Origin of the sequence: Marinomonas sp. PE14-40 (assembly GCF_051623805.1) — a bacterium.
In the GTDB taxonomy this organism is placed as follows: Bacteria; Pseudomonadota; Gammaproteobacteria; order Pseudomonadales; family Marinomonadaceae; genus Marinomonas.
Genome location: NZ_CP130700.1, coordinates 922,744 through 1,153,429, shown reverse-complemented (window position 1 = coordinate 1,153,429; position 230,686 = coordinate 922,744). Strand labels below are relative to the sequence as shown.

199 protein-coding genes, 1 other RNA gene and 1 riboswitch (1 of these 201 cut by a window edge) are annotated in these 230,686 nt (G+C 39.0%); of the genes, 125 read left to right on the top strand and 75 right to left on the bottom strand.

The window, feature by feature from the left end:
- Window positions 1-186 precede the first annotated feature (186 nt).
- The gene (locus tag Q0A08_RS05240; protein ID WP_438465418.1) at window positions 187-1,446 is read left to right on the top strand and encodes an HD-GYP domain-containing protein; all 1,260 of its coding nucleotides are present in this window, start codon (window positions 187-189) and stop codon (window positions 1,444-1,446) included.
- A 55-nt stretch (window positions 1,447-1,501) separates the two neighbouring features.
- Here the strand turns inward: Q0A08_RS05240 and Q0A08_RS05235 are convergent, their stop codons facing one another.
- Complete coding sequence (locus Q0A08_RS05235) at window positions 1,502-2,740, bottom strand: iron-containing alcohol dehydrogenase (protein WP_438465417.1); 1,239 nt, start codon at window positions 2,738-2,740, stop codon at window positions 1,502-1,504.
- A 332-nt stretch (window positions 2,741-3,072) separates the two neighbouring features.
- Here Q0A08_RS05235 and Q0A08_RS05230 point away from each other — a divergent pair, with 332 nt between their 5' ends.
- From Q0A08_RS05230 to prpF, 5 genes are all read left to right on the top strand, one after another.
- Window positions 3,073-3,768, top strand: a complete 696-nt coding sequence (locus tag Q0A08_RS05230; protein ID WP_438465415.1) for a GntR family transcriptional regulator — start codon at window positions 3,073-3,075, stop codon at window positions 3,766-3,768.
- 23 nt (window positions 3,769-3,791) lie between these two features.
- Complete coding sequence (gene prpB, locus Q0A08_RS05225) at window positions 3,792-4,697, top strand: methylisocitrate lyase (RefSeq protein ID WP_438465414.1); 906 nt, start codon at window positions 3,792-3,794, stop codon at window positions 4,695-4,697.
- A 134-nt stretch (window positions 4,698-4,831) separates the two neighbouring features.
- Window positions 4,832-5,956 carry a bifunctional 2-methylcitrate synthase/citrate synthase gene (gene prpC, locus Q0A08_RS05220; protein ID WP_438465413.1) on the top strand — a complete coding sequence of 375 codons (1,125 nt, stop codon included), beginning with the start codon at window positions 4,832-4,834 and terminating at the stop codon, window positions 5,954-5,956.
- Window positions 5,957-6,153: 197 nt separating this feature from the next.
- The gene (gene acnD, locus Q0A08_RS05215; protein ID WP_438465411.1) at window positions 6,154-8,757 is read left to right on the top strand and encodes a Fe/S-dependent 2-methylisocitrate dehydratase AcnD; all 2,604 of its coding nucleotides are present in this window, start codon (window positions 6,154-6,156) and stop codon (window positions 8,755-8,757) included.
- Window positions 8,758-8,874: 117 nt separating this feature from the next.
- Entirely contained in the window at window positions 8,875-10,053 is a 1,179-nt protein-coding gene (gene prpF / locus Q0A08_RS05210) for a 2-methylaconitate cis-trans isomerase PrpF (protein WP_438465410.1), read from the top strand.
- A 66-nt stretch (window positions 10,054-10,119) separates the two neighbouring features.
- On the opposite strand, the gene Q0A08_RS05205 is transcribed toward prpF, so the two are convergent.
- Both Q0A08_RS05205 and Q0A08_RS05200 read right to left on the bottom strand, forming a co-directional pair.
- Window positions 10,120-12,399 carry a bifunctional diguanylate cyclase/phosphodiesterase gene (locus tag Q0A08_RS05205; RefSeq protein ID WP_438465408.1) on the bottom strand — a complete coding sequence of 760 codons (2,280 nt, stop codon included), beginning with the start codon at window positions 12,397-12,399 and terminating at the stop codon, window positions 10,120-10,122.
- 139 nt (window positions 12,400-12,538) lie between these two features.
- The gene (locus tag Q0A08_RS05200; protein ID WP_438465406.1) at window positions 12,539-13,741 is read right to left on the bottom strand and encodes a BCCT family transporter; all 1,203 of its coding nucleotides are present in this window, start codon (window positions 13,739-13,741) and stop codon (window positions 12,539-12,541) included.
- 596 nt (window positions 13,742-14,337) lie between these two features.
- On the opposite strand from Q0A08_RS05200, the gene Q0A08_RS05195 reads away from it, so the two are divergent.
- Window positions 14,338-14,589 carry a hypothetical protein gene (locus tag Q0A08_RS05195; protein WP_438465405.1) on the top strand — a complete coding sequence of 84 codons (252 nt, stop codon included), beginning with the start codon at window positions 14,338-14,340 and terminating at the stop codon, window positions 14,587-14,589.
- A gap of 103 nt (window positions 14,590-14,692) precedes the next feature.
- Here Q0A08_RS05195 and Q0A08_RS05190 read toward each other — a convergent pair whose 3' ends face one another.
- Both Q0A08_RS05190 and Q0A08_RS05185 read right to left on the bottom strand, forming a co-directional pair.
- A complete protein-coding gene (locus tag Q0A08_RS05190; protein WP_438465403.1) occupies window positions 14,693-14,944 on the bottom strand; it encodes a hypothetical protein in 252 nt (83 codons plus the stop codon).
- A 310-nt stretch (window positions 14,945-15,254) separates the two neighbouring features.
- Window positions 15,255-16,130 carry a class I SAM-dependent methyltransferase gene (locus Q0A08_RS05185; RefSeq protein WP_438465401.1) on the bottom strand — a complete coding sequence of 292 codons (876 nt, stop codon included), beginning with the start codon at window positions 16,128-16,130 and terminating at the stop codon, window positions 15,255-15,257.
- A 254-nt stretch (window positions 16,131-16,384) separates the two neighbouring features.
- Here Q0A08_RS05185 and Q0A08_RS05180 point away from each other — a divergent pair, with 254 nt between their 5' ends.
- Window positions 16,385-17,161: a c-type cytochrome gene (locus Q0A08_RS05180; protein WP_438465400.1), complete on the top strand. Its 777-nt coding sequence runs from the start codon at window positions 16,385-16,387 to the stop codon at window positions 17,159-17,161.
- Window positions 17,162-17,235: 74 nt separating this feature from the next.
- Here Q0A08_RS05180 and htpX read toward each other — a convergent pair whose 3' ends face one another.
- Both htpX and Q0A08_RS05170 read right to left on the bottom strand, forming a co-directional pair.
- Window positions 17,236-18,117, bottom strand: coding sequence for a protease HtpX (htpX, locus tag Q0A08_RS05175; protein WP_438465399.1), 882 nt, complete (start codon window positions 18,115-18,117; stop codon window positions 17,236-17,238).
- 216 nt (window positions 18,118-18,333) lie between these two features.
- Complete coding sequence (locus Q0A08_RS05170; RefSeq protein WP_438465397.1) at window positions 18,334-18,954, bottom strand: cytochrome b; 621 nt, start codon at window positions 18,952-18,954, stop codon at window positions 18,334-18,336.
- Window positions 18,955-19,039: 85 nt separating this feature from the next.
- On the opposite strand from Q0A08_RS05170, the gene Q0A08_RS05165 reads away from it, so the two are divergent.
- The 7 genes from Q0A08_RS05165 to ribH all read left to right on the top strand — a co-directional run bounded on the left by Q0A08_RS05165 (window position 19,040) and on the right by ribH (window position 24,614).
- A complete protein-coding gene (locus Q0A08_RS05165; RefSeq protein ID WP_438465396.1) occupies window positions 19,040-19,939 on the top strand; it encodes a LysR family transcriptional regulator in 900 nt (299 codons plus the stop codon).
- Window positions 19,940-19,958: 19 nt separating this feature from the next.
- Window positions 19,959-20,360, top strand: a complete 402-nt coding sequence (locus Q0A08_RS05160; protein ID WP_438465395.1) for a GFA family protein — start codon at window positions 19,959-19,961, stop codon at window positions 20,358-20,360.
- Between the two features lie 156 nt (window positions 20,361-20,516).
- Complete coding sequence (locus tag Q0A08_RS05155) at window positions 20,517-21,485, top strand: hypothetical protein (RefSeq protein ID WP_438465394.1); 969 nt, start codon at window positions 20,517-20,519, stop codon at window positions 21,483-21,485.
- A gap of 119 nt (window positions 21,486-21,604) precedes the next feature.
- Window positions 21,605-22,228: a LysE family translocator gene (locus tag Q0A08_RS05150; RefSeq protein WP_438465393.1), complete on the top strand. Its 624-nt coding sequence runs from the start codon at window positions 21,605-21,607 to the stop codon at window positions 22,226-22,228.
- A gap of 103 nt (window positions 22,229-22,331) precedes the next feature.
- Window positions 22,332-22,529, top strand: coding sequence for a hypothetical protein (locus Q0A08_RS05145; RefSeq protein ID WP_438465391.1), 198 nt, complete (start codon window positions 22,332-22,334; stop codon window positions 22,527-22,529).
- Between the two features lie 436 nt (window positions 22,530-22,965).
- Window positions 22,966-24,081 carry a bifunctional 3,4-dihydroxy-2-butanone-4-phosphate synthase/GTP cyclohydrolase II gene (ribBA, locus tag Q0A08_RS05140; protein ID WP_438465390.1) on the top strand — a complete coding sequence of 372 codons (1,116 nt, stop codon included), beginning with the start codon at window positions 22,966-22,968 and terminating at the stop codon, window positions 24,079-24,081.
- A gap of 71 nt (window positions 24,082-24,152) precedes the next feature.
- Entirely contained in the window at window positions 24,153-24,614 is a 462-nt protein-coding gene (ribH, locus tag Q0A08_RS05135) for a 6,7-dimethyl-8-ribityllumazine synthase (RefSeq protein ID WP_438465388.1), read from the top strand.
- A 137-nt stretch (window positions 24,615-24,751) separates the two neighbouring features.
- Here ribH and Q0A08_RS05130 read toward each other — a convergent pair whose 3' ends face one another.
- Complete coding sequence (locus tag Q0A08_RS05130; RefSeq protein WP_438465386.1) at window positions 24,752-25,684, bottom strand: AraC family transcriptional regulator; 933 nt, start codon at window positions 25,682-25,684, stop codon at window positions 24,752-24,754.
- 154 nt (window positions 25,685-25,838) lie between these two features.
- On the opposite strand from Q0A08_RS05130, the gene Q0A08_RS05125 reads away from it, so the two are divergent.
- From Q0A08_RS05125 to nrtS, 3 genes are read left to right on the top strand one after another with little or no spacing between them, the layout of a single operon-like run.
- Complete coding sequence (locus Q0A08_RS05125) at window positions 25,839-26,126, top strand: glutaredoxin family protein (RefSeq protein WP_438465384.1); 288 nt, start codon at window positions 25,839-25,841, stop codon at window positions 26,124-26,126.
- A gap of 10 nt (window positions 26,127-26,136) precedes the next feature.
- Window positions 26,137-27,534 (top strand): dihydrolipoyl dehydrogenase, encoded by a 1,398-nt coding sequence (locus Q0A08_RS05120; RefSeq protein ID WP_438465382.1) that lies wholly within the window; start codon window positions 26,137-26,139, stop codon window positions 27,532-27,534.
- Window positions 27,535-27,573: 39 nt separating this feature from the next.
- A complete protein-coding gene (nrtS, locus tag Q0A08_RS05115) occupies window positions 27,574-27,765 on the top strand; it encodes a nitrate/nitrite transporter NrtS (protein ID WP_046017153.1) in 192 nt (63 codons plus the stop codon).
- 149 nt (window positions 27,766-27,914) lie between these two features.
- Here the strand turns inward: nrtS and Q0A08_RS05110 are convergent, their stop codons facing one another.
- Window positions 27,915-28,805, bottom strand: a complete 891-nt coding sequence (locus tag Q0A08_RS05110; protein ID WP_438465380.1) for a LysR substrate-binding domain-containing protein — start codon at window positions 28,803-28,805, stop codon at window positions 27,915-27,917.
- A 218-nt stretch (window positions 28,806-29,023) separates the two neighbouring features.
- On the opposite strand from Q0A08_RS05110, the gene Q0A08_RS05105 reads away from it, so the two are divergent.
- From Q0A08_RS05105 to Q0A08_RS05090, 4 genes are all read left to right on the top strand, one after another.
- Complete coding sequence (locus Q0A08_RS05105; RefSeq protein WP_438465379.1) at window positions 29,024-29,791, top strand: SDR family NAD(P)-dependent oxidoreductase; 768 nt, start codon at window positions 29,024-29,026, stop codon at window positions 29,789-29,791.
- Window positions 29,788-30,552, top strand: coding sequence for a hypothetical protein (locus tag Q0A08_RS05100; protein ID WP_438465377.1), 765 nt, complete (start codon window positions 29,788-29,790; stop codon window positions 30,550-30,552). The genes Q0A08_RS05105 and Q0A08_RS05100 overlap by 4 nt, the downstream gene beginning before the upstream one ends.
- Window positions 30,553-30,641: 89 nt before the next feature.
- The gene (locus tag Q0A08_RS05095) at window positions 30,642-31,628 is read left to right on the top strand and encodes an NADPH:quinone reductase (protein WP_438465376.1); all 987 of its coding nucleotides are present in this window, start codon (window positions 30,642-30,644) and stop codon (window positions 31,626-31,628) included.
- A 134-nt stretch (window positions 31,629-31,762) separates the two neighbouring features.
- On the top strand, window positions 31,763-33,361 hold the full coding sequence (locus Q0A08_RS05090) for a BCCT family transporter (RefSeq protein WP_438465374.1): 1,599 nt from the start codon (window positions 31,763-31,765) through the stop codon (window positions 33,359-33,361).
- A gap of 105 nt (window positions 33,362-33,466) precedes the next feature.
- Here the strand turns inward: Q0A08_RS05090 and Q0A08_RS05085 are convergent, their stop codons facing one another.
- Together Q0A08_RS05085 and Q0A08_RS05080 are read right to left on the bottom strand one after the other, a co-directional pair.
- Entirely contained in the window at window positions 33,467-34,588 is a 1,122-nt protein-coding gene (locus tag Q0A08_RS05085) for a mannose-1-phosphate guanylyltransferase/mannose-6-phosphate isomerase (RefSeq protein ID WP_438465372.1), read from the bottom strand.
- 119 nt (window positions 34,589-34,707) lie between these two features.
- A complete protein-coding gene (locus tag Q0A08_RS05080; protein ID WP_438465371.1) occupies window positions 34,708-35,742 on the bottom strand; it encodes a histone deacetylase family protein in 1,035 nt (344 codons plus the stop codon).
- Between the two features lie 173 nt (window positions 35,743-35,915).
- On the opposite strand from Q0A08_RS05080, the gene Q0A08_RS05075 reads away from it, so the two are divergent.
- Window positions 35,916-36,344 carry an Lrp/AsnC family transcriptional regulator gene (locus tag Q0A08_RS05075; RefSeq protein ID WP_438465370.1) on the top strand — a complete coding sequence of 143 codons (429 nt, stop codon included), beginning with the start codon at window positions 35,916-35,918 and terminating at the stop codon, window positions 36,342-36,344.
- Between the two features lie 55 nt (window positions 36,345-36,399).
- Here the strand turns inward: Q0A08_RS05075 and Q0A08_RS05070 are convergent, their stop codons facing one another.
- Window positions 36,400-37,287 (bottom strand): AraC family ligand binding domain-containing protein, encoded by an 888-nt coding sequence (locus Q0A08_RS05070; RefSeq protein WP_438465369.1) that lies wholly within the window; start codon window positions 37,285-37,287, stop codon window positions 36,400-36,402.
- A 240-nt stretch (window positions 37,288-37,527) separates the two neighbouring features.
- On the opposite strand from Q0A08_RS05070, the gene Q0A08_RS05065 reads away from it, so the two are divergent.
- The 8 genes from Q0A08_RS05065 to Q0A08_RS05030 all read left to right on the top strand — a co-directional run bounded on the left by Q0A08_RS05065 (window position 37,528) and on the right by Q0A08_RS05030 (window position 46,011).
- Window positions 37,528-39,021 carry a CoA-acylating methylmalonate-semialdehyde dehydrogenase gene (locus tag Q0A08_RS05065; RefSeq protein WP_438465368.1) on the top strand — a complete coding sequence of 498 codons (1,494 nt, stop codon included), beginning with the start codon at window positions 37,528-37,530 and terminating at the stop codon, window positions 39,019-39,021.
- Window positions 39,022-39,130: 109 nt separating this feature from the next.
- On the top strand, window positions 39,131-40,285 hold the full coding sequence (locus Q0A08_RS05060; protein ID WP_438465366.1) for an acyl-CoA dehydrogenase family protein: 1,155 nt from the start codon (window positions 39,131-39,133) through the stop codon (window positions 40,283-40,285).
- 75 nt (window positions 40,286-40,360) lie between these two features.
- On the top strand, window positions 40,361-41,149 hold the full coding sequence (locus Q0A08_RS05055) for an enoyl-CoA hydratase (RefSeq protein WP_438465364.1): 789 nt from the start codon (window positions 40,361-40,363) through the stop codon (window positions 41,147-41,149).
- 17 nt (window positions 41,150-41,166) lie between these two features.
- Window positions 41,167-42,273 carry an enoyl-CoA hydratase/isomerase family protein gene (locus Q0A08_RS05050; RefSeq protein WP_438465363.1) on the top strand — a complete coding sequence of 369 codons (1,107 nt, stop codon included), beginning with the start codon at window positions 41,167-41,169 and terminating at the stop codon, window positions 42,271-42,273.
- A gap of 112 nt (window positions 42,274-42,385) precedes the next feature.
- Window positions 42,386-43,276, top strand: coding sequence for a 3-hydroxyisobutyrate dehydrogenase (gene mmsB, locus Q0A08_RS05045; RefSeq protein ID WP_438465361.1), 891 nt, complete (start codon window positions 42,386-42,388; stop codon window positions 43,274-43,276).
- Window positions 43,277-43,376: 100 nt separating this feature from the next.
- On the top strand, window positions 43,377-44,156 hold the full coding sequence (locus Q0A08_RS05040) for an SDR family oxidoreductase (protein ID WP_438465359.1): 780 nt from the start codon (window positions 43,377-43,379) through the stop codon (window positions 44,154-44,156).
- A gap of 149 nt (window positions 44,157-44,305) precedes the next feature.
- Window positions 44,306-45,058, top strand: coding sequence for an electron transfer flavoprotein subunit beta/FixA family protein (locus Q0A08_RS05035; RefSeq protein WP_438465357.1), 753 nt, complete (start codon window positions 44,306-44,308; stop codon window positions 45,056-45,058).
- Window positions 45,055-46,011, top strand: coding sequence for an electron transfer flavoprotein subunit alpha/FixB family protein (locus Q0A08_RS05030; RefSeq protein WP_438465356.1), 957 nt, complete (start codon window positions 45,055-45,057; stop codon window positions 46,009-46,011). Before Q0A08_RS05035 ends, Q0A08_RS05030 begins: the two co-directional genes overlap by 4 nt.
- Before the next feature lie 80 nt (window positions 46,012-46,091).
- Here Q0A08_RS05030 and Q0A08_RS05025 read toward each other — a convergent pair whose 3' ends face one another.
- Window positions 46,092-46,670 (bottom strand): hypothetical protein, encoded by a 579-nt coding sequence (locus Q0A08_RS05025; RefSeq protein WP_438465354.1) that lies wholly within the window; start codon window positions 46,668-46,670, stop codon window positions 46,092-46,094.
- Window positions 46,671-47,025: 355 nt separating this feature from the next.
- Here Q0A08_RS05025 and Q0A08_RS05020 point away from each other — a divergent pair, with 355 nt between their 5' ends.
- The gene (locus Q0A08_RS05020; protein ID WP_438465353.1) at window positions 47,026-48,000 is read left to right on the top strand and encodes a lipin/Ned1/Smp2 family protein; all 975 of its coding nucleotides are present in this window, start codon (window positions 47,026-47,028) and stop codon (window positions 47,998-48,000) included.
- A gap of 80 nt (window positions 48,001-48,080) precedes the next feature.
- Here the strand turns inward: Q0A08_RS05020 and megL are convergent, their stop codons facing one another.
- Window positions 48,081-49,310: a methionine gamma-lyase gene (gene megL / locus Q0A08_RS05015; protein ID WP_438465351.1), complete on the bottom strand. Its 1,230-nt coding sequence runs from the start codon at window positions 49,308-49,310 to the stop codon at window positions 48,081-48,083.
- Window positions 49,311-49,665: 355 nt separating this feature from the next.
- Here megL and Q0A08_RS05010 point away from each other — a divergent pair, with 355 nt between their 5' ends.
- Entirely contained in the window at window positions 49,666-51,255 is a 1,590-nt protein-coding gene (locus Q0A08_RS05010) for a sigma 54-interacting transcriptional regulator (RefSeq protein ID WP_438465349.1), read from the top strand.
- A 50-nt stretch (window positions 51,256-51,305) separates the two neighbouring features.
- Here Q0A08_RS05010 and Q0A08_RS05005 read toward each other — a convergent pair whose 3' ends face one another.
- Both Q0A08_RS05005 and Q0A08_RS05000 read right to left on the bottom strand, forming a co-directional pair.
- Window positions 51,306-52,307: a DUF2804 domain-containing protein gene (locus Q0A08_RS05005; protein ID WP_438465348.1), complete on the bottom strand. Its 1,002-nt coding sequence runs from the start codon at window positions 52,305-52,307 to the stop codon at window positions 51,306-51,308.
- Between the two features lie 230 nt (window positions 52,308-52,537).
- Window positions 52,538-53,575: a hypothetical protein gene (locus tag Q0A08_RS05000; protein WP_438465346.1), complete on the bottom strand. Its 1,038-nt coding sequence runs from the start codon at window positions 53,573-53,575 to the stop codon at window positions 52,538-52,540.
- A 205-nt stretch (window positions 53,576-53,780) separates the two neighbouring features.
- Between Q0A08_RS05000 and Q0A08_RS04995 the strand changes: the two genes are divergently transcribed.
- Complete coding sequence (locus Q0A08_RS04995; RefSeq protein WP_438465344.1) at window positions 53,781-54,023, top strand: cysteine-rich CWC family protein; 243 nt, start codon at window positions 53,781-53,783, stop codon at window positions 54,021-54,023.
- 8 nt (window positions 54,024-54,031) lie between these two features.
- Here Q0A08_RS04995 and Q0A08_RS04990 read toward each other — a convergent pair whose 3' ends face one another.
- On the bottom strand, window positions 54,032-56,359 hold the full coding sequence (locus Q0A08_RS04990; protein ID WP_438465342.1) for an EAL domain-containing protein: 2,328 nt from the start codon (window positions 56,357-56,359) through the stop codon (window positions 54,032-54,034).
- Window positions 56,360-56,926: 567 nt separating this feature from the next.
- Here Q0A08_RS04990 and Q0A08_RS04985 point away from each other — a divergent pair.
- The 4 genes from Q0A08_RS04985 (at window position 56,927) to hisD (ending at window position 62,971) form a co-directional block, all read left to right on the top strand.
- Window positions 56,927-57,871, top strand: a complete 945-nt coding sequence (locus tag Q0A08_RS04985) for a LysR family transcriptional regulator (protein ID WP_438465340.1) — start codon at window positions 56,927-56,929, stop codon at window positions 57,869-57,871.
- Between the two features lie 158 nt (window positions 57,872-58,029).
- Window positions 58,030-59,868: an aspartate ammonia-lyase gene (gene aspA, locus Q0A08_RS04980; RefSeq protein WP_438465339.1), complete on the top strand. Its 1,839-nt coding sequence runs from the start codon at window positions 58,030-58,032 to the stop codon at window positions 59,866-59,868.
- A gap of 70 nt (window positions 59,869-59,938) precedes the next feature.
- Window positions 59,939-61,417 carry an aldehyde dehydrogenase gene (locus Q0A08_RS04975; protein WP_438465337.1) on the top strand — a complete coding sequence of 493 codons (1,479 nt, stop codon included), beginning with the start codon at window positions 59,939-59,941 and terminating at the stop codon, window positions 61,415-61,417.
- 234 nt (window positions 61,418-61,651) lie between these two features.
- On the top strand, window positions 61,652-62,971 hold the full coding sequence (gene hisD, locus Q0A08_RS04970; RefSeq protein WP_438465336.1) for a histidinol dehydrogenase: 1,320 nt from the start codon (window positions 61,652-61,654) through the stop codon (window positions 62,969-62,971).
- A 202-nt stretch (window positions 62,972-63,173) separates the two neighbouring features.
- Here the strand turns inward: hisD and Q0A08_RS04965 are convergent, their stop codons facing one another.
- The 9 genes from Q0A08_RS04965 to Q0A08_RS04925 all read right to left on the bottom strand — a co-directional run bounded on the left by Q0A08_RS04965 (window position 63,174) and on the right by Q0A08_RS04925 (window position 73,398).
- Window positions 63,174-64,568, bottom strand: a complete 1,395-nt coding sequence (locus Q0A08_RS04965) for an aminotransferase (RefSeq protein ID WP_438465334.1) — start codon at window positions 64,566-64,568, stop codon at window positions 63,174-63,176.
- A gap of 321 nt (window positions 64,569-64,889) precedes the next feature.
- Entirely contained in the window at window positions 64,890-66,317 is a 1,428-nt protein-coding gene (locus tag Q0A08_RS04960) for an APC family permease (protein ID WP_438465332.1), read from the bottom strand.
- A 380-nt stretch (window positions 66,318-66,697) separates the two neighbouring features.
- On the bottom strand, window positions 66,698-67,723 hold the full coding sequence (locus Q0A08_RS04955) for an extracellular solute-binding protein (protein WP_438465331.1): 1,026 nt from the start codon (window positions 67,721-67,723) through the stop codon (window positions 66,698-66,700).
- 30 nt (window positions 67,724-67,753) lie between these two features.
- Window positions 67,754-68,587, bottom strand: a complete 834-nt coding sequence (locus Q0A08_RS04950) for an ABC transporter permease (RefSeq protein ID WP_438465329.1) — start codon at window positions 68,585-68,587, stop codon at window positions 67,754-67,756.
- The gene (locus Q0A08_RS04945; protein ID WP_438465328.1) at window positions 68,584-69,528 is read right to left on the bottom strand and encodes an ABC transporter permease; all 945 of its coding nucleotides are present in this window, start codon (window positions 69,526-69,528) and stop codon (window positions 68,584-68,586) included. Before Q0A08_RS04945 ends, Q0A08_RS04950 begins: the two co-directional genes overlap by 4 nt.
- A complete protein-coding gene (locus Q0A08_RS04940) occupies window positions 69,525-70,622 on the bottom strand; it encodes an ABC transporter ATP-binding protein (protein WP_438465326.1) in 1,098 nt (365 codons plus the stop codon). Before Q0A08_RS04940 ends, Q0A08_RS04945 begins: the two co-directional genes overlap by 4 nt.
- Before the next feature lie 115 nt (window positions 70,623-70,737).
- Entirely contained in the window at window positions 70,738-71,901 is a 1,164-nt protein-coding gene (gene argE, locus Q0A08_RS04935) for an acetylornithine deacetylase (protein ID WP_438465325.1), read from the bottom strand.
- Between the two features lie 364 nt (window positions 71,902-72,265).
- Window positions 72,266-72,943 carry a DUF1028 domain-containing protein gene (locus tag Q0A08_RS04930; RefSeq protein WP_438465324.1) on the bottom strand — a complete coding sequence of 226 codons (678 nt, stop codon included), beginning with the start codon at window positions 72,941-72,943 and terminating at the stop codon, window positions 72,266-72,268.
- A complete protein-coding gene (locus tag Q0A08_RS04925) occupies window positions 72,943-73,398 on the bottom strand; it encodes a RidA family protein (RefSeq protein ID WP_438465323.1) in 456 nt (151 codons plus the stop codon). The genes Q0A08_RS04930 and Q0A08_RS04925 overlap by 1 nt, the downstream gene beginning before the upstream one ends.
- A gap of 259 nt (window positions 73,399-73,657) precedes the next feature.
- Here Q0A08_RS04925 and Q0A08_RS04920 point away from each other — a divergent pair, with 259 nt between their 5' ends.
- Together Q0A08_RS04920 and Q0A08_RS04915 are read left to right on the top strand one after the other, a co-directional pair.
- Window positions 73,658-74,260 carry a methyltransferase domain-containing protein gene (locus tag Q0A08_RS04920; protein ID WP_438465322.1) on the top strand — a complete coding sequence of 201 codons (603 nt, stop codon included), beginning with the start codon at window positions 73,658-73,660 and terminating at the stop codon, window positions 74,258-74,260.
- Window positions 74,261-74,573: 313 nt separating this feature from the next.
- Entirely contained in the window at window positions 74,574-76,460 is a 1,887-nt protein-coding gene (locus Q0A08_RS04915; RefSeq protein ID WP_438465321.1) for a methyl-accepting chemotaxis protein, read from the top strand.
- 13 nt (window positions 76,461-76,473) lie between these two features.
- Here the strand turns inward: Q0A08_RS04915 and Q0A08_RS04910 are convergent, their stop codons facing one another.
- Both Q0A08_RS04910 and Q0A08_RS04905 read right to left on the bottom strand, forming a co-directional pair.
- A complete protein-coding gene (locus tag Q0A08_RS04910) occupies window positions 76,474-77,004 on the bottom strand; it encodes an NUDIX hydrolase (RefSeq protein ID WP_438465320.1) in 531 nt (176 codons plus the stop codon).
- Between the two features lie 119 nt (window positions 77,005-77,123).
- Window positions 77,124-77,459, bottom strand: coding sequence for an ArsR/SmtB family transcription factor (locus tag Q0A08_RS04905; RefSeq protein WP_438465318.1), 336 nt, complete (start codon window positions 77,457-77,459; stop codon window positions 77,124-77,126).
- Window positions 77,460-77,586: 127 nt separating this feature from the next.
- On the opposite strand from Q0A08_RS04905, the gene Q0A08_RS04900 reads away from it, so the two are divergent.
- The 3 genes from Q0A08_RS04900 (at window position 77,587) to Q0A08_RS04890 (ending at window position 80,937) form a co-directional block, all read left to right on the top strand.
- Complete coding sequence (locus Q0A08_RS04900; protein ID WP_438465316.1) at window positions 77,587-78,504, top strand: permease; 918 nt, start codon at window positions 77,587-77,589, stop codon at window positions 78,502-78,504.
- Between the two features lie 208 nt (window positions 78,505-78,712).
- Window positions 78,713-79,759, top strand: coding sequence for an NAD(P)H-dependent flavin oxidoreductase (locus Q0A08_RS04895; RefSeq protein ID WP_438465314.1), 1,047 nt, complete (start codon window positions 78,713-78,715; stop codon window positions 79,757-79,759).
- A 188-nt stretch (window positions 79,760-79,947) separates the two neighbouring features.
- Window positions 79,948-80,937, top strand: coding sequence for a DUF3179 domain-containing protein (locus Q0A08_RS04890; protein WP_438465312.1), 990 nt, complete (start codon window positions 79,948-79,950; stop codon window positions 80,935-80,937).
- 55 nt (window positions 80,938-80,992) lie between these two features.
- Here Q0A08_RS04890 and Q0A08_RS04885 read toward each other — a convergent pair whose 3' ends face one another.
- On the bottom strand, window positions 80,993-81,712 hold the full coding sequence (locus Q0A08_RS04885) for an NAD(P)-dependent oxidoreductase (protein ID WP_438465310.1): 720 nt from the start codon (window positions 81,710-81,712) through the stop codon (window positions 80,993-80,995).
- A 167-nt stretch (window positions 81,713-81,879) separates the two neighbouring features.
- On the opposite strand from Q0A08_RS04885, the gene Q0A08_RS04880 reads away from it, so the two are divergent.
- From Q0A08_RS04880 to Q0A08_RS04815, 14 genes are all read left to right on the top strand, one after another.
- Window positions 81,880-82,773, top strand: a complete 894-nt coding sequence (locus Q0A08_RS04880; protein ID WP_438465308.1) for a LysR family transcriptional regulator — start codon at window positions 81,880-81,882, stop codon at window positions 82,771-82,773.
- Window positions 82,774-82,826: 53 nt separating this feature from the next.
- On the top strand, window positions 82,827-83,417 hold the full coding sequence (locus Q0A08_RS04875; protein ID WP_438465306.1) for a uracil-DNA glycosylase family protein: 591 nt from the start codon (window positions 82,827-82,829) through the stop codon (window positions 83,415-83,417).
- 226 nt (window positions 83,418-83,643) lie between these two features.
- Complete coding sequence (locus tag Q0A08_RS04870) at window positions 83,644-84,666, top strand: amino acid ABC transporter substrate-binding protein (protein ID WP_438465304.1); 1,023 nt, start codon at window positions 83,644-83,646, stop codon at window positions 84,664-84,666.
- 403 nt (window positions 84,667-85,069) lie between these two features.
- Entirely contained in the window at window positions 85,070-87,031 is a 1,962-nt protein-coding gene (locus Q0A08_RS04865) for a hypothetical protein (RefSeq protein ID WP_438465302.1), read from the top strand.
- Window positions 87,032-87,046: 15 nt separating this feature from the next.
- Window positions 87,047-88,618: a hypothetical protein gene (locus Q0A08_RS04860; RefSeq protein WP_438465301.1), complete on the top strand. Its 1,572-nt coding sequence runs from the start codon at window positions 87,047-87,049 to the stop codon at window positions 88,616-88,618.
- 7 nt (window positions 88,619-88,625) lie between these two features.
- The gene (locus tag Q0A08_RS04855; RefSeq protein WP_438465299.1) at window positions 88,626-89,342 is read left to right on the top strand and encodes an ABC transporter ATP-binding protein; all 717 of its coding nucleotides are present in this window, start codon (window positions 88,626-88,628) and stop codon (window positions 89,340-89,342) included.
- Window positions 89,343-89,450: 108 nt separating this feature from the next.
- Window positions 89,451-90,551, top strand: a complete 1,101-nt coding sequence (locus Q0A08_RS04850; RefSeq protein ID WP_438465297.1) for a hypothetical protein — start codon at window positions 89,451-89,453, stop codon at window positions 90,549-90,551.
- Window positions 90,551-93,589: a hypothetical protein gene (locus Q0A08_RS04845; RefSeq protein WP_438465296.1), complete on the top strand. Its 3,039-nt coding sequence runs from the start codon at window positions 90,551-90,553 to the stop codon at window positions 93,587-93,589. Before Q0A08_RS04850 ends, Q0A08_RS04845 begins: the two co-directional genes overlap by 1 nt.
- On the top strand, window positions 93,576-95,009 hold the full coding sequence (locus Q0A08_RS04840; RefSeq protein ID WP_438465295.1) for a hypothetical protein: 1,434 nt from the start codon (window positions 93,576-93,578) through the stop codon (window positions 95,007-95,009). Before Q0A08_RS04845 ends, Q0A08_RS04840 begins: the two co-directional genes overlap by 14 nt.
- Before the next feature lie 22 nt (window positions 95,010-95,031).
- Window positions 95,032-95,751 carry a formylglycine-generating enzyme family protein gene (locus Q0A08_RS04835; RefSeq protein WP_438465294.1) on the top strand — a complete coding sequence of 240 codons (720 nt, stop codon included), beginning with the start codon at window positions 95,032-95,034 and terminating at the stop codon, window positions 95,749-95,751.
- A gap of 41 nt (window positions 95,752-95,792) precedes the next feature.
- Window positions 95,793-97,355, top strand: coding sequence for a hypothetical protein (locus Q0A08_RS04830; protein ID WP_438465292.1), 1,563 nt, complete (start codon window positions 95,793-95,795; stop codon window positions 97,353-97,355).
- On the top strand, window positions 97,352-98,437 hold the full coding sequence (locus Q0A08_RS04825) for a hypothetical protein (protein ID WP_438465291.1): 1,086 nt from the start codon (window positions 97,352-97,354) through the stop codon (window positions 98,435-98,437). Before Q0A08_RS04830 ends, Q0A08_RS04825 begins: the two co-directional genes overlap by 4 nt.
- Before the next feature lie 62 nt (window positions 98,438-98,499).
- Entirely contained in the window at window positions 98,500-99,453 is a 954-nt protein-coding gene (locus Q0A08_RS04820; protein WP_438465290.1) for a hypothetical protein, read from the top strand.
- Between the two features lie 18 nt (window positions 99,454-99,471).
- Complete coding sequence (locus Q0A08_RS04815) at window positions 99,472-100,575, top strand: hypothetical protein (protein WP_438465288.1); 1,104 nt, start codon at window positions 99,472-99,474, stop codon at window positions 100,573-100,575.
- A gap of 6 nt (window positions 100,576-100,581) precedes the next feature.
- Here Q0A08_RS04815 and Q0A08_RS04810 read toward each other — a convergent pair whose 3' ends face one another.
- The 7 genes from Q0A08_RS04810 to Q0A08_RS04780 all read right to left on the bottom strand — a co-directional run bounded on the left by Q0A08_RS04810 (window position 100,582) and on the right by Q0A08_RS04780 (window position 108,267).
- Complete coding sequence (locus Q0A08_RS04810) at window positions 100,582-102,417, bottom strand: protein kinase domain-containing protein (protein ID WP_438465287.1); 1,836 nt, start codon at window positions 102,415-102,417, stop codon at window positions 100,582-100,584.
- A gap of 25 nt (window positions 102,418-102,442) precedes the next feature.
- Window positions 102,443-103,702 carry a 2-oxo acid dehydrogenase subunit E2 gene (locus Q0A08_RS04805; RefSeq protein ID WP_438465285.1) on the bottom strand — a complete coding sequence of 420 codons (1,260 nt, stop codon included), beginning with the start codon at window positions 103,700-103,702 and terminating at the stop codon, window positions 102,443-102,445.
- Window positions 103,703-103,723: 21 nt separating this feature from the next.
- Window positions 103,724-104,701, bottom strand: coding sequence for an alpha-ketoacid dehydrogenase subunit beta (locus Q0A08_RS04800; RefSeq protein ID WP_438465284.1), 978 nt, complete (start codon window positions 104,699-104,701; stop codon window positions 103,724-103,726).
- The gene (locus Q0A08_RS04795; protein ID WP_438465283.1) at window positions 104,694-105,884 is read right to left on the bottom strand and encodes a thiamine pyrophosphate-dependent dehydrogenase E1 component subunit alpha; all 1,191 of its coding nucleotides are present in this window, start codon (window positions 105,882-105,884) and stop codon (window positions 104,694-104,696) included. Before Q0A08_RS04795 ends, Q0A08_RS04800 begins: the two co-directional genes overlap by 8 nt.
- A 372-nt stretch (window positions 105,885-106,256) precedes the next feature.
- The gene (locus Q0A08_RS04790) at window positions 106,257-106,655 is read right to left on the bottom strand and encodes an acyl-CoA thioesterase (protein WP_438465282.1); all 399 of its coding nucleotides are present in this window, start codon (window positions 106,653-106,655) and stop codon (window positions 106,257-106,259) included.
- A gap of 50 nt (window positions 106,656-106,705) precedes the next feature.
- Window positions 106,706-107,713 (bottom strand): diguanylate cyclase domain-containing protein, encoded by a 1,008-nt coding sequence (locus Q0A08_RS04785; protein WP_438465280.1) that lies wholly within the window; start codon window positions 107,711-107,713, stop codon window positions 106,706-106,708.
- Window positions 107,714-107,919: 206 nt separating this feature from the next.
- Window positions 107,920-108,267, bottom strand: a complete 348-nt coding sequence (locus tag Q0A08_RS04780) for a translation initiation factor (RefSeq protein ID WP_438465279.1) — start codon at window positions 108,265-108,267, stop codon at window positions 107,920-107,922.
- 214 nt (window positions 108,268-108,481) lie between these two features.
- Here Q0A08_RS04780 and Q0A08_RS04775 point away from each other — a divergent pair, with 214 nt between their 5' ends.
- A complete protein-coding gene (locus Q0A08_RS04775; protein ID WP_438465278.1) occupies window positions 108,482-108,985 on the top strand; it encodes a GNAT family N-acetyltransferase in 504 nt (167 codons plus the stop codon).
- 22 nt (window positions 108,986-109,007) lie between these two features.
- Here Q0A08_RS04775 and Q0A08_RS04770 read toward each other — a convergent pair whose 3' ends face one another.
- From Q0A08_RS04770 to Q0A08_RS04760, 3 genes are all read right to left on the bottom strand, one after another.
- The gene (locus Q0A08_RS04770; RefSeq protein ID WP_438467606.1) at window positions 109,008-109,733 is read right to left on the bottom strand and encodes a pseudouridine synthase; all 726 of its coding nucleotides are present in this window, start codon (window positions 109,731-109,733) and stop codon (window positions 109,008-109,010) included.
- Between the two features lie 122 nt (window positions 109,734-109,855).
- The gene (locus tag Q0A08_RS04765) at window positions 109,856-110,785 is read right to left on the bottom strand and encodes a D-2-hydroxyacid dehydrogenase (protein WP_438465277.1); all 930 of its coding nucleotides are present in this window, start codon (window positions 110,783-110,785) and stop codon (window positions 109,856-109,858) included.
- 9 nt (window positions 110,786-110,794) lie between these two features.
- Window positions 110,795-111,409 (bottom strand): arylesterase, encoded by a 615-nt coding sequence (locus tag Q0A08_RS04760; RefSeq protein WP_438465275.1) that lies wholly within the window; start codon window positions 111,407-111,409, stop codon window positions 110,795-110,797.
- Between the two features lie 35 nt (window positions 111,410-111,444).
- On the opposite strand from Q0A08_RS04760, the gene Q0A08_RS04755 reads away from it, so the two are divergent.
- The 6 genes from Q0A08_RS04755 to Q0A08_RS04730 all read left to right on the top strand — a co-directional run bounded on the left by Q0A08_RS04755 (window position 111,445) and on the right by Q0A08_RS04730 (window position 120,585).
- On the top strand, window positions 111,445-112,131 hold the full coding sequence (locus Q0A08_RS04755; RefSeq protein WP_438465274.1) for an ABC transporter ATP-binding protein: 687 nt from the start codon (window positions 111,445-111,447) through the stop codon (window positions 112,129-112,131).
- Entirely contained in the window at window positions 112,128-114,593 is a 2,466-nt protein-coding gene (locus Q0A08_RS04750) for an ABC transporter permease (RefSeq protein WP_438465272.1), read from the top strand. Before Q0A08_RS04755 ends, Q0A08_RS04750 begins: the two co-directional genes overlap by 4 nt.
- A 3-nt stretch (window positions 114,594-114,596) precedes the next feature.
- Window positions 114,597-116,924 carry a DNA polymerase II gene (locus tag Q0A08_RS04745; protein WP_438465270.1) on the top strand — a complete coding sequence of 776 codons (2,328 nt, stop codon included), beginning with the start codon at window positions 114,597-114,599 and terminating at the stop codon, window positions 116,922-116,924.
- Between the two features lie 137 nt (window positions 116,925-117,061).
- Window positions 117,062-119,680 carry an EAL domain-containing protein gene (locus Q0A08_RS04740; RefSeq protein ID WP_438465269.1) on the top strand — a complete coding sequence of 873 codons (2,619 nt, stop codon included), beginning with the start codon at window positions 117,062-117,064 and terminating at the stop codon, window positions 119,678-119,680.
- Entirely contained in the window at window positions 119,658-120,323 is a 666-nt protein-coding gene (locus Q0A08_RS04735; RefSeq protein WP_063337042.1) for a TetR/AcrR family transcriptional regulator, read from the top strand. The genes Q0A08_RS04740 and Q0A08_RS04735 overlap by 23 nt, the downstream gene beginning before the upstream one ends.
- Complete coding sequence (locus Q0A08_RS04730) at window positions 120,316-120,585, top strand: glutaredoxin family protein (RefSeq protein ID WP_438465267.1); 270 nt, start codon at window positions 120,316-120,318, stop codon at window positions 120,583-120,585. Before Q0A08_RS04735 ends, Q0A08_RS04730 begins: the two co-directional genes overlap by 8 nt.
- Before the next feature lie 5 nt (window positions 120,586-120,590).
- Here Q0A08_RS04730 and Q0A08_RS04725 read toward each other — a convergent pair whose 3' ends face one another.
- Entirely contained in the window at window positions 120,591-121,367 is a 777-nt protein-coding gene (locus Q0A08_RS04725; RefSeq protein WP_438465266.1) for a TatD family hydrolase, read from the bottom strand.
- Window positions 121,367-122,557 (bottom strand): EAL and HDOD domain-containing protein, encoded by a 1,191-nt coding sequence (locus Q0A08_RS04720; RefSeq protein ID WP_438465264.1) that lies wholly within the window; start codon window positions 122,555-122,557, stop codon window positions 121,367-121,369. Before Q0A08_RS04720 ends, Q0A08_RS04725 begins: the two co-directional genes overlap by 1 nt.
- 115 nt (window positions 122,558-122,672) lie before the next feature.
- Here Q0A08_RS04720 and Q0A08_RS04715 point away from each other — a divergent pair, with 115 nt between their 5' ends.
- The 13 genes from Q0A08_RS04715 to Q0A08_RS04655 all read left to right on the top strand — a co-directional run bounded on the left by Q0A08_RS04715 (window position 122,673) and on the right by Q0A08_RS04655 (window position 135,059).
- Window positions 122,673-123,608, top strand: coding sequence for a chemotaxis protein CheV (locus Q0A08_RS04715; protein ID WP_438465262.1), 936 nt, complete (start codon window positions 122,673-122,675; stop codon window positions 123,606-123,608).
- Window positions 123,609-123,672: 64 nt separating this feature from the next.
- Window positions 123,673-124,473 (top strand): hypothetical protein, encoded by an 801-nt coding sequence (locus tag Q0A08_RS04710; RefSeq protein WP_438465260.1) that lies wholly within the window; start codon window positions 123,673-123,675, stop codon window positions 124,471-124,473.
- 129 nt (window positions 124,474-124,602) lie between these two features.
- Window positions 124,603-125,604 (top strand): ferrochelatase, encoded by a 1,002-nt coding sequence (hemH, locus tag Q0A08_RS04705; RefSeq protein ID WP_438465258.1) that lies wholly within the window; start codon window positions 124,603-124,605, stop codon window positions 125,602-125,604.
- Window positions 125,601-126,323, top strand: a complete 723-nt coding sequence (locus Q0A08_RS04700; protein WP_438465256.1) for an HAD family hydrolase — start codon at window positions 125,601-125,603, stop codon at window positions 126,321-126,323. The genes hemH and Q0A08_RS04700 overlap by 4 nt, the downstream gene beginning before the upstream one ends.
- A gap of 26 nt (window positions 126,324-126,349) precedes the next feature.
- Window positions 126,350-126,733 carry a hypothetical protein gene (locus Q0A08_RS04695; RefSeq protein ID WP_438465255.1) on the top strand — a complete coding sequence of 128 codons (384 nt, stop codon included), beginning with the start codon at window positions 126,350-126,352 and terminating at the stop codon, window positions 126,731-126,733.
- Window positions 126,734-126,744: 11 nt separating this feature from the next.
- A complete protein-coding gene (locus Q0A08_RS04690) occupies window positions 126,745-127,230 on the top strand; it encodes a topoisomerase DNA-binding C4 zinc finger domain-containing protein (RefSeq protein ID WP_438465253.1) in 486 nt (161 codons plus the stop codon).
- A gap of 131 nt (window positions 127,231-127,361) precedes the next feature.
- A complete protein-coding gene (locus Q0A08_RS04685) occupies window positions 127,362-127,739 on the top strand; it encodes a sirohydrochlorin chelatase (RefSeq protein WP_438465251.1) in 378 nt (125 codons plus the stop codon).
- Window positions 127,740-127,793: 54 nt separating this feature from the next.
- Complete coding sequence (locus Q0A08_RS04680; RefSeq protein ID WP_438465249.1) at window positions 127,794-129,179, top strand: Wadjet anti-phage system protein JetA family protein; 1,386 nt, start codon at window positions 127,794-127,796, stop codon at window positions 129,177-129,179.
- A gap of 2 nt (window positions 129,180-129,181) precedes the next feature.
- Window positions 129,182-129,820: a DUF4194 domain-containing protein gene (locus Q0A08_RS04675; RefSeq protein WP_438465247.1), complete on the top strand. Its 639-nt coding sequence runs from the start codon at window positions 129,182-129,184 to the stop codon at window positions 129,818-129,820.
- Window positions 129,821-129,828: 8 nt separating this feature from the next.
- Window positions 129,829-133,242 (top strand): SbcC/MukB-like Walker B domain-containing protein, encoded by a 3,414-nt coding sequence (locus tag Q0A08_RS04670; RefSeq protein WP_438465245.1) that lies wholly within the window; start codon window positions 129,829-129,831, stop codon window positions 133,240-133,242.
- Between the two features lie 27 nt (window positions 133,243-133,269).
- On the top strand, window positions 133,270-133,575 hold the full coding sequence (locus Q0A08_RS04665; protein WP_438465243.1) for a BolA/IbaG family iron-sulfur metabolism protein: 306 nt from the start codon (window positions 133,270-133,272) through the stop codon (window positions 133,573-133,575).
- Between the two features lie 24 nt (window positions 133,576-133,599).
- Complete coding sequence (locus Q0A08_RS04660) at window positions 133,600-133,902, top strand: STAS domain-containing protein (protein WP_046017235.1); 303 nt, start codon at window positions 133,600-133,602, stop codon at window positions 133,900-133,902.
- A gap of 14 nt (window positions 133,903-133,916) precedes the next feature.
- Window positions 133,917-135,059: a SpoIIE family protein phosphatase gene (locus tag Q0A08_RS04655; RefSeq protein WP_438465241.1), complete on the top strand. Its 1,143-nt coding sequence runs from the start codon at window positions 133,917-133,919 to the stop codon at window positions 135,057-135,059.
- Window positions 135,060-135,100: 41 nt separating this feature from the next.
- Here the strand turns inward: Q0A08_RS04655 and Q0A08_RS04650 are convergent, their stop codons facing one another.
- A complete protein-coding gene (locus Q0A08_RS04650; protein WP_438465239.1) occupies window positions 135,101-135,754 on the bottom strand; it encodes a YecA family protein in 654 nt (217 codons plus the stop codon).
- A gap of 95 nt (window positions 135,755-135,849) precedes the next feature.
- Here Q0A08_RS04650 and Q0A08_RS04645 point away from each other — a divergent pair, with 95 nt between their 5' ends.
- The 5 genes from Q0A08_RS04645 to Q0A08_RS04625 all read left to right on the top strand — a co-directional run bounded on the left by Q0A08_RS04645 (window position 135,850) and on the right by Q0A08_RS04625 (window position 139,871).
- Window positions 135,850-137,586, top strand: a complete 1,737-nt coding sequence (locus tag Q0A08_RS04645; RefSeq protein WP_438465237.1) for a RecQ family ATP-dependent DNA helicase — start codon at window positions 135,850-135,852, stop codon at window positions 137,584-137,586.
- Window positions 137,586-138,068 (top strand): SprT family zinc-dependent metalloprotease, encoded by a 483-nt coding sequence (locus Q0A08_RS04640; RefSeq protein ID WP_438465235.1) that lies wholly within the window; start codon window positions 137,586-137,588, stop codon window positions 138,066-138,068. The genes Q0A08_RS04645 and Q0A08_RS04640 overlap by 1 nt, the downstream gene beginning before the upstream one ends.
- Window positions 138,069-138,163: 95 nt before the next feature.
- The gene (locus tag Q0A08_RS04635) at window positions 138,164-138,316 is read left to right on the top strand and encodes a hypothetical protein (RefSeq protein ID WP_157196935.1); all 153 of its coding nucleotides are present in this window, start codon (window positions 138,164-138,166) and stop codon (window positions 138,314-138,316) included.
- A 157-nt stretch (window positions 138,317-138,473) separates the two neighbouring features.
- A complete protein-coding gene (gene ttcA, locus Q0A08_RS04630) occupies window positions 138,474-139,310 on the top strand; it encodes a tRNA 2-thiocytidine(32) synthetase TtcA (RefSeq protein ID WP_438465233.1) in 837 nt (278 codons plus the stop codon).
- 9 nt (window positions 139,311-139,319) lie between these two features.
- Complete coding sequence (locus Q0A08_RS04625) at window positions 139,320-139,871, top strand: YfaZ family outer membrane protein (protein WP_438465232.1); 552 nt, start codon at window positions 139,320-139,322, stop codon at window positions 139,869-139,871.
- Between the two features lie 51 nt (window positions 139,872-139,922).
- Here the strand turns inward: Q0A08_RS04625 and Q0A08_RS04620 are convergent, their stop codons facing one another.
- From Q0A08_RS04620 to ccoN, 12 genes are all read right to left on the bottom strand, one after another.
- Window positions 139,923-140,465: an adenine phosphoribosyltransferase gene (locus Q0A08_RS04620; RefSeq protein ID WP_438465230.1), complete on the bottom strand. Its 543-nt coding sequence runs from the start codon at window positions 140,463-140,465 to the stop codon at window positions 139,923-139,925.
- A 21-nt stretch (window positions 140,466-140,486) separates the two neighbouring features.
- Entirely contained in the window at window positions 140,487-141,248 is a 762-nt protein-coding gene (fnr, locus tag Q0A08_RS04615; protein WP_438465228.1) for a fumarate/nitrate reduction transcriptional regulator Fnr, read from the bottom strand.
- Window positions 141,249-141,277: 29 nt separating this feature from the next.
- Window positions 141,278-142,645 (bottom strand): oxygen-independent coproporphyrinogen III oxidase, encoded by a 1,368-nt coding sequence (gene hemN, locus Q0A08_RS04610; RefSeq protein WP_438465227.1) that lies wholly within the window; start codon window positions 142,643-142,645, stop codon window positions 141,278-141,280.
- A gap of 102 nt (window positions 142,646-142,747) precedes the next feature.
- Window positions 142,748-143,431 (bottom strand): sulfite exporter TauE/SafE family protein, encoded by a 684-nt coding sequence (locus Q0A08_RS04605; RefSeq protein WP_438465225.1) that lies wholly within the window; start codon window positions 143,429-143,431, stop codon window positions 142,748-142,750.
- Window positions 143,428-143,586 (bottom strand): cbb3-type cytochrome oxidase assembly protein CcoS, encoded by a 159-nt coding sequence (gene ccoS, locus Q0A08_RS04600; protein WP_438465223.1) that lies wholly within the window; start codon window positions 143,584-143,586, stop codon window positions 143,428-143,430. The genes Q0A08_RS04605 and ccoS overlap by 4 nt, the downstream gene beginning before the upstream one ends.
- Window positions 143,587-143,601: 15 nt before the next feature.
- Window positions 143,602-145,980 (bottom strand): heavy metal translocating P-type ATPase, encoded by a 2,379-nt coding sequence (locus Q0A08_RS04595; protein WP_438465222.1) that lies wholly within the window; start codon window positions 145,978-145,980, stop codon window positions 143,602-143,604.
- Entirely contained in the window at window positions 145,977-146,453 is a 477-nt protein-coding gene (locus tag Q0A08_RS04590) for a FixH family protein (protein WP_438465221.1), read from the bottom strand. Before Q0A08_RS04590 ends, Q0A08_RS04595 begins: the two co-directional genes overlap by 4 nt.
- 53 nt (window positions 146,454-146,506) lie before the next feature.
- Complete coding sequence (gene ccoG / locus Q0A08_RS04585) at window positions 146,507-147,919, bottom strand: cytochrome c oxidase accessory protein CcoG (protein ID WP_438465219.1); 1,413 nt, start codon at window positions 147,917-147,919, stop codon at window positions 146,507-146,509.
- 96 nt (window positions 147,920-148,015) lie between these two features.
- Complete coding sequence (gene ccoP / locus Q0A08_RS04580) at window positions 148,016-148,915, bottom strand: cytochrome-c oxidase, cbb3-type subunit III (RefSeq protein WP_438465217.1); 900 nt, start codon at window positions 148,913-148,915, stop codon at window positions 148,016-148,018.
- Window positions 148,912-149,091, bottom strand: coding sequence for a cbb3-type cytochrome oxidase subunit 3 (locus tag Q0A08_RS04575; protein ID WP_438465215.1), 180 nt, complete (start codon window positions 149,089-149,091; stop codon window positions 148,912-148,914). The genes ccoP and Q0A08_RS04575 overlap by 4 nt, the downstream gene beginning before the upstream one ends.
- A gap of 9 nt (window positions 149,092-149,100) precedes the next feature.
- On the bottom strand, window positions 149,101-149,703 hold the full coding sequence (gene ccoO / locus Q0A08_RS04570; protein ID WP_438465213.1) for a cytochrome-c oxidase, cbb3-type subunit II: 603 nt from the start codon (window positions 149,701-149,703) through the stop codon (window positions 149,101-149,103).
- A gap of 11 nt (window positions 149,704-149,714) precedes the next feature.
- Window positions 149,715-151,157 (bottom strand): cytochrome-c oxidase, cbb3-type subunit I, encoded by a 1,443-nt coding sequence (gene ccoN, locus Q0A08_RS04565; protein WP_438465211.1) that lies wholly within the window; start codon window positions 151,155-151,157, stop codon window positions 149,715-149,717.
- A gap of 232 nt (window positions 151,158-151,389) precedes the next feature.
- Here ccoN and Q0A08_RS04560 point away from each other — a divergent pair, with 232 nt between their 5' ends.
- The 15 genes from Q0A08_RS04560 (at window position 151,390) to Q0A08_RS04490 (ending at window position 165,567) form a co-directional block, all read left to right on the top strand.
- The gene (locus Q0A08_RS04560; RefSeq protein WP_438465210.1) at window positions 151,390-151,995 is read left to right on the top strand and encodes an alpha/beta family hydrolase; all 606 of its coding nucleotides are present in this window, start codon (window positions 151,390-151,392) and stop codon (window positions 151,993-151,995) included.
- Between the two features lie 27 nt (window positions 151,996-152,022).
- Window positions 152,023-152,265, top strand: a complete 243-nt coding sequence (gene tusA / locus Q0A08_RS04555) for a sulfurtransferase TusA (protein WP_438465208.1) — start codon at window positions 152,023-152,025, stop codon at window positions 152,263-152,265.
- A 194-nt stretch (window positions 152,266-152,459) separates the two neighbouring features.
- Window positions 152,460-153,404, top strand: coding sequence for a lipase family alpha/beta hydrolase (locus Q0A08_RS04550; protein ID WP_438465207.1), 945 nt, complete (start codon window positions 152,460-152,462; stop codon window positions 153,402-153,404).
- 13 nt (window positions 153,405-153,417) lie between these two features.
- A complete protein-coding gene (locus tag Q0A08_RS04545) occupies window positions 153,418-154,455 on the top strand; it encodes a lipase secretion chaperone (protein ID WP_438465206.1) in 1,038 nt (345 codons plus the stop codon).
- 163 nt (window positions 154,456-154,618) lie between these two features.
- Window positions 154,619-154,723, top strand: a riboswitch (TPP riboswitch).
- Window positions 154,724-154,784: 61 nt separating this feature from the next.
- Window positions 154,785-155,627 carry a bifunctional hydroxymethylpyrimidine kinase/phosphomethylpyrimidine kinase gene (thiD, locus tag Q0A08_RS04540; protein WP_438465204.1) on the top strand — a complete coding sequence of 281 codons (843 nt, stop codon included), beginning with the start codon at window positions 154,785-154,787 and terminating at the stop codon, window positions 155,625-155,627.
- Window positions 155,620-156,492 (top strand): ABC transporter ATP-binding protein, encoded by an 873-nt coding sequence (locus Q0A08_RS04535; protein WP_438465202.1) that lies wholly within the window; start codon window positions 155,620-155,622, stop codon window positions 156,490-156,492. Before thiD ends, Q0A08_RS04535 begins: the two co-directional genes overlap by 8 nt.
- A complete protein-coding gene (locus Q0A08_RS04530; protein WP_438465200.1) occupies window positions 156,489-157,250 on the top strand; it encodes an ABC transporter permease in 762 nt (253 codons plus the stop codon). Before Q0A08_RS04535 ends, Q0A08_RS04530 begins: the two co-directional genes overlap by 4 nt.
- Window positions 157,251-157,287: 37 nt before the next feature.
- The gene (locus Q0A08_RS04525) at window positions 157,288-158,223 is read left to right on the top strand and encodes an ABC transporter substrate-binding protein (RefSeq protein WP_438465198.1); all 936 of its coding nucleotides are present in this window, start codon (window positions 157,288-157,290) and stop codon (window positions 158,221-158,223) included.
- A 73-nt stretch (window positions 158,224-158,296) separates the two neighbouring features.
- Entirely contained in the window at window positions 158,297-159,019 is a 723-nt protein-coding gene (locus Q0A08_RS04520) for a TenA family protein (protein ID WP_438465196.1), read from the top strand.
- Window positions 159,009-160,025, top strand: coding sequence for a glycine oxidase ThiO (gene thiO / locus Q0A08_RS04515; RefSeq protein ID WP_438465194.1), 1,017 nt, complete (start codon window positions 159,009-159,011; stop codon window positions 160,023-160,025). Before Q0A08_RS04520 ends, thiO begins: the two co-directional genes overlap by 11 nt.
- Complete coding sequence (gene thiS / locus Q0A08_RS04510) at window positions 160,022-160,219, top strand: sulfur carrier protein ThiS (RefSeq protein WP_438465192.1); 198 nt, start codon at window positions 160,022-160,024, stop codon at window positions 160,217-160,219. The genes thiO and thiS overlap by 4 nt, the downstream gene beginning before the upstream one ends.
- A 1-nt stretch (window position 160,220) precedes the next feature.
- Window positions 160,221-160,994: a thiazole synthase gene (locus tag Q0A08_RS04505; protein WP_438465191.1), complete on the top strand. Its 774-nt coding sequence runs from the start codon at window positions 160,221-160,223 to the stop codon at window positions 160,992-160,994.
- 56 nt (window positions 160,995-161,050) lie between these two features.
- Window positions 161,051-161,671, top strand: coding sequence for a thiamine phosphate synthase (locus Q0A08_RS04500; RefSeq protein ID WP_438465189.1), 621 nt, complete (start codon window positions 161,051-161,053; stop codon window positions 161,669-161,671).
- A 302-nt stretch (window positions 161,672-161,973) separates the two neighbouring features.
- Entirely contained in the window at window positions 161,974-163,230 is a 1,257-nt protein-coding gene (locus Q0A08_RS04495) for an endonuclease (protein ID WP_438465188.1), read from the top strand.
- Between the two features lie 312 nt (window positions 163,231-163,542).
- Window positions 163,543-165,567, top strand: a complete 2,025-nt coding sequence (locus tag Q0A08_RS04490) for a hypothetical protein (protein WP_438465186.1) — start codon at window positions 163,543-163,545, stop codon at window positions 165,565-165,567.
- 76 nt (window positions 165,568-165,643) lie between these two features.
- Here Q0A08_RS04490 and Q0A08_RS04485 read toward each other — a convergent pair whose 3' ends face one another.
- From Q0A08_RS04485 to Q0A08_RS04470, 4 genes are all read right to left on the bottom strand, one after another.
- Window positions 165,644-166,411 (bottom strand): class II glutamine amidotransferase, encoded by a 768-nt coding sequence (locus tag Q0A08_RS04485; protein ID WP_438465184.1) that lies wholly within the window; start codon window positions 166,409-166,411, stop codon window positions 165,644-165,646.
- 80 nt (window positions 166,412-166,491) lie between these two features.
- Window positions 166,492-168,168, bottom strand: coding sequence for a methyl-accepting chemotaxis protein (locus Q0A08_RS04480; protein WP_438465183.1), 1,677 nt, complete (start codon window positions 168,166-168,168; stop codon window positions 166,492-166,494).
- Window positions 168,169-168,621: 453 nt separating this feature from the next.
- A complete protein-coding gene (hisI, locus tag Q0A08_RS04475) occupies window positions 168,622-169,029 on the bottom strand; it encodes a phosphoribosyl-AMP cyclohydrolase (protein ID WP_438465181.1) in 408 nt (135 codons plus the stop codon).
- On the bottom strand, window positions 169,026-169,889 hold the full coding sequence (locus Q0A08_RS04470) for a 6-carboxytetrahydropterin synthase (RefSeq protein WP_438465179.1): 864 nt from the start codon (window positions 169,887-169,889) through the stop codon (window positions 169,026-169,028). The genes hisI and Q0A08_RS04470 overlap by 4 nt, the downstream gene beginning before the upstream one ends.
- Before the next feature lie 346 nt (window positions 169,890-170,235).
- Between Q0A08_RS04470 and ffs the strand changes: the two genes are divergently transcribed.
- From ffs to Q0A08_RS04450, 4 genes are all read left to right on the top strand, one after another.
- Window positions 170,236-170,332, top strand: an RNA gene (ffs, locus tag Q0A08_RS04465) — signal recognition particle sRNA small type.
- Between the two features lie 234 nt (window positions 170,333-170,566).
- Window positions 170,567-170,902, top strand: coding sequence for a DUF6172 family protein (locus Q0A08_RS04460; protein WP_438465178.1), 336 nt, complete (start codon window positions 170,567-170,569; stop codon window positions 170,900-170,902).
- A 277-nt stretch (window positions 170,903-171,179) separates the two neighbouring features.
- A complete protein-coding gene (locus Q0A08_RS04455; protein WP_438465176.1) occupies window positions 171,180-171,959 on the top strand; it encodes a substrate-binding periplasmic protein in 780 nt (259 codons plus the stop codon).
- 201 nt (window positions 171,960-172,160) lie between these two features.
- Window positions 172,161-172,769 (top strand): glutathione S-transferase family protein, encoded by a 609-nt coding sequence (locus Q0A08_RS04450; protein WP_438465174.1) that lies wholly within the window; start codon window positions 172,161-172,163, stop codon window positions 172,767-172,769.
- 80 nt (window positions 172,770-172,849) lie between these two features.
- Here Q0A08_RS04450 and Q0A08_RS04445 read toward each other — a convergent pair whose 3' ends face one another.
- The 6 genes from Q0A08_RS04445 to Q0A08_RS04420 all read right to left on the bottom strand — a co-directional run bounded on the left by Q0A08_RS04445 (window position 172,850) and on the right by Q0A08_RS04420 (window position 182,077).
- Window positions 172,850-173,983, bottom strand: a complete 1,134-nt coding sequence (locus Q0A08_RS04445) for an SIP domain-containing protein (RefSeq protein WP_438465172.1) — start codon at window positions 173,981-173,983, stop codon at window positions 172,850-172,852.
- A gap of 75 nt (window positions 173,984-174,058) precedes the next feature.
- Entirely contained in the window at window positions 174,059-175,228 is a 1,170-nt protein-coding gene (locus tag Q0A08_RS04440) for a type III PLP-dependent enzyme (protein ID WP_438465171.1), read from the bottom strand.
- Between the two features lie 16 nt (window positions 175,229-175,244).
- Complete coding sequence (locus Q0A08_RS04435) at window positions 175,245-175,838, bottom strand: GNAT family N-acetyltransferase (protein ID WP_438465169.1); 594 nt, start codon at window positions 175,836-175,838, stop codon at window positions 175,245-175,247.
- A gap of 205 nt (window positions 175,839-176,043) precedes the next feature.
- Window positions 176,044-177,321 (bottom strand): lysine N(6)-hydroxylase/L-ornithine N(5)-oxygenase family protein, encoded by a 1,278-nt coding sequence (locus tag Q0A08_RS04430; protein ID WP_438465168.1) that lies wholly within the window; start codon window positions 177,319-177,321, stop codon window positions 176,044-176,046.
- A 6-nt stretch (window positions 177,322-177,327) separates the two neighbouring features.
- The gene (locus Q0A08_RS04425; RefSeq protein ID WP_438465166.1) at window positions 177,328-178,962 is read right to left on the bottom strand and encodes a (2,3-dihydroxybenzoyl)adenylate synthase; all 1,635 of its coding nucleotides are present in this window, start codon (window positions 178,960-178,962) and stop codon (window positions 177,328-177,330) included.
- 34 nt (window positions 178,963-178,996) lie between these two features.
- On the bottom strand, window positions 178,997-182,077 hold the full coding sequence (locus Q0A08_RS04420) for a condensation domain-containing protein (RefSeq protein WP_438465164.1): 3,081 nt from the start codon (window positions 182,075-182,077) through the stop codon (window positions 178,997-178,999).
- 448 nt (window positions 182,078-182,525) lie between these two features.
- On the opposite strand from Q0A08_RS04420, the gene Q0A08_RS04415 reads away from it, so the two are divergent.
- Window positions 182,526-183,881 (top strand): MATE family efflux transporter, encoded by a 1,356-nt coding sequence (locus Q0A08_RS04415; RefSeq protein WP_438465162.1) that lies wholly within the window; start codon window positions 182,526-182,528, stop codon window positions 183,879-183,881.
- A 428-nt stretch (window positions 183,882-184,309) separates the two neighbouring features.
- On the opposite strand, the gene Q0A08_RS04410 is transcribed toward Q0A08_RS04415, so the two are convergent.
- The 3 genes from Q0A08_RS04410 to Q0A08_RS04400 form a co-directional block, all read right to left on the bottom strand.
- Complete coding sequence (locus tag Q0A08_RS04410; protein ID WP_438465160.1) at window positions 184,310-186,385, bottom strand: TonB-dependent receptor; 2,076 nt, start codon at window positions 186,383-186,385, stop codon at window positions 184,310-184,312.
- Window positions 186,386-186,748: 363 nt separating this feature from the next.
- Window positions 186,749-187,486 carry a thioesterase II family protein gene (locus Q0A08_RS04405; protein WP_438465159.1) on the bottom strand — a complete coding sequence of 246 codons (738 nt, stop codon included), beginning with the start codon at window positions 187,484-187,486 and terminating at the stop codon, window positions 186,749-186,751.
- 52 nt (window positions 187,487-187,538) lie between these two features.
- A complete protein-coding gene (locus Q0A08_RS04400) occupies window positions 187,539-188,783 on the bottom strand; it encodes an MFS transporter (RefSeq protein WP_438465157.1) in 1,245 nt (414 codons plus the stop codon).
- A 540-nt stretch (window positions 188,784-189,323) separates the two neighbouring features.
- Here Q0A08_RS04400 and Q0A08_RS04395 point away from each other — a divergent pair.
- On the top strand, window positions 189,324-192,797 hold the full coding sequence (locus Q0A08_RS04395; protein WP_438465155.1) for a condensation domain-containing protein: 3,474 nt from the start codon (window positions 189,324-189,326) through the stop codon (window positions 192,795-192,797).
- On the top strand, window positions 192,794-195,928 hold the full coding sequence (locus Q0A08_RS04390) for an AMP-binding protein (protein WP_438465153.1): 3,135 nt from the start codon (window positions 192,794-192,796) through the stop codon (window positions 195,926-195,928). The genes Q0A08_RS04395 and Q0A08_RS04390 overlap by 4 nt, the downstream gene beginning before the upstream one ends.
- 202 nt (window positions 195,929-196,130) lie before the next feature.
- Here Q0A08_RS04390 and Q0A08_RS04385 read toward each other — a convergent pair whose 3' ends face one another.
- Window positions 196,131-197,345 carry a phosphoribosyltransferase family protein gene (locus Q0A08_RS04385; protein WP_438465151.1) on the bottom strand — a complete coding sequence of 405 codons (1,215 nt, stop codon included), beginning with the start codon at window positions 197,343-197,345 and terminating at the stop codon, window positions 196,131-196,133.
- A gap of 569 nt (window positions 197,346-197,914) precedes the next feature.
- On the opposite strand from Q0A08_RS04385, the gene Q0A08_RS04380 reads away from it, so the two are divergent.
- Complete coding sequence (locus Q0A08_RS04380; protein WP_438465150.1) at window positions 197,915-198,913, top strand: Ldh family oxidoreductase; 999 nt, start codon at window positions 197,915-197,917, stop codon at window positions 198,911-198,913.
- 130 nt (window positions 198,914-199,043) lie between these two features.
- On the opposite strand, the gene Q0A08_RS04375 is transcribed toward Q0A08_RS04380, so the two are convergent.
- Window positions 199,044-199,799 (bottom strand): IclR family transcriptional regulator, encoded by a 756-nt coding sequence (locus Q0A08_RS04375; protein ID WP_438465148.1) that lies wholly within the window; start codon window positions 199,797-199,799, stop codon window positions 199,044-199,046.
- A gap of 136 nt (window positions 199,800-199,935) precedes the next feature.
- Here Q0A08_RS04375 and purU point away from each other — a divergent pair, with 136 nt between their 5' ends.
- Genes purU through Q0A08_RS04345 form a run of 6 tightly spaced genes read left to right on the top strand, consistent with a single transcriptional unit; the run spans window position 199,936 to window position 206,845 of the window.
- Window positions 199,936-200,841, top strand: a complete 906-nt coding sequence (gene purU / locus Q0A08_RS04370) for a formyltetrahydrofolate deformylase (protein WP_438467604.1) — start codon at window positions 199,936-199,938, stop codon at window positions 200,839-200,841.
- An 18-nt stretch (window positions 200,842-200,859) separates the two neighbouring features.
- Complete coding sequence (gene folD, locus Q0A08_RS04365) at window positions 200,860-201,723, top strand: bifunctional methylenetetrahydrofolate dehydrogenase/methenyltetrahydrofolate cyclohydrolase FolD (protein WP_438465147.1); 864 nt, start codon at window positions 200,860-200,862, stop codon at window positions 201,721-201,723.
- 45 nt (window positions 201,724-201,768) lie between these two features.
- The gene (locus Q0A08_RS04360) at window positions 201,769-203,016 is read left to right on the top strand and encodes an FAD-dependent oxidoreductase (RefSeq protein ID WP_438465146.1); all 1,248 of its coding nucleotides are present in this window, start codon (window positions 201,769-201,771) and stop codon (window positions 203,014-203,016) included.
- A 9-nt stretch (window positions 203,017-203,025) separates the two neighbouring features.
- The gene (locus tag Q0A08_RS04355) at window positions 203,026-203,337 is read left to right on the top strand and encodes a sarcosine oxidase subunit delta (protein ID WP_438465145.1); all 312 of its coding nucleotides are present in this window, start codon (window positions 203,026-203,028) and stop codon (window positions 203,335-203,337) included.
- The gene (locus tag Q0A08_RS04350) at window positions 203,334-206,255 is read left to right on the top strand and encodes a 2Fe-2S iron-sulfur cluster-binding protein (RefSeq protein ID WP_438465143.1); all 2,922 of its coding nucleotides are present in this window, start codon (window positions 203,334-203,336) and stop codon (window positions 206,253-206,255) included. The genes Q0A08_RS04355 and Q0A08_RS04350 overlap by 4 nt, the downstream gene beginning before the upstream one ends.
- Entirely contained in the window at window positions 206,255-206,845 is a 591-nt protein-coding gene (locus Q0A08_RS04345; RefSeq protein ID WP_438465142.1) for a sarcosine oxidase subunit gamma, read from the top strand. The genes Q0A08_RS04350 and Q0A08_RS04345 overlap by 1 nt, the downstream gene beginning before the upstream one ends.
- A gap of 181 nt (window positions 206,846-207,026) precedes the next feature.
- On the opposite strand, the gene Q0A08_RS04340 is transcribed toward Q0A08_RS04345, so the two are convergent.
- Window positions 207,027-207,398 carry a hypothetical protein gene (locus tag Q0A08_RS04340; RefSeq protein WP_438465140.1) on the bottom strand — a complete coding sequence of 124 codons (372 nt, stop codon included), beginning with the start codon at window positions 207,396-207,398 and terminating at the stop codon, window positions 207,027-207,029.
- A 520-nt stretch (window positions 207,399-207,918) separates the two neighbouring features.
- Here Q0A08_RS04340 and Q0A08_RS04335 point away from each other — a divergent pair.
- The 7 genes from Q0A08_RS04335 to Q0A08_RS04305 all read left to right on the top strand — a co-directional run bounded on the left by Q0A08_RS04335 (window position 207,919) and on the right by Q0A08_RS04305 (window position 219,084).
- The gene (locus tag Q0A08_RS04335; RefSeq protein ID WP_438465138.1) at window positions 207,919-208,233 is read left to right on the top strand and encodes a hypothetical protein; all 315 of its coding nucleotides are present in this window, start codon (window positions 207,919-207,921) and stop codon (window positions 208,231-208,233) included.
- A 673-nt stretch (window positions 208,234-208,906) separates the two neighbouring features.
- Window positions 208,907-209,593 carry a PAS domain-containing protein gene (locus tag Q0A08_RS04330; protein ID WP_438465137.1) on the top strand — a complete coding sequence of 229 codons (687 nt, stop codon included), beginning with the start codon at window positions 208,907-208,909 and terminating at the stop codon, window positions 209,591-209,593.
- 549 nt (window positions 209,594-210,142) lie between these two features.
- Window positions 210,143-214,060 carry a TOMM system kinase/cyclase fusion protein gene (locus tag Q0A08_RS04325; RefSeq protein ID WP_438465135.1) on the top strand — a complete coding sequence of 1,306 codons (3,918 nt, stop codon included), beginning with the start codon at window positions 210,143-210,145 and terminating at the stop codon, window positions 214,058-214,060.
- Window positions 214,061-214,071: 11 nt separating this feature from the next.
- A complete protein-coding gene (locus tag Q0A08_RS04320) occupies window positions 214,072-214,605 on the top strand; it encodes a hypothetical protein (RefSeq protein ID WP_438465134.1) in 534 nt (177 codons plus the stop codon).
- A 20-nt stretch (window positions 214,606-214,625) separates the two neighbouring features.
- Window positions 214,626-215,828: an amidohydrolase family protein gene (locus Q0A08_RS04315; RefSeq protein ID WP_438465132.1), complete on the top strand. Its 1,203-nt coding sequence runs from the start codon at window positions 214,626-214,628 to the stop codon at window positions 215,826-215,828.
- Between the two features lie 4 nt (window positions 215,829-215,832).
- Window positions 215,833-218,013, top strand: a complete 2,181-nt coding sequence (locus Q0A08_RS04310) for a YcaO-like family protein (protein WP_438465130.1) — start codon at window positions 215,833-215,835, stop codon at window positions 218,011-218,013.
- Between the two features lie 99 nt (window positions 218,014-218,112).
- Window positions 218,113-219,084 carry an FHA domain-containing protein gene (locus Q0A08_RS04305; protein ID WP_438465128.1) on the top strand — a complete coding sequence of 324 codons (972 nt, stop codon included), beginning with the start codon at window positions 218,113-218,115 and terminating at the stop codon, window positions 219,082-219,084.
- A gap of 57 nt (window positions 219,085-219,141) precedes the next feature.
- Here Q0A08_RS04305 and Q0A08_RS04300 read toward each other — a convergent pair whose 3' ends face one another.
- The 5 genes from Q0A08_RS04300 to bhcA all read right to left on the bottom strand — a co-directional run bounded on the left by Q0A08_RS04300 (window position 219,142) and on the right by bhcA (window position 224,740).
- Window positions 219,142-220,008, bottom strand: coding sequence for an isocitrate lyase/PEP mutase family protein (locus Q0A08_RS04300; protein WP_438465127.1), 867 nt, complete (start codon window positions 220,006-220,008; stop codon window positions 219,142-219,144).
- Between the two features lie 240 nt (window positions 220,009-220,248).
- Window positions 220,249-221,235, bottom strand: a complete 987-nt coding sequence (gene bhcD, locus Q0A08_RS04295) for an iminosuccinate reductase BhcD (protein ID WP_438465126.1) — start codon at window positions 221,233-221,235, stop codon at window positions 220,249-220,251.
- Window positions 221,236-221,302: 67 nt separating this feature from the next.
- On the bottom strand, window positions 221,303-222,451 hold the full coding sequence (bhcC, locus tag Q0A08_RS04290) for a 3-hydroxy-D-aspartate aldolase BhcC (RefSeq protein WP_438465124.1): 1,149 nt from the start codon (window positions 222,449-222,451) through the stop codon (window positions 221,303-221,305).
- Between the two features lie 96 nt (window positions 222,452-222,547).
- Window positions 222,548-223,519 (bottom strand): beta-hydroxyaspartate dehydratase BhcB, encoded by a 972-nt coding sequence (gene bhcB / locus Q0A08_RS04285; protein WP_438465122.1) that lies wholly within the window; start codon window positions 223,517-223,519, stop codon window positions 222,548-222,550.
- A 39-nt stretch (window positions 223,520-223,558) separates the two neighbouring features.
- Window positions 223,559-224,740: an L-aspartate--glyoxylate aminotransferase BhcA gene (gene bhcA, locus Q0A08_RS04280; protein WP_009834866.1), complete on the bottom strand. Its 1,182-nt coding sequence runs from the start codon at window positions 224,738-224,740 to the stop codon at window positions 223,559-223,561.
- A 313-nt stretch (window positions 224,741-225,053) separates the two neighbouring features.
- Between bhcA and Q0A08_RS04275 the strand changes: the two genes are divergently transcribed.
- The 7 genes from Q0A08_RS04275 to Q0A08_RS04245 form a co-directional block, all read left to right on the top strand.
- Window positions 225,054-225,818: an IclR family transcriptional regulator gene (locus Q0A08_RS04275; RefSeq protein ID WP_438465119.1), complete on the top strand. Its 765-nt coding sequence runs from the start codon at window positions 225,054-225,056 to the stop codon at window positions 225,816-225,818.
- 145 nt (window positions 225,819-225,963) lie between these two features.
- Window positions 225,964-226,395: a GlcG/HbpS family heme-binding protein gene (locus tag Q0A08_RS04270; RefSeq protein WP_438465117.1), complete on the top strand. Its 432-nt coding sequence runs from the start codon at window positions 225,964-225,966 to the stop codon at window positions 226,393-226,395.
- 259 nt (window positions 226,396-226,654) lie between these two features.
- Window positions 226,655-227,719: a linear amide C-N hydrolase gene (locus Q0A08_RS04265; protein WP_438465116.1), complete on the top strand. Its 1,065-nt coding sequence runs from the start codon at window positions 226,655-226,657 to the stop codon at window positions 227,717-227,719.
- A gap of 226 nt (window positions 227,720-227,945) precedes the next feature.
- A complete protein-coding gene (locus tag Q0A08_RS04260) occupies window positions 227,946-228,908 on the top strand; it encodes a pentapeptide repeat-containing protein (RefSeq protein ID WP_438465114.1) in 963 nt (320 codons plus the stop codon).
- A 582-nt stretch (window positions 228,909-229,490) separates the two neighbouring features.
- Entirely contained in the window at window positions 229,491-229,781 is a 291-nt protein-coding gene (locus tag Q0A08_RS04255) for a DUF3144 domain-containing protein (RefSeq protein ID WP_438467602.1), read from the top strand.
- Window positions 229,782-229,886: 105 nt separating this feature from the next.
- Entirely contained in the window at window positions 229,887-230,366 is a 480-nt protein-coding gene (locus tag Q0A08_RS04250; RefSeq protein WP_438465113.1) for an ankyrin repeat domain-containing protein, read from the top strand.
- Between the two features lie 62 nt (window positions 230,367-230,428).
- Window positions 230,429-230,686 carry the 5' portion of a hypothetical protein gene (locus Q0A08_RS04245; RefSeq protein WP_438465112.1) on the top strand. The gene runs 24 nt beyond the window's last position, so 258 of the gene's 282 nt are visible here — the first part of the coding sequence; it begins with the start codon at window positions 230,429-230,431; its stop codon lies beyond the right edge, outside the window.

Here is a 230,686-nt window from a genome sequence, read left to right as displayed (position 1 = left end):
CTAGGTAGGTTTAGTTTCAGTAAAAGCGGTGTGGTTTTATCATTAGACAATGTTAAACTTATGCTATAAAACTGAATTCTATTATAAAAACACAAACCGATGTTTGATGTATTCTTGTCTTGGTATCAGCTGTTTTCCATATAATAAGTTAACCAGTGTAAATTTTTTAAGGTGTAATGATATTTTATGAAGGGCGTAAAGGTAGCGGTTGAGCAGTTACAACCAGGTATATATGTGCAACTACCTTTGAAGTGGTTCCAGCACCCATTTGTTTTAAATCATTTTAAGATTAAAACAGTTGATCAAATTAAAATTATTAAGAGTTTAGGGGTAAGCCATGTCATGGCTGTACCTAGTAAAAGTGATGCCAAGCCTATTCCTATGTCAGATTTGGTGGAAGATACCCAAGATGAAACTGAGGTCGAAGAGCTAAAAGACGAGCTAACTCTGATTAAAGAAGAGCGCATGCAGAAGCTTAAATCATTTAAATCTGATTTAGGCCGTACTGAAAAGTGTTTTCAGAATTCTATGAACCATGTACGTAATATCATGCGTGATATGCGTAATAAGCCAGCTCAATCAGTGGATCAAGCAACAAAGTTAATTGATGACATTACTGATCACCTACTCAATAAGGGTGATGCTGTTTTGCATTTAATGAATGAAAGTAAGGAAGACGAGGGGCTTTACTATCATGCGTTAAATGTTTCTGTTCTTGCTATGTTGTTAGGTAAAAAGAAAGGGTTAGGTAAAGCAGATTTAACCTTGTTAGGGCTTGCCGGGTTATTTCATGATGTTGGTAAACTCAAGATACCCGCTCAAATATTGCGCAAAACAGATCCTTTAAATGCTGCTGAAAGTAATTTTCTAAAATTACATCCTAAATACAGTATTGAACTCTTGGTTACTTCATCAAATTTTGAAGATAGAGCGCTTAAATTGATAGAGCAGCATCATGAATATTATGATGGGAGTGGCCACCCGTTAGGGCTCGAAGGCAAGGAGTTGGATCCTCTTTCTCACATTCTATCAGTGGTCAACAATTATGATAGTTTGTGTCATCCGATTAATATCAAGAATGCCAAAACACCTTTTGCTGCTTTAGCGCACCAATTTAAAGTGGATAAAGCAAAGTATGAAGAAGACTCGCTGAGTCTTTTGGTGAAACTATTGGGTATCTACCCACCAGGTACTGTCGTTGAGCTAGATAGTGGCCAGTGTGCTTTGGTGATTTCAGTTAACTTAAATAAACTCTTAGCACCTAACGTGCTAATTTATGATCCGCTAGTACCAAAAGATGAAGCAGTGATTATTGATTTGGATGAAAACCAAGATCTTAAGATTGTTAAAGCAATACATCCTAGTCAACTTTCTGAAGAAGTCTTCTCTTATTTAAATCCGCGTATGCGGGTTAACTACTATTTTGATCACACAGATAAAGCCTGATTGATTCTTGATTAGGTCTCCCTCAAGTGACCTAACCCTTTCTAGTCTGCAACGCTTAAATACAGGCAGTAATAAGTGCCTTTATTTCTGCTTTGCTTAAAACTGCTGGGTTATTTCGATTGCTTGATGATCTTACTAGGTCATCAAGCGCATCTGTTCTTAAACCATACTGATAGAACTTAGGGATATTAAGCTCTTTTTGCCAAGCAAAGAGGGTGTCGACTAATATCTGGCAATAATCCATATCTGATAATTTGTTGGCTGGTAATGAACTGTCTTCTAGTGATGTGTTTTGAGTACACATACGACCAATCTTTGCCATCTTATGAATAGCGTGTGTCGCATCTTGTGAAGAATCATCGTTTTTGATTAAAGCATCAAGCGTCGTTTGATTTGCTTCAGCAATAAGCCCAGCACAAGCAACTCCATGGGGAATCTCATATAAACCACCCATCGGACCAGCAATACCATGCACGATACCAAGACCGGCATTAGCTAAGCAGCTACCGGATAACATGGCTGCAATGGCCAGTTCACCTCTAACATCTGGATCATCAGCCTTATTCGTACAGGCAGGTATGAGGTTTCTAATGATAAGCTCAAGGCCTTTCTCTGCTAGGGTGTCTGTAATTAGGCTGCTCTTAGTGGAAAGGTAAGACTCAAGTAACTGAGTAAAGGCATCTAACCCACAACATGCCGTTTGAAGAGGAGGGCAAGACATAGTTAAACGAGCATCTAACCAAATCTCGGTTGGAATCAATTTGTCATGACGAATCGACTTCTTAAACCCCTTATTGCCCACTTGGCTAAACACTGCATTTGATGTCATTTCACTGCCCGTGCCAGATGTTGTAGGGATAGCAATGAAAGGTAGTATGTGATCTGGCAGTGGGAGCCCTTTACCTACACCTTCTAAATAATCTAATAAACTGTGTTCTGTCATGAGCATGGCAGCTAATGCTTTACCGGCATCAAGTACCGAGCCACCACCTATAGCAATGACCTTGGTTATTTTAGTTTGGTGGTTCTCATTTTGGAATTTACGAGAAATCTCATCGATATCAGAAGGGCTAGGTTCAGCGCCAATTTGAACAATGTTATCTGAGGGTATTTGTATATCGGTTAGTTCAAGGAATCGTTTGAAATAAGCAGAGTATGTCCCTTTTTTACCGCCAGTTACCCATAAAACAGTTTCTAGATCGTCTAGTCGCGTTTTTAAATTTTGAGTAACTCCCGAACCATAGTGGATTTTTGGCCATTGAGTAAATTCAAAATTGTCTAAAATAGCCGTCATATCACACCTTTTTTTCGTTTGTTTTTGTTTTTCTTTCGATTTACAACATTTGTATGGATTCTATCTGAATTTCACTGTTTAAACCAACTTACTCCTAGATCCCTATAACTTGTTTAGTAGGGAGCTAAATATCTAATACGAATGTCTATGAAATTGATTGGATTTGGCAAAACGCTGCTAAAAGTGTCTGACAATTAGTTATTTAAAAAGGTTTTTTATCTCTCATAAACAAATATTGAACTATAATTGTCGACAATTGTACTTTGGTAGGATTGACTTATTCTCAATATTCTTTAGTATGCTCATAAATCAAACAAATTGTAGACAATATTATGCCTCTTGATAATCCAACAAAAACCTTAGCAGTGACAACTGCCGATAAAGTCTTTGAACAGATTCAGCATGCTATTGTTGAAGGTGACATTTTAGCTGGCAGTAAAATCAGCGAACCTGAACTGGCTAAACAATATCAAGTAAGCCGTTCTACCCTACGTGAAGCCTTGAATCGTCTAGAAAAGTGTCATCTTATTGAACGCAAACCTAATGTAGGTTCTCGCGTAGTTGAATGCAGTATTAAAGGTTTGTTAGAGCTTTATATTACGCGTGAAGCATTGGAAGGTATGGCATGTCGTCAAGCTGCTGAAAATATGACTGATGAAGAGATTGTCGACATGAGGGCTATGTTGTCACAGCATTCAACGGCTCAAGACTTACAAGATGGGGTTGCCTATTATCAAGAGAAAGGTGATCTCGATTTTCACTATAAGGTGATTTTAGGTAGCCACAACGCGCAATTGATTAACTTAATTTGTGGACAATTATATCACCTAGTCCGTATGTACCGCTGCCAGTTTGGTATGAACAGCCCAAGGGCGAGTCGTGCTTTCTCTGAACACTCCAGAATTATTGAAGCGATTAGTGATAGAGACGGTGAACTTGCTGAGTTATTAATGCGTCGTCACATTGCTGCTTCTCGAAAAAATATCGAAAACAAAATTGCTGAGCAAAATCAGCTCAATCAACAATAAAATCCAGTAAGGGGACAAATATCATGTCACAAGATTCGTCACAAACAAGGTTATCACCTGGTGCTAAGTTTCGATTAGCCCTTAAAAACAATGCGCCATTACAGATTGTCGGCACTATCAATGCGTATTGCGCCATGATGGCTGAGCAATTAGGTCATCAGGCAATTTATTTGTCGGGCGGTGGCGTGGCAAATGCTTCTTATGGTTTGCCTGATTTAGGCATGACATCACTAAATGATGTCATTGTTGATGTGCAACGTATTACGTCTGCTTCTAGCTTACCGCTATTGGTTGATATTGATACAGGTTGGGGTGGAGCATTTAACATTGCTAAAACCATTCGTGATATGGAGAAAGCAGGCGCTGCCGCTGTTCATATCGAAGATCAAGTGGCGCAAAAACGCTGTGGTCACAGACCGAATAAAGAAATTGTCTCGGTTGAAGAGATGACAGACCGAATTAAAGCGGCTGTTGACGCACGTATTGACCCTGACTTCTTCATCATGGCACGTACTGACTCTTTCGCCCAAGAAGGATTGGACGCTGCGATTGCTAGAGCAAAAGCTTATGTCGCAGCAGGGGCCGATGGCATTTTCGCTGAAGCAGTTAAAACAGAAGAGCATTACCGAGCATTCTCTGAAGCCTTAGATGTGCCGATTTTGGCTAACATTACTGAGTTTGGCCAAACCGAACTATGGAATAAGAAACAGCTAGGCGAGTGGGGGGCTGCTATGGTGCTGTATCCTCTTTCAGCTTTTAGAGCGATGAATAAAGCGGCTGAAAACGTTTATCAGACCTTATTAACTGACGGTGATCAAAAAGCCGCCATTGATAATATGCAAACCCGTATGGAATTGTACGATTATCTTGGTTACCACGATTATGAGCAAAAGCTGGATCAGCTATTTTCTCAAGGTAAGAACAAATAACTTGATGTGCTAAGAATAAAAAAGACTTAAATCAAATTATCTGCAAAGCCTTTGGGTAAGTCTATCTAATGAATTTAGATTGGCTTATGAAAGGAATATAACTAAAGGGCTTTGCAACAGGAAAAGGTGTAATTATGACAGCTAAAAAATTAACAGGTGCAGGACTTCGTGGACAAAGTGCAGGTGAAACAGCGCTTTGTACCGTCGGTAAATCGGGTAGTGGTTTAACCTATTGCGGTTATGACGTATCGGACCTTGCTGATAATGCCAGCTTTGAAGAAGTAGCTTATCTGTTGTTTAACGGTGAACTACCAAACCTAGCTGAGCTTGATGCTTATAAAACACAACTGGCGGGTATGCGTGACTTACCGCAAGCATTAAAAGAAGTGCTGCAACGTATTCCTGCTGATGCGCACCCTATGGATGTGATGCGTACCGGTGCTTCTTTCTTGGGTAATCTTGAACCTGAAGTCAATTTTAATGACCAAAACAAAGCGGCAAACCGCCTGCTGGGTGCCTTTCCTGCCATCATGTGTTACTGGTATCGTTTCTCTCATGATGGGGTAGAAATTGACTGTAAGACAGATGAAGACTCTATCGGCGGTCATCTACTTAAATTGATGAGTGGTAAAACACCATCAGATCAACATCGTCGTGTGATGGATGTGTCTTTGATTTTGTATGCTGAGCATGAATTTAACGCTTCAACATTCACCGCACGTGTGTGTGCCTCTACCTTGTCTGATATGCATTCTTGTGTCACAGGTGCGATTGGTTCTTTACGAGGCCCTCTTCACGGTGGTGCGAATGAAGCAGCAATGGACATGATAGAGAAGTTCTCTTCGCCAGAAGATGCCAAAGTGCAAATGGCAGGTATGCTAGAGCGTAAAGAAAAAATCATGGGCTTTGGTCATGCTATCTATAGCACTTCAGATCCACGTAATGTCATCATCAAAAAATGGTCTGAAAAATTGGCTCATGAAAATGGTGATACCTCTTTGTACGATATTTCTGTGGCTTGTGAAGAGTTCATGTGGGATACCAAGAAACTGTTTTGTAATGCTGACTTCTTCCATGCATCTGCTTATCATTTTATGGGCATTCCGACAAAACTATTCACGCCTATCTTTGTTTGCTCTCGCCTAACCGGTTGGGCTGCACATGTTATGGAGCAAAGAGAGAACAACCGTATTATTCGTCCAAGTGCGGATTACACCGGATCTGAACCTCGCACTGTTAAGCCTATTAGCGAACGCTAATCGATTTGGTGAGGTTGAGTATTAAAACTCAGCCTCACCTGATTTATCAATTCAATTAATGCGCTGTAAAACATGTCTAAAAAGCGCTTAGAAAAGTTTTTTTTAGAGTGTTTTGTTGCCTGAAATATCGCTTAAACCTTTATTCAGACAGGCTTGTTTATTAACTGTTTGTCTCTTGATACTGCTGGATAGCTATTATGAATACTTTATATCGCAAACCTTTGGCGAGCATTGGCCTAGATTTTTACGACACTCGCGAAGCGGTGGAAGCCATTAAACCAGGGTCATATGCCACCTTACCTTATACCTCAAGAGTATTAGCGGAAAACTTGGTTCGCCGTTGTGCACCAGAAGAGCTAACAGCAGCTTTGACGCAAATTATTGAACGTAAGCGGGACTTAGATTTTCCTTGGTTCCCTGCGCGTGTTGTGTGTCACGATATTCTTGGACAAACCGCTTTGGTTGATTTGGCTGGCCTTCGTGATGCCATTGCTGATCAAGGTGGAGACCCTGCGAAAGTCAATCCAGTGGTGCCTACCCAGTTAATTGTGGATCACTCTTTAGCTGTAGAAGCGCCGGGTTTTGATAAGGATGCGTTTGAGAAAAACAGAGCGATTGAAGACAGACGTAATGAAGACAGATTCCATTTTATAGAATGGACAAAAACAGCCTTTGAAAATGTCGATGTGATTCCTGCGGGCAATGGCATCATGCACCAGATTAACTTAGAAAAAATGTCGCCCGTGATTCAAGCACGAGAAGGCGTTGCATTCCCAGATACCTGTGTGGGAACAGACAGTCATACCCCTCATGTTGATGCATTGGGAGTGATCGCCATTGGTGTGGGTGGGTTAGAGGCTGAAACCGTTATGTTGGGTCGTCCTTCTATGATGCGATTACCGAATATCATAGGGGTTAAGCTAACGGGTAAGCGCCAGCCAGGTATTACCGCGACAGATATTGTTTTAGCGATTACTGAGTTTTTGAGAAACCAAAAAGTGGTGTCTTCTTACCTAGAGTTCTTTGGTGAAGGTGCTAGCAAGCTGACCATAGGTGACCGTGCCACTATTTCTAATATGACACCTGAATTTGGTGCGTCTGCGGGCATGTTTTATATCGATGAACAAACCATTGATTACCTTAAACTAACGGGCCGTGAACCAGAACAAGTTGCCTTAGTTGAAGCTTATGCGAAAGAAACAGGCTTATGGGCAGATGACCTAGTTGAAGCCCAGTATGAGCGAGTGCTTGAATTTGATCTATCTAGTGTGTGCCGTAATATGGCCGGCCCTTCAAACCCTCATCGACGTTTACCGACGACAGAATTAGAGTCACGCGGTATTGCAGTAGGACTTGATGCAGCTAAAGCACAAGAAGCTGATGGTCAGATGCCTGATGGGGCTGTGATTATCGCTGCTATTACTTCTTGTACAAATACGTCAAACCCTAGAAACGTCGTAGCTGCGGCTCTTGTGGCCAAAAAAGCGAATGAATTGGGTTTAGTTCGTAAACCTTGGGTGAAAACCTCTTTTGCTCCGGGTTCTAAAGTTGCAAAACTTTATCTAGAAGAAGCTGGTTTGTTGCCTGAGCTGGAAAAATTAGGATTTGGTATTGTGGCTTACGCCTGTACAACGTGTAATGGCATGAGTGGCGCCCTTGATCCTAAAATACAGAAAGAAGTGATCGACAGAGATTTATACGCGACGGCTGTATTATCAGGTAATCGTAACTTTGATGGTCGTATCCACCCTTATGCTAAGCAGGCTTTCCTTGCTTCTCCGCCATTGGTTGTTGCTTATGCCATTGCGGGGACTATGCGTTTTGACATAGAAAAAGACATTTTAGGGCAAGACCAATCTGGTAATGACATTAGTCTGAAAGATATTTGGCCAAGTGACGAAGAGATTGATGAAATCGTTGCTACAGCGGTGAAACCAGAGCAATTCAAACAAATTTATATTCCTATGTTTGATCTGGGTACCATTGAAAAAGCGCCAAGCCCTCTTTATGACTGGCGAGCACAAAGCACCTATATTCGCAGACCACCTTATTGGGAAGGGGCTCTTGCTGGTGAGCGTACAATGAAAGGTATGCGTCCGTTGGCGGTATTGGGCGATAACATTACCACTGACCATTTATCTCCTTCTAACGCCATCATGCTTAACAGTGCTGCGGGTGCATATTTAGACAAAATGGGTTTACCAGAAGAAGATTTTAACTCTTATGCGACACACCGTGGAGATCACTTAACTGCGCAAAGAGCAACTTTTGCTAACCCGAAACTGTTAAATGAGATGTGCCGTGATGAGAAGGGTGACATCAAACAAGGATCACTGGCGCGTATTGAACCAGAAGGCCAAGAAAGCCGTATGTGGGAAGCAATCGAAACCTATATGGATCGCAAACAGCCTTTGATCATTGTTGCTGGTGCGGATTATGGACAAGGATCATCTCGAGATTGGGCTGCTAAAGGTGTCCGTCTAGCAGGTGTTGAAGTGATTGTAGCTGAAGGTTTTGAACGTATTCACAGAACAAACTTGGTTGGCATGGGCGTTTTGCCGCTTGAATTTAAAGCGGGAGAGAATCGTCATACTTATCAAATTGATGGGACAGAAACCTACGACGTGATTGGAGAAAGAACACCTGGCGCGACTTTAACTTTGATTATTGAGCGCAACAATGGTGAGCGTATTGAAGTGGCTGTGACTTGTCGACTGGATACCGCAGAAGAAGTTTCTGTTTATGAGGCTGGTGGTGTATTGCAGCGCTTTGCTCAAGACTTTTTAGCGAATAATGCTTAACCGCATCTTTGTTTAAGTTTATGAGTGGGGCTCGCAGCTTTTCTGCCTATTTTCTTGCGGGTCCCGCTCGCCCTTTTATTGCCTTGATAATGGCATAATTTTTAGAGGTTTCATGGTATGGCGTATTTACCGCAAGTTAAAATTCCAGCGACTTACATGCGTGGCGGCACCAGCAAAGGTGTGTTTTTTAGTCTACAAGATTTACCTGAAGCAGCGCGAGTCCATGGAAAGGTGAGAGATGACTTATTGCTTCGTGTTATAGGCAGTCCTGACCCTTATGGTAAGCAAACCGATGGCATGGGTGGTGCAACCTCAAGTACCAGCAAAACAGTCATCATTTCTAAATCTGACAAGGCAGATCATGACGTGAACTACTTATTTGGTCAGGTAGCAATAGATAAAGCCTTTGTCGATTGGAGTGGGAATTGCGGCAACTTAACCGCGGCGGTAGGTGCGTTTGCAATTTCAAATGGTTTGGTGGATGCGGATAAACTGCCTGAGAATGGTTTAGCGACCATTAAAATCTGGCAAGCGAATATCGAAAAAACCATTATTGCACATGTGCCTATGACTAATGGCGAAGTGCAAGAAACAGGTGATTTTGAGCTTGATGGTGTGACTTTTCCCGCAGCGGAAGTTGAAGTGGAGTTTGTCGATCCAGCTGATGGTGCAGGCGCTATGTTTCCAACAGGCAATTTGGTAGACCAGCTTGAAGTCGCTGAATACGGATCATTTAAAGCAACATTAATTAATGCCGGCATTCCAACTATTTTCTTGAATGCAGAGGAACTAGGTTATAGCGGTACTGAATTGCAAGAAGTGGTTAATAGTGATGCTAAGGCGCTCGCTAAGTTTGAATCTATTCGTGCTCATGGGGCGTTGAAAATGGGATTGATTCAATCTCTTGAGGAAGCAGAGCAGCGCCAACATACGCCAAAAGTAGCCTTTGTTGCTGCTGCTAAAGATTACCAAGCCTCAAGTGGTGCAAACGTTAGCGCGAATGATATTGATGTGTGTGTGAGGGCCTTATCTATGGGGAAATTACATCATGCCATGATGGGGACAGCAGCTGTTGCAATAGGGACTGCGGCAGCGATTCCGGGTACCTTGGTTAATCTGGCCTCAGGTGGTGGCGAAAGAAACTCGGTGACTTTCGGTCACCCTTCAGGAACCTTGCGAGTCGGCGCTAAAGCCAGTGAAGTTGACGGTCAGTGGTCTGTAGACCGTGCGATAATGAGCCGTAGTGCCAGAGTTTTAATGGAAGGCTGGGTTCGCGTACCTCAAGATGCTTTTTAAATATTAGTATCCAGTATAAAGCCTGCTTAGCTAGCAGGCTTTATACAAAATTATATTAATCACCACTTAAGACTCAGTTAACTTGGGTAAGAGTGGCATGATGTCGTTTGCAGACGCAGGCTTACTGAATATATAACCTTGAATGGTATCGCAGCCTAATCTTTTTAAAAGCGCGTATTGGGCTTCACTTTCCACCCCTTCAGCAATAATTTCATAGCCTAGCTTTTGTCCCATGTTAATCATGGATGAAAATAAATGCTTGGATTTGGTGTCCGTTAGAATATCATCAACAAAATACTTATCTATTTTCAGCACATCAACATGCAAATGTTTAAGGGAGGCAAAGGATGAATAGCCTGTTCCAAAGTCATCTATTGCAATCAGAATACCAAGTTCTTTTAAACGTTTGAAAACAGTTAAATTGGACTGGTTGGTTTGTACTGCTCCTTCAGTCACTTCGAGTTTTAACTGACACGCTTCTATCCCTGTAGTTTGGATAATGTTATCTAACATGGTCACAAAGTCAGCTTCTAAGAAGTGACTAGGTGAAATATTTACCGCCATACGTAAGACCTTTATTCCAGATAGGCGCCATGTAATTGCTTGCTGACAAGCGGTATTTAATACCCAGTTAGTTAACGGCTTGATCATACCGATACGTTCAGCAATAGGGATGAAGTCACTTGGAGGAATATTGCCTAGAATAGGGTGGTACCATCTCGCTAATGCTTCTACTCCTACTACCTTGCCTGTTTTTATATCGACCTGTGTCTGATAAACAAGACTAAGCTGTTCTTTCTCTATAGCCTCTCTTAAATAATGTTCTACTTTAAATCGGTACTCAGCTTGCTGAGTTAACTCTATTTGATAAAAAGCATAGCCATTTTTACCTTGATCTTTAGCTGAATATAGAGCGGTATCCGCTGCTTTTAAAAGGCTTGTCAGATCCTTTCCATCAATTGGGTAACGTGCGATGCCAAGACTACAGGTTGGAATAAAGCGACGTCCAAATAGAAAAACTGGTTCTGAAATGATTTTTAAGCATTGTTTGGCCATATCAATCACATCTTCTTTACTGTTTTCATCATTTTTCATGATGATGCAAAACTCATCCCCACCAATGCGTGCAACAAGCTCATATTGCTTGGCAAAATTTGCAAGGCGCATGGCAACCTCTTGTAGAAGGTTATCTCCAGCATCATGGCCTAAGCTGTCATTAATATGCTTAAAATTATCTAGGTCTAAATAAATTAAGTTAAAAAGTTGTGATTGTTGTTGAGAAGAGCGTATGAGGTTTTCTAAGCTGATATAGAGTTGAGCGCGGCTTGAAAGCTTAGTAAGTTCATCTGTATAGGCAAGCTCTTTAATGCGTTTAAGGTTGTTATCTCTGTCCATAATGATACTGATTAAACGCACCGCTGACTTTAGATCATCTAATTCTTCTGCATCAGGTAAGCCTGGTTGCTGATAATACATGCCGAATGCCCCAAGTACTTTTCCTGAAGGGCTGATAACAGGTTCAGACCAGCAAGATCTCAAGCCATGGGGTAAGGCTAAATGTTTAATTTTTTCCCATTTTGGGTCAACTTTAATATCTTCTACTAATACTTGTTTACCCGTAAATGTGGCTGTACCGCATGAACCAATATTAGGTCCGATTTCTATGCCATTAATGGCTTCACAATACTCTTTTGGTAAGCTCGGAGCACCACCGTGAATGAGCTTGCTTCCCTCTAGAATTAACATGGAGCAAAACATGCCAGAATGTCTTTCTTCATACATTAAAGCGATTTCGTCATAGATTAATTTAGCAGCAAAACCTTTAGCGATCATTTCTAGAATTTTCGTGTTGCGTGCGGCAAACAGCTCAGCCTTTTTACGCTTGGTAATATCTACATGAGTGCCAATAAGACGTATGGTGGTATTGTTTTCTTGTGTTACTTTGAAAGCACGGGAGCGAATATATAAATAGCTGCCATTTTTATGGCGCATGCGCATTTCAACTTCGAAGGAGTCTGCTTTGTTGGTTAGATAGTCTTGAACGCAAGCGAGTACAAATGCTTTATCATCCGCATGGACCATTGACTCCCAAGTATATAGGGAACTATTGAGTTCATGTTCTTCATACCCCAACATGCTTTTCCAGCGCGGGGAGTAATAAACATTGTCAGTTTTGAGATCCCAGTCCCATAGACCATCACTTGCTCCACGCATGGCAAGTGTAAAGCGTTCCTCGCTTTTGAGTAGTTCTGCTGACTGTTCTTCCTTGGTCAGTTTGAGGTGGGAAAGTTCATTACTGAGTTGGGCAATTTCTTCAAGTAACTGAGACTTAGTTTGATCACTCATAAATTTCATACCTAGGTTACATACTGAGCCTAACAGTAGAAGCGGATCTGATCAATATTTGAACTAAGAAGAGAGGGTTATATAAGTAAAACGCTGTGACCAAAGGTCACAGCGTGATTAATTACAAAATTGCTATGGCTTAAAGCGTTTTAGAAGTATTGAAGTTTAAATCTCTTTCCTCAGGTGAGGATCTAATTGCGAGTACTTCTTTGCGTTTCTTTAATAGGATATAAAGGAAACAGCTGAAGTATAAAACGATGACAAGTGCGCCAACCCATTGAATTTCTAAGAAGTTCAACTTAAACAGCATAGTAAGGGCACATAAAGCGACTAAATTACCTAGAATGTATTTCATTCTACCGACACGTTTCACAGTCAGGTTCATATTGTCACTGTACAAGCGGATCAAAGAATCCAGTGAGTTAATGACAAACGTGATACCAACCACAACCATTGAAATACCTACGAAACCACCACTGTCTAATCCATTTTCATGGTAGAAGAAAAGTACGCTGAACCAGATTCCTAATGGAATAGATGGGAAAATCAGCAATGCAGCTAATACTTGCCAAGTACGTAGACCGCCCACAAAACGTGATGTGAATTGGCCAATCATGATGCTCCACGCAAACCACCAGAAAAGATAAAACTCATGGTAATCGTTAAGTGGTAAAACGAACTGGTGGATATTAATAAAGTAATTGCCGATGAGATTAGCCGCATCAAGCATTTCATTCGGGCCCATTGCAGCAAGAAACCACATGACTGCAATCAATGCTAAGAATAACCAAGTTGAAGCTAAGCTAAGTATGCGAACATATTTGATGTCTGTGCTTGAAAAGACAGCGGCGATGATTACGGCAAATACAATGACGTAAAATGTTGTCACTATGCTGCCTTCTTCGCTCAACTCGGGTAGATACCAAGGCAAGTTACTTAACAATAAATAAGCGGTAAAGGCACAAGTGCCAATAATAACGACATTGTTAATCCACTTTATCAATGGAATCTCAAAAAACTTAACTCTCGGTTCAATGACGCAAAAATAGAAACTGGTTAAGAAGTAAAATCCCCAAATCAGGAAACCCCAATAAGCAAACTCAATTGCTAAAGGGTTACTAAAAGCGTACTCAGGGCTGGCGGTATGATCTGCATAGCCTGCGAATTCAGTAAGGGGGAACATGATAAGTCCAACATCTAGACCCGATGTGAACAAGATAGCAATGAAGGTGAAGGTTTTGACTGGGGTAACCCCAACACATTTTAAATTGCCCCAGCGATAGAGGCAAAAGACGATTGCGAGCAGGGTAAATATAATGCCTGCACTCAATAAGGTGTTCATAAACACTCCTAGCAGTTAAGAAACTTGGTTACTCAGCACTTACATTAATCAAAATAGAAATGATTTTTCTCTAAGCAACTGATTGAATTTTAGTTATTTTTTTATTGAACGTCTGTTTAATTAAATGATCATTTAATATAAAAATCGCATTGAGCTAATTTAATGTCAATAAAGAGACGTGTGATATGGCTCATACGTCGTTTTCAGTAAGTGTGAAGGGGGGATTCGGTATGGTTTCCCTAAAAGGTCGTAATGATATAGCAAGAAACTTTATTAGCAAGTGACGAAGTGAACGGGATTATAGTTTGATTAGCTCAAGGAAATTTTTTGTTTCCTATCTTATATTAGCAATAGTGTATTTAATTTTTTTCTCCTATCATCTTGCTTTAGGAACCTGCGATTAAGTCCTACCGCCTCCCAGTGTTATCCTTTTTCTTAAGGTACCTAGGTTACGTCAAAGTGACGCCTTGTTTGACGATTTTCTGAAAAGACTGGGAAGAGGTGGATTAATCGCGAATTCCTAAACAGCGAGATGCTGTTTTATAAGGCTATTTGGTTTGTATTTTTATGGGTACTCTGAACTTTAGGTTGAAATTATGATGCGTTCTTTTGTTGTTTTTATTGCTTTGGTGTTTTGTGTGAGTTCGGCGGTTGCTTTTGATCTAAAATCAGCAAAAAAGGGTCTTGATAAAGTAAAGGAAATAGACCTTGATGGAGACAATCAAATCAATCTTCATGAGTTTAAAAAAGCGGGCGGTAAAGATAAGTACTTCAAAAAAGCAGATTCTGATAAAGATGGTTTTATTAGCATTAAAGATGCGAAAAAGCAATTAAAACGCTTTTACTAACGTTTTAGTTAAGAAGGTAAAAATCTTTTAAATCAGTTTTTTACCTTCTTAACTATATATTAAATGCTTACTTAAAAAAGGCTGTTCAGTATGAAACTGACCGTCATCTGAGGCCCATTAAATTGGCCATAACGATGTCTTCTTGGTGCCTTATATCGTGAGCTATTTTATGGGCAATATCTTGATCTGATTGACAGCATGCTTGTCTTATATCATCACATTCTGTTTTTGTCATATTGACCACCTCAACCAGTAACTCTTCTATATGCTTCGTGAGCTCTGCTTGATTCATGTCCTTTTCAAACTCTGCCATTAGATTGGTTGCAGTCTTTTGTGCAAGTAATTTAATTGACATTTCATCCTCCTTAAAATTTTTAAAAAATGATAATTTGGGTATAGACCTCTTCTCATTATAGTCAAAGATTTTCATCTTATTAAAAGTGACATTCAAATAAGTATTAATTATTGGCCGTTAAACTTATAGAAATTGGTTTGACTAAACGAGTTGTTGTGTTTGTTTTAGTGCTAAGTTGAGCGCCAATGAGTCCAAAGAAGTGACTATCGACTTGGTTTTAGCCTTTATTTAGAAAGAGTCTTTGTTTGATTTAGCGAGAAATAATAGCATTCTAGCTACCCATAAAGGGGAAATGAGTAGCTAGGCACTTTTAAACTTTTGCACGAACAATATCTAAAAAGCCGTAAGGCTTCGTCGACTGCCCATTTGATCCCGTTAGGTAGTTTTGCTCCAAATCATCAGGGTGAAATAGATCGAGCATTTTTAGGTTAAAGCTTCTTAAGTAAGTGCTAATCTCATTTTCTTTAATGCCGTTGACGACCGGTTCTCCCATACCTTCTAGGGAAGCTTTAAATTCCTCGCTACCACGATAAGTCTTATTTTCTAAAATCTCATGATAGGCATAATCAAAGATTAATTCAGAGCCCTCTTTAAATTGAGTGATGACCTCAACCACATTATCAAACGCCTCAGGAGAGATGAAGTAAGAGACTCCATCAATAATAAATAAGGTTTTTACATCTAGTTTAATACCTTGCTCTTGCAACCAGTGGGTTGTGAACTCGTCTTTCCCTTCAAAGTCTGCAGCACAATAAATAAGGTTATCTAGGTTTAACTGACGTTTATCGATAAGGGACTTTTTCCTTTCTAATATCTCTGGGTGATCAATCTCGAAAATGCGTGTGCGGGTTAGTTGCTCTTTGTAGCGATATGCTCGTGTATCATAGCCTGCACCTAAAAAGACTAATTGTTGAATGCTACCCTCCGATAAAGCTTCTTCTAATAGGTCATCAATCGCACGTGATTTAGCCACTATATAGGGAAAACCGCCTGGTATTTTTTTTGCGTAAATTGATTTTAATGTATTTCTAACCGCAGATAAGTTTAAGGCGAATCTAAAAGGTCGAGGTAAAAACAGTTCGGCTAAATAATCGCCAGCCTGTAGTTTCTTATCTGTTTCTTTATTGCCAATCGTTCTAACTAGAGCCATCACTTCTGCCGATGACATTTTTGAAAATTTAGACATGTCTGATTTCCTCTGTTGTTAATCAATATCGCTAGTCTAAGCTCTGAGTCTTAAGTGAATATTAAATTTGGATAAGACAAGAGTTACCATTCAATTAGTTGACCTACGTTTGCATACCGATACCTCAAAGGATTAAAACTTTGAATAAGTTTTAATCCTTGTATAGGTTTATTGATGACATCTTCCGCCGCACTTCTTTATGTGAATAAAGTTAAAAAATGTATGTTGGCAATAAGACAAATAGGTGAGCTTCAATGAAGAAACTTTTTAATAGCAAGAGACATATAGGGGTGAGGGGGCTTTCTCTTTGTTATTTAGTCGCCCTTTCCTCTGGTGTGGCTGCAGAACAAAGCTTTGAGTTAGGGCAAGATGCAGCAAATCAACCGCACAATGCAGCACTATCATTGATTAAAAGACAAACGATTAATGGGATTAGTTGTGTTCAGTGTCATGGTTTAACAGGTAAGCCTGAAGTTTCTGATACAAGCCGTAAACAAGTTCCAAATTTAGCGGGTCAGGATATGAGTTACCTTTATGATCAGCTGATTAATTTTAAGCAGGGTTATCGAGTCACTAGTGAAATGAAAGGGTTATTAACTCAGTACTCAGATAGCGAACTACAATTAATTGCTCACTATTATGCTAGCCAAAATAATAGTTTAGATAGAGAGGTTGATATTCGTTTAGATCCTTTAAAGCATAGCAAAGAAGAAGATGATAATTGGGCAAAATTAGGCGCTAGTTTGTATTTGAAAGGGGATGAGACTAGAGGTATTCAAGCATGTCAAAATTGCCATGGCATTTATGGACAAGGACGTATTATCGGTTTAGATAAAGCACCGAAGTTAACGGGGCAACATGCTAGATATGTCCGTATGACATTAGAAAATTATGGCAAAGGTAGCCGTACTACAGATACGTTATTTGATAATCCTATGCAAATGATTAGTCGCAAGCTAAATGAGAACGATAGGCGGCATTTAGGGGCTTATATCCAGAAATTAAAACCACCTAAAACGGATGCCTATTAATATTTAGCATTATGTTTGTGATACAAAAACGCCCATTAAAAAATGGGCGTATTTATTTAGATTGATAGAGGTGTTTAGCTATTGGCTAAGGCTTTGATTCTATCGTCTAATGGTGGGTGACTAGCAAGTAGCTCACCTAGAGTAGGGCGTTTACCAGCATTAATACCAAATGCCATCATGGTTTCCGGCATATGAGATACTTCGCTCTCTTTTTTGATACGAATTAGGGCCTGCATCATGTCAGACTTGCTGACTAATTGCGCACCAGCGATGTCTGCCTTGTATTCTCTATAACGTGAGAACCACATCACTATCATAGAAGCCAAAATGCCGAATAAGATTTCAAAAATAATAGTGGCAATGTAATAACCCCAGCCTACACCACCTTCACCTTCATCGTCTTTACGTAAGAATTGATCAACCGCATAACCTGCAATTCGAGCAAAGAACATGACAAATGTATTTACCACACCTTGCAATAGCGTCAGGGTCACCATGTCACCGTTTGCAACATGGCCAATCTCATGACCTAGAACCGCCTCAATCTCATTGGGTGGGAATCTGTCCATCATGCCTTGAGAGACAGCAACGAGTGCGTCGTTCTTATTCCAACCTGTTGCGAAAGCATTTGCGTCATGACTTGGGAATATTGCCACTTCTGGTGTTTTAATACCTGCTTTATGGGCTAGTTGAGCAACTGTATCTAATAACCACTTTTCTTTATGATTAGCAGGAGAGTCTATCACCTGTGCTCTGGCACTCATTTTTGCCATTTTCTTAGAAAGCAGAAGGGAAATAATACTGCCGGTAAAACCAAATACAGCACAAAATGCGAGAAGAGAACCAAGGTTAAGGCCATCACTGGAAATGTATCTATCTACACCTAAAACACTCAATACTATGCTAGCGACTATCATCACGGCGATGTTAGTGGCTAAGAATAATAAAATACGCATTACTATTTTCTCCAAAATTAATCATGGCGATCTCGCCTGTTGAGCTAATCATATGGTCTTAAAGTGTTTTTTCAAGTTTTAAAGTGCTGATTTGAATGAGATTCATATTGTTGGCATTAAGCTGACACCCGTAACATGGTTACATGCAACGGGTTCTTGGTTCTTTTTAGAAGGAGTTGAAGCCATTTTTTAGCTTATTAAGGAAGGTATTTATGTTTACTCTACCTTCTTAATTTTTTTGCTCGGTGTCATGGTAGCCATGACGTCATCCTTTTTAATAAATTTGTGATACAGGGCACCTCCTATATGCACAAACAATAAGATAATCAGTAGGTTAATCATGTTCTCATGAATACTACGCATTAACAAAAAGTCTGCTTCAACATAACCTGAGCTTGATACTCGACTTAAGTTAATCAAAGTAAAAGGCATTACTGGAAGCTGATGAAAACTAGCACTTAAATAACCTGTTAATGGGATCATTATGAGGCAGAAGTAGAGAGCAAGGTGCACTATGCCAGAAAGACGCTTTTGCCAGTTTGGAATGGTTTGAATGGGTCTTTCACTTTTAATTACAAAGCGCTTCACCACTCTTATAATGATTAATAGTGCTAATACTGACCCAATACTTGAATGGCCAATTAACATGTTTAATTTATCCTCGGTTGTGATGGCGTTAGCAAAGCCTATCTTGGCAATTAGCATGAGCAAAATAAGACTTCCAACAAGCCAGTGCAACACTTTATAAAGACTGTCATAACGGGTTGTTTTAACGCTTGTATTGGTGGTTAGCGCAGGCTGATTCTGGCTGGTATTCGGCAAAGAATGAGTTGACATAATAATGCTCCAATCAAATAGTTGATTTATTATGACTGTTATCTGTATATTGATAATCGGTCAAATAATGAAAAGATTGTTTTATATGTCGAACAACGATCTCAACCAAATACGCATCTTTGTGAAGGTTGCTCAGTTATCCAGCTTTACTAAAGCCGCTGACGCTTTGGGAATAGAAAAGTCCACAGTCAGTGCAAAAGTAAGCCAATTAGAGCAGGGGGCAGGTATTCGTCTGTTAGAGCGTACTACTAGGTCGGTAAGACTGACAGAAGCAGGTAGTGATTATCTTGAATACTGTGAGCAGGCGCTTAACACCTTGCAACAAGGGCATGATTATATCAGCTCGCTCAGTGGAGAACCTACAGGCACAATACGATTTTGTGCGCCTAATAATTTAATCGACACTATCTTGTTGAGTGTTATTGAACCTTTTCTTAAGCGCTATCCAAAGGTGAGTTTAGAAATTATTCCAACTCAAGATGATGCAAACTTATTTTCAGGTGATTACGATTTAGCAATTCGAAATCATAGGGGGGAATTAAAAGATAGTAGCCTAGTATGTCGATCATTATTTGAAACACAATGGATCTTTGCTGCAAGCCCTAATTATTTAGCTGAGCACGGTTACCCTAAATCACCAGAGGGTTTAATGGAGCAGCCTAGTATCGGCTTGAAAAATACCAGTTTAAATCAAACTTATGATCCAAATTTAGTCTGGCAGGGTAAAAAACTCACCTTTAAACATCGCTTAGCGGTGAATAACATGCGCACTATTATCGCGGCGGTTAAGTCTCACCTTGGTTTGGCTGTGATGCCTAAAAATATGATTAAAATGGAGTTAGAGAAGGGTGAATTGATAGAAATTCTTGAGGATATTAAGGTGTCCTCTACCTCCTTGTACCTTATTTACCCTTCTCGGGTAGGGCAACCGGCAAAACTCACTAAGTTTATTGAAGTGCTTATGGCATGGGCCAATCAGGATTAATTAAACTAGAGAATAAAATATGCAAAAGGGAAGCTGCCAATGTGGCAAGGTTGTTTTTGGTTTTGAGGCTGAATTATTGCCCGTGTATTACTGTTATTGTCGTACCTGTCGAAAATTAAGTGGTAGCGCTTTTTCGTTGGTTTCTCGGGTTAATAAAGCGGCCTTTAAAATCATCAAAGGTGAAAATCATCTACAAAGCTATCAATCTTCTTTAGGTAAATATCGGTATAACTGTCGAACTTGTTGTTCACCAATTTATGTCGATACTGATTTACAGCCTGAGTTTGTTAGGTTGCGTTTAGGGTTACTGGATGAGGAGCCGAATGTGGTATTTAAAGGACATATTTGGCTTTCACACAAACCTGCATACATCAAAATAAGGGATGTCCTTCCTCAATATGAGCAATGGCCTGATGGCTAATAATACATTTAAAAATCTATGCTTTCTAAACTAGTTCTAAACCAGCGGGTTTAAAAATTGGGCTATTCTACGGGTTATACCAGTGGGCTGTTTGATCATCGGATTAACCGCTCTGCTTAATCACCTTGTATTAACCATGAAATAGGGAACATCTAGATGAAAATAATTGCCTTTAGTTTAACCATGCTGTCTTTAGTAGGTTGCTCCCAAGCAAGCTTACCGGTTAGCTCAACTAACTTGTCTGATTACAAAGGCAGTGGTGCAATTAGCCAAGGGCCAGCTACCACGATAACGAATAGCTTGTATCAATGTGAGAGGGGCAGAGCGCGTGTCGCTGGCGTGGGTGAAGTAACGGATATTGATGGGAAAAGCTGGGTCGTACCTGGTGTTAATCATTTTACCAGCGCTCCGGTTAGCACAGATTTACATAATGAATGTACAGGCTACAGACCAAACAGTTTGGCCCAAGTGGATTTAAACAAGATACCTGTGGTTGAAATTGATCCAGAGGGTGAGGTGATTACTGGCTATATCTTTGCTGATAATTATTTTGAGCTATACATCAATGGTGTCATGGTAGGCATTGATTCAGTGCCTTTTACTCAGTTCAATTCCAGTGTGGTGAAATTCAAGGTGAAAAAGCCTTATGACATTGCGGTTAAAGTCATCGATTGGGAAGAGAACTTAGGCCTAGGGACCGAAAGTAATAGAGGTAGCCGTTATCACGCAGGCGATGGGGGCTTCATCGCAAGCTTTAGTGATGGCACTATCACTAATGCCGAATGGCAGGCTCAAACCTATTACATTGCACCTATTTATGATTTAACGTGTTTAGTTGAGTCTAAAAGTTTTCGCTATTCAAAAACTTGTTCAACAAAAGGTGTTAGTGATGGATCTAAAGCTTATGCAATTCACTGGCAGACACCAACCAACTGGCAATCTGAACCCTTTAATTCACTAAATTGGCCTGCTGCCACTACCTACACAGAATCTGTTATCGGAGTAGATAATAAAAAGGCTTATATGAATTTCAGAGAAAAATTTGCAGGTAGCGGTGCTAAATTTATTTGGTCAACCAATGTGGTATTAGATAATGAAGTCTTATTAAGGTATCGGGTTGAATAATATGAGGCTATTTATGTCTATCTTGATTAAGCAAACACTGAGCAATTTTGTTCAATAATAATGAGATGAAGTTTGCTAATTTGGGTTAAAACACATAGCAATGATTAAAGGAGATTACATTGGATATTACTCAAGTACTGGCGTATATGGTTGCACTAGCAATCGCTGCAGCTATTCCCGGGCCAGGAATTACGGCTCTTGTTGCAAGAAGTGTTAATAGCGGAGCTAGTACAGGTTTTGTTATGTTATTTGGTTTAATTCTAGGTGATTTAACTTACTTATCTTTTGCTGTATTTGGCTTGGCTTTACTGGCTAGTAGCTTTAGCTTGCTATTTGTTTTAGTTAAATGGGGGGCGCTTTGCTATTTGTGCTATCTAGCATATTGTTTTTGGACAGCAGAGCATCAAAGCCTAGATAGCCAAGCTGAACCTAAGAAAAAAGATTATATGAGTGCTGCTGTCTCTGGTTATACCATTACCTTAGGTAACCCTAAAACGATAGCTTTTTATATGGCACTACTGCCGGTTGTGATTGATTTAGAGTTGGTGAATATCACGACTTGGGCTTTTGTGTTGGTGCCTAGCACTATGCTTGTTTTACTCCTAGTTGGCGCTGTTTTCATTCTTGCTGCTATGGCAGTTAGGCAGGCGTTGTCGAGTAAGAAGGCACAAACCTTGTTACACCGTGGTGCAGCTACGACTATGTTAGGCGCTGCTGCTAGTATGATAAGTCGTGAAGTATAGAACGGAGAGGTCTTTAAATGACTTCATTAGGTCTTTTTTTGACTTTATCTAAAATGCCTAACTTTTAAACTTATTCTAAATAATTTAGAAGGTGGTGTTTATTATGAAAAAAAACGAATCAATTAATAGTCAATGCCCAAGATCAGGTAAAGAGGTTGCTTCAAACTCTTGTACTCTTTATCGAGGGTATACTGTTGGTTTTTGTAATCCGGGCTGTCGTGATGACTTTCGAGAAAATCTTGCTGAAAGACCTAAAGATAGGGCTTATTTTGATAAGTTAATTGATAACTTAACGCAATAAAATGAGATATCTAGATCGTTTTTTCATATAAGAGATAATTTCTTTATATTCATTATATTTTGTCATATCAAGCGTCTTAATGGCGCTTTTTCAAATCTTTCTCTCTTCGTTCCTTTCTTTGATAAGTCTTAGCCACGCTTTAGTTGCGCGCTAGGTAAGTCATAATTAGTCTAAAATGATATTAGTCAAATTGTGCTTAGGTTCATTATGGCAAGATAGGCGCCAGATCTATAAGTGATATTTATTGAAATATATAGTTTCGTCCCCATTTTAATTATGGCTACAAGATATAACGTAACTTTTGATATGAGCTGACACAAACGGCTGTATTTTATTTTCATGAAATCAACCATGTTTTTGATGGTGTTTAGATATCTGGTCAAACACTTTGGCAGGAATCCCCATTAAGCGTTACAGAATAAATAGAGAGAATCTAATGGCACTTAATAGCATTGAAGAAATAATTTCTGATATTAGAGCAGGTAAAATGGTCATCCTAATGGATGATGAAGATAGGGAAAATGAAGGCGATATAATTGTTGCCGCAGAAAAAGTTACCCCAGAAATCATTAACTTTATGGCAAGTAAGGCCAGAGGATTAATCTGTTTAACATTAACGCCCGAGCGCTGTGATTATCTTGGGTTGCCATCAATGGTGGCTGGCAATGGGTCTAAATTTAGCACGCCTTTTACGGTATCCATTGAAGCTGCTGAAGGGGTAACAACGGGTATCAGTGCGGCCGATAGAGCTAAAACTGTATTGGCTGCTGTTAATCCTATGGGTAAGCCAGATGATATTGTTCAGCCAGGACATATCTTTCCATTAAGAGCGCAAGCCGCGGGTGTGTTATTACGTGCAGGGCATACAGAAGCAGGCTGTGATCTTGCTGCGCTTGCTGGCCTTCAGCCTTCAAGTTGTATTGTTGAGATTATGAATGAAGATGGGACCATGGCAAGGCGCCCAGAGTTAGAAGTGTTTGCTAAAGAACATGATTTAAAAATAGGCACGATTGCTGACTTGATCAAATACCGTATGGCGAACGAGCATACAATTGAAAAACTGAGTCAGGATGCTTTTAGTACCGCTTATGGTGAATTCGACCTCCACCTTTATAAAGATACGATTAATAATGACACTCATATGGCTCTCACTAAAGGCGATTTAGCTGCCAGTGAAGCCCCATTAGTAAGAGTGCAATCACAAGAAACCCTGAGAGATTTGTTAGGGGTAAATAATCCGGAATCGAATAGCTGGCCTATGTCAGAAGCTTTGAAGACTATTGCCGATTCAAATGCGGGTGCGTTAGTGCTGCTGAATGTTGGTGAAAAAGAAGATGTAGTCGATTCGGTCGAGACTTTCTTGGGGCGTCAAAAGCCTCAGCCAAATTCAAACCTTGATAGTTCGGGTTCATATGTGACTATTGGTACTGGCTCTCAAATTTTAAGAGATCTCGGTGTTAGCAAAATGAAACTGCTAAGTAACCCCATGAAATTTACAGGTATTTCCGGCTTTGAATTAGAGGTCGTGGACTATCTAACCTACCAAAATTAATCCATTAAACTGGATTAGAAGATAAAAGCTTAACTGACAAAATTAGTTAATCGGATAATTAAGGGAAAACAATGAAAAAAATTGAAGGTAACTTTAAACCACTTGACGCTAAGTTTGTCATTGTAAATACAACTTGGAATGAGTTTGTTGTAGATAAACTAGTAGATGGTGCTGTACGTGGTCTAACAAGACACGGTATCAATGAAGATGACATTACCTTGGTAAGCTGTCCCGGTGCTTTTGAAGTGCCTCTTGTTGTTAAAAAATTAGCAGAAAGCGGTAAGTACGATGCCGTTATTGCATTAGGCGCTGTTATTCGTGGTTCTACGCCTCATTTTGATTATGTTGCGGGTGAAGCGGTAAGCGGTCTTGGGAAGATCTCTTTAGACACTAATGTGCCAATTTCTTTTGGTATTCTAACAGTAGATACTATAGAGCAAGCGATTGAGCGCGCTGGCACAAAAGCAGGTAATAAAGGCGAAGAGTCCGCATTATGTGCTTATGAAATGGTAAGCCTGCTTAAACAAATCTAATGATTTGTTTATTATATTACTTTTAGAGCCAGATCTTTAAGGACCGCTCTATAGAGTCAGTGCTATAAAAGAGAAAAGCCTTGATCAGAGTGAATCTGATCAAGGCTTTTTTATGGTCAGTGTGACCTTGATTGAACTTAGTACTTGCTTGCTCGTCTTACAAAGCCAGGTGTTTCAGTAAAAAAAGTTTTAAACGCTTTGCTGAAGGCCGCTTCAGATGAATAGCCGGCATCTTCTGCTATCTGATACATGGAATCATCTGTACTTTCTAAACGTGTTTTAGCTTTTTGCATACGCCAGTTGAGTAAGTAAGTCTTCGGTGCTTGTCCAACAAGTTTAGAGAACTTATCAGTAAAAGCGCTACGAGACATAGCGACTTCTTCTCCCAATTTTTTGATGGTCCAATGGGCTGATGTTTCTGCGTGTATTAGATTGAGTGTTGTGCCTATCTGCTGATCATTTAGAGCGGCGAGATAGTTATGTTTGTTGGGTTGTGACGCTAAAAAATGGCGAATGATTTGGATAAATAAAACTTCGGTTAATCTATCAAGCACCAGGCTAGAGCCAGGGGAAGGAGATCTAGATTCTCTTGAAAGTGTTGCAACGAGTTCATTCATCCATTTTTGTTCGTTATTTTGTTCTGCTTTAATGTGAATGAAGCAGGGCAAGTCTCTAATGAAGGGGTGCTTCATTTTGGTGTCATAACTGAATGAGCCACACATGAGAGTGTTCTTGGGTGCTTTATTTAAAGGTTCGGCTTTCTCTTTAAAAGGGCTTTCACCTGAGAGTATTTTATTTAGTACAAAACTACTTGGTACCTTGGGGCTGTCTTCATGATCACTAATCCAATGGGCTCCACCACTTGGAAAAGCAACGATATCTCCTTTCTTAAGAGGGATCGTACTTTGACTATGTTTAATGTTTAAAAAACAGCTGCCTTCAACCACTACATGAAACATGCCTTCGCTGGACTCATCCATCACAATCCCCCATGGCGAATGAAAGTCACTGCAAAAATAAGTTTGTGTATTTAGGCGAAGGGTTTTTAGTACATCGGTTAATGCATCCAAAATGGGCTTCCAAAATAAGTTAAATAGGTGATTCTAGTTAATCCAAGCAAGTCTGGACAAAATGACAATTTATTTGGCTATTTCATCATATTTTGAGGCAATTATATAAGGATAATGGCATGTATTGAAAATATGAATATTTTGGAGATTAGCTATGAGTACATCAAATACAGTCCCAGGACTCGCTTTATATCACTATCATGCTTGCCCATTTTGCGCTTATACACGCCAAGCTCTTGATAAATTAAAATTGAATGTAGAACGTAGGGATATTCAAAAAAGTGCCCAACACAGAGGCGATTTAATTGCCGGTGGCGGTAGCAGGCAAGTACCTTGTTTAAGGATTGAGCGTGAAGATGGCCAAGTAAAGTGGCTGTATGAATCTCAAGATATCGTGAAGTTTCTTGTGCATTACTCACAGCAAACAGACTTAATTGCGTAAGGGTACACAAATGAATTTTAAAGAAGTTGATGTTGCCATTATAGGTACCGGAACAGCGGGAATGTCTGCTTATCGAGCCGCTAAAGAATTTACTGATAGCATTGCCCTCATCGAAGCGGGTGATTATGGCACTACTTGTGCGCGTGTTGGCTGTATGCCAAGTAAGCTCCTTATCGCAGCGGCAGAAGCTGCACACCACGCTCATCAAGCAGATATATTTGGTGTGAATGTAAGTGGTATTAAGGTTGATGGCGCAAAAGTGCTCGAAAGAGTGAGAAGCGAACGTGACCGATTTGTTGGTTTTGTAATTGAGGCTGTTGAAGGTTTTGATGCAAAGCATAAGGTGAAGGGTTACGCTAGATTCGTTGATGATCATACTCTTTTAATCGATGATCATACACAGATTAAAGCTAAGCGTATTGTGATAGCGACGGGCTCTAGGCCACATTTCGCTGACCTTTTTTATGAGGCAGGAGAAAAGCTGCTTATTAATGATGATGTGTTCGAGCTAGAAGACTTGCCGAAGTCTCTTGCTGTATTCGGACCAGGCGTAATTGGATTGGAACTTGGTCAAGCTCTTAGCCGATTAGGTGTTGAAGTGAAGGTTTTTGGTCGCAGTGGTTCGTTAGCCGGTATCCAAGACCCAACGATTAAAGATTATGCTCAAGCGACATTTAACAAAGAGTTTGTATTGGACTTGGACACAGATCTCAAGCGTATTAGTAAGTTTGATGATGGTGTTGAAGTTGAATATATCAATGAAAAAGGCCTAAGTGTTACAGAGCGCTTCGAATACATTTTGGCGGCGACAGGACGTAAAGCAAACCTTGATAATTTGAACTTATCACTCACAAGTTTGGAATTAGATGGTCGTGGTACACCCGTTTTTGATGATAAAACGATGCAAACCTCATGCAATCATATTTTTATCGCAGGGGATTCAAATGCATTTTTACCACTCTTGCATGAAGCTGCTGATGAAGGAAAAACAGCGGGAGCAAATGCTGGACGATACCCTGATGTGCAAGCGGGTTTAAGAAGGGCGGGGATTGCTGTTGCTTTTACGGACCCTCAAATTGCCAGTATGGGTTTGAGCCTTGTGCAAATTGAGCAAGCTTATGGTGTTAATTTCGCTGTGGGTGAGGTGAGTTTTGAAGGGCAGGGTAGAAGCCGTGTTATGGCTAAAAACCAAGGTATACTTAAGGTTTATGCTGATAAGCATTCTGGAGAGTTTTTAGGCGCTGAGATGTTTGGCCCTGCAGCTGAGCACATAGCTCATTTGTTATCTTGGGCAATACAGCAAAGGCTGACCGTTGCTGAAATTTTAGATATGCCTTTTTACCATCCTGTTATTGAAGAAGGGGTGAGAACGGCATTCAGAGATTTGGCTTCGAACCTTAATATTTAAGTTTATATCGCATTATTAAATTTGCCCTTAGGATAAAAAATGACAAAGAAGTTAACAAAGAATCTTGTTTTTAAAGCGATGAAAGTGGCGAGTGTTGTCGGTACGGTATTGCTGATAATTAACCAATATGATGCTTTATTTGGCGATGCGGAACTCAGACTTGCCTCAGCGTTACTGACGTATTGTGTTCCTTTTGTCGTATTTCTCTCTGGTAAACTCTCTAAAGATTAGAGTTAGGTGTAAAGCCTAACTTTCTCATTCAGTTTGTAGTTACTATAAAATGATGATGTTAAACAATGATTAAGCAGTTGAGTGGTGCATAGTTAACAGTTAACAAAAAATAGCCGAGTATTAGAGTTCAATACTCGGATATTTTTGTTTTAATTTGAGATGAAGTTTTCGCCCGTATTTGGATTATTTTGGATAGCATCCGAAATGTATTTAATTAAGGGGTCGATAGCAAATTGACTATCATTATGACGGCTGAATACTCCTAGCATCATGGTGGGTAAAGGCGGAAATCCATGTTCTTCAGTTAATACCTTCATGGAAGGTAATAAGGACGATTCACTTAATACGCCGATACCAAGTCCTGCCTGTATCACCTTTTGAACACCCGAAAGGTTCATGGTAGTCACAGCACAGTGCCACGCTCGGCCTTGTGAGTCTAATGATTGAGTTGCTGCTTGGCGATAAAAGCAAGGTGCGGGAAGTACCGCCAAAGGAACCGGTTGTGAACTATCCGGCACACCTAAGGGGCCTGTTGCCCAACAAAGTTTATCTTTAATTAATACTTGGCCTTGTTCTTCTTTTTTATTGCAGGCTGCAATAATAACGTCAAGCTTTCCTGTCTCTAGTTCTGCGTGGAGTTTACTGCTCAAATCGATGCGCAAACGAAGGTCCAGTTTAGGGTAAGCCCGTTGTAGCTTAGACATAATAATGGGTAATCGATGGGGGGCGAGGTATTCCACAATGCCCAGACGTAAAGTGCCTTCCATTTCAGTATGGGTTAAACGAGAAACGGTCTCATCGTTTAGTTTTAACATACGATGGGCGTAACCTAACAAAATCTCCCCATGCTCAGTGAGGACAGGACAGCGTTTATTGCGCTCGAAAAGTGTATGTCCGATGGTTTCCTCAAGGCGTTTAATTTGCACACTAACAGCCGATTGAGTGCGTAAAAGGCTTTTCGCTGCGGCGGTGAAACCTCCTGCTTCTACTACCGTTGTAAAACATCTTAATAGATCGATATCTAGATTTACCCGTCGCATAAACAACACCTGCCCTTAATCCTACCTTGTATGCTAGTTAGACTAACATCATTCTGATTCATCATGGAAGTCATGATAATTATTCGTTTTTTTTATGGTATGTGTGGGTGTATGGTTTCATGAGTGACGTTCATTTACACCCGCTGAGATGAGCAATAGGCACATATGACTCAATTTAGAGGCTAATACTCCATAACAATAAATAGAGGAGAGGTAAGGTGATTTCAGCTGATTTAAAAGGAAAACGTGCATTGGTAACAGGGGGAGCATCCGGTATTGGTTTAGCCACGGTGGAAATGCTGTTAAACGCAGGTGCTAGGGTTGCAATCAATGATCTTAAAACGAGCGAGAATCTCAATAAACAAGTGGCTCGTTTGACGCAGCTAGGTTGTGAGGTATATGCCGCCCCGGGTGATGTAAGTAATAGTGATGATGTGAATGAGATGGTTCGTATCGCGGCTGAGGCGATGGGGGGGATTGATTATTTGGTCAATAATGCGGCAACCCCAGGTACCAAGGATATGATCCCTGCAAGTGACCTTGATAGCCAAGATGATGCATTTTGGGAGAAATTAGTCTCTGTCAATCTTGTTGGACCATTTCGTTGTATCCGTGCTGCATTACCTTATTTAAAAGAGTCAAAGGGGGCCATTGTGAATGTTGCTTCTGTGGCAGCAATGGGAGGAGGCTGTAGCAGTACGACTTATGCCACCACGAAAGCAGGCCTAGTCAGTATGACGCGAGAATTGGCTAAGGGCCTAGCTCCCCAAATTAGAGTGAATGCCGTAGCACCTGGCTGGGTTAAAAGTTCAGGTTGGGATTGCAGTTGGAATGATCAAGAGGCGGAGGCAGCAGCACAAGAACTGATTCCATTACAGCGCATTGGTGAGCCAAAAGATTATGCTGAACCGATTTTCTATCTTTGTGCTGGTGGCCATTATATAACCGGTCAAACCTTGATTGTGGATGGAGGATTAATGGCATGAATACTAAAACCGTAGCGCAAAAACTTGGTCTGATCGCCGCGCCAGGCTGGTTTGATCCCACGTTAGCCGAATTTGATGCCATTACAGAAGGCGATATTGTTAGTACGCAAACAATCTTAGCCCCTAAAGATTTTGATTACAGTTTTGACGCCATGTCCCAGTTGGAGCCCCACTTTAATGAGGCGGCGAGATTATTGGTTCAAGCGGGCAGTGAGGTGATTGCTCAGGTAGGACCTGTGTTTTCATTCTTCTCAGGTCGTACCCCAGAAGGAGCAAGAGAGTTACAGCGCCGTATTGCAAGTGCCTGTGGTGTCCCTGTGATCTTGCATGGGGTGGCCATTTTAGATGCATTAGCACAATTTAATAGCCAAAAAATCGCCTTGGCATGTCCTTATTATGATGAGGAGTGGAAAGACAAATTTTTGACTTTTATTGCGCCATTGAACTTATCGATTGAGGCGTGCCAGAGTTTTGTCGATCAAGGGATCTTCAAGGATCAACATGCTGTTTATGATCGCCACTATCAATTTAGCGATGATGAAATAAAGCAAAGTATTCGCTTAACGCGACAAGCCGCCCCCAATGCTGAGCTCGTTTTTGTAGCCGGTGCGGGTGTTCGATTTTTAAACATTATTCAAGATTTAGAGGATGAGTTGGGGATCCCCATTTTATCCGCTGATGTTGCATTGCATTGGGCCATGGCCAAGGCCCTAAATGTGACAATAGAAAATAAAGCACTAGGCAAATTATTAGCGACCTAGGTGCTTAAACACTTAACCCATCCACAACGATAACGCAAAAAGGAGCACTTTTTGCTGGGATTCGTTCGCCAAAAATAAAGGAAAACACAATGAAAGCAGCTTGGTTTAGCCAGTTCGGACAAGCAGAAGAGGTCTTGCAAGTCGGTGATTTTGAACAACCAATAGCCGCACCAGGGCAAGTTTTAGTGCGTATGAAAACCTCGGGTATTAACCCTTCAGATACGAAAAAAAGAGAAGGTGCCTTCCCTAATCTGTTGGACCAAGGACCTGTTATTCCCAATAGTGATGGTGCAGGCGTGATTGAAGCCGTTGGTTTGGGTGTGCCTCATTCTCGCATTGGTGAAAGAGTGTGGATATACCAGGCTCAGTTTGCCCGTTTACACGGTAGCGCAGCACAATACGTGGCGATTGAAAGTGAGCGCGCTGTGACGCTACCACAAAACACCTCGTTTGCTGTTGGTGCTTGCTTAGGTATTCCGGCAATGACCGCCCATCGCTGTGTGTTTGCAGACGGCCCAGTTAATGGTCAAGTAATACTCGTAACCGGTGGTGCTGGCCGAGTCGGTCATTATGCGATTCAGTGGGCCAAACTGGCTGGCGCAACCGTGATCACCACAGCAAGTAGTGATATGGCTAAGCAAGATTGTATCGCTGCAGGGGCTGACTTTATTGTGGATCACAATGACAGTGAAATGACAGGGAGAATTTTAGATTACACCCAAGGTAAAAAAGTAGACCGCATTGTTGAGGTTGAATTTGGCGGTAACCTTGATAAGTCGCTTGAATTATTAAAAGTGGGTGGCGTGATCGCAAGTTATTCATCAGTCCAAGTGGCACAACCAAGTTTACCTTTCAAGCAGATGATGTTTATGGATTTAACGCTGCGAATGGTGATTGTTTATGCCATGCCGGAGGCGGCAAAACGCGATGCCATCGCGGCGATAACCCATGCCTTAGAAAATAATCAATTACAGCATCGTATTCATGCCCAAGTTGGGCTAGATAATATTGCAAAAGCCAGTATGGAAATTGAAAACGGTGGGTTTTATGGTTGCGTGGTATTAGATATTGATTAACGGTTTTTGCTCTTGATCAGATAAAGGTATCGCTCGCGTAAAGGGAGCAATAAATGATTCAACATTTATTGTTCAATTTAAAACAGTGCAAGTGGTGTGAATCATTTGCACTGATAAAAAATTTAGGAATTGGTATGAAAATAAAAATAGAAAAGCCAGTTAATGAAGACGTCGCTGAATTAGATAGGCAAATATTTATCCCTAGTGTTTTGGTTATCTTAAGTTTAGTTGTATTTATGATCATCTTTGAAGCGGAATCTAAAGCCGTTATTAGTAGTGTCTTTAGTTTTGTCACTGACCAGCTTGGTTCCTTGTATATTTGGGCCGGCGTTTTGGGTTTAGGTGCTGTGGCTTGGATAGGACTAGGCCCATATAGTAAGGTGAAATTTGGGGGAGAAAATGCGCAACCTGAATTTACGCGATTGAGTTGGGTTGCCATGTTCTTCTGTTCTGGTATTGGTACCGCTTTGATTTACTGGTCCAGTATTGAATGGAGCTACTATTACACCGCACCGCCTTTTGGTATTGAAGCAAAAAGCCAAGCTGCTGCGGAATATGCCGCTATGTATGGCATTTTTCACTGGGGACCGATTGCTTGGGCATTTTACGTATTAACCGCCTTTCCGATTGGTTATGCCTATTATAATCGCAACAAAGCCGCGTTACGTTTAAGTACCGCGTGTTCAGGTGTGATCGGGGAAAAGAACGCCAATGGCGGTCTCGGCAAAGCCATAGATATACTCATGATTTTTGGCCTAGTAGGAGGAACAGGAACCTCTCTTGCTTCAGGTACTCCAATGTTGGCAGAAGCAATTAGTCAGCTGCTCTCGATTGAACATACCTCTTCTGTTGAAATGAGTGTAGTCGCCATCTGGACCGCTATCTTTGTAACGTCAGTGGCGCTTGGATTAAAGAAAGGCATTAAAGTACTCAGTGATATTAACGTTTTAGCTTTAATTATCCTGTGTTCAATTGTCTTTATCGGTGGACCGACCTATTTCTTATTAAACACCTTCACTGATAGCATTGGTTTATTGGTAAAAGACTTTAGCCGTATGGCGTTTTATACCGATCCGGTGGGTCGTAGCATGTTTCCGCAATGGTGGACTATTTTCTACTGGGCTTGGTGGGTTGCTTATGGACCTTATATGGGCATATTTATTGCTCGTATCTCAAAGGGGCGCAGCTTTAGAGATGTTGCCTTGTCTGTTACTTTGGCAGGCAGTGCAGGTTGCGCTATTTTCTTTATGATCTTTGGTAATTTGTCTTTATACAGTGAACTTAATGGTCTGTTTCCTGTGCTTGAAACCATGAAAAATGAAAGTGCATCTGCAGCCATCCTTGGCGTGTTGATGAACTTACCTCTGGCCGAGATTATCTTGCCCTTGTTCATTCTTGTTGGTTTTATTTACTCTGGTACCACGGTGGATTCATCGGCCTATGTTTTGGCGTCGGTAACCTCTAAAGATATGAATTCGAATAAAGAACCTTCTTTGTTTAACCGTATGTTTTGGGCGGTTGTATTAGGGGGCACAGCATTAGTCTTAATGAATTTAGGGGGATTGGCCCCTCTTAAAACGGCCAGTCTAGTGGTTGGCTTACCACTTGTCTTTTTAATGGGAATCGCTTTCTTTTCATTGTTAAAATGGCTAAAAGAAGATTATCCACAGGATATTGCAAAGGTGATAGCAACTAAAAACAATGGGGCAGATTCACTCGAAACAATGACTTAACGGATAGGAAATACTTAGCCTTTAAACTGTGCTTTAAAATAAATGCCCTATTAGAATTCACTAATGGGGCATTTTGTTGTTTGGAAAGGGGTTATCAAAGATGAATTAATCCATCTCATTCTTGTCTTTATTATCAGGGGCAAGGTTGATCTGATGATTTAAATACTCACTTCTTCCTGTTTCTTTTAAATGGGAGATTAATTCACCCATAGCATGGCTTTTATCTTTATTCATTACTAATACCGCATCTGGGGTTTCAATAATGACAAGATTTTCAACACCTAAGGTGGTAACCAGGCGAGATTCTGAACGAATTAAACAACCTTGTGTCTCCTGACTAATGATATCACCGCTTAAATGGTTTAAAGCCTCATCTTTAGGGGCCTGATCATAAAGCGCACCCCAATTACCCACATCTTGCCATTCACAATAAAAAGGGACTACTTTGGCCTTTTCTGTTTTCTCCATCACCGCATAATCAATCGAGTCAGCAGGGCAGGATTCAAATGTAGCGGCATGGATTCGCGTAAAATCACTGTCTTGGCAACGCGCTTTAAAGGCCTTTTGACAGGCATCAAATATTGCTGGTTGATATTTCATTAACTCAGACAAATAGGATTTAGCGCTAAACATAAACATGCCTGAGTTCCATAGATAGTCCCCATGGGCGAGGTAGGCTTGTGCTGTTTCTTTGTTCGGTTTTTCGATAAACGCCATAACATCACAATTTTGACCTGTTTGAATATAACCAAAGCCTGTTTCTGCTCGTGTGGGTTGAATGCCAAAGGTCACTAGATGGTTTGCTTGGGCTAATTTAAATGCTTGCGGCATACTTTGATCGAAGCGTTCATCTTTTTGAATGACATGATCTGCGGGCAAGACTAATAAGGTGGTATCAGAGGCTAAAGTCAGGGACTCTAATGCCGCTAAAGCGATGGCTGGTGCTGTATTACGAGCACTGGGCTCTAATAAAATGCGTGCATGTGTTAGATAAGGGTAATCTTGTTTAAGGCTTTCAATCTGTTCAGCGATTACGAATCTATGGCGTTGATTGCAGACGATGATAGGCGCATTGACCCTAAGATGGGCAATTCGTATCAGGGTTTGTTGCAGCAGACTTGGTTCATTATCATTGAGTGTTAAGCAAGGTTTAGGGAAGGCTAAACGGGATGCTGGCCAAAGACGGCTGCCAAAGCCGCCACACAAGATAACGGGCGTTAATTTCATAATGGGTGACTCTAAAGGCTTAAACTTAACTAAGGCGCGCATACTAGCGAAAAATGACTGTTTTTACTAATGCTTATGGTGATAATAAAACGATAGAAGCACCATAAGCGATTGCATCATTATGAAATAGAGTTAAAGCCCGCTAAAACGTTAACGGTATTAATGCCAATTTGCTCAACCGCATAGCCCCCTTCCATAACGAATAATGTAGGTAGACCTAGGGTTGCTATGCGTTTGCCATAATCAAAAAAATCGTCAGACCTAAGTTTGAAGGCACTAATTGGATCGTCTTCAAAAGTGTCCACACCAAGAGAAATAACTAAAACTTCTGCGTTAAAAGCCTTAATTTGGGTGAAGCTCTGTTCAAGGGCTAAAGACCAAGTCTGGTAGTCGCTACCCGCGGGTAATGGGTAATTAAAGCAATGGCCTACGCCGGCGTCGTCACCGGTTTCATTGGCATGGCCTAAAAAGTAAGGGAAAGCGAAATCAGGGTCACCATGAATGGACAGTGTTTGAACGTCATTTCTGCGATAGAAAATTTGCTGAGTACCATTACCATGGTGATAATCCACATCTAGAATGCTGACTTTACTATATCCATTATCACGAAGGTGTTGGGCAGCAATTGCGGCATTATTTAAGAAACAGTAACCTCCAAATTGATCGTGGGCGGCATGATGTCCAGGCGGTCGGCATAAGGCAAAGGCACTTTTTTCTCCTTGGATGATATGTTCGGCTGCTGTGAGAGCAACATCTTTGGCGGCATTAACCGCTTGCCATGTACCTGAAGAAATTGCGGTTTCTGCTGCTAAAGCATAATAGCCAATCTGTGCTTCTATATTACTCGGAATGATTTTAGATGGCATGGAGCGGGAAGGCCAAATGTTCGGGATCGCATCACAAGTATGGCCAGCGTTGAGCCACTTTTGCCAGACGTTTTGTAAAAAGTTGACGTAATCTTTGCTGTGTACCTTATGAACGGTATCAAGGTTAAAGGCTTGCTCGGAAATGGGCTTATCAAACCCTCTTTTATTAAGCTCTTTTAATATGTAATCGATCCGCTCTTTACGCTCAAATGGTGGGACTAATTCCCCATTATGAATTTCGGCTTTAACTTGTCTTAATGTGTGTTTATCAGAATAAATGGTTTTCATAGATAGCCTTGAGTTTCTTGTTTTTAGTTATTTCTGAATTGAGATAATAAGTTTAAAGCTAAAAAGTGTTAGATATTAGATGTATAATTTAACAAATCTTATAGCTGATTTAGCATGTTGATTAATAAAGGTGTGCATTTTGCTAAGTATTGGGGTTATTTAAGGATTAAAGAGTGGATGAATTAAACCGTAAGATGTTGGCCTTGTTGCAGTTGGATGGACGTATGTCGATTGCAGATCTTGCTAATGCTTTAAAGGTGTCTAGGGCAACAGTAAAAACAAGGCTGGACCGTCTAGTAGCAGAAGGTGAGATTACAGGTTTTAGTGTGCAACTAAAATCGGCATTAAGCCCTCATGCGGTTCGGGCTGTGATGATGCTTGAAATTGAGGGTAAACCTTCAAATAGTCTTATTGTTAGGTTAAGAGCGATGCCTGAAGTGCTAGCCGTACATTCAACTAATGGGCGTTGGGACTTTATTGTAGAAATAGGGACAGAGAGTCTTGAAAGTTTTGATCAGACGATAAAAGCCATTAGACTGTTAGATAGTGTCTCTTTAAGTGAAACCAGTATTAAGTTAACAACCCATAAGTCACATGATTAAATAGCATGTTATAAATAGCTTTGCTTTAACGACTGCTAACCTTAACTTTTGGTCGCTAAGTATGGCCTAATCTAAGTGTTCGGTATTGGCTAGGGGAAATGCCCATTACCTTGTTAAATACTCGTGAGAAATAATAGGCATCTTCATAGCCTAGTTCCCAGCCTACCTCTGCAACTCCCTTGTCACTTACATCTAATAAGTGACAGGCTCTTTCAATCTTCATCTGAATAAAGTCATTGATAGGTGTTCGACCTGTTAGTGTTTTATAGCGCTTGATAAAGTGAAATTTTGATAAATTTGCTGCGTTAGCTAGTGTTTCTACATCAAGTTGTTGATGTATGTGAGTCAGCATTAGGCTTCTTATTAATTCTAAATCTAAGCTTTTATCAAATTGAGATTGCACCTGTTTATTGAGTAGGGCGATATGAGTGATTATTTGACTTAATAAGCTACAACTATGGAGGAAGCTTTCAAAAAGTGAGCTATTGAGTCTTGTATCTAAAAGTGCCTCGAAATCAGTAATTAATCGCGAATGTAGACCTATGGATAATATGTTGCTCTGGGATTGAGTGATAATCTCATCAAGATAGTCTTTAGCGAGTATGCCATCACAATGAACCCAGTAGATGCTCCAAGGTGACTTTTTCTTAGCGGTATACTCATGAGAAAGTGTTTTTGGCAGTATTAAAAAGTCCCCCGCACTGACTTTTATACTTTTCTTATTAAGCTTTAATAAACCTTCGCCCGCAACGCAATATATTAATAAATAATCATCGTGATCTAGTCTGGACATAGTGTGCCCTTGTGCTTTTTTGTAAAACCCCATCGCAACTGGGTGGAGAGATTTTCCAATTGGGTTTTCTTTAAGGCTATTAATTACGGGTCTTGGTAATAAAAAACGAACACTATCATTGGGGATTGGCCAGTTTGACGTGTTGCTCATGTGTGTGCTCTCTAAAAAATAATGTATAAAGTTAACCTGTAGGTAAACTTGCGGTGTTTATCGCAATATAGTCCATTAATAAAGCAACTTTATCAATCCTGAAACAGGAGTTTGCATGGTAAAACATATTTCTGTTGAAAAATAATAAATATGAGATTAACGTTAACGTAAAGGTAATGATTTTGCTTACAAAGCAAACCCTCTGATTAACGCAATCTCTAAACTCAAGGAGAAATGGTTATGACACATAAAGTTCCTATGCTAATTAATGGTGAAATGGTGCAAAGCACCTCTCAAAACTGGATTGATGTAACGGATCCCGCTACTCAGGATGTCATTGCCAGTGTTCCTTGTGCGACTGAACACGAAGTTGAGCAGGCAGTTGCTAGTGCGCAATTAGCATTTGAAACATGGAAAGAAGTGCCTGTGTCGGATCGCGCGCGCCTTATGCTGCGCTACCAAGCTTTGCTAAAAGATCATCACGATGAACTTGCTACCATATTAAGTAAAGAAACAGGTAAAACCTTTGAAGATGCGAAAGGTGATGTCTGGCGTGGTATTGAGGTTGTAGAGCAAGCTTGTAATATTGCTGCCTTAAGTATGGGTGAAACAGTTGAAAATGTTGCCCGTAAAATTGACTGCTACAGCTACACTCAGCCGCTAGGTGTTTGTTTAGGTATTACCCCGTTTAACTTCCCTGCCATGATTCCACTTTGGATGTTTCCTATGGCCATCGCTTGCGGTAATGCTTTTGTATTAAAACCTTCCGAGCAAGATCCATTAACGCCTATGCGATTGGCTGAGCTATTTGTTGAAGCTGGCGCACCTGAAGGCTTATTGCAAATCGTACACGGTACTAAAGATGTGGTGAATCAGTTGTTAGTTCACCCTGAAGTGCATGCCATTTCGTTTGTTGGTTCTGTTCCTGTTGCTGAGCATATCTACAAAACAGGTACCGATCATATGAAGCGAGTACAGGCTTTTGCTGGTGCTAAAAACCACATGGTGATCATGCCAGATGCACAAAAACAGCAAGTTATTAATAACTTATTAGGTGCATCGGTGGGTGCAGGTGGTCAACGTTGTATGGCTATTTCTGTTGCTGTCTTTGTTGGTGAGTCTCGCCAGTGGGTACCTGAGTTAAAAGAAGCTTTATCTAAAGTTAGACCGGGTGCTTGGGATGATGAAGGTGCAGGATATGGCCCTTTGATCAATCCAGCTGCGAAAGAACGTGTGTGTCGCCTTATCAGTGAAGGAATAGAGGCAGGTGCTGAATGTCTATTGGATGGGCGTGACTATAAAGTCCCCGGATTTCCAAATGGTAACTGGGTAGGACCGACACTTTTCACCAATGTTAGCCGTGATATGTCGATTTATCAGGAAGAAATTTTTGGCCCTGTGTTGTTAGTTATTGAGGCGGATACCTTAGAAGAGGCGATCCAAATTATTAATGAAAACCCATATGGTAATGGTACCTCTATTTTTACTGCATCAGGCGCGGCTGCACGTAAATTCCAACATGAGATTAAAGTGGGTCAAGTAGGCGTAAATGTGCCTGTACCTGTGCCACTGCCTTTCTTCTCATTCACTGGCTGGCGTAAGTCGTTTTACGGTGATCAGCATGCATATGGTAAACAAGCTGTACGTTTTTATACGGAAACTAAAACAATTACAGCACGCTGGTTTGAAGATGATATTGCACATGGCCCAAACATGACGATTCAACTTAAATAATAACAATCTGAGGTGACTATCTAGCCAGCGATTAGATCACCTCATTAACAACCTAATAGATTTAAAGGCTTAGTTTGATGATATGGCTAAGCCTATTTTGGAGGCTTTAATGGATTTTGAATTAAACGAAGATCAGGTAGCGTTTTCGGATATGGCAACCGCGTTTGCTCGCAGTGAGCTTGAGCCGAATGCAGCAAAGTGGGATGAAGAATCTTTCTTTCCAGTGGATGTTATTCGCAAAGCAGGTGAGATGGGTTTTGCATCACTTTATACTCCAGAGTCTGCGGGTGGCCTAGGTTTAAGTCGTCTTGATTCAAGCATTATTTTTGAACACCTTTCTATGGGTTGTACCTCCACGACCGCATATTTGACCATCCATAATATGGTGACTTGGATGGTAACCAGTTTTGCTAAGCCTAGTGTGCTTGAAAAATATGCAGAGTCTTTGATTAGTGCACAGTCGCTGGGTTCTTATTGTTTGACAGAGCCAAATGCGGGATCAGATGCGGCTTCTTTAAAAACTACCGCTAAGAAAGAGGGCGATCACTACATCTTAAATGGCAGTAAGGTATTTATTTCAGGTGCCGGTAGTACCGATGTGTTGGTTGTAATGGCTCGAACGGGCGGTTCTGGTGCGCGTGGTGTTTCAGCTATTGTGGTTGATGCTCACAGTGAAGGGATTAGTTATGGCCGAAAAGAAGACAAGATGGGATGGAATAGTCAGCCAACTCGCATGATTAGCTTTGATAATGTCAAAGTACCAGCGGAAAACTTGTTAAGCGAAGAGGGTGAGGGGTTTGTACTTGCCATGAAAGGGCTTGATGGGGGGCGTATTAATATTGCTTCATGTTCTTTAGGAACGGCTCAACAAGCATTAAATCAAGCGCGTGATTATATGCAAGAAAGGAAGCAATTTGGCAAACAAATTGGTGATTTCCAGGGATTGCAGTTCCGTTTAGCTGATATGGCGACTGAGCTTTTAGCCGCTAGGCAGTTAGTGCGCTTAGCTGCAAGTAAGCTGGACCTTGGCCATAAAGACGCGACCACTTATTGTGCTATGGCAAAACGTTTTGCTACCGATGTGGGCTTTAAGGTATGTGATGAAGCGCTACAGATTTTTGGTGGTTATGGCTATATCAAAGAATACCCTATGGAGCGCTATGTACGTGATACAAGAGTGCACAGAATACTTGAGGGCACTAACGAGATTATGCGTGTCATTATTGGTCGTCGTTTATTGGCAGATACGGATTCTGAATTTTAACCTCATTATTAATGAAACATTCTTGTGCTCTGCTGACAGGGCGACAGATTAAGCAATAAGACAAGGGAGTTAAGCATGACACAGGTAAACACAGATTTAGTTTTAGTAGAGAAAAAGGGCCATGTAGCCATCCTCACTATGAATAACTTACCCGCAAATACCTGGACAGCAGAAAGCCTAAAGGCGCTTAAGTTAATCGTTGAAGAATTGAATCAAGATAAATCAATTTGGAGTTTGGTGCTGACGGGTGCTGGCGATAAGTTTTTTTCAGCTGGAGCGGACTTAAAGCTCTTTGCTGATGGAAATAAAGAAGTGGCTCGTGAAATGGCGCGCTTATTTGGTTTGGCTTTTGAAACCTTAGGTCAATTTAGAGGTGTCTCTATCGCTGCTATTAATGGCTATAGCATGGGGGGCGGATTGGAAGTTGCTTTAGCTTGTGATTTACGTATTGCAGAAGAACAAGCTGTATTGGCTCTGCCAGAAGCAAAAGTTGGTTTGTTGCCTTGCGCTGGTGGTACTCAAAATCTGACTTGGCTGGTCGGTGAGGGTTGGGCAAAACGAATGATCTTATGTGGTGAACAGATAAAAGCGGATAAAGCACTAGAAATAGGGTTGGTCGAAGAAATTGTTGAAAGAGGCGGTGCTTTAGAAAAAGCGACTGCTTTAGCTGAGCAAGTCGGTCAGCAGAGCCCATCTTCTGTTGCTGCTTGTAAATCTCTTATTCAAAACGCACGAACAGCACCGCTACAACAAGGGTTAATTCTTGAAAGAGAGCTATTTGTTGACCTTTTTGATACGGAAGATCAGGCGGAAGGGGTGAATGCCTTTTTGGAAAAGCGAGCAGCTAACTGGAAAAACAAATAAAAGCTAAGGAAATATTTATGGTAAGTGTAATCTTTCATGAACATATTACTGCTACAGGTGAAGTTGTTGGCGAAATTAGGTTAAACGCGGAAAAGAAACTTAATGCGTTAACGTTAAAAATGATCGATCTTATTTCGGCGAAATTAGATGCTTGGCAGTCTAAAAAAAGTGTTGTTGCTATTATATTGGATAGTGAAGGGGAGAAGGCTTTTTGTGCTGGCGGCGATATTATCAAACTGCACGAAGCTATGATGCGAGATGAAATTAGCGCCTTTCCAACCGACTTCTTTACTCGTGAGTATCAGTTAGATTACCAAATACATACTTATCCTAAGCCAATTATTTGCTGGGGCAGTGGCTTTGTCATGGGCGGCGGCATGGGGTTGTTTGCCGGTGCTAGCCATAGAGTTGTCACTCAAACAACTCACCTTGCTATGCCTGAAGTGAGTATTGGTCTTTATCCTGATGTTGGAGCAAGTTACTTCCTGAATAAATTGCCTGGCAATATTGGTTTGTTTTTAGGGTTAACGGCGGCAGGAATTAACGCAAAAGATGCGATGGCATTGGGAATGGCGAATTATGCTCTAGATGTCGGTCAAAGGTCTCAGCTTTTGGAGCAGCTTCTTGTTGCTGATTGGCAGGCTAACCCCCATGAGGTGGTTAATAAGCTTTTATCTGGCTTGAGTGTTGAATCACAAAGTGTATTTGAAGTGTTATCTAATCCAATAATATCTCATCAAGGTTTGATTGAGGATTTGTTGTCTAATGATTCATTAGATGAAGTATTAACAGATCTTGCTGGCATTGAAACCGAAGAGAAGTGGTTAATTAAGGCGCAAAAAACGGTTGCTAGCGGTAGCCCTGTGTCACTTGTTCTTATTAAAGCTCAATTGGAGCGAAGTGTGGGCTTGTCTCTGAAAGAGGTGTTTCAGCAAGAGCTTGAAGTGTCTGTTCAATGCACAAGGCATGAGGAGCTTGCTGAAGGCGTACGGGCATTATTAATCGATAAGGATAAGGCGCCAAAGTGGCGTTATGACTCTGTGACAACGGTAGAAGATACTTATATTGCTGGCTTATTGAGCTCTCCCTGGGATAAAACAGATCATCCACTTAGGTATCTCTAAATTAGCGAAACTTATTGAGCAAGTTGGTTGACTTGTTAGGTTGAGTATTAATCAACAGAAAATGGCAGATCAAATTACTAAAACAAGAATAATGATTTAAAGGATAAACGTCATGGCAAATATCGGATTTATAGGGCTTGGTAACATGGGTGGGCCAATGGCTGCCAACTTAGCTAAAGCTGGGCACAAGGTAAAAGCGTTCGACTTATCAACAGAAGCATTGGATAAAGCTGTGCAAGCTGGTTGTATGAAAGTAAATACTGCACTAGAAGCAATTCAAGAGGCTGAGTTTATTATTAGCATGTTACCTGCGGGTAAACATGTTCATGGTTTGTATGTCTCCTCAGAGGCTCCTTTGTTTGATCATATCTCTTCCGGAACCCTGGTGATTGATAGTTCTACCATAGAGGCTGATGTTGCTAGGTCAGTTGCACATATTGCAAAAGAGAAGGGTATTGAATTTATTGATGCACCTGTTTCTGGTGGTGTAGGTGGTGCGCAAGCTGGAACATTAGCCTTTATGGTTGGCGGTGAACCAGCTCAGTTTGATAAGGCTTTACCTGTATTAGAGTGTATGGGAAAGAATATTTTTCATGCAGGGGAACATGGTGCAGGGCAAATTGCAAAAGCTTGTAATAACATGATGTTAGCAATTCTTATGGCGGGTACCTGTGAAGCATTAAATATGGGAATGAAGAATGGATTAGATCCTAAAGTCTTGTCTGACATTATGAAGCAGAGCTCCGGTAACAACTGGGCATTGCAAGTATACAATCCAGTGCCTGGTGTGATGGAGAATGTGCCATCTTCAAATCAATATCAGGGAGGTTTTATGGTGGACCTAATGTTTAAAGATCTAGGTCTCGCCATGAATCTAAGTCAGTTAAGTTCTTCACCAACCCCCATGGGAAGTGCTGCAAGAGGCTTATTTAACTTGCATAAAGAGCAAGGAAACGGCGGTTTAGATTTCTCTAGTTTGATTAAGCTTTATCAAGAAAAGTGAATCTCATAATTTAAAGATAATCATGATTTAAGTTTGAGCCTGTGTATAACTTAATTTTTATAAGTTATTTCAATCTTAAGCTTTATATGAAGGAGAATGTATGAAACTTGATCAAAAAGTATTTGTGGTTACTGGTGGTGCAAGAGGTTTAGGTGCTGGTATGGCGTCTCATCTAGTGGAGTTAGGTGCTCATGTCGCCATTATTGATCTTGATAGGGCTGCAGTAGAGGTGATGGCGAAGACTTTATTGGAGCAAGCGCATCAAGCTGATAAGAACCTAACTGTGAAAGGGTATGTTTGTGATATTTCAAGTGAAGATGAAGTAGAAGATACCTTTGCCCAAATAAAACAAGACTTCGGCCAGTTAAACGGTTTGATCAATAATGCTGGATTAATGCGTGATGGCATGTTGATTAAGGTGAAAGATGGAAAGCTCACAGACAAAATGTCACTTAAGCAATGGCAGTCTGTTGTTGATGTAAATTTAACCGGGTCTTTTTTATGTGGTAGAGAGGCGGCAGGTATTATGGCTGAGCAGGCAGATGCTGGCGTTATCATTAATATCTCATCGGTATCTCGTGCAGGTAATGCTGGGCAGACTAACTATAGTGCGACTAAGTCGGGTGTTGCTACCATGGTGGTAAGTTGGGCGAAAGAGTTGGCTAGATATAATATTCGAGTAGCGGGTATTGCTCCTGGCATGATTGCTACAGATATGACGGCGCAAATGAAGCCAGAAGCGATTGAACGTATGCTCAAAGCTGTTCCGCTTAGACGTATGGGTGAGGTTGATGAAATTGCTCATACAATGCAATACATATTAGAAAATGATTATTTTACGGGTCGTATCATTGAAATGGATGGCGGACTTCGCGTATAACTTAGGGTAATGACCCTTATTTATCAGGCAAAACAAATAGTTAAAGAAGTATATACCTCTGAAGCTATAGATTGCAGTTAGGGCCATAAGCCTTGGCTGATTATAAAAAGGCCAAAAGCCATAAATTAGACAGAGATGGGAATTTGCCAATGAAAATTTTGGTAGCAGTAAAACGTGTTATTGATTACAACGTGAAAGTGCGAGTCAAAGCGGATCAATCAAATGTTGATCTTAATAATGTCAAAATGGCGTTAAATCCTTTTTGTGAAATCGCCGTAGAAGAAGCTGTTCGATTAAAAGAGCAGGGTGTAGCTACAGAAGTTGTTGTGGTTTCAGTTGGGTCTAAATCCTGCCAAGAGCAGCTAAGAAATGCGTTGGCATTAGGTTGTGATAGAGCTATTCAAATTGAAGCCGAAGATGGACCAGATTCATTATCGGTTGCTCGCCTCCTTACAAAAGTGGCGGAATCGGAAGCGCCTGGCTTGATACTGTTAGGTAAGCAGGCAATTGATTCGGATAACAATCAAACAGGTCAAATGTTGGCTGCTTTGCTAGATAGACCTCAAGCCACTTTTGCATCTGAAATTAAAGTAGAAGAAGGCAAGGCTTCAGTTACTCGTGAAATTGATGGCGGCTTACAAACGCTAAAGCTTACCTTACCTGCTGTTTTAACGACTGACCTTAGATTGAATGAGCCTAGGTTTGCATCTCTGCCAAATATTATGAAAGCTAAGCGCAAGCCTCTTGAGGTTAAAACTGCTGATGAGCTTGGTGTTAATGTGTCTTCAAATATTGCATTAGTTAGTGTTGAAGAGCCTGCACAAAGACAAGCAGGTATAAAAGTCTCTTCAGTTGATGAGTTAGTTGAAAAGTTACGTAATGAAGCAAAGGTGATTGCATGAGTACATTAGTATTAATTGAACATGATAATAAAGCGCTTTCACCTGTAAGCTTGAATGTGCTAACTGCGGCTAAACAAATTGGTAAACCTATTACAGCTCTTGTTGCTGGTGTAGGTTGTGCTGGTGTGGCAGAACAGGTCGCCAAGATTGCTGATGTTGGTTTGGTTTTGTTAGCTGACAATGCTGCATATGAGCATCAACTTGCTGAAAATGTCAGTAAGCTTCTCTTAGAGCAAGTTGACCCTGATAATAAAGATGCAGGCGATGCAAGGTTCAGTTATGTACTTGCTGCCTCTACAACAACAGGAAAAAATGTTCTGCCAAGAGTTGCTGCGTTATTGGGCGTTAATCAACTATCTGATGTTATGTCTATTGAATCTGAAAGTCGCTTTAAGCGTGCTATTTATGCAGGTAATGCCATAGCGACAGTTGAATCAAGTGATGCCGTTAAGGTTATGACGGTCCGTGGAACAGCGTTCGATGCTATCTTTGCTGAAGGTGGATCTGCACAAATAGAGAAAGTATCAAGTGCTTATTCATCAGCAGATGTTGAGTTTGTTCAAGAGTCATTAGCTGTATCTGAAAGACCTGAATTAACCGCTGCAACGACTGTTGTTTCTGGTGGGCGTGGTCTTGCTAATGGTGAAAACTTTAGCATGTTGTACAGCTTAGCAGATAAGCTAGGCGCTGCTGTCGGTGCCTCTCGTGCTGCGGTGGATGCTGGCTTTGTCCCTAATGATATGCAAGTTGGACAAACGGGTAAAATGGTAGCACCAGAGCTTTATATTGCGGTTGGTATTTCAGGGGCAATCCAACACCTTGCGGGCATGAAAGATTCTAAAGTGATTGTTGCAATAAACAAAGACGAAGAAGCACCGATTTTTCAAGTGGCTGACTATGGGCTAGTTGGTGATTTGTTTGACGTTGTTCCTGAACTGGAAAGGCAAGTTTAGGATAAAGGCATAATTTATAACATTTTTATAATCAAAATTAAGGCGCTCTAATTAAAGCGTCTTAATTTTTTTGTTAGTTCTTAAAGCTCGTTCTTAGCTTTAAATGCTTCAATCAAGGCTTCAGGTTTTACTTTTTTGTTTTGGCTGTTAAGCGCGTAGACAACTGTTTCACCTTTAGGGCCTGTACCGATTTGGGTAAAGCGTAATGGAACTTCACCTACTACGCGGGCAGTTGTCATTTCTTCTAAAGATGAGAATACATAGATTCTTCCTTCTTCGGTGCGGGTTTCGCCGTAGAATCCTGTTGACCCTTCAAGTTTGCCATCGTACATGTCAACAGAAGCGATACCTTGAGATTTCTTTTTGTCTTCGTTGGTTAGGCCAAATACGATAGTTTCACCTCTAGGGCCTTCACCAATGCGTACTTTCCTATAAGCTGTTTCACCAACTTCTAAGAAGGTTTGGTAAGTAGCAAAATCATCAAAGAAGTAGATGCGACCTTCGTGATCAACTTGGTATAAATCTTCGTTATTTTGAGAAAAAACTGCTTCATTTTGAGTGTTTGTAGCGAGTGTATTATCGACAGAGCTTGTGCCACAAGCAGTTAAAATTAAGCTAGTACCAAGTACACATGAAAGGTTAATAAGAGCTCGTTTCATTTTTGTCTTCCTAGTTAAATAATGACAAAGATATTACGAACTTCTTATTAAGCTTTTGTGTCAAAGAGGTGACACTTTTATGGCATTAACTTTTCATTCGAGCCAGGGCGCGCCAGTCTTGTATGTTTAGCGGTTCTTTATTTGAAATCACTTCCTGAATTCAAGTTCGATACTTTTATTTAAATTGACAGAATAAATTTACAAGATTTTTAGCGTTTCTTTCTAAGAGAATTGTGGCCTAGTTTTGATTTTCAGGCTCATCAAATGATCTTTTCGAAATATCTTCATCAATGTGTGGCTGATGCTTGAGGTTTTAGATTAGGGTTTCCTTTCAAAACGTGAAGGAGAATTACTAATGCTCAAATTAAAACATGGACTGTTAACCTTAGTGTTAGTCGGTTCACATCTTGTTAATGCGGAAACCTGTCCAGATTATGCAGTGTTGGATGCGCTTCCCAACTTTACTTACCCTGCCGAGCGTTCTTTTGAACACACTGCGAGCACTTTTTTATCAAGTTTCTATAGTCCTTATCATATTATTCATGATCAAGTAAGCAAGGCAGATGAGTCAGTAACAATAGTGGGTAAATTTGACTATAGCCGCGTTTTTCACAAAGACCTAGAGGATGAAAAGGTTCATGCTTATATCTATGGTAGTGGCATGAGTCAGTGGCAGTATCTAGGTGTTTACACGACAGACACTGATGGTAAGGTTTTTGTCCCAATACAAAAGTCAGAGGGTGAATACCAAGTACGTATGGTAGTGGAAGGAGATCTATCGAGTGTCGATGGTTACCTATCGGTTGTGAGTGATAAGCGTAAAGCGGTCTTATTTGATATCGATGGTACTTTGACACTGAATGATTTTGAATCTGTAGGGGATTATCTAGGTGTTGATAAAGCCGATCCTCATTACTATGCAAAAGAAACGGTCTTAGCTTACAAAGATAAGGGATATCAGATTATTTATTTAACAGGCAGACCATATTGGGTTGGTAAAGATAGTCGCGAATGGTTTGATTATATGGCAATGCCTCAAGGTCAATTACATACTAACCCTTATGGCGATGGGCCAATACCTGGCAATACTCAAGCCTATAAAACTGAATACCTAAATAAGATAATCAATGATTCATCTATTGAGATTGTCAGAGCTTACGGTAATGCTACTACCGATATAGCTGCTTATGCTGATGCTGGCATATCAGTTGATGAAACCTATATTATTGGCGAAAACGCAGGCATGGATGGAACTCAAGCTGTATATGGCGATTACGCTTATCATTATGCTGACAAAGTTAGTGAATTTGCCGCACTAAATTGTGACTAATTACTAAGGCAAATAAAGAGCTTAAATTTATCCCCTTATAGCTTCAAAGTTATAAGGGGATAGATCTAATCTAATTTTGATTAGGCAACGTTTTGCTGATGATTGTTACCCACTAAGTTTAAACGAGTATCAATTAAATCGAGTGCTTGCTTAAGGTCTGCTATTAAGTCATCCTCATGCTCAAGTCCAACTGATATACGAATTAAGCCATCACTGATGCCAGCATCTAAGCGTTCTTCTTGAGTATAAGGGGAGTGAGTCATAGAGGCGGGGTGTTGGATTAAAGACTCAGCATCACCCAAGCTTACCGCAATAGAAAAGAGCTTCATGCTATTAATGAATTCAGCACCACCTGCTAAGTCTGTATCCAGTTCAAAGGCAATGACACCGCCAGCCGCTTTCATTTGTTTGCCTATATATACATTACCTGAATGACTCTCAAGGCCTGGATAATGTACTTTCGTAACGTGTTTATTTTCTTCTAAAAACTCAGCAACACTTTGTGCATTGCGACAATGACGCTCCATACGAATGGGTAGGGTTTTAATCCCTCTCAATATTAACCATGCATCATGAGGGCTCATGGTTGCACCGATATCTTTAAGTACTGTCATTTTGATGTGTTTAATCATCTCACTAGTGCCACAAATAACACCGGCAACCACATCCCCATGGCCATTTAAGTACTTGGTAGCACTATGGACAACGATATCAATCCCAAACTCTCCTGGCTGTTGTAAAACGGGTGTGAGGAAAGTGTTATCAACGACTGAGATGAGTTCGTGTTGTTTAGCAATGTTGGAGATGGCTTCTAAATCCAGTACGACCATATTTGGGTTTACTGGGGTTTCTAAAAAGACAAGTTTAGTATTCTCTTTGATCGCCTGGCGAAACGCATCCATATTAGTCATATCGACGAAGGTTACTTCAATGCCAAAACGAGTCAACATATGGCTGATTAGCGCATAAGAGCAACCATAAATCGCTTTAGAGGCAATCAAGTGGTCGCCAGCTTGAAGGTAGCTTAATAAGGCACCAGAAACAGCACCCATGCCTGTTGCTGTGGCAGCAGCATCTTCCATGCCTTCCATTGCTGCTACACGCATTTCTAGTTGGCGTGTAGTTGGATTACCTAGACGGCTATAGATAAAACCTTCCTCTTCACCTGCAAAGCGATCAGCACCTTGCTGTGCATTATCAAAAATGAAGGTGGATGTCTGATATAAAGGCGTGGCTAATGAACCAAACTGCTCATCATTTATGCGTCCTGCATGAATTGCTTTGGTTTCTATATTGTTACTCTTCGCCATGATAATAGTCCTTAAGGTTGTTTTTTAACCTGTTATCTCTGATGATTTTTGTTTTATTTATATCTCCTTATTAGTTAGCAACTCTCTTGCCAATATAAAAATAGTCTTTTTAATCAATGTCTTATGCTTATTTTTTAGTTTGGAGTTAATTCTTATTGTCATAAAAAAATTACACCTTAAAGTTTAGGCTGTTTAGAATCCTGTTTTTTAATCGTAAGAGTTTATTTTATATAGAATTTATGCGAAAAAGTGAGAAAACAGAGAGAATTGAACGGGTTAAAGTGCTTTTTGATTGTAATATTTATATTACGCTGTCATATTTAAATGACGATTGGTGTTAGGGGGGGTGAGTTTTATGCGTTTAGAAATTAGGTCGAATGATAGAATAGGCATTAGCCAAGAAATATTGCATATTTTCTCTAAGTACGCATGGGATATTAGAGCCATAGAGGTAACCGCTGGTTTTACCTATGTCCATGTTAATGAAAGCTACCAAGATTCATCTCTTATCATCAAACAGGTGTATTTAATTGATGGCGTCACTTCATGTGACGAAATAGAGTTTATGCCGCAGGAGAGACGTGAAAACCATTTAAGGACCTTACTCAATCGTATCCCCAACCCAATATTTGACCTAGATGAAGCTGGCAAAATTTTAGCCTTGAATCAAGCTGCGACCCATTTAATAAACCTGCCCAAAACCAAACTTGAAGGGCTCTCTATTAGTGAGTTTATCGATCAAGATATTAATAGCCTGATGCAGGGAAAGGGAAGAGATCAAAGTATTCTCTTTAATCAGCATGCCCATATTGCTGAAGTAAGCCCGGTTCTAGTGGAAGGGCAAGTGCGTGGCGCACTTTTAATGTTAAGAGATATGAATAGTCTTGGGCGGCAAATGTCTCTCATGCAGGCTCAAAAGGAGCATGGGTTAGAACAAATAATAGGTCAATCTGAAACGATTAAACTTTTGAAGCAACAAACTAGACGCTTTGCACAGCTTCATTTGCCCGTTTTAATTCAAGGCGAAACAGGGACAGGTAAAGAGTTAATCGCTAGAGGGTTACATCAAGAAAGTGATCAGAGAGATGCTGCATTTCTTGCTTTAAACTGCGCGGCTTTACCTGAGCATTTATTGGAAAGTGAATTATTTGGTTATGCATCAGGCGCTTTTACGGGTGCGCAAAAAGGTGGTAAACCAGGTTTATTAGAACTTGCGGATGGTGGAACCCTATTTTTAGATGAAATTGCAGAAATGTCGGTTTACTTACAGGCTAAATTATTACGGTTTTTGCAAGACTATCGCTTTAGAAGGGTGGGCGGGAACCGTGAAATTAAAGTGAATGTGAGAATTATCAGTGCGACACATCAAAACCTCCCTCAACAAATTGAGCAAGGGCGCTTTCGTGCTGACCTATACTATCGATTAAATGTGTTAAACCTTGTGTTGCCTGCACTTAGACACAGAGAGAATGATATAGCCTTATTAACCAAGCACTTTATTCAAAGCGCAGCGCTTCAGGTCAATATGCCAGCCCCTTTGATTGATGAAGCTTCAATTGCTCAGCTACGAGCTTACACATGGCCTGGTAATATTAGGCAACTACAAAATATATTGTTCCGCTTAGTTGCACTCAATAAAGGAGAGTACCTTTCTCTAAATGATATTAAGCAAAGTCTCGCTCAAGCGGCGGGTGAAATGGAAAGTGTTAAACCTTCCCACTTCAATGCTGAGCTAAATAGACAAGCCATTCAGCCTAATGAGTCGCAAGTAAATAGTGTAATTTCGTTGGGGGAGGTAACTTGGGCAAATGCTCAAGCTGAATTTGAAGCCAATTTGCTATCTCGTTTATATCCTCTTTATCCAAGCACGCGCAAATTGGCAAAGCGTCTTGGTGTGTCTCACAATAAAATTGCTATGAAACTCAAAGAGCACGGCTTTACTTGAGATCGTTTAGTTTTGTGATGGCTTATGGAGTTTGCTATTAACTACTTTTATCACCATTTGGCATAATGGTCTTCAACTAGTCCCCAGGCATTGTTAATTTCAATCGATTCATTATTCAGTTTGATTGTGCCATTAAAGTGACCAAAAAATTGACGAAAGTTTGAGGCAATCAAAATCAGATTCATTTTTTGTGCTCGCTTACCTTGTCGATCAAAGGTGAGTTTAAGCTTTGTATCATTTGAAATGAGGTACCATGTTTGAGATTCTTGGTAGCGATCGAACTTAAAATCAACCATGTCAATTTTGTAGTATTCGTCATCTATCCAGATGGCATTTTCGCTAAAGCCTGTTTCGTTGACACCAGAAGCAAGATTGAATCCTAATCGACGTCCATCACTTAAGCAGGTTGAAAGGCTAGCCCAGTGCCAACTTGTTTCTCGGCGCATAAAACCAGCACTCCAATCAATGCTGGCAAGCGCCTTTCTCGCTTCAAGTGGGTAGGTATTTGACTGCCAGTTTAATTGGCCATGCACAGGTCGAGCAGCTAGCTTTTGAGTGTAAACCCAGCCGTTATAGCCTGCTTTAGAGCAAAGGCTAAGCGCTCTGTCAGAGTTAGATTCGTCAATGATTGCTTCTAAACTTAAGCCGTTATCTAGCCTTAATGTTATGTTTCTTGTTTGATTAAGGGCTTCAATTTGCAATAGGTTATTACCTTTAGCGAAGCTTGAAACACCTTTATTGGGGTGGGGGGACATGTGGGTTTTTATGCCAAACGCTTGAATAAAATCAAACTCTTCAAATGTTTGGCTTTTTATGTGGTAAAGGTATATGAAACAATTACTGGCATATTTTAAATCAACAACCGCCATACCCATTATAAAATCTTCGCAGTTGATAGAAATAAACTGAAATTGATTAAACTTTAGCTTTTTACGCCAGTTTGATAAAGGCTTATCCATGGCATTTCTTAGGTCATAATCTAGATGGTTGATCTTCTTGGCTGAGGTGTAACCAAATTCAATTTGACCTTTCTCATTCACTAAATATGACATTAAAACATCCCTGAATAATTATTATTAATTGTTATAGTGGCTTTTACTAATATAAAAATCAATTATTCTATTTCAGATTAACTCAATGTTGTAAAACTGGTATTAGGATGAGCTAAGGATAAAAAGTATCTAAGGTGTGTTGGCTTTGTACTGGGTAACTTTATATCCACTTTATTGAGAAAATTAGCACTGTACCTGGATTTTATCTAGCTAATTAGGTTCTAACATATCTAATAAGCAAGATTGATAGGCAATATTCCTTCTAGGCCTTTGAACTCATCAAGTCGTTCTTTGAGACGTATACCAAAATCACTGTTGTTTACTTGTGGGGCACGGGTTTTATCCGTTTCATAGTTGTTTTGTCTAACTTCATCCGCAAGACTAGGGTGCTTTAGGCTCACTTGCTTATCTCTTGCTTGAATTGACAACTGACCGATTAAATCAACATTATGCAACCAGCTAAAACGATTCACGCCATGAAAGAGGAAGTTTTCATCTAAATACCTGTCACTAAGCTGAATCAAATACTGCATTAAATGATGATGTAACAAATGAATGTTTGGTTCACTTAATATTAGAGTAAATGGTGTTGGGCACAGCTCAGGCAGCTTACTTTTAGCATTTTTGAGGAAGCAAAGATCGATAAGATATTGAAAATGTGCTGCTTCATTATGTGTTATTTCATGATGAGGTAACTTTCTTAATTCAAAGTTGAGTAGTGTAAAGTGACCGTGGTCATACTGAATTCGATCTAGCAGACTTTGTATCGCTAATGGATTTAGCTCATCAAGGCACTCATCTGTTTTGTTAAGCAAGGTATGGCTTAGCAGAGGTAAGTCGTGATGATTATTAAATGGAGTGCTGGTTTTATCTGAATGAGATAATCGGAATAACTCTCTAATTTCGTGTTCTCGTGCTTTTTTGAGCCCTAAGAAGGCCGTTTGAATAACTTCGGAACTAGGTAACTGTGGTTCAATACGCCATTTACGACCATAGACTATTTTGTAATGTGCTTGGTCTTCATAGCTGAGATAATTGTCGTAGCCTATAACGCCAACTTGTAAATAAAGGCCAGTTTTATCCTCACAAACAAAAATAGGGTACTCAGCATCAAATTGAATATCTTGAATGAGCTTCTCAATCGAAGCCAGTGTGTGCTGATACCGTAAGTAGTGTTGTGGAATGCATTGAGTATTATTATCTAAACAAATAAAAGGAGCGTGCTTAATAGCAGACTCACCTAGGTGTAATGGAATCGCTTTGCTCATCATAAACTCTTCAAAGGCTCTTATAAGACAAAGAAATGGAGTTTAATCAAGTATACTAATGGGCGGAAGTTGCAAAATATGCACACACTCCTACTAAAAATGCACCAGCTGTTTACCTGTAAATATGCTCAAATATAGTGTATTGCTAGAGAATAACTTCTTATTAATTTAAATATAAACCTAGATAGGGATGAGGCTTCAATACTTGTCATTAAATCAATTAGCATGCCCTTTGTGTCATCAAAATAATGGCTGTGGTCTCAATAAAATAAACAACAAGGTTTGCTGGTGTGAATCGATAACCTTAGTTGAGAAAACGCCAGATATGATCGATGAATTAGGCGTGATTAAAGGTACTAAGGTCAATCTGGCCGAGTTAGAAAAGACTCAATCTTGTTTATGCCAAAAATGTCTAAACATGTTTAATAGTCTGATTAAAGAGCTTTAAAGTCTGATTTACTCATTCATATCATACTTTTTGCTTAGCGTTATCACATCGTTAATCGGCATGGGTTTGTAGAAGTAAAAACCTTGAATAAGCTCTACTTTTAGGCGTTTTAAATAATTCAATTGTTCTTCTTGCTCTACACCTTCAGCGACAATTGACAAGCCTAATCTATGGGCCAGTAAAATAATGTGCTCAACAACATAGCCTGAACGTATGTCATGAGGTATTTTTTTCACAAAGGTGTAATCAAGCTTGACCACATTAACCGGTAAGTTCTGTAAGTAAGCTAAAGAGGAATATCCAGTTCCAAAATCATCAAGGGCGACATGAAATCCCGCAGCTTGTAACTGATTACTTATGATAATGGCGCAGTCCAAATCTTCTAGCATGCTACTTTCAGTTAGTTCAAATTCGATATACTTAGTATTCACATGATGCTTTTGGCAAATCCCCAAAAGTTCTTTCACAAGAAAGTCACGATTAAACTGGTAGGAAGACAGGTTAATCGAAATACGAAACCCAGGGCACTGGTTAAAATGATCAATTAACAATGACGCTTCGCTAATAATTTTACTAAAGAGATAGTTTTCAAGCTGGAGCATTAACTCTTTTGAGGTTTCAACAATGGGTAGAAAGTCTCCTGGTCTTAATACGCCTCTTTGAGGGTGCTGCCAGCGAATAAGGGCTTCAACCCCTTTAATTTCACCTGTCTGGCTACAGAGTTTTGGTTGATAATATGCGATGAACTCATTGTTCTTGATGCCTGCTGCCACCATATTTAAAAGGTTTTCTCTGGCCTCAATTGCTTCAACTATGGTGTTGGAGAAAAAAACTAACTTATCACTTTTTAGCCCTTTAGAGTGCTGCAATGCTTGTTCAAATCGAGTCGCAATTGCCGAATTATCAAGGATGAAATCAAGTTTAATACCACCTGAATGAAGCTTGATATTTTTATTTGAAATACTGATTTGCTTCATCAAATTATCAATATTTTGCTTAAATTCATCCTGACTATGGGCTGACGTTATGAAGGCAAACTTGCCACCATAGAGGCTATAACATTGGCTTTGTTTGTCTGAGTAATTGCTAATAATATTAGCAACACTTTTAATTAAATTATCTGCAATTTTAAACCCTTGGCTCTTATTAATTTTCTGTAGTTTTGCAATATCAATAATGGCAAGGTAGTGATTAGTGCGGTTTCGATTACGACAATCTTCAAAAAACAGCATCATGGCTGAGCGATTCTTCATGCCGGTTAAGGTATCTTCAAAGGCTTCTTTCTCAAGCTTTTGCATTGCAAAATCGAGCTTGCTTTTTAGCGTACGGTTCCAAACATAAAGCAGAATTATCATTAGTAAAGCCAGTATGGCGCCAATAATGCTATTTCTAATCCAAGATTTATCTTGATAAAACTCGTCATAAATTGCCTTACGTGTGAAAACCGCTTGGCCATTTGTGACTTCATTAAAAGTGTCAAACATGACAGCCCACCTATCAGGGCTGGTATAGCCTAGCGGGATTTTTTTTGCGTCTATTAGCTCAATTGTTTTATTCGCTTCAAACTGCTGATGTAAAAAGTTAAAAGGCTTAGGGTTGAGGGTATCCAAAGATAATATATGTTCAATAATTTCATCAGGGTATTTAATTGCATAATTCCAGCCTCGAATCACAGCACGACGGATGGAGGCGACGCGATCCGGGTGATTGTTAAGCTCAGATTGCGTTGTTGCTAAACTATCGCCATAAAAATCAATACCATAATCAAGAGGTGATAAGATATTAACTTGTTGGCCAAGTGCTTCTAACTGATAGGGTTCATTAGAAATATAGCCATAAATGGCGAAAACAGTGCCATCAATGAGTTTGTTTACATCACCATCATAAGGGTGTTTTGTGTAGCTGTTTGAAGGTACTCCATTTTTATTGAGCATGGCATCAATTTGGCCTGCCAGAGCCGCATCTGCCAGCATGAGCCTTTTGCCTTTTAATTCTTGTATATCTTGAACGTTATCTTCAATACGTGTCATTAAAATTTCAGGGGCGTGCTGAAAGATAGAGGTTACAATAATAACGGGTGAACCAAGAGCAAGTGAGTTTATTGATTCACTGCCAAGCACGGCATATTGGCTAGAGTTATTGATGAGTTGATGTAAATGGTTTTTATGAGGTCCGCCTTCTATGAGTCTGACATCAAGGCCTTCTTCTTCAAAATAGCCTTGCTCTAAAGCTGCATAGTAGCCAGCAAATTGAAATTTGTGATACCACTTAAGGTGAATGCTAATGGTCTCGGCCAAAGAATGTGTCGAATATAAAACGAGGACGAGTAACGCCATCAGGTTTCTGAATGACATTAGCATTGTGTGAGCATCTCTGGTTTAAACTGATAAATAAAAAGTGCGTTACCATCAATCAACATATTTAACGAATCCGTTAGCTATAATATTAAGATAAAAATGATTACTTCCATTCCTCTAAGTATAACCTTTTTTCCCTAATAAGATTTATATTAACTAGGTCAATTGTAGTTTTTTGTGATTTGTCTGGCGAAACTTTATCAAAATTTTTCATAGATGAAAAATAAGTTTTTATGCTAGAGAAGTGAAAAGAGTATTTTTATAAGTGATTGATAAAAATGAATAAAAACTAAATTAGTCTTATTTAATGTAAATGGGCAAACCATTAGAGAAAATGTCTAAAAATTTTTATTGTGTACTTAAATAGTTAAAACTAACTTTTTTGATAGGTGAAATTAAACGTCTCTTCAATAAAGTAAATTTAGCTATCTGGAGTAGAAAGTTGTTATCTGACTAGTGTATTTGAAAAATTTTTCTTGAAAGTGTATTGGATTATATTATCTTATTTAAAGAGATCTAATTTATTCAATACAGGACATGATGCTAATGAACTTTACTTTGAAGCAGCTTCGCTATTTTGTAAAAGCGGGTGAATTTAACAGTGTCACTAGAGCAGCAGAAACTCTGTTTGTCTCCCAGCCTTCCATTTCTTCCGCTATTTTACATTTAGAAGATGTTACAGGTTTACAGCTTTTTGTGAGACACCATGCACAAGGGCTTTCTTTGACGCCCGCTGGTAGGCAATTTATTTTAAAAGCAAAGCAACTACTCGCGGATGCTGAAGGGCTTGGGCATTACGCCAATACATTGGGTGAAGATGTCGCGGGTACTTTGAGGATTGTAGGTTTTCCCACTTTTACTCCCATACTTCTACCTTCTTTGATGAAAAAGTTTGTCGAGACTTACCCTGACGCAAGTGTTCAATGCGATGAAAGTCACCATAAAGATATTATCGAAGACTTGATTGATGGTCGCTACGAGCTTGCATTAACCTATGATATGCAAATTCCTGCAGAGATTGAGTTTGAACCCATTGTTGAATTTCCTCCCTATGCCATCTTGTCTCAAGATCATCCTTTATCGCAAAGAGACACTCTGAGTTTAAAGGAGCTAGTTGAATATCCAATGGTACTTTTGGATTGGCCTATGAGTCGAGATTACTTCTATTCACTGTTTTTAAGTCAGGATCTAGAACCTAATTTTGCTTACCGAGCTCAATCCTTAGGCATGGTTCGAGGATTAGTTGGTAATGGTTTTGGTTATTCACTGTTTAATACACCCCTTGCAACAAACTTAGCCTTAGATGGCTCGCAATTAATTGCCATTCCTTTAACCGATAATTTAAGACCGCTGAGGCTTGGTGTTGCCAAAGTTGCTCAATTTAGACTGACACCTGTTGCGGATGCTTTTATTGAAATGCTGAAAGAAAGGGCGAGTGAGCTTACCGACTCTGTCTTTACGGATAAGCGTCTCTATAAAAACTTAAAATAATCGCTGGTTAATTTGTTTGCATAGAAAATATTTATGCAAACAAATAAAATTAAATATTTTACATATGCACTAGGGCTTCTTAATCTGTTGCTATAGATACGCTTACTTTACCTTCTACTGGTTGGTGAGCTTAACCCTCTATATCAGTGGATTAAAAAATGACTGTCCTAAAAAAAACAATTAAATCGGTTTTACCTTGTGATGATTTAAGCAAAGCTGAGTTTGATGAATTAACGCAACTCTTTCAGCAGCAAAAATTAAAGCAAGGAGAAGTATTCCAAAACGACTTGCTGAATTCTGATGTCATTTTGCTTGTGTCTGGACAATGCCAAGTGATCTATAAGGGCATTCAGAAACACTTTAATGCCCCATCTTTGTGTAATCCTTTCTTAGTAAAAATTAACGCTTCTAGCTTAGGTGATATTTGTGTTGTAACCGAATCTGCCCTGTTCTTAAGTATTAATAGAAAAGCTTTATCAGCTTGGTTAGATACCAATCAAAATACAGCGCTATTGAGTCATGCCTTTCTTAAATTAGAAAACAATCGTCTTAATGCGCAAGCATTAAACGTACAAAAATTCCGCACTGAGAAGGACTTACTTGGGGTCCGTGAAGTTGAACAAGCGGCGCTGTATGGTATTCAAACCCTGCGCGCTCAAGAGAATTTTGCTATTACTGACATCAAAGTTCTGCATTTCCCTCAGCTTGTTAGTGCACTTGCAATGGTCAAGAAGGCGGCAGCTAATGCGAACTATAAATTGGGTTTGTTATCACAAGAACATAAAGATGCTATTTGTTTAGCCTGTGATGAAATTATTGCAGGAGAATGGCACGAGCACTTTGTGGTTGATGTCATTCAAGGGGGAGCGGGTACGTCTACCAACATGAATGCTAACGAAGTAATTGCTAATAGAGCGTTAGAAATTATGGGGCATAAAAGAGGTGAATATCAATATTTACACCCGAATAACCACGTAAACCTATCCCAATCCACGAATGATGCCTATCCCACTGCGATACGTTTAGCTATTTTGTTGAGTCATCAGGAATATGTGGATGCCTTATCGGATCTTTGCTATCAGCTCAAGCAAAAAGCGGTGGAATTCTCAGATGTCATCAAAATGGGACGTACTCAATTACAAGATGCTGTGCCGATTACTTTAGGGCAAGAATTTGATGCTTGGTACTTCACCATGAAAGAAGATATCTCAGAAGTGAAGGATGTCATTGAATATTTCAGAGAAATTAATCTTGGAGCGACAGCTATTGGAACTGGAATTAATACAGACCCTGAGTATTCAAGTTTGGCCATCGAAGAGCTGTGTCGTATCTCAGGTAAAGAACTGGTTAGAGCAAGAAACCTCATTGAAGCAACGTCTGATATGGGAGCCTTTGTTACCTTTTCCAGTGTGCTGAAACGTAATGCCGTTAAGCTATCTAAAATTTGTAATGACCTTAGGCTTATGTCGAGTGGACCCAGGGCTGGGCTGCAAGAAATTAACTTACCGGCTATGCAGCCAGGTAGTTCAATTATGCCGGGTAAGGTCAATCCAGTCATCCCAGAAATGGTTAATCAGGTAGCGTTTCAAATTATTGGAAATGACATCACGATCACTATGGCAAGTGAAGCAGGGCAGTTGCAGTTGAATGTGATGGAACCAGTGATTGTATTTAATGTTTTACAGTCCCTACGTCTACAAATTCGTGCTGTGTCTACTTTGTCGCAAAAATGCATAAAGGGTATTACTGCCAATGTTGAGCATTGTCTTGATACCGTAAATAACAGTATCGGAATTATTACTGCCCTTAATCCTTTTATTGGCTATGAAAATGCCACCCGAATTGCGAAACAAGCCTTAGAAGAGAGAGCCAGTGTAAGAGACCTTATTTTGGCTGAAGGCCTGTTATCTGAACAAGCTTTGGATGATGTGTTGAGTGTAGAAAACATGACAGCACCGCGAAAAATGCGTGTTAAAGAGCCAATGCAGTTAGTTTGAAATTAAAAATTAGACTAGAACTATTTAAATAGAACAGATGTTGGGCAAGTTGTCCCGATTGGAGAATAGAATGAAAAACAAACAAGACTGGTTAGATCTACAGCAAAAGATTGAGCTTAAACATCAGGCTTTTATTAACGGAAAATTTGTGGATGCCAGTGATCATGGGGTATACGACACTATAAACCCTGCTAATGGTGAGCGACTAAATCAAACGGCTGCTTGTTCAGAGCAAGATGTTAATGCCGCCGTTAAAGCTGCTAGAGAATCATTTGAAACAGGTGTTTGGGCAGACAAAGCGCCAGCAGAAAGAAAAGCGGTATTAAAGAAACTTGCTGCCCTGATTATGGAAAACCACGAAGAATTGGCATTACTTGAAAGTTTAAATGTGGGCAAGCCAGTACAAGACGCAATGAATGTTGATATACCTGGCTCTGCTGCATGTTTTGAGTGGTATGCCGAGGCGATTGATAAGCTCTATGGTGAAGTAGCGCCAACAGATAAAAACAATATCGCCACGATTACCCGTGAACCAGTAGGTGTCGTTGCAGCAGTCGTACCTTGGAACTTTCCGTTAGATATTGCTGCATGGAAACTTGCGCCTGCATTGATTAGCGGTAACTCGGTTGTGTTAAAGCCCGCTGAGCAATCGCCGCTGACTGCATTAAAATTAGCTGAGCTTGCTCAACAGGCTGGTCTACCAGATGGGGTTTTGAACGTGGTAACAGGCCATGGTCATATAGTAGGTAAGGCACTAGGTTTACACGAAGAAGTAGATTGCCTTGCTTTCACCGGCTCAACCCAAGTCGGCAAATTATTCATGGGCTATTCTGCTGCTTCAAATTTAAAACAAATTTGGCCAGAGACAGGCGGAAAAAGTCCAAATCTGATTTTTGCTGACTGTGATTTAGATGCTGCAGTAGAGCATGCTGCCTTTGGTATTTTCTTCAATCAGGGGGAAGTTTGTTCTGCAAACTCTCGTATTCTAGTGGAATCCAGTATTAAACAAGCTTTTTTAGATAAGTTTGTGGCGAAAGCGAAATCGATGAAAGTCGGTGATCCCCTTGATGCAGATACTCAAGTGGGTGCTTTAATTGATCAACAGCATGCCAGCAATGTTAGAGCTTGTATCAGTCAAGCGTTAGAGCAAGGTGCAAGCTTGGTAACAGGTGGTTTAGGTGATGAAAGTACAGCCGTAGTCGCACCAACAATTTTTGATAATGTTAACCCTGAAATGGCGATAGCCAAAGATGAAGTCTTCGGTCCTGTGGCTGCCATTATTGCGTTTGATTCTGAGGAAGAGGCAATCAAGATAGCGAATGACTCCATATACGGATTGGCTGCTTCTGTTTGGACTCAAGACTTAAATCGAGCACACAAGGTCTCTGCGAAATTAAAAGCGGGAACCGTTTCTGTGAATACTATGGATGCTTTAGATTTCTCGACACCATTCGGAGGTTACAAACAATCTGGATTTGGCCGTGATTTATCGTTGCATGCACTTGAAAAATTCACTCAATTAAAAACGACTTGGATCAAGCTTGCTTAAGCTGTCTTCGTAAAAAAGAAGCACAGAGTTTGATTGGCTCTGTGCTTTTTTTATTTAGAACCTATGAGTGATTTTTATCAAGGCTAATAAAGGTTTAGCTTTACCATCTAATATAGTTGAGCTTTACCACCTGATATAGCTGAGCGTTCTTTTCTAAATTTATCCCCCAACTTTTAGTCGTTTTACCTAAGCGGTAAAGCGTATTTTGAGATTCATTTAATTCGGAGTTATTACATGCAAGATATTAATTTATGGCCGCTTGAGGGGCTTGACCCACTCAAGAGACAATCTCTTTTAACGCGAACAGAAGCTGACCTAAGCCTTTACCTAGATCAAGTTAAGCCAATTATAGAAAAAGTTAAAAAAGAGGGTGATCAAGCATTGCTTGAATTTACTCAAAAGTTTGATGGTGCCAGTTTAAATTTAGATACCATTCAAGTAACAGAGCAGGAGTTTCTAGATGCCGAGACTGAAGTTAATGACGAAACATTAGACGCTATCAAGTACGCCTCTCAAAATATCCGCCAATATCATGAGGCGCAAAAGCCACAAGAAATGGTAATGCAAGAAGTAAGAAGCGGGAGTTATGTTGGTGAAAAATACTTAGCAATTCCTTCTGTCGCTTGTTATGTGCCAAGAGGAAAGGGCTCCTTTCCCTCTGTGCTTATGATGAATGCTATTCCTGCTGTTGTTGCGGGAGTTGAACAAGTGGTAATCCTAACGCCACCTGGACCTGATGGTCGTGTTGACGCTGCAACCCTCGTTGCAGCAAAAGAAAATGGCATCAATCAAGTATATAAATGTGGCGGAGCACAGGCCGTTGCAGCTGTGGCATACGGTACAAATACACTACCCAAATGCAGTAAGATAGTCGGTCCAGGAAGTCCATGGATGATAGCAGCAAAACAACACCTGGCTCATTTGATTGATCCAGGGATTCCAGCGGGTCCATCAGAGTCTATAGTGTTTGCTGATGACACTGTTGATGGTGCCTTGGCTGCTATGGATTTATTAATTGAAGCAGAGCATGGACCTGATTCATCAGCCTATTTAGTGACGACTTCGTCTAGGGTTGCTCAAGAAGCAATCTCAGCCATTCCACAGCACTGGTTATCTATGAGTGAACTGAGAGTTGAATATTCAAAAACTGTTCTTACAGGACCAATGGGCGGTATTGTATTAGCGGATAATATTGAGCAAGCCTTTGAGTTTATTAATGACTATGCGCCAGAACATTTACAAATTCTAAGTCAGGATGCGTGGAAGTATTTGGGTAAAATTCGTAATGCAGGTGAGGTTTTATTAGGTCAGCACTCCCCAAGTACCTTGGGTAACTTTGTTCTAGGCTGTAATGCAGTTTTACCCACCTCAGGGGCTGCTGCAACGGTATCACCTTTATCCGTGATGGATTTCATGAAGTTTATGTCTGTGGCGTATGTCACTCAATGTGGATACCCAGAAATGGCCAAACATGCGAAAGTTCTTGCGACTTATGAAGGGTTTGATGCCCATGCGAATGCGGTATCTGATAAACGAAAAAGCCTAATTAAATAAACCGTTAAGGTTCATTTAAAGCGGTGCTAGTCACCGCTTTTTAGTGCGTATTTAACGTGACGTTAGGCTATTAGAATTTAAATGGTGTCAGTGAAGGTCATGTTTTGCAGGCACAAAAAAGGGTAGATGGGAGAACATCTACCCAAAATGAGCAACTTGGGAAGTTGCTCATAAGGCTGGTGGGTGTTTTCAGCCTATAAACTTATAAAAAACCGTCACGTTTCAAATCTTGTGTGGTGGCTTCAATACTTTCTCTTAAAGTGCTCACTAAGAAATCAACATTCTCTTTTGTGAGGGTGAGTGGTGGCGATAAAACATTCATGTGTGCCAAAGGACGAACAATCAAACCGCGAGCCTGACAATGATCTGCAATACGATTACCGACTGCAGCATCAGGGTTGATTAACTCTTTAGTTTCTTTATTGGCAACATTCTCAATACACATCATAAATTTACGACCACGTACATCACCAACAATAGGCAAATCACCCAGTGATTTAACTTGCTCTTCGAAATATGCCCCCATATCCATAACGTGTTCACAAAGTTGTTCACGTTCCATGATTTCGATATTTTTAATGGCTGCAGCACAGCTAACCGGGTGCCCAGAGTAGGTATAACCGTGGGTAAATAAAGCACCGTCTTCCTGTGGTACGCTGATAACATCGTAAATATCATCAGACATTATAGTTGCACCTAAAGGCAGGTAGCCTGATGTTAGGCCTTTTGCACAAGTAATCATGTCAGGCACTATGTCAAACTCATCATCAGATGCAAACATATGTCCTAAACGACCAAAGGCAGTCACCACTTCATCGGAGACATAAAGTACGCCATATTTGCGACAAACGTCTAAAGAGCGTCTGTGGTAACCCTTAGGAGGGACAATAACACCACCCGCACCCATGATTGGTTCAGCAAAAAATGCAGCAACATTGTCAGGGCCTAGTTCAAGAATTTTATCTTCTAACTCTTGGATTTTCTCATCGCAGAAAGCTTCAATGCTTTGATCATTGGGTCGACGATATGGATTAGGGCAAGAAATGTGGTGCACTAGCTCTTCTTCGATATCAAAGCCAATGTGGTCAAATTTCACACCTGTAATCGACATGGCCATATAAGTACTGCCATGGTAACCATCGATTCGAGAGATGATTTTCTTTTTCGATCTTTTACCTAACTGATTAAAGTAGAAGTGAATAATACGGACAGCGGTATCGTTGGCAACTGAGCCACCACAACCATAAAATACATGGTTTAAATTACCTGGAGCGAGTTCTGCAAGCTTGGCAGAAAGTTGGGCCGCTGGCACGGTTGTATGGTGACCAAATGAAGAATAGTAAGGAATGTTCATGATTTGATCGGCAATGGCTTGTGCCATTTCTTCACGGGCATAACCAATGTTAACGCACCAAAGGCCGCCAATGCCGTCAAGGTAGCGCTTACCTTCACCATCAACCACATGCACATTGTCACTGTCAGCGAGGATCATAGAACCTTGCTCTTTGAAGGTTGAAAAGTCAGTCCAAGGGTGAACGTAGTGATCTTTATCTTGTTGCCACACTTGCTTCATATTGATGTTTTTTGTATTGGACATTTTCGAGATTACTCCTCAATGAAAATTATTATTCTTTTATCTGATCACTCTAAGGTAGGCATTTGTTAGGTATAAATAAAATATTAAAAATTTTACTTAAATATTAAAAAAACCTATGCAGAAGTGGGTAAAGATAAAATACGTCAAAACACCTCACCTGAAGAGTTAAGTATAGGAGATCTGATAATGAGGAAAATGCTTATAAAAAGGAGGCTTAAAGCTGTTAGAGGAAGTCGAGGTAAGTTTTAAAAAACAACAAAACCCGTAAACATGAAGTTTACGGGTTTTATCTCAGATCAGAGTATTAGCTTAAGGGAGCTACTACTTTTGTTTGAGAATTTCATCAATGTCTGTGGCTTTAAACAGAGGTTTACCCATGACAAGTTTTACCCAAAGAACACCAATGACAGTTACTAAGCCTAATACAACACCTGCAGCACCAAATATCTGAGCACTTAACTCTGGTGCTGGTGAAGCGTAATAAATCGCATAGAGCATACCCATGATACCAACGATCTGAGGGATAGGATAAAAAGGTGTCTTATAAGGTCTGGCAATACTTGGATAACGTTTACGTAAAACAAGTACGTTTATATGTGTGATGATATAAGCCAGTAACCAAGCAATAGCTGCTGAGATAAGTAATAAGCCGATTGAATCAGGCTGATCTCTTAAAAGCAGCATAGGAATCCCCGTGATAAAGGCCACAAACACAATGGCGACCCAAGGGGTTTTCTTTTCTTTAGTCAGTGTTTTGAACTGAGGGAAAGCTTGACCATTTTTAGCCATACCATAAAGCATTCTTGGAATGGCAGCTAACGAAGTGTTAACCGTACTACAGGTTGCGGTAATGGCTGCAATAGCTAAAAACATGAGACCTATATCACCAAAGACCGCTTTAGCAAAGTCATAATGGGGAAGACTAGAATTCGCTAGATCGTCTGCAGGAATATAAAGCAGGGCGCCTAAGCAATAGAGAGTGATAGTGATGAAAATAATGGTTACACCAATCATCATAGAGCGCGGTATATTCCGGTTCGCATCTTTTGACTCTTCCACTAAAGGGCAGACAAATTCAGCGCCAACAAACCCCCAAACAGCTAATGCCGCTAAGGTGAGAACTTCGGCGCCTAATGGATTCCAGTTAGTTACCAAATCAATAGTTTGATTATGAGGTGCTGAAATCTCAGTGACAGCAGATAGGCCAAGTACTAGCAATACAACAACCATTATAAAAGCTAATGTGGTTTGCAGTTTGGCAAAAACATCTAACCCCATTAAGTTTAAAAAAGTAAAAATGGCGAGTAAGCCAAAGCCAACAGTATATTGAGGGAATATACCTGGGTAAATTTTCTCAATAATAAAGTCTACTAGAAGCAGCTCAGCTGACAATGCGAACATAGCAACGACCACATAGCCAGAGAAAACCGCCAAAATGGCAGGGAAGTGACCAATGGCGGCTTCAGTATAAGTACTCAAGCTACCCGCTCTTGGTATCATTAATGAAAGTTCTGAAAAAGACATGACGTAGGTGATTGCAAGCAAGTAGGCAATGGCTAAAGGTATTATAAAACCTAAACCCGCAATGCCTGCGCCTTGTAGCATGAGTACCATCACGCCTTGTGAAACAACTAAACCAATAGCGACCGCTAAAAGCGAACCTAAACCTAATATTTTATTAAAGCCTGTTGATTTTGATGTATCTGTTTTAGCCTGATCGGCATTACCATAGGTGGTGGGGTTTGACATCTTTCGCTCCAAAGAGAGTATTTATTGTTATTTGACTCGGCTATTAAAATTTAAAACCTGTTGTTCACTTACCTGTTAACGAATTAGGCTCTTAGTACAATTTCTTGAATCCTTTTCAAAGATGACATGTCATTGTTTAATCTTAGTGGATTAGCGCTAAAGAGTGCTCTGTATCAGTTTTTGCTGATAAATTAAGAGTACGTAGTCTTGCTTTATTATTAAAATATTAAAAATCACTTTGCTGCATAAATATTTTTTATCCAGATGTTATTGTTATGTTTTTACCTAAAACATGAATAAAAGTGAGAAAAACACCTGTTTTAGGCTTAAAAAAAGCCAATAGAAGGATATCTATTGGCTTCTTGTTGTCACAAAAGCGTTTATAGAAGCAGTTGTGTCCAGACTTTATCAACCAGTTTTTGAGCAACAGGAGAACAAGCTTGGGTAAACTTCACTCTCACTTCAGGGAAGATTTCAGGTGAGTTATTCGGTTTGTGCTTAGCATTTTTCGCATTAATGATGAAACCGGATGAGTGACCATAATAATTGTATTGGGTTGTCGCATTTGCTTCTTGGCTGATCCAGTTAATAAAGGTCTTGGCATTCTCAGTATTACGAGACCCTTTTGGTACCACTAATGCATCTAACCAGCCTATTAACCCTTCAAGAGGCTGGGCATAAATAACCGGGGCGTTATTCTCCTTTCTGGCGCGCATTGTGTCTCCATCCCACCAAGAGTGCATGGCAACCTCGCCTCCAGCAAGGCGTGAGCTGATATTGTCTGAACTATACACAGCGACATAAGGCTTTTGCTTTTTAAGTAGCTGATAAACGCGCTTCATTTCATTACTATCTTCGCTACAAAAATCGATTCCTAGATAAGCTTGTGCAGCAGGGATGATTTCATCTGGTGTACTAAAGGCGGCAATTTTACCCTTCATGTCTTCATCTGGTTCAAAAAACTCTTTCCAAGAGTTCCCTGGACCTGAGTATATCTCTGTATTAAAAGCAAAACTGGCTGTGCCATAGGCAAAAGCAATGGAGTAATCATTATTTGGGTCCCACCATTGTCCTTTCCATCTTGGATCAAGGTTTTTAAATGCCGGCAAAGATTTAGCGTTAATATTTTTAAGTAGGTCTTCCTGAATCATAATTTTAACAAAATGCTGGCTTGGCATAACCAAATCATAATCACTTGAACCTGACTTTAGTTTTGCTAATAAGTCTTCATTAGAGGTGTAGCCGTCTAAGGTGACTTGTATGCCGGTTTCTTGCTCGAACTTCTCTATTAAGCTTGGATCAATGGATTCAGACCAAGTATAGATATTGAGCTTTTCAGCGGCGTTAACCGAAAGAGAAAGGCCAAGGGCGGTAAGTCCTGCTAGGGTAGATTTTGCAAATTTCATAGTGCTTATCCTTTGTTATTTTTATCGAGGTTACTTATTACGTTTAGAAATCATCCAAGCTGGGGTGACCAGTAATAGGGAGACCAGCATGATGAGGGTTGAAATAGCATTTAACTCAGGTGAAACCCCTTGTTTGACCAGTGAGAAAATATATACAGGTAAGGTGGTTGCTCCGCCGCCTGACACTATGCTGCTGGTAATAAAGTCATCCATTGAAATTACAAAACTGAGCATAGCGCCGGCAAAAATGCCGGGTAAAATTAAGGGTAAAGTAATGCGCTTAAAGGTAATCCAAGGGTTGGCATATAAATCTTGCGCTGCTTGTTCTAAGTTATTCGTCATACCTTGAAGGCGAGCACGTATTGGCAAAAAGGCAAAAGGGATACAAAAACAAGCATGGGCCAGAATTAATTTGGTTAACCCATCTTGTAAACCGAGTTGTGAGAATAGAATCAATACAGCGACCGCAAAGACGATTTCTGGCAACATAAGGGGTAAATTAATGACTGTCTCAGATAGCTTTACATGCTTAACTTCTTTTCCTCGTGATAACACAAGGGCCGCTGCAGTGGCGATGCTGGTGGCAATAATAGTGGCGACGGTGGCGACGGTTAGTGAAACCTGTAAGGCATTCATTAAACCTTCATTTTGTAAGGCACTGAGGTACCATTTGAATGAAAAACCTTGCCAAACAGAGACAATCTTATTGCTGTTAAATGAGTATGCGATCACGACTAAAATTGGTAGATAAAGAAATAAAAAGAAAGCGATACTTATTAGGCCAAAGCCTGGATAGTGTTTCACATCTTTATTTTTTCCCGTGAAAAAACGCATGATGGCATTTTGTTTATTTGAATAATTCATACGGCACTCCCTTCAACAATAGGGCGAGAACTCTTTCGGGCATTCCACATAAGAAAGAGCATAACGATGATGAGTAACACCACGGCAAGGCTGGCACCAAACGACCAATTTCTAGCAATGCTAAATTGGTTTTGAATCAAGTTCCCCATCATCATTGTTTTGCCGCCACCTAGTAGCATAGGTTCGAGTACCGTGCCTAAACATGGAACAAAGACGAGAATAAAGCCTGCCACTATGCCAGGTTTACATAAGGGTAGAATGATTTTTGTTAAGGTATTTAATCGGGTTGAATAGAGATCGCTTGCTGCTTCTGTAAGGCGAGCATCAAGTTTTTCAATACTGGCGTAAATAGGTAAAATCATAAGCGGGATATAGCTATAAACCATACCGACTAACATGGCGTTATTGTTATATAGAAGGCTATCCATACCTGAAGTGAGACCTAAGAACGTCAGGCTAGACTCTAAAACACCATCATTACTTAAAATCAAAACCCAGGCATAAACACGAATCACCATGCTGACCCAAAACGGTAAGGTAATAAGATAAAGTAGTAGGGCTTTGGTGCTCGTTGATTGTCTTGATATGTAATAAGCGACAGGAAAGCTGATTATTAAACAAATGATGGCAGTAGCGGATGCTAATAATAGCGTACGAGCTATGATAAGAAGATATTGAAAGTTTAGATTTAAATTATCGTCCCAGTCATAGGTAAAGAGTATTTGCTGGTAGGATTCTAAAGAGAAAACCGCTTCGTATCCTCCATAGGGGTCAGATGTCATCATGGAGACATAAAAAATGATGCCAAGTGGAATAATCATTAAGAAAAACATTACTAAATAGGCCGGCATAAGGCCTATTAAATTCCAAGATAACCTTGCTTTAAAAGGCATGCTAATTGACGAACTGTGTTTTTGAGTCCTGTTTATAATCTGGTTCATTGTGTTAATACCCTTACTGAAGATTGTAAGAAACCAATGTTGACCATTTCATTGATGCCATAGCTTGTGTTGTTACTAATATGGTTACGCTTAGACACCTTTAAGCTCTGTCCCTGGGTGGTACGAACCGTATAATGGGTGTAACCGCCCATATATGTACGCTGGGTAATCGTGCCTTCTAGGTTGATATCCAAACCTGAACTGTTTATTGAAATTTTTTCAGGCCGTAATGAAAGGGTGGCATGACATGATTGATTTTCGATTAAACCGTTGAAGCCAACTTGTGCACTGGGATCTAGTTCAAGATCAATACCTAGAGGGGTTTTGACACTGAGATTTTGGTCCTTTCCTTTATTAATCACATCCACATTTAAGAAATTGGTTTCACCGATAAAATCTGCAACAAACTTATTTGCGGGGTTTTCATAAATTTCTGCTGGCGTACTTAATTGCTGAATATCACCGTTTGCTAAAATGCAAATTCGGTCTGACATCGCCAGAGCCTCTTCTTGGTCATGGGTGACGAAGATAAAAGTGATACCCGTATTTCGCTGTAGTTGTTGTAATTCATCTCGCATAGCTTGTCGAAGCTTGAGATCTAGTGCTGATAAGGGCTCGTCTAGTAATAAGACTTTGGGTTCTGGAGCTAAGGCGCGAGCTAAGGCGATACGCTGTTGTTGACCGCCGGACAGTGCTGAGGGCATGCGTTTAGCAAACTGTTTCATATGAACAAGATTTAACATCTCGTCCACACGGGCCTCAATTCGTTCTTTTCCCCAACCAATCATCTCCAGACCAAATGCAATGTTTTGCTCAAGACTCATGTGGGGGAAGAGGGCGTAGTTTTGAAACACGGTATTTACTCGACGTTTATGGGCTGCTAAGGACTGAATGTCATCCCCGTGTAGCTGAATCACGCCTGCATTAGGTGTCTCAAACCCAGCAATCATTCTAAGAAGGGTTGTTTTACCACACCCACTTGGACCTAAAAGGGTAAAAAACTCATTGTCTTTTATCTCTAAGGAGATGTTGTTGAGGGCCTGATAAGAACCATACGACTTTGAGATATTATTTATTTTTATTGCAATGCTCATTGTGCGTCTCTTCTTTTAAATGAATATGTGACTTGCCTTTGGGCTAATATTCGATAACTGTCTCTTTAATGTATGGGTTGATATATGTGATTTTGGATCGTGTGTTCAACTGGCATTAACTTGCTTGCTTTAAACTTTGTATTAACTTTTGCAAAAAAAGGTCACACTGGGCTAGTTGGTCTGCTTCAATAAACTCATCGGGTTTGTGCCCCTGAGCCATGCTTCCTGGGCCACACACAACCGTTGGAATATTCAGTTCTTGGCTAAATAAGCCGCCTTCAGTACCAAAATTAATATTGGCTTTCTCATGAGATTGAGCGAGGTTTCTAACATAGCTAACGACCTCTTCTGTTTCTGAGGTGCTTAAGCCTGGATATTGTGTAATTAATTCTATTTGGATATCACATTGCTCACTGATCTCTTTCATCTCTTTGATGAGTTCATTGGCAAATGCTTTAAAGTCAGTAAGTAGTTGGAAAGGATCTTCTTTTGCGATATTACGCATTTCAAAGGTGAACTCACAAAAATTCGGAACGATATTGAGTGCTTGTCCACCATTAACAATGCCTGTATGTACCGTGCTATAAGGGATGTCGTAGTTAGCGTCAAAAGGGCCAGATAACTTTCTTTGAATTGCGGCTTGTTCTAGCCAGTGTATTAGTCTGGCAGCATAGTTAATGGCATTGATACCCATAGGTGCCATGCCTGAGTGGCACTCTTTACCTATGACTTTGACATGCGCAGCGATCTTGCCTTTATGACTGGTCACTACCTGCATAGAGGTAGGCTCACCAATGATGCAAATCGCAGGCTTTATTGTTTGCTCCTTTAGGTTTTCAATTAGCTTTCTTACACCAACGCAGCCAATTTCTTCATCGTAAGAAAAAGCCAAGTGAATGGGAGTGTTAAGTGTATGGGCTTGCATGTCTGGCACACTGGCTAATACGGCAGCCACGAAACCTTTCATATCACTGGTTCCACGGCCATAGTAACGATTATCTAATTTCGTTAATTGATAGGGGGCTTGTGTCCAGTTTTGACCTGTAACAGGTACCGTATCTGTGTGACCTGACAACATGACCCCAGGTTTATCTTGTGGGCCTATAGTTGCATATAAATTGGCTTTGCTTTTTTCTTGGTTATAAACCAAGCGACTGTCCACATTGTGCTCGGCAAGAAAGGATTGTACAAACTGCATTAAGGCAAGGTTAGACTCACTGCTGGTGGTATCAAAAGCGATTAAGTTGCTTAAAATGTCTGTGGTTAAAGTATCTTTCATTATCTTGCCTTTAAATCGAGTTACGTTTTTTGAATCAAATGCTCGTTTTTGTTTTCTTGCTAAAAACTGATTGAGATCATTCTCTGATTGATAACTTGAGGATAAGTCGGAATTTAAAGGCAATAAAATATTATAAAGTTGTTAATTGCATTAAAAATAATAATGCAATATTGATATTGATTCTGTTTTTTTAAATGCTGTGTTTTTTATATTTTCAACGTAGCTATCTCTATGAAAAATAAGATTTATTTAGGGATGTGTTTAGTTTTTTGAATCAAAAGAAGAGGGGGTGATAGGCTAAAAACTATCCGTAAATTAACTAAATCAGAGGTACTCACTGACTTAGTTAATTTGAACGAACTCTTTATTCGTCTCCAGGGACGCCATAGGATTCAGAGTTGGCGGGATCTGTAGCGCGAGTGATATAGGCTTGCATTTGTGGCTCGTATGCTTGCCATAAAGACTCTAATTCGGTGAGTGGGTCATCATGCCAGTCAACCCTCAAATCTATGATAGGCCATTCAGGGTCTGAACAGACTTTTAAACCAATAGATTGAATTGGACCCATTTCACCTCCCGCTTCAAGTCCTGCTTTTAGTGCGAGCAAGAGACGGTCGGCAAGCTTTCCTTTACTTGACTCAAATGCTGCTACCATCGCTTGGGGAACTTGATCGTTCGCTAATAAGTTGCCCATAGCAATCACATTTTTACCTTTAGCAAGGTTGTGAATGCCTAATGATTGTTTACCGCTAAAGGTCGCACTATCGCCATTCGCCGCAAGTACACCTAATTGACGCCATTCAATATGAGGTTCTTCTAACTTAAGCTGTTCCATGACAGATTGAGTGTCTGAATAAGCTTTGTCTTGTAATAGCGCTAGTGCGCGAGGCCCTAAATCTGGATTAGTGATATTCTGGGTAAGGGCAATGCCAACTTTGGATTTTACAAAATGGCAGCGGCTAGCAACACAAATGCTAGATGAGGTAATGATGCTGCCAAGCATACCTGTATCTGGGCAAACGCCAGCAACAGAAAAAGTCATTATGACTCTCCTTGTGTGCTTGTGGATTGCCAATCATCGGGAATGACTGCGATAACATCTATCTCCATTAACCATTGGGCTTGTGCTAATGCTTGTACAACTAAACCTGTTGAAATAGGGTAAACGCCTTTAAACCACTTTCCTGTTTCTTGATAAACTGCTTCACGAAATCTAGGGTCAGTAATATAAGTTGTTGTTTTTACCACATGACTAATGTGAGAGCCTGACTCTTCTAGTAATTGATTAACATTTTTCATGGCTTGTTTTGCTTGAGCACCAGGGTCACCCAAACCAACTAGATTACCTTCAAAGTCAGTACCTACTTGTCCACGTACATATACGGTATTGCCGGCACGAACGGCTTGGCAAAGATCATTGTCTAAACTTTGGTTGGGGTAGGTTTCTTTAGTATTGAACATACGAATTCGAGTATGTGTTGGTGTACTGCTAGACATGAAAAGCTCCTTACGCTATGTCGCATTCTTAAAACCATACGATGGGTTAAAGCCGCCGCTGATGAGTTTTAATGCAGCATAAGAAAGCCTATTAGATAAATAAAATACTATTAACTTTCTAGTTGCATTAGAAATAATAATGCAATGGTTTTGAACGTCATAAAATACGATTTCGACCGTTTATTTGCGGAAAAACACACATTGCTTTTAAAAATTATGTGCCATACTTAGCTCACTTTTTATTCAATTAGGATGACTGATGGAAAGTTTCCCTGATAAAACTTGGCATGATTACCTTGCAAAAATCAAAACAAAACCTCATCGAGAAATTCTAGAGAAAGTTATCGCTTTACTACCCGATGATATTCTGTGCGCTGTAGATTGTGGCTGTGGGGTTGGAAATAATAGTCAGTTTTTAATTGATAATGGGATTAATGTTCATGCTTTTGATAAAGACCCCAATGCGGTAAATTTATGTCGTATGCGCTTTTTAGATGACGTTAATTTTGCAATTTGTCTCAGTGATTTAAGTTCCTATATATATCCTGCAAACAGTTTGGTACTTGCTTCTTCTAGTTTCTTCTTATGTGATCCTAAACACTTTGAAATCTGTTGGTATAATTTATCTCGTTCAATCCAAGTTGACGGTTTATTTTGTGGTGACTTTTTAGGAATAAACGACTCTTATGTAAAGCAAGATCCGGATAATATCTTAGCCTTGAGTGAAGCTGATATTAGGCGTCACTTTTCGTCATTTGAGATTATTGATTGGCATGAAACTAATCGTATGGGAATCAGCTCATCAGGCGAAGATGTTAATCGTCACAGCCATACTTTGTTAGCTCGTAAATCTCAGCAATAAAAATCACGTCATAAAATTCATTTTATGCATTAGCCCAACTAATAAATAAAATTAACTTTTCTAGGTTTAATCCTCTGTCTGAAAAAATAGTTTAACTAATGCCACAACTTAGCTTGGTAAACTCAATTAATATTTTCAAATAAACCGTAAAACCCCCTAGATCATCTTAACCTAATGTTACTTAAGTTGTAGTATTGTAACTAAATGACCAATATTTTTACCTAAACGTAATGGAGTGTAATATCTTTTTAGATATTACTTTTACAATTTAAAAAATTGGATGGATTAAATTTTCTAATAAGGTAAGTGTATTATGTTTGTAAATCTTAGCTTTAAAGCAAAACTAAGTATTCTTCTCATCAGTGCTATCAGTGGATTTATTATCGTCACCTTAGTGGCGTTAAATGGATTAAATACTCAAACAGAATCTTCCAACCGTCTGCAAACTTTATCTGGAATTGAAAGTAATCTAGATGCCCTTGAAATCGCCATGATGAAAGAATATGAAGCGATGTTTGAGGTGAATGATGATAACTTTCAAGCTTATGTTGATCAGATCAATATGGATAAAATAGAACTGCTATTAGGCCTTGAAGAAGATGTTCTTATGATTGACTCAGCTGAAGGTCAGACTCATCTAGAAGCCACTATGGTGAGTTTAACGAATTTTTCTGATGCACTGGGTTATGTTGTTTTACAAAGACAACGCTTGGGGTTTAGTGGGCAATCTGGCCTTAAAGGAGAAATCGCAGGTTTGGGCGATAAGGTATTAGCCGATGTGGGCAAGTTAAGTCTAGTGAAACGCTCATTTTTACCTGTGCGTGAAGCTGAAAAAAACTATGTCTTTGAGACCACACAAAATAACCTTGATACCTTTATGGCAAAATTCAATGAGTTCCATAAAAGAGTGCAAAACTTTGGTTTAGAAGATAGGTTTGGTGAGAGCATAAACGCTTATCTTGTTGCTGTTGAAAAACTGACGAAAGAAACGCTTAAAACCAGTGCCGCCGAAAATGACTTCAAACTCCAACGTGCAGAGTTTGATGTTAAGCGTGATAATGCCTCAGATTATTTGGCTAGTATGACGAATAACGCCACAGAGTTTGCGAAGAAAAGCTCTCAGCAAGCCAGTTTTACACTGATTGCAGTAAGTGTCATTGTTGCTCTTTTTGCTGGTATTCTTATGGCATTTATTGGAAAAAGCGTGAATCGTTCACTCAATCAAATTATTCGGGACTTAATTAAGGTTCAAGAAGGCGATTTGAGTGCGAGACTAGCAATCAACGCAAAACGTAATGATGAGTTTGATGCCCTTTGTAATTCGGTAAATGCGATGACAAATGGTCTAGGCTCTGTTATTGGTGATGTTGTACAAACCACTGAAGAAGTAAATGGTATGGTGAGTGAACTTAACCTTGCTGTTACTGATATTGCAGACAGTAATAAATCGGTTAATACACAAACAAATTCATTGGCGGCTGCAACAGATCAAATTTCTGCAACCATTTCAAATATCGCTAATACAACTAGCACATTAAGCTCTCAATCAAAGGATACTTTTGAGTCAGCAAAAAACGGTGCTGAAACCATTAAAGATGCGCTTGATAATTTGTCTATGACAGTTGGGTTTGTTAATAAAACCAGTGATCAACTTAATGATCTTGGTAAATTGTCGAAAGACATTGATGGCGTCATCTCAATGATTAATGATCTTGCTAATCAAACCAATTTACTTGCTTTGAATGCCGCAATTGAAGCCGCAAGAGCAGGGGAGGCCGGTAGAGGTTTTTCTGTCGTCGCTGATGAAGTCCGCTCGTTAGCTGAAAAAACAGTTGAGGCGACATCGAGTATTACAGCGATAGTGAGTACCATTCAAACGTCGACCAATAATGCTATTACTACCATGAAAGATGGGCAAGAGAACTTAAAAGCCATTGAAACATCGGGAGAAAAAGCCGCTCAAGCAATGCGAGAAATTGAAGTCAACGCACAAACAGGAGCTGACTCTGCTCATAATATGGCGATATCTATTCAAGAAGTGTCTAAAACCTCATTACATATGAGTGAAGAAATGGATGCTATTGCCCAGCAACTGCAAAAAGATACGGACTCCATTTCAACCATTGCGGATAGTACGAATCAGATTAATTCGCTTGTAGATCACCTGGATACAAAAACACGTGTTTTCACCACGGTTTAACCTAATCAGAATGTTAAAACAGTTCCTCTAGAATACGTTTTAATAGAAAGGTCTCTCTTTCAATGGAGAGGCCTTTTTTTGGGCTTGAGGTCATGGTTTCTTCATTATGTGCAATGGCATCGTGAATGTTAATCCAAACAGGATGCATGCCATTTTGAATCTCATGATGCTCGAGGGCAGGCGCATCAAGTTCTTGATCAATTTCGCAGACATAACAGAAGGATTGCATCTGCATGATGTCGATATCTTCTTTGTACCAAGGCCTATATTCTTCATAACAGCCAAACTCTTGAATATTACGAACATTTTTAGCCCCTGTTTCTTCCCTTAGTTCACGAATTAAGCCCTGAATATTATCCTCACCTTCATCAATGCCGCCACCAGGTAAACTATAGTCGTGATAACGTTTGGTATAGAGCATGAGTATTTTGTCATTGCGTATGATGATGCCTCTTGTCGCACGTCGTAAGACGCGCTTGCTTGATGTGTCTTGCAGTTTAGCGGGGGTGATATCTGGATGAAGGGTGGAAGCTAATAAACGCATGATAAAACTCAAATAACAAAGGATAAAAAAGATGGAGCGAGATTATAAGTGCCATTTAGCGCTATGGACACACATTTATCATGCTCTTTAATCTCAAAAAGAAACGCTTTAAGCCCTCTTTACTGGTTAGCCTGAAAGTCAGCTAACGTCATGTTTTGTGTATTTGAAGTATCATCAGCACAGCATTCATCTTGTAAGAAACCAATGACATTTTGCAATTGTTGATATTGAGCAACGCAATATAGCACTCTCCCTTCACGTCTCTGATTAATCAAACCAGCCGATGCCAAACTAGAAATATGGTGGGATAAGGTTGACCCCGGAATCCCTAAAGACTCTTGCAGACTACCAACAGCAACACCTTGTATTCCCGCTCTTACAACGGTTTTAAATACAGTGAGTCTAGTGGGATGGCCTAATTCTTTTAAGGCTTTTGCGATAATTTCAATGTCCATGATGGCATCCTTGTTAAAAGTTATTTCGATAATAATCGAAATAACTTGTTTTATCTAATTTATTTCTATATATTTCGACAAATCCGGAAATATAGAAATTAATAGATAAATTTACAGAGAGTCAATTATGTTAAATCTAGATATGAATATGGTGAAAGAAACCCTGAATATGTTTGTATTTTTAGCGGTGGAATTAACTTTGTTGTTCCTGCTGATTAGTTACTTTGTGGGGGTGTTACAGCATTATATTCCTCCAGCTAAAATTCAAAGTATTTTAAGTACTAAAAAGGGTAAAGGTTATTTTGTGGCTGGTTTTTTAGGGGCAATTACACCGTTTTGCTCTTGCTCTACCATCCCTTTTTTAAAAGGTTTGTTACGCGCTAAAGCGGGCTTTGGCACTATGATGGTCTTCTTGTTTGCTAGTCCCTTGTTAAATCCAATTATCATAGGTTTATTTGCTGTAACTTTTGGTATCAAGGTGACCTTGTTTTACTTCGCGATTGCTTTAGGTGTGTCAATTTTGGCGGGGATACTGCTTGAAGCTCTAGGGTTTGAAAAATACGTAAAACAAGAAGCGTACGCTGAACCCGTTAGTAAAGGTTGCTCTGGTGGTTCAAATACTCAAGTTAAACAAGGTACTCCTTGGTTAGCAATTTGGCATTCAAGCTGGAAAGACTTTAAAAAAGTACTGCCTTATTTAATTGGTGGTATTGCCTTGGGCTCAATGATTTACGGTTTTATGCCGACGGATCTCGTTGCTCGTTTCGCTAATGACAATAACCCTTTTGCTATTCCTGTGGCTGCGATAATTGGTATTCCGCTATATATTCGTGCTGAAGCAGTGATTCCTTTAAGTGCTGCGTTAGCGGCTAAAGGTATGGGGTTAGGTGCTGTAATGGCATTGATTATAGGTAGTGCGGGGGCTAGCTTAACCGAAGTGATCCTGCTTAAATCAATCTTCAAGAATAAGATGATTTATGCATTTCTTGCCGTAATTTTGAGCATGGCAATGGGCGCTGGTTTTTTATATAGCATCTTTTTCTAGTGAGTTATTATTGAGTGTCGCTCTCATGTGATCAGCCTTAGGCTTAGTAATAGCTAAGGCTGATCTTAACAATAGATTGGATCTCTCGAGTGAAATAGCTTTGCTAAATTCTCAATATTTTTATAATTTTTATTGGTTCGATTGATTTTATGGTTTGATCATTTATAAATGATCAAACGTATTTAAACGATGCCAGAAGGATTTATTAATGTTGAAAGGAAAAATCAAAGACCTATTAGGGACCGAACTTCCTATTATTCAAGCGCCAATGGCGGGAGTACAAAACAGTACTTTGGCGATCGCTGTGTCAGAGGCGGGCGGGCTAGGTTCTTTGCCTTGTGGCATGCTGAGTATTGATGCTCTGATTGCAGAGATTAAATTGATTAAAGCGGCAACAAGTAAACCCTATAATTTAAATTTCTTTTGTCATCACATGCCCGATTATGAACAAGAAAAGCATGATGTTTGGCAAAACACTTTAGCTAAGTATTTTAGTGAGTTAGGCATAGAGTGTAAAAACAGTCCAAACAGCGCCACCAGAATGCCTTTTAATCATGATATTGCCGATGCGATTGAAGCGTTTAATCCTGAATTCATCAGTTTCCATTTTGGGCTGCCTGACGATGAGTTACTAGCAAGAATTAAAGGGTGGGGGACGCGTATTGTCTCAAGTGCAACAACTGTAAAAGAGGCATTGTGGTTAGAAGCAAAAGGCGTTGATGGTATTATTGCTCAAGGCGTTGAAGCTGGTGGTCATAGAGGAATGTTTCTAACGCAGGATATTAGCACTCAGATGGGGACATTTGCCTTACTACCGCAAATAGTTGATCAAGTAAGTGTTCCTGTTATTGCTGCTGGTGGCATTGTTGATGCCGAAAGTGTTAAAGCATCATTCTTATTAGGTGCTGGCGCTGCTCAAATAGGGACTGCATATTTATTATCTGATGAAGCAACAACTTCAGACCTCCATCGTCAAGCGCTTCAAAGCGATGCCGCAATGCATACCGCATTAACGAATGTATTTTCAGGAAGACCTGCTCGTGGCATTGTTAATAGAGTGATGGCCGACCTTTCGAATATGAGTGATAAGGCACCGGACTTTCCCCATGCCGCAATTGAAATTACTCAATTAAGAAGTCAAGCGGAAAGCCAAGGTGACGCTGGTTTTTCCCCCTTATGGTGTGGACAAAATACCTCAGGCTGTTTATCCGCTTCAGCAAAAACGATCACTCAAGAGCTGGCAGGCAAGGTGTAAAAGCCATTTTACTTACTGCCTTTTACTTTAGTTAGCGCAGGCAGTGATTACTAATGTGTTTTAGATTGTGTGTTTAAGACAGGTTAGCTTAATCGCACTATCTCTAAACCTCGTTGTCTATACTTATACCTAGTAATTTAAATTCCTTAATATTATTAGGAATAGGTATTAGATATAGGTAGGTTTTTATGACAACTCTGATTAATAAATGGCTGTTATTCTCTATTTTATCTATGGGTATGTTGCTAAGCATAACCTCAGCACATGCCAACTTCTTCCAGCAATGGTCCAAAACAGACTTCACAAAAAGCAGTGTTAATCTAGAAGAGGTGATGTTTGGCGGGCCTGGAAAAGATGGCATCCCTTCAATTGACTCACCTAAATTTGTGCCGGTAAGTGAGGTTTCCAATCTCACTAATACCGACCCTATTATTGGTGTAATGATAGAAGGAGAAGCAAAAGCTTACCCATTAAGAGTGCTTATTTGGCATGAAATAGTAAATGATGTCATCGCAGGTGTACCTGTTGCTGTGACTTACTGTCCCCTTTGTAATACGTCAATTGTGTTTGATCGTAGAGTTGATAAAAAGGTATTAGATTTTGGTACGACGGGTAACTTAAGGCATTCAGATCTGATTATGTATGACAGGCAAACGCAAAGTTGGTGGCAACAGTATGAAGGCAACGCCATTGTTGGTGACCTTGTTGGTACAAAACTTAAAGTATTAGCCTCTCGGCTTGAATCTTTTTCGGACTTTAAGAACAGGGCGCCCAACGGACAAGTCTTGGTACCCAATGATCCAGAGTTCAGAGACTATAGTCGTAACCCTTATGTTGGTTATGATAGCTCTGCCTTACCATTTTTATTCAAAGGCAAACTTCCCAAAAAACTAACGCCTATGATGCGAGTCATTGCCGTTGAAGGCTCCGCTGTGAGCTTGCCTTTGTTATCTGAGCAGCAAAGAATAACAAAAGGTGATTTGGTATTTACTTGGCATGAAGGCCAAAATTCAGTATTGGATACTTCAAATATCGGACAAGGCCGTGATGTGGGCAATGTTGTGGTTAGTCGTAATGGTGAAGATGTTCCTTATGTCGTGACATTTGCCTTCGCCTTTTTTGCGTTTAATCCAAATGGAAAGCTTTTTACAAAGCAAGGTGAAATGGCTGTTTATTAGCTTAAAAAGCTTATTGGTTCAATGACTAAGGCTGAAGATTAGTTTCTCCAGCAACCTATTCTTCGCCGTTGTAAATAACAGGCATCTTGCCTTGCCAGTAATCAAACAGATAATCTTCTCTGGTTAATCGAGCCATAAAATTAGCAACGTTAACTCGGCTCGTTTTCCCAGGATCAAAAATGGCGCTCCTGATAGGAGAAGCATACAAACGATAGATTGAGATCTCTCTTTCTGTTGTTAGCGTGTCTGGTCGAATAATTACCCACTTTATTTTGTTATCATTTTTAATCTCACACCTTAGATAGTTTGCAGCTCTTTCATTATCTAGGTGAGGCGGGACAAGTGACCTTATTAAAGCTAATACTATTTTTTGAGAGCTAGATATCGGTTCATCTAAATCCAAGTTTCGGCTTCCAGAGCTACTCATCAAGATGATTCTAAGTGGCGTTATTCGTACTTGTGATTTCCTTAATAGGCGCTCTAACTGGCATAGTTGTTTTAAACTATCTCTTACCAGCATTCTTGGTGCACCATATATGCCTTTAAACGTTAAGTTATGACCTAAGCAAGACACGACACTTTCAGACTTAACTAAAATTTTAATTAATGACGCTTCATCAAGCGTTAACACGCTACCCTGGATTTGTTCTAAGTAAGGGTGGCAAGGTAAGTTTGATTTTCTCACCAAGGCAATCACCTTTTGACCGCTCGCCAATAAGTCTTTAACGACAAGTTGCCCCGTTGCTCCAGTTGCACCTAATACAAGAACCGCCATATTTTTACATCCATTTGAAATCCGAAATAAGATTATAGGTATTCAATATGGGCTAGAAAATATAATAAATTCCATGGCATCCATTCATAAATGCATGCTAATAGCATTTATACTGCTAAAATAATGTTTTAATAACGAAATTACTTGTGTAGACAAGGAGGCTTTGAATGAAGTGGCAACAAAACCAGTTTGATTGGAACCATGCTAGAGCCTTTATGATAGTTGCAGATGAAGGTTCGTTATCTGCAGCAGGACGGGCCATGGGGGTAAGCCAGCCAACATTAGGACGTCAAATTTCCTTGTTCGAATCTAAACTTAACCTTGTTCTGTTTGAGCGTATTGGTCGAGGCTTAGAATTAACCCAAGCAGGTTTAAGGCTATACGAACATGTTAAACAGATGTCTGATGCAGCAGACCAGTTTTCCTTAGTGGCTCTGGGTCAATGTAATGATTTACAGGGTACGGTAGGTGTCTCTTTATCTCAACTTGATGCTTTTTTTAAATTCCCTCAACTCTGGCCGAAATTTCAAGAAATAGCCCCAAAAATTCGCCTAGATCTTGATGTGAATAATCAAATGAGTGATCTAAAGAGACGCCAATCGGATATCGCGATACGCTATAAAAGACCAGAAGAACCAGACCTTATTATTAAGAAGCTCGGTGAAGAAAGGGTCTTTCTTTATGGTCATAAAGATTATGTCGCAAGTTTTGAAGGTAAAGAGCCTCAGCAAATTTCAAACTTACGTATTTTAGGTTTTGATCAAACTGATCAGTTAAAAAACTATTTTGCTAGTTTTGGAATGCAAATAAAAGACGAGCAAATTGTCTTTTTGACACACAGTCAGTTAGTGCAGTGGCAACTGTTAAAGCAAGGTGATGCTTTAGCGCTATTACCTGATCATATCGCTGCAAAAGATCCCAATTTAGTCCCTGCCTTTTTACCCTTTTTTAAACCAATGAGTTTTGATGTCTGGTTGGTTTGTCACGGTGAGTTGCATACAAACCCAAGGGTTAGACTAGTGTTTGACTTCTTTGCTGATCATTTTATGAGGCCTGAATAGTGCATCTTAAATATGATGTAGTTGCCGCAGAGTAAATGACAGAGGAAAGGTGGATGTCTGAATTAATACCCTTGATTGAGCAGGTACACGCTTGCACCTTATGTGCAGAGCATTTAGAGCATGGTGTGAGGCCTGTTGTTCAGTTACATGAAAGCGCTAAAATTTTAATTGCTGGGCAGGCGCCGGGACGCAAGGTGCATGAGTCCGGTGTGCCATTTGATGATGCCAGTGGCGATAGATTAAGAGATTGGATGGGGATTGATAAAACAACTTTTTATGATGAGACTCAAATAGCTATCCTCCCTATGGGGTTTTGTTACCCTGGTTCACACAAAGGTAAGGGTAAATCGGGAGACCTTGCTCCAAGGGCTGAATGTGCTTTAACTTGGCGTGAGGCGATATTATCCAAGCTTGATCATATCGAGCTAACATTAGTCATTGGACAATATGCGCAAGCTTATCATCTAGGAAAGCGTTTAAATGTGACAGAGTCTGTGAGAGCTTGGCAAGACTATTGGCCAGAGCAAGTTCCTTTGCCGCACCCCAGTCCTAGGAATAATATTTGGATGGCCAAAAACCCTTGGTTTTCACAAACTTTACTACCAGAGCTGAAATCAGAAGTCGCCCGTATTTTAGGCTTTTAAAGCTCGCTACCATCTTTTCATAATTAACGCTAATCGCTCTCTTAGCTGTTCCATTATTGAACCATAAATTCATACTAGAACAATTAGTTACTATGAAGGCTTGAACTGAACATGGTTCAGTGATTAATTGTCTTTGAGGTTAATTATCAACCTCAAAAAAAATATTGGATTGTTCACTTTAAACAGTGAGAAAAATAAAAATGGATTGCCTAGGAGGCTACAACGAATGAGATCTAATCTAACCAAATTAATGTCAATTTCTCTTGCTGCTGTTGCAGTAAGCTCAACGGTAAATGCCGGTACATTGGAAGATGTGAAAGCTAAAGGTTTTATTCAATGTGGTGTCAGCCAAGGGGTGCCTGGTTTTTCAAATGCAGATGATGCTGGTAATTGGACAGGTATTGATGTTGATGGTTGTCGTGCAACTGCAGCTGCTGTTTTTGGCGATGCACAGAAAGTGAAGTTTACACCTTTATCCTCAAAGGAACGTTTCGCAGCACTTAGCTCTGGTGAGATTGATATGCTTTCGCGAAATACCACTTGGACTTTTTCTCGTGATGCATCTTTAGGTTTAGATTTCACCGCGGTAAATTTTTATGATGGCCAGGGCTTTATGGCTCGTAAAGATCTAGGTGTTGAGTCTGCACTGGATCTAGATGGTGCCACTGTTTGTACGCAACAAGGGACAACAACAGAATTAAATATGGCGGATTTCTTCCGTAAAAATGAGTTGGACTATGTGCCAGTTGTGGTTCAAAAAATTGATGAGGCTGTCGGTGCCTATGTGTCAGGTCGTTGCGATGTCTTTACGACTGATAAATCAGGCTTAGCATCACAGCGTAGTAAATTGGCTAATCCTGATGAACACATGATTTTACCTGAAACCATTTCTAAAGAACCTTTGGGCCCTGTGGTTAGGCATGGTGATAATCAATGGAAAGATGTGGTGACTTGGGCAATTTATGCTCAAATTAATGCTGAAGAAATGGGGATTAGTTCAACGAATGTTGCAAAAATCAAATCTGAGAGTAAAGACCCTTCCATTCTACGTTTGTTAGGCGCAGAAGGTAATATGGGGGCAAGTTTAGGCTTGTCTGCTGACTGGGCATATGATGTTATCGCTCAAGTAGGTAATTATGAAGAAGTGTTCGAGCGTAATATCGGGCCTAAAACACCTGTTGGTTTACCTCGTGGTGTGAATAAGCTTTGGACTGATGGTGGTGTAATGTACGCGCCACCAATTCGCTAAATATTGAAAAAGCCCAGACAATTGTCTGGGCTTTTTTTTTGCTTTAAAATAATTTTTAGAATATTGAATAACCCTATAAAAGTAGATTGTTATCTTATTCTGTTAGTTTTTTACCCTTGGTATGTATCGATAACATAATGATGATTTAGCGTAAATTGTAATAAAGATAAGTCGGTTCATATTTCAATTAAAACGCTAAAATCATTGTCAGATTAATAAGTTGTTTGTAAATTTTTCGTATTTTTTGCTAAGCTTGCCATAATTGCTTGCATCTTTCTTGAACATTTCACTGTTTGGCGTTAAGTAAACTTTATTTATTAATATGTTTGTTTAAGTGAGTATGCAGCACTACTTTTAAATAGGTCCGGATAAAATCCTAATGCAATAATATCGGGAAGTAATTATGCAAAAGCCCTATCAAATAACCTTTACCATAATGCTCGCTTTAGCTCTTACTGGTTGTGCAACCATAATGGGCTTTATATTCGAAGATAAAAAAGTAGAAATGTTTGCTGCAGAAACAGACCCCATTAAAATTCAAGAATACCTTGAATGGTCTGTTAATCGTCTTAATGAAGAAGATGAAGATAGCCCCGACTTACTCGCCCGATTAATGCCAATTGCCGTTACTCAAGCCAATAATATTGACCTATTTGATGTTGAACCTAGTTTATATAGTGCGTTAACAGACAGTCTTGTCAATATTGCTAAAGAGGGTGTGCAAACGACTGATCAGGAAGAATGGGTAGAAGATGGTTTTCCTTATGATGTCACGATTGATTATTTAAGAGCCTCTGCAGCCTATAACTTAGGTAAGCTTGATGGCGATACGATTGCATCACAACTCTTAGTTATCTTGCGTAAGGTTGATTCACCAGGTGTGCAAACTGTGGTGATTAAATCCATGCTGGATAGAGTAGAAAGTTACCGAATAAGCCCAGAAATTCAAGCCCAGGCGGTGACTGCTTTATCGAGTGTCGATGTTGCAAATCTCGCTGAAGATACACCACTGAGCCAGCTTGTATATTTGCTGGAAAATGAGCTGGTAACATTAGCCATTATTAATCGAGTTCTAGCTAAAAAAGACATTTACCAATTATCAATCCGCAATCTGAATTACATTTTGGATGTGAATGAAGGCCTTTTTATTCACCACCTAGATAATCCTGGCAGTATAAATAAATCTGAATTAATTAAAAATTCTCGCTTACTTAGCTCGTTGGTTTTACCAAGGCAGGCTCAATACGATGGTGTTTTGCCTAAGTTTACGAGTATTCAATTAAGGGCACAAAGACTGCTTTTACAATATGTACCAGGACTTTACTACTACAGCATGTTTGAAAATGCACCTATTAGTGATTATAGCCTTGGCCAATTGATGGCGAGTTTAGAATTTCTTAATAGACATGATGATTATGCAACTAAGGCAAAAGGGAAACTGGTCGCGAAAGGTGATGGAGAGCATCTATTTTTTAATCATCATCAGGTTATGAATGAAAAGATTTATGCTACGACGAAATTGAGAGCCAAAGAATTGGTCTTTAACAGCTTACAAAAGCGTGTAGAAACACGCCCTTATGCGTACATAGATTTTATCTATTCATTTTTATACTTAAATTATCCTGATGAGTTTGCTGCATACCTGATAAAAGCGGTTGATGTGAAGTATAAAAAAGCGAGCCTTGATCAATTGCAGCACTATTATGGCTTGCGTTTATCAACAGATAATGAAGTTGCAGCTAATCACAAGGCGCAAATTGTAGACAAGATATCATCCAAACCGCTGTTAAGGAGCCTAGCTTATAGTGATAGCGAGTTTAAGCGTTATAGCGATAAAGTCATGCCAGTATTTGTTGCTAATCAACCATTAGCTTTAATCAAAGGTCTCACCAAGCGTAATCAAAATGTGAAAAAACAAGCCGGTATTTCACACCTTGTTAATTATTATATCTCTGCGCTTGAGACGCAGCCTTTAGATAAGCGAAAAAGCTATTTGGCCCCAGCAGGACAAATCATAGCGTTAAGAAAAGAATCAGACAGTAAGAAGATATTTGGTAGTTTAATGGCGTTGCCTATCACTGATACCAGTAACATGTTTGAGCAATATGCTTTTTCTAATTCACGTACGACGATATCAAGCGATTATCTGTTCTTAGGCAATTATCTGACTAGACATAAAACGTCTTTAACGGCGAATTACGCGAGTCGTTATGCCAGATTATTTAGCTCAGGCGTTAGCCAGGCTAAGAACGAAGATGCTTCTCTATATGCTGGACAACAGGGTATTGCTAACTTGGATGCAGAAGCAGATCTACAACAAATTAAAGCGGCTTTAACTCGTCGATTTAAGAAAATCAGTTTTTAGGTGGGGAGAATTGTTATGAAGATGAATACAATTTATGCCAGTTTAACCTTGCTTTTCACATACGGACAAACCGTAGCAGCTGATGATGTTGAAGGGTATGACTTTTCATATAAATCAGATTACACAGTGACGAGTTACGAAACAGATTTACTATTGTTGCCTCAGTTTGATGTCACCGCTGATAGTAAGGAAGTTTTATTTGACCGTCGTGATGGTTTAGCTGCAAAAGTTAGTGTTAACCAGAGTATTGAATCAATTAAACAAACCGCAATCGCTTACTCGGCAAGTAAGACAATGACGTGGCAAGCTCAACATATACCACAACCTAATACCAGCAAACTAAATAAGCTTTATACTTTTGCTGTAAAAAATGAGCGTGTACCTGTGTACTATGAGGGACAAAAACATGTTCTCAATCGGGTGGTATTACAAGATACGAGTGGGCAGGTTTACTTCACGGCTAAGTATGGGACGACAGCAAATGCAAATCTCCATTTCCCTGCGAGTAAACTGCAATATAAATTGACGACACTCAATGGCAGCATGCAATCAAATGGCAGTTTGAACTATAAAAAAAGCAATCCTTTCACTGCGGCCAAAACCGGCTATAAAGTCAGGGTATCTCTTAATAATAAGGTAAATGAAACTTTTGTCATTGCGCCCTCATTAAGGCTGAATGGTTCACATTCTGCCAATTTATCTACTTCCAATGCGAAAAATGGTAGTCATGGTAGTGATGGCCGCGGTGGTTCAAGCTACTCAAGCAGCGCTTTATCCAGTGTGGCAGGTGCTTTTGCAGGCGGTAGTGGTCGAGATGGCAGCAATGGTGGAGATGGGCGTCGTGGCGGTGATGGTGGCGACGGATACGATGCCAAAGATGTTGGTAGTATAAAGGTTACTATCAAACCTTTGGTTTCACCTTTTTATCAACAGCCTTTAAAAGATTACACCTATCAATCTAGACAGGGTTCAGGCCATTTACTATTTGAACAAACTCAAAAGCTATACATAGCAGCAATTGGTGGTCGAGGCGGCAAAGGCGGTAACGGTGGCGATGGCGGTAATGGTGGTAATGGTGAAGCGGGATCTGCTGGCACCAAGGGTAATAATGCAAGTGAATACAGTAGTGCCGGAAGTGGTGGTACAGGCGGTGATGGTGGTGACGGCGGTGATGGTGCCCGCGGAGGCAGTGCTGGCGATGGTGGTAATGGTGGTGATGGTGGCAGAGTCCAAGTGACACTATTTGGACCAACCAGCTTTCAAGCCAATGCCCGCAATTATTTTAGTGCTAAGGTAAGTGGCGGCTCTGGTGGTAGTGCAGGGCAAGCAGGTTCAGGTGGTTCAGGTGGTAGTCGAGGTGGTGCAGGACCAGGCGGACCAGGTGGTAACTCTTATTACAACCCAAATTGTACAATCGATTATTCAACCGGTTATTCAAGCTGTAATCCAATCAGTAAATCTGGTGGTTATCAAGGTAGTGCAGGCTCATACGGTCGTTCTGGTTCATCAGGTTCGTCTGGCTCATCAGGTTCATCTGGTTCATATGGATCTGGCGGCAATATTAGCTTCTATGCCTCTGGGAATTAATTTCGATATGTTCAAGGATGCAGAAAACACCGCGATAAAAATAACTAATCTAGATAGGTACTATCGTATTGATGGAAAGCCTGCTGCCATATACAAAGACCTTGCTTTGGAGGCAAAGGCTGGAGAGGTTACCCTGATTATGGGGGCCTCAGGTAGCGGGAAATCATCCTTACTTCGACAGATTGCCCTATTAGACACTATTCCTAAAGGTAATATTTTTTATTCAGGTCAGTCTGTCGCTGATCTAAGTAATGCAAAAAAAGCAAAAATCAGGGCAGAAAAATTAGGGTTTATTTTTCAATCTTTTGCTCTAATTCCTGAGTTTAGTGTGCTTGAAAACTGCGCTTTACCGCTCTTAATGAATGGCTATGGTCGTACATCTGCAGAAGATAAAGCGAAGGATTTTATTAAACGTTTTATGAATGATATTGACCCTGATAAAAAGCCGAATGAGCTATCAGGTGGAGAGCAACAAAGAGTCGCGATCATTCGGGCCTTGATACATGAGCCCAATGTGGTTATTGCAGATGAACCAACGGGAAATTTAGATGAAGATAATGCAGAGTTTATTAAATCTGAATTAAAACGCATTGCTAAAAGGTTGGGCAGTGCTGTGATTATTGTGAGCCATGATAAAAGCTTTATTGAAACAGCAGATGTTTATTATCAGTTAGATGCTTGCCCTGATGGTTCAAGCAAATCTTTATTAATAAGGTATAAATGAGTGCGTTTGGGTATAAAGTTGCTTCTTGCTTGGCGTTTTTTTAAGGGGCCTTTATTAAGCTTTTTTGTTCTTTTTGCATTTGTTTCTTGTTGTATTTTTAGTTTTTTTTTGGTCATAAGTAGTTACGAAAAACAAGTCGAACAACGTTTTGCAAGTAAACAGCCTCATTTTACTTTGCGCTTAGAGGGTGGTGTTACAAGTTGGTCTGATTTCAGCGCATCAGGACAATTACAAGGCTTAAAACAAAAATTGTCATCTCATACCAATATTTTAAGTGTTAGCGAGTTTATAAAAGTAACAAAATGGATGAGATTGAAAGCCGCGGCGACTCAGTTAAGTGGTTTTGAAGAAGCGCAAGAGTACGACAAGTTTAGCTCAGGCAAGCTAACTTTAATTGGTTTAGAAAGATCACTGCCAAGCGTGATTCCTCTAAGTCAGCTTAATTACTACGATGCTGGAGCCTATAAATTTAAGATTACTAATCTTGAGTATGCTGCTGATTGGTTAATGAATCCGTCCTTAGTTTTACCTAATGCGGTATTGGATGCGAGTTTCTTTGCTCCCATAAGTCAAGAAGTCAGTGTTAAATCTGTAGGTCATACATACTCAGCTAAAATCAAAGCCTTTATTAATGATTATAACGATGAATCTATCTTGTATATGGGAATAAAGCAGCTACCAGCTTGGCTTGATAAGACGGATTTGAAAGAAGAAGGACTTTACCTTCGTATCAAGGAAAATCATGACCTTGAACAAAGTAAAAAACTGATCACAGATATATTAATGAAAACAGGTGTTAACTGGACTGTTACAACTTGGCTAGATGAGAAAAGTAAGCAAAAAAGTATTTTATTAATGACAAAGTTGTTGGGCTACAGTTTGATAAGCGTCATGGTGTTTACCTTGATACTTATACTGGGTCTTAATCAAGCAAATGTATTTATTAAGAAAACCAAGTCGTTGAATATACTTTATATGACAGGATATTTACTGACTTTTCCTTTAGTTGTGACAAGTTTTTTTGTTGGTTTGTCGGGGCTTTTGCTAGCGTATCTGGTTACTTATATTTGGCTAAAACCCATGATTTTACAGGTGTTTTCTATCACATCGACCATACATGAAGGCCTGTCTTGGACTGTGTGTATTACCGTACTTGTGATGATTAACTTACTCAATTTAGTTGGTATGAAAAATAGGCTAGGGTATTAATGTTTAATCTCAATTTTAAACTTGTAAGCAGCATTTTTTTGGCCATAAGTTTGGTTGGCTGTAACACAGTGGAAGAAAAACCATCTGAGCCTGCGAATATTTTTGATGAGCTTGAGCTCAAAGTATCGGTAGCGAAAGCCGCTAAGTCTAATAGCTCGAGTTGGTCTGACCCTGATGTTAAAGGAATAAAACTAGTTGGGCCTATTTATCAAACGGGGTTTGAAAAAAGGTCGTCTGCAACGAAAGCACTTGCCAAAGTCTTGCAATATATTGAAAGCAATCCAAATAAATTACCGCAATTAACTGAACGTTCGCTGAGTGAACAGTTCACAAATTTTAGTGTGAGTGATTTTGTATTAGGAGATAACGAGTTTAGTTATATACCTGCTGTTTTTAATGTTGGTTATGGTGATGAAGCGGCTCTAAATGCGGTCTTAAATATCGTGTTAGAGGCGAATGGACCTGCTGAAATAGGTTTTTACATTGATGCGCAAGCTTGGCAAAAAGACATTATCAGCTTACAAGGATATAAATCGATCAAGGCCAATGGCAAAGAGAGGAATTCAACCTGGTATCACTATCGGTTAAATCTAGAAGGACAAGATAGTAAAGCGAAAGTTGATGCCCTGTTACGTATGAGTTTATATGCCATAGGGTCTGATATCCGTGAATTTGCCAGTATTGACCGCGATGCTGTGATGAAATTTAACGATAAAGATTATGTGGTGGAAAGAGCAAACGGCGATACCTTTGCATTTGTTTATCAAGATAGAATTAAACTGATTGAAAAAGAAATAGAAAGAAAAATTGATAGTCTTGATAAGGAAAGATTGCTTAATAACACGGCCAATGCGAGAAGCCTTTTTATTGATGCAAATGAAAGTTATGCAACAGTAAATACTTTGACAGATTATGTCAGCCGCGTTTCTTTATTATCGCTAAAAAATGCGAATCAAGTCCGACCTCTATGGGAGAGTAAGCAATGGGATGAATATGCCAAACACGCTTATTTTCTTCCTAAGCAAAACTTGTCAATTATTCTTACGGATAAAAATTTAATCATTAAGCAAGAGGATATGATTAAGCTAAAACAAGATGCGACTAATCTAACCTCCTTAAATGTGCTGGAAAACCGAAATAAAATATTTTACGTAAACAAAGGGACAGCCTATGTGCTGGACTTAACCAGTTATGATGAAAAAGCGATAAAAACACTTGGTGTGGTGAATCAATTAGCGGTAAGTCAAGATGCTAAAAGCCTTTATAGTTTATCAAAAGATAACACCTTATCTTATTTTGATGCTAAAAATCAGCGTTTGACTCAGCTTAAAAAATCGCTTGAATTAACGAGTATGCAAGTCTGTGCTAGTGGTAAGAAACTTTTATATTGGCATAAAAATAAGGCGTATTTATACGATAACCAAACGCAATCTCACCATTCAATTCAATTTTCTACTGAGCTTAATGAAGATTTAATCGCTGCGAAATGTGCTGTAGCAGAGAATAAGCTTCTACTAATGACTGAATCAGGAGGCATAAGGCAGATTGACACAGATACTTACCAGCAAATTACCCAGTTTTCTGGGAGTTATGATGCTTATGATAAGTTAAATTCTGGCTATGTTGTGCATTATTTATCCGAAAATGAATTTGTATATGGGGGTAAAAATGACCTTAGAATTAGACCTACTACCACTGAAACTGAAATTCGTAGGGTCTATCAAAAACGTTTAGAGCGAATTGAAAGTGCACGCTCGTGGCTAGATAAATCATCTATTAAGCAACTTGTTTTCGCCGAAGCAATTCCGTCTAGCGATTTAGCGCTTTATGAAAGTTTGTTTGATGAGCAAGTTATCACACAGGCACAAAAAAATGCTTATCTTAGCTTTATCAATGAAGAGCAAGCAGACCCTTTACTGGTAGCGAATAAGCCAAGCTTATTTAACGCTTTAAGTGGTGGGATTGACGTTGTTGAAGATGGCAATATTATGCTGGTTAAACAAAACGAAGTTGATGCATCCCGCTTTTTTACAACGTCTCAGCCGAATTGGGATCATCTAGGTTTTCAAGTCGACACTCTTTATTTAGGAACTGAAGGTTTCGAGTCTAAAATTTATCGTCAGTTAGATAATTCCCAGTTGACGGCTGATATTGTGAATATGGACTTGGGGGATGATGATTGGTTGGTTACAAGCCTTACTAATGGCGAAATTTCATTAGAATCTTTGTCTTCTGAGGTTGAATTTAATGAGACATTTGATGCCCATGACGGTGCTGTGACAGCAACAGCTATGACAGGAGATAGAAAGCGACTTGCTACTGCTGGGCGTGATGGACTGATTAAAGTTTGGCATCTAAACATACCTCCAGGAGAAGATGAATCTTGGGTAAGCTTAGAAAAAGAGTTAAAAGGCTATGCTGGTCACGTATTAGATCTTGAGTTTGTAAATGACTCTCTCTTGCTATCAACAGGAACTGATCAAACGATTAAGTTATGGGAGCTGAGCCTTGAAGGCACAGTGAAAAACGAAATGTTAGGCCATACTGATAGTGTTAGGTTTGCTAAGTATGATGCTTCAATACATAAAGTGGTTTCTGCAAGTAATGATGCCAGTGTTAGGGTTTGGGATATAGATAAAGCTGAGCAGGTTAAATCATTTAAAGGCAGTAAAGGTGGCCTTGTGCGTTACGATGTGAGTTCCAATCGTTTAGCTTACGTTAAAGGGAATCATGTCATTATTAAAAACATTGTTAGTGGTGATACGCTAGGAAGTATTGCAATTGAACAAAATCCAGTTGGGTTAGAGCTCGGCTTTAACGGCGTTGTCAGTTACCTGATTTATGAAGATAGAGTTGCTGTATATAAGGTGGCAACGGGTGAGCTGATTAATACTATTTCACTTGTTGATGTTAAAAATATTAGACAAGTTTTTACCAGTCCTAATGACCATGATTTATTTATAGTGACAGATCAGGAAGCTTATATGCTGAATATGGGCCGATATGCTTTATATGGAATCGAAGATGTTAATGAGTAAAAAAGCTGTTTTAGTATCTTTAGCAGCCTTAGGCTGTTTATTAAATAGTGCCACTTCATTACAGGCAGATGAGTCTTCTCCTGAAAAACCTGATTGGGCGAAAAGTAATTACAGAGCTGATTCCGGGTTGGACTTTATAGGGTTATCACAACTTTGGGTTTCAGGACTTGCCCAAGCCGAAGCAAAGTCTATCACCGAAGCCTGCACAAATGGCTTAGGTAAAGTATCTGAGTATTTTAGTGTTGAAATCGCTTCAAAAAGTACTTCTTCTCAAGTTGTGGTCGATGATGAGTTTCAAGGTCAGTTTAGTGTTAAAACAGATAAATTGAGTCGAATTAATCTAACAGGCATCAGTGTTACTGCTTCTTATTCAGAACGAGTTCAAGATGCAAGTTATATACAATCTTATTGCCTTTACCGGTTATCTCGCTCTCAGGTGAATGAAATTAAAAATGACTTAGCTAAAGAGGCGGCTGAAATTCAAACGCTGATCACTAAGTTCGGAGCGGATTTAAACTCAGGTAACATTGCTCAAGCAAAAATAAAGTTGGCTCTATTGAAGGGGAAAAAAAATATTTCCCCAGTACTTATTGCTGAATTGGATGCTTTATTAACTGAGTTTGTAAAAAACAATATCGCAATAGATTTAGTGTTTGCACAGCATTCATTTAGCGCTAACGATATTGTCTCTGTGCAGATGAAATCGAATCAAAATGTGTTTGTATATTTGTTTGTCGATGATGGCCGTTACACAAATATGATTTTACCAACGCCAGCTTATGGCTTTAACTTGATTAAGCAAGATGAAGCTATGACAGTACCCACATCAGAGCAGAAGAAGAAAGGTAATATTTATAAACTTGCTACACCTAATCAAGCTCAGAAAAGCCCCCAAGTATTTTTGGTTGCTTCAAAGCAAAGATTGCAAACAGGTTTTGCGAAACCTGCTTTTAATCGATTTTTAGTGAATGATGCACTCAAGTTCAATGACTTTTTAGCAAGCTGTAGGTTAATGCAGGATTGTATTGTTAATCAATATCCATTGATGCTGGAGCAAAGCACGACAAATTTTAGCGTTCAGTCTTATGCATTATTTGTTAATAGACAGCCTTATGACGACCACAACCAAAATTTAAAAGCCAACCTTGTTGAGCAAGGCTTTAAATTTGATAAGAAGGGACTTAATCTAAAGTTCTTCATTAATCATAAAAAGGTTTTTTCGAACAAATTAGAAGCGGATATGTTTGTCGCAGAATTAAGGTTGGTTTCAACTCTAAACTCGCAAAATCAAACTTTATTAAAGATGCGATTTAATACTTTATATGATGTAGGTCGTACTGATTTTTACATAGAGAGCATGCTTAAAAAGGCTACTAAGAAGCTGATGAATAAGGTTGAGAGTGGTGAAATATCCTATTAATTCACTATTAATAGGACTGTTTTTGAGTTGTTCAAGCATTGCTATTGCTAATACTAAGCAGAATCTAGATAGCAGCTTACAGACAGAGGAAAGCAGCCATACGATTGAGTGGGTGGATATTGTTAAAGGCAGTGTTTGGCCAAAGGTAATCGAGCCAACACTGACTCTTGGTAAGGACTTTGTGTTTGATCCAAGCTTATATGCTTTACCAAATAGCTTTTCTATGATGAAAAGCGAGGTAAGTTGCTCCCAAATACTAAAAGCTGGTGCTTTGTCTAAAGTTAGGGAAATGGATCTCAGCGATTTATGTGAATATGGTATGGATGAGCCTGTTACTGGGGTTTCATTCAATGAAGCAAGTCAGTTTTGCGAGACCTTAGACGCAGTGTTACCGACTGAGAGTCAATGGGTATATGCTGCAAGCCAAGTCTCAAATGCTTGGTTGTCTCAATATGGTGTGATTCATAAGCAAGACAAAGGCGGATTGATCCGAGATTTCGTTGCTTATAAAGAAGACACGGAAGAAACAATTGGAGGCCCATTGGGTTTACTTGGCTTGTATGCAAGTGTTTGGGAGATCACGCAAAGTGCTTGGGATAAGGATAATCAAGTTTATGTAATTAAAGGAGGCGCTTTTGATTTAGCCAACAAGCCTTGGTTGATGCACCCTTACTTACGGGCTGCTTATAATAAAGATGATGTGGTTAATCAAAATGTTGGTTTTCGTTGTATTAAACACTGACATAGGTTTTGACTATATAGATGACTTTAAAGGAGAGCATAATGCTTAGCTTTAACTATCGATTAAAAGGTCGCTGTCTTAGCGTAATTTTAACGACGCTTGTCGCGAGTTTTGGTATTACGGCTAAAGCTACAAGTTTAGCTAGCCAAGGGCTCAGTGAGAGCATAAGTGACTATTCAAGTATTAACTATCAGACAAACAATGGGTCTCAGAGACAGTTAACTTATAGTAAGCCTGACACTCAGAGTGAAATACTTACATTACTAGAATCTAATAATGGTTTACAGTTTAAAAAAGGGGTTAAAGCACTGCAGCCCTTATTTGCATCTGTCCAGCAAAAGTCGAGTTATAAAAGCTTAAAACAAGCCTTTATTGATCAAGATGGCGTTGAGAAACAGGCTGATCTAACTAATGAGCTGAGTGAGATAGAACAAGAGGCTAAGGATCTGTCTGCTCAGGTTAGCAATGAGCAAGATGTAAATAAAAAAGCGAAATTAAAAAGTGAGCTTGGTAAGTTAGAGCAAGAACAAAGAAACTTAAGAAAAGCGATAAAAGGCATTAAGCGTAAGCAAACGGGCCTAACATCTTTGCCTGTTTACGACCTTTCTCAAGTGTTTGCACACGCCTATAAAAAAGCATTTTTTCTAATTGACAGTGAGTCACTTTATTTGGTGAATGTGAAATCAACTCGAGGACGCTATCAAGATGGACTCAGTGGAAAGAGCTTATCAGTAAATGAGTTAGATTATCGAATTGAAAGCCAGATTGCACTTGCCGCCCCAAATAATTTTTCCCGACAAAATCGCTCTGTGTTGAAGTTAACTTATCACCAGAATACCTTGATACGCTTTAGTTATAGACAACAAAATGGTGTATTAAGTCATTTAAAGGATGATGCCTTAACCCAGTTTGCTCAATTACTTAAGAAAACACCATTAGAGCCTAAGGACTTATCCTTTAAAGGTGAAACCTTAACAAACCTGTATTTATGGTCAAATGCAGATCAAGAGAGAACTTTGGAAGTTAGTTATAAAGAAACAGGTAAGCGCAAGAATTTGATTCAGGTAAAAGTTAGCGCTCAAACGAATGTATTTGATCCAAAACAAGCGTCTACTGCCATTGAAAAACACATTGGTGTGCTTGCAGTAGCTAAAGGTCAACGCCTAGTGGAGCTAAAAAAAATACAAACAATCAATGGTAAAAAGGACATAGGCTGGGATCAGGATATCCGCAATGGCCTTATAAAACTTGGGCCAGAAACGATTTTTGTGAATAAAGAAGATTATTATGGTTATGAAGGTTTGTGGTACCTAGCCAGTTGGATGAGTCGTAATAATATTAAGTTAAAACGTATCTTCTTAATTAATGGTACAGAGCCCATTTCATTAACTGCCAAGCTAACAAAAGCAGGTGAAGTAGAGATATCAAAAGCGGGTAACGCCTTATATCAATTTAGCCTTGATTCAAATGGCTTTGTTACAAACCTATTTTTTACACCATCTAAACAAATGCTAACGCTTATCAGTAAAGAAACAAAAACAACTAAGGCTAATAAAGCCAAAATCAAACAATACATGCAGAACAATAAGATAATTTTATTATGAATAAATTGATCTATTTAAGCCTTATTTCAAGTCTACTTCTGGGCTGTGCAGGCCAAGATACCGAAGAAACGCCTAATGAAACAAGTTTAGAACAGAGTTTCGAGCAGGATTTATATTTGGACTTATTTGATGAGGAAGAAGAGGAGCTAGATTACGAGGCTTATTTCTTTGATTCAAAAGGTCAGCGTTTTTTAGAAAAAAATAGTTCGTTTAGTAAGTTAGATACCTTAATCGAAAGGTTGATCGAACAAGCGTTTGCTCAAGCAAGTAGTCGCATGAGTAATGCTTATGGAGAGTTAGATGTTGCTTTAGAGGTAAGTGGAGGAGGCAGTTATCGTAATGATGTCATTACCGCGTCAGAGCAATATATCGTCTCAAATCCATTATTAAGTCTAAGAGCACAAGAGGAAGAGGTTGATCAGGTCTTAGGAAAAATTCTAAAGCAAGAATTAGATCCATTCTTTGCGACATCAGACAGTGACTTTGGCGAGACGGCTGAGGTCTCTGACCTTGTGTTATATATTTTGGCAGAAGAGAAAGAAGACACATTAAATCTTAAAGTCAGCGCGTTAAGTAAATCAGGCCAAGTACTAGGTGTTGCAAAATCAGACTTACCTTTAAGAGGGCAAGTTACTCAAGCAAATCGTTACTCTTTTGTTGAAGTGCCTTTTAGTGAAAGTAGTGGCGGACGTGAATTTCAGATCATGCGCTATCCAGTCAGTGTTAATGAAATGTTTGGGGCAGGGTCTACCTCTATCGCCGTGACTGATGTGAGCCTAGAACAGGCAAGCAACTATTGTTATGAAAATGACTTACGCTTGTCCTCTCCTTATGTGTTTGAATTTGCCCGACGTGATTTACAAATCAATCGACCAGCAGGGAATGCCTATGAAGAGATTATTGCTGCCGTTGATTACGAAGATATCGATGAACCTTTTTATCGAGAAGAAGATAGGTTAGAGCTAGAGGATGATGATATGGCCAATACCTTTCTTGCTTTTAACTGGAACACGGAGCGCTACACGATAGTATCAAATAGTTATAGTTCGAGAAATATGACGTTTCGCTGCTTTAAACAGTAAAGGTGAAATTAAAGGTACGTCTGTTGTCATGATATTAAAACAGTATATTAGGAGCCTTGTGAATGCGTAAATATCTAATAAGCATGAGCCTTTGCTTTGTCATTTCATTTACTCAATCAGCTAATGCTGCGAACAATATAGCCATTGCTGAGTTTGTGAATAATATTCGAGGGTCATTTAATATGTTGGTCGCTAAAGAGTTTGTTCCTGGCTCTAAGCGACTTAAAAAGACACGTAAAATGATCAAAAAAGGGTATAACAATGAAATCCGTAATATGCAGATTTTGTTATCTGGTCTTGATTTAGTTGCAAATATTCGTACTGCTAGCCCGAAACAGTTGCCTCAATTTGCGCTACAAGAGAAAGAAGTGGGCAAAACTTTAGATAACGTAGTTGTCTCTTTAACTAGCATTATAAAAACGCGAATCGATGCGAGTAATCAACTTGCTTTGACTCAGGCAGATAGTTCTGGGGCTGATGTTGAACTTATTGATGAAGAGTTTGATGAGGATGATATTGGATCAGATATTGATCTTGATGATAATCTAATTGAAATCTCTGATGAGTCAATTGAGATAGACAATGAAAGGTTAAATTTAGATGATGTGGCAAAGCAAGCGTATATTGATATCGCTATTCAATATGTACCTCAATTTGCAGGTAAAGAAGTAACTTGGTACGCCGGCGATAAATCTGAAAAGATCCAATTGGGTAAAGGCATGTCTCTTAAACATGCTTTTGTCCCTTATTCTAGACAAGGATTGATCAAGCCTTATCCACTCCATTCTATTTTTGCGACGTCTTTCTTACCTGACCGTAAAGGTGTACTTCATGTGATGCGCATGTATATCATCTTAATGGTGAATGAAGCTGAACATGGCACTGTGCGAGTTGCCACTCGTGAAATACCTACCTTTAGATGGGATCGAAACCCTTATTTTATTGCCGCTGCGACTGGAACGGTATTAAAGAAAATATTTACCAGTACCTTAGGTCAAAAAGTAGATAGTTTTTAGACTTAAGGAAAAAGTAAGGTGATAGAACATTCAATACAATTACTTAAAGTACTGAGCAGAGGACAATCTAGGTTTATTCGCGTGGCTCTAGTTACTTTGCCTTTAGTACTAACCTTTGTATTTTATAGCTTTTTTATTACTCAGAACTTGGTCGATGCTTTTGAAAAGCACATGCATAAAAGTTACTTTGGTGTATTTGGTGATTTACAGTTGCTATCTAGCCCTGCCTTGTTAAACGCTGTTTATAATGCGCCAGAGCTTGCTAGTTTAAATCGATCTTATCGGGTTTCAACTCAGTCTGTCTTGTTGTTTGAGTCTCAAACGAAGGACGTGCTAAAAGGTGTTAACATACTTGCTTATGAAACAAATTATCTGATTAATAAGTTTAATTCTGAAAATGTGGTTGAGAGCTATCAAGCAGGTAAAATTATTTTAAGCACTGTTGTGTTTAATCAGCTTAATGCAGGGGAGCATATGGTTAAGGCTATTTTTAATCCTTTAACCAAACAGACTGCTCGTTTTAATCAACAGATGAGATTAGATTTTGGCTTTTTAGGTAGCCAGCCAATTATCGTGATGAGCTTGGCTGATTTGCAAAAACTTTATACTAAAAAATCCCCAACGTTATTATCTGGTCACTTAAATCGTAGTTCAGACACGATCACATCAAAAAAAAGCATTGATAAAAATACTACCCAGGCGCTTAGCTATAACCAAATTGAGTTTAATGGGTTGAGTGCTACAGACATTGATGTAGTAAAGCGGGTTGCAAATCGAATATTAAAACTGGGTGTAGCTACTGATTATCAATTAATTAATCAAAAAACACTCACTCAAGAATCGCGCCGTGTTTTCTCTAGAGTTAATGCCTTTAAATCGGCTTTTTTCTTTGTCCTTATTTCAATTAGCTTCGCTATCTATTTTCTTGCGCTTAGGGTCTTGTTGAATACCAAAAAAGAGGCATTAAATATTTTACAATGCTTGGGTGTCTCAAATCACAGTATTGTAATGACTCTTATTTTTGTGATCGCTGTCGTAACTTTTGTATGCTTACTTTTAGCTCAGCAATTAGCCTTACTATCAACTGCTTTTTTTATCCAATTTATAGGTATTAATCTTTAAAATTCCCTAGCTATGAATCAGGGCTTGTTTGGGGTTTCTAGGGTAGAATTTTTCTTCAGCACATTCATTTAGAGTAAATTCGCGGGTATTTTTATAAGGTATTTTCATAAAACCAGAAACACCTAAGCCTTTAATTTGTGGTATGGCTTCGACGATACGAGATAGAGCTTGTGCAAACGCTTGTTCGTGCTCAGGCTCTAATAAGACGTAATAACTATGAACTTTAAGGTGGGTTGGTAACGCTTCAAAAATAATAAGACCTGTGTGTCTTATTGTATTTAAGAAAGCAATTTCTCGCATAATAGACTCTGGCAAGTTAAGCAGTTCATCTGGGTCTTGGCCATCTTCAAAATAAGAGTGGTTTCGACTTTGATCTTCACTAAAGGGGGTGTGAGTCACATCAAATGGAATTTGCATTTTGTTATCAGGAACAAATGCTGCATCTTCATTAACTCGGTTAATGTGCTGCGTATTTTTGGCGTTAAACATGCAACACTTGAATACGCCATCACGATGGATTGTACGAGCAAGAGCGACAATGTTATTAACCGCGGTGACAAAAGGGAGTCTTAAGGCGTTATCCTTTAAGTGTAAGCTAGAATCGATGTAAAGGTGCTCTTCATCCCACCTAAGAGCTAAGCCGCCAACAACAGGGTATTTACCTAGGCGACTAATGGCGCCTAAAAAAGCACGCTCAGTATGTCCCATGCCATGCATGAAATTCTTGTAGTATTTTTCAAGCTCAACATCATCGACTTCAGCTAGCAGGTAGTGATCGATATTACCTTCTTTTAAAAAACTTTTACGAGAGCTATAAACAACGGTTTCCATATCCGTTGCTTCATTGAAACTCCAAATTGGAATGAGTGGCTTTTCATCCTCTTGTGGCAATTCCGGCATGACTAATCGCTTCATGTTATCGATTTGTCGGAATAAATAATTTCCAGCTGTTTGCCTTTGTTTACTATCACCGGCTAATAACGTCTGTAAACATACCGCGAACTCTTTAGGTAAACCAAGTGATGTGACCGGGATGGCATCATAACCGTAACGACAACTCTGACCAGACGCTAGCGCATACAAAGTGCCTGCAGCACCTTGCTCATCAAACCTTGGAGAGCTTAGTCCACCGTTTAATTGCTCTTCACCAATAAAATACACATCACCTAATTTTGCATTAGTTTGCTGTAAGTCTTCACTTAAAAAGCTGAATTGCTGGTGGCCAATAGCTTGGCCCGTAGCATCAGTTTGGGCAAATACACTTGACCCCCAATCAATGAGTTTTATTGTCTCACTGGTTTCGTCAAATACTATATTGGACGGTTTGATATCGCCATGGACTATGGGAGTGTCCATATCATCTTGAGTAGCAAGGCGGAGTTTTTTGAGGATATCAATTAATTGTGCTGCAATTTTGACGATCAACCTTGGAGATAAGCGTCCATGTAAGACGGAATAAGCTTCAAGGTCCATACCTGGCGCTCTTTCCATCATAAGTACAGATTGTCTTGATATTTTAGTGTATTCGCTCACAGCGGGTATAAGAGGGTGCATGACTTGAGATTGCATCCATGCTTCATCTTCTAATCTGTCTTGAATGTGCTGTGGTAGGTTTATTCTCGAAAACTTGAATACATAGTTGGAACCGTCAGTAGCTTGTCCCCCAAAAACAAAACCGTACGCCCCTTTTCCAATAAATTCTATACCCGTAAAACCAAGCAATTTTAACTGATCAATACATAATTGGACCCAGTCTTTTATTTTTTGAGCATCTTCATGACTCATCAAATAAATTGATTGTTCTTCGTTAATATAAAACTGTTGTAACAAGGGGCGTGTCATTGGGTAATGCTTGTCCTAAGTTTGCTTAGCGTAAGTGAGAAAGCATGGTTACTGGGTTTTCAAGATAGGCTTTCCAATGGTTGCAGAAGCGAGCCATGGTTGCGCCGTCAATTACTCTGTGATCTCCAGACCAACTGATTTGCATTATCTTACGAGCTTCAACTTCGCCTTTATCATTAAACCTTGGTAGCGTTTGAATCTTACCTAAGGCAACAATTGCAACTTCTGGCTTACTGATAATGGGGGTCGCAACTGTGCCGCCAATAACGCCGATGTTTGAAATGGTAATTGTGCCACCTTTCATTTCATTGTTTTTAAGCTTACCTTGGCGAGCCATATCGGCAAGTCGATTCACTTCTTGGCAAACTTCAAAGAGTGAATGTGATTGAACATTTTTCACATTGGGTACTAATAGGCCTAATGGTGTATCAGCAGCCATACCTATGTTCACTTCGTTTAAGTAAGTGATTTCTGTGCAAGATTCATTAACACGACTATTAAGCTCTGGGAAATGAGGTAAGCTAAGAGCTAACGCCTTCATTAAAAATGGCATCATGCTAAGTTTGGCGCCTTGTTCAGCAAAGCTTGCTTTAAGCTCCTGTCGAAGTGCATCAAGCTTAGTGACATCGATTTCTTCAGCATAAGTAAAATGTGGAATCGTACTTACAGATTCCATCATTTGCTTAGCCATAACTGCTTTAACGCCTTTAATCGCTTCGGTTCTATTTGCTTTATTGTCAGGGACTAAAGATAAGGTTTGTTGGCTATCTAATTGTGCGCTTTGTGGTGAGCCGTTAAATAGGTCTTGCTTCATAACTCGGCCATTTTTACCAGAGCCAATCACTTGGCTTAATTCAATATTATTTTCTCGTGCTAAACGTCTCACTGCTGGGCTTGCAATCGCTTTACCTGTGTTAGCAAGCGCATTAGTCTGAGACTCTGACTGTGTGATTGCTTGAGGCTCTGAAATATTGATATCTGAGTTGGCGACCATAGCAGGGCTTTCAATCGCTTCTTCACTGCTTGGTGTTGATGCTGACTCGTCATCGGCAACCTCTATTTCAAACAAAGGTTGGTGTACTTTCGCTATCTCACCTTTGGCATAATAAAGTTTGCTAATGGTACCTGTGTACATAGACGTAATTTCAACTAACGCTTTATCTGTCATCACATCTGCAACAGACTGATCTTCTTTTACAGCCATACCTTCACTGATGTGCCAGTCTACAAGCTCACACTCAACAATACCTTCACCGATATCCGGTAGAATAAAATCAATTTTCATTATGGGTCTCCTGATAACGGGTTAGTAGGTTAGACTGGCTTTAATAGCTTCATAGGTCTTAAGGTGATCCGGCATATATTCTTTTTCTAATGCCAATGGGAATGGTGTATCAAGACCTGCCACTCTCACTATTGGGCTTTCTAAATATAAAAAGCATTCTTCTTGAATTGCTGCGGCAATCTCAGCCCCAAAACCACTTGTTTTTGGCGCTTCATGATTGATGATTAATCGACCTGTTTTTTTGACGGATGCAGCGACTAAATCGCGATCCCAAGGAAGAAGGGTTCGTAAGTCGATAATTTCGCAAGAAATGCCATCTTTTTCAGCCATTTCAGCGGCTTTTTCGATAGCTTCCATTTGCGCTCCCCAAGCAAGAAGAGTGATATCTGTACCTTCTTTTACTATTTCACCTTTACCAAGTGGAATTTCATAATCATGATCAGGCACTTCACCCGTTGAGGCGCGGTAGAGCTTTTTAGGTTCAAAAAATATAACGGGATTGTCATCACGAATTGAGGCTAGCAATAAGCCTTTCGCTTGCTCAGGGTTACGAGGAACAACAACCTTCAAGCCTGGCGTATGAGTAAAGTAGGCTTCAGGTGATTGTGAGTGATAAAGTCCGCCATTTATACCGCCACCGTATGGGGTGCGAATAGTAAGACTACCGACATTAAATTCATTACCGGAGCGGTATCTAAATTTGGCTGCTTCATTCACAATTTGATCAAATGCAGGGAATATATAATCAGCAAATTGTATTTCGGCAATCGCTGTCATACCTTGTGAAGCAACGCCGTTGGCAAAACCTATGATACCTTGCTCTGTTAAAGGAGTATTAAAGCAGCGGTGTTTACCATGCTTCTCTTGTAACTGGCTGGTCGCTCTAAATACGCCTCCAAAATGGCCGACATCTTCACCAAAGCAAAGTGTTTTTTCATTGCTTGTCATCGCAATGTCTAAAGCGTTATTAATTGCCTGCAATAAATTCATTTTACTCATCGTCGAATCTCCAAGATGTGGTTTTATATGCATCCGGGTACTTTCGGATATGTTGCTCTAGAGCCTTGTGCTGTTCTTCTAAGTGCCAAGGTAAGCTGTCATATACATCTGTGAATAATTCTTTTAACGCAGGGGCAGGTACTTTTTCCCCTTTTTTCATTGCTTGTACAACGCTGGTTCTATGGACTTCTTTACGGGCTGTCTCTTGCTCTTCATCCCACCAGCCTTGAAGTATTAACCAATGCTTGAATCGTGAAACAGGGCACTTAGAGCGCCATGTGTCTTCTTCGGATTTGTTACGATACCCGCTTGGATCGTCAGAACTTGAGTGAGCACCTAAGCGGTAGGTCATAGCTTCAATCAAAACCGGTTGATGTTGCTCAACAGCGAGTTTACGTGCTTCTTGAGTGGCTTTTAAAACTGCTAGCACGTCGTTGCCGTCTACTCGGATAGTTTTAAGACCAAGAGCCACACCTCTTGGGGCAATGCCATCACCAGCGAACTGTTCATGAGCAGGTGTTGAGATAGCATAGCCATTGTTACGACAGAAAAAGATTGACGGCGTTTTCAATACTCCAGCCATATTTAATGCGGCATGAAAATCACCTTCAGATGCTGCGCCATCACCAAAATAACAAATGACACAATTTGCTTTATCTTGGGCTTTAAGGGCGTAAGCATAACCAGTAGCTTGAGGTAACTGAGTCGCGAGAGGAGACGAGACTGTCATGTAATGAAGTTTGTTAGAACCGTAATGAATAGGCATTTGGCGTCCTTTGCCATAATCCTTTTCATTAGAGAAGATTTGGTTCATGAATTCGTCTGGCTCAAAACCACGAAAAGCGAGAGCGCCTTGCTCACGATACTGGGCCATGATCATGTCATCATCTTTAAGCGCTGCAGCACTACCTATGTCGGCTGCTTCTTCGCCTGTTTCTGTCATATAAAAGCTAATACGACCCTGGCGCTGAGAGGCTAACATGCGTTCATCTAAAGCACGTATAAAAAGAAAGGTATCGTAAATTTTAAGTGCTAATGTCTGGTCAATTTCAGGCATAGCAGCATCAGGATAGAGGGTTCCATCATCTTGAAGTATACGTAAGGTGGGTATATTCAAGGATGAGTTTTCTGAAAATTCAGGGCAATGCACGATCTGCGCATCTGTCTTGCGTTTATCACTCATAGTTGACCTTCTTGTTTTTATTGTATGACTAACGATTGTGTCGGTAGCATGGGTAAAACTTTTGGGATCACCAAAAACTTACCCCGTGACTTTAATACCGAAACACTAGCCGTGTAAAGATCATACTGAAGAAGATTATGTAAAAGAGTGTTGCAGTATTATCAGTTTTAAATATAGACCCTTAAGGCGCAACTGATTAAGCTTTCTAAACTTTTTTCATAGAAATTTCGTTTTACTATCTGAAAATAGGGCGTTTCTGTGAAAAAGAAGTAATTTAAAGGAAGGTAATTATATAATTACGACTGAGTATGTTTTTTTTAATCAGTCTATTTATGATGATAAATAAACGTAATTCAGTCGTGATTATTAAACTTATTCTGCAAGTGCGTGATCAAGGCCTGTAAAAATGACAGGTTTTCCTTTGTCGGTGATTGAAGCTGCAATGACTTTTGCCTTTAGCATAACCCTTTTGTCACTGACTCTGATGATTTCTTGATGGAACTCGAACTTGAATTTTGATTGGCGTTTGGCGTGAGTGGTAACGATAAACTCATCGCTACTGATAAGCGGCTTTTTAAAATCAAGCTCAGCTCTCATGACGACTAAGTGAATGCCGTTTTTAGTGATTTCAGCGAAATCGACATTATGGGCAAGTAAAAACTTATGTCGAGCATGTTCAATATAATTTTGATATACCGAGTTGTTTACTATGCCTTGCATGTCACATTCATAATCTCTCACTTCAAAATTGATTGAGTGTAGTTCAGGCATAAAACATCCTTGGTTTAAATCGTATTTTTACAATATAGGTTGGGGGAGGGTTAGTGAGAGACAGTGCTGTTCCTGCCCATTTTTTTCGCTTCAAGTAGATACTTTTTCGCTCTTTCCATTAATTGGTCTGAGTTTTCTTCGCCAATTGTGGTTGCAACACCAATGGAAACTGTGAAGCGACACAGTACTTTTTTAGTTTCTTTATGTCTTAGTATTTGGCCTTCAATGTTGTTTCTGAGCGTTTCAGCGTATTGGCTACTAAAGCCCATACTGGCTTCGTTCATCAAAATCGCAAAGGTGCCGCCATAGAGTCTTGCAATTAGAGCGTTATCCAGTTTTTTACTTTTAAGATAATTTGCCAAGAAACGAATGAGTTGATTCCCGACTTGTTTTCCATGATCTTTATTAATTTTATCTAAATGATCAATATCTAAAATAAAGAGGGATAGGTCATCTTCCGCCGCTGGTAACCAAGAAAAGAGGTGCCTTTCTAATCCTTTCTGGTTTGAAAGTTTGGTTATTGGATCAAGTTCTACTTCACTCTTGGCTTCTGCTAGTGCTTGTTTGAGCTCTGCCATTTCATTTTGCGCTTCTTCGAGCTTAGCTAAGAACTTTTCTGACTCCAATGAGGCTTTTTCAGTCCCTTTTTCAAGGTAGGAAACTACCTTTTCAAGTTGTTTATTACCTGAGCTAGATTTCAGAACTTTTTTACTATTGCTTAACACCAAGTTTAGGTCCTTGATGCTATTTTCCATTTGTTTTGAACTGGAGCCAACCGTATTAATGATTTTTTCAATTTGATTTTTTTTATCGTCATCAAACTTTTTATCATCGTCAGCAACGAATTCGTGGAAAAATTCCTTTGCTAAGAAGTGAGGAATATTGCCCAGCTTACGAATGGTCTGATCAACAATGGTATTTAATTGAGAATCGCGGTTAGAAACATAGTGATACCAGACACCATAATTATAAGGTGTAGGAGGAATGTTTAGTTTCACCATCAAGGGTACAGCTTTCCGCAGCAAACGTGACGCTTGTATTGGATTGTCTTGATGCATTTAAGCGTTTCCTCTTAGGTATACATTGTCGAATTTCCGTCCTGATGAAATCGAAAAATTAAAACGGTTATAGTGTAGTGCTATTCATAAATAGCTGATGTCGCGTTTTTTGAATCTGATCTGAAATAAATCACGACTAGTTTATCGACTAAAGCTGTCAAAGCTTTAGTAGTTTTAAGTAAAATTAGAGTATGGTTTAGTAAAACTTATCCACCAGACTTTTTGGCCTGTATGTTCTTCTTTTCTAAGGCTAAAATTAGTTTATCTCTATGATCACCTTGAATTTCAATCTGGTTATTTTTAACCGAACCACCTGTTCTACATAGGTTTTTAAGCTCTTTTGCGAGGTTTTTAAGGTCTTTTTCGGTTAAAGCTAAGCCTGTTATGACTGAAACGCCTTTCCCTTTTCTTCCTTTTGTATCAAGTGTAATTCTAACTTTACCATCACCTAGCAAAGCATTTTCATCTTTACAATTACACACATTTTGATGTTGGTTACATTCAGGACACATTTGAGATTGATCTGTGGAGTATACGAGGTTGCGCTTTTTCATCTTTTTCTTAATCTAATAATCGTGCTTAGCATTATAACATCCTCGTTCGATGAGTCATGAAAGATTAAATTTATTTTGGGATTAATTCGAAAACTTGACTTAGTCTGCCTAAACTGAAAATGACAGGAGTCAAAGTATGGGCGATGAGCACAATCTGCTATCTTGTGCTTTAAGTACTGAGTGAAGGGATTCCTTATATTTTTGAGCCAAAACTATGAAGTCTCTTTTTTATACAAGAACTGCAAATATTCAAGATGTATTGAACATCTTAGCGTTTGAGCAAGAGAATAAAGCATGGTTTTTAAATTACCTGCCAAAATCCTACCTAGATAAACTCAATCAAACCTTCATACGAAAGCAGGTTGAGAATCAAATTAACCATAAATACTACTTGGTATATTCTAATTCGGGTGACTTAATTGGGCGCTTCAATCTCTATTTCTTAGAAGAACATAGGCGAGTAGTGGAGGTTGTTTATCGTATGGACCAAGCTTGGACTGAGCAAGGAATTGCTAGCTATATTCTCAAAAGACTTGTCGCTTATTGGGCGTCCTCAGGTATTGAAGAAATATATGCCACAACACTGAAGTCGAATGAGGCCAGTAACAAGCTTTTATTAAATACAGGCTTTAAAGCAACCATGCGTCCGTCAAAACCTATTTTGGTAGAAGGGGAGAAGCAAGAGACCACAGAATATCTATGGTCGATAGAAAGCTAATGTTAAGGCGGGTATGTCTGCGTTAGACGATATTATGGTTAGTTAAATATTGAATAAAGTGACTAAAGCTTTCGGGTATAGGTGCCATACAGTTGACTGTTTCTAAACTGACAGGGTGTGTGAAGATCAGAGTGCTGGCATGTAACATCAACCTTTGAGGTTGATCTAATTGTCTAAATAGCTTGTTATGATGGCGGCAACCATAACGTGTATCGCCAATAAGGGGGTACCTTAAATGTTTAAAGTGCCTTCGAATTTGGTGCTTACGACCTTGTTCGGTTTTCACTTCAAGTAGGGCGCAACGTGTTGTGCTGTATTTGCTAACAGAATGGTTTAAGGTAAAGCTACTCAGGCATTTGAAGCGTGTGATCGCCTCTTTTTCTGTACCTTCAATTTTAAAGCGAGATTGCCCCTTATTTTCATTTAATTTTGCCAAAGGGTAATCAATGGTTCCTGTCTCATCCGGATGACCTCTGACCACACAAAGATAGCTTTTATTCACCTTTGCTTGGCTAAACTGTTCTGAGAGGTGGCGTGCTGTTTCAGCGCAAAAGGTCAGTACAAGCGCACCAGATGTTCCTCTATCTAATCTGTGAACGGGATAAACCCATTTACCGAGTTGACTATTTAATCTTTGTACAACGGCATCTGTTTCTTGGCTAGCAAGTTGTGTTCGATGAACAAGTAGACCTGAAGGCTTGTTGATTACAACGAGATGTTCATCTTGGTATAGGATATCTAAAAGCATGTTCAAATATATTTATCAAATTAAAGACCCATTGGATTAATAATGAGTCTTTTAAAATTGTAAGAGGTGTAAACAGTATTTATTAAAGTTTACAGGTTAGATAACCTAGTAAGTTAGGGAATTTAGCCTATAAAGTCGAATAATTGCTGCATACTTGTATTGGCTAGTGTTTGCATTGAGTCCTGACTTGCCCAAGCAACGTGTGGCGTAAGTATGAAGTTTGCTTCTTTACTTAGTGCTTGTAATAAGTGAGATGACGGCATGGGTTCAATGCTAGCAACATCAAATCCTGCACCTGCTATTTCTTTGGTGCGAATTGCATTGGCTAATGCGGTCTCATCAACTAATCCACCTCTACCTGTATTGATAAGTACGCAATTGGCTTTCATGTTACTAAATGCGGCTTCATCTATCATATGCCTATTATCCTCTGTAAGAGGGCAGTGGAAGCTGATAACATCTGCAATTTCAATGGCAGTATCAAATGCGATATAGCCATCTCTTACTTCGCGTGCATGCTTTCTTTCACTAAAAAAAGTTTTCATGCCAAACGCTTCAGCAATTTTTGCAACTTGGTTACCTAGTGCTCCCTTACCGAAAATGACTAAATTTGAACCTGCTAGATCGGTAATTGGAAAGTCATGAAAACAAAAATGCTCTGATTTCGCCCAATCCCCATTCCTCGTTGCTTGACTATATGCAATAAGGTTACGTTTAAGTGCAAGAAGTAGGCTAAATGTATGCTCAGGTACGCTATTAATTGAATAGCCAGTAACATTCTTAACTAAGATGTTATTTTGTTGGCAGTATTCAAGGTCAACATTATTTGTACCTGTCGCTGTGACAAGAATGAGTTTAACGCTAGTGGCTTGCGCTAATACTTCAGCGGTTAATTGAACTTTATTAGAAAGCACAATATCAAAGCCTTTAATGCGTTCTAGTACCTGATTTTTTTCGGTGCTTGGATACTCTGATATGCTTTCTAAACTTGTTGGATAGTTAAATTTGATGCTTTCGGGGAAGCTTCCTCGGTCCAAAAAAACAGCTTTCATAGTATTTCCTTATTTTAATTCAAGAAGTGGCAAGACTTTAGGCATAATGTTTTCTAATACGAAGGTTTGGCCTTGAGCATTTGGGTGAAGACCATCATTAAGCATAAGGTCTTGATTTAGTGCAACATTATCCAACATAAAGGGAACAAGTGAAACGTCTTCTTGTTGGGCAATATCCTGATACAGTTGGAAAAAAGCAGTTGAGTAACGACGACCGTAGTTAGGTGGAATTTGATTACCAATTAATAACACTTTTGCACCGGCAAGTTTACTTGCTTTAATCATCTTAACAAGATTGTTTTTTGTTGTTTTTAAGGGGTAACCGCGTAGCGCATCATTGGCACCTAATTCAAGGATAACCAGTTGTGGGTGTTCTTGAAGTAATGAGGCTAACCTTGCAGCGCCACCTTGAGTTGTTTCACCACTGATGCTTGCGTTTATTATATTAATGCTTTTACCCTGTTGGCTAACTTCTTGTTCTAACAGGTGTACCCAACCACTTTCAACAGGTAATTGGTAGGCAGCACTGAGGCTATCTCCAAGTACTAAAACGGTTGATGCTTGAGTGTAGGGTAAGAAGAAAGACACGAATGTTAAAAGAAAAATTTGTAACAGTTTAAACATCATAATCGCCAATAATTGAAGAGTAAGTTTTATTTATGAATGATCCACAAGCAATAGCCATCAGAACCGATAATCTAATTCATAGTGTTGTAACCAGTGCTGGTGAACTTGCCATATTGAAAGGTATTGATATGGAAATCAAGGAAGGCGAGTCTGTTGCAATTGTTGGTGCTTCTGGGTCAGGTAAATCGACTTTGCTTGGTTTGATTGCTGGATTAGATGTGTGCTCAGGCGGTGAAGCTTATATTTATGATAAGGCGTTATCTCAACTGGATGAAGAGCAAAGAGCGCAATTGAGAGGTCAATATGTCGGTTTTGTTTTTCAGTCCTTTCATTTGTTACCCAGTTTAACGGCTCTTGAGAATGTGATGCTACCAGCAGAACTAAGTGGCGATAAGGAGGCAAAAGAAAAGGCGCTTGGTTTTCTAGAGCAAGTAGGTCTATCGCACCGTTTAAATCATTATCCTAGACAGCTTTCTGGTGGAGAGCAACAACGCGTCGCTATCGCTAGGGCGTTTGCTTCTGCTCCTAAAATACTTTTTGCAGATGAGCCAACGGGTAACTTAGATGCTGAAACAGGCAAAGTAATCAGTGATCTGATTTTTGACCTCAATGAATCTCTGGGAACGACTTTGGTTATGGTTACGCATGACGCCACTCTTGCAAAACGTTGTCAGCGCCAATTGTCTATGAGCGCAGGCCGCTTAAGTGAGGCGTCATGAATTTAGCCATAAGGTTATTATTAAGAGAACTAAGAAATGGCGATGTATTAACGCTGGCACTTGCTCTGGTCTTATCTGTTGCAACAGTGACAGGGATTAGTTTATTTATCGATAGATTACAAAGTTCTTTTGAGCTTCAATCAGCAACTTTGCTTGCTGCTGATAGGGTGGTGCGTAGCCCAGACGTTTTACCTGTCCAGTGGGAAGAAGAAGCAAAGTCTAAAGGTTTAGAGGTCGCTAATAGAGCTTGGTTCTCAACCATGGTGTTTACTGAGTCTGGTTTACAACTATCCCAAGTAAGTGCTGTCACAGAGGCCTATCCTTTAAGAGGTGAGTATCTCATTGATGATACCTTGTTCGGGACAGGAGGTGCGACAGATAAAGGCCCTAATCAAGGTGAGGTTTGGGTGTCATCACGATTAGCTAGCTTAATTGATGTTGAAATTGGTCAGAGTATTCAAATAGGCGAGGCTGATTTTTTAATAACGTCATACTTAGTGAGAGATCCAGGTTCAACGGCGAGCGCGTTTGCAATTGCTCCAAGGGCTGTTATCAATTGGCAAGATTTGGATAAAACTGAAGTCATTCAGCCAGGGAGTCGAGTTCGTTATGCTTTGCTGATGGCTGGTGTTGAAAGTCAGTTGGATGCAATGGAAGAGTGGATTACGCCAAAATTAAGTGACAGTCAAGAATGGCGCAGGCCAAGAGCGGGTGGTAGAGGGATTGGTGCAACTATCGATAGAGCAGAGTCTTTCTTGTTACTTGCAGGTACCTTAGCTGTAGTCATGGCGGGTGTAGCAATGGCGTTGGCGTCAAACCGCTATGTTAAAAGGCACTTGGCACAGGTTGCTGTGATGAAAACCTTGGGCGCAACACCAAAAAAAGTAGCCTCAATTTTAATTTGGCAACTGATTTGTATTTTAGTTTTGGGTTCTATTATAGGGCTTCTTTTAGGCTGGAGTGTTCAGGCATTTATTGCACTCTCTCTAGAAACGTTACTGTCCACAGCTTTACCTGAACCTGGTTTTGAGAAAATGTGGTTAGGTGTTGTAACGGGTTTAACTTCGTTGGTTGCTTTTTGCTTACCTCTAATGGTGAGACTACTGGGAGTATCTCCTTTAAGCGTATTACAACCTATGGGGCGAATTGAGGGTAAAACAGCTCTGCTATATGCCTGTGGTTTTGTTGGTATGTTTACTTTGATGGTAATTTACACTCAGGGGGTTTTGCTGCCAAGCTTAATGGTATTAAGTATTTTGTTAGTATCTGCTTTGGTTGGCGTAATAGGGTTTGTTCTATTCAAATTAGGAAGAAAGTTAACAACAGGTGCAACCAGTGGTTGGCAGATAGGTTTGGCTGCTCTTCATAGACGGCTGCAATCTAATTTATTCCAGCTGTTAATTTTTACTCTCATTATTATGTTAGTACTTATTTTAACGGGTGTAAGAAGCAATTTAATTTCAGACTGGCAATCACAGTTACCTGAAGGTGCGGCAAATCATTATTTATTTAACATTCAACAGCAAGATGTCGAGCCGTTACAGTCAATGATGTCAGATCTTGATATCGAAGAGTCTGATTGGTATCCCATGGTGCTTGGTCGAGTGACTAAAGTAAATCAAGAAAAAGTCACTGACCTCTTTAGCAATAAAGAAGAACGGCCTGAAATGTTCTCTAGAGAGCTAAATCTAACCTGGACAGATACACTTGGTGAAGACAACACGATACAAGAAGGTTTATTCAACCCTCTAAAAGATGGCTTCTCTATAGAGTCAACAGCAGCGGAAGAGGCTGGTGTAAAGCTTGGTGATGAAATTACTCTTTTCATCGGTGGGCGTGAATACAGTCAAAAAATAACATCAATACGTAAAGTTGATTGGGGGTCAATGAGGCCAAATTTTTATCTTATTTTACCTAAGACCATTTTGTCCGATTTTCCTGCGAACTATATAACCAGTGTTCATGTTGCTGATGTGAATAAACAGGCGTTTTATAAGGGGATGGCCAACTACCCAACTGTTTCTTTATTGAATGTGGGTGATTTAATCGGGCAAATTCAATTGATTATTGCGCAAGTTTCTCAAGCTATTCAGTTGTTATTGGGCTTTATTGTTGCTTCAGGTGCTTTAGTACTAGTAGCAAGCATTAGGGCGAGTTTAGATGAAAGGTTAGAAGAGGGAGCCTTATTACGCACCTTAGGTGCAAGTAAGAGTTTAATTCGTCAGGCAATGTTAATAGAGTTTGGCTTTTTAGGCATATTTGCTGGCATTATTGCAGCAATGGCTGCTGAAGCGTGCTTGTTTGGATTACAAGTGTATTTATTCGAATTAAATGCAAGTATTCATCCAATTCTATGGGGATTAGGGCCGTTACTTGGTTTTACCATTGTGACAAGTATTGGTTTGTTTGCAGGCAGAACTGTGCTAAAAGTGGCGCCTATGAGAATGTTACAAGCCTTATAAGCCATGCCTGAGTTAACAGAAATTAGTGGTTACATCTTAACTCGCCAGAGTAAGGATGTAGCCAATAAAATAGAAACCGCATTTTGGGTTAAAACGGATGCGGTTTGTTTGAAAGTCATTCCTGAAAAGCAGCAATGCATTTTCTTTGTTTCCGCTCTTGCTTTGCCCTTATTGGAAGGGCTTCCTTGTATCAATATGATACAGCAATCATATTTATCTTTTTCAGAAGAACCTCTTTACCTTATTTCTTGTGAAAGCTTACAAGTTCAATCTCAGGTTATCCTTTTGCTCGAGAAAAATAAACTTGCTTACTACGAACATGATGTAAGGCCTGAAGATAGATATATCATGGAGCGAGGTATTAAGGGGCGAGTTAAAATGCTTGGATGTTTGTCTGATGATAAAAAGACATTAAGCCAAGCGCGACTATTACCTGGAGTATACGAACCAAATTGGCTTATTTGGTCGCTAGATATTGAAACGTCCGTCTCACGCAATTGCATACTCTCAATTGCGATTGTCTGTGAGGAATATGAAGTCTGTTTTATTCTGTCAGACCAGCATTTTGAGGATGAAAGAGTCTTTTCTTGTAGTGACGAAAAATCCTTGTTGCTTGAGTTTATGCGGTTTCAGAAACATTACTCTCCCGATATTATTATTGGTTGGAACCTTGTTGGGTTCGATTTAAATTTCATTGATCAAAGATGTCTTTATTATGGTTTAAAGCCAGGCTTTGGGGTTGATGGCCTGAACTGGAATATGAGAGGTAAAGAAGGCTCTTCGAGGCGCTTTATTCGTATTCCTGGAAGGGCTGTACTTGATGGGATTGATCTCCTAAAGGTGGCGGGTTATCACTTTGATTCATACAGTCTTGAAAATGTCAGTCGTGAGATTTTAGATGACGGTAAATTGATTCATGGTAGTCAGCGTTGGCAAGAAATAGAAAGGTTGCATCAAGAGGATCAGGCGAGTTTTATTGAGTATAATTTGCAAGATTGTCGTTTAGTTTTGGGGATTTTTAAAAAACTTAATTTAATTGAGCTACAGCAAACACGAGTTGATCTCACTGGTATTCCATTCTCACAAACCGGTGGTTCGGTTCAGGCATTTGAAAATCAATATCTACCTTTGCTGCACCAGCAAGGTCGAGCGGCTCCTAATTACTCAAAAGATCCCTTTATTGCGAGTCCTGGTGGCTTTGTTATGTCATCCGTACCTGGGTTATATAAAAATGTATTGGTATTTGATTTTAAGAGTCTGTACCCCAGTATTATTCGTACTTTTTTGGTAGATCCTTTGGCGAGGGTTAAACAATCAGATCAAAGGGTGGAGGGGTTTCTTGGTGCAAGTTATTCGAAAGATGCCCCTATATTGCCTAACTTAATCAGTGAGTTGGCGGCAGCGCGGGAGGAGGCAAAAGCAACGGGTAATGATATTTTAAGTTATGCCATTAAAATTATAATGAATTCGTTTTATGGGGTATTAGGCTCAAATCTATGTCGTTTTTATCACCCCGAACTTGCTAGCTCTATCACTATGCGAGGGCATGAGATTCTAAATCAAACAAGAAAATGGTTTGAACAGGATGGGGCCAAAGTCATATACGGAGATACGGATTCGTTATTTGTTACTTTTGATGATGTGAATTTAACCTCTAATGAGGTTAGGTACAAAGGTGATGTCTTATGCGAAAACATAAATAAGATGTGGGTCTCACTATGTCGTGATAATTACCAAATTGACTGTCATTTAGAACTTGAATTTGAAAGAATCTATCAACGTTTTTTTATGCCGACGATTAGGGGGCAGGTTGAAGGTAGTAAGAAACGCTATGCAGGTCTTGCTAACGATGAGCTTATATTTAAAGGGCTGGAGGCGGTCAGAAGTGATTGGACGCCATTTGCTCGTTATTTTCAGAAAGCCTTATTTAAGCGAATTTTCAATGATGAATCCCCCATATCTTTTGTTAAGCAAGTCGTAGAAGAACTTTATCAGGGTAAATATGATAATCAGCTTGTATATCAAAAGCGTCTTTCAAGGCCACTAAGTGAATATACAAAAGTAACACCGCCTCATGTTAGAGCCGCAAAAATTGCAGATCAAAGGCGCATACAGTTAGGGGTAAAACCTGAATTTTCTTTGGGTCGACAAAGTATCCAATATTTTTATTCAGTTCAGGGTGTACAACCCTTTATAGAAGAGAATGATTTGGAAAATATTGATTATGATCATTACTTAGAAAAGCAGGTCGAACCTATTGCTGATAGTGTTTTATCTTTATTTGGTACCACTTTAGCGAGTTTGACAACGCCCCAACTGGGTTTGTTATGATTGATGTAAAACGTTTATATTCTATTTAGTTATGCAAGATATGAGAGCGTTATTTGCCATAAATTTGATAAAAAGATTGATTAACGCTTCAAAACTGAGATAGATTGCATTGAAGGTAATAACTTGGTGACAAAGGAATGACATTTGCTAACGTACGAGTAGCGTTATTGGCGTTTTCTCTATTTGCTGTTTTAGTTTTGGTCTGGGCGGTGAATGAGCAAAGAATTAGTAAATCAAATATCGAGTATGCTTCAAATTATCAAGTGTACATCTCACAAAATGAAGCCTTATCTTTTCATGATATTTTAAATTTGCCTCAAACTAGTTGGCAAAACCTATCGCAAAAATCTAATTCCCTTTCTTTTGGTTATTCAACCGCATCTCACTGGATTAAGTTACCTCTTATAAAACAGATAAAAAAAGGTCAGTTTTTAGTTGTTAACTATTCATTGCTTGACGAAATTGATTTTTTTCAAGTGATGAAAGAAGGTGAGGTGCTAAAAATAGAAACGGGTGACGCCCGTCCTTTTGACAATAGACTAGTTAAAGTGTCGAACTTTGCATTTCCAATTGATATGCAATCGCAAGGCTCAATCATATATATCAGAGTAAAGAGTAGCGGCACCTTGAAGGTGCCGCTTTATTTTGAACAATATGAAGATTTAATTCAGGCTGAGGCAGCAGAGAATCTTTATTCTGGCGCTTTTGCTGGGTATATGGGCTTAATGATTTTAATGAGCCTTATCATTGTCGCTATTAGTGGTGATAAAAATTATTTGCTTTATGGTGTGTATGTATTAGCCAGTTTAGGGCTCACGCTTAATTTGCATGGTTTACTGTTTCGTTGGCTTTGGCCTGGGTCACCTGAGTGGAATCAAGTCTCCACCAATTTATTCTCTTATACTCTGATATATTTTCAATTGGTGTTTGTGTGTCGCTATATCAGACTTGAAAATAGCAGAATTAAAGTACTATCCGATGTGCTTAAAATGCTGGCCATGATTGGATTGCTGATTTCACTTGTACCACAATGGTACATGCCTTTAAGTAAAATAAGCGGAATCTTTATTTTATTTACTAATCTTTTCTGCTTGTTCTTAGCGGTTGATTTTTGCAATAAAAACAAAAGTCGACTTAGAGGAGAGCTTTACTTTGCAATGGCTTGGTTTGTTATGGCCGTTGGTGTAAGTGTTGTTGTGCTTGGTGTTTTTGGTGTACTGCCATCAACCCCTATTGTTAATAACGCAAATATGATTGCTTCTGTGTTGGAAGTTTTCTTTCTAACGACAGCCATGGTGTGTCGCTTTGAAAGCGAAAGGCAAGCCCGTATTGAGGCGACTTTGCAAAGCCATAAAGAAGCAGAGCAAAGAGTGCATATTGAAAAGCATATGCTGTTTCAAGCAACCCATGATTCTGTATCTCATTTGCCTAAGAAAGATGTGTTATTAGCGAACTGGCCTAAGTTGAGTGCTGAAGTTCCTTCTGATCATAGTGCAAGTGCCGTGTTGATTCATTTTGAAGGCTATTATGGTCAAGTGTTGTCTTTTGGCCAGCAAGTTGCAGAAGCTATGGTGCATGAATTGCACGATAGGGTGAGGCGACTATTAGGGAGTAAATCTCAATACCTGAAACTTGATTATCAATGGAGTCAAGATAGGGCAGTTGTATTGGACTCATTAGATTTATGTCTAATTTTAATTAGCCCAAAAGAGTATGACATTAGTGATGAGCTGAATTGGTTGCATAATAGTCTAAGTGGTCCATTTAATTATGAGAATATGTTTTTAGATATTGAATTAACCATCGGTGTCAGTAAACTGCATGACGCTGAAAAGGTAGACCGTGTAATAAGGCGTGCGCAAGTTGCTTCTAAAGAAGCATCACAAAGGCGTTTAAAAGTGTTACATTACCATAACAAATTAGGCCAAGACCCTGAATTAACAGGGATTATAATGTCTAAATTGAAAATGGCATTAGATCAGAATCAATTGCAGCTCGCATTTCAGCCTCAGGTAAATACCCATAATGGGAGTTTATTTGGTGTAGAGGCCTTGGTTCGTTGGAAGGATGACGAATATGGATGGATTCCCCCTGATGTATTTGTGCCTATTGCTGAACAGTGTCGACTAATTACTCCTTTGACTGCGTTTGTAGTAAAAGAGTCTTGTGCTTTTTATCAAAGGTTTTATCAAGAAACTGGTCAGGAGATTGCGATATCAATAAATTTATCTGCTAGAAACCTATCCGATGAATTTTTGATACAAGAAGTCTCAAGTATTATTGAGAAATATCGTGTTCCACCAAGGTTAGTTACTTTTGAGGTGACAGAAACTGCTATCATTGGTGATATAGAAAAAAGTCGTAATGCCCTTGAGGATCTTTTGGACTTGGGGGTTAAAATGGCGCTGGATGACTTTGGAACGGGTTATTCATCTTTAGTATATCTTAAAGAGTTGCCTTTTACTGAATTGAAAATTGACAAAGGATTTTTAGTTAAGGATGACAAGGCACAACACAATGCGAGTCTCGTCGAAGCAGCGGTAATGCTAGGTAAGGCTTTGAATATGGAAGTGATAGCAGAAGGTGTTGAAAGTCTCGAAATGGCTGAACAGCTTGCAGGTTATGGCTGCCAACTTTGCCAAGGTTTTTATTTTGCAAAACCTATGTCAGAGACAGACTTTGGATTGTGGTACAAAGGATATGACAATAAACGGAATATTATTGGAACAAAACATGAAATCACCTATGAAACGTGAACTAACACTAGATAGATTACGCATGTCTGCGCAAACTATGATCTTACAATCCAACTGGAACGAAGTGGGGGTTCAGGACATTGCTAAACTGGCAAATGTTAGTATTGGCACTTTCTACAACTATTTTGACAGTAAAGATGCTGCGCTTGATGATCTTAAAAAAGTATTGAGTGATGTTTTATATCACGATCTTGATGCTTTATTAAAAGTTGAAATGGATCCAGTTTCGCAATTAACTTTGCTTATTAAATACTTTTTTGAACTGGCAAATTCAAAAGCTGTGTGGGCTCAGTATATTTTAGGTGGTACTGAGTTCTCTGATCGTCTTGAGCCTGGTGTTGATCAGCTTTTATCGCCAATTTTGCAAGCGGGTAAAGCTAAAGGCCTTTTCTCTATTGAGGTTGATGAGGTTGTTGTGGATTTCGTTGAAAAAGGCATGTTTGGCTTGTTAAGGCAAGCATTAGAGAATCAGGATAGAGGCCAAGAAATTGCGGTAAGCTGTGCTGAGCTCGTATTAAGGCTTGTAGGTGTACCTCCTACTATTTCGAAAGATGCAGCTAAAAAAGTGTGCCCTTGTACGCCACTTTACACTTTACCTGTGTCTGTATTATCACTTAATCAAACTAAAAATGACTATGCATAAAGCGTTACCAGACGTTGTTTTATACGGAACTTTAGGGTGTCATCTTTGTGATGACGCTCTTGCCTTAGGGAGAGCCACTCTTCCTAAGGGGGTTTCAATAAAACAAATAGATATTGTTGAAGACGAAAGTTTAATAAATGCTATGGCAACTCGTATTCCTGTTATGAAAATGGGGAGTTATGAGTTAAATTGGCCGTTTGAAGCGAGTGATATTCAGGAAGTCTGGCGTCAACACTCTCCCAAAAGACGTTATTTGCTCTGATTTGATTAGTTCAAGCAAAATAATCTTTCTGTATTTGAGCGACTCATTCTAATTAATTCCTTTTCTTGGATATTAAGGATAAGTGCGATTTGTTCTGCTATATGAGGCAAAAACTTAGGGTGATTTTTCTTTGGCCTTGGTCTTAACGTTCTTGGCAATAAATAAGGCGCATCAGTTTCGATCAAAATTCTATCTTGAGGGATATATTTGATTGCTTCTTGTAGGTCTTGTCCTCTTCTTTCATCACAAACCCAGCCTGTTACACCAATATAGAGCCCTAAGTCTAGATAGCGCTTTAATGTGTTTTTATCTGCTGTAAAGCAATGCAGAACCCCATTAATCTCATGATCGAAGTGTGTATTCAAGATGCTAATTAATGTGTCTTCAGCATCTCTTTCGTGTAGGTATAAAGGTAAATTAACTTCTTGGGCTAGGTTAATTTGTTCATTAAAGGCTCTTATTTGATTTTCTTGGCTTGAGTAATTGCGATTGAAGTCTAGCCCTGTTTCACCTATTGCAACGGCTTTGGCGCAGGTTTTAAAAAGAGCTAGAAGTTGCCCCTTAGACTCATGAGTCCAAGAATCTGCGTGATGAGGGTGGCAACCCAGAGTAGTGTGAATGCCTTTAAGCTTTTGTATAAGACTTGATAGTTGTTCGCTTTCTTCTATGTTAGATGCTATTGCGATGATATTGCTAACACCAGCCTCTTGCCAATCAAGTATGTTTTGCTCAACGTTAGTGAGTAATGATGGGTGGGTTAGGTTGACGCCTATATCAATCATTAAAATTGTAACTCTTTTGCTTGTTTTATACTTTCTATGTAAAGCGTTTTCATTTGCGCTTGGTCTAGGCCTGCTTGCGATAGGGCTTCTAGCGGAAGGCTGTCCCATTGGCCCCTTTCGTACTGCTGTACAATTTTCAATATGTTACCTAAAGGCCCTTTGAACTGAGTTAATGCAACAGAAAGGTTTTTATCTAGAGGAATGTCATTTAAGAGTTGCTCTATGCTCTCACCGAAAAAGGAAGGAAGGTAAGAGAAAAGCCCAACGATAAATGCATGAGCCTCGTTAGGGTAAAGTTTTTTAGCCACCAGCTGGCAAAACATTGCTCTAGTTAGTGCCATTTGACATAAGCAGTCAGGTTTACCATCGATAGCATTAAAAACAGCCATGCTAAACCACTTCATCACATCCCTGAGTCCAATAACTTCAAGTGCTCTTTGTACGCTTGAAACCTGGAAGTTCTGATAGCTTGGTGCCCGTTTCGTTAGTTTCATGATTTTATAAGCGAGCGTTGCATCTTTTTCAATAATGGCGGCTAGATCGGTAATGTTGCTATTGCTTTCATTTACTTTCGCGAGGAACTCGATTACAAGTGCTTTATACAAGTGTGTTTTTTTGCCTTGAATATCTTCTTTTGCAGTATGGAAGTTACCTGAAAAGAGAGTTATCTTAGGAATCTGCTGAGCGGCGTCATTATGCTGGCTTAAATTGATTTGGTTTGCGAGCAAGCAGACGTCTTTATAGAAAGGGTCATCTAGAAGTTTGATAGTGTTGCGTAAACCCATTTCCTTAAGGTTAAATTTTACATAGCTAATGTAAGGCATGATACCAAGAGGGACAGAGTCTGGAGTCGCATTGATTAAACCGAGTTTGTAGCCATCTTCATGTAATAATGCGATATGTTCGATTAGACTGTCTGGAAAGGGTGACGGCGCACTGAAAAAAAGTACATAATTATCTAAGGAAAATGCGGGCGGCTTTAATAACACATCAATGCTAATGTCAATGAATGCTTTCGTGTTATTAGTTACAATATCAAGATCAAGGTCCGTGATTAAAGCGTGTAAAAGGTTGTTACTACTTTCTAAATCAGAAAGTTTATTGTCTGGGTAAAGGATTGAATAGGCTTCAATATGTCCTTTTCTATTTAAAATGGCTTGTCGTGCAAGCAGCACGGATTGTTCTTGCATGAAAATGTCTCAAATATAGTGGTCAATAGCTAAATAAGTACTGTAACAGCTTACGCAATTCAATATCATGTTTATAATAAACACAATGCTAGATTTAATAACTTTGGAGTAACGCATGGCGGGAATGTTAGAAGCCGTAGATCAGAGGACGCAACTTGTAGGGGAAAATAGATTAGAGTTGCTCATGTTTCGCCTCAATGGAATGCAACTTTTTGCAATCAATGTGTTTAAAGTACAAGAGGTAGTGCAGCTACCTAAACTTAATCTAATGCCGCAACGTCATCCTTCTGTAGGCGGGGTTACTCATTTTCGTGGTAAAACGATTCCAGTCATTGATTTATCACAGGCGATAGGCTTACGTCCGCTTTCCAATGAACAGACTTGTAATTTGATTGTGTCTGAATACAACAATTCTATACAAGGGTTTATGGTTGGTGAGGTTGATCGCATTATCAACATGAACTGGAATGAAATTTTGCCACCACCTGATGGTGTTGGGCGTCAGAACTACCTGACTGCAATAACCAAAGTAAATGAGCGTATTGTTGAGATTATTGATGTTGAAAAAGTATTAGCTGAAATTTCACCTTATGACAGTCGTATCAGCGATGAAATTATTGATAAAGACCTTCTTTCCTTGGCTAAAGGGCTTGAAGTGTTGGTCGTTGATGATTCCTCCGTTGGTCTTCATCAGTGTCAAATCACCTTAGACTCTTTGGGTATTAAGGTTCATACGGCGACAGATGGTAAAAAAGGTCTGGAAATTCTTAAGAAGTGGGCTGCAGAAAATGAAGATGTGCCTAATAAGCTTTTAATGATGATTACAGATGCAGAAATGCCTGAAATGGATGGTTATCGTTTAACAAAAGAAGTGCGTGATGACCCAAGACTTAAAGATCTCTATATTGTTTTGCATACCTCGTTGAGTGGTAGCTTTAATAAAGCCATGGTGCAAAAGGTGGGTTGTGATGATTATTTGTCTAAATTCCAACCAGATAAATTAGCGGCTATCGTGCAAGATAGAATTAGAGATGTTGTAAGTCGTGACTAATTTTATATAAATGTAAATTAATAAGGCAGCTTTGGCTGCCTTATTTTTTGTGCTGGAGAAACGTTTGGATTTATTGTGGTTATTGCCTTTGATTCTAGTGCTTGCAGTAATAGCAGGCGTATATCAAAAGCTAAACAAAGTGAGCTTGTCGTTCATAGTTATACCTGGATTAATTGGTTTTGAAAGTCTTTTACCGGCAAACGTTGAGGATTTATTGATAATTTTAATTGCATCAAGTTTAGCTGCAAATTTACCCTTTAGCGTTATGTCATTTGTATCGGCAGCAAGATCATTTAAAGGTGATTTTTCGTTAGTCTCCAAGTACGCAACTCGGATAAGTTTGAGCTCAATTTTAATTGCACAAATATTAGGTGTTATTCCTTCTATCTATACCTATTACCTCTATAGTTTGTTTTTGGCACTATTTGCTTCATTTTTGATAATAGGGCCATTTCTAGATAGAGCTGACTTTTTTAAAAGTAGGGCAATTGATAGTCTAGTTTATATGTCACTCTTCTCATTGCCCTTAGGAGGGTCAGGTCATGAGTGGGGGAAGGTGTTTTATTCTAAAGCTGATGCTAAGAGTGTTGGTTACTTTTCCACTTTGGGTGTGTTTGTTGTCTTTCCTGCTTTATTAGGTTTTGTTTTTCCAACATTGCCTGTGTCTTTTGTTGAATCGAACCCGTGGACAGAAAGTTGGATGATTGGCTACATTTGTTGGCCTATTTCTGTGCTTGTGTTTGCAGCTGCGTATGCGACAAATTTTTTAATTAAAAACACTCAAAATCAAACAGATCAGGCTTGGTTAAAGTACATACTTGCACTGTTTCTATTGGCTGTTTTATTTAGAAGTGTTATGACTTAGGCCTCTGCTTGTTTCCAATAGAAAACGCGTGATAAAATCAACTGTAATTATATACATGAATTAATTTTTGTCAGGTGCGTGTTAGTCGCTTGATCACATTTCTATACTTGATTCTAAACTGGATGTTAAATGACTGAAAATAAACCAGATTTTGGTGTGCTACTTATAAATCTAGGTACGCCTGATGCCCCTACAGCAAATGCAGTTAAAACCTACCTTAGAGAGTTTTTATCAGACCCTCGAGTTGTTGATTTAAATCCCTTAATTTGGAAGCCTATTCTAAATTTAGTTATTTTAAATATCAGGCCGAAAAAAGTGGCTGAACTGTATAAAAAGGCTTGGTTTGAAGATGGTTCACCACTACTTGTCTTAGGTAAGCGATTAGCCCAAAAAGTAGGGGCTAACTTTGATGATGAAAATCTTAACATACCGTTAGTTAATGCTATGACATATGGAACCCCCAGTATTGCTGAAGGCCTTGATGACTTGCGCAAGCAAGGAGTAGATAAAGTGGTTATATTACCTATGTATCCACAGTTTTCTGGGACAACGACAGCCGCTGTTTATGATGCTGTTTTTAAAGCGCTCTCTAAAAGCTCTGACTGGCCATCACTTCACTTTATCCGTGATTACGCTAATCACCCTTTATATATTAAAGCGCTTGCCAATAGTGTTCGTAACCAGTGGGAAGCTCAAGGTGAGCAGCGTCATTTGCTTTTCTCTTATCATGGTATTCCTAAGCGTTATGTCAGTAATGGTGACCCTTATGAGAAACATTGCAATGAAACAAGTAAGCTTGTCGCAGAAGAGTTGGGATTAAATGAGTCACAATGGACTCACTCTTATCAATCAAGATTTGGGCGTGAGGAGTGGTTAAAGCCTTATGCTGATGAAACGCTTAAAACATTGGCTCAAAATGGTATTAAGTCACTAAATGTTATTAGTCCTGCATTTGCTGTTGACTGCTTAGAAACGCTTGAAGAGATCTGTTTTGAATTAAAAGAGGTGTTTGAAGAGGCGGGTGGTGAAAAGTATGACTATATCCCAGCATTAAATGATAATGATGATCACGTGGCATTATATCGTTCATTAATTTTGGAAAATTCAAGCCAGTGGTGTCCTGACAAATGAGCCAAACAGATAATAAATTTGGTATCTCTACGATTGCATTCGATGCAGATGATACCTTATGGCGTAATGAAGAAATTTTTATGAAGGCACAAGAAACCTTCATTAATATGCTGACAGACTATCATGATGAAGATTATATCTCGTCTCATTTAGCTGAAATTCAGGTTAGAAACCTGTCATTGTTCGGATATGGTATTAAGGGTTTTACTCTGTCTATGATTGAAACCGCCATTGAATTGTCTGAAGGGCGTATTCGAGGGCACGAAATTCATAACATTATTACCTTGGCAAAAGACATGGTCGCGGCACCAATACATCTATTGCCTAATGTTGTTGATACTATCAAGGTATTGAAAGGTAAGTATCAACTCATGGTTATTACGAAGGGGGATCTTTTAGACCAAGAGGGAAAACTAGCTCGTTCAGGTATTGCTGATTTGTTTGATTACATTGAGATAGTGTCAGAAAAAAAGCCAGCTTCTTACCAAGAAATTTTAACTAGATATCAAATACCAAAAGAAACATTTTTGATGTTAGGTAATTCTATGCGTTCTGATGTTTTACCATTATTGGATATTGGTGTTAAGGCAATACATGTTCCCTATCATAGTACTTGGGCCCATGAGCAAGTTGATGACAATGAACTTAATGCTTATGGTGATATCGAAACATTTGAGAATATCTCTGAACTTTTGCCTTGGTTAGCAAAAAAAACATAGTTAGAAAATGATAAAAAGGGTCTGGCATGAAAAGAATGATTGAAATGGCACTGATAGTATTATGTTTTAGTGTTCCTTATATAAATGCCGCCGATACGGATGTTGATAAAGCATTAGATAAAACCAAAGAAGGGGCGATCGAACTATTTGAAATCGCCAAAGAAAAAAGTGCAGAAATTGGTGAAAATATTTTAGATAAAAGTGCTGAATTAGGCGATCAAGCGAATGAAAAAGCTGAAGCCACTGGTGAAGCCTTTTGGGATAAAATGAAAGAAATAGGATCCGCATCTAAAAAGTTAGCTGAAGATGGTTCGCAAAAATTAAAAGAGTTTGCATGTGATCTTTCAGATAAAGCTTGTTTGGATGCTGCTAAAAAAGAGTCACTGCAAAGTTTAGATAGCTCTATTTAGATTTTATTAATATGAATAAAAAGAGTAGTGGGACTTGGGAAAACGAATTTGTAAACCAAGATAGCGCCTATGTTGAAAAGGCAAGTGTTAGGTATCGATGTCCTAAGTGTCAATCCTTTTTACAAAAACGAAAGGGTAAAAAAGGCGAATTTTGGGGGTGCAGTAGTTTTCCTGCCTGTGATTACACTGCCTCTGATGAAGAAGGAAAGCCTGTTCGTCAGAAGCGGTATCTCTGTCCTGATTGCCAGTCACCATTAAAAAAACACACTTACAAAGACAATGTTTTTTGGGGTTGTACTAACTATCCAGATTGTAAGGTTACGATCGAGGATGAGGCGGGTGTCCCTACGCCTCAAAAAAAATACCCTTGTCGAAAATGCGGGCACTATCTGGTGAAAAAAAAAGGTCCAAAAGGATATTTTTGGGGATGTATTAAATATCCCAAATGCCGCCACACACTAGATGATTTTGATGGTAAACCCAAATTGAAAAAATAACTTTGTTAAAATTGCTGTAAAAATGCACAAGTCTATTTGGTATTGCTATTAAAGCGCGCCTTTTTACAAAACCTTCTTCTTTTTCTAATTAATGATAGCTAGAATGTCAGCTTGATTTAAAAGGGTGTTTAATGAATTCAACGAAATATGATCATGTGATCTTACTTGCTCATGGCAGTCCAGATAGTATTTGGAAAAAACCATTTCAATCACTACAGGAAAGGGTGGTTGAAGAGTATGGGGTAGGTAAGACAAGCTTGGCTTTCATGGAGCTAACCGAGCCAACACTAGAGCAGGTTATTGCAGGGTTAAGTGATGACTGCCAGCATGTTGCTGTATTACCTATCTTTTTGGCGGTTGGTAGGCACCTAAGATTGGATGTTCCTTCCCAGATTAATGCCTTGGAGACGGATGCGTTGAAAATTGATTTGCTTAAACCAATAGGTGATAGCCCCTTAATACAAGATGCTATGTTGCAAGTAATTGCAAATCAACTGGGTGAAAGCTAGATGTATATTTGCTCTCAACCAAGTTTCCTAGTTTTGACACAGGTATAACAATATATGCTCTTTAAGCATTTACCCGATGAGATATTTCAGGCCTTAAGTGGCTCAAATAAGCAGTTAGTTGAAGCTGTATTGTTTGATTTATCAGATGTTTTTTATGATTACGCAGAAGACCCAATAAAAGATAAGTCGACCATTATTGAGGCTATTGAAGATAGCTTACATAAGGTAGATATTTTATCCTGGCAAGAAGATCAAAAAGAATCCTTTGAATCCCCTAAAACTATTCATGATTATGCACTGCGTATTTATCATAGACTAGTTAACACTGGTTGGTTGGTTGAAGAGCAAGAGCTTTACCGTGTGAGTGTTTTAATGACACCTCAAATCTCCATGCTTTTAAAATCCTTAGTGGAAATAAGCCGTCATGGTAAACGTAACTATGGCGCAACAGTTTTAAGTATTTTAAGTAATTTAGAGTCAGTAGCGTTATCACCTCTAGAGCGTGGGGTCACCTTAAACCAGGCAGCGGCAGCAGCACGTGACTTCTCGGCGCACCTTAACCAAATCTTATTAGGTATTCGCTCTCTTCAAAGAGAGCTTTTTGCCAGTCGTGACCCAAAGGCAATCGTTTCAGGTTTTTTTGAACTATTTGTAGAAGGGATCTTAATTGCTGATTATAAAACGCTTAAAACAAGTAATAACCCATTTCGTTTTAGGCGCCAAATATTAGAGTTAGTACAGAAGTTTCTAGCAAACAGTGATGATCTGTATGCCATTTCGCAGTGTTATAGTGAACAACAATTAATCTCGATTGAAAAAGCACAAGCGCTTGTAGAGCAAGATTGCCGTGCTATTCTGCAGACTTTTAACAATATCGAACAGAGATTAGAGAGAATCGATGAATATCGATATCGTCTCGAAAAGCGTGCTGCAGATACTGCTCGATATATGGATAGTTCGCGTCCAGGTATGGCGACCAAAATTGCTAATATCATTACTAATGTCGCCCGTTATGAGTCTGTGCCTGTTTTAAAGCAAATGGTTGGCGTTAAAGTATTAGGCATGGAATCGGCTGCGACACCTAGCCGTCGTAGAGAGCCCCCAGCGCCAAGAGTGGTAACACCTGCAAATGTTTCTGAAAATGCGATTAAGATACGTGATGCTCAAAGGCGTTTCCATGAGGCAAGGCAGGTGACCGTTGCAAAACTTCAAAGTTACCTTGAACGCCAAATGACGGAGCAAAAAGAAAAACATATCACGGAATTTAGTATTAACTCTGTTGAAGATTTTGTGTGTTTTGATCATTTGCGCTACGTAGGTTCATTGGGTGTGAATGCCAAAATAATTGAGAATGAATTCGAAATAAAATTTAGTGAACAGTACCTCGATGTACACCAGTTTGTTGAGTGTCGAGAGTTTGTTGTGGTTCGCAGGAGATAGAAATGTTAAGAGAATTAAAAAAAGTTGTTGAAGAGTCTGGTAAAGATGCTCAAGAGTTTCAACAAGCTGCGAACTATTTGTTATCTCATCAATTTGTCAGTGCTTATAAGCATGGACAGCGAAAATACTTTTTATTAATAGAAGCCTATCAAAACTACTTCTCAAATGTATTTGATGCATTGGGTATGAAGTTGCATGTGAATGAGAACGAAAGGTTGTTGGGTTTATTGCCTGTTGAGAGAGAGGCATTTATTCGTCTTAAAACTGACGAAACATTGTTCTTATTGATATTAAGGCAAATTTACGAAGAAAAAATTGAAAACTTTGAAGTTGATAACGGCTTTGTTGCAACTAATACGCACGCTATCTTGGAAAGGTATGTGCAATTAGTCAAACGTGAAATACCTACAGAAACACGCTTTAAAGATATTTTAACCTTATTGAGTCGTCATGGGGTTTTAATAAAAGGTAAAGCCTATGAGGAAGACAGTAAGAATCTGGCAGTTCATGTTACTCCAGTCGTTCGACTAGTTGTCACAGAAGCTTATTTACGTCAACTTGAGTCTTTTAATGGTTCTGATCAAGAGCAGGATGAAGACCAAGATGAATTGATTCAATTAGATGCCACAAGTGAAGAGTAGGTACAAAAATGAAAAAACTTAGCAGAATTGTATTAGTTAACTGGTATCTACTTGGCGCAGAAGAAATTGAAATTAGAGGAAATACCGCGATCATTGGACCGACTGGGTCTGGTAAGTCTTCATTGTTAGATGCTATCCAAACAGTCTTAACGGGTGCAAGTAAACGTCATCTAAATTACAACGCCAGCGCGAATGATGGCAAAGCAAGTGGTCGAAGCATACGTTCTTATATTTTAGGGATGATAGATTCAGGCCAACAAGATGCTAAGGTGTTTGGCACTTCGCCAAAACAAGATGCTGTTAGTTATTTAGGGTTGGTCTTTACTGATTCAAATACTGGCAATGAATCAACCATAGGCTTAAGTTTGTCTGCGTCTTTATCTTCACCTGAAGAAGATGTATTAGGTCGCTTTGTTTTATCTAACTATGGTGTGGTTAAAGGCGATTTTATTGAAGAACTAGAAGGTAGAAGCTTTAAAGCGAAACCTTGGTTAGATGTTCGTGAAGCCATGAAAAAAGTCTGCTTAGACCCTTTTATTAAGTCAGGTAGTGCCTCAGCGACTCAGTTTATTAATCGTTATCTTGAAGAACTTAGTCCAAGCCCTGATCAATTAATTACGTTAGATGGCTTCTTAAAGAACTTTAAAAATGCCCTTAAGTTTGTGCCGATAGCGTCCCCAACACGATTTGTACAAGACTTTGTATTGGCCGAGCAGCCATTACAGGTGAGTGCTTATCAAAAGTCTTTAAATGAATATCGCCAACTTGAAACCAAAACTCAAGAAGTTGCCAAGCGTATAGATGATTTAAACTTGATTGCAGTAGATTGCGAGAAAAAGCGACAGCAAGAAAAAGCGAACATCAATTACCAATGGGTTGCAACTGAAGCGCGTTTTGATGAGCTTGGGAGTAAGCAGGACGAGATTCAAGATAAGTATGAAATTCACCAAGAGCGAGATGATGAAATTCAGCTTGAGTTGGGTACGCAAAACGATTTATCAAAACAATTACAAGGTCAACTTGTTAGGCTTGAGCAGCAGTATGAACATTCTGATGTTGGTTTGAAGCTGCAGCAATTAGAACAGAGTCGAAAATTGTTAGACTTGCAAGGTCAGCAAGATAAAAAGAGTCTGTTGCAATGTAAACAAATGCTGACGCTTTTAGCCTCTTTGTATGATTATGAAGATCTGCTTTCTAATGACATCCTTGGTTTGTCTGCCCGTGCTGGTGATTTGCAAAAGAAAATTAATGACCAAGGGCAATTAGAGGTTGAGTCTCATCAATTTGATAAAGTACTTGCTGAGTTATCAAACTTACTTGATAAAGAGAAAACAGAACTATTTAGACAGAGATCAGAACTTAACCGAACAATTCTGAATCTTAAGGATGACTGTAAACAATTAGAATCTGATGTTTCGTCTTTAAAGGGTGGTACAAGTCCTTTATCTGGCAATACAAAAAAACTTATTTCTTTGTTGAAGCAAACAGGAATCGAAGCAACGCCTTTGAGTCATTTGGCAGAAGTAACTGACCATAAGTGGCAAGATGCTATTGAAGGTTACCTTGGCCAACAAAGGGAAGCGCTAATTGTTAACCCTGAAGATGCCGAAGAGGCTATTAGAGTATTCAGGGCTCACCGTAAGCAGCTTATGGGCTGTCGAGTAATTGATACGACACAAACTAGACTTTGGTTGAATCGTGGTGACAGATCTTCATTGCTACAATATATACGATGTAATAATGACCATGCTCAGGCTTATTTAAATCGCCGTCTTGGTGGTATCAAACCTGTTGATACAGAAAGGCAATTATTACGTGAAGATAGTGCTATGACATATGATGGCATGCTAAAACTATCAGGAACAATTTCTACAATCCGTTTTACGCCTCATATGATGGTTGGCATCAATACGGATGGAATGCGCCAATCTCGTGAAACTCAATTGCAAACATTGAGTGCAGAATTGATGGACTTGCTACAAACAGACCAAAGATTAGAAAAGGCGGACACTCTATTAAGCCGTGTTGTAGCTAATCATCAAGTTGATGTTGAAGCGCTTAAGCAACACAGTAACGCCTTAAATAAACAGCAGCATGATATCACCTTGATTGATGATGAGATTAATTTGCTGCAGCAGAAAGATGATACAGAGTTACAAGAAAAAATAGACTTACTGAAAGAACGTATTGCAAAAGTTGAGCTTGAGCAGAAGAAGCTTGATAGAGAACGTCAACAGATTGCAGAACAATACGGTAGTCTAAATACTCAGAAAGCGCAATTAAGTGCGGCTTTATCTACATTGGATGAAGATAGAACACGACTTAAAAACCATCAGTTTTATCAGGCTGAGTTTGCAAGCGAGCGTTATGAATTACTTGAATCAAGTATGGTGAATGGTGCTGCGATATATAAAGAGGCGATGAGTCGAGCTGAAAAAGCACAAGAAAAAGCCCGTAACTTTGATCAAAAAGTGCGAAAAGAAGTGGCAGATCATTATGCAAAATACCATAACGCCGATATCGATTCAGACATACAGTTAGATTATTTAGAGTCTCGTTTTGAAGAGTTTGAAAACTATATTCAACATCAAGTAAAAGTACTGTCTGAAACTGAGCTGGCACGTTATGCAAAAAGAGCTGAATTAGCGCGAAAAGAAGCTGAAGAGACTTTCCGAAGTGATTATGTGTCAAAACTGAAAGACTCTCTTGATCAAGTTGCTCATATTATCAGAGAGTTGAACCACAGTTTAAAACGCCGTCCATTTAACTCTGAAGTTTATCAGTTCAGATATTATGCAAATGGTGATATGAAAGATATTTTGGATTTGGTTGAAAGGTTTAGTAGTCAAGATCAAGCGAATGTCGGTGGCTTGTTTGATCCTGCAAGTGCTGAAAACTCAGAGCACGCCAAGGCAATTGAGTCTATTCATGAACTGATTAGTAACGAAGATAAGCAACAAGACTTAGCAGACTACCGTAAGTTCTATAACTTTGAAGTAGATATTTTAGATCAAGAAGGCAATAAAAAAACGACCTTGAGCCAACGTATTCAAACCGGTTCAGGTGGTGAGCACCAAATTCCATTCTATCTTGCGATTGCAGCAGCTTTGTCTACCACATATCGCTTACATGAAACGGTAGAGGGTGACATAGTTGGTGGATTCTCGTTAGCTATGTTTGATGAAGCCTTCAATAAAATTGATATGGCGAAAACATCGACCTGCATGGGATTCATGAAAGATATTGGACTGCAGGTTATTGCTGCGGCGCCAGACGATAAGCGAGCCGTAATGGCGGCTAATATGGATACCATTATCAGTGTGTGGCGCGAAGGTGGTGCAGTGTCTTTGGATGTATCTTACCCAAAGTCTAAAGGTCGTAAATTATTAACAGGCCAAGTTGAAGGCTTGGAAGTAAGTTAATAATTGTTAGCAATTAAGAGTATTTATATGATAATTAAAGAACAAATCTTACAAAGCGTTACAAAAGCGTTTACTATAGAGTATCTAGATGTTAAGAATGAGAGCTATATGCACAATGTGCCTGAGGGCAGTGAGTCTCATTTTAAATTAACACTTGTTAGTGATGATTTTGTTGGGAAGCGATTGGTTCAAAGACATCAGACTGTGTATAAAGTATTAGCGCAGCAGATGAACATGATTCATGCATTAGCGCTTCATATTTACACCCTCGATGAGTGGCAATCTAGACAAGAAAATGCCCCTTTATCACCTAAATGCCATGGAGGCGAATAGACTTTTAGTCATTTGTGAAGTGATATGAGTATAACGGTAACGGTTGAGCAGAACTCAGAACGAGTAGGTATTCGGGTAGTAGGAAGCTTCGATTTTTCATTATTTAATGATTTTCGATCAGCTTACTCTGATTACTTAACTGGATTCAAAGAGCTTGTTGTTGATATGCAAGCTGTGGAGTATCTGGATAGTGCTGCATTAGGTATGTTACTTAGTATGCGAAACTCTGTTTCGAGTGATACGGATATCATTATTGCAAACTCTAATTCTTTTATACGAAATATCCTTATGATTTCTCGGTTTGATAAAAGGTTTACAATAACTTAATGGACTCGAATAGCATGAAGCTACTGGTTGTTGATAGTGAAGAGATTTATCGTGATATTATTTCTACTTGTGTAGAATCTCGTGGTCTTCAAACTAAAACGGCAGCCTCTATGGATGAAGCGCTCGCATTGTATAATGAATGGGAGCCCGATCTAATTACCCTAGAAGTTTTATCCCCCTCAGGAGATGGCATCAAGTTAATTAAACAGCTTAAAGATGTCGCTCAAGATAGAATTATTCCTATCATGGTGATCACTTTCAAATCTGATGATGCAACGATGAATGCGTGTATCAAAGCTGGGGCTGATGATTTTCTTGCAAAACCTTTTAACGATATTTTATTTAACACGCGTTTAAGTACACATTTACGTAACGTGATGTTTAGTAAGGAAACATTTCAAAAGAATCGTGATTTAATCTATTTTCAAAGCATGATCGAACGTGAGCATAGAATGGCGCACCAGGTATTGGCTCATGCTATGGACCGTAGTGAAGACCACGATGAAAAAGTCGCAGTGACACGTTTGGCTGCAACTACATTTAATGGTGATATTGCCTTGATAAAGCGTCGTGAAGATGGTGCTTTACTTTTATTTGTTGGTGATTTTACAGGCCATGGTTTACCTGCTTCAATTGGCGCATTGCCTCTCACTCAGGCTTTCTTTAAAGCTGCCAGTGATAATACGAGCGTTGCTCAGTTAGCAGCTCATTTTAATAGCATATTAATCGATATATTGCCTGATTACATGTTTTGCGCTGCTTATATCATGTTGCTGAAACCCAATGATTGTTTGGAGTTTTGGGGTGGTGGTATGCCTCATGCTTTTATAATAGGTCAAGACAATATAGACATGGAAGGTATCCACTCTAAGCACATGCCATTGGGTATTTTGTCGAGAGATGAATTTGAAGATACTACCACTGAAATAAGCTTGTGCTCGGGATCTAGAGTTGTGATCGCATCTGACGGTGTTTTGGAGATGTGTAACGATGAAGGTATTATGCTAGGCGATGAACAGTTTAAATCGATACTTGCTGAGCAAGAAAACACTATTTCGGTAGATAATTATCAGTCTGCTTTGATAGAGCGTTTATTGTCGTATCAAGGGGCAGCTGAGCAGCTTGATGATATAACCTTGCTTTCTATCAATACCTAAAGATAACCAAGTATTGTTTGGTTATCTTTATCTTTTAATACTTACTTTTTCTTGTTTTTACTCTTGCCTGCTTTCTTTTTGTTATTAGCGGTTTTCTTGTTGTGGCTTGGCTTATTTACCTTCTTCTCTGGCTCTGTTCTAAGAGCAAGGTAAAGATCGGTTACAACTTCTGGGATTTGTTCGATACAAGATTGAGTTAACTTTTGGTTACTTTTTATTTGGCTAACTTCTTCATCTTCAAAAAGGTCGGAAGCAACCATGAAAGGAAGAAGTAGCTCTGCTATAGCGTCTTCTTTATCGTTTTCAAACCAAAACCTTTCAGTTAAAAATACGCCTTCCATAAAGCCAGAGGCCCACTCTTGTAATTCACTTAATTCTTCAGGGCTATCTGCTAAAGCAAGTTCACAAGGGATAATGAATTCATCTTCAGACTCTAGTTCTTTTTGAATATCTAAATGAAGTCGTTCTAGAAGCGTTATGATTTGCTTTTCTTGTTTTTCATTTGAAAAGCTTGGAGCTTGCTCAAAAATAATTTCCATCCAGTTTTTAGGAGGGTAAGCTGCTGGACAGATACTTAATGCAGTTAAAAAGCCATGCGCCATGACAAAATTTTGGCACTCTTCGTGAACCGAATCTGATTCTAAAAAGTCTTCTAATGTTTCAAGTTCTAAATCATCAAGTGGTTGATGTGACATTTTTTAATCCTACAAAAATAATGACGCATATTTTAACTAAAAGATGTTTGAAAATCGATGCGAAAATAATGACTTTGTAAGATAATCATCCGTCTATGAAAATGATTAAAGAATTATTAGAAAAATTTGGCCATCAGAGCTTTCTGCCGCTTCAAGAAGAGGCGATTAAAGCTATTGTTGATGGACAGGATTTGTTATTAATTTCGCCAACAGGTGGCGGTAAGTCACTTGTTTATCAGTTACCTGCGTTGAGGCTGGAAGGTGTTGCTGTCATTGTTTGCCCTTTGTTAGCGTTAATGACACAGCAAGTAGAGAAGCTCAAATCAATCGGTATTAAGGCTGAATTTTTAAACTCAACCTTAAATCCAGGTGAGCAAGATGATTTATCCTATTCTCTAAGGGGTCATTCAATCGATTTACTATTTTTGTCGCCCGAAAAATTACTGCAGCCATCTGTTATTGGTTTATTAGAACACACTAAAGTTTCTTTTTTTGCTATTGATGAGGCGCATTGTATTTCCCAGTGGGGTCAGGGGTTTAGGCCGGAATACGGAAGTCTCGGCTTAATCCGCGAGAAATTTCCAAGTACACCTATTGTTGCCATGAGTGGCAGTGCAGATGCAAAAACTCAATCAGAGATTCTGAGGTCATTATCTTTAAACTCTCCGAAAGTTCTTCAACATAGTTATAACCGGGAAAACATTGAAATAACAATTTCCCAAAAGCGATTGGCAAACAAACAATTATTAAACTTCATTAATCAAGATGCACTGCTTGGATCAGGTATTGTTTACTGCCGCTCACGACGTAAAGTTGAAGAATTAAGTGCTTGGCTTAATGGACAGGGGGTCTCTAGCCTTTATTTTCATGCAAATGTTGCAGACAAAGATAAAGAGAAAAACCTCAAGTTATTCTCCGAAGGCGATAATATTGTAATGGTTGCAACGTCAGCTTTTGGCATGGGCGTTGACTTTGATAAGGTCCGTTTTGTGGCGCATATGGATCTTCCGAATAGTGTTGAAAACTACTATCAGGAAATAGGAAGGGCAGGGCGTGATGGTCGACCTGCAAGGGCATTACTGCTATATGGCTTGCAAGATATGTTAAAGCTCTTGCAGTTTGAGATGGAAGTGAATTTTTCATCTGAATCGGATTGGAAACGAACATTAGGTTTTTGTAAAATTTTAGAGGCAAGAGGTTGTCGCAGACAAAGTCTCTTAACGCATTTTGATGAAACAATTCCTAAATGCGGAAATTGTGATAGATGCAAAAATAAAGAAGTGGAGCAAAATGTAACCATTGCTGCTCAGAAATTTTTATCTTTATTACATAAGACTAAAGGAGTCGTCTCTATTGGTGTTCTTATTCAAATATTAATGGGTAAGAAAACCAAGGCAGTTTTTTCTTGCATGGGACAGGATATGAGTTTGTTTGGTAAGGGAGAGGAGCTCAATGAAATCAGTTGGAAAAAGTTAGCACGCTACCTGATTGCTAATGAATATATATTGGTTCATCAGTTTTCTCCTTTTCAACTCGCTCTTCAAGAGAAATCGAAAGCCATACTGAAATCTGAAGTACAGGTGGTTATAAATGATGATTACTTTTATTCAAATCATGAGGTTTTACCTATGGCTGAATATAAAAAGAAGTTAATTCAATGGCACGCTAATGCGGGTGTTGACGTTTTCACAGTTAAACAACTTGATCTCGTTGCGCAGCATAGGCCTAAAACCTTGGCGGCGATGAGTCGATTGACGGGTCTTGCTAAACATGTGCTTGAGCCACTGTCACCACCAATCTATGACGTAGTAAAAATAAGTGTGCCGAACTAATGTATAGAAAGGAGTTTGAAGAAGCGGCGACTAATGCGGTATTGGAGTCCTTTAATAGAGCTAACCAGTACTTTGAAACCGACGTTGAAATGGTCTCGATTAAATTTAACCAAAGGGGCTCGGCGGCAGGTACTGCATACTTACAACGTCATGAAGTAAGATTTAATTATGATATGTATCTTCAAAACCCTAATGAATTTCTTTCTACTGTCGTGCCGCATGAAATAGCACATATATTTGTTTATCAACTCTTTGGTCCAAAAGTTAGGCCTCATGGTAAAGAGTGGAAGAGTGTGATGATGAATGTTTTTAATTTAGCACCAAATCGTACTCATAACTTTGACGTTAAGGCGCCAGCGAAAAGTTTTCTGTATTTGTGTGACTGTATGGAGCATGCCTTAACAATCAGGCGCCATAATCGAATTCTCAAAGGGGCTGAGTATCAGTGCAGAAAGTGCAGAGCTAAATTAAGGAAAAAGTAAAATTGTTCCTATATCAAGCAGATATTAATTTGATATGAATCATTATTAAGGTATTATCTTGGCAAAATTTATCGCTATGTTTGCTTGGAGATGATATGAATAACACACTTAAACTTTTTGCTGGGTTTGCTATGGGATTGGCAACAGCTGTAATGGCTAACTTTGCGCCTATGATAGTACCTGCAATGCTGGCTGTCATTGCTGCAGCGGTTATTATCGATTCTCTAGGGATCAACAAGCAAGCTTAAGCTTAAAAAGAGCTAACCCTGTTAGCTCTTGTTTCACCCTGTAATTTCCTACCGATTAAAAAATTCGTCATATTTCCCTAATAGATTCAATTAATTGGATGCGATGGAATTGTTACTGTTGTAGAATGTCGCTATTTGTAATTATGTGAAAGTAGCAATGGATTTATCAACACGCCCGAAAGAAAAAACCGAACTTAATAAGCTTCATAAACGCTTAAGAAGGCTAACCGGACAAGCAATCGCCGACTTCAATATGATAGAAGATGATGACAAGGTCATGGTTTGTTTATCTGGGGGTAAAGACTCTTATACTATGTTGGAGATATTAAGAAATCTTCAAGCAAGTGCTCCGATAGAGTTTAGTATTGTTGCTGTTAACTTGGATCAAAAACAACCTGGTTTTCCTGAACATATTTTGCCTGAATATTTGTCATCAATTGGTGTTGATTATCATATTCTAGAGCGTGACACCTATAGTATTGTTAAAGAGCTTGTACCTGAAGGTAAAACGACATGTGGCTTATGTTCACGTTTAAGACGCGGTTCTTTATATGGTTTTGCGGATGAAATCGGTGCAACTAAAATTGCGCTTGGGCATCATAGAGATGATATCTTAGAAACTTTGTTTTTAAATATGTTTTTTGGTGGGAAAATTAAATCCATGCCGCCTAAATTGTTAAGTGATGATGGTCGTCATATGGTAATTAGACCACTTGCATACTGTAAAGAAAAAGATATTGAGACTTTTTCTGAAATAAAGGAATATCCGATTATTCCGTGCAATCTTTGTGGTTCACAAGAAAATTTACAGCGTCAGGTTATCAAAAATATGTTACAACAATGGGATAAAGAATATCCCGGTCGTACCGATACGTTGTTTACAAGTATGCAAAATATCGTACCGTCGCATATGGCAGATACAAATTTATTTGATTTTAAAGATTTATCTATTAGTCCAGATGCCTTAGATAAATTAAATATAATTTCACTATAGGATATATTGATGAGTTTTAATAAATATGCAATTACTTTTGCGCTTGGTTTGTTAAGTGTTGGAGCAAATGCTTCAAGTGTTTCAGGTACTCTATCTGATGATACGGCTAAATTAAATGCGTCTTTAAGCATAGATCCTGTTGAGATTGAAGCGGGTGCTTTGTATTTATCTGAAGGCGGTAAATCTGGTTATGTTGGCGTAATGATTGTTGATAAGGCTGACCCTATTGAAGTCGGCGTTGGTGCAAGATTGCGTGCAGTAGAGGGTGATCTAGGTGCTAACGATTCAGGTTACGGTGTAGGATTAGGTGGTTATTATCGTTACATTATTCCACAAGCTAACCGTGTAAGCATATATGCATCTGGTTATTACTACCCAGGGCTTTTCACCTATGGAGATATGAAAAGACAGCACGAAGCTGATTTGAGAGTGGAATATTTTGCAACACGTAATGCAAGAGTTTATTTTAGCTATAGTGTTGTAAAAACTGAATTTAATGATCATAGTGAAAAGTATACTTTGGATGAGGGTGTGCACATTGGAGTAGCAGCTTACTTCTAGGTGTGACTAAAACAGAATCAAAAAAAAGGGCGCTAAATTAGCGCCCTTTTTTTATTCGCCTTCAAAGGCGCAGAGACTATAAACGGGTATCTCTAAGTCACTAATAATCTGACTGCCTTTTAAATCAGGTAGGTCAATAATAGCTGCAACTTCTTTGATGTTAGCGCCTTGTGATTTTAATAGGCTGATAGCAGCGCAAAGCGTGCCACCAGTCGCTATTAAGTCGTCAAAGAGTAATACTTGATCACCCTCAGATACAGCACCTTCTTGAATCTCTAGCTCTGCTTCTCCGTACTCAAGCGCATACTTTTGTGAAATAGTTGCACCTGGTAGTTTGCCTTTTTTGCGCACAAGAATTAGAGGCTTTTGCAGCTCATAAGCAAGAATAGAAGCGATAAGAAAGCCACGAGCATCAATGCAGGCAATGTGGCTTATATCAGTTGCTATATACCTATGAATATAAGCATCAACAACCATTCTCAAACCCTTAGGGTCTGAGAAAATTGGAGTGATGTCTCTAAAACTAATACCTTCTTTAGGCCAGTCTTCAACTGTTTGTATTAAAGATTTTATGTAAAAATCATCGTAAAGCATTATATCGCCTTGTGTTAGCTATCAAATACTTTCAATTTTATCACAATCTTCTGACATGCCGATTAGTTTTTGCATTTGATCTAGATCGATAATGCTAATTTCTTTGCCATCAACTTGAATCATGCCGTTTTTTTGAAAACGTGTGATTACTCGACTAACGGTTTCAACTGCTAAACCAAGATAATTGCCGATTTCACCACGAGACATGGCAAGTCTAAATGATGTTGCAGAATAGCCACGTTTTTTAAAGCGCGCACTTAAATTTAGTAATAAAGAAGCGACTTTCTCATCTGCATTTTTTTTACCTAATAGCACCATCATTTGTTGGTCATCACAAATTTTGCGGCTCATCACTTTAAAAAGTTGATGCTTAAGAGTAGGGATCTGTTCAGATAATTGCTCTAAATGAGAAAAAGGAATTTCACACACCGTGGTTGTTTCAAGCGCTTTTGCAGACACTGGATAAATGTTTTTATCTATCCCGCTAAGGCCAAGAAGCTCACTTGGGCAGTAAAAGCCTGTAATTTGCTCTTCACCAGAGTTAGTGATATTAAAAGTTTTAAGTGTGCCGGTACGTACGGCATACACAGATTCGAACTCGTCTCCCTGACGAAATAAAATATCCCCTTTTTTTAGAGGTTTTTTACGTTCAATGATCTGATCCAATCGATTAACATCGTCATCAGCTAAAGAAATTGGCAGGCATAGCGCGCTAAGGCTGCAATTCTGGCATTGAGATGTAAGTTTACTGTTAAATCGAGCGTTGTTAAGAGCTAAAGACATAATGATCTCCCTGAACTTGATCTATGTTTCTAAATTACTTTAGAGTATGAAATTACGTTATTTAAGTATTTATCAAAAGTCATGCAAATGCAGCGGATTAAAAGTCTGCCAGAGTCCGTGACCCTAATATAAGGTATTGGCTCATTTGTTAACTTAATAATGCCGTCTTTCTCTAGTTTTCTAAGCTCTGATAGTTCATTTTTAAAGTAATTTGAAAATACGATATTAAACTCACTCTCAATGTCACTTGAATCTAGTTCAAAGTTGCAAATTAAAGACATAATGACCTTATGTCTTATTTGGTCGTCACGATTACTCATGTATCCCTTCATAATCGCTAACTGACCGCTTTCAATGCTTTTGCGATAATCTTTTGTCGCCGTATGATTTTGAACATATGTTTTGCCTATTTGACTGATAGCTGATGTGCCAAATGCCAATAGGTCACAGTTTGCATGTGTTGTATATCCTTGGAAATTTCGTTTCAACTCTCCTTTATTTTGTGCTTTTGCCAACGCATCCTTGGGTTTGGCGAAATGATCCATTCCTATGTATTGATAGCCTGCACTGGTAAGCATATCGATGCATAATTTAAGAATAGCTAATTTTGTATTTGTGTCTGGTAACTGATCTTCTGGAATCTGTCTTTGAGAAGCAAACCGTTTAGGTAAATGAGCATAGTTAAATACTGAAATCCTATCAGGATCAAGTTTGATTACTTGATTAAGGGTTTGTTCAAAGCTTTCAGCAGTTTGATATGGAAGCCCATATATTAGGTCGAAATTGATAGAGTGATAACCTAGTTTACGACTACACTGCATTAGGCTGTCAATTAATTCGTAGCTTTGTATGCGATTAATAGTAGTTTGGACTCGTTTGTCAAAATCTTGAATGCCATAGCTAAGGCGGTTAAAGCCGAGTTCTCTTAGTGCTGACAGCTTTTCTTGGCTAACTTCTCTTGGGTCAACCTCTATGCTGTATTCACCTTCATCATCGGGAAGTAAATTGAACTCTTGCTTGATGTAGTTAATCAATTTTTTAAAGGCATCGGTTGATAAGAAGGTAGGGGTGCCACCCCCAAAGTGAAGTTGTTGTACTTCTCTTTCATCGTTAAGCATTAAAGATTTAAGGCGAATTTCTTCAATAAGAAGTTCAAGGTACTCATCGCCTTTTTTGTAGTTACTTGTGATTACTTTATTGCACGCACAGTAATAGCAAAGCTTTGCGCAGTAGGGGACATGAAAGTAGAGACTTAATGGTTTTTTTGAGGGCATCAGCATTTCTTCAATTAAAGAGAGCTTGCTAATGTTGCTGCTAAATTGAGGTGCAGTAGGGTAAGAGGTATATCTAGGACCCGAAATATTATATTTTTGAATGAGTTGTGTATTCCAGAGCATCTAAACGTCCTATTAAAAATTCTTATAGTATTTTAACTGCTAAGGAAATTTAAAAATTGATATATGTCAGCCTTTTGGTTGGCGTGTTTTATAAATATGGCGCTATCTAAGGAAAGCAGCTTGTATTAAGTTTTGGAAAAATGGAAATGTCCAAATAGCGTAAATCAGCATAAAGACACCGCTAACGGTATTGAGGTGGTACTGTTTCCAGCTTTCTTTTAGGCTTTTACTGAATATTCCGGTAGCTAACATTGCCGGCATGGTGCCAAGCCCAAATGCAAGCATAAGTAGTATGGCTTCAAAAGGTGTGGATCTAGCTGAGATCCAAATTAAACTGGAATAAACAAGTCCACAGGGTAGCCAGCCCCAAACAAAGCCAGCTAAAAAGGCTTGTTTTCTGGTTTTGATAGGTAATAATTTCTTTGCGAAAGGGGCTATATATTGCCAGCCAAATGAGCCAAGCTTTTCAACTTTTAATATTAGTTGTGACTGTTTTAAAAGATAAAGGCCCATGAGAAAGAGAATAGTGGCTGCAAAGGTTCTTAGTGCATAACTGGCGCTTTCATAATAATCGCTAAAAGACTGAAAGAAGAAGCTAAAAACAAGGGCTAGGATAGAGTAGCTAGTAATTCGCCCTAAATTGTAATTTAACTGTGTTGCTAGCAATCCTTTGCTATTAGGTGTGTTGAAAGAAAGGGCGCTTATGATACCTCCGCACATGCCAAAGCAGTGCCCTGCACCAGCAAGTCCAATAAGAAATGCAGTTAAAAGGTCGAATTCGCTCATTTGTTTTTGTCGTTATCATCTTCTTCGAATAGTATTCTTTGACCTTCACGGTCAAGGTCTTCAAATTGATCTTTTTTAACCGCCCAAGTAAAGATAGCGACTGCGATAAAAACAAAGATTGCTGCAATTGGGATTAGTAGGTAAAGGCTTTCCATTTTTTCTCCAATAGTTTATTTAGAAAGGCGGCTAGCATTAAGGGCAACTAATAATGAACTAAGTGCCATACCAATTGCTGCAGCCCAGGCAGGAACATAGCCAAGAATAGCGGCGGGTAGCATGATGGCGTTGTAGCTAGCGGCCCAAAATAAATTCTGCTTTATGATTGTTTGGCACTTTTTGGCTAACTTAATTGAGTGATTGATTGTATTAATTTGGCTATTAATCAATACTGCATCAGCATGGATTTTTGCTAAATCAGAGCTTGCAGCCATGGCAATTGATGTATTAGCTCCTGCCAGTGAAGGAACATCATTTAGACCGTCACCAACCATTAAAATGTTAGTTTTGTCATCTTGTGAGTTGATCCATTGCCACTTTTCTTCAGGTGACATTTGGCATTTAAAGTGATCAAATGCCTCAGGGCTTAACACAGAGTTTGCCGACTCGTTTGTATCGCCCGTTAATAAACTCACCTGAATTCTATTATGTCTTAGATCACTTATTGCTTCTTGGCTATGGGGTCTTAGTCTGTCTTGAAGGTAAATGGTTCCAATAATTCCAGTGTTTACTTTAGCTAAATATAGCGTTAAACCAGTGAAGTCAGAAGCGCTCGGTTTTGTTTTATTGTCTAAGCTTGAAATAAACTTCAGATTGCCTAGTAAATAACGTTCGCCGTTTATCATCCCTTCAACACCAAGGCCGGTGTGATTAATAATGTTATTTGCTTTAAAGGGGGATATTTGTCTAAAAGCTTTTGCGATTGGGTGAATAGACTCGCTCTCAAGTGCGCTTGCTATATGTAAGCATTGGTTTTTATCAATAGCATCAACATGACTAATATCAAATTGACCATGGGTAAGAGTGCCTGTCTTATCAAATATAATATGCTTACATCGAGCAAGTGACTCAATAACATGTCCTCTTGTGACGAGTAATCCAAACTCTTTAAGTTTGTTGGTCGCTGATGTTAGAGCCACAGGTGTCGCTAGTGATAAAGCGCAGGGGCAAGTGACGACTAATACGCTAATCATAATCCAATAGGCTTCATCTGACCCTGCAAGTGTCCAGCCTATAAATGTGAGGCTGGCGCAAATAAGGACTAGGATAACGAAATAATGAGCAACATTATCTGCAATTTTAGCAATTTTAGGTTTTTCACTCAGTGCTCTATCGGTTAAGCGTTCTATTGCGGCTGCGCGAGTTTGTTTTCCTATTGCTGATACCTGGATTTCAATATTTTGCTCAACATTAATTGTTTGTGCGACAACACTTTCTCCAATTACTTTTGATATGGGTAAGTATTCGCCTGTTAAACTTGATTCGTCAATACTTGTGCTTCCTTTAGTAATGATGCCATCAACAGGGATATTTTCTCCCGATTTTATGAGTATGGTGTCACCAACAGATATCTTACTTAGCGGTATTTCAACCGTTTGCTCGTCCTCTTTAATCAGCCAAGCGCTTGAGAGTTCCTGCTGATTGCGGTTGTTGCTGTAAGACTTATGTCTTGCGGCTTCTTCTAGAAAGCGTCCTAGCAATAAGAAAAATGTGAACATGGTGACAGAATCAAAGTAAACATGGCCTGTTTTACTAACCATAGAGTAAATGCTGGCAGTGTAAGCAAGCCCTATTCCAAGTGAAACAGGTAAATCCATAGTGAAATGACGAGTTTTTAGGTCTCGTAATGCGGCTTTAAAAAATGGAAAACCTGAAAATAAAACAACGGGAGTGGCAAACGCAAAACTTAACCAACTAATCAGTGATTTAAGATTTTGATCCATTCCTTGGATGTCGCCAGCATAGAGTGCTATGGCGCTCATCATAACTTGCATCATGCCAACACCTGCTACACCTAATCTTATAATAGATGTTTTCTTGGCTTTTTTGATGTCGATATCAGTTTTGTCAGCACGATAGGGGTTTGCTTGATAGCCGAGAGATTGAACTTCTTCGGCTATGTGTGTGATGTCAATTTTACTTGGCTGCCATTCAAGTGTAGCTAAAGACGTGCTTAAGTTGATGTGGATGCTGGATATGCCATCAAGTTGTGAAAGCCTTGTTTCGATCAGCCAAGCACAGGCAGCGCAAGTCATGCCCTTTAAGCTAATTTGAATGTGATGGACATCATTATTTTCAAACACATATAAAGGGTAGAGGTCGGGGTCTTTAATTAATGTAAATTTGTTCTCAAACTCAGACTTATTTTGAGCATTTTGAGCTTTTTCAGTTCTGTGTTGATAATAATTGCTTAAATCTGCCCCATTAATAAATTCGGCGATTGCTTGGCAACCATAACAGCAAAAATCGACAACGTGGTCGTCGACTTTACTTTGGATATTTAGGTCTTTAGGGACATCCTCACCGCAATGGTAGCAAGTGTTTTGACTCATAGTTTGAATTGGGTGTAATTAGAGTCGGTAAGGTTTAGTCTTGCGCTAATTTGCCAGCCAACAGCAGATTCCAGATATAAATTCCAAATGCCTGAAATAGATTTATCGAGACTGCCACGATATTGATTATCTGCAATACGTGATAATTTAATATTGAAATCTTTATCAGAGATGGCGGAGTTATAGAAATTTAGAGTTAATATTTGTTCTTGGGCATTCTCAGTGGTAAGAATTACTTCTCCTGTTGTGTTGTCTACAGCAATTGAGGCGCTGATATTAAGCTCTGTAGCTAGATTGCGCTTACCTATAACCTTATTGATGCCAAGTCCTTCTTTATAATAATTATCAACCACCATGTCGTTTGGAGAGTTCAATGCGAAAGAAATTTGGATAACACCAACGATCATTGAGCTGACAGGGATAGCGATAACAAACCAGGGCCAAAACTGTTTATACCAAGGAGTAGGGTTCACGTAATAATTACCTCTAGTGAAGGCGCCTATTATAGGCGCCTAATGTTTTAGTATTAATTTACTGGTCCAAGGAATCTGCTTTCAGTGGTTTTACTCACGTCAAAGCCTTCATCTATAGAGTTGATGGTAAAACTGATCTTATTTTTTTGTGCTTTCAAAGCGTGCGGAGGCACTTGTATTGAAAGTGGAATAGAGCGTACTTCACCAGATGTTACATAGATCTTTTTACGGCCTATTACTTTAATTCCATCCAAACCTTCAACTTTAAGTCTAAAGGTATGGTCTGATTGATCCATATTCATCACTTTAATCGTGTAAATATTTTCTATCATGCCGCTTGGAGTCGTATTATATAGACGATTTCTATCCTTTAAAACATCTAATCCAAGTGCTTCGCGATCTGTTGCGATATAGCCAAAACTAATTACCATAATTAAAAGTGCGATAGCGTATCCAATGGATTTTGGTCTCCACACTTTGGTTTTCTTTCCTTCGAGGCTATTTTCTGTGGTGTAACTAATGAGGCCTTTTGGGTAATTCATTTTTTCCATCACGGAGTCGCAGGCGTCGATACAAAGGGCACAACCAATACATTGGAACTGAAGGCCATCACGGATGTCGATGCCGGCAGGACAAACATGTACACACTGATTGCAATCAATGCAGTCACCTAGATTAAGCTCTTTCAAGTCAGCGCGACGCTTACGTTTACCGCGGTTCTCACCTCGAACTTCATCATAAGAAATAACCAAGGTGTTAGTGTCAAACATAACAGATTGAAAGCGTGCATAAGGGCACATGAAAGAACAGACTTGCTCTCTCATCCAGCCTGCAAATAAGTATGTAGCACCCGTAAAAAAAGCGATCCAAAAATATGCCCAAGGGTGAGCTTCTAGAGTAAATATATCAATGGAAAGTTCCCTGATGGGGGTGAAATAGCCAACAAAGGCTAAACCCGTTAGCGCGGAAAAGAGTACCCAAAGAGCATGTTTATTAAACTTCTTGATAAACTTTGATCGAGACATGGGTTGCTTATCAAGCGCAATGCGTTGGTTGCGATTTCCCTCGGTTTTTTCCTCTATCCACATAAAAATCATGGTCCAGACAGTTTGGGGGCAGGTGTAACCACACCAAACACGCCCAAACAGAGTGGTCATGAGAAATAGAGCAAAGGCAGCTATTATGAGAAGCCAGGCTAATAAGACGAAGTCTTGTGGCCAATAGGTGACATTAAAAATATGAAACTGTCGGCTAGGAAGGTCAAAAAATACAGCTTGGCGATCGCCAAGATCAATCCAAGGTGTTAAAAAGTAGGCAGCCATCAAAACCCAAAGAATCTTAGTCCTTATAGATTGGAAGAAGCCTTGAATGCGGCGGGTATAAATTTTTGTGCGTTTTTGATAAAGGTCGTATTCAACAACATCGTTATCTAGATTCTTTAATGGAATCTGCTGACTCATAGCCATTCATCCTGTAAACAGATTAATAGAAAGTGACAGATAAATAATACAGAAAAGAAGAGAGGATCGAGTGTGACATGGTGTCACACTCGAGAAGAAGCATTACTCTTGATGAGAAAGGCTGTATACATAAGCAGAGACAATATGTGTTTTGTCTTCGCCTAGAATTTCATTCCATGCTGGCATTTTACCTGCACGTCCGTTACGCAATGTTTGCATAACTTGTTGTTGAGTGCCGCCATATAACCAAATGTCATCAGTTAAGTTAGGTGCACCAAATAACTTGTTGCCTTTTGCATCTTGACCGTGGCAAGCGACACAGTTAGCGGCAAAAATATCTTTACCTTTTGCAACGGCATCATTGTCAGTAGCTTTACCTGAAAGGCTAAGTACGTATTGAGTTGCATCACTGATGCCTTGCTCACCTAGACTTGCGCCCCATGCAGGCATAGCTGCAGTTCTACCATGCAAGATAGTTGTTTTGATTTCGCTTGCCGCACCACCGTATAACCAATCATTATCGGTCAGATTAGGGAAACCATAACTACCTGTAGCGGCAGAGCCGTGACAAATTGCACAGTTGTTTGAGAATAAGCGTTGACCTAGGCGCATTGCTTTGTCATCTTGGCTTAATTCAACAAGTTCAGTGCTTTGGTATTTAGCGAACAAAGGGCCAAACTCTTGTTCAGCTTTAGCAACTTCACGCTCATACTGGTTTATTTGAGTCCAACCAAGTAGGCCCTTGAAGTTACCAAGACCTGGGTAAAGTGCTAAATAAACTAATCCAAACACTACGGTAATGACAAACTTCCAATACCACCAGCGTGGTAGAGGGTTGTCAAGCTCTTCAATACCATCATAAACGTGACCCGTTGTAGGGACTTCGCCGTTTGGGTGTTTTTTATTGCTGCGAACACTTGCCAATAACCAATAACAACCAAAAATAGAGCCAAGTGTTATGGTAATGATCCAAGCGCTCCAAAAAGGAGTTAATTCATTCATTTTTGTTTGTTCTCCGCGGATTGCTTGTTGGGCATATCTTCATCGTCGTCAAAAGGTAGATTAGCAGCTTCATTAAAGTCACCTTTCTTTCTTTTACTGAAGGCCCATAACGTAACAGCGATAAAGGCAACGAAAGCCAATACTGTTGCGATACTTCTAAGCGTATTAATGTCCATAGTTGAGTCCTAGCGTTTGATTACTGTGCCAAGCTGCTGTAAATAAGCAACTAGAGCATCAATCTCACGTTTGCCGCGAACGTCTTCTTTCGCTGTGGTAATTTGCGCATCAGTAAAAGGAACGCCAACTGAGCGTAGAGCTAGCATCTTTTTAGCTGTCATATTGCCGTCAAGTGTACTGTTAAACAGCCAAGGGAAAGAAGGCATGTTTGACTCAGGTACAACATCTCGTGGGTTATACAGGTGAGCACGGTGCCATTCATCACTATAGCGCTGACCTACACGAGCCAAGTCAGGACCAGTACGCTTAGAGCCCCAAAGGTGAGGGTGATCGTAAACTGATTCACCCGCAACACTGTAAGGGCCATAACGTTCAGTTTCAGCTCTGAATGGACGAATCATTTGTGTGTGACAGCCAACACAACCTTCACGGATATAAATATCACGACCTTCAAGCTCTAAAGCGGTTAAAGGCTTTAGGTTTTCCACTGGTTGAGTGGTTTTTTGCATAAAGAACAGAGGTACGATTTCAACCATAGCACCGAAGCTGATCGCTACGATGATTAGGGCAATCATAAGGCCTATGTTCTTTTCGATTATTTCATGACGCATTTAAAAGCCCCTTATGCTGCTTGTGTATTTGCTGTGTTTGCAAGCTCTTGCTCTTTTTGGCAAGCACGTACAGTAAGGTAGGTGTTAACAGCCATTAAGATCATACCTGTTAAGAATAGTGCGCCACCAATAACGCGTACTGTATAGCCTGGTTTGCTTGCATCAACAGATTCAACAAAACTGTATACAAGTGAACCATCGTTGTTAAATGCACGCCACATTAGGCCTTGCATGATACCGTTTACCCACATTGAAGCGATGTAAAGCACTGTACCAATTGTTGCTAACCAGAAGTGAACGTTAATTAGTTTGATTGAGTGCATTTCGCCTGCTTTACGACCAAACACAATTGGTAGCATGTGATATACCGCACCAATACTAACCATAGCAACCCAACCTAAAGCACCAGCGTGTACGTGACCAATAGTCCAGTCAGTGTAATGTGAAAGCGCGTTAACTGTTTTGATGGCCATCATTGGGCCTTCAAAGGTAGACATACCATAGAAAGACAATGAAACAACTAAGAAACGTAGAATAGGGTCAGTACGAAGTTTGTGCCAAGCACCAGAAAGTGTCATTACACCGTTGATCATACCACCCCAAGAAGGTGCTAATAGGATCAAAGACATTACCATACCAACACTTTGAGTCCACTCAGGAAGTGCTGTGTAATGTAAATGGTGAGGGCCAGCCCAGATGTAAAGAGAAATCAACGCCCAAAAGTGAACGATAGATAGGCGGTATGAGAATACTGGGCGACCAGTTTGCTTAGGTACGAAGTAGTACATGATGCCTAAGAAACCAGCTGTCAGGAAGAAACCTACAGCATTATGACCATACCACCACTGAACCATGGCATCGATTGCGCCAGAGTATATGGAGTAGGATTTAAATAGTCCCGCAGTAACAGATAAGCTGTTGAAAATGTGAAGCACTGCTACAGTTACAATGAATGCACCAAAGAACCAGTTAGCAACATAAATGTGCTTCATCTTACGTTGCATAATTGTGCCAAAGAAAACGATGGCATATACAACCCAGACGATAGTAATAAGAATATCGATAGGCCACTCTAATTCAGCATACTCTTTAACTTGAGTGAAGCCTAAAGGTAGAGTGATTGCAGCAGCTACGATAACTGTTTGCCAGCCCCAAAAGGTGAAACTAGCTAAAGTATCAGACCAAAGACGCGCTTGCGTTGTTCTTTGAACTACGAAATAAGAAGTTGCAAAAAGTGCACAACCACCGAATCCGAAAATTACTGCGTTAGTGTGTAACGGTCGTAAACGACCAAAGTGTAGATATTCAATACCTGCGAAAATGTCTGGCCATACGAGTTGTGACGCAATTAATACGCCTAACCCCATGCCAACGACACCCCAAACGACTGTCATGATGGTGAATGCACGCACCACACTATAGTTGTAGGTTGGATGATCAAAAGCTGTGCTCATAGTTTCTTCCACAATCCACGAAGAGTGATTGACCTTGTAATTAATTGAAATGCCCGTATTAAGTTACTTCTTACAGAGACTTGGTAAGACTGACTTAAAAAGTCTTGAGTAATTTGTAAATCATACTTAAGCGGTGAGTAAACTAGCCGCGCTATTATAAGCGTTTTTGATCTTTTTTCTATTGGAGTAAGTTGTTTTTAATGGCTTTTCTTTGTCATATGGCAATATTTTTATGAGTAAGTTTTCTTTTTATATGGTCCACGGTGCGGGTCTTGGACATAGTGGTGGTTTTTTAAACAAATTTGGCGTGACATTTTGTCGCACACAAAAAATGAACTATTTGCCACTTACCTTCGAATACATGTCAGAAATGGAGGCCAATGGTAAGCGTAGACCACCCACTAGGTTTCCACAACTTGTCGATGAGTTTCTAAATAAGTTAGATCCTAATGCTCCTATTAACTCACTTATTGTCGCGGGTAAATCCATGGGGGGACGTGTTGCTTCTCAATTATCTGATGATAAAAGAGTCGCCGCGATTGTGTGTTTAGGTTTTCCATTTTATCAACAGGGAAAACCAGAAAAGCATAGGCTCTCTTTTTTACAAGAAATAAACAAACCTTGTTTAATAATTCAAGGTACCCGTGATGCTTTTGGCAAACCAGATTGGGTTAAGCAGCAACACTTAAATACGAACATTAAGTTGCATTGGTTTGAAGGGGCTGATCATGACTTTAATATGTTAAAATCTTGGAACAAAGATCAAACGCAAGTAATTGAGGAAATAAATCAAATTATCAATACTTGGATTGATTCAGAATTTAAAGCAGTGACTTGAAGAACAAGAAAATTGTTAGGAGTAAAAATGAACAACATAGAACATGATAGTTTTTTGGATGCAGTTGGACTCTATTGTCCAGAGCCTGTCATGCTTTTGCATGTTGAAATGCGAAAAATTAAAGCTAATCAGGTACTTAAAGTCGAAGCCACAGACCCTTCTACGACGAGAGATATCAACAAATTTTGCCAATTTCTAGGGCATGACCTTATTTTACAAACTGAAGAAGGTGGTCACTTTTTTTATTGGATTAAGAAAAAGAAAAAGTGAATATAGATATATCTTTTAGGTGATCTTAGCGCGAGGGAGAAATAACAAAAAATCATATCTGTAATTGTTTGTTTTATACACGATTCTTACATATTCTCGACATTCCATAACAATAAAAAGCAATTGAACGTACTCATAGGTAATTAAATTACATTTATAGTCTGTATGGTGCGTTCTCCAATAAGGAATAGAATATGTTTAAGAAATCGTTAGCGATCGCCTGTCTTGTTTCTACCTCCCTTTGGTCTGCCAGCTCTCAAGCCTGGTGGTTTTCATCCTCAGATGATGATTATACTCAAACCAAATATCCCATCCTTTTAACCCACGGCATTTTAGGTTTTGATGAAATGTTAGGTGTGGACTATTGGTATAAAATCCCCCAAACATTGGAGTCAGAAGGGGCTGAGGTTTATACGACCCAAGTAGCAAATAGCCAATCTGTAGAGGTTCGAGGGGAGCAGTTGCTAGCAGAGGTTCAAAACATTATAGCTGCGACTGGCTCTACCAAAGTTAACTTAATTGGTCACAGCCATGGTGGTCCAACAGTAAGATATGTTGCCTCGGTTAGACCTGATCTGATTGCTTCCGTTACCTCTGTGGGTGGTGTTAACAAAGGCTCAGATGTAGCCGACTTTGTACGAAATGCAGTCCCTGAAGACTCTGCTGCTGAGGCTGTTCTTGCTGGGCTGACAACAGCGTTAGCGACGGTAATTGATTATTTGTCTGCAGGCGGCTATGACCAGGATGTCCTTTCTATGCTTACTTCCTTAACGACAGAAGGTTCGTTAGCATTTAATCAAAATCATCCTCAAGGTATTCCTACAACAGCATGTGGTGAAGGTGAATATAGTGTAAATGGAGTGAATTACTATTCTTGGAGTGGTGCGAGTGCATTTACAAATGCACTCGATCCAAGTGATTACTTCTTAGGTTTAACATCAGTACTTATTGACGATAGTAAAAATGACGGCCTAATTGAAAGTTGTGATAGTAATCTTGGTATGGTTGTACGTAACGATTACAGCATGAACCATCTAGATGAGGTAAACCAATTCTTTGGTATACATCACTTGTTTGCAACTGATCCTTTAACCGTCTATCGCACACATGCTAATCGTCTTAAAAATGCTGGCCTTTAATGATTGGTGAGTTATGAATATTTCCCTAACTAAGAAAGTCTGCTTAATCGCGTTTGGTGGACTTGCATTTCTTGGTTTGGCGAAGTGGACAGGTGTTGCTTATCAAGCAGCGCCTGTCTTACAGACCAATCAAGATCAAGGCTCTTTAACTAATAACCAAATTTCAAATAAACCAGTTGAATCATTCGTTTTGTCATCTTCAGAAAAAGCCGACATAAAGGCTCAACTGAATGTTGCACAAAATAATGAATACAATCGCTTCAAAGATAAATTTGAATGGATAGGCTCACAATCCTCGTTAAGGGGAACCAGTATAGCTGGCTCATATCCTATTGATGCAGAAGGGCATTTATTTCCTCATATTAGTATTAAGCACAGATTTGATTATTTTATGACGCTGCTTGGTGAATTATCGTATGAACAACTCATTGAGTTAATTAAAGAAGATATCAAGCTATCACTTGAAGAGCCTGCTCGGAGAGAAGCGCTTGAGTTGTTGGGAAACTATCAAGCCTTTAAATATGCATTAAAAGCGTTAGACGATGAGTTTTCGAATTATCAAGTTAATCTAAAAGATAAAGACGCTATCATAAATAGACAAATTAACTTGTATCAAGAAATTGACATGTTGCGGTATGAGTACTTTGAACCTGATTATAGATTGGCTTTTTTTGAGCAGGATATTGCAGATGAGCAAGCGCTCATCGCTACATTACAGGGCAATGATGTTGCTAATTTAGCGGAGGATAAAACTAAACTAACTGGTTTAATTAATACATTAGAGCAAAAAAGCGAAGCGACAGGTGAGGACTTGTTTGATCTACAAGCAAAGGAGTTTGGAGTAGAGGCAGCGCAAAGGCTTGCTAATGTGAGAGAGTCTCAAAATGAGCTTAATACAAGAGTGCGACAGTTTATAATACAAAAAGAAAGTATCTTAAATTCAGGTCTTTCTCATGAAGATCAAAGCTTAGAACTAAAGTACTTAATTGAATCTAAATTCAGTTTAAGTGAGCAAAAAAGGTTAACTGCATTAGTCGCTATACTGCAGTGATATCATTAATGTGTTAACTGTTAATATATTGATTTATAGAGTAAATAAATTGAGCTGTAGTTAAAAAATATATTTATTATAACGAATTTCTAGTTACTAAGCGGTTGACACTTGTCGTTTGTAAAGGCACTATCACGCAAAATTTGCTTTACAGCAATACAGATAAAGTTAGTCGGGGTGCTCTTTAGAGCTGAGACTGAGGCTTGCCTCTAGACCCGTTGAACCTGACCCAGTTAATACTGGCGTAGGGAACTGGCAAGCCTCATTTCTTTTAGACAATTTCAATCAGTCTGTCTTTTTTAGGCTCCAGTTATTATTAGGAGCCTTATATGCAAACACATAATCAACCTCATATTTCGTTAACCATTGCCGGGTCTGACAGTGGCGGGGGCGCAGGTATTCAGGCTGATATAAAAGCAATGTCAGCAACAGGGTCATTTGCTTGCTCAGTGATTACTGCGCTTACGGCACAAAATACTCAAGGCGTCAGTGCCATTCATCCTGTGCCAAAATCGTTTGTTGAAGCCCAATTAGAAAGCGTTTTTTCCGATATGAAAGTTGATGCTGTTAAAATTGGCATGCTTTCAGATGCAGATACAATTCTTATGATTGCTCAGGCGCTTAAAAAGTATCAACCTAAATTCATAATATTAGACCCTGTTATGGTCGCAACAAGCGGCGATGTTTTATTAGAGTCAAAAGCAATTTCCAGCCTAGTTAATTACCTAATTCCTTTAGCAAATTTGATCACTCCAAACCTCTATGAAGCGCAAGTGTTGTTAGGGCGAGACCTTAATGCTTTCCCAAAATCTAATACTGAGTTAGAAAGCACAGCACAATCTCTTTTAGCACTTGGTTCTCAAGGTGTCTTATTAAAGGGTGGGCATATGGACACTCAAGACAGCACAGATGTTTGGGTGACTGAAAATCAATTCGAGTACTTTTCTAAGGAAAGAATAATTACAACTAATACTCATGGAACTGGTTGTACTTTGTCTTCTGCGATAACAAGTTACCTGGCCCAAGGTTTCTCAATGTCTGAGTCAATTAGAAAAGCCAAGACTTATATCTCCCATGGTTTAGTGGCGGCTAAGGATTATCAATTAGGACAAGGTAGCGGCCCTGTTGATCACTTCTTTATGCTGAATCAATCAGGTTTGATGCATGATTAACCCTAACGCTTTAGCTTCAAAGATCATGGCTCAAAAAGAGTATGTGGTGACAGCAAGTCTACAATATCAGCAGAGCCTTGATTATATATATCATGAGGTAGAGTTGAGGCTAGCTGCAAATCAGGTTACCTGTTTGTTAGGACAAAGTGGCTGTGGCAAATCTAGCTTGTTAAAGCATTTAGTAGGGCTCCATAAGAGTGCATTTGTAAATGAGTTAGCGATACAAACTAATGAAGATGCAAGCTTAGATGTGAAAAAATTTCGACAATCGCTTGCTTACATGGCACAGCAAGACCTGTTACTGCCATGGTTATCTGTTATTGATAATGTTCTGCTAGCTTATGATCTAAAGCGCCCAATATTGAAAAATAAAAGTCAATTTGATCAGACGTTAAAAGACCGAGCGTTATCAATTTTAGAGCAAGTCGGTTTATCGAATAAAGCAGATCATAACGTATCGACTTTATCTGGCGGTATGAGGCAAAGAGTCGCTTTAGCCAGAACCTTAATTCAAGATAAATCCATTATCCTAATGGATGAGCCGTTTTCATCCGTCGATGCCATTACCCGTGATAAGTTGCAGCAGTTGAGTTGTCATTTATTCAAAAATAAGACCGTTCTTTTAGTTACTCATGACCCACTTGAAGCGTTAATCATGGGGCATAATGTTTTACACTTTTCTAGCTTTCCTGAAAGGCCAATAGCTAAAAATGAGCTGACTAAAGAAGAGCTAATTAAAACCAAAGCTAAGCGTAAAGCATTAGAATCTATGCCGTTACCCAATACTTATCCGCCACGAAAAATTGGTGAAGAAGTGTCAAGCTTTCACGGTAAACTTATGCAGATGATGCAGGCAAGACGATGAAAATACATGTAAATGCCAATGTATATCGAGTCCTGATTGTTAGCTTGGTTGTCATCTTTTTATGGTGGTTACTGGTTGCAATAACGCAAGTGCCAAGCTTTATATTGCCATCGCCAGAGAAGGTTTTTACTAGGCTCTGGCAATTAACGGATGTGTTATATCCTCACTTTTTGGTGACTCTAATTGAGATAATATTTGGAGTCTTACTGGGTGTATCTGCTGGGCTAATGTTTGCCATTTTTATGGTCTTCTTTAAGCCTGTTCGTCTCTGGTTATTGCCTGTATTACTTTTTAGTCAGGCCATTCCTGTGTTTGCAATAGCACCCATTCTAGTACTTTGGTTTGGCTACGGAATAGTCTCCAAGGTCATTATGGCGGCTGTCATTATCTTTTTCCCTATTCTAATGACATCGTTTGATGGTTTAAGGCAATCATCTAGAGAGTATATTGAGCTTGCTCAATCAATGCGGGCTAACCGTTTAAGTATCCTTTTTAGAATTCAATTACCAGCAGCGCTTCCCGTTATGGCGTCTGGGATTCGTATGGCAATGGTGGTTGCTCCCATTGGCGCCATTATTGGTGAATGGGTTGGTTCATCTCAAGGGCTGGGTTACTTCATGCTTTATGCCAATGCACGAATGCAAGTCGCAGACATGTTTGCAGCGTTATTTCTACTCTGCTTACTTTCAATTTCACTCTATTACCTTGCTGATCAATGTTTAAAGAAAATGATTTTTTGGCAACAAGATAATAGTTAATAACACCTAGATACCATCCTTAAATAAGAGAAATGTTATGTCCATGTTGAAGAATTTGAATCTATTAATTGTGGGTTCGTTACTAAGCTTGAGTGTTCAAGCTCAAGAAAAAATCGATGTCATGTTGGATTGGTTTGTTAACCCAGACCACGCCGCTTTAATTATTGCAGAGCAAAAAGGTCTCTTTAAAGAGCAAGGGTTAAGCGTCAGCTTGCAAGAGCCGGCAGACCCAAGCATGCCACCTAAGCTTGTTGCTGCAGGGAAGGTTGATTTCGCTGTGACTTATCAGCCAGAGCTTATACAAGATGTTGCCCATGGTTTACCACTTACGCGCATCTCAACTTTAATCGCGACACCATTAAATACACTTATGGTATTAAAAGGTGGAGATATTAATTCGCTTGCAGACCTTAAAGGTAAATCTATTGGTACTGCTATTTCTGGCGGTGTGAGCGAAGCAACGATTGGTGTAATGCTTGAAAATTCAGGCTTAAGTCTAAGCGATGTTTCTGTCATTAATGTTGGATGGGCTTTATCAAGCTCATTAGCGTCTAAAAAAGTGGATGCTATCTATGGTGGATACCGTAACTTCGAAATGCATCAGCTTGCGATGGAAGGGTTTGAGGGCAAAGCATTTTTTGTAGAAGAAGAGGGAGTGCCTCCTTATGACGAGTTAGTTGTTGTTGCGAATTCAACTTCTGTAAATAAGGCTCAAGTTGCAAAATTTAACCGTGCTTTAGAGCTAGCAACGCAATTTATCGTTAATCATCCAAATGATGCTTGGGAAATGTTTAAGTCATACAAGAAAGATCTTGATACAAAGCTTAATCAACTTGCATGGAAAGATACGCTGACTCGACTGGCGCTTCGTCCAGCAGCCTACGATGCTAATCGTTACCAATCCTATGCTGAGTTTTTACAATCAGCCGGCATCATTACTAAATTGCCAAATACTAACGACTACCTTTTTTAATCGGTATTTAACCTATTTAAATTTAGGGTTTTAGCGCTCGTATAAGTGCTAAGGCCCTTTGGAGTTATTTTATATGTCAGATGAAAACATGATTAGCGAAAAGTTAATGTCGCTAAAAGGGTTAAATCGCATTAATGAAATGCTAGTAGTGCCAAATAAAAAGGACTGGTTGGCTTATACACAACATAATTTTGTCAATCAGTTAGCATCAGGTAATTTGACTAAGACCGCTTTTCAGCACTATTTACAGCAAGATTATTTATTCTTAAAGCAATACGCTAGAGCGTATGCACTTGCAATTTATAAAAGTGATTTGATTGAAGATATGTTGCCCAATCTGGCCTGTTTAACTGGTTTGATAGAGCAAGAAATTCAGTTGCATATTAATTGCTGCAAAGAGTGGGGGTTAGAAGAACAGGCGCTTAACGAGTTAGAAGAGGGCGTTGCAACTGTTGCTTATACTCGCTTTGTCTTAGATGCAGGACAAGCAGGCGACCTTACAGACTTGCTCGTTGCGTTAGCTCCTTGTGCACTGGGTTATGCTCAAATTGGATTTAGCTTAGATCATGATACTAAAACTTTGAAGCATGGTAATCCCTATCTAGAGTGGATAGAGACTTACGCATCAAGTGAGTTTATTGAGTCAGCATTGGCGCAAATGGCACATTTAGAAAGCTTATTACAAAACATTCCCGCAGATTCAGCTCGATGGACTAAGTTAAGCCGTATTTTTGCAACGGCTACCAGAATGGAAGCTGCATTTTGGCAGCAAGGTTTAGATGTCAATGAAGGTTAATATTGTTGGTGCGGGTGTGGCTGGTTTATCTCTTGCTTGGCAACTTGTGCAACAAGGTGTTGAAGTGGAAATGTTTGAGCGAGGATCAAGAGTGGGTGAAAAAGCCTGTTCTTGGTTTGCTGGTGGCATGCTAGCGCCATGGTGTGAAGCTGAAAACGCCGAGCCTGTCGTGCTCGAATATGGTAAAAAGTCATTAGCTTGGTGGCAAAATGCCTTAGGTGAGGGCTTTGTTGATGCTAAAGGGACCTTAGTTTTTGCACAGCAAAGAGATAAAAAAGAACTCAAGCGTTTTGCGAGACGTACGCAAGCCTTTGAGCTTGTTGGTAAAGAGGTTATTTCTACGCTAGAGCCTGATCTAGCGTCTCAATATCAAGAGGCACTATTTTTCAAAGATGAAGCGCATTTAGACCCTAGAAAAGCCTTGATCAGATTAACAGACGTTGTTCAGGCGTTAGGCGTAAAAATCAACTTTGAACAAGAAGTCGAACCAGAGGCTCTATTGCCAGAAAAAGTAGTGGATTGTAGAGGCTATAACTCCGCTAAAGCTGTGCAAAGCTTAAGGCCTGTCAAAGGCGAGATGTTATTAGTGAAAACTAATGAAATAAGTCTCTCTCGCCCTGTTAGACTGCTCCATCCAAGAATTCCTTTATATGTTGTCCCGCGTGATGATCAACATTTTATGATAGGTGCCACCATGATTGAAAATGGTCATGGCAATCAATTTAGTGTGCGATCAATGTTAGAGCTGCTTGGTTCTGCATATGCCTTACATCCAAGCTTTGCAGAAGCTGAAATTATTGAAATGGGTGTTGATTTAAGGCCCGCTTTTATCGACAACCTGCCTAGAGTTGAACGAGACAATAATATTTGGCGCATTAACGGTCTATATCGCCACGGTTATCTGCTAGCACCTTATATGGCAAAACTCGCTGCTGATTCCATTATTAATGATAAACATGAAATTGAAAAACTTGCAGACTTTAAATTAAAGGAAGATAAGGCATGAAGATATATTTAAATGGTGTGGAAACCTTGGTTGTTCATGCTGAACTTGAGGTCGTTCTCATTCAACTAGGCTATCAAGATGTAACGATAGCTACTGCGATTAATGGTGACTTTGTGCCTTTATCACAGCGAAAAAATACTCAGATTAATGAAGGCGATAAACTTGAAGTATTAGCGCCAATGCAAGGTGGATAGCATGTTAGAACTTTACGGTGAAAAATTTACCAATCGATTGCTTTTAGGGAGTGCTCAGTACCCATCGCCAGCGATTTTGTCTGAGTCTATCAAACAAAGTCAAAGCCAAATTGTTACCGTATCATTAAGGCGTGAAAGTGGTGGCGATCTTGCTGGGCAAGCTTTTTGGCAGATTATTCAAGACCTAAAGCTTAATGTATTACCCAATACGGCAGGGTGCTACACGGTAAAAGAAGCCGTGACGACTGCCCATATGGCTCGTGAAGTTTTTAATACAGACTGGGTTAAATTAGAAGTCATTGGTGAAGAAGATACATTGCAACCAAATGTGTTCGAGCTGGTTGAAGCCGCTAAAATCTTGGTGGCTGATGGATTTAAAGTATTTCCTTATACTACTGACGATCTCATTGTGGCTGATAAACTTTTGCAAGTAGGTTGTGAGGTTTTAATGCCTTGGGGTGCGCCTATAGGTTCAGGTCGAGGTTTAAATAACCCATACGCATTAAAAACAATGCGTGCACATTTTCCTAATGTTCCATTAATTGTCGATGCGGGGATTGGTGTTCCTTCTCATGCGGCTCAAGCTATGGAAATGGGTTTTGATGCGGTTCTTCTTAATACCGCCGTTGCAGGTGCTGGAGACCCAGTTGCCATGGCGAAGGCGTTTAACTTGGCGATAGAGGCAGGCTTGCTCGCGTTTGAAGCTGACCCTATTGACTCAAGAGATATGGCGGAGCCATCAACCCCTATGATGGGGAAAGCTTTTTTAAGCTAATTCATTAGGGGTTATAAGAGTGACTCCCTGATCGCACAAATTTGATGAGAAATAGAATGAATAGCACAGTGACACAACTTGACAGGTTTTACCCAATATTTGATTCCTATGATTGGTTAGAAAGGTTAGTACCCTTAGGGATTAAATTAGTACAACTGAGGGTTAAAGATGAAAGCCAAGAGAGTATTAAATCTCAAATAGTAAAAGCCAAAACATTATGTCAGCAATATGACTGTCAGTTGGTGGTTAATGATTACTGGCAGCTGGCGATAGAGTTAGGTTGTGATTATGTGCATTTAGGTCAAGAGGATCTTGATGTTGCAGATATTGAGGCAATTAAGTCAGCTGGAATCAAATTAGGTATTAGTACGCATTGTGAAGAAGAGTTAGAACGTGCTTTAGCGTTAAATCCTGATTACATTGCTTTAGGGCCAGTATACCCAACCATTTTGAAGAAAATGAAATGGCATCAACAAGGGGTTGAGAAGCTAACGCTTTGGAAAGAGCGAATCGGTCAGGTTCCACTTATTTCGATAGGTGGGATGACAATTGATCGCTCAGAAGGCGCATTTTTAGCTAAGGCAGACAGTGTCGCAGCCGTCACAGACATTACCTTAAATTCAGACCCTGAAGGCCAAATAGAAGCTTGGTTAAAAGCGACTAGACTGCAAAAATAATATTCTAAGCCAAATCATGATTGAGTAAAAAATACTCAAACAACTCTCACTTTTAGTTTGGCTGTGTATTTTTGGACAATAAATGCACAGCTTAGCTCTCCTTTCTTGTTATTCTAAATTTTTCTATAAGTAGCTGTTATCTTCGTTAAATCTTGACCAAAAGGTCATGTGATGAACTTTTGGTTTCAAAATATGAACCTCAATTAAAAATGAACCAGATGTAATATAGCTTTGGCATAAGCCTTGTAGGTTAATAATTCACCAAATGTGATGCTAACTAATTAACTTAAAAGGAAAGATGTATGAAAGCACCTATTACAAGCCTATTACTACTTGGTAGTAGTTTAGGCTTTGCTGAGTTACAAATATCTGAAGTTCTTTACGACACACCAGGGACAGATTCAGTTGAGGAGTGGATTGAAATTTACAACGCTGGCTGTGAGCAAGTTGATTTATCGAGTTATCAGCTTAAAGATAATGGATCGACCTATTCTTTGTCAGGAATGCTAGCAGCAAATACCTATTACACCATTGCGAAAAGCTCAAGTGGTTTTGAAGCCATGTATGGTTTTTCACCGGATGCTTCAAATTTAGCTCTATCTCTGGGTAATTCAGGGGACTATATAGAGCTTTATAATGGCAGCCAACTTGTTGATTTGGTGGCTTGGGAAGGAAAAGTCTCAGGCTGGGATATTTCGGCTAAGTATGTGTCCCTATACCGCACACAAACATCTTCAGTTACTAGCGTTGCAAACTGGTCAACAAGTAGCATAGATACGCCATCAACGGGTACCTTAACGCAAGATTGTAGTGGTGCCAGTGCGGGTGGATCTGCAACTTATTCCGGTAGTTACTATGACTCAGTTCTAAGCTTATCAGGCACAGGTTTAAAATCTGCACTTCAAGATTTACTAGAGGTAAATCACACAAAACTTAGTTATAGCGAAGTGTGGGATGCGCTCCAGTACACAGATGAAGATTTATCTAATACCAATAATGTGATCTTACTATACACAGGTCGAAGTCACTCAAAAACGGATAGAGATGGACAATCAGGTTTTGATAATGACAGCTGGAACAGAGAGCATGTGTGGCCTAAATCTTTAGGTTTCTCTTCGACTTCGCAATATGGCTATACAGATATTCATCATATTAGGCCGACGGACAAAACTGTGAATAGTTCGCGTTCAAATAAAGATTATGATGAAGGTGGAAGTGCGCAAGGAGAGGCTGCAGGCACTTATACAACGAGCGAAAGTTTTGAACCAAGGGATGATGTAAAAGGCGATGTTGCTCGCATGATTTTTTATATGGATGTTCGATATGATGGTTCTGACGGTAATATGAGTGATTTGTATTTAGTCAATAATACTAGTTCAGAAACAGGCGACCCTTTCTTTGGCGTAATTTGTACTTTATATACATGGCACCAAGAAGATGCAGTCGATGCTAACGAAATGACACGTAACAACCGAATACAAGAATGGCAGGGTAATCGAAATCCATTAATTGACCATCCAGAGTGGGTTGAAGAGTTGTATTCTAGTCAGTGTATTTAGCTTATACGCACTAAATTGAGGCTGATATGGACGTTGGCCCTAATTAAGTAATTACTAATGGACTTAAAAAGAAATGTAACTTATTGTTTTTATGAGGGTATGTGTAAGCTATTGTACCTCTGTGTATATATCTTTTGTTCTGGTCATCTGATATCTTGTTTAGTTAACAATTAAAAACATCATTGAGATAAATTCAGCGCGATTTACCGCGTTTTTAAATGAATTTATTAACAAAAAAATTGAGTCTCGATTAACTGTCGATTTTTTGACTATGGTGTTATCTGTGTTAACTATTCATATAAGGGCATTATGATGAGTAAGGATGTAGCATTAAATGAACATCTCTATTATACAGAAGAGAATTTAGACAATATCCTTGAAAACCTCGATATTGTTCGTCGACAAATTTTCCCTAATCTGGATCCAGAAAGCGATATAAACGATCAAAACTTTCCTTCAGTCTGCCTTATTGGACTAGGGCGTTGCGGTTCTAATATTGCGTTAGATGTAGCTACTCTTGTTTATAACGCTCGTAGTAATTATATGGCCGACTTAGAGCTGCAAGACAAAACTAATGCAGAAGGTGAGTTCCGTCCAATGCGTTGGATTCAAAAGCATCTACCAATTGAGATAAAAGGGGAGCCAAGACCTGTTTTCTTAATTGAGCCTGTTGTTATGTTGGGTGACCTTGATAAAGATATAGAAGGTAGAATTAGATACTCTTCACAAAATGGTCGCAGCAACTTCTTAGAAGAATATAAAAAGCTACAAATTATGGACCTTTCTGAGGTGCATGCTGGTGGTGCTGGTAACGCGCCTATTCTAGGGCAATACCTTGCAAAGATTATTCTTAATAAAAATACCAGCAGCTTTAATAATAATGCATGGCGTCATATGCACTCTTATTTGGTTGATTCCTGTGGTATCAAAGCAAACCAATCACGACTGTATTTTTATATCTTTAGTGCTGGTGGTGGTACAGGGTCAGGTATGGCATCTGAGTTCGGTTTGGCGCAACAATATTCATACATGAGCAAAACGTTCGACTATCATTCAGCGCAAAGTAAAGTCGTTGATAAAAGGCATAGCTTTGTGTTCGAACCTATCTTTACATCAGGTATTTGTATTTTACCTAATATCTCAGGTGACAAAATTGAGGTGTCTGAAGCACTTCATATCAATGCGGGTCGCCTGCTTTGTAAATACTTATCTGAAGAGTGGGATTTCTCATACAATGTTGAGCGGGAGGATCACGACCACCCAAGTAATGTGATGCAGCGTATTCGTCCTTGGAACTCAATGATGCTTATTTCCAATGACATCATGCGTTACGCAGAGGAAAATGACGGATCAGGTGAGTCTGATATTGATGTAAACACCATGGAAAAATATGCTAACCAATATATTTCCCAGCAGATATTCAACATCTTAACCGCACAAGCTGTCACCACTGATTATGATGAAGATTACTTCCGCCGTGCTGGTGTTGATATTGCAGAAACTATTCGTCTAGATGCGAATGACTTGTTTATGAGTTTGGCAGGTCCTGTAGCGATTGCTTATGCAGAAAGTGTCGTAACAAGCAGCAGTAAAGAAAATATCGATATAGATGACTTATTTTGTCGTTCGATTGACTTACCACACTTCAACCAAGATACATCGGCGATTGAAGGTATCAGTATTTTACCTATTGAATCTTCAAGCTACAGCGAAGCACTGAAGAATTATCGTGACTCTGGTTATGACACTTCAAGTTTGAATCACCTGCACTTTTTCAAGAACTGCTCATCGGTTGTTTCAATTATTTCTTTGCCTAAGGATTATAAACTGTCCTTTACGGCATTGAATCGACTTAAATTGCATTTGAATAGTCTTTTCCCAAATACTACCTTGAAGCGTTATGCCTTGGTAATAGGTGCATCTGCAAACCTTTCATTAACAACCTTGGTTGCTAAGAGTCCTTGTTTGAGTGATGACTTCTTAACGCTTATGGTTGCTTATGTGAAGCGATGTTTTGCACGTGATGAATACCGCTTTAGTGATGAAGTTGATAAAGCTATTCTGAATTTCATTACCACTGAAGAGTTTGATGAGAATGAAGTGGATCGCTACTTCAATACACATGAAAACCCAGCGAAAATCTTAGATACAAATTGGTATGCGATTAAACCTATGTATGAGAAGAAATATCGTGAGTTAATTGACGAGCAAGATAAGTTTGTTTCGATCAATGATATTCGATTAGATGTCGAGAACGTTAAGAAATCGATCAAATATTTAAGAGAAATCTATCGACATAGAGTCAGTAAAACGAATGTTCTTTCTCTTAATGTTTAACTTATTAAAGTGAAATATAAATAGAGTTTGAGCAAAAAAAAAGGACGCGAAAGCGTCCTTTTTTTTGTTAAATGATTTAAACGAACACTGGTCGGCTAACTAAGCCTTGGTGACCAATAACACCCATATGGTTAGGGCATACGTGCTGCCAGCCTTTTGTTGAGTGCTCTGAAGGTTCTGAGGCAAGCACTAGATGGCCATCAAACAGTTTGTAATAAAGGCTTGCCGGCTGGTCGTCATTTGAATATCGAATAGTCGTCAACTGCTCGCCATCAGAAATAACGGCAGTCAGTCTAAAAGCATCATCGATTTGATTATCAAGCATGATCTTCTCAATTTGCTTGATAGTGATCTGAACAGCTTGTTCAAGGTTTTCTTCAAGGCCATTAGCGATTAACAAAAGAAAAATTAGTTCAGAGTCAGTGGCGCCTTTACGTTGATTATAGAGGTGTTCAGGTATTAATCTATCTAAATGCCAGCGAATGCTCTCATAGCCCCCAATTTGGCCATTGTGCATAAATAGCCAATTCTTATAGGCGAAAGGGTGGCAGTTTGAACGATTAGTTGCAGTACCTGTAGATGCTCGGACATGAGCAAAGAAAAGTTTGCTTTTGATATGAGCGCTGAGGCTCTTGAGGTTACAGTCACTCCAGGCAGGCATAATTTCATGATAGAGCCCTGGTTCACTTCTCTCATCATACCAACCGAGTCCAAAGCCATCTGCATTCACAGTGACCTGTGATTTCCTTGCACTTAGGCTTTGATCAATTAAAGAGTGTTCAGATTCAAATAAAAGAGATTCAAGGTAAATCTCTTGTCCCATATAAGCAACCCAGCGGCACATTCTAAGTACTCTCCTTTATTTCTTTTTGGTATAAGTATATATCTCGATCCCTGAGATATATTACAGTAAAAACAGCTAGGTTACATTTTGAAATATTCAATCTTGTCGCATAGCTGCTTAGCAAGTTTCGCTACTTTAGCTGCATCATCAGTAATCGTATGAATTGACTGAGTTGATTTAACCGCAATAGCTGCAATGTTACTCACATTGGTATTTACTTCAGAGGTAACACTTGCCTGTTGCTCAGCCGTCGCAGAGATTCGATTATTCATATCACGAATCTTAGAAACAGACTCATTAATGCTTTCAAGAGATGTTTCTTCCTCTTTTACAACATCAACAACATCTGTTGATATTGCATGACTAGACTGCATTGCTTTAACTGCTTGACTAGTACCTGTTTGTAACTTACTAATCATTTGCTCAATTTGTTGGGTCGCATCTTGAGTATTTTGCGCAAGGGTTCTCACTTCATCCGCTACAACTGCGAAGCCTCTACCTTGTTCTCCCGCACGCGCCGCCTCAATGGCAGCATTTAATGCAAGTAGGTTTGTCTGCTCAGCAATACCCAAAATCACATTTAGAATCTGAGTGATATTGTTGGTATCTTCTTCAAGCTTATTGATTGTTTGAGCGGCAGTATTAATTTCAGAAGCAAGGTTCTCAATTGAGCTAATTGTACCTATAACAATCTTATGGCCTTCGTCAGCAGCTAATGCTGCATCTTGTGCTGCTGAGCTTGCATCAGATGTAGATTCAGAAACATGCATAGCAGTAGATTGAATTTCATTGATTGCTTGCGAAATCAAATCAGTCTCAGATTGTTGTTCCTCAACCATTTTAGACGAATTCTTAGTTTCTTCGTTAAGGTTGTCGGCAGCCTCTGTCAGCATATGGCTGGATAAAGAAACATCATTAAGTATGCTGCTTAACTGATCCACCAATGTATCCATAGCAATTTCAAGTTGAGCAATTTCATCTCGCTTTGCGCTAGAGCGTTTACTAGAACTTGTATGAGTCAAATTACCGGATGCAATTTCTTTTGCACGATTAACTGATTTCTGTAATGCGCTAGAGATATTACCTACCATTAATAAGCTGATGACAATGCCCACAGCGATTGCAAAAAAAGCAACAATAGAAGAGGTGAGTAAGTTCTGAGCAAGTTGATCATTTTGCTCTTGGTTTACTTTGGTCACATAGGCATCAATTTTAGCAATGATTTGCTCCATGTCGGTGTTCACTGCTTCTAAGCTTGCTTTTGCGGCTTTACGGCTTCGGTTTGCCTGCATTGTTTTAAGCTTGGTCCACCAACTATAAGTTGTACTACTGGACTCTAAGAAAGCCACTTGGTTTTCTTTAAGAGTGTCAATAAGAACTAGCAGTTCATCTAATTCAGTATTTCTAGGCATAACCCCTAAAATATTTGTTACTTCTACTAGGCTAAGTTCTAATTCACTTGTGAACTCTTTAAACGCTTCAGCAGAACCTGCAATTTGCTCAACACCATAGCCACTTAAGGACTTAGCAATGGAAACCTGAAAATAACCACGCTCAAACTCAACAGACTGTTTAAGAAGTAATTGACGACTTTTTTCTAGGTTTTTAACTAACTCGAGACTGTGCGTTGAAAGGGTATTAAGCTCTTGCGCTACTTTCTTGCTTGAGTAAGCAGAATTGATTGTGAGCGCAATAATAAGAACCGCGAAGAGCGCTACAAGTGATAGGGTCTTCGTTTTAACGGATAAGTCTAACATAGTCATCTTTACCTAAACATTTAATGAATCATCCCTGTTTTATTATTGATTTTGACCCAGAACATCCTGCTGTACGAGGGTGTGTTTACAATCGATTACACTGATTGGGTTAAAGTTTACAGTTAATCAGCAAAATTAAAAGCAAATTCATAGTTTAACTAAGATAAATTATTTGGATTAATGTGATTTATATCAGAAACCTAAAGCAAGTTTAGTTAATAAAATCTTGACTTGCGAATCCATAATGCGAAATAAAATTCGGCTTTTACATAGGTGAAATAGTTACTTGAGAGCGACAAAAATTATGTATTTAAGACATGAGCTTAAGATCAAAAAAGTCTTATTAAGGCGAGGTTATGATGGAGTGACTAGTAGTATTAAATCGAAAAGGGAATCTTTGTGTAAGACAATAAAGGTGTAATTTAGATTACACCCTTAAACTAACTGTGTGTCTTAAACCATAGGTTTAGAATTAACAATTACCTTGTTGTCTTTCGCTTCAAAGAAAAAGCAGTTACGACGATTTGTATGGCAAGCAGGACCTTTTTGTTCAACTTTAAGCAAAATACAATCACCATCACAATCAAATGACATAGAAACAAGCGTTTGTCTGTTACCAGAGCTTTCGCCTTTACGCCAATATGTTTGACGAGAACGAGACCAGTAACAAACTTGCCCAGTTTCTAGGGTTTCTCTGATAGATGCTTCATTCATATAAGCCAACATTAATACTTCGCCCGTATCGTGCTGTTGTGCAATGGCAGCAATCAAACCTGCATCATCTTTTTTCAGGTTGCTTAATACTCGATCTAACTCTAATTCAGAGCCCTGAGGAAGGGTTTCAAACGCTTTTAAGCTCATACATTTACTACCTTATTGGAAATTGCGCCTTTGCCAATGCCTTCATAGGCATGAACTTCGATATCGTGACCTGGATTTTCGTTTGCTAGCACCTTAGCTACATGGCTAGAAAGAGATTCAACGGTTGTATCTGTATGTACCATGTAAGTTTGAGAGCTTCTAATAATTAATTCAAAATGACCTTGTTGGCTTTCATAAGCAAAATGGTGGAAACGGTGGCCATCTTCACTAATAATGCCAATTAAATCTTCCTCCGTACCTATGTAAATATCATGCCAGCGCTTAGCCCAGTCATTTTCTAATGACTCAGATTTCTCACCATCTTTATAGATATCAATGGTTGATCTATGGCCATGGGCGATACGCTGGCAATTACCTGCATGCTTTTTAAGGCCATGGCTGTACTGATATTGCGCACCTTCAATCTTTTCTGGCGTAAAAGTAATACGTACACGGGCAAGATCGGCAGGCAGAATCGCCATGATTTGATCTTCACACCAAGTTGCCGCAGCTTCTGGTGTAATCACATCCATAGATAAGAGACAAAAAGCCTGCTTCGGAGCCGCACAGTAAAAATGGTTTTTACCACCTTTGTCGAACTCAAAGATGTGCTTATCTTCATTGTCAGTATTCATAGACACTGACGTGTTTTGATGAGGGATAGCCAAGCAATGATCTATGTTTTCATCTAACCACTTTTTAATCAGCTTTTTTACGATACTGAAATCGCACACCATGCTCTCATCATTTAAACTACCTTCAAGTAACACATCGGTTTGCCAGCTTTCACCCAATAGGCCACGATCAGTATCAAACAAAGAAAAGTCTACGTGGGTTAAGTTTTTAACGAAAAGCTTCAAAGGTATCTCCTAGTATGAAGTTGGCAAGGCCGAACAAAGAATAGTTAAACGTATAGGGAATAATTAGCGAGGTATTTTACGCAATAAAAGCCGCTATATCTAATACTTCCTGTACGTATGGTTAGATATTGGATATATAAATTAAATTTATCTATAAAGGAGGGTAAAATCTTTGCAAAGGGCAAAGCTGACTAATAAGTTGGAACTTATTGATTTACAAGAGAAGTGTCTAAAAAACAAACAAGCTTTAAGTATTTGAAAAATAATAAAAAAGACTGTTGCCAAATTGAATTAGCTAGGTATAATTCGCTCCAAGGTCAAGCAGAGACCTCCTCAATGGTACTTCTGCTGGTCCTCTCGCAACATGAAGTCGTTAATCTGGTCAGATCCGGAAGGAAGCAGCCACAGCGATGGATTTGTGTGCCGAGATGCGGCTGGTGGAAGTGCCTCCAATTATTTCAGTAGTACCTTTCTATTTCCTCTCGTTAAAAATTTAATTATTTTACTTTTATATATCAGCAATTGATCTTGTCTGTTCTATCATCAAAATGATAATCCTCATATTCTTCGTGGTTATTGAACACACTTTATTGTTAAATTGTCTTATTTCGCTTTGATCAATATTTTAAATATTTTGATTTATGGCAGGCGTCAGTCCATATTCTTCTAGGATTCTTATGAAAAAAAACTTTGCACTATCCCACCCTAAAATTGCTTATCCTCGTTTAATCGAAGCTGCTAAAGGGGATGTTAAAAAATATTTAAAGCGTGAGCGTAATAAAAAGTTACCAGATTGGGCTGATTATTGGGGTTTTGATTGCAAATTTGGTCAAACTAAAGAAACAGCAGAAGTGATTCGTACTGCCAAAATTAATGAAAATATTAGTTATGCAGAAAGCCAAGCTTGGACTTCGTTTTATTTAGAAATTTTAGCTGTACCTACTGAACGTGTGGTAAATGTTCAAGAAGACGATGAACAGGATGATGGTGAACCATTTACTGAAGAAGAGTAATTGTAATCACTAAATAGCCATTTATTTTTAAAGGTCTTGTAGTTACAAGACCTTTTTTATGACTTCATGTCAAACAGTCAAATTTTTCCTACCAAACTCTAGCTATATGTGTCAGAAAGTATAAGCACTTAACTCACGATTATCATTTATCTATAAAACTTAACTTGTTTAAACTAAAGCTTAAATTTTGGCCAGCTACACTTCAACTATATGTTCAGTGAACTAATATATAAATTGATGATATGGGTAAGTTCCTTTAATTAACACGGGATAAAAGATGAGGTTGATATCTATCTATAAACTTTGGTTAATATTGGTTTGTACCTTGATAGAAACCGCTGTTGCTGACGATGTAATTCAAGAGCTCTTAGTCGTGAGACCTGATGGTTCTTGGCCACCACATGAAATGTATGTAAATGGCGAATTGACTGGGTTTCATATTGAATTAGTACAAAAAGTTGCGAGCACAATACCGCTCAAACTTAAGTTTGAAAGCTTACCTTGGAAACGAGCTATCGAAATGCTTAAAAAAGGTGATGCAGATGCCATAACATACATGGGGAAGACAAGTGAGCGGGAGGAGTTTGGATACTTTTATGATGAAAATGTCATCTCTAAAGCGACTGTTGGATTTTTTATTGAGAAAAAGCATTTAAATAACATTCAATTTTCTGGCGAATTAAGTTCTTTAATACCTTATTCAATTGGTACTGTGCTGGGGTTCTCTTATCAAGAAGAGTTTGATCATATGACTTCTTTAAACAAGATTAATATTGCTGAAAATGAAGAAAACCTATTAAAAATGTTGTTGGCAGGTCGTATGCAAATGGCAATTGGTCATGTTGGTGATATTGGCTATCATGCCAAGCGTATGGGTGTTGCGAATCAGGTAATATTTTTAAAACCTTATTTAACTGAAGGGCGGGAGCATTACATAGTGTTTGCCAAGGCCAAAGGCCATAACCAATTAGCTAAAACCTTTTCAGAGGCAATGAAAGCGTTTAAATCAACGCCAGAATACCTAGCGCTACAGCAAAAATATGGGCTTGATAATTAGTCTCAACGACATCAATAACACCCAAGGTTATCACCTATTAAACCCTTTCTAAATTTCTTACTAGCTAATCGCTAAAGCTTAGAGAGCATTAACGCTGCCTAATACAAAGTTAAAGACATACTGAGGGGATTGAATTAAGTATCTTTACCCTGATTATCTGTACTTGAAATTCAATTAAAAAGTCATTTAAAAGGACCTAATATGTTAGTTGTGCATCATTTAAACCAGTCTCGCTCTAAACGTGTTCTTTGGCTACTTGAAGAGCTAGGTATGCCATATGAACGCATTGATCATGAACGAGATCCTGTAACGCGTTTGGCGCCAGCTAGCTTAAAAGCCATTCACCCTTTAGCAAAAGCACCTATCGTTCAGGATGGTGAAATTACCTTGTGTGAATCCAGTACCGTGTTTGAATACATTCTTGATCAAGATAGCGAAAGACGATTAAGACCTAACAAAGAGACTAAGGAATATTATCAGTATTTAGAGTGGTCTCATTTTGCTGAAGGCTCATTAGCCTTACCTGTTATGTGTAAGTTGTTTATGGGGCTAGAGGAAAGAGCAGGAAATCAAGCGATGGATGGTTATATTGCCAAAGAGATCGCGTTAGATTTTGGCTATATTGAATCAGTATTGGCTGAACGTGATTATTTTGCAGGCAGTGTATTTACTGGCGCAGATATCATGATGACTATTATGTTAGAAATCTCCGCTAGCTTAGGTTTGCTTGACGGTTTTACTCATACAAAATCTTATCTTGATAAGGTTCAAACACGTCCGGCTTACCTAAAAGCAGCGGCGCTTGGTTAGTAAATAACGGCTATTATGCTTCATAAAAAAGCACCATCAAGTTACTCTTGATGGTGCTTTTATCTAAGATGAAACTGAGTCTATTTAGGCTCTGGACGGCTTTTTAATTGCCAATAAGCTTTTGTGTGATTATCGCGACCAATTATGTTTCTGTCATTGCGAAGGTAGCGCCTTACTTTCTTTGCAGATTCTGATTCAAAAGCAGCCCAAGCCACATCTACTGTTTCTAGCTTTGCAAGAATGGGCAAAATTTCATCTGCCTGCTTATTTGCATCACATACTAAACGATGAACTTGGCTACCTTCTGGTAATAATGCATCTTCAATATAGTCTTGTTCCGCACTCTTTGCGCTTAGAATAATGACATGGGGCGGTAAAGGGTTATTCCAAGTTTCAAGAATACCCACAAGTGCTGGATAAGCGGTTTCATCCGCAATTAATAGCGCTTGACCACTTTTAAGGTGAGGGTGTTTATCAGGTGATTCTGAACGACTCATAATGACATCACCGGCTTTGAGTTCGCTTGCCCATTGGCTACCTGGGGTGTTGTCATGGGTAAAGATATCGATATAACCCATGTCAGGGAAGGCCGCATCTTCAAAGCTCTTCCAAGACTTACGTAAAGTATAAAGGCGAATGTCTTTATTGGCTTTTTGTAATAACTTCTGTCGGTTCTTACTGGACAAATGTTTCATCAGTTTGATGAAAGCGCGATCGAAAATATTTTTAAACCAATGCGTGTTTTGATTGGTTTGGGTGCTGAGGTTCGGTTTTTTCTGAATAATTTTTAGAAGAAAAGCAAATGCATAGCCAGGGTAATATTCGGGCAAGGGTGTATTACTTTTTACGCTAATGCGTATCATGTTTGGTGTGACTTTTTGTTTATCTGTCACTTCAAAAAAGTGCTTACCTGCACCACTGAAACCCTTACCTTGCTGGGCAATGGCAGCATAGGCTTGATACAAAATTTTGTCTTCTAACCCACCTTCAATTTCAAAGGGGACAAAAGCCTCTTGCTCTGTATCTTGATGATTAGATTTTATGAGAATTTTCATGCCTTCTTCAAAAATATCGAGAATTTTTGCAGATTGGATTTCACTTTTAGGCTGACTTGTTCTTGCTATGGCTAACAACTCTTCCGTGTGATCCTGATTGACATGGTCTAGGATATCGATCTTTTGATCGATATCCATTATTGGTGTAAATGCGCTCATATAGTATGTTTACTTCTTCTGTTTGATTTAAAACTGTGGCTAATCTTCTTAGTGAATTTGGCTAAGTTTCACTTCTCAGTTTTTAACGACATAACTTGTTAGTGGTGGTAAACCATTAAACTCAACAGAGCTGTAACTTGTGGTATAGGCTCCCGTCGACAACCAAAATATGTGATCGCCTGTCGTTAAGGTATCTGGTAGTTGGTATTGGTGATCCTTGTACATTATGTCCATGCTGTCGCAGGTGGGCCCTGCAAGAATGACCTTTTTGTTATTTCCTTCTTTGCTGGTGAGAATCGGGTATTTAGTTCCTTCTCCAATGGTTTCTATTAAGCCGTTAAATGTGCCAACATCTGTGTAAACCCAGCGATCTGGGTATTCTGACTTTGTTTTCTTATCTGTCACTAATATGACCTCAGAGACGATGATGCCTGAGTCACCAACCAGTGAGCGGCCAGGTTCAATCAATATACGAGGCATATCTTGTGCAAAGCTGTCTTTAATAAAGGCAAGAATTGAATTAGCGTAATAAGAGAAACTATGGGTGTGCTGAATATAGCTTGCCGGTAAGCCACCACCTAAGTTGATCATTTCTAGACTAATATTATGTTGCTCTTTGATTTGATCAAACGCAGACTTGGTCGCAAGGATGGCTTGTCGCCAAGTTTCAATGTCTCTTTGTTGTGAGCCTACATGGAAGGAGATACCATAAGGTTTGAGACCAAGCTCTTTTGCTTTGGCGGCAAGTTCAACAGCGACATTCGCTTTACAACCAAACTTATCTGTCAGTGGCCAGTCTGCTGTGGCTGAACCATCAAAAAGTAGACGGAAATAAACGCTTGAACCGGGCGCTGCTTCGGCAATATTGATTAGATCTGCTTCGCAATCTGTGGCAAAAAGTCTAACGCCTTTTTGATAAAAGTATTCAATATCCGCTTTCTTCTTAATCGTATTGCCAAACGAAATACGCGACGGCTCAATATCAAAGCTTAATACTTTTTCAAGCTCTGGCACTGAGGCAATATCAAAGTTTGAGCCCAGCTCGACCAATAGCTGAACAACATCATTTGCAGGGTTTGCTTTAACCGCATAAAAGACATCAGCCATAGGGAAGCCTTCTACCATTTCACGATAGCGCTTTTCGATGACAGAAAGATCGACCACAAGAAACGGGGTGGGCTTAGTACTGATTAAGCGATCAAGGTCTGTCTTAATGTTTGAGTGAAAATAATCTGGAAGTTTCATAAAAATACTTACTCCATTACAGGTACTTTTGGTAGCAAGGAGACTGACGAAAGTCATCTCGGCTTAAGAAATACAGAGAGGCTTTCTTCTCAGGCAGTTGAAATTTCTTTTGCTCAACTAGGCCCAAATCAGGTGCGGCACGTTGAAAAGGAACCACTTCACAGTCAGGTTCACAGATCATTTTCTGAGTATCTGGGTTGCTACTAAAAATAAATTGAGCAAATAGAGTCAGTACAGGGCGAAAATGGCCCAAACCTAATACATCAGGTTCACCTAGCAACAGGTGTATTCCCATGTCATTTTCATCAGATTCATAATAACGATTCAGACGGTCTCTATGACATTCATAAATTTCCACATAACCAATAGGTCTGTCATCAATCATGATGAAATAAAGACGCTGATGATCATCAATCAGCATTTTTTCAAACATGACTTCAAGCTCTAATTTTGGCTTGTTCATTTGCCATTGTGGGATAACATGTTCTGTATGCATCCATTTATGCAGTAAAGGTAAATCCTCTGGGTAGCTAACCTGCTTTAAGCCATATTTATGATGATTCATCGCAAGGCTAAAATCATTGGGTAATTTGCGTGATATCGTTTGCATAAGTTCTTCTCGATTTTGCTTATTCTTTTTAGTTGCTTAAGTGGTCAACAATACTGTTATGGAAATGTCACTTTCTAAAACCGACTTAAGCGATTAAATGTTTAAACAAGTGCCTGCTTAAACTGTGTCTATTTCAGTTTGAGTGCCAACAAATCCATTTGTTTTAGGGACTTGTTGGCCTAGATTTATTTACAAAGAGTGATATCTATTCAGGTAAAAACTCTTGGAAACAAATTCGCTTCTCAACTGGATAGACTTCCTTGTTTAAGATTTTGTTGATAATAATGGCGTTACGGAAGCAACTCATACCAAGGTCTGGTGCTGAAATGCCATGGGTATAGAGGCCTAGGTTTTGTACAAAAACTGTTTTGTCATCATTGACGGCATAGTCTTCACTTAGATCTAAACGTTCTTTTTCATCCCAATTAAGATATTGGGCAATAGGCATGAGGCATTTTGGTTTCTTGAACTCATAGCCTAGCGATAAAATGACGACTTCAGAATCCATTTCGAAATCTTTTTGAGCATCCTGTCTTGTGCAAGAGAGGGAGAACTTTCCATCTTGATAAGATAGAGAGTTCACCTGTGTATCTGTAATTAAGCGTGAGTCAAAATCAGTTTTTTTAGATTTGATGTATAAGGTGTCATAGATCTGATTAATCAAATCAGTGTTTATGCCTTTATAAAGCATATCTTGGCTATTAATCACCTCATCACGCTTGTTAGCAGGTAGATTATAAAAATGCTTGGTGTATTCTGGCGATGTCAGCTCCAAGGTAAGTTTGTTGACATCAATGGCAAAGAATCTTTCAGATCGTGTAATCCAGTTGAGCTGATATTTATGTTCATCAATTTCATTTAGCAGATCATAATAAATTTCAGCGCCACTTTGCCCGCTACCGACTATGGTTATGGATTTCTTGTTTTTATAATCAGCTTTGTGTTCTATGTAATCGGCACTTGAATGCAGCTCTTGTTTAAAGCCTTTACAGAAATCTGGAACAATTGGAGTTGTGCCTGTACCGACTACAAGGTGCTTAGCTTGGACAACTGTGAGTTCATTAGCGCTGTTACGTGTTTCGACTGTGTAAATTTTAGAGGCTTCATCATAGCTAACATTTTGAACGTCTTGATCAAAATGAAGGTTCTCAAGCTGTTCACATGCCCATTTACAGTAATCATTATATTCAGAGCGTAAAATGAAAAAGTTCTCACGAATATAATATTGATAGATTAAGCCTTGATCCTTCAAATAATTTAAAAAAGAAAACTTACTTGTAGGGTCTGCAAAGGTCACTAAATCCGCAATAAAAGGAATTTGTAATGTGCTCCATTCGGGCATAATGCCTGAATGCCAATCAAACTCCGGCTTTTTATCAAAAAAGAGGGTTCGCATCTCAGTTAATGGCTCTGTCATACAAGCTAAACTCAGATTAAATGGACCTACACCTATCCCTACAATGTCATAAACTTCACTTTTCATTTTCTGCTATCCTCTAGCTTTATTAGTCGACAGGCCTTTGTTGACCTTTCCAACTTGGGTATATGTAAAATCGTCTACTAATTCGATCTCGTCTGGTAATTTGTATTCGGCAATTTTCTTTTGCATCAAAAATACCCGAACATCCCTGAGTGAAAGCTGGCTAGTTGGCTCCTTTAGAATGATGGAAGCTTTCGTTCGCTCGCCTAACAGAGGGTCTTTTACACCCACAACAGAAACGTCTTTTACCTGGATGTGAGATAAAATCAGGTTCTCAATTTCACTTGGTGTGATCTTTTCACCTGCTCTGTTGATTTGTTCCTTTTCTCTACCTGTAACCACTATGTTGTTATTACTATCTAGGTAGCCAATATCCCCTGTGATATAAAAACCCTCTTTATTAAAACTACGGGAATTCACTAGAGGAGAGTTGTAATAACCATTGATGGTGTAAGGGCCTCGAGTCAGAATGAATCCTGCTGATTCATTAGGAAGAGGGCTTCCTTCTTCATCCACAATGAGAATTTCATCGTCTTTACTTAACGCCTTGCCTTGCGTAAATAAGACGGCATTACTGTGATCATCAAGGCGAGTGAAGTTAACAAGGCCTTCTGCCATGCCATACACCTGCTGTAGTTTGGCTCCAAGCTTTTGATCAATTGCTTCAGCAAGCTCTGGTAATAACTTCGCGCCGCCGACTTGAATTACCTCTAGGGTTTTAAGGTCTGCTTGTTCAAGTTGGGGTGAGTTGATCCATAGATTGATCAATGAAGGCACAAGAGACACCTGAGTAATGCCATGCTTTTCTATCAGAGAAAAACAGTTTTTAGGACTTGAGTCTGTACTTAAAAATACACTCGCACCTGAATAAAATGCCCCTAAAAAGCCTGGAGAACTCATTGTGAAATTATGCATAACAGGCAAAACGATAAGCTGCTTTGTGCTAGAGCTTAAATCGGTTACTTCAACACTCTTCTTTACTGAATAGAGATAGTCTGCATGGGTTCTTGGGATGAGTTTTGGTAAACCCGTCGTACCACCAGAGAGTTGAAGAAAAGCCACTGAGTGTGGGCTTGCTTCATATCTTGGTACGAGCATTGTTTTGTCATTAATACAGCTAAAAGCCTGATCAATGGATGAGCTACTTTTGATGGTTTGTCTAAACCATAAATTTAAGTTCGGCATAGTAAAGCCAAAACTTATGTCCATCGCATCCGTTATAGGCTGATTTTCTTGATTGATCTTGATATAGCCTACGGCACGGCTGTTAATCGCAATATTTTCGATTTCATAAGCACCATGACCGTTTAAACAAAAAACAGGTCTAGCACCTATGTAATATAAACCAAATAAGACCACGAAGAATTCAACAACATTAGGCGACTGAATCACCACAAAGTCTTCTGCTTTAATGCCTTGCTGATGCAGATAGCTACCATAAGAAGCGGCATAGTGATAAAGCTCATCATAGGTCAGGCTTTTATCATCTTGGCAAATTGCTAGCTGATTGCCATATTGTTTACGTATCCGGTCAAGCAGCTGTATATGGTTTTCGTTCTCCCAATAACCAGACGCTTGGTAATATTCCGCTCTATCTTGAGGGAAAGGTACAAAACCATTTTTAATATCATTCTCTAGAAACATGGTGTTAATCCTTGTCGTTTAGCAAATACAGTAATTACAAACCTTTGTTAGCAAGCGCTCTTCTAACATCTCTAATTGAGATATCCGCTTGCCTTTCTTGATTGGCAAGAGACTCAATTACGGTTTGCGTTGTAGACTTGATCAATTCAACTTGATCCTGACTGTAGCTACTCATGCGATAGGCTAATACCACTCTGAAAGCGGCTTCGATTGAGTTCGGATCCTCATAGGCTTCAAAGTGCAAACCAAATTTGGCTATGCTGCGTTCTGGTTCTAGTAGATCAAAACCAATACTATGGCCGTCATTTAGTTCAATTGCTGTGTTAAGGACATTTTTTTGATGGTACTGAATATAGACTTCACATAGGTTGTCTGTTGCGAGTTCTTCTGGCTTGGTAGCAACCGTGTTCTCAACAGTGACAAAGGGAATATTACTGTGAGCAAGTGAGCTAATAATCGTCTCTTTTACCTGACAAACTAATTGGTTGATACTTAGCTCTTCATCAAACTGGACCTGATTCATGACTACATTGGTGAAAAGCCCAACAGTATCTTGGAATTTAGGATTATCACGGCCAAAAGCTGACGTGCCTATGGTGATTTTCTTACTGGCGCCAAGGTAGTAAAGCGCAAGTGAGAAGGCCGAAAAAACAACATGGAACATGGATGATTTATTAGACTTAGCCAGCAAATTTAATCCATCGGCAACGTCTTTACCAAATGAGAATTCAATCCAACTGCCTTGATCTGTTACTTGGTACTCTGAACCATCTTGATAGAAAAGAGGGCGAGCTGGTGGCACTTTTCCGAGTTGTTGCTTCCAGAATTCAAGTTCCTGCTCTATCTCAGATTCTTTAGTTTGTTCTGAAACATATTGATGAAATTGAGCTGGTACGGTTTCCCACTTAGGTTCAACACCACTGACGTATTCTTTATAGGCGAAAAACAGATCGCTTATGAGTATGCCTGCTGACCATTCATCAAAGGTCATGTGATAAATCAGTAATGAGAGGAAGTGTTCACCTTTCTCGTTGTGGAGAAAACGTACACGAACAGGGATTTCATTAATAAGGTCGAAACTGTAATTAGCCTCAAAAGCTAATAGACTTTCTGCCGACTCGTTACCTTGAGTGGCTGATGAAAAAAACCACTGATAATCATCGAGGCGAGTCGCAGGAATAATTCGTTGTAGTACGGTGCCATCTTCTTCAGGTAATAGCAGAGTACGCAATGCATCATGGCGCAAAAGCACTTTTGTAAAGGCTTTATGAAACGCCTCTTCGTCGACCTCTTCAGCAAACTTAAGTGTGAAAGGAATATTGAAGATAGGATTCCTTCCTAATTCGATTAGGTCCATCCAAGTATTCTGTACGTATGTATGCGGCACTATGATTTCTTGATCTAGGCCCACATGCGCTAAGTGAGATTCTTGCTCTTCTATTTTTGTTGCATGCTCTGCAAGCCCTATTGCAGTTGGAGCATTAAAAAAGTCTGCAATTTTTACTTCAATTTGATGTTGGCTTTTTAACTTGCCTATGACTCTTGTGGCTAACAGAGAGTGTCCACCTAGTTCAAAAAAGTCATCATTAGCTGAGATGTCATTTTGGTCTAAGACGGTTTTGAACTCTTCAATAATAGCTTTAATAAACTCATTGTTTTTAGGTGAACTTTTTGTGTCTGTATTATCAGTTCGATTTACTTCAGATAAATTATCGAAATTGCTATTCGAACTGGTAAATAAAGAGGGAATGACACTTTTGCTATCAATCTCGGCTTTATCAATAAACCCAATAAATTGTTCTAGTAAAAAGTGGCCAATAGTAGGGGATAGCAAGTCACCGGTTGTGAGTTCGAATCTGATATGATCGTCTTGCTCAAACTGAATGGCTAAGGTGAGGTCATAGTCAGACGATATTGGCGGTATGGTTAAGTTTGAAACCTTTATGCCTTCGAGTGTTAGGTAATCGCTTGCATCATCGACTTGTGTTACCAAAATATTAGGTAAATCGTTACGACGAGTTTTGGTTGCTGAAAATATCTGCTCAATGGAGAGGTTATTCGACATACCGTTAAGCAAGTTGTTTCGTAGATCCAAAATAGCAGTTTGTATGTCGGCATTTTCAATTCTAACAGGGATGACATTAGAGCTGGATTTGATCTGATCCAATCCAGCAATTTCTTGATGATCAACGATAGGGATAATGATATCCACTGACGTCTGATCTAGTAATTGATTTAGATAAAGCCCAAATAAAGTTAGCAAAGCCTGGAAAGGTGATGTTTGGCTTGCTTGTGCTAAGGCATCAGCTTTAGTTGTCGATGTTCTGCTATAGAAGCGATTCGCTTTAAATACCTGTAACGCTTTATCATGACTTGTAACTTGCTTAATCAGCGGGATCTTGCCTGCTACTTTAAAGAACAATGAGGGGAGCGGGGTTTTATTTAGGCCATTTGGATGTGTATTAGCCCAATAAGATTCAAGTTTATCTGTATTTTGTTGAGCTTGCTCAATTGAATTTGTGTTTGCAGTATTAGTGAAATTCACATCTTTATAATGAGAACTGATAGCATGAAAAATAGGCTGCCAAGCTGTGTCATCAAGAAGAATATGGTGACCAAGTAGGCCTAATACATATTCGTTCTCGGTTTTATTAAATAGCCAAAACTTAATTGCTGCATCCTTGGCTAAATCAAGCGGCTGCTTTTGCTGTTCTAGTAAGAAATTTATAACTTCTTCGTCGTCTGATGCAGCAACCTCTTCGATAATGATGTTTACAGGGTCAAGCTTGTGTTTTATTAGCTCGCCTTCTTCATCTAATTTATAAACTTGATTGAGGTTAGTATTGCCCTGATAAATCTTTTTTAGAGCACTTACTAAGCGTAGAGCATCTAGTGCACCAGATAATTTAAACGCGGCTGTAAAAGGGCCAGCTGAAGAGAGTGGGTCTTGTTGGTGTAACATCCAAGCTCTTTCTTCTGATAATGAGAGCTGACCATTATTTTTAAGCTGGTTAGATGTATCTATTGCTTGGCTCTCATCAATCAAGCCTAAACTAGCTATTTCTTTTTCAAATTCACTAAGCTCTAGTGGATCTAAAATTAATCCTTCATTCATACCTTTGAACCCTATTAACCTTGTTATAGAAAATTCTTTTTTCTAAGGGTATTGCATCCTATCTTGTGCAAGTTGCCCCTGATTCCATGTCATTTTTTGCTGGGGGTTACCTGACTTAAACGTGTTTTTTGATAAAACGTTTAATGACTAGCTTGAAGGTATATTACTTAATTCCTTCATTAAAAGATAGTGATTCTCATTTGCATTATCATTTGTATTGAATGTTTTTTTTAATATAAAATGCACAAATGGACTGACTTATTTCAAAGATTGATCTAGCTCAGTATTTTGTGGGAAGAAAAGGTTGGCTATGTTGGAACAAGCGATTGCTTGAAAAGTGGTTTTCGCCTGTGTTTTAAAATAGCTTTGTGATTAGTTGTTTTGCACTGCCTCCTTTATGCCTCGTTTGTCCAGTTTTAAGCACTGTTTTATTAAAAGGAAATTTTAAATGTCGGTTTTTTCGAGTACCTATCGGCCATTGTTAAGTCTGGCCTTGCCCTTAATTTTTATACAGATATGTCAGGCCTCTTTGGGATTGGTTGATACCATGGTAGCCGGTCAATACCATTATCATGACTTGGCTGGCGTTGGCTTAGGTAGTGCAATGTGGACCCCTGTGTTTATTCTGTTAACAGGAATAATGTTTGTATTAGTGCCTAAAGTTTCCGGGTTGTTGGCTGTAGGCCAACATGATGAAGTGAAACGTGTTTATCTTCGTGGTAAAAAAGTTGCTTTTGTTTTGTCTATCCTTGGTTTTCTCTTGGTTCACGTCCTTGCTTTTGCATCAGGTTGGCTGGTGTCCGATTCTAAAGTTGCTGCTATTACTCAGGCCTATCTGCATTTTGTAGCATTTGCTATGCCTGGTTTCGTTTATATCTTGCTGTATCGTTTTATGAGTGAGGGTTCTAGTAAACTGATGCCGATTATCAAGGTGTTTATTGCCTTGCTTATAGTCAATAGCTTGTTAAATATCCTATTTGTTTTTGGGGCCATTGGTATTGAAGGCCTTGGTGGTGTGGGCTGTGGTCTAGCAACGGCAGTGAGTGCGTATTTTGCATTGTTTATGATGAAGCGCTTAGTTCAACGTGAAGTGCCTGAGGCGATATCTCATTCAGCAATAAATATTGATATGAATGAAGCAACAGAGCAGCTTAAAGAAGGTTTACCTATTGGTGTAGCCTTTGTTCTTGAAGTGCTGGCTTTGACGACGTTAGCGTTTTTTGCTGCATCTTTAGGTGTTAAGCAAGTCGCAGCTCATCAAATTGCCATTAACTTAGCCATGATAGTCTTCATGATTCCTGTTGCTTTAAGTAGTGCAACAACCATTCGAATTGCAAGTATAACGAGAGCAGATGGCTTTTCTTCAAGAAGGCATGTTGCTAATGCTGCACTTATTATGACTTGTGCATACGGTTTAATTATCGCTGTATTGCTAGTCGGTTTAGGGGAGTATCTACTTACTTTATTTAGCCAAGATGAAGGTATTCTTGGGATAACCGCGGGCTTGTTGGTGTATATTGCATTGTTTCAATTTTTTGATGCGATTCAGATTGTTGCAGCAGGCATATTAAGAGGGCTACAAGAGTTTGTTAGTCCATTGTTGGTGATCTTTATTGTGTACTGGTTCGCCGTGGTACCAGTTAGTTATTTGGCAGCAGAGAAGGGGTGGTGGTTTTTTTCTGGTGGTATAGATGGCATATGGATTCTTTTGGCTTCTGGTATAGGTTTTGCTGCTTTGATCTTGTGTGTGTTGAGCTTTAAACAGGTGTATAAACCAGATAATTTAGTGCCAGCTACACCTTAATAAGATCCTTTACAATACAATTAGAGAATAGATATAAGCCTTGTTAATTATCACATAATTAACGAGGCTATCCTCACAACTCACAACTCACAACTCACAACTCACAACTCACAACTCACAACTCACAACTCACAACTCACAACTCACAACTCACAACTCACAACTCACAACTCACAACTCACAACTCACAACTCACAACTCACAACTCACAACTCACAACTCACAACTCACAACTCACAACTCATGCTTACAAGCTTGGTTTCATGGATAGTTTGATGTGGGTTACGAGCTAGACGTTTTAACTTTTAAAGGTTGATCTTGAGTTTAGGTTTAACGGGGAAGTTATATGTTCAAAGGAGAGGGGAGTGTAAGAAAAAAAAGAGGCTCAATTGAGCCTCTTAAAGTCTTGAGTGTCTTTAAAAGTCAAATTACATGCGATATACAGCGCTGACGCCTAAAGTTCTTGTTTGGCCTACGGCTGCTAAAGCACCGTCTCTATAATATGTAGAATCTTCTTTAGTAAGGTTCTTGATGTACCCGTTAAGTGTTATTTCACCAAAAGAGTATTGTGTATAGATATTAGTGATAGCGTTGTTTCCAACTTTGTTGGCTTCTGTATTTGCTAAATCAGAGTAAAAGGAACCAACATAAGTCACATCAGCTCCAAATGACCAATCATCACCTATATGCTGAGTGAATCCTATTGATGCATTGCTTTCTGGAGCGCTTGAAAGGTCGTTACCTTCACTTGATGTTGCGCTCTTGTACTCATCTATTTCACTACGTAATAGACCAACAGAAGTCCATAGCTCTAGGTTATCAGTTGCCCAAGTAGTGGCTTCAACTTCAATACCATATGTTGTTGCTGCATCAACATTAACAATTGTGAATTGAGATAATGCTTGATAGTCCGTGTAGTCGTTATAAAACACACTTGCGCTCAGTGTTGTTCCGTTACCAAAGTCGCTTTTGCTGCTAAATTCATATGATGTGACTTCTTCACTATCAAAAGCGAAAACATCACCAGATGTATTAATATAAGTTCCGCTTGGGCTATAACCTTGTCGAACCGATGCGCCTAATGTTGTTACCTCAGAAATCGCATGAGTTATTGCTAGTTTTGGTAGAGTGTAGGTTTTATCAGTATCTTGGCCTACTTTTGTTGCTGTGAAAAAAGAGCCGGTTTTATCAATCGCTTCATTTTCTACACGTAAGCCAGTAGTGATTTTGGTTTTAGGTGTAACAGCATAGGTGCTTTCACCGTATAGAGCAGTAGTTGTAGTTGTGTAATCTGTGTCTATGTTGATTAAACCTTGAGTAGCGTCAATCACCGAATCTTTATTTGAAGCAAATAGTCCGATAACACCTGTTAGATCGGAATTGTCTCGATTAAAAATAAGTCTGTTTTCAATCGATGATGTTTGTTGTTCAATGTCATAGCTGTGTGTAGTTCCACCATTGGCTGAACCATAACCATCGGCATAAATATCAGAGTCGTTATGGCTAATGTGTAACGAGTTTGTAAGTCCTGAGTTTATTTCATAATTTACGTCTATAGCCGCTCCATTTTCAGAAGAATCTTGAACCCTGGATACAGCGCCGCCAGAATCAGCTACAGTAAGCGTTTGAGATGAAATGCCTTCGGCAGTATTGCTGGCAAAATTTGCATGTTCACCGTCATTTTGTAAATGGGTAACAGTGGTTTTAATAGATAGTTTTGGGATGCTTTTAGGCTCCCAAAGTACTTTTCCTCGTACATTCAAGCTTTCTGACTTGCTGAGGCTAGGGAGGTCACCTGTATATCCTGATGTATCATAATTTAGCCAGCCTTCACCCTCTGACTTATCAATCGCAATACGGTAAGCCAGTTCATCTTCGACAATGGCACCAGACGACATGACAGCAAGGTTATGCTTTGTGTTGCCATTATCATAACTTTCAAGGCCTGCACGAATAGCTTCTTCATTTTCAAATGTTGGGTCATTCGTATTTATAACCATGGCTCCACCAATAGCGCTAGCACCCTGGGTGGTTGATTGTGGCCCACGTAGAACTTCAACTTGTTTTGTGTCCCAAAGGTTTGTTGGAGCAAAGTTATATCCAGACCAATCTTGCGATGTTCCATCCACAACGGTTGCCACGCGTGCTCGGGCACCTGTCATTAACGCAACACCACCTGTTGCAGCACCACCACCTGAAACACCACGCATAGATAAGTGGCCAAAAGAATCTGCAATTACATTTGGTGCTTGTGTTGCTAGGTCCTTAACTTCTTTAGTTTGTCCTGATTCCAACTTTTCTTCTGTGAAAACAGTAACGGCAGTAGTGGTGTCCTTGATATTTTTATCTATCTTTTCCCCTGTAACCACAATTTTTTCAAGTTCAACTACTTCTGCATTTACGGCTGAAGAAATCATTAAGCTATTAATACCAATAATTGATAAGGCGATTAAAGATAGTGAACTGGGTGGTTGTGATGTGCTCACTTTATACTTATGGGTCATTGCTCCGTGCTTCCTTTGTTAATAGGTGTAATGTGATGTAAGTAGTAATAGTATTGAAAATGATTATCGTTTGCAATAAGTGTTGGTGCTTAAAAGGTCATAAATGTCTGTATAAGTAATTGGTTGTAAATGATTAGTTTGAAAAGATGATTTAAATCAATTTTTGAAATTGGCTGTAACTTAATTCGATAAAAAGTTAATAACTTTGATTAGTAAGACTTTTTTATAATCAAATTCATCTATTTACCTTAAAGCCTAACGATTATTTGATTATCGAAATCCCAAAAAGGGTTTTAAACAATAGGTAAGTTTTCGAGTGCTTTTCAATCGGTTATATTTTTACTTCTAGGTCGTAATGTGAATCTATTGGGCCGAGTTGGCAGAGGTGTCTGTTAAGCCTAAAAACACACGGCTAATTTTATTTAGAAGATCTTGTCGTTGGTCTTCATCATTAAAATAGAAATGACCACCAGTAAGTGGGTTGCAACCTAACCAATTATGACTATGGGTTTGCCATGCATTCATTTGTTCATAGCTATGAATGTCTGGATCATCCTTCCCGTAGAAGGCCATAAGAGGGGTGTTGGTTATACTAACTTTGTCTTCCAGCATCATGTCATTAAGGTGGAAGTCATTACGAAGTATGTTTAAAAAGAAATCCATAGCATCTTGGTTTTCTAATAATTCGTCTGGTACACCGTTGTATTGACGTAGTGCCCTTATTAAGCCTTCACGTGTTAGAAAGCGTTTTGGTTCCATATCTTTTGTAAATTGAAGTTCTGGCCTGCCGCTCACAATGAGTAATTTCAGTTGTTGATTAAGTTTTTTGCTTCTTAATTTCTTTTCGATGCGCCACAAGAGTGCTGCACCAACGCTATGACCAAATAAGGCAAAGGGTTTATTATCATAGCTCATTATTTTCTCAATCATTAATTCGGCTAATGTATCTGGATCATGAGTAAGCCTTTGCCTGACAAGTGTGCCATGACCTGGATATTCAAGCGGAATAACCTTAATTTTCTCACTGGTTAGTTTGTTCCATGATGAATATAAAGACGCACTGCTGCCAGCCGGAGGGAGGCAGAATAAATGAACAGTCATAATGTTTCCGTTTAATTTTAGGGTTATGTGAGATGTGAAAACGAAGGGGTTGTTAAGCCCCTTGTTGTAAACTGCTTTGATAGTTTGGGTTTGTGTAATCATCTTTTTTAAGCATAAACCAGATGAAAATGGCGATAGCAAAAGTAAGTATTGCACCATAAGAAACCACTGTGTTATAGCTTGTGTGCTTCGCGATTGTCATACTAAGTGCTGAATAGGCAAAACCTAATAAAGAAGCGTAGCTAAACTGAAGTGCAAAGAAGGTTGCTTTATGAACGGTTGGTGCTGCTTTGTCCATTATCATTGTCGCTGTAATAACGAGCAAAGCAGGGAAGCTAATAAAATGAACGCTTATTGCAGCGTACACCATGGGTTTTTCTGTATAACCTAAAGTGACTGGGATTAAGAGTATCAGAGCAAAAGCCTGTATAAGTATGACACTAACAAGCGATTTTACTCTTCCTAAGTAGGTGATAAGAGGTGTTGCTAGTAGGGCAGAGAAAAGGCCAACAACTGATCCAAAAATTTTAGTCGCAAAACCAATATCTTCTAAAGCCCAGTTGTTGTCAACGAGTAGTGGATTAATTAATGCAAAACCACAAGTTGAACCAATAGGGTAAAACGACATGACGATAAACCAGCGTTTATGCTGTTTTATGAAGGGGAGTATATCTTTGATAATACTTTTTTGAATGCCTTTATGAGCGGTGTTTGAAGTGGTTTCATCAGGCTCTGAATAATAAATAATTTGAATTAATGAAATACAAGTAAGCCCTGCTAACAACCATAGTGAACCGTGCCAATCAAGCCATGGGTAAAGCATGAGAATGAGTCCGCCACCAATAATATTACCTAGTAAGTTGCCAGAGAATTGAATGCTACTGGCAAACTTTCGGGTGTTTTCGTCAAACAACTTGCACGATAACCCGTCTACCGACACATCTTGAATACTCATAAAAAATACATAAACCCCAAGTGTGATGAGTATCCAGCTAAAGTGAGTCTGTAAATTTATTGCACCGGCAGTAATCAATAAGATTGTCATAAAAGCTTGGGCTAGAATAAGCCAACTACGGTAACGCCCTTGAAAGTGCAAACGGTATTTATCAATGATGGGGGCGTAAAAAATTTTGCCTATTATTGGAATCGCTATAAGGTTTAAAAGTGCCAATTTATCTAATGCGACACCTTGTTGGCGTAAGATAGCCATTGCTGCAGAGATAATAAAGGCTAGCCCAATGTACTGGGTGATGTAGATGCTTGCCAACATGAACCACGGTTGGTTTTGACCCTTCATATAACGTCTGTCCTTAACTAGATATCGGTGTGAATATTTGAACGGATTATTGAGTACACGATCCAGTGTAAATTCAATTAATGATAATTATTATCATTCAATGCTTGGTTGGGGTCAATAGCTTCCTAGACCTGGAAAGATTCGATGTTGCTCTCGCACTTTATTAAAGTTATTCGTTAAATAATGATTTTTTTGGCAATTTATATACCCTTGTGAATCGGTTGCGCTAACTAAACTCTACTTCTTTTACTTCGTCTATTCAGGCGCTGACCTACCAAATCTAACTTGACTCATTTTAGGAATAATCATAGCATTCAATTTATTGCTAATGATTCTCATTTGTATTTGATTTTATGAATAATAAATAACAATTGTTAAATGGGGCAAACAGAGAGCATGGCCTAATCAGTATTCGGCTTTTCATCTTTATATCGGTAAGGAATAAGTTATAGGTGTTTGGTTTTTAATTAATCCAGACACTTGGTGGATGGGAATATATTTGAGGGTTCGATTGAGCCTTCACCAAAATGGGTAATTATAATGGAATTGGAAATTACAATAGAAAAGCAAGTGAAACAAACTTTAAATCTAGTTGATCAAACTATCCCACCTGATGCTAGTCTGATTGAGTTTGGTTTGCATTCTCTTGCAATTATGCAGTTAGTTGATGCATTTCAACAAGAATATGATCGTGAACTTAATTATGTCGACTTCGCTTCTATGCCAACAATACAAGAGTGGGCATCCTTATTAGAGGCGCCTACCATAGTAGAAGAGCAAGGTTCTGTTTTAGAAAGCAATAATGTACTTGATTTAAGTGAGTTGAATTTAACACCTGCAATAGGACTGCAAGAATCACACTTATCAGAAATGCAATATTCCTTTTGGGCTGGCCAACAATCAACAGATGTTTCCGCCCACTTATATGTTGAATTTGATGGTGAAGATATTGACCAAAATAAATTATTTGCGTCAATTCGAAATTTGCTAAAAATCCACCCTATGCTGAGGGCGGTCATTTCTAATTCTGGTACGCAAACAATTGCTGAGTTTGATCCTGATTACCAAATTAATATTGATGATATTTGCGAATTGGAGCCAATTGAAGTTGATCGCTTTTTAGAGACCAAAAGGTATGGTTTAGCTCATCAAGAATTAGCTATACAGCTTGGTCAGGTAATACATTTTGATCTAACTCTTTTACCCAACAAAAAGCATAGGTTACATATTGACGTAAATATGGCAGCAGCTGATGCGCCAAGTATTTTGTTAGCTTATCAGAGTCTTGCTGCTTTGTACTCAGGTAAGTATGAACACCTTAGTATGAGTAATCTAAGCTACTTTGATTATCTTGAAAGAGTTGAACAAGATGAAAAGTTAAAAGCAGCGGCAGAGAAAGATAGGCTATGGTGGCAAAACCGTTTGGCAGATATTCCTCCACCGCCCAAGCTACCCCTGATCGCAGAAAAATTTCGTCAAGATACTTATAAATGTGACAGTTTACATCATGTGTTTACTACTCATGATAAGTCAGTGTTATCAAATTTGGCTCAAAAACATCAAGTAAGTTTATCTACACTGATGCTTGCTGTGTTTTCTAATGTGGTAGGTAACTGGTCTAGCAGTAATCGTTTTAGATTAAACTTACCTATGTTTGGGCGTCAGCAATATGATGAAAAAATTAATCAACTTGTAGGGGATTTCACCAACCTTATCATTTTCAGTGCTGAATTAATTGATGAAGAGCCGTTAGGGCAAATGCTGCGACGTTTTGAAGAAGAACGTGAACAAGTATTAGCCCATAATGCTTATTCTGGCATGAATGTAATGCGAGATTTATCTAAGCTAAACGAAGAAACGGAAGTGGCGCCTATTGTTTACACCTGTGGTTTTGGCCAAGGAGAGGTTGTCTCTGACCTAGTGAAAACTAGTTTAGGTAATCCTGTCTGGTGTGTCTCCCAAGGGCCAATGGTTGATCTAGATGTGCAAGTGGCTGAACATAATGATGGCATTTTGGTGAACTGGGATGTTAGGACGGCAGCCTTTAAGGAAGGGGTTGTTGATAGTATGTTCGAGGCTTATTTAGCTTTAATTCATGCCCTTGTGTTTTCTAATGAAAACACAGAATCAAGACTAAAACCGAAACTACCGCTAAAACAGCGTCAAGCCAGGCAGAGTCTTGCTTTACCTAGCTATGAAATTAACTTTTCAGAGTCCTGTTTAGTAACTGGCTTTAGACAGCAAGTTTTTTTAAATCCAAATCAAACCGCTCTAGTTATTGATAATGAAAAGCTTTCTTATCAGATGCTATCAAGCAAGGTTAACCAAGCGTTAAATAGCCTAAAAGCCAAAGGCGTTGTTCAAGGAGATACCCTTGCTCTTAAACCGGTAGATGTCGCGTTTTATGTAGCTAGCGTGTTAGCGAGTTTAGAGCTTGGGGCTAATTTCATCCTATATCATCATGATGCTGCAGATTCAGAAAAAGCTAAAATACTGTCATCATCTAACTATTTACTTAGTGACAAACATGATGAGCTTAGCCATGAAGCAGAGATAATTATCTATGAAGATATGTTTGATAACAGTGTTAGTCATGATCTTATTTGTGGAAATGACTTAACAGAACCTAGTTTTAATATCGCTAAATCTCATGCCTATTCTGTATATGATACAGAGGTAAAGTCATTAGTTGGGGTTAGTTATCAGTCATTAAGTGAAAAACTTGAAGAGGTAATTGATATATTCGCTTTTGACCAATCAAGCTGTTTACTCTCTCTACATGAATATACCAATAAATCAGCATTGATGGATATTCTAGTTAGCTTGAGTAGTGGTGGTTCATTAATCTTGATGAGTGAGTTGCAGCAATCGGGTACGAATCAATGGCTAAAATTAATTAAAACACATGCTATTAATTGCATACATTGTCCGTCATTACGTTTGAGTGAGATGCTACTTAATGCTTCAAATAAAGCGTTATCACCTATTTCATTGGTGCTTTCGACTGGGCAAACCTTATCTTCTCATTGGGAAAAACTGAAGCGTCACAATAAAACTATGGATTTAGTGGCACTCCATGGTAACGAAAAGTATTTACCTTATATGAGCTACCAGGTTTGTGATGATTCAACTGTTAGTAAATATGACTATCTTCCTATTGGCAAAGCTTTTGCTAATGCGTCATTTAAAGTGATTAATGAGCAAGGTGTTGAGTGCCCTGATTATGTTTTAGGGCAGTTATGGGCAACACATAAAGGCATTAGCTTTGAGCGCGCTCATTTAGAAAGTAAGTGGTCGTCAACACATCAAAATATTGGGGCGTTTGATTGGCGTAATACGGGGGAGTTTGCCTACTACCAAACGGATGGAAGTCTTGTGTCATCTGGCCTCGCTGAAGATTTAATTACAATTCAAGGCTATAAAATTGAACCAAGCGAGTTGACCTCATTAGTTTTGACGCTAGAAGGTGTGCTTGATGTTAAATTTGTGAGTCAAACTGGTCAAAATCAAGTCTTTAAAATGGTTGCAATTATTGCTGAAGAAGGCGTTGTCGACAGCAAAAAGGTGCATGCCAAACTAGCCGAAGTTTTACCAAAGCATGCGTTACCTGATTACTACTATATAGCTGAGTCCCTGCCTTTAACACAATATGGCGTTCTAGATAGTCAAACCGTATTGAATCTATGTTTAAAACAAAGCCAAACACAGACAAGCTTAGAGAATGAGTCTCCTCTTGAAGAGGCGGTTAGTTATATCTTTTCTAAAACCATTGGTGTTGATGTGAGTATCACGCGTCTTGATGATGATTTTTTTGAAAGTGGAGGAGACTCTTTATTGGCAACTCACTTAACAGCTACCTTGAACCAATATTTCAAAGGTAGCGAACTTACTATAGTTGATATTTTTGTCGAAAGAACACCAGAAAATATAGCTGCGAAAATTAAGGATAATATCCCTGAGCTTGCTGACAAAATTGCGCAAGTTTTGCTTAAAGTATTAAGGAAGAAACAATGAGCATCATAACAAAAGAACCTCTAAACCCGTTACAAAGAGCCTATTTGATGGGGCGAAGTGCTGCAGTTCCTCTTGGTGGTGTTGCTATGCATGATTTTAGAGAATTTAGATGTCAGATGAGTGAGTCTGAACTTAAAGAGATAATGCTGCCTCTAGTTAAAAAATATTCTGTTTTAAGGACTTACATAGATGATGTCACCTTAGAGAAACATGTCTATGACGAGGCTAATTTAAATATTAACTTTCATGATTATAGCCAAAATACGCAAGCGGAAGCAGACAAAAAAATAAACGAGTTAAGACAGCATTCTAGTCAATCTCAATTACCACTAGAAAAATCATTATGGGAAATGACACTCGTTCACATACCTGTGCAAAACTGTGAGGGTAAAGCAACAGCAATTCTGTTCACTCGTTTTGATGGTTTAATTGTCGACGGCTACGCTATCTCTATTATTTTGAATGAGTTATTTAATGGTGAAAATAAACATAAGCCGATTAAAATGAGACAAATGCCGGTTAGCTACTTTGAAAATTTAGAATCTGATAAAGGCTACTGGAAAGAAAAGTTAGATACGATCGAAGAAGTTATCTCTCTACCTTGGAAGCAGGATTTAGATAGGATTACATCGCCTAGCTACAAACGAAAAGGCTTTGTGATTTCAGAGAGAAACTGGAAATCAATTTTGGCTCTCGGTGCAAAACAACGCTTATTACCTAACTCAATTCTGACAACGGCGTTATTTGAAGTATTAAGTTTATGGACGAGCGACAATTCTGTATTAGTGTCTATGCCAATTTCAAATTCAATTTTGCATTCAGACCTAAGCAATCATTCAAGCTTCATTGCATTAGCATACGAAAATTCAGAGAAAATAGGCTTAATTGATAAGGCTCGTGCTCTTCAAAAAGATGTACTTGAGGCCATGGGGCATACAAGTTTTTCTGGGGTCGAATTAGGGAAAATGCTACTCAAACAAACAGGCAAACTTGTTAGCTTGCCTGTTGCTGTGACTAATGGTCTTAGTTGGGGAAGCAGCACTTATCAAAATGCTGAATATGTATCAGGCATTACACAAACACCCCAACTGGTGTTAGATATTCGTATTCATCAGACTGCTAATAATGATATAGCCATAGATTTTGATTTTGCTGAACAGGCTTTATCGGATTTGTTAATTAATGAATTGCTTCAAACCCTTGAAGGCTATCTCATTCAATTATCAGAGATTGATGATTTGGAGAAGATTGGTTTACCAAGTGTCGATGTTAAAAAAGCCGTAGAAATGGCATTACCATGGCAAGATTTAAAATCTGATAGTGAACAGGTGCAAGATTACCTTGAGCAAATAAAGCAAAACTTGTATGACAATCATATTGAAAATACCGCTTTAATTTATGATGACAAAGCAATTAGTTATCGTGAGCTTGGCATAAATGTCGCTAAAGTAGCGAATAAATTATCTTCACTAAATATTAAAAAAGGTGATGTTGTTGCTATTTGCTTAGTGAAAAGTCCTGAGCATATTGCGATTACGTTAGCTTGTTCTTTGGCTAACATAATCTGGTTACCCATTGATATGGATTCACCGACAGAGCGTATTCAATTTATGCTCAATAATTGTCGTGCAGATTTAATTATTAGTGATCAGGAGCTGGAATTTGGTATTAAGACGCTAAATATTCATGACACACTTAATGACGAGAGTCTTAGCGACACATTAGCTTGTGACCTTGTGTTTGATGGCGAGCCTGGATATTACCTTTATACATCCGGCAGTACAGGTACACCAAAATGTGTAGTGATGAATCATCTCGCTACTGCGAATGTCGTAGAAGAAACAAATAAGACTTGGAATCTCACGCGTAATGATGTGATGTTTTCCGCAACACCATTTCATCATGACATGTCCGTCTATGAGTTGTTTGCAGCAATGTCATTAGGGGCACGTTTGGTAGTGCCAACGAAAGAGCAAGCTAAGAGTGGCATGGATTGGGCGCGTCTTGTTGAAACTCATAAGGTATCAGTTTGGAGTTCAGTGCCCGCCATTGTAGATATGTTGCTTGTCTGTGCAGAACCCCATCAGTTAGCGTCTCTTAAACTGGTTTCCCAAGGGGGAGATTATGTGAAGCCCACTGTGATTGATAAGCTGCGTAAATATCTACCACACGCTAGATTGTTTTCAATAGGTGGACCAACAGAAACAACAATTTGGAATATTTGGCACGAAATCACTCAGCAAGATATTGATATCATCCCTTATGGTAGTTCTTTTAAATTTAACCGTTACTACATCATTAATGATAAAGGCCAGCACTGTCCTAGTTTTGTCTCAGGTACCTTGTGTGCCTCAGGTGTAAACCTAGCAAATGGTTATTTAAAAGACGGTGTCATTAATCAAACAGATTATGAAACCCTGACGACGCCTGAAGGGCAGCAAGTGCGGGTATTTAAAACCAGTGATCGTGGTTTCTTCCGAGAAGATGGCAAAATTATTTTTTCTGGCCGTAAGCAAGGTTATCTTAAAATTAGAGGTGTAAGGATTGCATCATCTGAAGTTGAATTAGGTATGACGAAGCATCCATTCGTCAGAGATGCGATTGTAATGGCCTGTACTAATCCTCAATACCAAACTAATGAAATGGTTGTTACCTATGTTACAGAGGGTGATGCGGACATTTCAGTGGCAGAGTTACGTCACTTTCTTAAAGGTAAATTACCAAACTCGCATATTCCTTCAAGATGGCTGGCATTAGATGAGTTTCCATTAACACGAAATAAAAAGGTAGATAGGAAGCGTCTTAAAGAAATGGCGGAAGCGCGATTTTATGATAATGAATTGCCAGCTGATGCTATTATAAATACGCAAAGTAAGCCTGTTAGCAGCTTAGAGGCTCAAGTCATAAATGCTTTTTGTGATGTGCTTGATTTGAGTACAGAAAATATGACAGGTGATACGGAAATTCTAAGTTTAGGTATAAGGCCAAAACAATTAGGTTTGATTGCTAAGCAGTTATCCAAAAGTATGAATCTGGATGTGAGCTTATATACATTAGCTAAAGCAATAAATTTAAATGATGTAGAGCGTGCCTTATCTAAACTGTCAAAAAATCTGGAAGCAGTGAATTAAGGGCATTTCTGGGAAATGCTAATTCTTGTCTGATTTTAAATCGATTTATTAAGCTTGTATGGGTGGTCTTAGTAAAAGCTAAGGCCATTTTTATACTTTAGGAAAAGTTTAAGGGAGAGGTTGTTAAGATACTGAGTCATTTTTCGTAAAACCCCTCTCACAAATAATGAGAGGGGTGATCAATAAGGTGTTTATGCCTTATTTATTTTTTCTTTAATTCGTGTAGCTCTTCACTAAACCAAATTTTGCGTTTAAAGCGAGGGTTCTTAGAAGACATATCAATCTTGTAAGGATTTTGTTCGTGACTTTGCGGTAAATCGAGAATGTTACACAGTTCTTGAGCTAACCATTTTTCCACTTTAAGTACGACCATTTTCTTACGTAGACGACCTTGTACGTCACGGTTAAGAATAGTTGGTAGAGTATTTAGAGTTAGGATTTCACCAAGTGCAGGGTGGGCCATTTTTTGACGACCTTCATCGCTTGCATAGAAATGAGAAACCGCAAACACCATACGTTCTGGATTGATTTTTTGTAAGAACTGGCATGATTTAACAACGGTAGAACCTGTACGTACCATGTCATCAAACAAGATTATGCTAGCGCCATCTAGACCATCAAAAGTGTGTTCACTTTCTTTATGAAGAGTGATTTCAACTTTACGCTCAGCAGTACGCTCTTTATCTAACATGATAAATTTCGCTTTGCTAAGGCCTAATGTATTGAACATTTTTTGTACGAAACTACGAGCGCCTTTATCTGGTGCACAAAGTACTAGGCCTTCACCATCTTCCCCATAATCCAAGATATTTGAGTTAAGTAGGTAGTGTGAATAAATTTCGTAAGGGATTAGGTTGTGGAAATCACCATCAAACACTTCGGTGAAAATTTTCTGGACTGAATCTGAATGGTTATGAATTGTCATCACTGTATCCACACCAGAAAGTTTCAGCATTTGCGCATATAACTTAGCTGTGAAAGGTTGACCATCAAACTTTTTAATATCGTTGATATCACGATCAAAGCTTGTTTCTCCTAGGTCTTTAGATGGGCCACGATCCTGTGCGCTATAAAATAAATCTGGCTCAACCAAAATGACACGTGCTGCACCATTTTCTTTCGCTGCTCTAGCAATGATTAAGTTTGTCATTGCTAATTCTTGACGACTTTTAACTAGGCTACCTGTACTAACAATAACAACAGACTTACCTTTTAATTTGAAACCAATGTTCTCGAAATCTGACTCGTCAGAAATAAAACGAGGGCAGAACTCTGAGTTCATAAATTGCTTCATACTGATGATATCAGCGATGTCATCGTGCTGGCCCATGGCATAGGCTACATCAATAGCAAAAGGGTTATCGGAAGAGTTACTTACTACTACGACATTAGATGACTGTTTTGTCGACAAAGTCATGAGAGATCCTTTGTTAGGGATAGGAGATTTGCGCAGATTCTAATACTTGTTAGCCTTATGCGATAGAGTCATTTTGAAGAAAGTTTAAAATTTTATTTAACTTATTTATAGAATTAATGAGTTAGCCTAAAAGTTTACGAAAGTCTTGATGTTACTGACCTTTAGGTCAAATATTTAATTGGTGTTTTAGTAGACAATCCCTCAGGCTAAAGAGGTGTTTTGAACTAATTAAATCAAAAGAGAGAGCTATAAAGGAGGAATACAAGATTTATATATGAAATTAATCTTTGTATCTTAATATTCGTTGCTGATTTGATTTTTCACATCATTAGGTTTTACATTGCAGTGAACTGACCAAACTTGAGCTCATAGCCCTTAAATAAGGGGTTGCTAACCTACTAATATAAGGTGAAGTGATAAAACGAATTTATTTTCTAGAGATACTTATGTTGCAATAAAACTTTCTTATTTGATAAGAGATTGAGCTTTCCTATTAAATCGATTGATTAAACCGCTAATTTTTTGCTTAGCAATGAATTTTTAGAACACTATTTAAAATCGAGGAACAGATGGCTGAAGAAAAAATAATTATACCTCTAGACGAAATTGAGCAGAAAACAGCGCAAGCTTTAATCGCCCATGGCGCGGCAAACTGGGTTGCCGCTGAAGTGGCTAAAGCAGTAAGACAAGCAGAGTCTGTGGGTAACATGATTTGCGGTCTTTTCTATTTAGATAGTTATTGTACTCAACTTAAAACAGGTAGAGTAAAAGGGGATGTAGACCCGATTGTCAGTCAACCAAAATCTTCTGCGATTGAAGTAGATGCACAACTCGGTTTTGCGCAAGCTGCGTTCGCAAAAGGTTTTGAAAAAGCGATTTCAGTGGCGAAAGAAAATGGCATTGCTTCATTAGCCATCAGACATTCACACACATGCACATCAATGGGGTATTTTACTGAGCAAATTGCTAATGCTGGCTTAATCGCTGTTGGTATGACGAATGCGCCAGCATGTGTTTCTCCACCAGGTGGCTCAAAAGCAGTATTAGGAACTAACCCAATTTCAATGGCTGTTCCAGCAAAAGATGGCGGTATATCGTTCAAATTTGATCAATCGACCAGTGCGATAGCGATTGGCAAAATACGTATCGCTGCAGCTGCTGGTGAGAAAATACCTTTTGGTTGGGCAGTCGATAAAAATGGCGAGCCAACGGATGACCCAGTAGCAGGACTTGAAGGCTCACTTGTTTCAGCTGGTGGCTACAAAGGATATGGCTTTGGATTGATGGCAGAAATTTTTGCCGCGGCTGTAACTGGATCAAACAATAGTGTGAATACACCACCACTAAAAGCTGCTGAGGGTGGCCCTCATGATCTTGGCCAATTTTACTTCTTATTAGACCCTACTGTTTATTCGGGTGATGCTTTCTGGGATAGACTAGAAACATTAGAAGAAGCGGTAAGTAGCCAAGCAAATGCAAGATTACCTGGCTCTAACAAAGAAACCGTTTCTGAGGTTGCTATTAGCAAAGTTCTTTGGGATACAGTACTTGATTTAGCGTCTAAATAGCATTTTCAAACTACTTAACATCTCTTTTTAAGTAATCTAATATCGCTTTTACGTGATTTATTAATCCCAGTGTTATGCACTGGGATTTTTTGTTTTAAGAGCGCATGGAAAATGGCTGATAAGGAAAGTGCTAAGACGCTAACCTTGAAATGGCGCTAGCTGTTGCGAGTAATTGTTCTTTGGCATTTTCAAATTGTTCTTGGTTGTTCATGATTTGATCAGCACCTGAGATGTTAATTGCTGCAATTGTTTGACCGAGGTAATTGGTAATAGGTGCTGCAATGGCTGTGGCATTATCAGATCGATTACTTGAGAAGCCTTGCCCCCATTCTTCTTTTAAAAGCTTTTTAAGTTCTGGTAGGGATTGTGGATGCGGCCCTGGGTAAATATCAAGCTGAAGTGTTTGATACATCGCATTCAGTTCAATATCACTAAGCTGTTGCAATAAAACACGTCCCATTGCATTGGTATGACAAGGTAATCTTGAGCCAAGAGGAATATTAACCGATAAGCGTTGGGACGCCTGAGCACGATAAATATATATAGTTTCTAAACCATCACGAATACCTAGGTGGCAAGAAATGGAGGCATTGTCTCTCAGTTCGTTGATATAAGGTGATGCGATATCAACTAAGTCTCTACCAGCTAAAAACGCAAAGCCGCGAGATACAACTTGAGGGCCAAGTTCATAAGCATTTCTGGTTACTTTCTTAAGATATCCCATGTCTAAAAGTGTTTGCACTATACGGTAGGTTGAGGAGGCACTGACACCAAGATGCTCAGCAAAATCTTGTGTATTTAATACTCTTTTATCTCTATTAAACATCTCAATGATCTGCAGTCCTCGAGATAATGCTGGTACGTGGTATTCAGGGCTATTACTCATGGTTAATTCCATATTTGATAAAAATTTTCATATATAAATTACTTTGTGCATTTTATGTCGTTTTTTGAGTTTTTACTTTCAAAAATAGTTTATTTAAATATATTTGAATGTAATGGAATTGAAAAGCATGATTTTCATGTTTTTAAATTCATATTTGAATAAACGCTTTATATGTGGGGATATTGTTGTGGCTAAAGAGTTCGTATTAAAAGCATCTTGTGATGCAGCTAGCGGTATTGTGGCTGCTGTTTCAACTTACTTAGCAGATCATGGTTGTTACATTGCAGAAATGCATCAGTTTGACGATGAAGATAGTCAGCATTTTTATATGCGTGCTGTCTGCCGAATTGAAGGTGACGACAACACGATTGCATCAATTCGAGATGGTTTTAATGAACAGGTTTCTCGTTTCAAAATGGATTGGGAAATAGTCGGTAGTGATGAGCCAGTGAAAGTGCTGATCATGGTGAGTAAATTTGATCACTGCTTGGACGATCTTTTATATCGCCATCGTAAAGGCGAATTGCCTATGGAAATTACGGCGATAGTATCAAACCATAAAGACTTGAGACCTATGGCTGAGCGTGAAGGTATTCGATTTGTTCATTTACCTGTTAATAAAGAGAATAAGGCGAAGCAAGAAGCGGCTTTATTAGACATTATTTCTGAAACAGAAACTGACCTAGTTGTTCTCGCCCGATACATGCAGATTTTGTCAGACTCTCTTTGTAAAGAACTTAACGGTAAAGCGATTAATATCCACCATTCTTTCTTACCTGGCTTTAAAGGTGCTAAACCTTATCACCAAGCACATGAGCGTGGCGTTAAGCTTATTGGTGCGACGGCACACTATGTCACCTCGGATCTAGATGAAGGCCCAATCATCGAGCAATCTGTCCAGCCGGTTGATCATACTTATTCACCAGAGCGTCTTGTGGCTGTGGGTCGTGATACAGAAACGGTTGCTCTAGCTAATGCGGTAAGAATGCATCTTGAACACCGTGTTTTCATGTATGGCAATAAATCTATTGTTTTTAAATAGGCTTGTGGAGTAGGTGTTATGACAGTTCGGATTGATGGTAAAGCCCTGGCCGATGAAATTGTTGAAAAAGTAGCGCTCGATGTTGCTGCTTTTAAAGGTGACCATAAAGTCACGCCTGGATTAGCTGTTGTGCTTGTGGGTGAAGATCCTGCAAGTGCCGTGTATGTAAGAAATAAAGTAAAGAGAGCCAATCAGGCTGGCTTGAATTCAACAGAACATTATTTGGCAAAGGATACCAGTCAAGAAGAACTGGATAGCTTAATTAGCCAGCTTAATAACGATGAAAGTGTGCATGGTATTTTGGTACAGCTGCCTCTACCAAAGCATCTAGATGAAAGCCATGTCATTGAAGCAATTTCGCCGGCTAAAGATGTCGACGGCTTCCATCCGCAAAATGTTGGTAACTTAGTGACAGGTCAAAAGTCGCTTATTCCATGTACACCTTTGGGTTGCATGATCATGCTAAACCGCGAGATAGATGATTTATCTGGTAAAAATGCTGTGGTAATTGGCCGTTCAAACATTGTCGGTAAACCTATGGCAAGTTTGCTTTTACAAGCTAACTGTACAGTGACGACAGTCCACTCTAAAACTCAAAATATTGAATCAATTTGTCGAAATGCTGACATACTGATTGCCGCAGTGGGCCAAGCTCTTCTTGTTAAAAAAGAATGGGTTAAGCCTGGTGCAGTGATTATTGATGTAGGGATAAATTCCGTTGAGGTAGAGGGTAAGAGACGTTTGTTAGGTGATGTTGATTACGATCAAGTCTCAAGCATAGCGGGAGCGATTACGCCTGTACCTGGTGGTGTCGGACCAATGACTATTGCATGTCTGATGCAAAATACTTTAACCGCAGCTCAGCACCAATTAGGTGTTTAAAAAGACTGATGTTAATTCGATTTTTTCTTTAACGAGGATTTTTTCATGCCTTTTTCCTTGCTGAAATATGGTTTAAAAAACGATTATCCATTTGAAAATGATGTGGATTTACCTGCACCAACAGATCTAAAAAAGCACTATGACGTTGTCATTATTGGTGGTGGTGGTCATGGTGTTGCAACCGCTTATTACCTTGCTAAGTACCACGGTATTACAAATATCGCGATTTTAGAAAAAGGATATCTAGGTGGTGGTAATACGGCACGTAATACGGCGGTTATTCGATCTAATTACTTAACCTCAGAAGGGGTGAAGTTTTATACAGAGTCAGTTGATTTATTTAAACAGCTATCGAATGAATTTGATTTTAATATCATGTATTCATCTCGTGGCCAGTTAACACTTGCTCATACCGATGCTGCAGTAAGATCTTTTAGACAGCGTACTGAAGTTAATACACATTTCGGTGGTAAAACTGAACTGATTGATCCGCAGCAAATCAAAGAACTTGTACCTACTCTGAATATGAATCCAGCAGATATGCCAGTCTTAGCAGGCTTATGGCATATCGATGGCGCCACGGCTCGCCATGATGCTGTTGCTTGGGGTTACGCAAAAGGTGCCACACAAAGAGGCGTGGAATTACACCAATTAACTGAAGTTGTTGATGTTATTACTGAGAATAACAAGGTTACTGGCGTTAAAACTAATCGTGGCACAGTGAACTGTGGTTGCGTTGTGCAAGCAGTAGCAGGACATAGTTCTATTGTTGCTGCAATGGCGGGCATTAAAATGCCAATTACCACTTACCCATTACAAGCTATGGTAACTCAACCTGTTAAACCATTCCTTGACCCCCTAGTTAGTTCCTCTGCATTGCACTGCTATGTTCAGCAAACTGGACGGGGTGAAATTGTTTTTGGTGGTGGCTCAGATCCTTATCCTCTTTATAACACTCGCTCTACCTTAGATTTGAAAGAAAGTTTGCTGGCTAGTGCGATTGAAATGTTCCCTTTCATGGCGAATTTGAAGCTTATGCGTCAATGGGCTGGTATCACAGACATGACATCAGACTACAGCCCAATTATGGGATTAAGTCCTGTTGATAATTATTACCTAGATGCTGGTTGGGGGACTTGGGGGTTCAAGTCAACACCTATTTGTGGCAAAACAATGGCAGAACTAGTCGCGAGCGGCGGCAAAGTACCTGATTTAATTAAGCCGTTTTCTATGGACAGGTTTGATGTGTTCCGCCAAGTAAATGAAATGGGTGCAACGGCTGCTAGCCATTAAGGGGTTATTATGAAAATTATGAATTGCCCACTAAACGGACCACGAAACATCAGTGAGTTTGTTTATGGTGGAGAGGTTAAACCCATGCCTGACATGGTGAATTGTTCAGATAAAGAGTGGGCCGAGTACGTTTTTTATTACGACAATACAATACGCATCGTACAAGAGTGGTGGTTTCATTCACCATCTGGATATTGGTTTATTGCGGAAAGACACACTGCAAGCGATGAGATATTGAAAACATACGATCCTTCTGAAATCTTCAATGAGAGAATTGATTTCGAGGTGAAGGCTAAGCCAGCTCAGGAGGTAGTATCATGAGAGGCTATAATAGATTACCAAATTCAGCGGGCCTATTTATTAACCCTGCTAAGCCTGTCAACTTCACCTTTGAAGGTAAAACCTATCAAGGCGTAGAAGGTGACACAATAGCCAGTGCTTTGATCGCTAATGATCAATGGCTAATGTCTCGTTCATTTAAATATCATCGACCTCGTGCTCCATTAACCATGGCGGGTCAAGATGCCAATACGCTAGTTCAGTTGGAAAATGAGCCAAATGTATTAGCTGATAGATCATGCATTGTTGATAATATGAATGTTTTGGGGCAGAACTATAATGGCTCCCTAGAGCATGATAAGGATGACAAATTAGGATACGCAGGTCGCTTTATGCCTGTGGGTTTCTATTACCGTGCTTTTTATAAGCCAAAAGGTGTTTGGGATAAATGGGAACCCTTTATCCGTAAAAAAGCGGGTTTAGGTTATGCTGATTTAAGTTTTACGCCTACTTATCATGATAAAGCGTATCTGTTTTGTGATCTTGCTGTAATAGGCGCTGGCCCTGCTGGATTGGCTGCTGCATTAAAAGCGGCTGATGCAGGAGCAAATGTATTACTTATTGATGAGAACCCTATTATTGGTGGTGCTCTGACTTATCACAGATTTGATATAGCGGGTAAAAAAGCGCAAAGCCTAAGAGAAGAGCTAACAGAAAAAGTTCTTAATCATGTAAATATTCAAACGCTAACAAGTGCAACGTGTAATGCTTGGTTTGCTGACAATTACTTGCCAGTTATTCAAGGCAATCGCATGTATAAAGTGCGAGCTAAGCAATGTGTTATTGCTTCTGGCGCATTTGAACAGCATGTCGTATTCAGAAATAATGATGTACCTGGTGTTGTGATGTCTAGCGCAGCAATGAGACTGATGTCTCAATATGCTGTTAAGCCTGGTAATAAAGCCGTTGTGTTAACAGGTAATGATGATGGCTACTATTGTGCTCTAGAACTTGCTAAGAATGGTGTAGAGGTCGCGCTAATTCTTGATATGCGAAAAGAAGGTGCTTCACCAGAATTACAAAGTGCTGTTGCAAGTATTGGTCTGGAAGTACGTCTAAATTCGACTGTCTATGAAGCGCTTCCTAGCTCCGATAAAAAGCATTTGTCAGGTGTGATGGTTCATGACATTAATGGTAAAGGTAGTGTGTCGCAAAAGGGTGTAAAAGTAGACTGCGACTTATTATGTATGTCGTCTGGCTATATGCCTGTTTACCAACTTTTATGTCAAGCTGGCGCCAAGCTAAGCTATAACGATGATTCAGCGTTATTCTCGTTAACAAACTTACCAGATAACTGCCAAATTGCTGGGTCTGTGAATGGATTACATGATCTTGATGCGGTAGTCAGAGATGGTGAGCTTGCTGCTCATTATAGTTTGTTGTCGTTAGGTTTAGAAACAACAGAGCCACAACCGATTAATTGCAACGTTAAAACAAATTTCGAATGGCCGATTTTCAAACATCCAAAGGGGAAAGACTTTGTTGATTTTGACGAAGACCTTCAAGCCAAGGATATTGTTAACGCTACACGATTAGGCTACAGAGATATTCAGTTAGTTAAGCGTTTTTCAACAGTTGGTATGGGACCGTCTCAAGGTAGACACTCAGCACTACCAACAGCACGCTTGGTTGCTGATGCAACGAATAGAACCGTTACCGAAACAGGTGTTACAACTGCAAGGCCGCCATTTGTGCCTGAAAAACTTGCGAATATTGCTGGTCGAATTTTTAACCCGCATAAATATACGCCTATGCATAAGCGTCACCTAGAGCTTGGTGCTCATATGATACCTGCTGGTGTGTGGCGTAGACCTGCTTACTATGGTTCTCCTGCTGAACGTGATGACGTTATTCAACGTGAATCAGTGATGGTGCGTAATGCTGTTGGCATGATAGATGTGAGTACCTTAGGTGGCTTAGAGGTTAGAGGTCCTGATGCGGCTGAGTTTGTAAACAGAATATATACCTTTGCCTTCTTGAAACAGCCTGTAGGTAAGACGCGTTATGCTGTCTTAACTAATGAGCAAGGTGTTGTGATTGATGATGGTGTTGCCTGCCGTATAGAAGATGATCATTATTATATTACCGCGACAACGAGTGGCGTTGATGCTGTTTATCGCGAGATGACAAAATGGAATGCTCAATGGCGCCTAGATGTTGATATCGCAAATGTGACTTCTGCATTCTCTGCTGTGAACGTGGCCGGTCCATTGTCTAGGAAAGTACTTGAAAAAGTCTGTTCAGATGTTGATCTTTCAAACGAAGCATTCCCTTATCTTGGTTATCGTGAAGGTACGATTCAGGGTGTGCCAGTTAGACTATTAAGAGTGGGTTTTGTGGGTGAGCTTGGCTATGAGATTCATATGCCTAGTTTATTTGGTGAAACACTTTGGGATCTCTTAATGGAAGCAGGTAAAGAGTTTAATATGAAGCCTTTTGGGGTTGAGACTCAGCGTCTTTTGAGGTTGGAAAAAGGTCATATTATCGTTAGCCAAGATACAGATGGTATGTCTCATCCAGGCGAGTTATCACTTGATTGGGCGATTAGTCGTAAAAAACCATTCTTTATAGGTAACCGTTCTGTCGATATCGTTATGGCACGAGAGCAAACTCGTAAACTGGTTGGCTTTAAATTAGATGCTAAATCAAGTTGCCCGAAAGAAGGCCACATTGTTTTGGCATCTAATTCACAACTTGATTGCGCAATTACAGGCAATGTAACTTCATCAGAATTTTCAACGACTATAAATGCGAATATCGGCATGGCATTTGTTGGCATTAATCAGCAAGAGGTTGGTTCTAAGTTTCCGATACGTGTTGATAATGGCGAGCTTGTTATGGCTGAGGTTGTGCCTTTACCTTTTTATGATGTTGATAATGCCCGTCAGGAGGTGCTGTAATGAATTTCTATAACCTAAGTTCGGCTGTAGAGCTTCGTCGTAGTCAATTGGTTGTTGGCTCACCTGAATTAATAAATTCAAACATCAGTATGCATGATCATACCTTATTCTCGAGAGTGGGCTTTAGAGGGAAGGGCGTAGAGTCCTTTCTGAGAGAGCAAGGTATCAATGTACCTGCTGTTCCTAACCAATCAGTTGTCACTGCTGCTGGAGTGCTTGTATTGCGCCTCAGCAACACAGAGTTTTGGGTTATTGATACTGATAAGTCGCAACATGAGTTCATTGAAGCGTTAGAGCTTGCATCAAAGGGTGTCGCTAATGTTTATCGTTTGTATTGTCAGCATAGTCACGGATGTTTTCTAGTGAGAGGTGAAAATACATCGAATATGTTTGCCAAAGTGTGTGGAGTTGATTTGAGTGAAAAGGCATTTGAGTGTGCAAGTATCGCTCAAACCTCTGTTGCCAGAGTTAATGCTATTATCGCTAAGCAACTTATTTCTGGTGAAGAAGGCTATTTAGTTCTATCTGATATAGCAGGCACTCAACACTTATGGAATGCGATTGCGGATGCAAGTGCAGAGTTTAATTAGCGCTAAAGAAACTAAGCTAATCGCTGGTTAAATTCAGAAAGTGGCTTAAACCCGTTTATCGCTTTTACAAAAGCCTGATTAAGTATTATTGATCAGGCTTTTTTTATTGCGTATCTAACTGCACTAAACATGAGATGGGATTACTTATGTTGATTATACACTTTCATATTAAATGTCAGTCTTATTTGCTGGTGTGTTCTCTGATGTCTGTAAAATCGATCTTATGAGATTTCATCAAAGCCACTATTTCCTTTGCTTTATCTCTTTTTGAATTTATTAAGTCGACCGATTCAACAAAAATTGACTTAAGTTTATCAATCGCAGCTTGGGTGTAATGTTCGGCGATAAATTTAATGAGTTTATTTTGATCGTCCCTTGAAAGCTTACTCACATCAAAGAGAACGGTTTGAGCGATAAGTCGCAGAGGTTGTGTTTTCAAATGAGGGTCAGAATAAGAGTTATCAGTTTTGGATTTATTACCGGCTTTATCAAGTAGCTTTATGAAAAGTGTGTAATTACCATAATTATCAATAGATTTTGATAAGTGCAACACTGTGGACTCGTAAGAATGTAATCGTAATACGCTTTCAAAAAGGTGTATTAAATTTGAATGGTTCAATGATCTAGCCCTTTCACTTTTGGTGAGAATTCCATTAATTGTTACATTATTAAATAGCTGCTTTGATGAATTAAGTTATTTCAAAGAGCATTAACTGGATTATCCTTAAGCAATAAGTCGTCTATCCATAAAACAAAATACTTACTGAAGTAGTTAAGTGCGTGCAGAAGAGGCGATTTGAAGCCTCTCACACTATTTTAATAGAGTTTTAATAAAATGCCATCAAGTTGAGCTTGTTTAGCGAAAAAGAGCTTTAAGAGGCTTTTGCTGCACGAAAATTTCACAATCTATCGATTTCACACGCTAAATATATGCCCTATGTTAAAATTCTATTGCTTACAGGTCAAACTAAAATATACAAATCAATGAGTTAGTTGTTACTAACATGATATGGCTTGATATCTAGGAATGGACTATAACTAATATATCTGTATCAGATTGTCGGGGTACTTGTATGTCAAAAGTTGTTCAATTTCCTCCTGTAGAAAATCATGGTTGGCACTGTTTTAGTCAAAGCCTCTGTATTGTTCTTGCAAAGCAAAACTTTTCAAATGAATTTCAGGTGTTAATGCTAAAGCGAATGGAGGTGGCATTTAAAGAACTAGATTTTAGTTACAGCATGAATTTAAATTTGCCTACTGAACATATTGAGCAAGTAACCAAACAGATGAGTGTTCTCACTAAGCTCCTTCAGCAGAGAACTACAAAGCTATTATTAAGTCGCTTAGAGATAGAAATTGAATTAGCAAAGAGTCAAGGTTATCACTAGTTTAAACCGGTTATAGCCTTGTCTGAGGGGCTTTGAGTCAACCAAGGGCTCTTTTGTTTGTATGAGCCATTAAACTAACTTACCTATAATTTAGTGACTAATGTTCGGGTGTGATTTACATGACCGCACAAAATGACTTTTGAATCTTTAAAATATTTTATCGATACATGGGAAGATAAATAGGTTATGTTTCATTTAAAAGTTTTATCACCTTACTTTTCGGGTGAAGGTCTATTTCTAAAGGAAAAAAAACTGAAATGATACTGCGATTGTTCATTTATTTGATACAACTTGAAAAGCAGTGAAATAAAAATGAGACAGTTAACAGGTGCTTAAGATATCAAGGTGAAGAGCGTTTGTAGCACTAAAGTAGAGTAGTGTCATATGCAAAATTACTTTATAAATTTGCATATGAAATTAACTGCATTTATAAACCGTCAAAATATAGAGTAATGAAACTCTATGAATTGTATTTCAGTTTATACGTTTGCATAAGTAGAGGAGATGCTGTATATAATTCAAACAAAAATGCTAAGTAACTGAATAAACTTACAAATATTAGTAAGGATAATGAGAAAATATTACACTTGTTTGGTGTAATAACTAAAGTTTTACAGTAAAATATTGTAAATTGAAATGGAATTTCTAGTTACAACTTATGCAGGAACCTCGAATGACTCAAGCTATTCAAGAGCAAATAATTTTCGGCAAGGATGTCGAGTTGATTACAATCACTGGCCTTGATGGTGTTATAACCTATACAAATGACGCTTACCATAAAGATCTTGGCTATCAATCTAATGATTTAGTTGGCATTAAAGCGGCAGAGTTAGACCATTTAGATATGCCAAAATCGGCGGCTTCAAATTTTAAAAGTAAAAAAAAGCATAGAAAGAGCTGGACCGCAGCAGTAAAAAAGCAGCACCTTAATGATGGCTACTATTGGGTTAAAGAGGTAATAACACCTATTTATGAAAATGCTAGTGTTGTTGCTTACCAATCTGTCTGTACAGCGCTGACTAATATTGAACAAGATAATGCTGAAAGATTATATGCAGAGCTTAAAGAAAACTGTTCAATCCTTTATAGCTGGGAAAATTTCTATAAAAGATTTCTTACTTATGCTCTAGTTTCTGCTTCAATTTTTGCGTTGGGCTTATATGCCTCATTTCTATTTAGTTTGTTTTTTCTCATGCCTTTTATTATTTACTACTGTGAGCTTAAAAAATCTTCCACTCTTTTTGAGACGGTTACAGGTGATTTTGAGGATGTGACTCGCTGCATTTTCAATAAAAAAACTGTAAGTTTTCAAGAAGAATCAACAGATAGTAGTCGGCTGACAACTAGCGCTACTTGTTAGTGTTTTTGGTAAACCTATTTTGAGGTAGCTTAAAGCAACTTTAACTATAAGCATTTTTTTGACCGCCGATGAGATAATCTCATCGGCGGTTTTTTTGTTCTAAGTTGATAGAGTCTCTACGAATTTTGATTGTTAAATAGATCTAAATATAAGCTAAGTTGTTGCGTTCGATTTAGGTTGCGTATGTTTTTGATGTGCATCAATAGTTAGGATAATTGTAGTCGCTCTAATGTTAAGTTTTCACTCTCTCATAAGTTAAATTTTAACCAATGCAATGTTACAACTAATAACAGATCAAAGATTGCCTGCTCAGAAGTGCACAATATTTTGTAACTTTATTCATTTTTATGTTTTTTTTATTTAAGGTATTCTTTAATCTTATGATTCAAATGACGTTTTTGTGCAAATATATGCAAATGGGTTGACTTTTCTTGCACATTTCGAGTCTCATAGGGAAATTGAGTTAACTTTTAAAACTATAAGCACATGAATGTGGTTAAGTAGAATTCTACGAAAAACTACCTAAATGTGATGATTAAGGATGATCAGGTGACATTAGATTTGTCTATTAAAAACCGCTTTCACTCTAGCAATTACCAATTGATCGAAATGATAGGTCAAGGTGGTTTTGGTATGGTGTTCAAAGCAAGACAAATTAGTACTGATCAAATAGTCGCAATAAAATTTCTTACACTATCCTCTGAATTTGATAGTGAAAAAAAGCAGAGATACCTCGAACGTTTCCAACGAGAAACAGCTTTAAGTAGCCGCTTACAACATCCAAATATTGTCCGACTTTTAGATAAAGGCGTATGCGATGACGATTTGGTATATGCCGTATTCGAATATGTTGACGGTAAATCATTAAAAGAGCTTCTCTCTGAAAAAGGAGCGCTGCTTCCGGCGGATACTGCTAACTTGATGGGGCAAGTGTTGGATGCTTTATCTCATGCACATGAGCAAGGCGTTATCCACAGAGATTTAAAGCCTGCTAATATCATGTTGAGTAAGCTAGGTACCAAAGAACATATTAAAATTTTAGATTTTGGTATAGGTACATTAAGTAATGAAGTCCGACAGCATGATTATAAATCCATAACGCTTACCAACGAAACTTTGGGCACTCCTTCATATAGCGCTCCTGAACAACTTCGTGGTGAATCACCATCGGTTAAAAGTGATATTTATGTTTGGGGGTTAGTATTTATTGAATGTTTGACTGGTGAACCTGCAATAACAGGTAACAGTCTCGCTTCAATATTTCATAAGCAGTTAAGCCTTTCGAATGTCCCTATACCAACGGCTGTAGCTGGGCATCCAGTAGCTAACTTATTGAGACGAGTTCTTAACAAAAAAGTTAATGAAAGGGCAGGGGATGCTGGCCTTATCTATCATGACTTAAAACAGATTAATATAAATTCATTGGTTGGGGATTTGTCAGTAAAGCCGTTCTCAACTAAAAATGATTCTCTTAATGCAATTGAGAGATTTGATACAACTGATCTGGATGTTTCATCAAATCAACAAGGGGTTAGCGAAAACCTTTCAATCGGTTTTCAGGAAACGCAAATAAACTCTAGTTTAGACGTAAACACGAGTTTAATAGAAAAAAAGCAAATTTCTATTTTATGTGTAACTTTAGCTTTAAAGGAAATTAAGAGCTTGAATTCCGAGTTTCGTGAGTTAGAGCAACTTGATGAACTTCATAGGGATAGTAAATCTCAAGCTATAGATATTGCCATTCGTTATGGCGCATTCCATGCTGGAACCTTAGGAGATACATTATTGTTTTATTTTGGTTACCCATCTGTAAGCGATAATGATAGTCGATTGTGTGCTCGAGCAGCATTAGACATTACTAGTAATATAAAGCAACGTAACTCACTATTGAAAGTGGGTCAAAGTCTTGAAATAGAAGCTCGTATGGGGATGCATACAGGAATTGTTAGTCATTATTCTGATGCTATGCCAGAGGGTGGAGCAATTAATGTAGCTATGGAGTTGGCTAGGTTATCAAGAACGAACCAAGTCCTTTGTTCTCAAGCTAGTAAGCGATTGTTAGATGGATATATAGAATTTAAATATGCTTTAAATCATTCAGTCGGCATTAATAAAAATCTTGAAGTTATTCATCAGTTAATTGGAGAGCGTTTAAATGAAGCGTTTGGTTTTTTACGAGGTTCAAGATCTGCTCATGCTTTTGTTGGTAGGGAAGGTGAAATAACAGCTCTTAAAGCACTAATTGATAATAGACATGATGATTATAGATGTGCATTTATTTGTGGTGAAGCTGGTATAGGTAAGTCTAGGCTTATTTATGAAATAAGAAATTTAGCAAATAAGCATCAGTTTTTAATAGGTCAATGTTTACCAGAGCATAAATATAGTGGACTTTATCCAATCCTAAGTATTATAAAAAATAAGTATAACTACTTAGAGACTGATGAGGATTTAGAGAGAAGTAACTTTGTTAGTAATATTAAAGAAGTATTAGCGCAATTCTCAGATATAAATGAAAGTGCTGCAATACCTCTTATTTTGACTTGGTTAAATATTTCAATACCTGACAACATGAAGGTTGTCTTGTTGCCCATTGAAATACAAAGGGAATTGTTGTTTTCATCTTTGTCTTATCTTTTGTTTTATGATTACTTTGAAAATAATAGTGAAATCCTATTTGTTATGGAGGATTTACATTGGGTAGATCCAACTACTATTGAATTTTTGTCATACCTTTCAAACTCTTCAATTTTAAAAGTAAGGAAGCCACTTTTAATCTTAACATCGAGAAAAAGTAAATCGAAAAAATTATCAAATCTTATTTCTCAAAATATGCATCTAACAGGACTTGATTATGAAAAGAGCAAAAGTTTCATATCTAAATTGTTTGGAAGGAAGCATATTTCTAATAGTGTTCTTACAGAAGTAATAAAGAGAGCGGATGGTATTCCTTTATTTATTGAAGAACTTGTTAGTATGATGTTAGATAAAAAGTTAGTTCATCATTTTAATGGTGTCGTAGACTTTGTATCCAAAGAGTCAGCTGAATTTATTCCAGATTCATTATTAGAGTCTTTGCAACAAAAAATTGATAGTCTTGTTTTTTCAAAGGAAACAGCTCAACTTTCAGCTGTAATAGGCCGTGAATTTGATTATAACGTTTTAATAGAGTCTTCGGGCTTTTCAAATGAGAAAATTCAAAAAGATCTTAGAGAATTATTTGAAAAAGATTTGATTTACAAACAAAGGAAAATGGATGGGGATGTTTATATTTTCAAGCATGCTTTAGTAAGAGATGCTGCATATGAAGGTATAAGTTCGAGTACAAAAATATGCTTTCATAATGCTATAGGTGAAAGTATAGAGAAAATAAATAGTGATCTTAATTTTGAGTTATATGAAACGCTATCTTATCATTATGAGAAAAGTAATAATTATTCAAAATCAGCTATAAACTCAATGAAGTCTGCAGAATCTTCATTAACTAAAGGTTTGTATGAGGCCGCTCTTGTATATTCAAAAAAGGCTAATGAGTCTTATAAAAAATGTGAAAGTGATTTTGAAAATAAATTAATTAATAATCAAATTATGACAACTTCAACAATGATGTTGTATGGTTGGGCTGGGGATGAAGTTCAAAAATTAATTAATGAGTCTCAAATTCTTCTTAGTAAAATAGATAATGTAAATTCCAATAGCTTGAAGTTGAATACGTACTGGGCATTAGCAACATATAATAATGTGAAAGGAAAACATAGTGAAGTTTATCGTATAATAGAAGATGCTCTTAATATAGATATATTAAACAAAGATGTTTTTTCTGCGTTATATGCATTGAGGGCTCACTCTTTATGGTGTCAGGGGTTGATGGATAAAGCTCTTGAAAATGTAAATTTATCTTTAAAATTTTATGATGAAAGTGGTTCCTTAGATCACTTTGTTAAATTTGGGCATGATACAAAGGTATTTTCACTATCTATGAAAGCACTAATTCATGCAACTCAAGGTGAGAAGTCTAAAGCTAAACTATGTATTGAATCATCATTTCTACATAATAAAAAAATAAATAGTCCACATAGTTATTGTATGGCAAAAGTTTATTGGTGTGCTTGCTTATATCTCATGGATGATATTGATGAGATGAGTAGTCTAATACCTGAAATAAAAAGTATTATTTATGAAAATAAATTGGTTAATTGGGAAGGTATAACAAATATATTTAATTCATTGCTTACGCTTGATATTGAGTCAGCTGAAAATAATTTTAACTTGTTAATAGGGATTGGAGCGACACAAATGCAAGGGTTCTGGAATTTAATTATTTCAGAAGCAGAATTTAAAAAGGGAAAAGTTTCAGGGTCTATTGATAGGCTTGATAAATCTATAAGTCAGTCAATAGAGAATGGAGATCATCTTTTTGTTAATTTACAAAAAGATTTAATAAATAAAATTAATAAAGGAATTTAAAAGGAATTCATATGAATTATGACAATCAAAACTCAAATGGAAATATGCCTGTCGGTGATGAGCCAGTACTACCTGCAATTAACTTGATATATGACTGGAGAACAACTTGGTTAAGAGCTATGTCTGTAGCTTGGTCAGATGCAGAGTTTAAGAAGTTGCTTTTAAAAGATGCTAAGCAAGCTTTTTCTTTGCTGGGATACTCTGGACAATCAAAAGTTGGTGAAAATGGTGCAATGAGTATATGGGATTTGCTAGACATAACTGTTGTTGAGTCTAATTTTGAACCAACAAAAGTAGAAATTGAGATTCCTGCAAATGATAATACTTATTCACCAGTTACTCAGGAAGTTTCTGTCAAAGTTGGTAGTGAGAATTTAACGGTAAAACGTTATGAAGAAAACGGTTGGAATAAATCTGTTAAAAATGGTGATCTGAAAATGTACTTGGTACTTCAGCTACCACCAGCGCCACGCACTGAAATTAGAGATCTTGCACTCACGGATTATGAAGCTGCAGGAAAAATCTATCCATTTACTGGGACTTAACTCTAAAACTAGGTTGTTATATGTTTAAAGTAACTGATGCTGACAGGCATGTTTGGGAATCTGAGCTAGATTGGCAAAATTATTTACCAGCTGAAATATATTCAGAATTTCCAATAAGGTTTGTTGCTGATACTTATGAAAAAATGGGAATGCGTGCTGAAAAGTATGGTGCTTTTGCTGCTATTAAGTTGCCGCCCGAAATTTTTATAGGTACCTATAAAATATTGAACCACTGGGGGGATAAAGAGGCTCTTGCTGCTAGTTTTAAAAGTAGAGTGAACCAACTATATAGTGCGACTAATTCATCTGAACAGCATGCTTCAATGGATGCTGCAGGAGTTGAGACGGCAGCTATATTTCCGAGTTTTGCAATGTATATTGTTAACCATCGGGATTTGCCAGCACATGTTTCTTTATCTTACGCATATGCATATAACACTTGGTTAAAGGAGTATTGTTCTTATAACCCAGAAAGGTTAAAAGCGGTTGGAATTATAAGCCGTCATTTACCAAGTAATATGGTATTACAATTAGAAAAAGTAATTGAAAACGGCTGGACTTCAATAACGTTGAGACCTGAGGTAATTTGTGGTCGAGCATTAGGGCATGAAGATTATAATGATTTTTGGGCCGCCTGTGAAAAGCATAATATTGCTGTAGCTTTTCATGGAGGAACAAATCTTCATGCTCCAACAGCGGGAACAGATAGGTTTATCTCTCGTTTCGCTATGCATGCTTGTTCACATCCAATGGAAGCTCAAATGGCATTTGTATCCTTGCTGGAATCAGGTGTATTAGAACGGCATCCAAGATTGAAATTTGCCTTCTTAGAAGCTGGTGCTTCTTGGGTTCCTCATTGGTTATGGCGTCTGGATAATATTTGTTATCCAGAATTCCCTACTTTAGTTGAAGCAAATATTAAGATGTTGCCGTCTGAATATTTTAAGCGTCAATGTTGGGTAGGGATTGAAATTGGTGAGCCGTGCTTAAGAGATGTTATTGATGTAATTGGTCATGACAAACTTTTGTATGGTAGTGACTTTCCTCACCCTGATCATTTGCAATTTACAACTGAAGACATCGCTCAACAATTAGGCGAGCTGACTGAGGTTGAGTTGCAAGGAGTGTTAGAGCAAAACGCTAAAGATTTTTATGGCTTTGAAGACATAAAAAATGAAGCTGCTTTGTTGAAGCCAGAAGATCAATTGGCTGAGGTGAATTAGTCACATGAAAGAATCGTCTACTGTTTATCATTGGCATGGTCAATTTAATGTCTATGTATTGAAGAACAAAGATGTCTTGCTGCTGTCCTCTGGACAGCAGCTTTTATTGCCACAAGAGCAATTTCCTTTTGTTGATGAAATTGATGGGAAGAAAACGCTTGATGACATCTTGGCAACTAAGGCAAATTTGGATGAGAGGGCGTCACTGTTCTTATACCAAATAAACAAACTAGTTGAACTTAACGTAATTGATGAAAATGCTGGAAAAAATATATTTAAAAAGCCTTTGTTTGTTGGAGAACCAATAACAAGGCAGATAAAAACCTCAAAGTCTAATATATCGCTTAGCTCCTTAAGTCTATGTAAGGATGAAGTATTAAACCAAATTGAGCGGTGCCTAACTGATAGTCTCAAACAAAATTACGCTGCTAATAAAAATTTTCAGATAATAGTAGTTGATGATTTATTGGATAAGCGAATCAAGGGTTGTATTAAGGCTGAGCATTTTCTAGTGCTTAAAGTTGCTGGGGAAGCAATTAGTGTCACATCTGCATTTAATAAAAATGAGATCCCCTTATTCATTAAGTTGCAAGAGCAGCTTTTAGAAAATCAGCCTGTACGTAAAACTCTAGAACTATGTTATCCATCAGATAGTCACGCTTATCCCTTTGAGATCTTTGAGCAACTAAATAGCAAATCTATTGATGCACTTGAAAGCTTGTTAGAGGGACAATTTGTAGCGTTTAATGAATCTGGCGATAAATTGATGTCAATTTTTAGGCCTAATACTGAAGCATTCGAATCTCATGCTATTAATAATGCTTTAGATAACAATGTCGACTTTTCAAATCAGATTAATAGTCCTATTGAGCTAGAGTCATGCATTAGTCGATTTAATGTTGATGGTGGTTCGAGAAGCATCACTGCGACTCAAACAGTTGAAAAATTAATGCCGCTGGTTAGTCCCATTACAGGCATAATTAATCATCTTGAAGTGATAGGTGAAACACCAAATTCACCCATAAAAATATACCGTACTGGCTTTTTTAAAACTCAGAATAAATCTGAATTAACTGAGTTTGATCGTAATAGCTTTGTTCAGATTTGTCTTGGTAAAGGTGTAAGCCATGATCAATCTAAGGCAAGTGCATTATCTGAGGCGATTGAAAGATATGCTGCTCTATATCAATCTGATGTAGATCTTTTGAGTGTATGTGAATCTGAGTTGGTAGAAAAAGGTCTAAGAACTCAAAGCTTTCAATCATTAGTCCCATATAGTGCAGACCAATATCATAAGTTTAATCAACTAGGTCATCCAGACTCAAGGCTTAAGCAGGCTGCGAAACCATATAATAATGAAATGATACACTGGCTACCAACTTGGTCACTGACGCAATCTGAGAGAGTATATGTACCTCTTTCACAGTGCTTTAGTAATATTCCTTTTACAGATGATGAGTTCGGGCGCTGGCACTCAAATGGCTGTGCGGCTGGAAACACATTGGAAGAGGCTATTTTACAAGCGCTTTTTGAGTTGATAGAAAGAGATGCGACTGCTATTTGGTGGTACAACAAACTAATCTGTCCAGTATTTAACTTAGAGACTTTAGATCCTGAAAACTTATCTAAATTGGATAAATGCTTAAGCCCTGATAGTAACTCGGGTCATGATTATTGGGTATTAGACCTAACGTCTGACATAGGTATTCCTGTAATGGGGGCTTTTGGTAGAGATAAAAAGACTGGCGGTCTAGTGATGGGTTTTGGCTGTCACTTGATTCCTGAAATGGCTGCGCAAAGAGCTTTGACGGAACTCTGTCAGTTGATTCCTATTCGAGATCAAAATGCAGCACCATTTGATTTTGATTTGATAGAGGAGGGCGATTACCTAAGTGGCTCTAACGGTTTTAAAAATGAATCCTATGCAATTAAACCAAGTACAGATATCAAAGATGATATTTCGGCTATCATCACGCAATTAAAATACAAAGGCATGGAGGTGTTGGCTTTAAATTATAGTCGCGCTCATATTCCTTTGTTTACAGCGAAGGTATTTGTGCCTGGTTTGTGCCATATCTGGCCTCAATTAGCTAACGAGCGATTGTACCAAGCGCCAATAAATATGGGCCTTTTAGCGGTTTCGAACACAGAGCAATCAATTAATCAGCAAGCCTTATATATATAAATTTTACTTATAGGTTTGTTTAAAACTGTAATTATCTGTAATGGTGTCAGTGTATGGGCGTTGGTACAGTAAAATAACTTAAGGATGAGGGGAAAGGGTATGGCAATTCTAATTAACGGCAGTACAGGTGAGAAAGTCATCATACAGCCTCAACATATTTTTGGTCGTCATCCAACGACTGAAACAGAATTGATTCAACCTGAAGCGTCACGTACCCACGCTGTTGCGATTTGGGATGGTGAAGGTTGGGTGCTTCAAGATATGAGTACCAATGGTACTTTCATTAATGGCACTAAAATTGTTCGTGGTGAAAAGACGCGAATTAATTTGGATGACGAAATTCAATTTGGTGGTTTAGAAGTATCTTCCTGGTATGTTAAAAATCTAGAGCCACCTGCAAGTATGCTGTTACCTGTTACAAAAGGCTTGCCTATCATTTATCTGAATGGAATCAATGTGCTTCCATCTGAAGAGAACCCTGAAGTAGCTATATATCAGAATTCTCGTGGCATGTGGATGTGTGAGAATGATACTGGTCCTTACGAGCTTAAAATGGGTGATAAAGTAGGTAGCTACGATAAACAATGGAAGTTTGTTGATGGTGAAACCAGTATAGAAACTAGCTTTATGGCTGATAATATTGCTCTTGCGCCTAAAAAAATCGCCTTCAATTTCGATGTAAGTCAGAATGAAGAGCATGTCTCTATCAAGCTAATGCTTGATGATAAAGAGGTTGATTTAGGATTAAGAAATCACCACTACCTTGTTCTTATGCTTGCTCGTAAATTTAAAGAAGATCAGTCGTATGGCATGAGCCTATCTGAATGTGGTTGGTTGGATAAAGACCTATTATGTAAAATGTTAGGGCAAAATGAAAACCATATAAACATTCAAATCTATCGATTTAGAAAGCAATTCTTAGAAGCGTATCCGCTACCTGAGCAAATGCCTCAAGTAATCGAAAGAAGAACAGGTGAGATTCGTTTTTTCTCTACTGAGATTCAAATCATCGGCGGTATGAAGCTGCGTGAGCTTGATGAATATACAAATAAAAATGTTTTCTTAAATTAAAAAATTTAAGAATCAAATAAAAGCTTTGAGCATTATGCTTAAAGCTTTTTTTATGTCTTATTTATTGTCTGGATAAATAAACTCTTTAGTTTGAGCTTGTTTCTCGTCTGTATTGGAAAACTGTTTAATTAAAGTCTTGGCATCTATTTCTTCCTTGTTTGCTGTTTCTCCATGAAAAAGTGTCTGCAACGACATATAACTTGCTTTTACTGACTCTTCATATGCTTTGTGGCCATTTAAGCGAATACGAACACCTTGTTTAACTTGATCCTCTTGGCTGCCTAAATCTGGAGTACCATAGCTGATGAGCATTAGAGGTAGCTTTGTAGTATTGCTAACTTGTTCAAGCGTTTCTTTATCACTTATTCCAAAAATACAAATGCCATCAATGCCTGTTTCTGCATAAGCTTGTATTCTCGCTAACATGTCATGATTACTGCCTTCATTTAATGCATGTGTACGAGCAAAAATCATTAAGTTCTTGTCTTTTCTTGCCTTAACCGCCGCTTGTAGTTTGAGACAAGCTTCATTAGTGCTTATTTGACTTAACGCAGGCTCCTCAAAGCGACAAGGCAAAATGGTGTCTTCGATAGTGATTAATGATGCGCCTGCATATTCAAGTTCTTCAACGGTTCGCATAACATTAAGAGCATTACCATAGCCATTATCGCCATCCAGAATAACTGGCAGGGTTGATGCTTGGCAGACTCTTTTCGCGTGAGCAGATAACTCAGTTAGCGTTAGTAGATTAATATCAGGTGCGCCAAGTGAAATGAGTGAAGCAACCGAGCCACCTAAAATTCCGACTTTAAAGCCAATATCTTCAGCCATTCTTGCTGAAAGTGGATCAAAAACAGATGCGCACACCATGATCTCTTGCTTAGTTAGTTGAAGCTTTAATTTTTGTCTTGCGATTGTATGCATTAGGAAATTACCTAGAAGAAAAAGGAGGATAGGCTTATAAATAAACCTTATAGAGTAAATATAATAATTAAATTATCTTTTGGTGAGGTTGTAGACAAAAAAACGCCTACTTCTAAGTAGGCGTAATTGCTACAAAATTCGACGCACAGTAGCCAAGGGAAATAAAACTGGATAAACAGTTTTAGGTGAGGCTAGGTAAGCAGTCTTACCCAATGGAGCTCACCATTGATTGATAGAAACCTATAAATCAATAAAGTTAGCTTTACCTTGCGCTTCTGCTAAATCAGCAGCAGCTGAGGCAACAGCTAAATCTTGAAGACCAACACCTGTTCCATCGAACAAGGTAATTTCATCTTCAGAAGTACGGCCTCTGTGAGTGCCATTAATGACTTCACCAATTGGTGTGATATCACATATTTGAATCAATCCAGATTCAACAGCATGCTGAGCTTCACCTAGGGAGATAGATTGAGCAACTTCATCAGTAAATACCGTTGCTGCAGCTAATAGGTCAGCATCGACTTCCTGCTTACCTTTAGTATCTGTTCCCATGCAAGCAATGTGTGTACCCGGCTTAATCCAATCTTTTTGCATAAGTGATTCAAAAGCAGAGGTAATAGTGATGATTACGTCTGCCTGCGCACCAAGTTCTTCACGGCTTACCGCTTCAAAAGGTAGGCCTAGTTCAACACACACTTTCTCAAGATTAGGAAGCATGTCAGGATGGAAGTTCCAGGCAACGACTTTTTCAAAATCACGTTGCTCAACCGCTGCACGTAATTGGAAAGTAGATTGGTGGCCTGCACCAACCATACCCAACACTTTAGAATCTTTACGTGCTAGGTGAGCAATAGATACTGCAGAAGATGCTGCAGTACGAACAGCTGTTAAATAATTACCACCAACAAGAGACTTAATTTTACCTGTGTCTGGGTCAAACAAAATGACCGTTGATTGATGGTTAGTAATACCTTGTTGCGCATTACCAGGCCAATAACCACCTGCTTTAACGCCAAGTACCATGCCATCACGGTCGAAACCAGATTTAAAGCCATATAATGCATCGGCATGGCCGATAGCTTCACGTACCACAGGGAAATTGTAAGCTGAATTTTTTGCCATAGCAGCGAATACATTCTCGACAGCAGTAAATGCTTCGGGGCGGCCGACAACTGCTTGGCATGTTTCTTCTGAAACGATTGATACACCTTTATTTTCAGTGCTCATAGTGATTCTCCAAGTAATTTATAGAACTCGCTAGCAGGTAGGATGCTAGCGAGCAAGGCTAGCCGTATTAGTAAGCTTTACCACGTGCAGAAACAGGCCATAGAGTTTCAACTTTGCCGTTACGAATACCAACATAGTAATCGTGAACGTTACAGGTTGGATCACAATGTCCAGGAACAAGTTTAAGTTTCTCATTCACTTTTAGGGCATTGTTTGGATCAGAAATTACACCGTGCTCATCAGAGCATTTGATGTATTCAACATCGTCACGACCAAAGATGTAAGGAAGGCCACTATCAACAGATTGTGCTTTAAGGCCTGCATCACAAATAGCCTTGTCGGTTTTAGTGTGGCTCATTACAGATGTTAGGATGAAAAGTGAGTTTTCGAATTCAGAAATACGCTCGCCATTTTCATCGTGGATACGCTGATAGTCAGCATCCATGAATGCATAAGAACCACATTGTAGTTCGTTAAATACACCTGAGTTACCTTCAAAGTAGTAAGAACCTGTACCACCACCACCAACGATATCGCACTCCAAACCTTCTGCTTTAAGCATTTCGATTGAACGAGCTACCATTTCAACAGCGATGTCGATTTTCTCTTTACGGTCAGCATAGCTTTCCATGTGCTGCATAGCGCCTTGGTATGCTTGAATACCAGAGAATTTAAGACCAGGTGTGGCAGCAATTGCTTTTGCGATATCTACAACAGGTTGACCTGCTTGAACACCACAACGGCCCGCACCACAATCAATTTCCACTAGGCATTCGATTTGTGTGTCGTGTTTGGCAACAGCAGAAGCAAGTTCTGCAACGTTTTCAATATCATCCACACAACAAATGGTACGAGCGCCAAGTTTAGGCATACGTGCTAGACGATCGATTTTAGCTGGGTCACGTACTTGGTTTGATACCAATACATCTTTAATGCCACCACGAGCGAATACTTCAGCTTCAGATACTTTTTGACAGCAAACACCACAGCTATCACCTAGCTTCTCTTGAAGTAGGGCAATATCAACTGATTTGTGCATTTTACCGTGAACACGATGGCGAACACCCATGTCTTTGGCATATTGACCCATGGTTTTAATGTTTTTCTCTAGTGCGTCAAGGTCAACAACTAGGCAAGGTGTTTGAATATCTGCAACGTCCATACCTGGCAATGCAGGAACATCAAAACCAACTTCTAAATTATCTAATGTCGTCATTTTATTCCCCTATAGGAGTTAATTAATGGTTTAACCTAGACTTAAGCTGATGAGCGGAAAGCGCCTAGGTTAAAACAAATTTTTATTTGAATTGAATTAGTTTTTAAGCCAAGGAAGTTTGTCTAAATCTACGTTACCACCTGTGATGATGACGCCAACTCGCTTACCTTTAAAGATTTCTGGGTTTTTCAAAATAGTGGCTATTGGCACAGCGCTGCTTGGTTCGATCACAATTTTCATTGTTTTCCACACTAGCTTCATTGCATCAACAATTTCATCTTCTGTTGCCGTTAAGATGTCAGTGACATGATTACTTACAAAGTGCCAAGTTAAATCTTTTAATGGCACTTTTAAGCCATCAGCAACCGTATTTGGGGCATCGTCTGCGATAATATGACCTGCTCTAAAAGAGCGGGCTGCATCATCAGCGTTTAGAGGCTCAGCTGCATAGATTTTGACATTAGGCGCCATGTTCGAAATGGTTAGGCATGTGCCTGAGATCATGCCACCGCCACCGATAGGTGCAATAACAGCATCAAGGTTTTCAACCTGGCTTAGCATCTCTTTTGAACAAGTAGCTTGGCCTGCTATAACTCGAGGGTCATTGTATGGGTGAACAAAATCAGCACCTGACTCTGCAACTACTTCAGCAAATGTCGCCTCACGTGAGCTAGTTGATGGCTCACACTCTACAATAGTTCCACCGTAGCCTATTACCGCATCTTTTTTAGCTTGAGGTGCTGTTCTAGGCATGACCACTGTTACTGGAATGCCGCGTTGTCCTGCTGCATAAGACAAAGACAGTGCGTGGTTACCAGAAGAGTGTGTCGCAACACCAATTTTGGCTTCTTCGTCAGTTAAACCAAATACAGCGTTAGAGGCACCACGTACTTTAAATGCCGCTGCTTTTTGCAGGTTTTCACATTTAAAGAATAGTTCTGCACCTGTTTGCTCGTTCAAACGTTGAGATGTCAGAATAGGTGTTTCATGTATATAAGGCTTGATTCTTTCATGAGCGGCAATAACGTCGTCATAAGTTGGAATCACTAAATTTTCTTCAGAACTCATGCTTAACCTCGCAATTCATCGGATTAAAGACCAACGCGGTTAGGCGTTGGCTTTTTTAGCTGTTTTACGAAAATACTCTTGTGCTGCAGCAACGCCGGCACCTAATTGAATTGGGTAATCAAGATCAGCCATTGCCATCTCAATCGTTGCCAATCCAGAAAGAACCATTACATCTGTTAAAGAACCTAGGTGACCGATACGGAAAGCTTTACCGTTCATTTCGCCAAGGCCAATACCAAAAGATACGCCGTACTTATCAAATGCATGTGCAGTTAATTCGTTACTGTCAAAGCCTTCTGGTACATAAATGGCACTTACACTGTCAGAGGCAAGCTCTGGTGTGTTTGCACATAACTTAAGGCCCCAAGCAGCAACTGCCTGACGAACACCTTCTGCTAAACGGAAATGACGTGCATAAACGTTTTCAAGGCCTTCATCAAACAGCATGTCTAAGCTTTCTTTCATGCCGAAGATTAACTGTAGTGGTGGTGTGTAAGGGAAACCGCCATTCGCATTTGCACCCATCATGTCTCTGAAATCAAAGAAGGTACGTGGTAGATTTGCTGTTTCCATTGCAGCCAATGCTTTTTGACTTACACCTAAAATCGCCATACCAGTGGTCAGCATGAAACCTTTTTGCGAACCAGAAATAGCGATATCAACTTCCCATGCATCCATTTCAAATGGCATTGATGCTAAAGAACTTACGCAGTCAACAAATAGCATTGCAGGGTGGTTTACATTGTTCATTGCTTTACGAACACCCGCGATATCACTACGTACACCAGTCGCTGTTTCGTTGTGAGTTACAAGTACCGCTTTAATGTCATGATTGTTATCAGCGTTTAATGCTTCTTCAAAAAGATCCGCTGGCGCACCGTCACCCCAAGGGCATTCAATTACAACAACTTCTAAACCATGGCGTTGGCAAAGATCTATCCAACGGTGTGAGAACATGCCGTAGCGAGCGATAAGTACTTTGTCACCAGCAGATAATGTATTACTGATAGCCGCTTCCCAACCACCAGTACCTGTTGAAGGGAATGTGATTACTTCGCCCGTTGTTGTGCCAAATACTTTTTTGCAACCTTCAAGTACTGGAGTCAGTGTTTCCACAAAGTTTGGTGATCTGTGGTCCTGAGTCTGAATGTGCATCGCATTTAATAGGCGATTAGGGATGTTAGTCGGGCCAGGAATGAAAACCGGATTCTGTTCGGACATAGGAAATAACTCCATAAGGTTCATGTAAAAAATTTAAAACAGCGTAAAAATCAAACGATGTTTCTTGGTATGCATTTACCTTATAAATTTAATTCTTTGACCGCAATGTGATGTGGTTTCATATTATGAAAACGAGCATTTTAAATTATTATTATTTTTAAGACATTGTTATTACAGTACTTTATTTAAATAAAACGTCAAAACAGTGTTTTCATAATGTGAAAGTGTAAATAATCCATTCGTTATATGGTTTTTATTTTTTTTTACCCTTATATTCTTAAGCATTGTTCAGTTTTAGAGAATGGTAAGTCTTATGAATAAAGTTAAACCAGAATCACGTATACAGGTTATCGATAGAGCTGCTTTATTGCTTGATGCAATTTCACGTTATACCAAACCAGTAAAGCTCAAAGTGTTGAGTGCAGACACAAACTTGCATCCATCAACGGCATATCGAATTCTACATTCTTTAATAGATAACAAGTTTGTAGACCGTGATGCTGGTGGTGAGTATCGATTGGGGCAGAGGTTGATACAGCTTAGTAATCGCCAGCATTCAGAAGTTGATCTTCGTGCAGTTGCTATGCCTTACATGGAAAAGCTTAGAGATAAGGTAGGTGAGACTATTAACCTTACTATTCGTGAAGGCGATGTGGTTATCTATCTCGAAAAAGTGACGCCTAATCGTATGATGCATGTTCAACAAGTTGTTGGTTCACGTGCACCGCTACATGTAACAGGGGTTGGGAAACTTATGCTAGGTATGAGTGGAGAAGAGGGTATTCGTAGTTACGAACAAAGAACGAATCTTCCTGCTTATACAAGAAACACCTTTTCATCTTATGAAGCTTTGTATGATGAATGCATGTCTTGTATTGATAGAGGTTATGCATTTGATAATGAAGAAGCTGAAATAGACGTAGGTTGTATCGGGGTTCTTTTATACGACAGATCAGGTGGCATCACAGCAGGATTATCTTTATCCGCACCAATCGATCGAAGAAAAGATGAATGGATTACTGATTTGGTTGAAGCCGGTAGAGCTATCTCGGCTGAGCTTGGGTATTCAGCAGAGTAGTTTCAGAATAACGGCTTACGCTGTATCAAATTGGTTAATTTGAATACATGTGTAAGCCGAATAGATACTTCTAATCTAGATAAATACTTTTTATTCGAGACCAAGACACCTTTTTTTTATTTTTTTGTATTTAGGAGTAGAAGCCATGTTATCGATTAATCGATTAAGTCAATCTGATGCAAATGTGTTAATTGCTGGGGCAGTTAATAAAGCCAAAGAGATTGGTGTGCCTATGTGTATTGCAGTGACAGATGAGTCTGGCAATTTAATTGCTTTTGAAAGAATGGACGGAGGTAAAATTCACAGTATTACATTAGCTCAAGATAAAGCCTTTACCGCTGCATCTGCTCGTAAAGGAACCCATGAATATAACGAAGCCTGTATTCCTGGTGGGGATAATCATCTATTTGGTATTCACACAGGACTGGGTGGAAGGCTATGTATAGTGGGAGGAGGTTTACCTGTCAGTGTTAATGGAGAGGTTGTAGGCGGAATTGGCGTGAGCTCTGGTGCTCCAAGCCAAGATTTAAGCTGCGCTAAAGCAGGAATTGAAAGCTTTAATCACGCTTGCTTGTAATATTTGCTGTAATAAAAGAAAAACGAGCTGATAAATGAGCTCGTTTTTTTTTGCAAACTTTATATATGAATTAACTATTTTTAGAATAACGCTCACTTTTGCTAAATGATGCACTAAAATTGCGTTATTTTACTGTTTTATAAAGATAAAATTCATCAAATAAAAATGTAATATCAGGTAATATTTTTTGTAATCTCAGGGATGTAGTCTCGGATTTATCGATTTTGTAAGCAAAATCTAATAAATTAAAGGACTGCTTATGTGCACTCGCGTATTCAATAATTCTTCAAACGATTTCTTAACAACAGCACGAAACATGGACTGGCAAACACCCCTCGCGACGAGTTTGCTTTGTTTTAATAAAGGGTTAAGTAAAGTGGGTTGCGCTAAAGTAACTAGCAAAACGCTAAAATGGGAATCTCAATATTCATCTGTTATTACAATGATAGGTGAAGGCAATGATAGAGCAGCCAGCGAGGGGATTAATAGCGAAGGTTTAGTCGCAAACGCGTTATTTGACACTAGTGCAAGCTACCTCTCAAGTTATGCTTCATTTGATAAACAGTTAGACGTAACGCGATGGGTTCAGTATGTATTAGATACCTGTAAGTATGTCAGTGAAGTCGTTGATAAGTTTGCTGATGACAGTGAGATTAAAATTCAGCTAATCAATAAAAAAATGCCTGGAAGTGAGAATGATGCTTTATTGCATCTTGCTGTGTCTGATATTTATGGCGACTCTGCCGTTATAGAAGTCAAAAATGGTATTTTTAACGTCTATCAAAGTGACAACTTTAAGGTCATGACTAACCAGCCTGACTATGAAACTCAAATTCTTCTCAATATGGCCACTAGATGGCAATGGAGTGAGGATAACCCTACACCTTCTCAAACAATACCTGGTGGACCATTCTCTGCAGATAGATTCCAACGTGCTGCATTTTATTTAAATCATTTAACCGAAGCTGATTCGATGCAAGAATCGATCGCACAATCACGTTCTATTATTGCTAATGTGTCTGTACCTTTAGGCTTTAATTTTAGTAGTCAGAATGTTTCTACTCCAGAAACGCAATGGTCAAGTGTGAGTGATCACAATAATCAAACCTATTATTTCTATAATAACCGTACTCAAGATGTTTGTTATTGCGTATTGGCAGATATCAATTTTGTAGATGATGTATTACAGCTCGATTTGATTGAGAATAATGACGGTGAAGTTCAGCAGAATGTTGTCGCAGGATTAATCAATCATAAGTTTAAATTGGGCAGTGACCCGTATCAGGCTCCAGTTGAAATGTTAGATAACAAATTTATTGCATAATCCTACTCTTCAAGATGGCCTAGGGAACCTGCGTCTTAATCGAAGCCTCCCTTGAAGTGGTGAGAACTTACTTAATCACCACTTTGGTCACTGTTCTTTCTTGCCTTTAATGCTTTCTTAGGGCCAATCATCCTAATTTTGGTTAACTAACATTACACAGCTTATGGTTTTGTAATTTTTAATCAATTTCTTCGAGTAGTATGAAAATATTTCCTACACTTTGCCTATGAGTAAGTGTAAGTACGTTTGTGAGAATGGAATCCAATGTCACCATCATTCTGAAAATGATTCAAGTCTGTGCTACTGGCATAATGATGAGTTAAAACAAGAGACTAATTTAACCCATTTATTAGAGCAAAGAGCGAAAGATAATTTCCCCATGTCTGGCTTTCAACTAAGAAAAGCCAATTTAGAAGGCATCAACTTAGTTCATGGCGGACACAAGGAAGGCTATCAACTGGTTAATGCAGATTTGTATCGCGCAAATTTGAAAGAAGCCCACCTTTTTGGTTGTAACCTTACTGGCACATCATTAATGAAAGCGGATTTACGCTATGCCAACCTCCATTGTGCCAAACTCGATTCATGCAACTTATTAGGCGTAAGGCTAGAAGGAGCAAGATTAGAAGGCGCAACCTGGGGAAAAGAAATCATTCAAGAAAAGATGGCACGTCAAGCGAAAACTCAGGTAGAAAAACAAGATTACTGGCAACAATCGGAAGAAATTTATCGCAATCTTAGAAAGGCTAGTGAGCAAGCCGGTTTATTTGAAACATCCGGGCATTTTTTTGAACGTGAAATGGTAATGCGGCGATATTTAATGCCTATGTTCTCATCAAAGCGTTTTTACTCAAAAGTTGTCGATATATTTTGTGGTTACGGTGAAAGGCCGATACGTGTTGTGATGTTCTCACTTCTGGCAATTATAACTTTTGGACTCTTGTATGCTGGCATTGGCGTTCATGATGGAGAGGAGGTACTAAAGTGGCGAACAAATTGCACCTTCTCTGAGAATATTATGCAGCTTCTGACGTGTCTGTATTTTAGTGTCGTGACATTCACTACCTTAGGTTATGGCGATTTAACCCCGTTTGGACTATCCCGCTTCTTGGCGGCTATTGAAGCGTTTATTGGCAGCTTTACCTTGGCTTTGTTCGTTGTTGTTTTCGTAAAAAAAATGACGCGTTAAGCTATTTGTCAAAACAGCCATAAGTCGACATGAAACACTTCTAAGCTGACATCAGCAGTATTCTATAATCTAATCAGCCAATAGGCTGTTTTTTTTGTGTCTTGAAAAAACACATTCTATTTTCCCTACGTATACTGCCCACGGCTTTTTCGATATATATGAAAGTTATTAACAATCATATGATTAGCGTACTTATTACCGTTTTATAAGAAGAATAGGAAAGTTCTAATAAAGCTGGCTACATATACAGTTTATTTTTTTATTACTAAATTGTTAGTAAATTTGGCATGCTTTAGCATTATAAATATCAATGATGTGGTACGAATTGTCATTGTGCCTATTTTTAAAATATGTAGAATCAATTACTTATGAGAAGAGTACGGAAATAATCGTGCCCGACAAGCAAGTTTAGGAATCTAGATAACGCGCATGCGCGTTTAGCCAGGAAGGTTTTCAGTTAATAAGTAGCCTTTCTTAAAATTAATTTAGTAGATGTGACGTTTTGAGCACGGTGGATAAATCGGGCAAATCGAGCGTGCGCATTATTAAGCTGTTATGTTTCTAAGAGGTTTTGTGTCGAAAATGGATAATGAATTTTACGAAAGAGCTGATGCTCATATTGAGTTAGCCAATAAGCATATTAATGAAGAAATCTCTCGCGGAAAAGCAAGTTCATCTCTTTTGTATAGTGCATCAAGGTTTAATGCATGGATAAGTGCATGTGGTTGGAATAACGCTGAAGAAATGGCTGGTAGTAAGGAAGAAACTATAGAGTACTTCGTAACCGAATATCGAAAAATGCTTGAAGAAAACCTTGATGATTATATTGAAAACTTTAATCAATATATGCAGTTAGAAGAAAGCGAAACATAACAAGGCATTAAAGCAGGAAAATTTATAGTTGGCTTTTTTCACTGCGCTCAACATTATAGCCAACTATAAATTTCCTTTTAATGAGGCGTTAGGTGAACCAATATAATGACTAAGGATATTTTCTATGCGGCATTGCGCGGCAACGCAACTGCATTAGTAGAGCTGCTTGATTCTGGTATAGAACCGAATATAAAAAACGAATTGGGTTGCACTCCGTTGATGGCCGCAGCACACGATGGGCGTACAGAGTGCATTAGAATCTTGATCTCAAGGGGGGCAAACGTCAACGCTTCTGACAAATCTGGCTTTACTGCGCTTTCGAATTCCATACAACACTCTACAATGGAAACCACCTGCCTATTAATTGAAAATAACGCAGATATTAACCATATAACACAATCAGGATTTTCTCCTTTAATGTTTGTGCCTTATAACAATTATCCGGTAACCGACAAAATCGAGCTTGCGAAATACCTGCTTGGCAAAGGTGCTGACATAAACGCAAAAGATGATTCAGGCCTTACTGCTCTTGATCATGCTAAAAAGAAGGATTGTCAGTATTTATACGAGGCATTATCGTGTTAACCAAATCATCACCTAACAAGGCAAGCAAGCGGTCAGTAAACTGCCGTTTCTTTTGGCGTTAAATGGAGCTTAAGAAAAAGATTCTTCCACATATAGAGATCGGCCATGACGAATACGGCGCTGTAGCCCTTAGTGTGGAAGATTACGAGTTATTTGATTTTATCTCTGATTATGTAACTGAACAGTGTATTTTGGATTGGGAAGATAAAACTCAGAAAGAGAATGAACATGGAGAATTTCATACAATGTACTTTAGTAAGAAACACTCTATCAAAGACGTTGAAGGTGCTCTTCTAAAATTATCTCCAACGGAAATTAAT

What these genes read in the sequence shown, in the direction of transcription:
- Q0A08_RS04310 (WP_438465130.1), top strand. Translation starts at nt 215,833, where the DNA reads ATGAAAGAATCGTCTACTGTTTATCATTGGCATGGTCAATTTAATGTC.
- bhcA (WP_009834866.1), bottom strand. Translation starts at nt 224,740, where the DNA reads ATGTCCGAACAGAATCCGGTTTTCATTCCTGGCCCGACTAACATCCCT.
- Q0A08_RS05050 (WP_438465363.1), top strand. Translation starts at nt 41,167, where the DNA reads ATGGTAAGTGTAATCTTTCATGAACATATTACTGCTACAGGTGAAGTT.
- Q0A08_RS04975 (WP_438465337.1), top strand. Translation starts at nt 59,939, where the DNA reads ATGAAAAACAAACAAGACTGGTTAGATCTACAGCAAAAGATTGAGCTT.
- Q0A08_RS05010 (WP_438465349.1), top strand. Translation starts at nt 49,666, where the DNA reads ATGCGTTTAGAAATTAGGTCGAATGATAGAATAGGCATTAGCCAAGAA.
- Q0A08_RS04430 (WP_438465168.1), bottom strand. Translation starts at nt 177,321, where the DNA reads ATGAAAAGTGAAGTTTATGACATTGTAGGGATAGGTGTAGGTCCATTT.
- Q0A08_RS05080 (WP_438465371.1), bottom strand. Translation starts at nt 35,742, where the DNA reads ATGAAAACCATTTATTCTGATAAACACACATTAAGACAAGTTAAAGCC.
- htpX (WP_438465399.1), bottom strand. Translation starts at nt 18,117, where the DNA reads ATGCGTATTTTATTATTCTTAGCCACTAACATCGCCGTGATGATAGTC.
- Q0A08_RS04900 (WP_438465316.1), top strand. Translation starts at nt 77,587, where the DNA reads ATGTTAAATCTAGATATGAATATGGTGAAAGAAACCCTGAATATGTTT.
- Q0A08_RS04865 (WP_438465302.1), top strand. Translation starts at nt 85,070, where the DNA reads ATGCAAAAGCCCTATCAAATAACCTTTACCATAATGCTCGCTTTAGCT.
- fnr (WP_438465228.1), bottom strand. Translation starts at nt 141,248, where the DNA reads ATGTCTTTAGCTCTTAACAACGCTCGATTTAACAGTAAACTTACATCT.
- thiD (WP_438465204.1), top strand. Translation starts at nt 154,785, where the DNA reads ATGCAAACACATAATCAACCTCATATTTCGTTAACCATTGCCGGGTCT.
- Q0A08_RS04790 (WP_438465282.1), bottom strand. Translation starts at nt 106,655, where the DNA reads ATGCCTGAACTACACTCAATCAATTTTGAAGTGAGAGATTATGAATGT.
- Q0A08_RS04870 (WP_438465304.1), top strand. Translation starts at nt 83,644, where the DNA reads ATGAGATCTAATCTAACCAAATTAATGTCAATTTCTCTTGCTGCTGTT.
- Q0A08_RS04270 (WP_438465117.1), top strand. Translation starts at nt 225,964, where the DNA reads ATGTTATCGATTAATCGATTAAGTCAATCTGATGCAAATGTGTTAATT.
- Q0A08_RS04410 (WP_438465160.1), bottom strand. Translation starts at nt 186,385, where the DNA reads ATGACCCATAAGTATAAAGTGAGCACATCACAACCACCCAGTTCACTA.
- bhcB (WP_438465122.1), bottom strand. Translation starts at nt 223,519, where the DNA reads ATGAGTTCTGAAGAAAATTTAGTGATTCCAACTTATGACGACGTTATT.
- Q0A08_RS04875 (WP_438465306.1), top strand. Translation starts at nt 82,827, where the DNA reads ATGTCTGAATTAATACCCTTGATTGAGCAGGTACACGCTTGCACCTTA.
- Q0A08_RS05100 (WP_438465377.1), top strand. Translation starts at nt 29,788, where the DNA reads ATGAATACTAAAACCGTAGCGCAAAAACTTGGTCTGATCGCCGCGCCA.
- nrtS (WP_046017153.1), top strand. Translation starts at nt 27,574, where the DNA reads ATGACAAAGAAGTTAACAAAGAATCTTGTTTTTAAAGCGATGAAAGTG.
- ribBA (WP_438465390.1), top strand. Translation starts at nt 22,966, where the DNA reads ATGGCACTTAATAGCATTGAAGAAATAATTTCTGATATTAGAGCAGGT.
- Q0A08_RS04940 (WP_438465326.1), bottom strand. Translation starts at nt 70,622, where the DNA reads ATGAGCATTGCAATAAAAATAAATAATATCTCAAAGTCGTATGGTTCT.
- Q0A08_RS05095 (WP_438465376.1), top strand. Translation starts at nt 30,642, where the DNA reads ATGAAAGCAGCTTGGTTTAGCCAGTTCGGACAAGCAGAAGAGGTCTTG.
- ccoO (WP_438465213.1), bottom strand. Translation starts at nt 149,703, where the DNA reads ATGCGTCATGAAATAATCGAAAAGAACATAGGCCTTATGATTGCCCTA.
- Q0A08_RS04625 (WP_438465232.1), top strand. Translation starts at nt 139,320, where the DNA reads ATGAGTTTTAATAAATATGCAATTACTTTTGCGCTTGGTTTGTTAAGT.
- Q0A08_RS04655 (WP_438465241.1), top strand. Translation starts at nt 133,917, where the DNA reads ATGAAGCTACTGGTTGTTGATAGTGAAGAGATTTATCGTGATATTATT.
- Q0A08_RS04810 (WP_438465287.1), bottom strand. Translation starts at nt 102,417, where the DNA reads ATGACACGCCCCTTGTTACAACAGTTTTATATTAACGAAGAACAATCA.
- Q0A08_RS04805 (WP_438465285.1), bottom strand. Translation starts at nt 103,702, where the DNA reads ATGAAAATTGATTTTATTCTACCGGATATCGGTGAAGGTATTGTTGAG.
- Q0A08_RS05025 (WP_438465354.1), bottom strand. Translation starts at nt 46,670, where the DNA reads ATGAAACGAGCTCTTATTAACCTTTCATGTGTACTTGGTACTAGCTTA.
- Q0A08_RS04380 (WP_438465150.1), top strand. Translation starts at nt 197,915, where the DNA reads ATGGCTGAAGAAAAAATAATTATACCTCTAGACGAAATTGAGCAGAAA.
- Q0A08_RS04305 (WP_438465128.1), top strand. Translation starts at nt 218,113, where the DNA reads ATGGCAATTCTAATTAACGGCAGTACAGGTGAGAAAGTCATCATACAG.
- Q0A08_RS04770 (WP_438467606.1), bottom strand. Translation starts at nt 109,733, where the DNA reads ATGCTTTTAGATATCCTATACCAAGATGAACATCTCGTTGTAATCAAC.
- Q0A08_RS04550 (WP_438465207.1), top strand. Translation starts at nt 152,460, where the DNA reads ATGTTTAAGAAATCGTTAGCGATCGCCTGTCTTGTTTCTACCTCCCTT.
- Q0A08_RS04460 (WP_438465178.1), top strand. Translation starts at nt 170,567, where the DNA reads ATGAAAAAAAACTTTGCACTATCCCACCCTAAAATTGCTTATCCTCGT.
- Q0A08_RS05040 (WP_438465359.1), top strand. Translation starts at nt 43,377, where the DNA reads ATGAAACTTGATCAAAAAGTATTTGTGGTTACTGGTGGTGCAAGAGGT.
- Q0A08_RS04320 (WP_438465134.1), top strand. Translation starts at nt 214,072, where the DNA reads ATGAATTATGACAATCAAAACTCAAATGGAAATATGCCTGTCGGTGAT.
- Q0A08_RS04825 (WP_438465291.1), top strand. Translation starts at nt 97,352, where the DNA reads ATGAATAAATTGATCTATTTAAGCCTTATTTCAAGTCTACTTCTGGGC.
- bhcC (WP_438465124.1), bottom strand. Translation starts at nt 222,451, where the DNA reads ATGACGACATTAGATAATTTAGAAGTTGGTTTTGATGTTCCTGCATTG.
- Q0A08_RS04300 (WP_438465127.1), bottom strand. Translation starts at nt 220,008, where the DNA reads ATGCATACAATCGCAAGACAAAAATTAAAGCTTCAACTAACTAAGCAA.
- Q0A08_RS05070 (WP_438465369.1), bottom strand. Translation starts at nt 37,287, where the DNA reads ATGAGCAACACGTCAAACTGGCCAATCCCCAATGATAGTGTTCGTTTT.
- Q0A08_RS04685 (WP_438465251.1), top strand. Translation starts at nt 127,362, where the DNA reads ATGAATTCAACGAAATATGATCATGTGATCTTACTTGCTCATGGCAGT.
- Q0A08_RS05120 (WP_438465382.1), top strand. Translation starts at nt 26,137, where the DNA reads ATGAATTTTAAAGAAGTTGATGTTGCCATTATAGGTACCGGAACAGCG.
- Q0A08_RS04915 (WP_438465321.1), top strand. Translation starts at nt 74,574, where the DNA reads ATGTTTGTAAATCTTAGCTTTAAAGCAAAACTAAGTATTCTTCTCATC.
- Q0A08_RS04855 (WP_438465299.1), top strand. Translation starts at nt 88,626, where the DNA reads ATGTTCAAGGATGCAGAAAACACCGCGATAAAAATAACTAATCTAGAT.
- Q0A08_RS04680 (WP_438465249.1), top strand. Translation starts at nt 127,794, where the DNA reads ATGCTCTTTAAGCATTTACCCGATGAGATATTTCAGGCCTTAAGTGGC.
- Q0A08_RS04315 (WP_438465132.1), top strand. Translation starts at nt 214,626, where the DNA reads ATGTTTAAAGTAACTGATGCTGACAGGCATGTTTGGGAATCTGAGCTA.
- Q0A08_RS04435 (WP_438465169.1), bottom strand. Translation starts at nt 175,838, where the DNA reads ATGCAAACGATATCACGCAAATTACCCAATGATTTTAGCCTTGCGATG.
- hisD (WP_438465336.1), top strand. Translation starts at nt 61,652, where the DNA reads ATGCAAGATATTAATTTATGGCCGCTTGAGGGGCTTGACCCACTCAAG.
- Q0A08_RS04400 (WP_438465157.1), bottom strand. Translation starts at nt 188,783, where the DNA reads ATGAAGGGTCAAAACCAACCGTGGTTCATGTTGGCAAGCATCTACATC.
- Q0A08_RS04605 (WP_438465225.1), bottom strand. Translation starts at nt 143,431, where the DNA reads ATGAGCGAATTCGACCTTTTAACTGCATTTCTTATTGGACTTGCTGGT.
- Q0A08_RS05085 (WP_438465372.1), bottom strand. Translation starts at nt 34,588, where the DNA reads ATGAAATTAACGCCCGTTATCTTGTGTGGCGGCTTTGGCAGCCGTCTT.
- Q0A08_RS05235 (WP_438465417.1), bottom strand. Translation starts at nt 2,740, where the DNA reads ATGACGGCTATTTTAGACAATTTTGAATTTACTCAATGGCCAAAAATC.
- Q0A08_RS04385 (WP_438465151.1), bottom strand. Translation starts at nt 197,345, where the DNA reads ATGACTTTGTCGACAAAACAGTCATCTAATGTCGTAGTAGTAAGTAAC.
- Q0A08_RS04440 (WP_438465171.1), bottom strand. Translation starts at nt 175,228, where the DNA reads ATGAAACTTCCAGATTATTTTCACTCAAACATTAAGACAGACCTTGAT.
- Q0A08_RS04255 (WP_438467602.1), top strand. Translation starts at nt 229,491, where the DNA reads ATGGATAATGAATTTTACGAAAGAGCTGATGCTCATATTGAGTTAGCC.
- Q0A08_RS04990 (WP_438465342.1), bottom strand. Translation starts at nt 56,359, where the DNA reads ATGGCGTTACTCGTCCTCGTTTTATATTCGACACATTCTTTGGCCGAG.
- Q0A08_RS05055 (WP_438465364.1), top strand. Translation starts at nt 40,361, where the DNA reads ATGACACAGGTAAACACAGATTTAGTTTTAGTAGAGAAAAAGGGCCAT.
- Q0A08_RS04490 (WP_438465186.1), top strand. Translation starts at nt 163,543, where the DNA reads ATGAGTAAGGATGTAGCATTAAATGAACATCTCTATTATACAGAAGAG.
- Q0A08_RS04390 (WP_438465153.1), top strand. Translation starts at nt 192,794, where the DNA reads ATGAGCATCATAACAAAAGAACCTCTAAACCCGTTACAAAGAGCCTAT.
- Q0A08_RS04520 (WP_438465196.1), top strand. Translation starts at nt 158,297, where the DNA reads ATGTCAGATGAAAACATGATTAGCGAAAAGTTAATGTCGCTAAAAGGG.
- Q0A08_RS04700 (WP_438465256.1), top strand. Translation starts at nt 125,601, where the DNA reads ATGAGCCAAACAGATAATAAATTTGGTATCTCTACGATTGCATTCGAT.
- Q0A08_RS04405 (WP_438465159.1), bottom strand. Translation starts at nt 187,486, where the DNA reads ATGACTGTTCATTTATTCTGCCTCCCTCCGGCTGGCAGCAGTGCGTCT.
- Q0A08_RS05110 (WP_438465380.1), bottom strand. Translation starts at nt 28,805, where the DNA reads ATGCGACGGGTAAATCTAGATATCGATCTATTAAGATGTTTTACAACG.
- Q0A08_RS04800 (WP_438465284.1), bottom strand. Translation starts at nt 104,701, where the DNA reads ATGAGTAAAATGAATTTATTGCAGGCAATTAATAACGCTTTAGACATT.
- Q0A08_RS05230 (WP_438465415.1), top strand. Translation starts at nt 3,073, where the DNA reads ATGCCTCTTGATAATCCAACAAAAACCTTAGCAGTGACAACTGCCGAT.
- Q0A08_RS04785 (WP_438465280.1), bottom strand. Translation starts at nt 107,713, where the DNA reads ATGCATCAAGACAATCCAATACAAGCGTCACGTTTGCTGCGGAAAGCT.
- ccoG (WP_438465219.1), bottom strand. Translation starts at nt 147,919, where the DNA reads ATGGCTATGAGTCAGCAGATTCCATTAAAGAATCTAGATAACGATGTT.
- Q0A08_RS04505 (WP_438465191.1), top strand. Translation starts at nt 160,221, where the DNA reads ATGTTAGAACTTTACGGTGAAAAATTTACCAATCGATTGCTTTTAGGG.
- Q0A08_RS04350 (WP_438465143.1), top strand. Translation starts at nt 203,334, where the DNA reads ATGAGAGGCTATAATAGATTACCAAATTCAGCGGGCCTATTTATTAAC.
- Q0A08_RS04635 (WP_157196935.1), top strand. Translation starts at nt 138,164, where the DNA reads ATGAATAACACACTTAAACTTTTTGCTGGGTTTGCTATGGGATTGGCA.
- ccoN (WP_438465211.1), bottom strand. Translation starts at nt 151,157, where the DNA reads ATGAGCACAGCTTTTGATCATCCAACCTACAACTATAGTGTGGTGCGT.
- Q0A08_RS04595 (WP_438465222.1), bottom strand. Translation starts at nt 145,980, where the DNA reads ATGAGTCAAAACACTTGCTACCATTGCGGTGAGGATGTCCCTAAAGAC.
- Q0A08_RS05200 (WP_438465406.1), bottom strand. Translation starts at nt 13,741, where the DNA reads ATGAACACCTTATTGAGTGCAGGCATTATATTTACCCTGCTCGCAATC.
- Q0A08_RS04725 (WP_438465266.1), bottom strand. Translation starts at nt 121,367, where the DNA reads ATGATTGATATAGGCGTCAACCTAACCCACCCATCATTACTCACTAAC.
- Q0A08_RS04665 (WP_438465243.1), top strand. Translation starts at nt 133,270, where the DNA reads ATGATAATTAAAGAACAAATCTTACAAAGCGTTACAAAAGCGTTTACT.
- Q0A08_RS04955 (WP_438465331.1), bottom strand. Translation starts at nt 67,723, where the DNA reads ATGAAATTTGCAAAATCTACCCTAGCAGGACTTACCGCCCTTGGCCTT.
- Q0A08_RS04445 (WP_438465172.1), bottom strand. Translation starts at nt 173,983, where the DNA reads ATGAGCGCATTTACACCAATAATGGATATCGATCAAAAGATCGATATC.
- megL (WP_438465351.1), bottom strand. Translation starts at nt 49,310, where the DNA reads ATGGCGAAGAGTAACAATATAGAAACCAAAGCAATTCATGCAGGACGC.
- Q0A08_RS05090 (WP_438465374.1), top strand. Translation starts at nt 31,763, where the DNA reads ATGAAAATAAAAATAGAAAAGCCAGTTAATGAAGACGTCGCTGAATTA.
- mmsB (WP_438465361.1), top strand. Translation starts at nt 42,386, where the DNA reads ATGGCAAATATCGGATTTATAGGGCTTGGTAACATGGGTGGGCCAATG.
- Q0A08_RS04765 (WP_438465277.1), bottom strand. Translation starts at nt 110,785, where the DNA reads ATGAAAGCTGTTTTTTTGGACCGAGGAAGCTTCCCCGAAAGCATCAAA.
- Q0A08_RS04450 (WP_438465174.1), top strand. Translation starts at nt 172,161, where the DNA reads ATGTTAGTTGTGCATCATTTAAACCAGTCTCGCTCTAAACGTGTTCTT.
- Q0A08_RS05065 (WP_438465368.1), top strand. Translation starts at nt 37,528, where the DNA reads ATGACACATAAAGTTCCTATGCTAATTAATGGTGAAATGGTGCAAAGC.
- Q0A08_RS04740 (WP_438465269.1), top strand. Translation starts at nt 117,062, where the DNA reads ATGACATTTGCTAACGTACGAGTAGCGTTATTGGCGTTTTCTCTATTT.
- Q0A08_RS04535 (WP_438465202.1), top strand. Translation starts at nt 155,620, where the DNA reads ATGATTAACCCTAACGCTTTAGCTTCAAAGATCATGGCTCAAAAAGAG.
- Q0A08_RS04425 (WP_438465166.1), bottom strand. Translation starts at nt 178,962, where the DNA reads ATGTTTCTAGAGAATGATATTAAAAATGGTTTTGTACCTTTCCCTCAA.
- Q0A08_RS05060 (WP_438465366.1), top strand. Translation starts at nt 39,131, where the DNA reads ATGGATTTTGAATTAAACGAAGATCAGGTAGCGTTTTCGGATATGGCA.
- Q0A08_RS04675 (WP_438465247.1), top strand. Translation starts at nt 129,182, where the DNA reads ATGTTAAGAGAATTAAAAAAAGTTGTTGAAGAGTCTGGTAAAGATGCT.
- Q0A08_RS04745 (WP_438465270.1), top strand. Translation starts at nt 114,597, where the DNA reads ATGCCTGAGTTAACAGAAATTAGTGGTTACATCTTAACTCGCCAGAGT.
- Q0A08_RS04760 (WP_438465275.1), bottom strand. Translation starts at nt 111,409, where the DNA reads ATGTTTAAACTGTTACAAATTTTTCTTTTAACATTCGTGTCTTTCTTC.
- Q0A08_RS04260 (WP_438465114.1), top strand. Translation starts at nt 227,946, where the DNA reads ATGAGTAAGTGTAAGTACGTTTGTGAGAATGGAATCCAATGTCACCAT.
- Q0A08_RS04355 (WP_438465145.1), top strand. Translation starts at nt 203,026, where the DNA reads ATGAAAATTATGAATTGCCCACTAAACGGACCACGAAACATCAGTGAG.
- Q0A08_RS05180 (WP_438465400.1), top strand. Translation starts at nt 16,385, where the DNA reads ATGAAGAAACTTTTTAATAGCAAGAGACATATAGGGGTGAGGGGGCTT.
- Q0A08_RS04905 (WP_438465318.1), bottom strand. Translation starts at nt 77,459, where the DNA reads ATGGACATTGAAATTATCGCAAAAGCCTTAAAAGAATTAGGCCATCCC.
- Q0A08_RS04360 (WP_438465146.1), top strand. Translation starts at nt 201,769, where the DNA reads ATGCCTTTTTCCTTGCTGAAATATGGTTTAAAAAACGATTATCCATTT.
- Q0A08_RS04840 (WP_438465295.1), top strand. Translation starts at nt 93,576, where the DNA reads ATGTTAATGAGTAAAAAAGCTGTTTTAGTATCTTTAGCAGCCTTAGGC.
- Q0A08_RS04960 (WP_438465332.1), bottom strand. Translation starts at nt 66,317, where the DNA reads ATGTCAAACCCCACCACCTATGGTAATGCCGATCAGGCTAAAACAGAT.
- ccoP (WP_438465217.1), bottom strand. Translation starts at nt 148,915, where the DNA reads ATGAATGAATTAACTCCTTTTTGGAGCGCTTGGATCATTACCATAACA.
- Q0A08_RS04910 (WP_438465320.1), bottom strand. Translation starts at nt 77,004, where the DNA reads ATGCGTTTATTAGCTTCCACCCTTCATCCAGATATCACCCCCGCTAAA.
- Q0A08_RS04420 (WP_438465164.1), bottom strand. Translation starts at nt 182,077, where the DNA reads ATGAATGAAGGATTAATTTTAGATCCACTAGAGCTTAGTGAATTTGAA.
- Q0A08_RS04620 (WP_438465230.1), bottom strand. Translation starts at nt 140,465, where the DNA reads ATGCTTTACGATGATTTTTACATAAAATCTTTAATACAAACAGTTGAA.
- Q0A08_RS05030 (WP_438465356.1), top strand. Translation starts at nt 45,055, where the DNA reads ATGAGTACATTAGTATTAATTGAACATGATAATAAAGCGCTTTCACCT.
- Q0A08_RS04575 (WP_438465215.1), bottom strand. Translation starts at nt 149,091, where the DNA reads ATGGACATTAATACGCTTAGAAGTATCGCAACAGTATTGGCTTTCGTT.
- tusA (WP_438465208.1), top strand. Translation starts at nt 152,023, where the DNA reads ATGAACAACATAGAACATGATAGTTTTTTGGATGCAGTTGGACTCTAT.
- Q0A08_RS04820 (WP_438465290.1), top strand. Translation starts at nt 98,500, where the DNA reads ATGCGTAAATATCTAATAAGCATGAGCCTTTGCTTTGTCATTTCATTT.
- Q0A08_RS04780 (WP_438465279.1), bottom strand. Translation starts at nt 108,267, where the DNA reads ATGAAAAAGCGCAACCTCGTATACTCCACAGATCAATCTCAAATGTGT.
- Q0A08_RS04250 (WP_438465113.1), top strand. Translation starts at nt 229,887, where the DNA reads ATGACTAAGGATATTTTCTATGCGGCATTGCGCGGCAACGCAACTGCA.
- Q0A08_RS05165 (WP_438465396.1), top strand. Translation starts at nt 19,040, where the DNA reads ATGTCGAACAACGATCTCAACCAAATACGCATCTTTGTGAAGGTTGCT.
- ribH (WP_438465388.1), top strand. Translation starts at nt 24,153, where the DNA reads ATGAAAAAAATTGAAGGTAACTTTAAACCACTTGACGCTAAGTTTGTC.
- Q0A08_RS05205 (WP_438465408.1), bottom strand. Translation starts at nt 12,399, where the DNA reads ATGAGTGATCAAACTAAGTCTCAGTTACTTGAAGAAATTGCCCAACTC.
- Q0A08_RS04645 (WP_438465237.1), top strand. Translation starts at nt 135,850, where the DNA reads ATGAAAATGATTAAAGAATTATTAGAAAAATTTGGCCATCAGAGCTTT.
- Q0A08_RS04925 (WP_438465323.1), bottom strand. Translation starts at nt 73,398, where the DNA reads ATGTCTAGCAGTACACCAACACATACTCGAATTCGTATGTTCAATACT.
- Q0A08_RS04895 (WP_438465314.1), top strand. Translation starts at nt 78,713, where the DNA reads ATGTTGAAAGGAAAAATCAAAGACCTATTAGGGACCGAACTTCCTATT.
- Q0A08_RS05005 (WP_438465348.1), bottom strand. Translation starts at nt 52,307, where the DNA reads ATGTCATATTTAGTGAATGAGAAAGGTCAAATTGAATTTGGTTACACC.
- Q0A08_RS04880 (WP_438465308.1), top strand. Translation starts at nt 81,880, where the DNA reads ATGAAGTGGCAACAAAACCAGTTTGATTGGAACCATGCTAGAGCCTTT.
- Q0A08_RS04275 (WP_438465119.1), top strand. Translation starts at nt 225,054, where the DNA reads ATGAATAAAGTTAAACCAGAATCACGTATACAGGTTATCGATAGAGCT.
- Q0A08_RS05190 (WP_438465403.1), bottom strand. Translation starts at nt 14,944, where the DNA reads ATGTCAATTAAATTACTTGCACAAAAGACTGCAACCAATCTAATGGCA.
- Q0A08_RS04930 (WP_438465324.1), bottom strand. Translation starts at nt 72,943, where the DNA reads ATGACTTTTTCTGTTGCTGGCGTTTGCCCAGATACAGGTATGCTTGGC.
- Q0A08_RS04545 (WP_438465206.1), top strand. Translation starts at nt 153,418, where the DNA reads ATGAATATTTCCCTAACTAAGAAAGTCTGCTTAATCGCGTTTGGTGGA.
- bhcD (WP_438465126.1), bottom strand. Translation starts at nt 221,235, where the DNA reads ATGAGCACTGAAAATAAAGGTGTATCAATCGTTTCAGAAGAAACATGC.
- Q0A08_RS04695 (WP_438465255.1), top strand. Translation starts at nt 126,350, where the DNA reads ATGAAAAGAATGATTGAAATGGCACTGATAGTATTATGTTTTAGTGTT.
- Q0A08_RS05195 (WP_438465405.1), top strand. Translation starts at nt 14,338, where the DNA reads ATGATGCGTTCTTTTGTTGTTTTTATTGCTTTGGTGTTTTGTGTGAGT.
- Q0A08_RS04335 (WP_438465138.1), top strand. Translation starts at nt 207,919, where the DNA reads ATGTCAAAAGTTGTTCAATTTCCTCCTGTAGAAAATCATGGTTGGCAC.
- acnD (WP_438465411.1), top strand. Translation starts at nt 6,154, where the DNA reads ATGAATACTTTATATCGCAAACCTTTGGCGAGCATTGGCCTAGATTTT.
- Q0A08_RS04965 (WP_438465334.1), bottom strand. Translation starts at nt 64,568, where the DNA reads ATGTCCAATACAAAAAACATCAATATGAAGCAAGTGTGGCAACAAGAT.
- Q0A08_RS04670 (WP_438465245.1), top strand. Translation starts at nt 129,829, where the DNA reads ATGAAAAAACTTAGCAGAATTGTATTAGTTAACTGGTATCTACTTGGC.
- Q0A08_RS04755 (WP_438465274.1), top strand. Translation starts at nt 111,445, where the DNA reads ATGAATGATCCACAAGCAATAGCCATCAGAACCGATAATCTAATTCAT.
- Q0A08_RS04750 (WP_438465272.1), top strand. Translation starts at nt 112,128, where the DNA reads ATGAATTTAGCCATAAGGTTATTATTAAGAGAACTAAGAAATGGCGAT.
- Q0A08_RS04945 (WP_438465328.1), bottom strand. Translation starts at nt 69,528, where the DNA reads ATGAACCAGATTATAAACAGGACTCAAAAACACAGTTCGTCAATTAGC.
- Q0A08_RS05185 (WP_438465401.1), bottom strand. Translation starts at nt 16,130, where the DNA reads ATGTCTAAATTTTCAAAAATGTCATCGGCAGAAGTGATGGCTCTAGTT.
- Q0A08_RS04345 (WP_438465142.1), top strand. Translation starts at nt 206,255, where the DNA reads ATGAATTTCTATAACCTAAGTTCGGCTGTAGAGCTTCGTCGTAGTCAA.
- Q0A08_RS04660 (WP_046017235.1), top strand. Translation starts at nt 133,600, where the DNA reads ATGAGTATAACGGTAACGGTTGAGCAGAACTCAGAACGAGTAGGTATT.
- Q0A08_RS05000 (WP_438465346.1), bottom strand. Translation starts at nt 53,575, where the DNA reads ATGAGCAAAGCGATTCCATTACACCTAGGTGAGTCTGCTATTAAGCAC.
- Q0A08_RS04265 (WP_438465116.1), top strand. Translation starts at nt 226,655, where the DNA reads ATGTGCACTCGCGTATTCAATAATTCTTCAAACGATTTCTTAACAACA.
- Q0A08_RS04845 (WP_438465296.1), top strand. Translation starts at nt 90,551, where the DNA reads ATGTTTAATCTCAATTTTAAACTTGTAAGCAGCATTTTTTTGGCCATA.
- Q0A08_RS04330 (WP_438465137.1), top strand. Translation starts at nt 208,907, where the DNA reads ATGACTCAAGCTATTCAAGAGCAAATAATTTTCGGCAAGGATGTCGAG.
- Q0A08_RS04455 (WP_438465176.1), top strand. Translation starts at nt 171,180, where the DNA reads ATGAGGTTGATATCTATCTATAAACTTTGGTTAATATTGGTTTGTACC.
- Q0A08_RS04795 (WP_438465283.1), bottom strand. Translation starts at nt 105,884, where the DNA reads ATGAGTGATAAACGCAAGACAGATGCGCAGATCGTGCATTGCCCTGAA.
- argE (WP_438465325.1), bottom strand. Translation starts at nt 71,901, where the DNA reads ATGAAAGATACTTTAACCACAGACATTTTAAGCAACTTAATCGCTTTT.
- Q0A08_RS04500 (WP_438465189.1), top strand. Translation starts at nt 161,051, where the DNA reads ATGAATAGCACAGTGACACAACTTGACAGGTTTTACCCAATATTTGAT.
- Q0A08_RS05170 (WP_438465397.1), bottom strand. Translation starts at nt 18,954, where the DNA reads ATGTCAACTCATTCTTTGCCGAATACCAGCCAGAATCAGCCTGCGCTA.
- hisI (WP_438465181.1), bottom strand. Translation starts at nt 169,029, where the DNA reads ATGAGCTTAAAAGCGTTTGAAACCCTTCCTCAGGGCTCTGAATTAGAG.
- Q0A08_RS05160 (WP_438465395.1), top strand. Translation starts at nt 19,959, where the DNA reads ATGCAAAAGGGAAGCTGCCAATGTGGCAAGGTTGTTTTTGGTTTTGAG.
- purU (WP_438467604.1), top strand. Translation starts at nt 199,936, where the DNA reads ATGTTTTTAAATTCATATTTGAATAAACGCTTTATATGTGGGGATATT.
- thiO (WP_438465194.1), top strand. Translation starts at nt 159,009, where the DNA reads ATGAAGGTTAATATTGTTGGTGCGGGTGTGGCTGGTTTATCTCTTGCT.
- prpF (WP_438465410.1), top strand. Translation starts at nt 8,875, where the DNA reads ATGGCGTATTTACCGCAAGTTAAAATTCCAGCGACTTACATGCGTGGC.
- aspA (WP_438465339.1), top strand. Translation starts at nt 58,030, where the DNA reads ATGACTGTCCTAAAAAAAACAATTAAATCGGTTTTACCTTGTGATGAT.
- Q0A08_RS04890 (WP_438465312.1), top strand. Translation starts at nt 79,948, where the DNA reads ATGACAACTCTGATTAATAAATGGCTGTTATTCTCTATTTTATCTATG.
- Q0A08_RS04730 (WP_438465267.1), top strand. Translation starts at nt 120,316, where the DNA reads ATGCATAAAGCGTTACCAGACGTTGTTTTATACGGAACTTTAGGGTGT.
- Q0A08_RS04525 (WP_438465198.1), top strand. Translation starts at nt 157,288, where the DNA reads ATGTCCATGTTGAAGAATTTGAATCTATTAATTGTGGGTTCGTTACTA.
- folD (WP_438465147.1), top strand. Translation starts at nt 200,860, where the DNA reads ATGACAGTTCGGATTGATGGTAAAGCCCTGGCCGATGAAATTGTTGAA.
- Q0A08_RS04495 (WP_438465188.1), top strand. Translation starts at nt 161,974, where the DNA reads ATGAAAGCACCTATTACAAGCCTATTACTACTTGGTAGTAGTTTAGGC.
- Q0A08_RS04640 (WP_438465235.1), top strand. Translation starts at nt 137,586, where the DNA reads ATGTATAGAAAGGAGTTTGAAGAAGCGGCGACTAATGCGGTATTGGAG.
- Q0A08_RS04690 (WP_438465253.1), top strand. Translation starts at nt 126,745, where the DNA reads ATGAATAAAAAGAGTAGTGGGACTTGGGAAAACGAATTTGTAAACCAA.
- Q0A08_RS04650 (WP_438465239.1), bottom strand. Translation starts at nt 135,754, where the DNA reads ATGTCACATCAACCACTTGATGATTTAGAACTTGAAACATTAGAAGAC.
- Q0A08_RS05125 (WP_438465384.1), top strand. Translation starts at nt 25,839, where the DNA reads ATGAGTACATCAAATACAGTCCCAGGACTCGCTTTATATCACTATCAT.
- Q0A08_RS04735 (WP_063337042.1), top strand. Translation starts at nt 119,658, where the DNA reads ATGAAATCACCTATGAAACGTGAACTAACACTAGATAGATTACGCATG.
- thiS (WP_438465192.1), top strand. Translation starts at nt 160,022, where the DNA reads ATGAAGATATATTTAAATGGTGTGGAAACCTTGGTTGTTCATGCTGAA.
- Q0A08_RS04375 (WP_438465148.1), bottom strand. Translation starts at nt 199,799, where the DNA reads ATGAGTAATAGCCCTGAATACCACGTACCAGCATTATCTCGAGGACTG.
- Q0A08_RS04775 (WP_438465278.1), top strand. Translation starts at nt 108,482, where the DNA reads ATGAAGTCTCTTTTTTATACAAGAACTGCAAATATTCAAGATGTATTG.
- Q0A08_RS04480 (WP_438465183.1), bottom strand. Translation starts at nt 168,168, where the DNA reads ATGTTAGACTTATCCGTTAAAACGAAGACCCTATCACTTGTAGCGCTC.
- ttcA (WP_438465233.1), top strand. Translation starts at nt 138,474, where the DNA reads ATGGATTTATCAACACGCCCGAAAGAAAAAACCGAACTTAATAAGCTT.
- Q0A08_RS05240 (WP_438465418.1), top strand. Translation starts at nt 187, where the DNA reads ATGAAGGGCGTAAAGGTAGCGGTTGAGCAGTTACAACCAGGTATATAT.
- Q0A08_RS04715 (WP_438465262.1), top strand. Translation starts at nt 122,673, where the DNA reads ATGGCGGGAATGTTAGAAGCCGTAGATCAGAGGACGCAACTTGTAGGG.
- Q0A08_RS05145 (WP_438465391.1), top strand. Translation starts at nt 22,332, where the DNA reads ATGAAAAAAAACGAATCAATTAATAGTCAATGCCCAAGATCAGGTAAA.
- prpC (WP_438465413.1), top strand. Translation starts at nt 4,832, where the DNA reads ATGACAGCTAAAAAATTAACAGGTGCAGGACTTCGTGGACAAAGTGCA.
- Q0A08_RS04720 (WP_438465264.1), bottom strand. Translation starts at nt 122,557, where the DNA reads ATGCAAGAACAATCCGTGCTGCTTGCACGACAAGCCATTTTAAATAGA.
- Q0A08_RS05155 (WP_438465394.1), top strand. Translation starts at nt 20,517, where the DNA reads ATGAAAATAATTGCCTTTAGTTTAACCATGCTGTCTTTAGTAGGTTGC.
- ccoS (WP_438465223.1), bottom strand. Translation starts at nt 143,586, where the DNA reads ATGGAAAGCCTTTACCTACTAATCCCAATTGCAGCAATCTTTGTTTTT.
- Q0A08_RS04395 (WP_438465155.1), top strand. Translation starts at nt 189,324, where the DNA reads ATGGAATTGGAAATTACAATAGAAAAGCAAGTGAAACAAACTTTAAAT.
- prpB (WP_438465414.1), top strand. Translation starts at nt 3,792, where the DNA reads ATGTCACAAGATTCGTCACAAACAAGGTTATCACCTGGTGCTAAGTTT.
- Q0A08_RS04885 (WP_438465310.1), bottom strand. Translation starts at nt 81,712, where the DNA reads ATGGCGGTTCTTGTATTAGGTGCAACTGGAGCAACGGGGCAACTTGTC.
- Q0A08_RS05035 (WP_438465357.1), top strand. Translation starts at nt 44,306, where the DNA reads ATGAAAATTTTGGTAGCAGTAAAACGTGTTATTGATTACAACGTGAAA.
- Q0A08_RS04830 (WP_438465292.1), top strand. Translation starts at nt 95,793, where the DNA reads ATGCTTAGCTTTAACTATCGATTAAAAGGTCGCTGTCTTAGCGTAATT.
- Q0A08_RS04560 (WP_438465210.1), top strand. Translation starts at nt 151,390, where the DNA reads ATGAGTAAGTTTTCTTTTTATATGGTCCACGGTGCGGGTCTTGGACAT.
- Q0A08_RS04485 (WP_438465184.1), bottom strand. Translation starts at nt 166,411, where the DNA reads ATGTGCCGCTGGGTTGCTTATATGGGACAAGAGATTTACCTTGAATCT.
- Q0A08_RS04860 (WP_438465301.1), top strand. Translation starts at nt 87,047, where the DNA reads ATGAAGATGAATACAATTTATGCCAGTTTAACCTTGCTTTTCACATAC.
- Q0A08_RS04530 (WP_438465200.1), top strand. Translation starts at nt 156,489, where the DNA reads ATGAAAATACATGTAAATGCCAATGTATATCGAGTCCTGATTGTTAGC.
- Q0A08_RS05020 (WP_438465353.1), top strand. Translation starts at nt 47,026, where the DNA reads ATGCTCAAATTAAAACATGGACTGTTAACCTTAGTGTTAGTCGGTTCA.
- Q0A08_RS04950 (WP_438465329.1), bottom strand. Translation starts at nt 68,587, where the DNA reads ATGAATTATTCAAATAAACAAAATGCCATCATGCGTTTTTTCACGGGA.
- Q0A08_RS04985 (WP_438465340.1), top strand. Translation starts at nt 56,927, where the DNA reads ATGAACTTTACTTTGAAGCAGCTTCGCTATTTTGTAAAAGCGGGTGAA.
- Q0A08_RS04920 (WP_438465322.1), top strand. Translation starts at nt 73,658, where the DNA reads ATGGAAAGTTTCCCTGATAAAACTTGGCATGATTACCTTGCAAAAATC.
- Q0A08_RS04415 (WP_438465162.1), top strand. Translation starts at nt 182,526, where the DNA reads ATGTCGGTTTTTTCGAGTACCTATCGGCCATTGTTAAGTCTGGCCTTG.
- hemN (WP_438465227.1), bottom strand. Translation starts at nt 142,645, where the DNA reads ATGCTCTGGAATACACAACTCATTCAAAAATATAATATTTCGGGTCCT.
- hemH (WP_438465258.1), top strand. Translation starts at nt 124,603, where the DNA reads ATGACTGAAAATAAACCAGATTTTGGTGTGCTACTTATAAATCTAGGT.